We start from the raw sequence: 173,999 nt of genomic DNA, 5'->3' as shown, positions 1-173,999 counted from the left end.
TGACGACCATAGCGAGTGGGAACCACCTGATCCCTTGCCGAACTCAGAAGTGAAACCGCTCAGCGCCGATGGTAGTGTGGGGTCTCCCCATGCGAGAGTAGGTCATCGTCAGGCATTTATTCAGAAGAACCCCGATTATCGAGAGATGGTCGGGGTTTTTCGTACGCATGGGTCGACCCCGCTTTTTATGTGTGGGGCCGCGCCGATAACCGCCTCGGCGCGGTCCGGCCTGGCTCTCCTCAAGGGCAAGCTCGCGTCGTTCGCCACCCCTTGCAGCTTCGCTGCAGCCGTTGTAAAGAGCTCCAGGGTGGCTCACCCCCATGCGAGAGGCAAGCTGCCTGGTTGCGAGTACCACTGCGGCTATCGGGATTTTCCACAAGGTCAAGATCGTTTCCCATGGATGAGTGCGGGTCGATGGCTCCCTCGACGCGGTCCCGCCTGATCCTTCTCAAGGGCGGGCTCGTGGCGTTCGCCACCCCTTGCAGCTTCGCTGCAGCCCTTGCAAAGAGCGCCAGGGTGACTCACCCCATGCAAGAGGCAAGCTGCCTTGTTGAGAGCGCTGGGGTGACTCACCTCCGTGCAAGGGCGCTGTTGTTTATGTGACGCCCGGAGCTCGTATCCCCCGCCAGTGGCATGCTGGCATGACCGGAGAAAGACTCAAGCGTTGAACCATCGCGCTTTTCAGAGGGTGGTCATGCGACGTCGACATTGTCATGCTTTTTACGACACGCTTGAAACCTCGTTACAGGTGTGTCGCCGGATGTGATCCGCACATGAGGCGCGGTGAATCCTTTCCCTTCAGCCACAGAGCTGCCATGAAATCGCGGAATCCTCCGTGCTTCCTTCATGCCCATCAGGGCGCCATTCATCTTTCCCGAAAGGAGAGTCCGACAGCCCGACGCATCGTCGTCTGTCGCTACCTACGACATGAGTCATTCCACCGCTAGCACCGATACGCGGAAGTCTTCAAGCGCCCGGCTGGGCGACCCCATCGTTCTCATCCTAAGTGTGGGATTTATCCTGGGCTTTGTTGCCTTGTCGCTGTACGACATTGAGATGGTCGCCAATGGCATCTCGACGGGCTTTGCCTGGACAGCCAAGACCCTGGGCAGTTACTTCCAGCTGCTCCTGCTGGCGACATTCTTCATTGCCATCGGCATTGCGGTAAGTCCGAGCGCAAAGGCGCGTATCGGCAACCTGGATGCACCTGAGATCAGCACCTTCAAGTGGCTGTCGATGATCATGTGCACGTTGCTGGCTGGGGGCGGTGTATTTTTTGCTGCCGGCGAGCCGGTCTATCACTTTGTTGTGACACCGCCGGCCTTCGATACTGAAGCAGGAACTGTCGACGCTATTGCAGGGGCGCTCGCCCAGTCTTTCATGCACTGGGGGCTGCTGGCGTGGGCAGTGCTGGGCACGCTGGCATCCGTCGTGCTGGCCCATGCCCACTACGTCAAGGGACTACCCCTTCAGCCACGAACGCTGTTGACGCCAGTCCTGGGCGAACGTGCCATGCAGGGGCCGTTGGGTGGTCTGGTTGACGCACTCTGTGTGATTGCGGTGGTTGCCGGCACGGTAGGTCCCATCGGCTTCCTCGCGACTCAGGTCAGCTTCGGCCTGCACGAGCTGTTCGGCTTCAGTGAAGGTTATGGCACCCAGCTGATGGTGCTGGCAGGCCTGGGGGCAGTCTATGTGACATCGGCGGTTACCGGGATTCACAAGGGTATCCAGGTGCTGAGCCGGTTCAACGTCTTCCTGGCGCTGGCGATAGCGGTGGCGATCTTCCTCTTCGGGCCGACGCTGTTCCTGACCGATGCTTTCACTCAGGGGTTGGGGCGCTATCTGGGATCCTTCTTCGAGATGGCCACCATGACCACCCAAACCGCCCCTGACTGGTGGATGCAGTGGTGGACGGTGTTCTTCTTTGCCTGGTTTATCGGCTACGGGCCCTTGATGGCGATCTTCGTCGCACGGATCTCACGGGGTAGGACGATTCGGCAGATGATTCTGGCCGTGGCGGTCATGGCTCCGGTGGCTACCATGGTGTGGTTCACCCTGCTCGGCGGCTCCGGGATTTACTACCAGCTGTCTGGAGCGATTGACCTGACCGAGGCGCTGAACAACTTTCAGTTCGATGTCGCGACGCTGACCGTGGCTCAGGCACTGCCGGGTGGCACGCTAATGGCGCTGGCGATCCTGCTGTTGACCACTATCTTCGTTGCGACCACTGGTGACTCCATGAGTTACGCCATCTCGGTCGTGGGAGCCGGTCATGACGAGCCAAACCCCATGGTCCGTGCCTTCTGGGGTATCGCCATGGCGCTGATGGCAGCGATTCTTCTGCGCATGGGAGCCGGTCAGATCAGTGCCCTGCAGCAGTTTATCGTGATCACTGCCATTCCCGTCTCGCTGGTACTCCTGCCGACCCTGTGGACGGCGCCGCGTGCTGCGCTGGAAATGGCCCGAGAGCAAGGTATTCGGTAAGACGCCTGACGCTACTTGTGGTATCCAGAATCGGCCCTCGACGTGAGTCGGGGGCCGTTTCGTTTGGCCATGTATCAGGGTGCGTGGAACGTGCAAGATGGCTCGTCGTTGGGCGAGCCGACTGCTACCATAATCGACTTTCGTCGACGCTCTGGAGCTCACCGTGAACCTGACCACGCCGGCCTTGTTGTTTCCTGCGATATCTCTCTTGCTGCTGGCGTATACCAACCGCTTTTTGACCCTGGCGGGATTGATACGCAAGCTGGCGGAACAGGTGAAGGACGGTGAAGATGATCACATCACGCAGATTCGCCTGTTGCGCCGGCGCATCTCGTTGACCAAGCGCATGCAGATAGCTGGTGTGTTCAGCTTTCTGCTGTGCACCCTGTCCATGTTTGCCTTGTTTCTCAGCTGGACACCGCTGGGAATGCTGCTGTTCGGCATTAGCCTTGTGTCGCTATCGATTTCGCTGGTGTTTTCCCTGTGGGAAGTCGTGATTTCCACCAATGCGCTGAATGTGCAGCTCAAGGATATCGAGCTGTCCGCCAAGGGGCGGGCGGATCTTGCCTGGAGAAAGAGAACCTTTACTCATGACGCCTGACCAAATACTGCTTTTCTGCCGTCCAGGCTTTGAACCTGACCTGTGTGCCGAACTGACTGACCGACTCGGGCGCGATGCCACGGTGGCAAGCGTCGAGCCATTGATGGAGGAGGGGCTTGTCAGGGTCGTCATGGCGGACGGATACCCGGCCAATGACCTGCATCGGTCGCTGCGGTTTGATGAGCTGGTGTTTGCCAGGCAGTCGCTGCTGGCGTTGCCGGAGCTGAGATTGTCCAGGGATGACCGGCTGACGGCCATCCTCGAGCAGTTGAAAGCCTGTGGTTGGAGTTTCGAGTCCATCTGGCAGGAGACGCCTGATACCAATGAAGCCAAGGCACTGAGTAGCCTGCTCAAGGCGCTCGAGCGGCCCCTGACGATGCGCTTGAAGAAGCGTGGTGCTCTGAGGCGAAAGGCGGGAGGGCGGCGCCTGCACTTGGTCTGGAGAGACGGTGACCGCGTGCAGCTGGCCATGAGTTTTCCGGGTAATCGAAGCGAGTTTCCTGGAGGTATTCGCAGGCTACGTTTTCCTCATGCTGCTCCGAGCCGCTCGACCTTGAAGCTCGAGGAAGCGTGGCATGAATTTGTCCCGAGAGATGAGTGGGATGAACGTCTGGGGGAGGGAATGCAGGCCGCTGATCTCGGTGCTGCGCCCGGTGGCTGGACCTGGCAACTCGTACAGCGTGGGATGCAGGTGTATGCCATCGACAATGGCCCGATGGATAACACACTGATGGCGTCTGGGATGGTCGAGCATCTACGAGAGGACGGCTTCGTGTGGCAGCCGCCGATGCGCCTGGATTGGCTGGTATGCGACATCGTCGACAAGCCGACCCGCGTCATTGCCATGGTGCAACGCTGGCTGGTAAACCGCTGGTGTCGAGAAGCTGTCTTCAACCTCAAGCTGCCAATGAAAAAACGTTGGGAGGAGGTATCGCTGTGCCTGGCGACCCTGGCCGATCAGCTTGACGAGGCCGGTGTGAAGGCCGAGATACGTTGCCGCCACCTCTACCATGACAGGGAAGAAGTCACGGTCTACGTTCGTATCGCTTAGAACAGTACGGCTGAGATACCTGCGTAGACGTAGCGCTTGGTGGCGCGCCGCTTGAATGCCTCGTCGATACCGCGGCGACGCCGGTCGTCCATGCAGGCCAATGCTTTTAAGGCTTAGAACAGGAAGGCTTGGTCTTTTCAGGCCTGGTCTGTGAAGGTCAACTCGATAAAGATTAGTAGGCAGGCTCGAAGATTCTGACGGTCTCGGCCTCGGTGAGCAAGGGGTGTACCTGTTGCATGACGCGTTCTCTGGCTTCGCTGGTGTACCATGCTTTCCAGGCGCGCAGGTCGCGCCACTTGGTAATCATCAGTCGGCGGTCCGAGCGTCCTTGTTCGACGAGGCTTTCGCCCCCAAAGAACCCATCGGCGCCAAGTGACTGGCGCATGGCTTCTCGGGCGGCTTGTTCGTACTCTTCTTCCAACCCCGGCATGACACGTCGCTCGATGATGATCTTGATCATGCTTTTACTCCAACCCAGAGGTAGTGATGGTGGATTCTGTAGATGCCCTGCCCGCCAGCGACAAGGAGCTGGACACTAGTGGTCTGTTTTGCCCCGAACCCATCATGATGATGCACAATGCGGTGCGTGACATGACGACCGGCGAGGTGCTCAAGGTGATTGCGACGGATCCTGCCACCACGCGTGATGTGCCCAAATTTTGCCAGTTTCTCGGTCACGATCTGCAGCAGCATCACACGCTGGAAGATGGCACTCACTGGTACTTTATTCGCCTTGGGTGACAGCTCCGCCGGCTTGTGACATCGCGCTTGTTTGAAGGGGGCGTCGACGGTGACGCCCCGTGCTGGGCATGGGGCCTTTATTCGACGTCATCCTCGTCGTCCGGCATGACCATCATGGCCAGTGCCTCGAGCGTTGCCGGGTCTTCCTGACGGATGCGGTTGGCGATCTGGCGCTGAAAGAAGTAGACCACCTTGTGGCGGCTATGGCCGGGATACAGGCAGGCGTCGCCCGGCAGAACGGGTACGGATTCAATCAGTTCTTCGTCAGCCAGCAAGGCTTCAATGGTGCCGTCACTGTACAGGCGCCAGCCAAAGACCTGCTTGAGCTGCCATGGCTCGCCCTCATCGTCCATGCACAGCGCATGGGTTCCCTGGTGGTCAGGTAGCGTTTGGATGAGCGTGGTGTCGCTGGTGTCTTCGTATTCGAAGTAGGCAGCCGCGTGAGCAAGCTCCATCTCCTTGTGTTCCGGTGGCTGATCGAACAGCTCTTCCGTTTCGGGATCCCGGTAACCGACGAAGTGTCCATGGTCTGGATCATCAAGCTGTTCGCAGGGAGTCAGTGACTCCATCCAGGGTACCAGGCCTACAATGTCGCCATTCTCTCGCATTCCCCAAGCGAGGATAGGCATGCCATAGAGGGTGTCAGGATGTGCATCGAGCCGATACACCATTTCCAGACCGTCTAGCTCCGGCGCCAGCCTGACCAGGCGTCGACGCGCCTGTTGGCGTTGGCGCATGCTTTCCAGGTCGATGACCCGAGCGGGGCGGGGTGATAGTGGAATGCCCATGATCTCCCTCCAGCGGCTGCTTGCTAACGGCTGTGCATCTCGGCGAAGGCCGGACGCTGCGCTCTACGTCCCTGTTCTCATCAATAGCACAGACTGATCGACTAGCGTAAGTCCCTGTCGCCCACACAGCGTTGATCCCATTGCTGGCGCAGTAGCCTGTGGTGGTCCAAGACCTCGCGGAAACGCACCAGCGGAGTGTCAGCGCCACTGGGCGAGAGCCACTGGCTGCGGTAGCGCTGGAGTTCGGCTGGGCCCTCTAGGTGGGCATCCAGGAGCTGGTCCATGGCGGTAAACCAGCGTCGCGATTGACGTTGTAGACGCTCCATCTGACGAAGCAGGAGATCCGCCGAGGGCGTCTTCTCAGCCAGCGGACAGCTCGCCTGGGGCGGCAGACTGGTGTTGGCCAGCGCGCTTACCAGCAGGCCGTTGGCCTCTTTCAGCCTCAGCGTGGCGAGCTGGAGTGTGCGCAAGAGTTCGGCGCTGAGTGGACGATCGCGGAGCACTTTCAGCGCCTGCTCGAGTTTGGCTGAGTCAGGCTGCCACTGATGGTCGAACTGTCGATCTACGGCCTGGGTCAGGTAGGTCAAGGCGGGTAGCTGAGCATCCACGGCGGTCAGTTCGTCAATGTCCAGTACAGCACTGGCGCGTGAAAAACTGCCTGCCCACTCTGAAGAGGCGACCAAGGCGTTGTAGCTGGCCAAGGGAAGCTGGCGGGTCTTGGTCTCGGTCAGCCTGGCCAGGCGCTCGCGATCTTCCGTGCTGAGCGAGTCGACGGCAGCGGTATTCATGCAATGGTCAAGCCGTCGCCACAGCTGCAATTCGTAGAGCCAGTGCTGGCTCGGTGCTGCGGTCTTGCCAAGCTGGTTGTTGCGCTGGGCCACCAGGTTGGCGATGTGACAGCCACGCAAGGCGAAAACGTCCAGCAGGCCTTCGCGGACCTCAGGAATCTCAAGCGTCAGTGACCGGCGCTCGGGGAAATCACCGATATTCGGCACATCGCTGGTTTCTGGCGCTGATAGCCCAGTGGCGTCGGCAAGCTCGTGCTGATAGGCAATGAGCTCACGCTCCAGGGACGACGGCCCGCAACCACAGAGCAACACAGCGAGCCCCGCCAGCAGGGCGAGCGGGCGGCAGGCCTTCATGGGGCGATGTCGATATTGGCGCGGGCCACCTGTCTGGCCTTGACGCGAAAACGTTCCCCTAGCAGCAACGCCGCCACGGTCAATCCGGCAATCAATCCGATCCAGTAGCCATGGACGCCCAGGGGTGGCAGCCAGGTTCCTAGACCGTAGCGGCCGAGCAGGTGGCCACCGCCCAGCCCGACCAGCCAGTATGCCAGCAAGGTGATGAACATGATGACTCTGGTGTCCTTGTAGCCTCGCAAGGCACCGGCCAGTGCCACCTGCAGCGAGTCGGATACCTGGTACAGCATGGCCAGGCCCACCAGTGACAGCGTCAGGGCCTGTACTTGGGTGTTGTGGGTATACAGGCCGACCACCAGATCGGCGGACAGCCACAGGACGGCACTGTTGAACAGCGCCACCAGCAGGGCGATCAGGATGCCATTCCAGGCGACCAGTCGGGCCAGACGGGCATCGCCGCTTCCCAGGGCATTGCCGACACGAACGGTCAGCGCCATTCCCAACGAAAGCGGCAGCATGAACAGCAGTGAAGTGAAGTTGAGCGCCACCTGGTGAGCTGCCACCACGATTTCTCCAAGGCTTGCGACGAACAAGGCAATCAGCGTGAAAAGCGTCACCTCGACAAAGATCGCGACCCCAATGGGCACCCCGACATAAAGCAGCTCAGCCATCGACTTCAGGTCTGGCCGGCTTGGCTGGCGCCACAGCTCAACACTGCCATAGGCCCGACTTTTCTGGGTATAGCGAACCATGGCCAGCGTCATGACCCACATGGCAATGGCAGTGGCAATGCCGCAACCATGAGCACCGAGAGCAGGCAAGGTCGCTAGCCAGTCTGGCGTTGCCGGACCCAACAGCTGCACCAGGCCTTCTCCGCCGTAGATCAACACATAGTTGCTGGGAATATTGACGGCCAATCCAATCAGGCTGATCCACAGTGCGGGTCGGGTATGGTTCATTCCGTCTGAAAAGGCCCGGAGGGCCAGAAAGATGGCCACGGCGGGCATACCGTATGCCACGGCTCCGACGTAGTCAGCGGCGCGTTCGGCAACCGCAGGAGGCACTGCCATCCAATGGAACACGGGCGCCACTGCCAGGTTCAGCAGCAACGCCGAGATCAGTCCAAGGCCCAGCCCTACCCACATGGCCTGATGAACGTTGGCCCGGATAGCGCCCTGACGTCCTCCTCCCATCAGCTGCGCGACGATCGGCGTCAGCCCCATCAGGGTGCCTGTCATGAACAGCATCAGTGGCATCCACAGGCTGGCGCCCACCGACACCGCCGCCAGGTCGGTAGCACTCTGGCGGCCGGTCATCATGATATCGACCACGCTCATTCCGGCCTGGGCCAGCTGAGCACCGCAGATGGGAAGGGCAAGACGAATAAGCGGCCAGCTTTCTCGCCGGCTCGTGGCGCCAAGGCCAGTGGGGAAAGGGCGCACGATCTAAGGCTCCATGCAAAAGGTAACGGGCGTCATGCCCTGGCTATCCGCATCCTGCGCTGTCGGCCGATGGGAGATGGTGTGAGTGTATCAGCGATGCACCATTCTGGCGCCTGTCAGCGGCGTTGGCTGTGAACGATGAGAGAGATTGGCACAGCATCGCCATAGCCTGTGGCTTTGGCGTTATCCCGGGTCTTGTTATTCTTGCACGCCTGGCGGCATTGCCGTCGCCCGGTGCAGCGCCGGACGTTCATGACGAGCCTTCTATCACCGCCTTTGCAAGGAGCCCCAGTGGAGCACCGCCTTGAAGATGTCATCGCTCTGTTCGATGGCCTGTTTTCAGAGTCTTTCCAGACCCGCCTTGAACGCGGTGGAGATGAGCCCCTGTATCTGCCTGCCGATGAGCATACCCCTTGGCACAGAGTGATCTTTGCCCGCGGCTTTTTTGCCAGCGTACTGCATGAAGTCAGCCATTGGTGCATCGCCGGGGCCCGGCGGCGACAGCTCGAGGATTATGGCTACTGGTATGAGCCCGATGGGCGCGACCAGCACCAGCAACAGGCCTTTGAACAGGTCGAGGTGGCACCTCAGGCCCTTGAAAGCTTGTTCTGCCGTGCGGCAGGACTGAGCTTCCATGTCAGCGTCGACAACCTGGGAGAGGTCGAGGTTGATCGGGAAGCCTTTTCCCGGCGGGTGGCTGCCCGCGCCGAGCGCTATTGCCGTGACGGGTTGCCGCTCAGAGCCGCGGCATTTGAAGCGGCTCTGAAGGCGTTCTATCTCGAGGGCAGGGGGCTGGCAGAGGCGATTCGCTGTGGCCGCAAGCAGCTTGTACCGGAGCCAGTGATCAGCTGAGTCGCCTTATTCGTCGTCGACGCTGCCGCTGAGACGGCGATGCAGGTGCAGCATGACTTCGACCTCCTGCTCGGGGCGCATCGGCTCCAGGCCAAGTTCACCGAACAGCTCATTACGCGCTCTCGCCCACTCACCGGGGTCCAGGTCAGGATACAGGGTCTCTGCCGGTGCCAGCTCCACGAAGGGGTCCAGCCCGTAGGTGTCGAACAGGCGAGAAATGGCCGCCTCGTCATCAAATACGCCCGCCGTCAGCAAGGTCGCGTTGAAGTGATCGGTCTCGAGTTCCCGGATGACGTCGAGGGGGCTGACGCCGATGCTTGCCAGCTCCTCACGACTGTAGTCGCCCAGTGAGACGGTCTCTGCGTCCAGCCAGTCCTCGTCGGGCTGAATCAGGGTGTGCTTGATGCGTCCGTCATCCAGGCTCCAGGCGATCGCCAGGGGCAGGTCACCGTCGCCGCCGGTTTCTACGGCGATAAAGGCAGGCATGTCGCCCATGTCAGGACTCCTTGAGGTCAAAGAACGTTCTCGCCGTGGCGGTGCTGCTGGCTGCCAGGGTGGCCTCATCTTCGCCACGCCAATGAGCGATTTCACGGACGATCCATGGCAGCAGGGCCGGCTCATGGCGGCGTCCCTTGAGCTTGGCTGGCAGGTTACGGGGCAGCAGGTAGGGACAGTCGGTCTCTACCATCAGCCGATTGGCGGGAATGTCGCCTACCATGTCGCGCAAGTGGTGGCCACGGCGCTCATCGCACAGCCAACCGGTCAGGCCGATATGCAGATCAAGATCGAGGTAGCCGTGCAGCGTGTCCCGATCGGCCGTAAAGCAGTGCACCACGGCCCGTGGAATATCATCTCGCCATGCCCGCAGGATGTCACGCATCCGCTCACCCGCGTCTCGCTCATGGATAAAGAGTGGGAGGCCTGATTCCACCGACAATGCTAGCTGCGCCTCGAAGGCAGCCTCCTGCTGTGCAGGCGTGGAGAAGTTGCGATGGAAGTCGAGCCCGCACTCACCTACGGCGACGACCTCGGGGAGCCGGTGAAGGGCGCGCATGGCGGCTTCCAATTCAGTAGACCATTCGCTCGCGTGGTGGGGGTGCACCCCTGCCGTCGCATATAAGCCCGGATGGTGCGTTGCCAGCTCCGCGGCCTGGCGTGCGTGAGCCAGGTCGGTACCTGTCAGCACCATTGTCTCGACGCCGGCACGGCGGGCTCTTGTCAGGGTCGCGTCGAGGTCCTTGGCGAAGCTCTCATGGGTAAGGTTGGCGCCAATGTCGACCAGTGGCGTTGGAGAACGAAAGCGCAGGGCGTCAGGTAGCAGATCATCCTGAGTGTCATCGCAGGCTGACAAGGCGGGCTCCTTGGCGGGGAATGAAGCAGGGGGCGCATTGTACCTGTCGCGAGGCGTGACCACCATTGGCGCCAAGTGGCTCGGACCTCGGCCTGGTCGAGAGTTCTTGGCAGATGCTGCCCATGCCAGAGAGCCCGGGGCTTGAGGTACACTATGACGATGATCAAGCGATGAGGTGAAGCGTGACCCTGCTACGACTGGAGCAATTGCAACTGGCCTATGGCCACCATGTGTTGCTTGATGGTGCGGACCTGACCCTGGAGCGGGGTGAACGGCTGGCGCTGGTAGGCCGCAATGGTACTGGCAAGTCGACCTTGCTGCGCCTGGTGTCGGGGGAAAACCAGGCCGACGGCGGTGTGGTGTGGCGTGCGCCGGGCTTGAAGATTGGTGTCCTCGAGCAGGACCTGCCCGAGGCCAGCGGAGAGACGATTTTTGACGTTGTGGCACAAGGTCTGCCGGAGGCAGGCGGGCTGTTGTCGGAATACCACCACCTGGTGCAGTCGGAAGACCCGGACATGCACCGCATGGCGCAGCTGCAGACCCGTCTGGAGGCCATCGATGGCTGGTCGTTTCACCAGCGCATCGACGTCGTGCTGACACGTCTTGGCCTGCCCGAAGATGCTGCCATGTCGTCGCTGTCTGGCGGTTGGCGGCGGCGGGTAGCGCTGGCGCGAGCCCTGGTGGCGGAGCCCGACCTGCTGCTGCTGGATGAGCCGACCAACCACCTGGATCTGGATACGATTGCCTGGCTGGAAGAGCAGCTGGCGGCGTTTGCCGGGGCGGTGCTGTTTATCACCCACGACCGGGCTTTCCTGTCGCGGCTTGCCACCGGCATTCTTGAGCTGGACCGGGGCAAGCTGGGCCGCTACCCCGGCGACTACGCCACCTACCAGGCGCAGAAGCAGCACGAGCTCGAGATCGAGGCGCGCGAGAATGCCGAGTTCGACAAGAAGCTGGCCCAGGAAGAGGCCTGGATTCGTCAGGGTATCAAGGCTCGTCGCACCCGTAACGAAGGGCGCGTGCGGGCCCTTGAGCAGCTGCGCCGTGAACGTAGTCAGCGACGGGAGCGTCAGGGCAATGCCAACCTGACCGTCGACTCCGGTGAGCGCAGCGGCAAGCGCGTGGTCGAACTGGAGAACGTCACCCAGCACTTCGAGGAAGCGACGGTCATCCGTGATCTCAGCATCGAGATTCAACGGGGTGACCGCATCGGCTTGATCGGCCGTAATGGCGCGGGAAAGACCACGCTACTGAAGATCCTGCTGGGCGAGCTGACCCCCAGCGAGGGCAATGTGCGGGTTGGCACCAAGCTTCAAGTTGCCTATTTCGACCAACTGCGAGCCGGGCTCGAGCCGGAGCGTACCGTCTACGATAACGTGGCCCAGGGAAGTGATCGTGTCACGGTGGGTGGCCGCGATCGCCATGTGATGAGCTACCTTCAGGATTTCCTGTTTTCGCCTGAGCGCGCCCGCCAGCCGGTCAAGGCCTTGTCGGGTGGCGAGTCGAATCGACTGCTGTTAGCCAAGCTGTTCACTCAGCCAGCCAATGTGCTGGTACTGGACGAGCCGACCAACGACCTGGATGTCGAGACCCTGGAGCTGTTGGAAGAACTGCTGCTGGGCTTCGATGGGACCTTGTTGCTGGTGTCCCACGACCGCGCCTTCATGGACAATGTGGTGACCAGCGTACTGGCCTTCGAGGGGCGTGGTCAGGTGCGTGAATATGTGGGTGGCTACACCGACTGGGTGCGTCAGGGCGGTAAACTGCCGCCTGCACCTTGGGAGGGGGCCGCGCGTCAGCGGGTGGAGCCGTCAGCGGATACGGAGCCTTCAGCGGATAAAGAGCCTTCAGCTGATAAAGAGCCTTCAGCGGGGGGAACGCCCTCAGCGGGTAGCTCCAGGCCGACCGGGCAAGGCAAGGCCAAGCCGGTCAAGTTGTCCTACAAGCTGCAGCGTGAGCTGGATGGCCTGCCCGTTGAGATTGAGCGGCTGGAAGACCAAGTGGCCGAGTTGGAAAGCGAGGCAGGGCGCCCAGACTTCTACCAGCAGCCCTCCGGCGTGGTGGCCGAGCGACTGGCGTTGCTGCAGCAGACCCAGGATGCTTTGGACGCGACCATGGAACGCTGGATGGAACTCGAGGCCATGGCGTCCGGGGAGTAACACAGCTGTGGCCAAGGCAGTCGTTGGAGCCGGCATGAAGCCGGCGCCAACGTTGGAGATGCATGACACCCGATAGGGTGGTGGGTGGTGTGCTTACTCTTCGCTTTCCTTGCCGACTCGCACGGCCAGCACATCGCACTGGGCTCCATGGAGTACCCCGGTAGAGGTGGAGCCGAGCAACAGAGCGAAACCATGGCGACCGTGTGAGCCAACCACGATAAGGTCTACGCCGTTTTCGTCGGCAAAACGGTGAATTTCGGTATCTGGCATGCCCACCACCACATGCTGATCTTCCCGGGCGACCGTGGCATCGGCGATCTCCGCCAGACGTTGCTTGGCATGGTCATCCAGCTGATCCTGAATGCTGGTGAGATCCATGGGAATGTCACCGCCATAGGCAAAGCCCAGTGGCTCCAGGGTGTGCATGATCGATAGCTTGGCGTGGTTCCGGTCAGCGACCTGCAAGGCTCGTTCGAGGATCTTGTGAGAGTCCTTGGTGAGGTCCACTGCCACCAGCACATGACGATATTCATTGCTCACGGGACTACGCCTCCTCGGCGGTCAAGTAAAAGAGGTATCGTAATGTCACTCTAGGACGCCGTGGCAGTCAAAACAATGCCGACGATCAACGTTTTTGCAAAGGAAACCGTATGTTGTGGCTACTGATACTGGGTGTCGTAGGGATGGTCTTCGCACCAGCGATGTGGCTCAGGCCCACCGCCAGGGAGCGTCGGCAGGGCCAGCTGCGTCAGGTTGCCATTGAAGCAGGTGCCAGCGTCAAGCTGGATACACCCCCGTTGCATGGTGAGGTCGACAAGATGGCGGCCTATCGTTGGACCTATCCTGCTCAGCGCCCGGGACCGCATTTTGTGCTGGTGCGCAACGCTCGGGCCAGCGAGTCGTTGAAGCACTTTAAATACGATGAAGGCTGGCGCTGGAGGGTACAGCCGCTGGAGCCATTGCCCTCTGTCATCAGCGCACGCCTGTCGAGGCTGCTGTCACAACTGCCGGACGACGCCTGGGTGGTGGAATCCTGTGACAAAGCCTTGACACTTTGGTGGGAGGAGTCTCTCGAGGCGCCGGAGTTTGGCGCTATCTCGGCGCCAGCAGCGGCACTCCGAGATGCGCTGCAGGGGCGTCCTGATCGTCCGGCCGGTAGCGTCCCGGGCTCGCCGCCTTAGGCTCCGCGGGACGGGAGAAAGTAGTACGCACTGCTTTGGAGGGCGCGCTTTTGCGATACTGCGGATGCGCGCCGCCGATGCTGAGTCAGACCAGACCAGACCAGACCAGACCAGATCAAGCCAAGCCAAGCCAAGCCAAGCCAGCACCACTCAGCCTTGGCAGTCTTCCGGGCTTAACAGTGCCTGGCCATTGGCTTCGATACGATTGAGCATGTCACTCAAGCGTTCCTGCTCATCATCATCCAGGCCCTTCAGCATTTCTTCCCTGGCTTCACGCACGATGGCGTCGATCTTCTCCAGCAGCGGGGTTGCCTGCTCCGTGAGATGGACGCGCTTGGTGCGGCGGTCCTGATCGCAGGGGCAGCGCTCCACCAGGCCCTGCTCGCAGAGTTGGTCAAGGGTTCGTACCAGTGAAGGCGCCTCGACACCGATAGCGCGAGCCAGGTCGCATTGTGGCTGGCCTTCTGGCATGCGCCAGAGATGATAGAGCGTCACCCAACGGGTCTGGGTGAGCCCCAGCGGAGCCAGACGTTGATCAAGCACCGCCCGCCAGATGCGCGGTGCACGGGAGAGTTGGAATCCAATGTTCTCGTTCATATCGACCTAGAATCGCAAGGCTGCAAATGATTCGATTGTCCGAACGCTGGCGCGGGAATGCAAGCCACCACCCTGGTTTGCCCTCTGATGCACCTTCTCGATCGTCCGATTGAGGTATCCACCGATCCTGTTACTGCGCTGTTGACTGTGGCACGGCCTCGCTGGGGGCTGGCGCACTGGTTGCGGTGTTTTCACTATCCTCGCTGCTTTCGCTGCTTTCGCTGCTTTCGCTGCGGCCTGAGTGGTCTTCCGTCAATCCGGGAGCTGTACCAGCGTCTTCTTTTTCCTCTTCCCGGTCAGCCTCTTGGCCTTCAGGGCCGGCCGTCAGCCACCGCAAGCGCAGCCCTGGCATGCCGACCTGAGTGTCGATAGTAGCGTCTGCCCTGGTGGCCTGGTCAGGATCATCCGCCACCTCGAACCTGAGGACGCCGATGCGCTGTCCCCCGGCGGTCATGACGTCGATCCGCCAGCTGCCGGTCACGTTGTCAGGGAAGTTCTGCTTGCGGGTCCAGGCGCGATATCCCTCTGCACGGCCGCCGTATATCTCAAGCGCGATGCGGTCGACCAGCTGCCCCTCATGACGCCACTCGTGCACGACCTCTTCCTTGAGTCCTCGCGGCGCGTGAATCGCGGTATAGGCATACAGACCGCGAGACGTCAGTGCCTCCGGGGTCAGCGCCATGTTGCCCTGAGGTGTGCGGCTGGCCTCGTCGAAGGCGGGGGAAAGCGCGCTTCCAGACAGCCAAAGCGTGGCGGGCGGGACCCACACACGCCCGAGCCAGGCCGCCCCCGCCAACACCGGCAGCAAGGCGAACATGGCCAGCCACCGGCTTGGGCTGAGTGGCCGCAGGAGATGCAACAGACTTGGCAGGCTGAACAGCAGCATGGCGACCACTGCCGCCAGCATGCTTTGTCCGGTACTCAGGTGCAGCACCAGCGGCAGCGTGACCAGCACGACGAGAAACACGCACTGGGCATGGAAGACGAAATACAGCCAGCGCTTGCGGGCGGCCAGGCGGTAATACAGGGGATCGACAATCGACAGGATAGCCATGGCCAGCATGAACAAGCTGAACAGTGCCTGACCGCTGGTCCAGACGGTGGTGGCGACCAGGAAGGGAAGCGTGAAGAACAAGGTTTCCTGGTGAATCATCTGGGCAATAAAGGTGGTCACGCCGCGGGGCAGGGACGGGTAGCCCCGCCGCACCATGATTCTCCCGATCAGGCTCTCTGACAGCAGGAGAATCCAGGCCAGCAGCATGCCAGTGGCGAGCAGGACCCCCAACCATTGCTGTCGCTCCACCAGAAAGAAACTGGCAACGCCCGCGGCAAAGGCCAGCGGTGGCCAGACCCAGTGCCAGGGGCGCAGGCGGGCGACCCAGGTTTCGATGGTGCGCTGGAGGGCGTTCAGCGTGGTGCGCTGGGCGGGCGGCGTAGACATAGGAGAATCCGTAACGATGAAAGACAGTCGGCACTGCGACAAAGCGCTGAACGCAGGGTCGTGCTCAAGGTCATGCGCAGCCGCTCAATCGACAGCGGGTGTAGCGCAGGGCCGCCATTTAACCATAGGCAAGCTGCGCTCCCGACCTGGCCTTCGCAAGGGTATAGCGGCGGTGGCCCTGCCAGCTCCCACGACACCTCTCCAGCGCTCTGTTAACAGTATGCTTAAACGCTGCCAGGATGCCTTTACCTGCTTCAACGTCGTGTAATCCCTCTAAGGTAATGGTAGGGGTTGACGGAAGTGAATCTTTGCACCAAGCTGGCAAAATCAAACGGCCGTATGAATACCGCTCACCTGGACAGGGACACAGGCCACTGTCCGGGTAACACGGGATGACTTCAGTGGAGATGCGTGGATGATCTATCAAGGCAACGCCATTTCGGTGGCTCGCAATGGCGACGATATCGCCATCCTGACCTTCGACTTGAAGGATGAATCGGTCAACAAGCTCTCCGGCGCCGTGATCAAGGAGCTCGGTGAAGCCCTCGAGGCGGTGCGCGGTGGTCAGGGGCTCAAGGGGCTGCTGCTGAAGAGCGCCAAGGAAGCCTTCATTGTGGGCGCCGACATTACTGAGTTTCACGCCATGTTCGACAAGGACGAGGCGGAGATTCAAGCCATGCTCGAGCAGGTTCACGGCATCTTCAATGGCCTGGAGGACATGCCGTTCCCGACGGTCAGCGCGATCAACGGCCTGGCCCTGGGGGGCGGCTGTGAGGTGGTGCTCTCAACGGATTTCCGTGTGATGAGTCAGGAGGCCAAGATTGGCCTGCCGGAGACCAAGCTGGGCATCGTGCCGGGCTGGGGCGGCTGTGTTCGCCTGCCGCGGGTCATCGGCGCCGATAACGCCATCGAATGGATTGCCGGAGGCACCGAGAACCGCGCCGATGCATGCCTCAAGGTGGGAGCGGTTGACGCCGTGGTGCCCCGAGAAGACCTCGAGGCGGCGGCGCTGGACATCCTGGCCCGGGCCAACGCCGGAGAGCTTGACGTCAAGGCACGTCGAGAAGAGAAGAACAGCCCGCTCAACCTGAACCCCATCGAGCAGATGATGGTGTTTGAAACGGCAAAGGGCTATGTGGCTGGCAAGGCGGGTCCACATTATCCGGCGCCAGTGGAAGCCATCAAGGTGATCCAGAAGGGCGCCGGCGAGACGCGGGCACGCGCGCAGGCCATCGAGGCCAAGGCATTCTGCAAGATGGCCAAGACCGATGTCTGCTACAACCTGGTCGGCCTGTTCATGAACGATCAGGTTGTCAAGAAAAAGGGCGGACAGTACGCCAAGCAGGCTCAGCCCGTGCGTCAGGCTGCCGTCTTGGGGGCCGGGATCATGGGCGGTGGAATCGCCTATCAGAGCGCCTCGAAGGGCACTCCGATCTTGATGAAGGACATCAAGGAGGATGCCATCGAGCTGGGGCTGAAGGAGGCACGCAAGCTGTTTGGCAAGCAGGCGGCTCGGGGCAAGCTGTCACCTGAGGCAGCAGCGGAGAAGCTCACCAATATTCGTCCTACCTTGTCCTATGGTGACTTTGGCACGGTCGATCTGGTCGTCGAAGCCGTGGTCGAGAACCCGAAGGTCAAGGATGCGGTGCTGACCGAGGTCGAAGCACAGGTCAGCGAGAACACCGTCCTGGCATCGAACACCTCGACGATCTCCATCACCCGGTTGGCGCAGAACCTCAAGCGCCCGGAAAACTTCTGCGGCATGCACTTCTTCAACCCGGTGCACCGCATGCCCTTGGTCGAGGTCATTCGCGGCGAGAAGACCGGCGATGCCGCCGTGGCGGCGACGGTGGCCTACGCCAAGGCAATGGGCAAGACCCCGATCGTGGTCAACGACTGCCCTGGCTTCCTGGTCAACCGGGTGCTCTTCCCCTACTTCGGTGGCTTCAGCCTGCTGGTGGAGAAAGGCGCCGACTTCCAGCGAGTCGACAAGGTCATGGAGAAGTTCGGTTGGCCCATGGGACCTGCCTACCTGCTGGATGTGGTGGGAATGGATACGGCCGTCCATGCCAATGAGGTGATGGCGGAAGGCTTCCCTGATCGGATGGCCCGCGAAGGCAAGACGGCGATTCAGGTCATGTTCGACAACGATCGTCTCGGCCAGAAGAACGCCAAGGGCTTTTACGCCTATGAAGAGGATCGCAAGGGCAAGCCGAAGAAGGTGCGCGACGAGAGCGCGGTCGAGCTGGTGAGTCAGGTCGTGACGGAAAGCCGCGAGTTCACTGATGAGGAGATTGTCGCGCGAATGATGGTGCCGCTGTGCATGGAAACCGTGCGCTGCCTTGAGGACAACATTGTTGGCACGCCCGCAGAGGCCGATATGGCATTGATCTATGGCATTGGCTTCCCTCCCTTCCGTGGCGGTGCGCTGCGCTACATCGACGCCATGGGAGTGGCAGAGTTTGTCGCCCTGGCGGATAGCCTGGCGGCTGAGCTCGGCCCGCTGTATGCCCCCACGGATGGCCTGCGCGAGATGGCCAACGCGGGCAAGACCTTTTACACCAAGTGACCCCACGAGACAGGAGAAGACAGATGAGCTTGAACCCGAGAGACGTCGTGGTGGTCGATGGTGCCCGTACCGCCATGGCCAAGGCCAAGAACGGTGGCTTTCGCCACGTGCGTGCCGAGGACCTGTCTGCGGCAGTGATGAACGCTCTGCTGCAGCGAGTGCCGCAGCTTGACCCTGCCGAGGTGGATGATGTCATCTGGGGCTGCGTCAACCAGACCCTGGAGCAAGGCTTCAACGTCGCCCGTAACGCCCAGATCATGACCGCCATGCCGCGCAGTGTGCCGGCCCAGACGGTCAACCGGCTGTGCGGCTCCTCCATGAGTGCCCTGCATATCGCGACCGCCAATATCAAGGCCGGAATGGGCGACGTCTACCTGGTGGGTGGGGTAGAGCACATGGAGCATATCCCGCTGACCTACGGTGTCGACGTCAATCCCAGCGCCAGCAAGCATGCCGCCAAGGCGGCCATGATGATGGGCATGACCGCCGAGCTGCTTGGCAAGCTACATAGCATTTCCCGTGAGCAGCAGGACAACTTCGGCGTGCGCTCTCACCAGCGCGCCTATGAGGCGCAGCAGAGCGGCGCCTTTGATAGCGAGATCATCGGTGTCGAGGGGCATGATGCCGACGGGCGCCGGATCCTGGTCCAGCGCGACGAGGTCATTCGCCCGGAAGCCAACCTGGAGAGCATGGCAGGACTCCGACCGGTGTTTGATCCTCGTGGCGGTACCGTCACGGCGGGCACATCCTCAGCGCTTTCCGTTGGGGCGAGCGGGATGGTCGTGATGAGCTACGAGCGCGCCCAGGCTCTCGGCCTCACGCCGATCGCTCGCGTGCTGTCGACCGGGGTGTCCGGCTGTGATGCCTCCATCATGGGCTATGGACCGGTTCCTGCCTCTCAGAAAGCCTTGAAGGCGGCGGGTCTTACGATCGATGACATTGAGACCGTGGAGCTCAACGAGGCTTTCGCTGCCCAGGCGCTGCCGGTGCTCAAGGATCTGGGGCTGCTCGACGTGATGGACGAGAAGGTCAACCTGCACGGAGGGGCCATCGCCCTGGGGCACCCGCTGGGCTGCTCCGGGACCCGAATCAGCAACAGCCTGCTCACGGTCATGCGGCGCCAGGACACGCGCCTTGGCCTTGCGACCATGTGCATCGGCATGGGCCAGGGCGTTGCTACCGTGTTCGAACGCCTGAATTGATCCCTTGAAGTAATTCGCCAAGTCGGCCTTGAGCCGTTGTTCTGATCTCGCCGGCGCTGCCTAGCAGCGCCGGCGTTTTTTGTGCACCCAACACCAGGCCGAACGATGTTGCTGCCGGGAGCTGTCGCGCTGTCGCCGAGTGCTCCTGGGCGAAGGCTGTGCTGTCCGTGCTGAGGTGCTATCGCTCCTGCCCACGCCGGTATTCGTCCGGTGTCTGTCCTGTCAGCCGCCGGAACATGGCAATAAAGGCAGACGCGCTGGCATAGCCAAGGTCCATGGCGATGGCCTCGACCTTGGCACCGGATTCGAGCATCGGCATGGCCTTGACGACCTTGAGGCGCTGGCGCCATTCGGTAAGCGTCATCCCCAGGTCGCGCTGAGCGCGGCGCAGCAGGGTACGCTCGGTGACGTGCACCGCCTTGGCCAGCTCTCCCACGCTGGCAGTGGCGGTCGGATCGTCCTCAAGCCGTTGCAGGGCTCGGCGCAGTTGAGGGTCTGCGGAGGTAGGGAGGTAGCTTCCCGCGCATTCGGCGACCGCCAACTGGTCCACCAGCACGTCGAGCAGGCGCGTCAGGTCGTCGGGGTAGGGCGCTTCTGCGGGGTGGTGGCGAAGATGTTCGAGCAAGGCCCGGGTCAAGGGCCCAACGGTCAATGCACAGGTGATATCAGGTAGTGCACTGGCCTGATGCGCGGCGATGTACAGCGAACAATGACAGGCGGCCTGACGATTAAGGCCCTGGTGCTCTACCCCGGGGGGTAGCCACAACCCGTAGTGCGACGGTGTCAGATAGCGCCTTTGCCCCACATCGACCTGGACCACCCCGCTGTAGGAATAGACGAACTCTCTCCAGCTGTGGCGATGACGGGGATAGGCGGCATCTGCTGGCATATAGCCGGTACGAAAGACGACCGGCGCGGGCAGCGCATCGTGAAAGGGCGGAAACAGCAAATGCTTGGGTGTGTGGGGCATGATCGGCACCCTGTCCGAGGGAAGGCATGGCTTGTCTGATCTTAGCTATATGCGGTGAATGCGACAATCGCATACTTCATGGCCGACAGTAGCGATGGGAGAAGGTCATGGGGGATCGTAGGACGCTAGACGCACACGCCGTGGGCCTGATGCTGGTCTTTTGCCTGACGCTGGGTATGCAGCAGGTTGCCCTGAAGGCGACCGGCGACGATATTTCACCGGTTTTACAGATCGCCCTGCGCTCTGGCCTGGGGGCCGCGCTGATTGCCTGCTACATGCTGGCGCGGGGACAGCGGATGTCTCTGGGGGATGGAAGCTGGAAGCCAGGTCTGATCGTGGGCGGCTTGTTCTCACTGGAGTACGTGCTGCTGGGAGAAGCGCTGCGTTTTACCACCGCCTCCCATGCGGTGGTGTTTCTCTACACCGCTCCCATCTTCACTGCGCTATTGCTGCATTTTCTAGTCCGCGACGAGCGCATGGCAGCGATGCAGTGGCTGGGGATCAGCCTGGCGTTTGTGGGCATAGGAGTGGCCTTTCTGCTGCCTGCGGGGGGCGATGTGGAGGCCGCTGGGCAAGCATCGCTGTGGGGCGATCTGCTGGCATTGCTGGCCGGCGTGGCGTGGGGCGCCACGACGGTGCTGGTGCGTACCACGCGACTGTCCTCGCTGTCGCCAGAGCAGACCTTGATGTACCAGTTGGTGGCTGCGTTCGTGGTGCTGTTGGCCAGCGCCGCGGTGCTGGGACAGCTGGCGATTGATCCTACGCCTCTGGCGTTGACCAGCCTTGCCTTCCAGTCTGTGATCGTTTCCTTTGCCGGGTTCCTGGTCTGGTTTTGGCTGATCCGACACTACCAGGCGTCGAGGATTGGAGTGCTGTCATTTCTGACCCCGCTGTTTGGGGTCGGGTTCGGCGCCTGGCTGCTGGACGAACCCATAGAGCCTGGTTTTATGATCGGTGCGGTCATGGTGGTGGCGGGGATCACCCTGGTCAGCGGTGAAGGGTGGATCCGTCAGTGGCTCGCCTCCCGCCGCAGGCAAGCGGCGATGTTCGGTAAGTAGGCAGCAGGACAACTTTCACAGGCATAGGCGCGCTTTTCCTCCAGGGCGCGTCTTTCCCCCAGGGCGCGTCTTTCCCCCAGGGCGCGTCTTTCCCCCAGGGCGCGTCTTTCCCCCAGGGCGCGTCTTTCTCCAAGGACGCGTCTGTCTCATACGTCGTGCCCAGCAGACGACGGTGTCAGAGAATACCCGCGTCCAGTCCAGCGGCCATGGCCTGGGATAGCGTTTCCACCTGGTCGACGAAGTCGTCCTGCCATGCGCCCTTCAATATCAGCGGGGGCTGAACCCAGCGCCAGCGCAGTCCGCTGACAATCGACTCGACCGCTCGCATGGTGCCGGTGCCGTCATGGCCGGCGCGGATATACAGGGCGCAGGGAAGGCCTTGAGTGTGATCCAGCAGAGGGTAATAGCTGCGATCAAAGAAATCCTTCAGGGCGCCACTCATGTATCCGAGGTTTTCGGTGGTGCCAAGCAGGATGGCATCTGCCTGTCGCACGTCCTCGGGGCCTGCCTCCAGGGGGCCGAGCACCACGATGTCCACGTTCTCGATATCCGGGTGGCAGCTGGCGCGGCAAGTGGCCTCCCGCAGTCTCAGGGTATTGGGGGAGGGCGCGTGGGCGACGACCAACAGACGTTTCATGCATGGCTCCGCAATGGTCATGTGGGCAATGGCGACAGTGAAGGGTTCTTCGTGTCAATAACATGCGCGTTTGACAGCGGGTGGCGGCTTGTCGACCCTAGGAAGGGTGATTAAGGTGCATGTGGCGCCTTGGGCTGGCTATTGGCTTGTGCCCAAGAGCTCACTTGATGCACCAAAGACCACCGTTCCAGGGAGGAAACCCCCATGCCTTTCGCGCTATCTTCATTAAGCGTCACTAGCCCGGCTTTCGACAATGACGCTGGTATTCCCGCACGTCATACCCAGGAAGGCGAGGACATTTCACCGGCGCTGGCCTGGCAATACCTGCCAGAAGGTACTAAAGGGATTGCGGTCATCTGTCACGACCCGGATGCGCCGCTGGTGCAACATGGCAGCTACGGTTTTGTGCATTGGGTACTGTATAACCTGCCTGCGTCGCTGACGTCCCTTGAGGAAGGCACCCAGCAGGGGACTCAGGGGAGCAATGATGCGGGTAATCTCGGCTACAACGGACCCCTGCCGCCCGAGGGCCATGGGCTGCATCGGTACTACTTCTGGGTGCTGGCGCTGGATACCGCGACCCAGTTGCCCGAAGGTCTCAGCATGAGCGAGTTGCTCGAACAGGTCGAACCGCACCTGTTGGGTATCAATCGCCTGGTGGGCACCTATCAGCGCGAGGCCTGAGAACAGGCTGACAGCCCGCCTCCAGGGCGGGCTTTTTTACTTCCTCAACGCATGTGTGCCGTTTCGGCCGCATGGCGAGTGATCAAGGATGACGCTCATGTTCGATTGGATTTCAGCCCACAAGGACATTCTGCAGACGCTGGCAAGCGTGGGCTCCTTTCTCATCTGGCTGATCTATGCTCAGCTGCTGTACTTCGGCTTTCGCCGTCAGCGCCGTCCGCGCTTGATCATCAACCGCGGCAAGCGCAAGAACCTCGATGCTCTCTGTGTCATCAGCAACATGAGTGCCGAACCTATCTATCTTCAGCACATCATGATGACCTTGGAGACCTCCAAGGGCGACTGGACCCTGGACGTCAGCGACCATGAGGCGGATCTGGAAGACGACCACAGTGACCAAGAGCGAACGCCAGACGGTCGCTGCACCCATCAGGGACCGCTGGACAGCGGTGGTTTCGTCCATATCGGTTCCTTCAACGCCTTGAAGCAGCGGATCATCGATATCGCTGGTCTGGACGACAAAGAGGGAACGAAGGGTGACCTGGTGCTCAAGGCGATGTGTGTTCGGGTGATTGGCACCTATTGCTCGGAAAACCTGCCGATTGGCGCCGAGCGCCGCTTTGTCTTTCACCAGGCCGACGATAGCTGCACGCTGGTGCCAGAGACCTGGGACACCCTGCAGTTCAGCACCCGCAGGCAGCGCAGGGAGCTCAAGCGCGATATCAAGCGGATTCACGAGCGTCAGGCCCAGGGCGAGGGTGAAGAGCCGGAAAGGGAGCAAGGCGACTGATGACCTGGCCAGGCGGGTGACTGGCTTTTCGCGCGGTGGGGGAGTACCGTCAGCGCCTTCCTTCAATGAGAGAGAGCGTCATGAGCGATTTGCCCGCCTGTCCCGCCTGTCAGTCACCTTATACCTATCAGGACGGCCCTTCGCTGATCTGCCCCGAGTGCGGTCATGAGTGGTCCCTGGAGACCGCAGAGAGCGACGCAGAACCTGGTATTCGCGATGCCCACGGAAACCCGCTCAACGATGGCGATACCGTCACCGTGATCAAGGATCTCAAAGTCAAGGGATCGTCGTCGGTGGTCAAGGTCGGTACCAAGGTGAAGAACATTCGCCTGGTCGACGGAGATCACGATATTGACTGCAAGATCGATGGGTTCGGTGCCATGAAGCTCAAGTCGATGTACGTCAAGAAGGCGTGAGTTGGCGGAAGCTGGCAGGGTCTCGGCAACGCCGCCAGCGCTCGCAAGGAGCGCTGGGGCTGGATGAGGCAGATGGGTGGACGGTGACGGTTATCGGCGCCTGAGTCGTGTGTGCGCGTCGCCGTGTTCAGACCAGACTGGCGCCGACGAACAGGGTCACCGCGCTGACGCCGAAGGTCAGCAGGATGAAGGGCATGGCCCACTTGACGAAGCGCTCGTAGGGAATCTTCGCCAGCGCCAGGCCCGCCACCAGGTGGGCCGCCGTCGGAGCAAACATGTTGATCCAACCGCTGGCGGATTGGAAGGCAGTGACTACCAGCTCGCGCTCGACGCCGGAGAAGTCTGCCAGAGGTGACATCAGTGGCATCGAAACGGTAGCAAGGCCCGACGTTGACGGGATGAAGAAGCTGAGCACGATATGGACCACGTAGGAGACGACGACGAACATGCCGGTCGATAGTCCCTGCACCGCACCTTCCGCCCAGTTGAGGATGGTGTCGATGATCACGCCATTGTCCATCACGACATAGATTCCCCTCGCCACCGCCACGACCAGGGCAACCCCGATCAGGTCCCGAGCGCCATCCAGGAAGCTGGCAATGAAGCTGGATTCTGGCTGCCGATTGATGACCGCGATCAGGATCGCAGAGGTCAAGAACAGGGTAGACAGCTCGTCGAACCACCACCACAGGGTCGGGAACAGGGTGATCCCCATGTCTTCCCAGGGCACTACGCCGTACACCATGATGCCAAATGTCAGGAAGAAGACCGTCATGGTCAGCTTATGGCGCAGGGTGTAGGCACCGCTGGTGACGGGGGCGCTGGCGCTTGCTGGTGTTGCACTCAGGTCAGCCAGGACGGAGCGCTGCGGGTCGCGCTTGACGCGGGCGGCGTAGCGCATCACGAACCAGATGGCCAGTGATACCAGAATCACGAACTGGACCAGTCGGAGGGTAATACCGGCGCCGATCGGCAGTCCCGCAAATCCCGAGGCGATACCGGTGGCGAAGGGATTGACGGTGGAGGCGAGTACCCCAGTGCCTGAGCCGAGCAGAACGATACCTGCCGCCACCATACGGTCGTAACCCGCGGCGGTGATGACCGGCAGGATAATGGCCCAGAAGGCGACGGTCTCTTCCGCCATGCCGTAGGTGGAGCCCCCCAGTGCAAACAGGATCATCAAGACCGGGATCAAAAAGTGTTCCCTTCCCTGGAAGCGGGCCACCACCGCGCCGATCCCTGCATCGAGGGCGCCCGAGTGCATGGTGACCGCCAGAAAACCTCCAATCACCAGGACAAACAAGGCGACATCAACGGCCTTGTGAAACCCCTTGATGGGGGCAATCAAGACGTCCATGGGCCCCTGGGGCGAGCTTTCCAGTACTTGATAGGTGCCAGGAATCGGCAGCAGGCGCTCATCGCCTTCGTAGTCGAGGACTTCGGTGGCGGGGATGACGGTATCGGTGCCTTCGACGCGATAGTCGTACTTGCCGGCGGGCATCACCCACGTCAGCAGGGCGACCATGATGGTGATCAGGAACAGCAGGGTGTACACCGTCGGCATACGTAGGCGGCTGCGTTTACGGGAAGAGATCGATTGCGTTTCCATCTCGTGTTCCTCGGTTCAGTAGTCGGTTCATGGGCCGGATCATCAGGTCATGGAGTGGGCTCTGTTGTGTTTGGTGTGCTCCAGCAGGCGCCGAGAGAGTGGCGCCCACCGTTCGAGTCTACGAGGGTCAAGCCGCCAGTTGGGCGGTCCTCGGTGCAAGTCTTGACCCGCTGCAAGGAGCGGGACGATCTGCGGTGATGGAGCGGGAATTATGCTGGCCTGGCTCAAGGAATGGGGCGAGGGCATTCTGCAGTAGCCGTCGCGCGACGACCTCGTCGCAGAACAAGGGGGAAGATCGATGCAGGGTTGATGGCCGTCTGTGGCGTGAAGCGGCGGGGCGGACATGAAAACGGCCAGGGTCTGGGGTCCTGGCCGTGCTGCCTTCAGCGAAGAATGCCGTCGGCGGTGGATACCTCGAGTCGCTTAGCCTTCGAAGTTCCACACCAGCCGAGCATTGATACGCCCGTCACGGCTGTCGGTGTCCGGGTCGCGGTCGCCGATGGGCTCTGCGTACTCCAGCGTCAGTCCGTACCATCGTCCTTTGGCTAGCCGAACGCCCGCCGCGGCAGATGCCAGATGGCTATCCACATCACGGTTCTGGAACTCGGTGCGTGCACCGTCGACGACCAGGAAGGGCTCCACGTTACTGAGCCAGTCACTATCGAGCGTATGCAGGTAGCGCAGCTCGAGTGAGCCCGCGTAGCCATAGTCCCCTTCGGCTTGACCCGCATCGTAGCCGCGCCCGAAACGCTGGCCACCGTAGTTGCCGCGCTCGGGTCCGGGCAGCTCGTCGTCGGAGTAGAAGCCGTTGGCAGCCGCGGTCAGCCGCCAGCGCTCTCCTAACAGGTGTCGGTACTGAGTCTCCAGCTGCCAGCGGGTGAAGTGAAGGTCGCTGGTGGTCTCCAGAGGAGTGCCACTCAAACGGCTCCGCTGTTCGTTGCCGCCCAGGTCGACACCCTGACGGACGGCCGCCGAGGCCTGCCACAGTGACCGGTTGGCTTGGGTGCGATAGCTCAGGTCCAGGTCCGCTGCGGAATATTCATAGTCATCGACCAGCTGGTTGAGCGTGCGATCCTCGAAGCGTAGGGTCGTGGTCTTGGTTTCGTCGTGATGGCGCAGGGCGCCCCCCAGCGTCAGGCTTGAAGAACGTGTCAGCAGCACCGGATAGGACAGACCCAGGCGATAGCGCTCGCGATCGGTGTCCTGATCCTGGCTGAGGTCGAAGCGCTGTCCGTTGAGCAGGTAGATAAGATCTTCATCATCGCTGCCGCGGTAGGTGTCGGCAGACGCCGATAGTGTCAGGCCATCGCTGCCAATGCCGGTGCGGAAGTCCAGCGCGTACAGTTCATTGTCATTGTCGATGGGCCATAGCCAGGAAAAGCCCAGGCTCTCCCCCCAGGAGGTGAGACTTTGTGTCGACACCCGGTTGATGAACACGGCGTCTTCCTCATCCCCCCCGCTAACACTGCCGGCATAGTCGAAATGGTCGATGCGGCGTTCTTCCACTCGCAGGGTGGTGGCGCCATTGGGGGTGCGCGGGACAGGGGCCTTGAGGGTCAAGCTGGCGCCGGGGATTTGCTCGATCAGGCCGCTGACGCGCTCGAAGGTTGCCCGTGTCAGGGGGCGCTCATCCAGCAACGGCATGACCAGTCGCTCGACGCGGCGGGCCACGGGGTCGTCGTCTACGACGATTTCGGTACGTGCGATGTGCCCCTCCACCAGCACGATACGCACATTGCCGTCGATAAAGTTGTTGGTCGGCAGGTAGGCGAATGACAAGGGGTAACCCGAGGACTGGTAGGCGTCGGTGATGGTCTTGACCTCGGCCTCCACGGCCTCGCGGGATACCGTCTGCCCGACCATGGCCTGTAGTCCGCTGGATAGCGCACTCAGGTCGAGCACGCTGTCACCGATAAAGCGCACATGGCGTACTGTGACACTGTCAGGGACGCCTGGGTTGGCGTCATCGGGCAGATCCACTTCGGTCTGCACATCACGCTCGGGGGGAAGGAGTCGCTGGTTCTCGATGATATCGTCGACGGTGTCCAGAGTTTCCTGGGCCATGGCCGCAGACGCCAGGAGAAGACAGCCAGTGGCTGCCAGAGGAGAAAAAGTCCTGCGCATTCGTTGATATCCTTGTCGTTCCCAGTGGGGTATGGCGCTCAAGGCGCGTCGCAGCAGGCGAGGCCTCGTTTATCGTTATGGGTCTAGGCCGTACACAAAGCCGAGCACAAAGAGAAGGCAGAGAGAACAAAGGCCCGACACCCGTCAGGGTGCCGGGCCTTCAGATCATCTCAGCCGCAGCTTATTTGTTGCCGCCAAGCAGACCTCCCACGATGCCGGTCAGGCCACCTGTCTTGGCCCCCCCTTCAGAGCCGGAGCCCTCGCTGCCGGTAAGCCCTCCCGTCAGCTTATCGGTGACGCCGCCGACGGTATCCAGGGTGCCGCCGACCAGGCCACCATCACCCTCTGAACCCACCAGGGCGTTGCTGATACCTGACGTGACGCCTGTGCCACCGCCACCGCTGCTATCGCCTCCCAGGGTGTTGGACAGGGTGTCATTGACGCCGGAGACCAGGCCGCCACCGCTGCTACCGCCTCCCAGGGTGTTGGACAGGGTGTCATTGACGCCGGAGACCAGGCCGCCACCGCTGCTACCGCCTCCCAGGGTGTTGGACAAGGTGTCGTTGACGCCGGAGACCAGGCCGCCACCGCTGTCGCCGCCACCCAGGGTCGAGCCCAGTCCGGAGGTGAGGCCACCTGAGCTATCGCCTCCCAGAGCTCCGTTCAAGCCTTGGGTCAGATTGCCGCCAAGGCTGTCGTTGAGGCCAGCGATCAGGTTACTGTCTCCTCCCAGCTGACTGTCCAGGCCGCCGGTGAGGCTATTGCCGTCCTGGCTACCGCCAAGTCCCGAGAGCAGTGCGCCGTCACCCAGCAGGCCAGCAGACTCGAGCTTGCTGAGGCCTTGCCCATCAAGGCTTGCGATAAGGCGCGCTTCGTCACCTCCCAGCAGTCGGCCGGTGTTGGCGACAACGCCTCCGACACCGCTGACCGTGCTGCCAAGACCTGAGGCGAGTGCCCCATTGCCGCCGATGCGTCCACCCAGTCCATCCACGGCCACTCCCGCACGAATCAGCAAGTTGCCGGCTTCAGGCCCGACCACCAGCGCCTGACTGAGCTGCGTCACTCCGCTGTCGGTATGGATCACCACAGGGCGAACAACGGCGGTGATTTCACTGGTCAGTCCACCAAGGTGGGATGTCTGATCATTGAAGCTCAGGGCCAGGGCGTTGCCGGCCTGGGTCACGCCACCTCCCAGTTGCGCCAGGCTGCTGCCCAGTTGAGAAATGGCGCCGGTGCGGTTGTCCAGCTGCATGACCAGCGGGAGCTGGCGCAGATCGCCCACGGTGGCACCGAGACTTGAGACCACTTCTCCGGTCTCAGATACCGCGACGCCACCTCCCGCCAGGCTGGTACCCAAGGCATTGGGGTTGTTGGAAATATTGCCGACACCGTTGCTGAGGCCACCAGTGACCCCCGATACGGCCTCGCCCGAGTTGATCACGACATTGCCCAGGCCATCGGTAATGAATTCACCCTGACCGCCGAGGCTCTGCTGAGAGATGCCGTTACCCAGGGAAGTCACGGCGTTGCCGACGCCAGTACCGGCCTGGCCTGCACCGGCCACAGTGCGCTCAAGGTCAGTTCGACCATCGTTGGGTGCCGTGGTGTCGCCAGTAAGCAGGTCACCCAGGCCGCTACCATCGTTGGCACTGCCTCCACCGAGCAGTTCCCCTGTGGCGATGACGATCCCACCGGTGCCGGTGACGCTGTTACCTGCCCCGCCCAGCAAGGTGTAACGCTGCCCGATTCGCTGACCGAGTTCGCCCAAGGTTTCGCCGCTGCGCAGCAAAAGGTTGCCAGCCTGGGCGGGCAGTACCAGCGCCTGGGCCACGCGGGTCACCTTGCCATCGGTTCCCAGCAGCACTGGGCGCAGACTCGTGCTGAGCTTGGTCGTGAGCCCACCCAGCACCTGGTCCGAGTCCTCCAGGTTGACGCTGAGGGCATCTCCGACCCGCTCTACCTTCCCGCCGAGTCCCTGGACAGTGGTGCCAAGCTTGGTGACGAGACCTGTTCTAGCGTTCAATTCCATGACGACCGGGAGGGTGGCGAGGGCTTCCACCGTGGCTCCGGTGGCCGACACCATCTGGCCCGCTTCGCCGGCACCATTGGTGATGCCGGCAGCGGTGGTGCCAATATAGTTGTCATTGTTACTGATATCGCCAAGCCCGGTGCGAAGGCCGGTCGAGACATCCCCGACCACGTCCCCGCCCTCGCTGACGATGATGCCAGCCGGCTGTGTGACGCTTGAAAGCTGAGGAACGGCCTGCTGTTGGGAGATACCTGTGCCGATATCGGTAAGGGTCTTGTCGATACCGCCCGCCACGTCGGCTGTTTCGATGCTAATGTTTTCCAGCGAGCTGCGGGCAATACCATCGCCACCGTCTCCATCGCCGCCGCCGTCTCCATCGCCGCCGCCGTCTCCATCGCCGCCGCCGTTTCCATCGCCGCCGCCGTTTCCGTCACCGCCGCCGTTTCCATCGCCGCCGCCGCTTCCATCGCCGCCGCCGCTTCCATCGCCGCCGCCGTTATCCATGTCATCTCGGCCGCTGCGATCATCACCGCCATCGCTGGTGGCAGGGTCGTCAACATCGCCGCTGGTGATGGGATCCTGGCTATTGCTTGCCAGCGTGCGAGAGCTGCTGGAGTCGCCAGAGCAGGCGGTCAGGGTCGCCATGGCACTGGCCAGTGCGATCACAAGAAGTTTCTTTTGTAGAGTCATCGGTCGGTACCTCGCCTATGCCGCAGTAGTGCTTATTGGGGTCATCGGGTTGGCGCTTTTTACAAGCGTCACATCCTGTTGTTGTTATGGTTTAGATTAGATGCTTCTTACTGCATAGTTCCTTTTTACTAAGCTTTTGTGGGTTTTAATTGGTATTAATGCATTAAGAAATGTAAGTAATTGGTGAGCTAGTGTTTTGGTTAAAGTTGCGCTGACGCTTAACAGGTACACCCCTGCACTCGCGTGTTAGTCTTTTGGAGTAGACAAGGGGGAAGGCTATGTCCGCATGGCGAATTGGGTGGTTACTGATATCCGTGGCACTTGTTGCCTGTGACGACGACGGCAAGTTGTCTGGCGTCAATGTGGCCTCCGAGCAGGAGCGCGCCACTGAGGCACGCCAGCCCATGGCGGCAAGGGAATTGCCACAAGAGTCTCCTCCCCAGGAGGCTGAGGACGCATCTCCCATCGATGAGCGTCTTGCCGAGCCGGTGGCCGTTGCCCTGAACAGTCAGCTAGGGTCTGACCGGCGTATGTACGTCACGGCCACAACGAACCTGCCGGCGGGTACGCGGGTTCAGCTTCGGGTGGTGCGCGAGGCCAGCAATGTTCGTTGGCAGTCACGCACCCAGGTGACCGATGGCGCTGTCAGCGCCGGGCCGTATGGGCCTGGCAGCGGTCTGCCGGACGGGTACTATCGAATTGAATTCGCGACGGCGCCTGCGGACGTTCAGCCAGCGGCGGTAAAGGCCAGCATTGGCGAGCGAGGCAGATATCTGTCGGGGCCGCTGGTGGTTGAATCCGAGCATGGCCTGGGCAAGCTGGTGGAGACCAGCGAGCGGTTCCTGGTGGGGCAGGAGGTGCGGCGCACCTTGGATGATGTCGAGGTCCAGCAGCAACGCTAGCCGCGAGGGCCAGTCAGTGCCTGTGTGCCGAGAGCCGCTAGAAGGCCGTGGCAAATGATGGGGAATGAGAAGATCTGGCGCAGAAGAGTGTTGAAGGCGGAATACGCAAAATAGGCGTTGAGCGTTGTCGTGTGGGCGGCGGCAAGGGCAGCTCCGTTGCCGCTCGCTCTTTGGTTGATCACGCCGAGCTGTCGTTTCTCCACACGGCGACGAGCTTCGCCTTGAGGCGCATGCCGCTGTGATAAGGGGTGGTCGCTGTTTGTCCTTGGCGCTGGAAGGTCAGTTGGCCATTGGCGTCCTGAGCCACACGGCGTATATAGAGCTGCTGTTCTTCCGCGATCAAGTAAAGGCCGGGCTGGCGAAAGATATCCGTCGGGGCGACGGCTGCCAGGTCCAGGGGGCCTAGGAAGTCGAAGTGTTCCTGCGGGGCCGGTGTCACGAGATGGCAGTCGCCGTCCCAGCGCTGGTCGGGAATCAACTCCAGCGGAAGGTCAATACCCTTGTGTGCCACTTCCTGCCAAGGCAGTGGTAGTGATGACCGTAGATAGAGCGGAGAGGGGCGGCTTGGCTCACCCTCCAGCAGGTGGCTGAGCGGGCAATTGAGCGCCTGGGACAATGCCACGAGGCGCTCATGTCCAATCTGCTTGATCGTGCCGGACTCCCAATAGGAAATGGTAACGTCCGAGACCCCCACCTGGCGTGCCAGTGCTGCCTTGTTCAGGCCGGCTGCCATTCGTAAAGACTTGATGCGCGGACCCAGCGCGTCCATGGAACCACCCTGTCGACACAATAAGAGAACTTAGAATACTCATTCATAAGGTCTCCATATGCAATATCAGGAGTCAACGATATACCTAGGGTGCTGGGATAACTACCAGTCAATAGAGGTATTTGCCCAGTCGTAGAAGCCTCCACTGTCATCGGGGCCATGCTGTTCCACTACCTGAAGGATGGCGTCGGCAACGAACTCGGGACTGAACAGCTTGCCTTCAGGTACTCGTGCCTGGAACGGGCGAGAGAGCTCGGTGTCGGTCGTGCCTGGATGAAAGCTCAGCACGCAAGACTGTGGATTTAAACGCTTGAGTTCGATGGCTGCCGTCTTCATCAGCATATTGTGGGCGGCCTTGCTGGCCCGGTATCCGTACCAGCCGCCCAGGCCGTTGTCGCCGATCGACCCGACGCGAGCGGAAAGGCTGAGAAAGGTCGCGGGGTGCTGGCCTTTGAAATGGGGGAGCAGCGTCTTTAAAAGCAGGGCGGGCGTAATGGCGTTGATCTGGTAGAGAGCGAGCAGGGCGGCTTCGTCAAGCTCCTCAAGGCGTTTCTCGGGCTGGACGCCGCGAGCATCATCGTGCAGCAGGCCGACGGCATTGACCACCAGATGAACCGCGCCTGCCTGCTCATGCAGTGCCTGGGACAGCGCCTCTCGGCCATCTGCCGTGGTGATATCGGCGGCGATGGGCTCGTGCCGGGGATCCAGCTGATCCGTGGGTCGACGACTGACACTGATAAGCCGACCGAGACGCTGATCGGTCAGCAACCGCTCCAGCACCGCACGACCAATGCCACCGCCACTGCCCACGACGATGGCACAGTAGTCCTCGGGTAACCTGGGGGATGACTGCGACATGATCTCACTCCTCTGTTGTTGCGTTTGTATGTGGCGGCCGTTCGTGACGTTCGTTATGTCGTTCCGTTGGTTTCGCTGTTCCGTCGCTCCGTTGTGCGAGCCACCGCGCGTGCTCTGGGTTGACTCGACGTCAGGCTGAGCCTGCCATGCGCTCTGCATAGAGTGGCGCGATGGTCAGCGGTGCTGGCCCCTGCGCAATTGCGTCCACGGTGCGTATAATGCGCCCACGCTACCAGCTTGGCTTCAACCTATTCAGGATGCAGGACGTTATGACTGTTCGCACGCGTATCGCCCCGTCGCCCACGGGGGACCCTCACGTAGGTACTGCCTACATTGCCTTGTTCAACCTGTGCTTTGCTCGCCAGCACGGTGGAGAGTTCATCCTGCGTATCGAAGATACGGATCGAGTCCGCTCTACCGCGGAGTCGGAGCAGATGATTCTCGACTCGCTGCGCTGGCTCGGCCTCGACTGGGATGAAGGTCCTGATGTGGGCGGTCCCCATGGACCCTACCGCCAGAGCGAACGTGGTGAGATCTATGCCCAGCACGCGCAGACGTTGCTGGATGCCGGACATGCTTTCAAGTGCTATCGCACCAGCGAAGAGCTGGATGAACTGCGTGAAGCGCGCAAGGCCGAGGGGCTGCATCTTGCCCTGAAGCCTGCTGATCTGGCGTTGGAGCCGGAAGAGCAGGCACGCCGTGAGCGTGAGGGCATGCCTTACGTGGTGCGCATGAACGTACCCGCCAGTGGCCCCTGTGTGGTGCAGGACATGTTGCGCGGTGAGATCGAAGTGGACTGGGCGCAGGTCGATGCGCAGATCCTGCTCAAGTCGGACGGTATGCCGACGTACCACCTGGCCAACGTGGTCGACGATCACCTGATGGGCATCACGCATGTGCTGCGCGGTGAGGAGTGGATCAACTCGGCACCCAAGCACCAGCTCCTGTATGAGTACTTTGGTTGGGAGATGCCGTCTCTCTGTCATATGCCGCTGCTGCGTAACCCGGACAAGTCCAAGCTGTCGAAGCGCAAGAATCCGACGTCCATCAATTACTACCGTCGCATGGGCTTCCTGCCCCAGGCAGTGACCAACTACCTTGGTCGCATGGGTTGGTCCATGCCTGACGACCGGGAGAAGTTCTCGCTGTCCGAGATGATGGAGCACTTCGATATTCAGCGTGTGTCGCTTGGCGGGCCGGTATTCGACCTTGAAAAGCTGACCTGGCTCAACGGTGTCTACCTGCGTGAAGACCTGGATGATCGTGGCTTTCTCGAAGCGCTGATGAAATGGGCCTTCAACGAAGAGTACGTGTCCGAGATTCTCCCTCAGGTGCGCACACGCGTGGATACCCTGTCGGATGTCGCGCCCTTGGCGGGCCATTTTTTCTCCGGCCTGCCGAATATCAGTGAAGCAAGCTTCAGCGATATCAAGCTCGAGCGGGAAGACCTGCTCAAGCTGCTGCAGTTCCTGGTGTGGCGTTTCGAGAATGTGACCCGTTGGGACAAGGCGTCGCTGCTGGAGGAGGTCAAGCTCCTGGGGGCTCACTTTGATCTCAAGATGAAGGCACTGTTGGCTCCCGTGTTCATCGCGATCACCGGCTCTTCGTCCAGCACCTCCGTCATGGATGCCATGGCGATCATTGGCTCCGACATGACCCGAGCCCGCTTGCGCCATGCCATTGGTGTTCTGGGCGGCGTGTCGAAGAAGCAGGCCAAGCGTTTCGAGAAAGAGTACCGCGAGCTGCCGGCGGAATAGCCGTGAGCTGCCGATAAGCTAGCACCGCCGTCTGCAAGGGGCGGTGGCAACAGGCTGAAGAGCGCTAGCAAGAGAGGGCGCCAGCGCAACGTCGCTGGCGCCCTCTTGACGTTGAGTCCTTGAGTCGGCGGTGGCCGAGTCTCCGCGAGCAGCCAACGGCGTCGACAGGACGGCCACAGGCGCTCGGGCCTTCAAATTTCTGCCAGGATGGCTTGACCGAAACAAGTGGAATCAGTACTATACGCATCGTCTTAACGAGACGGGGCCTTAGCTCAGCTGGGAGAGCGCGACACTGGCAGTGTCGAGGTCAGCGGTTCGATCCCGCTAGGCTCCACCATCCTCGTTTCAGGCTGCGTCCCATTCGTCTAGTGGTCTAGGACACCGCCCTTTCACGGCGGGAACAGGGGTTCGAACCCCCTATGGGACGCCACTCTTCTTTTGATGCCGCTTATCTATATGCCTTGTCACTTGGCTTAATGCAAAAGCATTAGGCTGAGGGTTTCTTGGTCTGCGTAGCATTCTGCCTAGCTACATCTGTCAACAGATGTTGATGCCAAATTGGCCTGTGGATTATTGCCATTTGTTGTCATTGTCGGCTTGACAGCAAAGGGTATTTGTCCACCACCACTGCTCAACCTGCCCCGGTCAGCTCTCGCTTCGGGGATAGCGCCCGTGGTTACGCGTTTTTTATTTTTTTCCTTGTATTTCAACAGCTTACTTAAGGTCAAAAATTGACCAATTTAAGGTCGAGGCCCATTTCATGGCGATTGAGGGGCGGTTTCGATAGGTTGTGAACAGGGTTATCCACAGAAAGTGTGGAAAACGAGAGCCTGGGGGTATCAGGGGGAGGAGGTTGGCTTTCCAGATGGAGTCGCGAGAGGGCAGGCTGGGGGCAGCGTGATGTTGCTGCCCCTGCTGGTATGTGAAAAGTCAGTCTTTGCGATCCGTGGCCTTAAGGCGTCTCAGTAGGGACGACGTGTCCCAGCGTCCACCGCCCAGGGCCTGGACCTCTGCGTAGAATTGATCGACAAGAGCAGTGACGGGCAGTCGTGCATCGAGTTGGCGCGCCTGGCTCAGGCAGATGTCGAGATCCTTGCGCATCCAGTCCACCGCGAAGCCGTGATCGTATTCATCCTTGATCATCGTGTCGTGCCGGTTTTCCATTTGCCAGGAGCCGGCGGCCCCCTGGCTGATGACCTCGATCACCCGGTGTTGGTCGAGGCCAGCCTTTTCTGCAAAGTGCATGCCCTCGGCGAGGCCCTGGACAAGGCCGGCAATGCAGATCTGGTTGACCATCTTGGTCAACTGGCCGGCGCCAATGTCGCCCATGCGCGTCACGGCTCTTCCATAGTGAAGCAGGGTGGGGCGGGCACGTTCGAAGCTGTCTTCCTGTGCGCCGCACATGATGGTCAATGCACCCTTCTCGGCCCCTTGCTGGCCGCCGGAGACGGGGGCGTCAATGAAGCCCACCTCACGCTCTGCGCAGGCCTTGCCGAGCTCTTCGGCGAGGCTGGACGAGGCGGTGGTGTGGTCGACCAGCAGTGCTCCTGCTGCCAGTCCTTGCAGGGCGCCATCGGCGCCGGTGACCACGTCGCGGACATCGTTGTCATTGCCGACACAGACCAGTACCAGATCCGCCCCCTTGGCGGCTTCTGCCGGGGTCGGGTGGTGACTGCCGCCGAACTGCTCGGTCCATTGCTGGGCCTTTGCCGAGGTGCGGTTGTAGACGCGCACATCCAGCCCTGCCTGGGCAAGGTGTCCGGCCATGGGGTATCCCATGACGCCAAGGCCGATAAAAGCGACCGTGGAAATCTGCTGGCTCATCAAGAGGCTCCTTCGTCATTTTGTGGCTGTTGGATAAGGCGTGAAGGGTCAGCATAGCGCTTGTGGTGCCGCTGATTCATCCTTGAACCCTATTAACGACAAGGGCCGCCCTGGTGGGCGGCCCTTGCTGATGCTCAGTGTCGAAGCGATGACGCTTACTTCGTCGGGTAGTCGCGCTGGGTGTGGCCAGTGTAGAGCTGGCGAGGACGGCTGATCTTGTAGCTGTCGCTGAGCATCTCGTGCCAGTGGGAAATCCAGCCAATGGTACGAGACACGGCGAAGATGACCGTGAACATGTTGGTCGGGATGCCCATCGCCTTGAGGATGATGCCAGAGTAGAAGTCGACGTTCGGGTAGAGCTGGCGCTCCACGAAGTATTCGTCTTCCAGGGCAATCTGCTCCAGACGCTTGGCGATCTTGAGCTGGGGATCGTCTGCCTTGCCGAGTTCCGCCAGGACTTCGTCGCAGGTCTCTTTCATGACCTTGGCGCGGGGGTCGAAGTTGCGGTAGACGCGGTGGCCAAAGCCCATCAGCTTGAACGGATCTTCCTTGTCCTTGGCCTTGTCGATGAAGCGCTGAATGTTCTCTTCGGAATCGTCACCGATTTCGTCGAGCATGTTCAGGACCGCTTCATTGGCGCCGCCATGGGCGGGGCCCCACAGGGCGGCGATGCCGGCGCTGATGCAGGCGAACGGGTTGGCACCGGTGGAGCCTGCCAGGCGCACCGTCGACGTCGAGGCGTTCTGCTCGTGGTCGGCGTGCAGCATGAAGATACGATCCATCGCCTTGGCGTAGACCGGATTGATCTCGTAGGGCTCGCACGGATTGCTGAACATCATGTAGAGGAAGTTCTCTGCGTAGTTCAGATCGTTGCGCGGATAGTTGAACGGTTGACCGATGTTGTACTTGTAGGACATGGCCGCGATGGTGGGCATCTTGGCGATCAGGCGGATGGCGCTGATCTCGCGGTCCTGGGTCTGAGTGATGTCCAGGTGGTCGTGGTAGAAGGCCGCCAGGCCGCCGACCACGCCACACAGAATCGACATCGGGTGGGCGTCGCGGCGGAAGCCCTTGAAGAAGTTCGCGATCTGCTCGTGCACCATGGTGTGGTTGCGCACACGATGCTCGAAATCCTTGTACTGCTCGTCGTTGGGCAGTTCACCGAACAGCAGGGTGTAGCAGAGCTCGACGAAGTTGGAGTTCTTGGCCAGCTGCTCGATCGGGTAGCCGCGATGCAGCAAAACGCCTTTCTCGCCATCGATGTAAGTGATGCCGGATTCGCAGGAGGCGGTGGCCAGGAAGCCAGGGTCGAAGGTAAAGAGGCCTTCTGCACCGAGGCCGCGGACGTCGATGACGTCTGGGCCCAGAGTGCCCGAGTGAATGGGAAGTTCGACAGGGTTCTCCAGACCATCCACCGTCAGGGTCGCTTTTCTGTCAGCCATGTCTGGCCTCCTTCGTGTTCGATATGGAGCGATACGTAGTTATTTCTCACTAACGTGCCGACGAATAGGGGGTCGCCCGGCAAAAAAGGTTCGCCCACTATAGAAGCGTTCAGGATATTGTCAATTCTCCCATCGAAACCTTGCTGTTGTACTATGCTCAATTAGCAGTACAGTGTTTGTATAGTTTTTGATGCTTTGCATCAAAAATGGGCGTTTTGCGGCGCAGCATCTTGACGAGGTGGCGTTTCTATGCAGCTTTGCTGCATTTTGCTTCGAAGCAGCGAGCAAATTGTGACGCGATGCCATTTGTCATGGTGGGGGCATGTCCCTATAATTCAGGCCGCGACTGGCAGGAACAGGAGGTCGTGTCCAACTTGTCGAGGGTTGGTTCACGACAGCGCCCTTCCCAAAACCACCGCCCGCTCGGGCCTCTGGCCCGTCTGTCGTAGAGTGGGCCAAGAGAGTGTGTAGAGAGCCGTGAATAGCAAACGACCCGTAAATCTGGATCTGTCCACGATCCACTTCCCCCTTCCCGCCTTGACGTCGATTACCCACCGGATCACCGGCGTCATCCTCTTTGTCGGATTGATCTTCGGCTTCTGGGCGCTGGACGCTTCGTTGTCTTCCCCCGCCGGTTTCGAAGCCGTGCGTGACGCGCTGGCGCACAACTTCTTCGCCAAGCTGGTGGCATGGGGCCTGTTGTCCGCCCTGGCGTTCCACTTCGTCGCTGGCTGCAAGCACTTCATCATGGACGCCAACATCGGCGTATCTCTTGAAGGCGCAGTGAAGAAGGCTCAGATCACTATCGTGGCGAGCGTTGTTCTGATCATTCTGGCAGGAGTCTGGGTATGGTAACCAACATCACGAGCTTCAGCCGCAGCGGTCTGTCAGACTGGATCATCCAGCGTGCCAGTGCGGTGGTCATGGCCCTTTATACGGTGTTCCTGGTGGTCTACCTGCTGGCTCACCCGCAGCTCGACTACGCCACCTGGAGCGGTCTGTTCGAACAGACCTGGATGCGTATCTTCTCGCTGTTGGCCTTTGTGTCTCTCGCCGCCCATGCCTGGGTAGGTCTGTGGACCGTGACCACCGACTACATCAAGCCGACCGGCATTCGTGTCGGCGCCCAGTCCGTCATCATCATTGCCATCTTCGTGTTCCTGGTCTGGGGCATCCAAGTGCTGTGGGGAGCCTGATTACATGTCAACCATGCGTAGTTTGACCTTTGACGCCATCATCATCGGTGGCGGTGGTGCTGGCCTGCGTGCCGCACTGGAGCTGGCCAAGTCCGGCAAGAAGACCGCGGTGCTGTCCAAGGTCTTTCCGACCCGTTCGCATACCGTGTCCGCCCAGGGGGGTATCACCTGTGCCATCGCTTCTGCCGATCCCAATGACGATTGGCGCTGGCACATGTATGACACCGTCAAGGGGGGTGACTACATCACCGACCAGGACGCCGCGGAGTACATGTGTTCCGAAGGGCCGAAGGCGGTGTTCGAACTTGAGCACATGGGCCTGCCGTTCTCCCGTTTTGACAACGGTCGTATCTACCAGCGCCCGTTTGGCGGTCAGTCCAAGAACTTCGGCGAGGGTGGCCAGGCAGCACGTACCTGTGCCGCTGCCGACCGTACTGGACACGCTCTGCTGCACACGCTGTATCAGAACAATCTGAAAAACAACACCACCTTCCTCAACGAGTGGTACGCCGTCGATCTGGTGAAGAATGCCAACGGCGACGTGGTGGGTTGTATCGCCATGGACATCGAGACGGGCGAAGTGGTGCACGTCAAGTCCAAGGCGACCGTTCTGGCCACCGGTGGTTCCGGCCGTATCTATGCCTCCACTACCAATGCCCTGATCAATACCGGCGACGGTATCGGCATGGCCCTGCGCGCCGGCGTGCCGATGCAGGACATGGAAATGTGGCAGTTCCACCCGACCGGCATCCACGGCGCAGGCGTGCTGGTGACCGAAGGGTGTCGCGGTGAGGGTGGCTACCTGGTGAACAAGGACGGCGAGCGCTTCATGGAGCGTTACGCCCCGAACGCCAAGGACCTGGCCGGCCGTGACGTGGTCGCTCGCTCCATGGTCATGGAGATTCTGGAAGGACGTGGCTGTGGCGAAAACGGCGATCACGTCTTCCTCAAGCTGGACCATCTGGGCGAAGAAGTGCTGTCCAAGCGCCTTCCCGGGATCGTCGAGCTGGCCAAGACCTTCGCCCACGTGGACCCGGCCAAGGAGCCGATTCCGGTGGTGCCGACGTGTCACTACATGATGGGCGGCATCGCGACCAACGTGCACGGTCAGGCGATTGCTCAGGATGCTGATGGCAACGACCAGATCATCAACGGTCTGTATGCCTGTGGCGAAGCTGCCTGCGTATCTGTCCACGGCGCCAACCGTCTGGGCGGCAACTCGCTGCTGGACCTGGTGGTCTTCGGGCGTGCCGCGGGCATGTACATCGAGAGTGCTCTGAACGAAGGTATCGAATACCTGGATGCCCGCGAGTCCGACATCGAGACGGCGATGAAGCGCATCACTCGCTGGAACGAGTCCGAGGGCGGTGAGAGCGTGCCTGAGCTCAAGCGCGAGCTGCAGAGCATCATGCAGAACTCCTTCGGCGTCTTCCGTGAAGAGAAGAACATGGTCGAGGGTGTGGAGAAACTGGCGGAGCTGCGCGGCCGTATTGCCAACGCTCACCTGGCGGACAAGTCGCATGCGTTCAATACCGCACGTGTCGAGGCGCTGGAGCTGGACAACTTGATGGAAGTGGCTGAAGCCACCGCCATCGCTGCCCTGGAGCGTAAGGAAAGCCGCGGCGCACACTCGCGTTACGACTATCCGGATCGCGACGACGCCAACTGGCTCAAGCATTCCATGTTCTTCCCCGGCGACAAGCGCGTCGGTCAGCGCGACGTCAACTTTGCGCCGAAGACCATGGACAAGTTCGAGCCGAAAATCCGCACCTACTAAGGGGGAGTCAGCATGTCAAAGCTTCAGGTATCCCTGTACCGCTACAATCCGGAAACCGACTCCGCACCCTACATGCAGGAGTTCGAGGTCGACACCCAGGGTCGTGACCTGATGGTGTTGAACCTGCTCGAGCTGATCAAGGAAGACGACAGCTCTGTCGCCTTCCGTCGCAGCTGCCGTGAAGGCGTCTGCGGCAGCGACGGCATGAACATGAACGGCAAGAACGGCCTGGCCTGCATCACGCCGCTGTCTGAAGTGGTCAAGAACAACAAGCTGGTACTGCGCCCGCTGCCTGGGCTGCCGGTCATTCGTGACCTGGTGGTCGATATGGCGCTGTTCTACAAGCAGTACGAGAAGATTCAGCCGTACCTTCAGAACGATACGCCGGCGCCGGCGATCGAGCGTCTGCAGGCCCCCGAAGAGCGCGACAAGCTCGACGGTCTCTACGAGTGCATCCTGTGCGCCTGCTGCTCGACCTCCTGCCCGTCGTTCTGGTGGAACCCGGAGAAGTTCGTTGGTCCTGCGGGTCTGCTGCAGTCCTACCGCTTCCTGGCCGACTCGCGCGATACGGCCACCCAGCAGCGTCTGTCCGAGCTCGAGGACCCGTTCTCCGTGTTCCGCTGCCGCGGCATCATGAACTGTGTGGCGGTGTGCCCTAAAGGGCTTAACCCCACTCGGGCGATCGGCAAGATCCGCGAGATGTTGCTCGCGAATGCCACTTAAAACGTGGCGCCGGGCTTGTTATCATGTCCCGGTTCGCGGGCGCGACACGATGTCGCGCCCGCGGATGACAGCGTCAAGAGCCGGTGCCATGGGCACCGGCTTTTGAGCATGAAGCAAGACCGCAAGGCAGAGAGACCGACGGCCGACAGGTCGCGGCAGAACCACCAGGGCGCTCGCTGATAGTCAGTGCCATGGGTGATGAAGGGCAGGGCATCGCGCTAGATGTCCTGTGACAGCACGCCCGCGGTACGGATTAGCATCGAGCCCACTACCACCCCATCAGTGCAGGGTGACCGAGAGATGCAACAAGGCATAATGGAGTTGATGTGGCGCTCCTCTCACGTGACGGGCAGCAACGTCCACTACGTGGAAGCGCTCTACGAGCAGTACCTCGACGACCCCAGCGCCGTCCCCGATGAATGGCGCGACTACTTCGACGAGTTGTCCCGCCAGGAAGGCGCCCCGTCCGACGAGACCCCCCTCTCACCGATCCGTGATCAGTTCTATCAGCTGGGCCGCGAGCGCCGCACCGCGGTGGCCAGCGCAGCGACTGCCGACAGCGAAGAAAGCCGCAAGCAGGTCAAGGTCCTGCAGCTGATCAACGCCTACCGATTCCGTGGTCACCAGAAGGCCGACATCGACCCCTTGGGGCTGCGCGATGCCAAGCCGGTGCCGGATCTGGATCTTGCGTTCCACCAGCTGTCGAAGGCCGACCTCGACACCGAGTTCCAGACCGGGTCCTTCTTCCTGGGCAAGGAGCAGGCAACGCTCAAGGAAATCGTCGATGCCTTGGATCGCACCTATTGCCGCGCGACCGGCTGCGAGTTCATGCACATCGTCGATACGGAAGAGAAGCGCTGGCTGCAGCAGCGTTTCGAGTCCGTGCGCTCTGCGCCAGACTTTGGTGATGACCGCCGCAAGCAGCTCTTCGAGCGTCTGACAGCCGCCGAAGGTCTGGAGAGCTACCTGGCCTCCAAGTACCCCGGCACCAAGCGCTTCGGCCTCGAGGGTGGCGAGACCTTCATCCCGATGATGGACGAACTGATCCAGCGCGCCGGAAGCTACGGCACCAAGGAAGTCGTCATCGGCATGGCCCACCGTGGCCGCCTGAACGTGCTGGTCAATATTCTCGGCAAGAACCCGGGTGAGCTGATCGACGAGTTCGACGGCAAGAAGCTGATTGAGCGCGGCTCCGGCGACGTCAAGTATCACCAGGGCTTCAGCTCCAACGTGATGACGCCTGGTGGCGAAGTTCACCTGGCGATGTCCTTCAACCCCTCGCACCTCGAGATCGTGGCGCCAGTGGTGGAAGGCTCCGTGCGTGCTCGCCAGGATCGTCGTGATGACCTTGACGGTGGCAAGGTGCTGCCGATCAACGTTCACGGTGACGCGGCCTTTGCTGGCCAGGGTGTGGTGATGGAGACATTCCAGATGTCCCAGACCCGCGCCTACAAGACTGGCGGCACGGTGCATATCGTCATCAACAACCAGGTGGGCTTCACCACGTCCCACCCGGAAGATGCACGCTCCACCGAGTACTGCACCGATATCGCCAAGATGGTGCAGGCCCCGATCCTGCACGTGAACGGTGACGATCCCGACGCGGTGCTCCACGTGACCCAGGTGGCACTGGACTATCGTCAGCAGTTCAAGAAGGACGTGGTCATCGACCTGGTCTGCTACCGTCGTCGCGGGCACAACGAAGCGGACGAGCCCTCCGGCACTCAGCCGATGATGTACCAGAAGATCAAGGATCATCCGTCTTCTCGTGCCCTCTACGCCGACCGTCTGGTGAAGCAGGGCGTGCTGTCCGAAGACGACGCCAAGGCCGTGGTCGAGAAGTACCGCGATGACCTGGTCGCCGGTAATCACGTGGCCAATGCGCTGGTGCAGGAACCCAACACCTCGCTGTTTGTCGACTGGAAGCCGTACCTGGGTCATGAGTGGACCGGACACGCCGATACCAGTTTCGACATGAAGCGACTGAAGCAGCTCGCCGCCAAGATGTGCGAGATTCCGGACGGTGTGAAGGTGCAGCGTCAGGTCGCCAAGATCTACGAAGACCGCCGCAAGATGCAGGGCGGTGGCATGGCCATGAACTGGGGCTTTGCCGAGACTCTGGCCTACGCGACGCTGCTGGATCAGGGCCATCCGATCCGTCTGACCGGTCAGGACGTAGGGCGTGGCACCTTCTCTCACCGTCACGCGGTGATTCACAACCAGAAGGATGGCTCCACCCATGTGCCGCTTCAGCACATGGCAGACGGTCAGCCGCGCTTCACCATTCACGACTCCTTCCTCTCCGAGGAAGCGGTGCTGGCCTTCGAGTATGGCTACTCGACGACCATGCCTAATGCGCTGGTCATCTGGGAAGCTCAGTTCGGTGACTTCTTCAACGGTGCCCAGGTCGTGGTCGACCAGTTCATCTCGTCTGGCGAGACCAAGTGGGGACGTCTGTGTGGCCTGACCATGCTGCTGCCTCACGGCTTTGAAGGGCAGGGGCCTGAGCACTCGTCAGCACGTCTCGAGCGCTTCTTGCAGCTGTGTGCCGAGCACAACATGCAGGTCTGTGTCCCGACCACGCCGGCCCAGATCTTCCACCTGCTGCGTCGCCAGGTGATTCGCCCGCTGCGCAAGCCGCTGGTGGTGATGTCGCCGAAGAGCCTGCTGCGCCACAAGGAAGCGACCTCGAGCCTGGAAGAACTGGCCGAAGGCAGCTTCAACATGGTGCTGCAGGATCAGGGGCAGCGTGATGCCGACAAGGTCGAGCGGATCATCATGTGTGCCGGCAAGGTCTACTACGACCTGGCTAACTGGCGCGAGGAGAACCTGCGCGACGACGTGGCGATTGTTCGCGTCGAGCAGCTCTACCCCTTCCCCAAGGAAGAGCTGATCGAAACGCTCAAGGAGTACTCCAACGTCACCGATATCGTCTGGTGTCAGGAAGAGCCCCTCAACCAGGGTGCCTGGTACTCCATGCAGCACAACCTGCGTGTCGTTGCCGACTCGCTCAAGGACGGTCTGGGCTCCCAGCTGAAGTTTGCTGGACGGCCGGCGTCAGCGGCACCCGCGGCGGGCTACATGTCCGTACATACCGAACAGCAGCGCCAACTGGTGGAAGACGCCTTCAATCTCTAAGGCGACCATCGGGAAGAGAGAGAACATTAAGGATACGACATGGCTACCGAGATCAAGGCACCATCCTTTCCGGAATCCGTTGCCGAGGGCACCGTGGGCACCTGGCACAAGAAGCCCGGTGACAGCGTCGAGCGTGACGAGCTGATCGTCGAGATCGAGACCGACAAGGTCGTGCTCGAGGTTGTGGCGGTGGAAGCTGGCACCCTGTCCGAAGTGCTGGTGGAAGAAGGCGACACGGTAGAGTCCGAGCAAGTGCTGGGCCGCATCGGTGAAGGCGGCGGCAGCGCCGAGCAGAAGTCAGAGGCCAAGCCGGCTGAAAAGGGCGACGCCGAGGGCGACGCGCAAGAAGCTCCCAAGGGCGGTGGTGAGAAGCGTGACGTCAAGGCGCCGAGCTTCCCTGAATCTGTTCAGGAAGGCACCGTAGCGAGCTGGACCAAGAAGGTCGGTGAAGCGGTCAAGCGCGATGAAGTGCTGGCCGAGATCGAGACTGACAAGGTCGTGCTGGAAGTGGTCGCACCGGAAGATGGCGCGCTCGCCGAGATCAAGGTCGAGGAAGGCGGCACCGTCGAGTCGGAAGCCGTGCTGGCGATCTTCGAAGTCGGCGCTGGTGGTGCCGCTCCGACCGCTGACAAGCAGGCTCCGAAGGCCAGTGCCGATGACGGTGGCAGCGACGAGCAGGTGGGCGACAAGATCGTGGCACCGGCGGCGCGCAAGCTGATCGCCGAGCACGACCTTGATGTCAGCGCGATCACGGGTACCGGCAAGGACGGTCGCGTGCTCAAGGAAGACGTGCTCAAGGCGGTCAAGGAAGGCAGTGCCAAGAAGGCAGCGCCGGCCAAGAAGGCCGCCGCCAGTGCGGCAGCACCTGCCGTCGAGGGCGAGCGCCCCGAGAAGCGCGTGCCGATGACGCGCCTGCGCAAGACCATTGCCAAGCGTCTGGTCCAGGCCCAGCAGACCGCTGCCATGCTGACCACCTACAACGAGGTGGACATGGGTGCGGTGATGGAGCTGCGCTCGCAGTACAAGGACACCTTCCTGAAGGCCCACGACGTCAAGCTTGGCTTCATGGGCTTCTTCGTCAAGGCGGCCTCCGAGGCGCTCAAGCGCTTCCCGGACGTCAATGCGTCTATCGACGGCGATGACATCGTCTACCACGGCTACCAGGATATCGGCGTGGCCGTATCCACCGATCGTGGCCTGGTGGTGCCGGTGCTGCGTGACACCGACAGCATGAAGATCGCCGACGTCGAGAAAGGCATTGTCGACTTCGGCAAGCGTGGTCGCGAAGGCAAGCTGGGCATTGAAGACATGCAGGGCGGCACCTTCACCATCACCAACGGCGGCATCTTCGGCTCGCTCATGTCCACGCCGATCCTGAATCCCCCGCAGACCGCGATCCTCGGTATGCACAAGATTCAGGAGCGCCCGATGGCGGTCAACGGCAAGGTTGAGATTCGCCCGATGATGTACCTCGCGCTGTCTTATGACCACCGTATGATCGATGGCAAGGACGCGGTGCAGTTCCTGGTCACCATCAAGGAGCTGCTCGAGGATCCGGCGCGTCTGCTGCTGGAAATCTGACCTGATTGGCAGTGACAGGGATTTATTGCAGAGCCTCTGCACACAGAACGAACAGGAGCCAACATGGCCGACAAGTATGATGTGATCGTCATTGGCGCGGGCCCGGGGGGCTACGTGGCCGCCATCCGTGCTGCCCAGCTGGGTCTGAAGACTGCCTGCGTCGAGAAGTGGATCGGCAAGGAAGGCAAGGTAGTGCACGGCGGTACCTGCCTGAACGTGGGCTGTATTCCGTCCAAGGCGCTGCTCGAGGCGTCCCACAAGTACGTCGAAGCCAAGCACGACTTCGACGACATGGGTATTCAGGCGGGCGACGTCAGCATGGACGTGTCCAAGATGATGGCCCGCAAGGACAAGATCGTTAAGCAGCTGACCGGCGGTATCTCCGGACTGTTCAAGGCCAATGGCGTGACTGCCATCGAAGGGACCGGCAAGGTCGTGGCCAAGAACAAGGTCGAGGTCACTGACAAGGACGGCGGCACCAGCACCGTCGAAGCGGATAACATCGTGATCGCCGCTGGCTCCGTGCCGGTAGAGATTCCGCCGACACCGCTGACCGAAGGCCTGATCGTCGACTCCACCGGCGCGCTCGAATTCCAGGACGTGCCCAAGCGTCTTGGCGTGATCGGTGCCGGCGTCATTGGCCTCGAGCTCGGTAGCGTATGGAGCCGTCTGGGTTCCGACGTGACCGTGCTGGAAGCGCTCGACAGCTTCCTGCCCATGGTCGACTCCGCCATCGGCAAGGAAACCCAGAAACTGCTCAAGAAGCAGGGCCTGGATATCAAGCTGAATGCTCGCGTGACCGGCTCCGAGGTCAAGGGCGAGGAAGTGGTCGTCAAGTACGAAGACAATGAAGGCGAGAAGGAACTGACCTTCGACAAGCTGATTGTCTGCGTCGGCCGTCGTCCTTACACCAAGGGCGTGGTCGCTGATGGCCTGGGCGTCGAGCTGGATCAGCGTGGTTTCATTCACGTCGACGATCAGTGCCGCACCAGCGTGCCGGGCGTTTTCGCCATCGGCGACTGCGTGCGTGGCCCGATGCTGGCCCACAAGGCCTCTGAAGAGGGCGTGATGGTGGCTGACGTCATCGCTGGCCATAAGGCCCAGATGAACTATGACGCCATCCCCAGCGTGATCTACACCCACCCCGAGGTGGCGTGGGTCGGCATGAACGAGCAGGACGCCAAGGCGGCTGGCATCAAGGTCAAGACCGGCAGCTTCCCGTTTGCGGCAAGCGGTCGTGCCATGGCCAACAACGCCACCGACGGTCAGGCCAAGATCATCGCCGATGCGGAAACCGATCGCGTGCTGGGCATGCATATCGTCGGCCAGCATGCCGGTGAGCTGATCGCCCAGGGTGTGATCGCCATGGAATTCGGCTCCAGTGCCGAGGACCTGGCGTTGACCTGCTACGCGCACCCGAGTCTGTCCGAGGCGGTTCACGAAGCCGCACTGGCAGTGGAAGGCCATGCCATCCACGTCGCCAACCGCAAGAAGCGCTAGCAAGACAACAAGCGTCCGGCGCACTCCGGCAAGCCTGTGCAGCTCTGGCAGGCTTGCCGGCGCTTGTTGCCGACGCATCGCCGCCGACCATGTATCGGTGGCGGTCGGTGGCGTCCCACACGACTGATCCTGCGGGGCAGGGTGGGGCGCCGTTCGAGTCACATGCAACCAATGGCATGAATCGATGAACCTTCACGAGTATCAAGGCAAGCAGCTGTTTGCCGACTATGGTCTGCCTGTTTCCAAGGGCTTTGCCTGCGACACCCCGGAAGAAGCCTATGAGGCGTGCAAGAAGATCGGTGGCGAGCAGTGGGTCGTCAAGGCCCAGGTGCACGCTGGCGGCCGCGGCAAGGCCGGTGGCGTCAAGCTGATCAAGAGCCCGGACGAGGCCAAGGCCTTCGCCGAGCAGTGGCTGGGCAAGAACCTGGTGACCTTCCAGACCGATGAACACGGTCAGCCGGTCGCCAAGATTCTGGTCGAGAACTGCACCGACATCGCCAACGAGCTCTACCTGGGCGCGGTGGTGGATCGTGGCACCCGCCGCGTGGTGTTCATGGCATCCACCGAAGGTGGTGTCGAGATCGAGAAGGTCGCCGAAGAGACGCCTGAGAAGATTCTCAAGGCCGAGATCGATCCGCTGGTCGGCGCGCAGCCGTACCAGGCGCGTGAACTGGCCTTCGCCCTGGGCCTCGAGGGTGCCCAGGTCAAGCAGTTCACCAAGATCTTCCTGGGCCTGTCCAAGATGTTCCACGACAAGGACCTGGCGCTGCTCGAGATCAACCCGCTGGTGATCACCGACGAAGGCAACCTGCACTGCCTCGACGCCAAGATCAACCTGGATGGCAACGCGCTGTATCGCCACCCGGACCTGCAGGAAATGCGTGACCCGTCTCAGGAAGACGAGCGCGAAGCCAACGCCGCCCAGTGGGACCTGAACTACGTGGCCCTGGAAGGCAACATTGGCTGCATGGTCAACGGTGCTGGTCTGGCCATGGGCACCATGGACATCATCAAGCTCCACGGTGGCCAGCCGGCCAACTTCCTTGACGTGGGCGGCGGTGCCACCAAGGAACGTGTGGCGGAAGCCTTCAAGATCATCCTGTCCGACGACAGCGTCCAGGCGGTACTGGTCAACATCTTCGGTGGCATCGTGCGTTGCGACATGATCGCCGAAGGTATCATCGGTGCTGTCGAGCAGGTCGGCGTGAACGTGCCGGTCGTCGTGCGTCTGGAAGGTAACAACGCCGAGCTGGGTGCCGAGAAACTGGCCTCCAGCGGTCTGAACATCATCGCTGCCAAGAGCCTCACCGATGCGGCTCAGCAGGTTGTCAAGGCAGCGGAGGGCAAGTAATGAGCATCCTGATCGACAAGAACACCAAGGTCATCTGCCAGGGCTTCACTGGCGGCCAGGGGACCTTCCACTCCGAACAGGCCATCGCCTACGGCACCAAGATGGTCGGCGGTGTGACCCCGGGCAAGGGCGGCCAGGAACACCTGGGCCTGCCGGTGTTCAACACCGTCAAGGAAGCCGTCGAGCAGACCGGCGCTGAAGCCAGCGTGATCTACGTGCCCGCTCCCTTCTGCAAGGATTCCATCCTGGAAGCGGCCAACGCCGGCATCAAGCTGATCGTGTGCATCACCGAAGGCATTCCGACCCTCGACATGCTGGACGTCAAGGTCAAGTGCGACGAGCTGGGCGTGCGTCTGATCGGTCCGAACTGCCCGGGTGTCATCACTCCTGGCGAGACCAAGATCGGCATCATGCCGGGCCACATCCACAAGCCTGGCAAGGTCGGTATCGTGTCTCGTTCCGGCACCCTGACCTATGAAGCGGTCAAGCAGACGACTGACCATGGTTTCGGCCAGTCCACCTGTGTGGGTATCGGCGGCGACCCGATCCCGGGCTCCAACTTCATCGACATCCTCGAGATGTTCGAGAAGGATCCGGCCACCGAAGCCATCGTCATGATCGGTGAAATCGGCGGTACCGCCGAGGAAGAAGCCGCTGCCTACATCAAGGAGCACGTCACCAAGCCGGTGGTCTCCTACATTGCAGGTGTGACTGCGCCTCCTGGCAAGCGCATGGGCCACGCTGGTGCCATCATCGCTGGCGGCAAGGGCACTGCGGACGAGAAGTTCGCGGCTCTGGAAGCGGCGGGCGTCAAGACCGTGCGTTCCCTCGCCCAGATCGGCGATGCCCTGAAGGAAGCGACCGGCTGGTAAGCGGTCCTGGCGTCACAATAGGCGTCAGCACAAAGGCCACCTTCGGGTGGCCTTTTTTTGTGGGCGTTTCCACGGATATGTCGCCTGGAACTCTGGTCTCAAATGTGCGGGGCTAGATCGCGGGGCTAGATTGCGGGTCTATCGTCTGGGGGGCTAACGTTTGGGTCTAATGTGCGGGGCTAACGTTTGGGTCTAATGTGCGGGGCTAACGTGCGGGTCTAACGTGCAGGTCTATCGCCAGGTCTAAAGGCCTCTGAGCTGGCGGGCGAGAGCCTTGACGCTCTGACGCCCGCCCTGACGCCCGCCCTGACGCCTTAGCAGCGACGCTTCCACACGCTTGATAGCTGCACCGCAAAGACCGGGGCCCCGGCCACCAGGTAAAGGTGATAGCTGACCAGGCGCCAGATGATCACTGCGGCGGCCGCTTGCTCCCGCGCCATGACGGGCAGCAGCAGCGCGCCGACGCTGACTTCAGCAGCCCCGGCGCCGCCGGGTAGCACGCTGAGCTGGCTGGCGGCCATGGCCAGCATCTGGACCAGAAAGGTCCAGGCCCAGTCGGCCTGGCCACCGACACCGAGCACCGCCAGATAAAGAAGGCTGTAGCGTGCCAGCCAATGCAGGCTGCAAAGCAGGAAGATGCCTGCGAGTATCGGTGGCGGCAGCTGAAGTGTGTTCATAAGGGTGTGGCGACAGCGCAGCAAGCGCCTGACGACCCAGCGTCTTGCTCGCGGCGTGGGAGACAGGCGTGCAGGCCACCAGGGCGTAATGACGGACAACCGCGGCGGATAGCGCAGCCATCGCGGTAGCCAGACGATGATGGCGGTGAAAGCGGCCAGTGCGACCATGAGCCCGATCAGTGCCGCCTCGACCAGTGACTGGTGAGGCCAGCTTGCCACTCCTCCCAGCGACAGCGCCACCAGCAGCCCCAGCATCAGGCTGAAGAACAGCATGTCGGCCAGCTGGTCGACCAGAAAGATCGCCGAGCCCTGAGCTGCGGGATAACCCCGGCGCGACAGCAGCCACAGTAGCGTGGCGACGCCGCCACCGCCGGCCGGAGTGGCGCATAGGGCGAATTTTGACGACATCTCGATGGCCAGGGCACCCGTCTGGCCAAGCCGTCCTGCGCGGCCATTCAGCATTAGCCGCAGGCGCGCCGCGTTCAGGTTCCAGCAGAGGATCGCCAACGCCACCATCAGGCACAGCGTTTCAGGGGGAAAGGCCATGACCGCGCCCAGGGTGCCAGTCCCTCCCAGCCACCAGGGCAGCACCAGCGAGAGCACGATGGTCAGGGCCAGCAGGCCGGCCTTCACCAGCAGTCCTGTGCGATGTCGGGGAGACTGACGCGCGCCGTCTTGGGCAAGCCTGAGTCGGCTATCGGTGGATGGCCCTTCAGCCATGGCGTCGCTTGGCAGGAACGATAGGGTCGACGACGGCTTCATAGTGGTGCAGCAGTGACAGCATGACCTTGTCCCAATCGAACTGACGTTCGACGAAGCGCCGAGCATGGCGTCCCGAGGCCTTGGGATCGTTGGCGAACAGGGCTTCGGTGGCCTCGGCCATGGCCGAGGCAGAATGCGGCTGACACAGAATGCCACCGCCCAGCGGAACGTTCTCGATCAAGGCCCCGGCGCGTGCCCCGATCACCGGGATTCCGCTGGCCATCGCTTCCTGGGCGATCAGCCCGAAGGTTTCGCGGGTGCCCGCATGCAGCAGCGCATCGCTGGAGGCCAGGGCCCTGGCGACTTCATGGGTGCCAACGCAGCGGTTGATCACGCTGACGTTGGACGGTACCTGGGTTGGCATGCCAGGACCCATCAACAGCAGGTGATAGGGGTGGCCCAGGCGCTTGGCAGTGTCCAGCAGAATGTCGATGTTCTTTTCCTGGGAGAACCTGCCCACAAAGACCAGCAAGCGGCTATCTGCCTCCAGGCCCAGCTTGAGTCTCAATGCTGGATCCCGTTTGTCAGGATGGAAGGTGGCCAGATCCACCCCAAGGGGTTGCACGCGTACGCGATCGACGCCCCAGGAGGCAAGCCGGTCTGCCATGGCCTGGCAGGGCGCCAGCACGCTGTCAAAGCGCTGGTAGAGGTTGACCACATAGCGCTCCAGACGCCGTCGCACTGGGGCGCCGAAACGATCGCCCATCAGGCGTGGAAGATCCGAGTGATAGAAGCCGACCACGGGTATCCCAAGCTGCTGGCCGGCGTCCAGGGCGGCCCAGGCCGTCACGTAGGGATCGCCGGCCTCGATCAGGTCGGGGGCCAGGTCCACGAGCGCGTCTTTCCAGGGGCGACGGCGAAGCGGAAAGCGATAGCTTTGTCCCAGGGGAATACGCAAGGAGGGCAGCTGATGGTGGTCCCCTAGACTGTCTCGCTCTGCGCCAGGCACCACCAGGCTTGTGCGCCACTCGGGAAAGCGTGAAAAGACCCGGTGCTTGGCCTGCAGATAAGTACGAACACCGCCGCTAGACGGCGCGTGGAACATGGTGACGTCGGCGAGATGCAAGGAAGCCTCCGTGGCAGTGACATCGTAGCCACGAGCCTACGAGGGAAATGCGACAGTTCTGCGACAGGGGGAGGCGGTGCGCATTGAGGCCCAACAAAAAAACGGCGACCCAAGGGTCGCCGTTTTTTGTTCTATCACGATACGCACTACTAGATAGCCCTGCCCGCTAGCGGCGCGGTCTGGCCGCTAGCGGGTAGCGCAACCGCTCAGACGGTGGGCTGGGCCACCAGCGAGCGGGTTTCTTCCTTGGCTTCGGTCAGGGCGACACGCACGCTGTCGCCGAGCTTGAAGCGCTCTTCACCTTCGATCTGGATGCGGCCTTCCTTGTCGTCCACCACCACCTTGTCGCGGTCAGCGTGCATCAGCGGAGCCGGGACGAAGGCGGTCGCGCCATTGGCGGTCAGGCGCACGCGCATGCCGCCGCGGTTGATCGCGATGATCTCGGCCTCGAACACATCTTGCTGCTTGGCCGCCGGGGTCAGGTAGCGCACGTACAGCCAATCCTTGACGTCACGTTCCGCGAGGCGGTTGAGACGACGACGCTCGGTCAGCTGTTCGGTCAGCTCGATGCTGGCTTCCTTGGGGGCCTGCTCGCCCTTGAGCACGCGCTTGATCAGGCGATGGTTGACCATGTCGCCGTACTTGCGGATCGGGGAGGTCCAGGTGGCATAGGCGGCCAGTCCCAGGCCAAAGTGCGGACCCGGCTGGGCCGACATGGCGGTGAAGCCCTGGAACTTGCGCAGGCGGGCATCCAGCCAGGCGTCATCGCGACTTTCCAGCGCGCGCTTGAGCTCCTTGTAGCGGGACAGGTCGGTCAGCGCCTCACGTTCGACGCTGATGTCCTGGGTCTCCAGGAAGCTCTGGGCGGCCTCGGCCTTGTCGTCCTCGAAGGCACGATGGACGTTGAAGATGCCATGACCAACCTTGTCGGCAAGCAGCGCCGCGCAGCACGCATTGGCGGCGATCATCGATTCTTCGATCATGCGGTTGGCGATGCGCCGCTCTTCGGTGCGGATCGCCAGCACGTTACCGGCCTCGTCCAGGTCGAAGACATAGTCGGGACGGTCCTTGAACACCAGGGCGTGCTCCTGGCGCCAGCGAGTGCGTGCCTCGGTCAGATCACGCAGGGCCTTGAGCTGATCGCCGATGGACGCTTCAGGTGCCCACTCGCCCTGGCCCTCGAGCCAGTCAGAGACGTTGTCGTAGACCAGGCGAGCCTGTGAACGCGCGGTGGCAGCGAAGAACTGATAGTCACCGAGGCTGCCATCGGCGTTGACGTCCAGGCGACAGGCCAGCACCGGGCGTTCCTGGCCCTCGTGCAGCGAGCACAGATCATCGGCCAGCTGCTCGGGCAGCATGGTGACGTTCTGGCCCGGCAGGTAGACGGTGAAGGCACGAGTGCGGGCCTCGAGGTCGGCGGCGTGGCCTTCCTCCACGTAGGCGGTGGGGTCGGCGATGGCTACCGACAGGCGCCAGCCGCCGTCCTCGCGGACTTCGACGCGCAGGGCGTCGTCCATGTCGCGGGTCTTCTCGCCGTCGATGGTGAAGAACGGCTCCGCGGTCAGGTCCTCACGGGTGAGCCCTTCGTCGCGTAGCGGCCAGTCGGTGCCGGCGTCGGGGCATTCCTGCTCGAGGGCATGGCGGGCCAGGGTGACGCGCCACGGCACGGCGGGGTCGTCGGTCTTGGCCACCAGTTCGTCGATCTGGGTGAAGAAGGCGCGGTCATCCGGCTTGAGCGGGTGGCGCACCAGTCGTGCTACGACCCAGTCCCCATCGCCGATGGTGTTTTCGTCCAGGCTGCGCTTGATGCGCGCCTTGAGGGCGGTCTTGATCGACGGGTGGTCGGGCACCACCGCCAGGCGGCCCTCGCGCAGCTGCACTCGGGCAACGAAGCGCTCCATGTTGCTTTCGATCAAGGTGTCGGGTTCGACCGACTTGCGCTCACCTTCTTCGTGCAGCACCGCCTCGACGCGATCGCCGTGCAGCACCTTCTTCATCGCGGGAGGTGGCACAAAGTAGGACGCACCATCATCGGTTTCGAGAAAACCGAAGCCTTTTTCGGTGGCTTTGATGACACCCGTGACACGGGGGGTGTTATCGCGGATCTGTTGCTTGAGCTGAGCCAGCAAGGCGTTGTTCTGCAGCATGGTCACGATCGAGTGGCGGGAATAAGGGGGCCACTATACGGATTGTTCGCGCGGCGGCCAAACCCCTTGCTCGGTGACAACGGGAAATCAAGATCTTGTGGGTACTTATCGGCCCTTGCCGACACGCTGACAAGAGCAGGGGCCTCCTTTCGCGCCCTGCTGGATACCTCGGGCGGGGTGTTGAGTGGCATCTCCCTTCGCCGTGAAATGCACAGTCAGGGTTCGACCAATGTGGTACTAGATTGGTATTCAATTGGTCTTCATGTGGAGCTATATTGGTCCTATTAGCTCCGAGGACCTGACCGCCATGGATTCACGATTCGATCGTCTAAGACTTGATGGAACGCTGGCCACCCCCCTGTATCGGCAGCTGGCGAATGAGCTGGAGGCCGCGATTCGCGGAGGCGAGTGGCGTGCCGGCGAAGCCTTGCCATCCGAACGCAACCTGGCCGAAGCGCTGGGTGTGTCCAGAATTACCGCCCGCAAGGCCCTTGATCAGCTGGAAACGACGGGCCTGATTCGACGGGATCGCGGTTCTGGCACCTTTATCCGGCCTAGCATGGACCAGTCTCTGACGCGCCTGACCAGCTTCAGCGAGATGTTGACCAGGCGGGGGTTTCAGCCTCGCTCGGAGTGGATCGCACGTGAGCGTTGCCAGCCCGGCAGTGAGGAGAACCTTCGCCTCGGGCTGTCCAGCAACGCCCAGGTGTCACGGCTCAAGCGTCTGCGCCTTGCCGACGATGTGGTGATGGCGGTCGAAGAAAGCTGCCTGCCGGTCACGGTGTTGCCCAACCCCATGGATGTGGACGTGTCCCTCTACCGCTGGCTGGAGGATGCCGGTACGCCGATCGTCCGCGCGCGCCAGCAGGTGACGGCGGTCAATGCCGATGCCGAGCTGGCCGCCCTGGCCCAGGTAGCACCAGGGCAAGCGCTGCTCAAGGTCACCCGTCTGGGGTTTCTCGCCGACGACACTCCTGCCGAGTTAAGCGTTACTTACTGTCGCACTGACTACTACGACTTCACCGTTGAGCTTGTCCGCTAGGAGGTGTCCATGACGATCGCTGCTACCCGCTTGAGCGGCAATATATTGACCCCGGAGGGCTGGTTGCTGGGTCACATGCGGCTGGAAGATGGCCGCATTGCCGCGATAGAAGGTCGCCCCGTCGACCCTGAGCAAGACGATGCTCCGCGGCTGATCCCGGGATTCATTGACCTGCACGTGCATGGCGGCGGCGGCGCGGACGCGATGGAGGGGGCCGCCTCGGTGGCGACCCTGGCACGCACTCACCTGCGCTTTGGGACGACCAGCCTGCTGGCGACGACCATGACCGCCACTCCGGCACAGGTCCGCGCAGTGCTGCGGGAGATCTCGACCTACATGCGTGAGCCGGAGCCCCAGGCATCGCGAGTCCTGGGCGTGCATCTCGAAGGACCCTACATCAACCCTGGCAAGCTCGGTGCCCAGCCGGCCCATGCCCAGGTCGCCAGCGTGGCCGAGATGGACGAGTTGCTGGCGCTGGCCCCGATCCTGGTGGTCACACTGGCCGCCGAGATCAGCGGCCATGGTGAGGTGATTCGTCACCTCAGCGAACAGGGCGTCAAGGTTCAGCTGGGCCACACCCTGGGCAGCTACGAGGACGGGGTGGAAGCCTTGGCACATGGCGCCTGTGGCTTTACCCACCTGTTCAATGCCATGACCGGGCTGCATCACCGCAAGCCCGGCATGGCCGGTGCTGCGCTAGCCCACGCTGAGTATGCCGAGATCATCCCGGATCTGTTGCACGTTCATCCTGGGGCTATTCGCACTGCGCTTCGCTGTATCCCGCGTCTGTATGCGGTGACCGACTCCACCGCGGCGGCAGGCATGCCCGATGGCGACTACCGCCTGGGAAGCCAGACGGTCTCCAAGTGCCTGGGCGGTGTGCGCCTGGCAGACGGCACCCTGGCGGGCAGCACGCTGACGATGGATCAGGCGCTGCGCAACTTCGTCGGTCTCGGCCTCAGTCTGGCCGAGGCCTCGGATCGCTTGTCGCGTTTTCCCGCCGACTTTCTAGGGCGCACCGACGTGGGCCGCCTGGAGGTTGGCGCGCGCGCCGATGTCGTCACGCTCGATCCCCAGTTAACGCTTTCGGCTGTCCACCTGGATGGTCATCTGGTGTCAGGAGACCCCCATGTCACTCATGCTTGAAGAGGCGCTGAATGCGCCGGAACGACTGCGCGGCCAGCTGGCGCGTAACCAGACCCTGCTGCGCGATCTGGGGGAGCGGCTGCGCCATGAAGCGCCCAGCGCTGCCGTGACGGTGGCGCGGGGCAGCTCGGATCACGCCGCCAGCTATCTGGCCTATCTGTGCATGCAGGCCCGGGGGATACCGGTGGCATCGCTGCCGCCCTCCCTGTCGACGCTTGCACGCACCCCCTGGAAGCTTCAGGGACAGCTATCCATTGCCATTTCCCAGTCGGGCCAGAGCCCCGATCTAGTGGTCAGCCAGCGCGCTCTGAAGCAGGGAGGCGCTACCACTCTGGCCTTGGTCAACACCGCTGAATCGCCACTTGGGCAGGCCAGCGATATCGAGATACCGCTGTTCGCCGGAGAAGAACGCAGCGTGGCAGCCACCAAGAGCTTCCTGGCGACCCTGAGTGCTGGGGCCCAGTTGCTGGCGCACTGGAACGAGAGTGCCATGCTGCTGGGCGCACTCAACGAGCTTCCCGATCGGTTGGTAGAGGCTGCCGCTCAGGACTGGAGCCCTGCCGTGGAAGCGCTCAAGGATGTCGATCGCTTGATGGTGATTGGACGTGGCGCCGGCCTGGGGATCGCCCAGGAGGCCGCGCTCAAGTTCAAGGAAACCTGCGGTATCCAAGCCGAGCCGTTCAGCGGAGCTGAGGTCAAGCATGGGCCGATGGCGTTGATCGAGCCCGGCTACCCGGTGCTGGTGTTCGCTCCCCCAGGCGCCGAGCAGGCCGGTCTGCTGGAGCTGGCAGAATGGCTGGAAGGCGTCGGGGCCAAGGTGCTGCTCGCCGCTGACGAGAGGGTGGCCCGGCGACAGCTGACGCTGACCGGCACCAGCCATGAGGCCCTTGAGCCGCTGTCCGTCATTCAGAGCTTCTATCCGATGGTGGCACGTCTCGCCGAGGCGAGGGGGATCGATCCTGATCAGCCCCGTCACCTGCGCAAGGTGACCTGCACGGTCTAGCGCGATCCCTTCCACCCAAGCGTCCTCTCCTCAATGACAACGATACGGAGCAGATCATGGTTTTGAGCAATGTCACCCTGGTGGCGCCGGTCAAGGGGGTGGTGGTCCCCCTGGCCGACGTCCCGGATCCCGTGTTCGCCGAGGGCAGTCTCGGCCAGGGCATCGCCCTGGACCCGCTAGGCGGGTGCTTGCATGCCCCCTGTGACGGCGAAGTGGTTCAGTCTGCTCGCACCCATCATGCGTTTACCATCAGGAGTGATGAGGGCATCGAGGTCCTGGTGCACCTTGGACTCGACACCGTGATGCTCGAAGGTCGTGGTATCGAGGCCTGCGTGACCCAGGGGCAACGGGTACAGGCAGGCGAACCTCTGTGTTACTTCGACCTGGACCAGCTGGCCTGCGACGCTGCCTCGTTGGTGACGCCCATGGTCGTGCTGGATAGCGGTGAGCGCCAGTGGGTCGAGCTGGAGCTGCGTGCCGGCGATATCGTACAGCGAGGGGAACCACTGATCGTGCTGGGCCCGGCAAGGCCAGCGGTGGCCGGCGGCGTCGCTGGCGTTGAGCCGGCGGGGCCAAAGCTCGAGCGCACGGTGACGCTGGCCATTGAAGCGGGACTGCACGCACGTCCGGCGGCCAGGCTCAGGGCGATTGCCCGCGACCACCAGGTCGTCATGAGCCTGGGTGCCAAGGCGCGCACCGCGAGCTCCGGCAGTGTCAGCGCACTGATGAATCTTGGGCTTGAGTGTGGCGATGCGGTGCAGATCAAGGTGGAAGGGGCCAACGCTGAGGCGGCAATGGCCAGTGCTGTTGCCCTGCTGACCACAGCAGAAGGCCATGGCGCCGGTGAGATTCAGCAGGCGGCCCCCGCTGCAGGGGAGCTGGAATCTGGACAGTTAGGGGGCCTGACAGCCAGTCGCGGGATGGCCAGTGGGCCGCTTTCGGTGTTGAGCGTCAGGTTGCCTGAGGTGCCGCTTGAAGGTCACGGTCGTCAGGTGGAGTGTCCACGCTTGATGGCGGCGCTGGAGCAGGTAGGGGCGCAGCTTGAGGCGTCCAGGACACGCGCCTTGCGTGAAGGCCAGCAGGCCGAAGCTGAGGTGTTCGAAGCCCATCAGGCGTGGTTGGAAGATCCGGACCTGGTGGCATCGGCGGTCAGCAGGCTGGAAGAGGGGCTCAGTCCGGGGCAAGCCTGGCGTGAAGCCCTGGACGCAGAAGCCGACCGCCTTCGCGCCACCGGCAACGCCATCTTGATCGGTCGCATCGCTGACCTGAAAGACCTTCAGCGTCAAGTGATGCTGACCTTCAGTGATGGCCCGTCAACGGCCCTGGGGGAGCTGCCGGCAGACGCCATTGTCGTGGCCGATGACCTCACTCCCTCATCCTTCGTCGAGCTGTGCCAGCATGATCCGGCGGGGCTCTGCCTGGCGGCGGGCGGTACCACCTCCCACGTAGCGATCATGGCCCGCGCCCGGGGCGTGCCCTGTCTGGTGGCCATGGGCGGCGCGCTGCTTGAGGCAGCCGATGCCCATCACGGCAGCACGGTAGTGCTGGATGCCGACAAGGGGCGGCTGGAGCTGACGCCTGACCAGCCTCGTTGCGAACAGGTGGTGAAGGAGATCGCCGTCCGGGCCGCCCGCGCCGAAGAAGAACGCAGCCAGGCACACCTGGAAGTGGTGACCCGCGATAGCCGCATGGTAGAGGTCGCCGCCAATATCGGCAGCGCCGAAGAGGCCCGCCAGGCAAGCGCCAGTGGGGCGGATGGTGTCGGCCTGATGCGCAGCGAGTTTCTGTTCCTGGGGCGGGACTCGGCGCCCAGCGAAGCACAGCAGCGTGAGGAATATCAGGCCAGCGTTGATGCCCTGGGCGCCAAGCCAGTGATCATCCGCACCCTGGATATCGGCGCCGACAAGCAGCTGCCGTACCTGACGCTGCCGTCGTCACCCAACCCTGCCCTCGGGGTCCGCGGCATGCGCCTGTGGCAGTCTCACCCTGAATTGCTGGATACCCAGCTACGCGCCTTGCTGGGGGTCAAGCCGCTGCGTCATCTGCGCATCATGGTGCCGATGGTCAGCGATGCCAGCGAGCTCGAATGGGTGCGCGAGCGCATGGAGGCAATGGCGGCCGACATGCGCCTGACCGAACTGCCGCTGCTGGGAGCGATGATCGAAGTACCCAGTGCGGCGCTATGTTCCGCCGCCATGGCCAAGGTGGCTGACTTTCTGTCGATCGGTACCAACGATCTGACCCAGTATGGGCTGGCCATGGATCGCGAGGATGCGCTGCTGGCGGCCCGGGCGGATGTGCTTCACCCCGGCGTGCTGCGACTGATTCAGGCGACCCTGGCGGGCACCGGGGGGCGCTGCCCGGTGGGAGTGTGCGGAGCGGCAGCCGGCGATGAGCTTGCGGGTCCTCTGCTGGTGGCCATGGGCGTCTCCGAGCTATCGGTGGAGCCTGCCAGCGTAGCGGCGGTGAAGGCGCGCTTGCGACGCCTGGATGCCAGCGTGATCGCGCGCGAAATCGATACCCTGCTGGCGATGCCAGACGCTGCATCGGTGCGCCATGCACTGACGCAACTGGTAGAGGCCGCGCTGGTCGCCGAGACACCTTCCGAGAGGATCATGACATGACAAGCTCACTGGGCTCACGCCTGATGGCTGCGCTGCAGCTGCTGGGGCGTTCGTTGATGCTGCCGATCGCCGTCTTGCCGGTCGCCGGCCTGCTGCTGCGGCTGGGGCAGCCTGACCTTCTCGACATTGCCTTTGTGGCCAGCGCTGGCCAGGCGATCTTCGCCAACCTGGCGCTGATCTTTGCCATCGGACTGGCCGTCGGCTTTGCCGACGACAGCAATGGTGCTGCGGGCCTTGCCGGGGTCATCGGCTATCTGGTGCTGGATGCGGTGCTGGAAAGTCTCAACCCCGAGATCAACATGGGAGTGCTGGCGGGTATCATCATGGGTACCGTCGCGGGGCTACTGTACAACCGCTTCCAGGCCATCAAGCTACCCGACTATCTGGCGTTTTTTGGTGGTCGGCGTTTCGTCCCCATCGCCACCGGCCTTGCTGGCGTGGTACTGGGCATCGCCTTTGGTTGGGGCTGGCCGCCAATACAGCACGCCATCGACACCCTTGGCCATTGGCTGATTGACGCTGGCGCTTTCGGCAAGTTTGTCTACGGCGCACTCAATCGCCTGTTGATCGTCACCGGCCTGCACCACGTCCTCAACAGCTTTGTGTGGTTTGTCTTCGGCAGCTTTGGCGACGCCACCGGCGATCTCAATCGCTTCTTTGCCGGAGATCCGTCTGCCGGTGGCTTCATGGCGGGCTTCTTCCCGGTGATGATGTTTGGCCTGCCGGCGGCGGCACTGGCCATGTACCACACCGCCGACAAGGGACGTCGGGCCCAGGTCGGAGGGCTGTTGCTATCACTGGCACTGACCGCCTTCCTGACCGGGGTGACGGAACCCATCGAGTTCACCTTCATGTTCCTGGCACCGCTGCTCTACGCCTTCCATGCGGTGATGACCGGTCTCAGCATGGCCATCATGCAGTGGCTCGACGTCAAGCTGGGCTTTACCTTCTCCGCCGGGGCCTTCGACTATGCCCTGTCCTACGGTCTGTCGACCAATGGATGGATGATGTTGCCGGTCGGCGTGGTCATCGGGCTTGTCTACTACGGCCTGTTCCGTTGGGCGATTGTGCGGTTTGACCTGCCCACGCCGGGACGCGAGCCGCTGACGCAGGACCCCCAGATGAGCGCCGCCGAACTCGGTGAGCGTGGTCCCGCCTTTACCACCGCCCTTGGAGGGGCGGCCAACCTCGAAGCGGTGGGGGCCTGTACCACCCGTCTGAGGCTGGTACTGAAACAGCCGGACCAGATCGACGAGGCAGCGCTGAAGGCACTGGGGTCTCGTGGTGTGTTGCGACTGGGTGGGGGCGGTGTGCAGGTGATCCTGGGCCCTATCGCCGACACCGTCGCCGACGAGATTCGTGCGGCCATGGCGGCTCAGGGGCAGACGCCCCCAGTGGGGGCTGATCCCGCCGAGGTCGTGGTCGCACAGAAGGTGTCCACCCCGACAAGCCTCAACGATGAGCAGGTAGCAGCCTGGCGCCGAGCCCTGGGAGGAAGTGACAACATCCGCGCGCTGGACGTTCGCGCAGCGACTCGCCTGCGTCTGGCGGTCCGTCACGATAGCGAGCTGGATGAGCAGGCCTTGGCCCAGCTGGGCTGCCACGGTGTGCTAAGGGTGGCAGAGGGGGTCTGGCATCTGGTGGTCGGCAAGGATGCGGACGCTCTGGCCGTGGGCCTGCGTGAGGCAGGCGTGGTGCCCAACTGAGCACGTCTCCCAGGAGACCTTGGCGAAGCACCCTACGCAACGGCATGCCGAGAGGCGTGCCGTTGCTCTTTCATATGTTGCTTGCAAGACGCTGTCCCTTTGTGTCGCCGGTCGATGGTGTAGACTGCTGCGATCCCTGGCCCGATCCACTTGCAACGTCCTGGAGCCTTTATGCAGCCACACTTGATCGTGTCCGACCTTGACGGCACCTTGCTGGGTGCCGATCACGACCTGGCCGCGCTGACCATTGATACCCTGCGTGCGTTGGCCGGGGAGGGGCATCGGCTGTGCCTCGCCTCAGGCAGACACCACCGGGATATGATCGGTTTTCGCGATCGACTGGGTGGGGCGGCACACATCATATCCAGCAACGGTGCCTGGACCCTGGATGCTGCCGGGCAGTGTGTGCGGTCTGCGCACCTGCGGCCGGAACAGGTGGAAATGCTGCTGGGCCTTCCCCGGCCGTCAGAGGTACGCCTTAATATGTACCGCGAGGATGCCTGGTTGATCGACGATCATGCCCCTGGTCTGCTGGCCCTGCATGAAGCGACTGGCTTCGAGTACCAGGTGGCGCCAACGGAGCGAATGGAGGTGCAGGGTGTAGGCAAGGTGCTCTACATCGGCGAGCCTCGTCTGCTGGCCACCATTGAAGCGGCCGCACGGGAGGCAGCAGGCGATGCCTTGCACATCACCTATTCGATGAGTCACTCGCTCGAAATCATGGCGGCAGGGGTCAACAAGGGCAGTGCCGTGTCTGCGCTGCTCGACGATCTGGGGATTCCTGCAGAGCGCTGCCTGGCCTTTGGCGACAACCTCAATGACCTGGAAATGCTGAGCCTTGCGGGCGAAGCCCACGTCATGGCCAACGCCCATCCCCAGCTGGCGCAGGATCTGCCCGGGGCGACAGTGATCGGCCATCACGCCGAAGAAGGGGTGGCGCGCTGCCTGCGCCGTCGCTTCGGGCTCGCGGATGAGCGGCACGGCTAGTTGCCGAGCCGGCCCCACCAATGCCCCAGACATGCCCCTGACGCTGGCCTCGCACCGGCCTTGGCGCCCAGCATGAACAGTCACATAGCCTCGGATCACTTCTCAGGAGCGTCGGATGAACGGATACGACCCGCTGTTTCTCGACCGTCACGTGCGCGACACGATGGCCTTTTACCACCCCAGGGCGATCGATCCCCACGGTGGTTTCTTTCACTACCTGCGCGATGATGGCAGCGTCTATGACGCGGAGCATCGTCATCTGGTGTCGAGCGCGCGCTATGTCGTCACCTATGCGCGGTTTGCGCTGCACAGCGGTCAATCCGAGTATCTGCACTGGGCGCGCCACGGGCTTGCCTATCTGGAGAAGGCCCACTTTCAGACGCGCCATCAGGGCTATGCCTGGACGCTACGAGATGGCAAGCCTGAGGACACCACCCATCATTGCTACGGTCTGGCCTTCGTGCTGCTGGCCTATGCCGAGGCCTACCGGGCGGGGATTGCCGAGGCCTACGCAGGCATTGGTCGGGTTCACCGAATGCTGCAGCAGCACTTCTGGGAGCCCCAGTGGCAGCGTTTTGCCGATGAAGCGGATGAGCGTTGGCGCCTGAAGGACTACCGGGGCCAGAATGCCAACATGCATGGTTGCGAAGCGCTGATCGCAGCCTACGAGGCCACGTCTGAAACCCGCTATCTGGATCAGGCCTTGGCCATCGCGCGCTCGATCATCGGCATCAACCGCAAGCATCCCCATGGGTGGATATGGGAGCACTACGATCAGCAGTGGAACCCTGACCTCGACTACAACCGGCAGGACCCCAAGCACCTGTTCCGCCCCTGGGGGTATCAGGTGGGTCACCAGACCGAGTGGGCCAAGCTGCTGGTGTTGCTGTCCCGTTACCGCGACGACGCCTGGCTGATACCTACCGCAGAGCGGCTATTCAGCAGTGCCTGTGAAGCCGGCTGGGACAAGCAGCATGGCGGTCTGGTGTATGGATGCGATCTGGATGGCAAGGTATGTGACGGCGACAAGTACTTCTGGGTACAGGCAGAGAGCTTCGCCACGGCTGCGGTGCTGTGGGAAGTCACCGGCAAGGGCTGCTACCAGCGCTGGTATCAGCGCCTGTGGGAGTACAGCTGGCAGCATATGATGGATCATCGACACGGTGCCTGGTATCGCATCCTGTCTGCGGACAACCGCCGCTACGATGACGCCAAGAGCCCGGCCGGCAAGGTGGACTATCACACCATGGGTGCCTGTCAGGAGGTGATGGGCGTGCTGGCACGGCGCGAAGGTGGGTGAACAGAACCCACGGGGCCAGGCGTCGCTTGGCCCCGTGGGTCCGGTAGAGTGGTGGTTTGTAAGGTGATTCAGGCGTCCTTGTTGGGCGCCTCCATGCGTCTTAGCTGGCGCCACAGGTCGCGGCGAAGGTCGGCCAAACGGGGCCGCTGCTCCGGGCTGAACGTCAGCGGCCGTACCAGGCGCTGGGTCCTAAGCCCCAGCCGAGCGCCGAGCAGACCCACGCCAAGGCCCTGGGCGGCGCGGGCCGAAAGGCGCCCGGCCAGATCCAGTGACAGCATCTGCACGCTGGCGTCGGTGGCGAGCTCGGTGGCGCCTGCAAAGGCCATCTGATACAGCACGCTGCGCAGCAGCTTGAGCCTGGCTGCGTAGCCCAGCTCCAGCCCGTAGAGTCGACACAACCGGTCCACCATCGCCAGGTGGCGCCATGCCACCAGGGTCATGTCCACCAGGGTCATCGGGCTGACGGCGACCATGACCGCGGTTTCTCCGCTCATTCGCGATATCAGGCGCTGGGCCTCTCTATCTCTCGGCGCCAGCAAGTGGTGCGCCACCAGCTGCTGAAGGTCCTGGCCATCATGGTGCGCTTCTCGCGCCGCCTCGAAGGCATGCCAGTGGGGGTCGTCATCGCCTAGAGCGAGCTGAGTCTTGAGGCGCCGAGCCAGCGCCAGTGCCTGTTTGGGCGAGCGCTCATGCATCTGCGCCAGGGCCAGACGCAGCTGATCGTGGCGCTTCAATCGCTTCAGACGAAACAGCTCACGCATCAGCGCCATTCCGCCAAGTCCAATGGCCGTCAGTCCCAGCAGCTGCCAGCCGGTCGCCAGCAGGTCTCCCCCAGCAAGAGTCTGGGGCACGCCGGTCACCAGTTCGGCAGCGCCAAGGCCGGTAGTGGCGAGCAGCACCGTCACCAGTCCCCAGCGGCGTTTGCGAGGGCGTCCAAGGGTGCCCGCCAAGTCCACCCGATCGTCGTCGGCAGTGGCTGGCGGGGTGGGCGTCAGCGCCCGGCTGTCGACTCCTTCATCGAAGCGCTGGCCAGGCCTGGGGTCATGGAAAGAGCCGATGGTGGCGTCATCCTGCTCGGCAAAGCGCACCGAGGGGCGCGGGTCGTTCGGCGAGTCCTGGGTCATCTGAGCTTGTCTCCGAGTAGCCAATCCAGCGCCAGATCCATGCGGATGTGGGGCAGGGCTCCTGCCGTCACCGGTTGCGGCCTGAAGGCGGTAAAGTCGAATCCCTGACGTTCCCAGAAGGCAGGGTCTGGAAGCCGGCCTGGCACCTCTCCCGGGAAGGTCAGCAGCGACTCGCCGTCCAGGGTGGTGCCCCTGAGGGCCGGCGATGTACGTCCCTGATGGGTGACCTCACGCGCCTCGGTGGCGCGAATGGAGGCCAGCGACAGTGCCTTGACCGGAATATCGGCGTACTTGAGATTTTTCAGGGGTTCCGCGAGCAGTGCCTCCAGTAGGCTGACAAGCCTGGCATGCTGATCCGGCGTGACATGGTCCGCCTTGGTCGCGGCAATGGCCAGGCGATCGATGCGCGGTGTGAACAGGCGGCTGAACAGGCTGCGCCTGCCGTAGTTGAAACTCTGCATCAGTTGCTGCAACGCCTGGGACAGGTCCTCGAAACGTTCAGGGCCGGCGTTGAGGGCGCCCAGCACGTCGACCAGCACGATCTGGCGGTCGAATCGACGGAAGTGATCGCGGTAGAACGGCTTGACGATATGTTGCTGATAGTGGGCAAAGCGGCGTGCCAGCGTCCGATACACGCTCGACTCAGGCAAGCGTTCCAGGGTCTCGGCTGAGTGACTGTCAAGACCGGGCAGCGGAAAGAACTGCAGCACGGGGGCGCCGGCCAGCTCTCCGGGCAGCAGGAAACGCCCTGGCTGAAGGTGCGAAAAGCCCGCCTCACGGGCGGCGCGCAGTCCGCTGGCATACTGCTCGCTGATATCGGCGAGGAGAGCTTCATCCGCCTCCTGTGCGATGTCGAGTTGATCGACGCAGGCCTGCCAAGGCGCCAGCATGGCCCGTCGTGCCGGGCCGGCGCTCTCCTGCATGGCTTGCCATTGGGCCATGCTCCAGCTGGCAAAGGTGTGATCCAGCAGAGGCAGGTCCAGCAGCCATTCCCCCGGATAATCGAACAGGTCCAGGGTCAGCTCCGCGTTGTCGGCGCTGAACCAGGATTGGCGCTGCGGACGGTAGCGAATGGTCAGGCGTAGCTCGCTGATGCCGCGGGTGGGCTCTGGCCAGCGCGGTGGAATCTGTTCCAGGCTGGCGCGAGCCTGGTCGAAAGGAAAGCGGGGCACGCCCAGGTCTCTTTGGGCCACCCGCTGGGCGCCCAGCAGACGGCCCTCACGGCTGGCAGCAAGCAAGTCCAGGCGCGCTTCCAGGCCAGCATGGCGCAGCTGATCCACCAGCGAAGTAAGGAAGGCTGTCTTGCCCGCCCGAGACAGGCCGGTGACCGCCAGGCGTAGCTGGCGGTCTCGGCCACGTTCGATCAGATCCATCAGATCACGGGTCAGGTCCGTGGGCATTGCGGCTCCATCCTGTCAGATTACCCCCTAATCTGAGGGCGCCGTGCCGCAAAGACAAGCGATTGTAGCGCGATCACTACCAGCGGCAGGGCCGCCATGGGAAGCAGCCACAGATTCAATGTCTGCCATCCCAGCACTCCCACTAGGGGGCCTGCTGCCAGGGCAGTGATGGCGGCGGTGGTGAACACCAGAAACTCGTTGAGGGCCTGGACCCGCGCTTTTTCGGCGGGCTGATAGCATTCGGTCAGCAGGCCGGTGGCGGGCAGGAAGGTAAAGTTCCAACCGAGGCCGAGCAGCACTAGGGTAATGTTGAAGCCGGCGATGGTCGAGGGCCCCAGGGCGGTGAGTGCGCTGGCCATCAGCAGCACACAGCCCAGGGCGATCATGCTCGGGGCGCCCAGGCGCTGGGTCAATCGCCCGGTGAAGAAGGACGGCACGAACATGGCCAATACGTGCCATTGGATCGTCATCGAGACATGGTGAAACGCGTGACCGTGGGTGGCCATGGCCAAGGGCGTTGCCGTCATGGCCAGGTTCATCACCCCGTAGCCCACCATGGCGCCGAGAATGGCCAGCCATAGCTTGCTTTGCCGTAACAGCTCGGCCATGGGACGGGCGGGCTCATTGCGCGCCTGGCGGTCAACGGGGGGAAGGGGAATGACCAGCAGCAGGCCAAGGGCGATCAGATAGAGCGCCCCCAGGCCAATGAAACTGCCGAGAAACGGGGTGATCGACGCGTCTTGGCTGAATCTGGCAAGCCAGGGGCCGAAAAACGCCGCCAGCACGCCGCCCCCCATCACCAGGCCGACAGCCCGGTCCCGTGCCTGGGCCGGAGCAATCTCGATGGCGGCAAAGCGGTAGAGCTGGCCAAAGCCAATGCCGATACCGATCGCGGTGGTAGCCATCGCGAAGCCGACGAAGTTGCCGGCGACCAGCGTCACGCAGGCGGCCACGGTGCCGCCAAGTCCGATCAGGTTGCCGATCACGAATCCGCGCTTGCGTCCCAGTCGCCCCATGATCAGTGATGCGGGCAGGGTGGCCAGCATCAAGCCAAGCCACTGGGTAGCGACCGGCAATGTCGACAGCCACGGCGTGGGAGCCAGGGCCTGGCCGATCAGCGGAGACACCGCGATCAGCAGGATGTTGCCGCTGACCAGCAGCGCTTGACACAGTGATAGCAGAACGACGCCGGTGGGCAGTCGCGGTTGAGTGGCGTCGTGCATGTCGGGGACTCCTGTGTGATGTATCAGATGACCGGTGGGGGACCAGGCGTCAGTTGGCTTGGGGGATAACGCGTCAGCTGGCTTCGGATGACGTGCCGAAGCGTGCTCGGTAGATCGAGGGTGATACGCCGTAGTGACGCTGGAACAGGCGTCGCAGCTGCTCGCTGGTGCCCAGGCGCCAGTGCGATGCCAGTTGCTCGAGTGACGACGCGCCACGAATCAGGTCCTGCCGGGCGGCCTCCAGGCGCACTCGGGTGAGGTACTCCATGGGCGTCGTGCCCAGTTGGCGACGGAACAGTCGAGACAGGTGGCGCGACGACATATGGGCCTGTTCGGCCATGCTATGCAGGTCCATATCGGTTGCCGGTGCCGCGTGCAGGCGCTCCAGCAGGGGACGCAGACGGCTGCCGCTGGCGTGTTGGCGGGCCAACAGCTCGCTGAATTGCGACTGGCCCCCAGGGCGGTGGACAAACATCACCAGTTCTCGGGCGACGGTGGCGACCACGTCTGTGCCTAGATCTGCCTCGACCAGTGACAGGGCCAGGTCGATACCCGCCGTCACCCCTGCGCTGGTGTAACGCCCGCGATCATGGACATACAGCGCATCTGCCTGCACGCGTACCTGGGGAAAGGTCTGGGCCAGGCGCTCGCAGTGCCGCCAGTGGGTGGTGGCGTCGTGATCGTCGAGCAGTCCAGCATCGGCCAGCAGAAAGGCGCCGGTACAGACCGACCCGAGCCTGTCCAGGCGTGGCGCCACTCGGTTGAGGCGCTCTCGCCAGCGGCCCTGTTGGCATTGCACAAAGACGCCGTGTCCTCCGGCCACCAGCAAGGTGGCGTTATCCACTTGGCCACCGTCGCCCGCCTCCCACTGAGGCCAGCCGAGGTCCGGTCGCAGGCGTAACCCGCCGTTGGACATGACCTCGTCGCCGCGCCCGATCAGCTGGAGGCGGTAGTGGCGGCGCCCAAGCACCTCATTGGTCGTGGCGAACACCTGCCAGGGCCCCGTGACGTCGAGCATCTGGCAATCGGGGTAGGCCAGCAGGGCAACGTCTTTAATGTCCATCATCGGGGTCTCGGCATGTCGTGGAAGCCGTGTTGATGATGGCGCCTGGTGAGGGTGGCGGCAAGGACAGGTACCCCACCGATCCGGACATGGGGCTCGCAATCAGCAACGCCCCGCTCCAGTGGGGTGGAGCGAGGCGTTGTGGAGGCGACTCGAGGGAGTGGGGGGCTTCAGCCAGCAAAGGCCACGTAGATGGCAATCACCAGCACGACCAGCAGGATGCCTGCGGGAACGGCGCCTTTCCAGGGTGTCAGATCCACGGCGCCGACGTCCTCCTGCTGCCAGGCGTCGGTGCGTGGGCGCCACTTGCCGATCAGCAGCATGATGACCACCAGCAACACGAAGACCAGCGCAACGAAATGGAATTCGTGCATCAGCACGGGCAGCTTGTTGAACGGGGGAATGAAGTAACCGGCAAAGATCATCAGACAGCCGCCGACCAGAGCGATCTTGGCGGCCATGGGCGGTACCCGCTTGGTCAGCAGGCCGACGACTACCACGGCAAGAATGGGGATGAAGTAGATGGCGTTCATTTTCTGCAGGTAGCCGAACAGGCTTTCCTGACCCGCCAGCAGGGGCGCAATGGTCATGGCCGAGATTGCCATGATCCAACCGAACACCTGGCTGGACCTGACCACCTGGGCCTCGCTGGCGTCCTTCTTGAGTACGGCCTTGTAGAGGCCCAGGCTGAACAACGTCGTGGTAGAGTTCAGCGCCGAGTTGAAGGATGACAGGATGGCGCCAACCATCACCGCGGCAAAGAAGCCTGTCAGCGGCGCGGGCAGCACGTTAAAGACCAGGTGGCCGTATGCTTCGTCCGCCTTGATGCCCTGGTCGGCATACAGGTGATAGGCAATGATGCCGGGCAGGACCAGGTAAAGCGGACCCAGCAGCTTGAAGAAGCCCGTCAGCAGCACGCCTTTCTGGCCTTCGGCCAGGTTCTTGGCGGCAAAGGTGCGCTGGATGATCTGCTGGTTGGTGGTCCAGTAGAACACGTTGATGAGAAAGACCCCGGTGAAGAGGGTAAAGAACGGTACGCTCTGGTCACTGCCCCCGATCGAGTTCATCTTCTCGGGGTTGGCCTGCTTGAGGATGTCCCAGCCGGCGAGAACGCCGCCACTGTCGCTGACGGCCTGCAAGCCGAAATAGACAATGACAAAGCCACCGACAAGTAGTCCGATGCCGTTGAGAGTATCGGACACGGCCACCGTGCGCAGGCCGCCGAACAGGGCATAGATGGAACCGATGATGCCGACAATCCATACCGTCAGCCATAGCAGCGTGGTACTGGATTCGATCCCGGTCAGTCCCGACAGGTCGAGCATCCCTTGCAGGCCGATCGCGCCGGAATACAGGATGATCGGCAGCAGCACCACCGCGTAGGCGATCAGGAAGATCACGTTGGTGATCAGCTGGGTGCCCTTGTCGAAGCGGATTTCCAACAGCTGGGGCAGGGTGGCGATCCCGCTCTTGAGGAAGCGCGGCAGAAAGAACAGTGCCAGCGCCACCAGTGCCATGACGGCGACCACTTCCCAGGCCATGACGCTAAGGCCATCGGTGAAGGCTGAGCCGTTCAAGCCCACCATCTGCTCCGTGGACAGGTTGGTCATCAGCAATGAGCCCGCAATCAGCGGGAAGGTCAGGCTGCGGCCAGCGAGAAAGAAGCCGCTGGTGCTGGAATGGTCGTCCCGGCGGGTGATCCGCCAGGTGATGAAGGCGACCAGGCCGGTAAAGAACAAAAAGGACGCAAAGGTCAGTAGGGGCATAGTGTCATCCTTGCAATCGTGTTCCGCGGTGGCGGCGTTCCCGCTGCGCGTGCCGTGGGGGCGACGACGGTACTGGCCGACCAAGGGGTCAGTGGTAGCGTCCCCCGCCGGTGCTAACCGGTGGTCAAGGGTCCCGGGACGCTGTATGCAGTATTGCAGCTGTATCGCTTCACTTGATGATCGGTATCGAGATCGCCCCTGCACATGCTGGTCGCGATGGCGGAGCCAGCGCGGTCAGGCCGCCTGAGGTGAACGCGCTTTTCCGTTTCTTAAAGGATTAAGTTCGTCGATATAGTGCCTGTTGGCAGCATGTTGGCTAGTTTATGTGGCTATCACGCTCGAGCCATACATCTTTTGTCTTAGCCGTGTGGTTCCGGAAGAACTGCTGGAACCGGCATAGGCTCAACGATGCCAAATAGTTGCAGCAATGTAGGCGTTGCCGCAATGATGAATCCGCAGGCGGCCAGAAGCCGCCCTGGCCAGCGATGGGTGCGAGCGATATGCAGACCCAGCAGGCAGACGACCAGGCCAGACATATGAAAGACGACCGCCAGCGAGCGAAGCAGTTCGAAGGGTGTCATGGGTGATGGGATCCAGCAGGTAGGTGGCCGGGTGAGTCACGCGAGCGAACACACAATGCCATCTTGGCGCGTCGTGGTGGTAGACCATCATCCGGTGCCGGCGCCCTAATGCCGGTAGCCGGGCGCCAATGGCAGAGGATTTCTGGGAGGGGGAGAATGCCATGTCAGTAGCGGTAGCGCGAGCCGATGAGGTCATCGAGTTCTGGTTTCACACGTTGACGCCGCGGCAGTGGTTTGCCAAGGACGCCGACCTGGACCAACGCATGCGCGATGCGTTCAGTGCGACGCTGTCTGCTGCCGCGTCTGCCGAGACCTGGCAGTGGCGTACCTCGGCACGCGGGCGTTTGGCGGAAATCCTGGTCCTGGATCAGTTCTCGCGAAACATCCACCGTGATAGTGCGCTTGCCTTCGCCTGCGATGGCCAGGCATTGGTGCTGGCGCAGGAGGCGGTGGCACAGGGGGCGGATCGGGTGCTGGATGTCGCCTGGCGTGCCTTTCTCTACATGCCCTACATGCACAGCGAGTCACTGCTGATACACGAGGAAGCCTTGCGCCTGTTTGACCAACTGGGACTGGAAAGCAATTTGCACCATGAGCACCGGCACCGGGAGGTACTGCTCCGCTTCGGTCGTTATCCTCAGCGCAACGCTGCCTTGGGGCGGCGTTCCACGCCAGAGGAAGAGGCGTTCCTCGCCGAGCCGGGAAATCGCTTCTGACGGTGACTCGGTGAGGCCAGAAGGCAGACGCGGTGAGTGAGGGCTCGCAAGCTGTGCGGGGCTGATGAAGGACAGGCATTGCGTTTTGCTGGTGGCTCCATGGTGGTGTGCGGTGGCGGTAGAGCACGGCTGTTGACCATCTAGGGTGGCCGCGGCAGGGGCTGCTGGTGCTTAGCCAGGCCTCCTCTTGCATGGTTCGAGATACAGATCGCTACTTTCGTATGCATGAATGTAATGGTATAGCTGTAGGTGCATGGGCGATGGCCTCTAGGGCACGCCTGAAGGTCTTGCTCCTCGGCCAAGGGATTTGCCGCTGGGGGGCTTGTACCGCAGAACCGCAAGCTTTCATTCAGCGACGAAGGAGAACGCAATGGGCTTTATCGCGTGGTTGATCATTGGCGGACTGGCCGGCTGGATCGCAGGCAACATCATGCGTGGCGGTGGTTTCGGTCTGCTTGGCAATATCGGGGTTGGTGTCGTTGGTGCATTGATCGGTGGCCTGCTGTTCAGCCTGGTTGGGCTTTCCAGTGGAGGATTCATCGGCTCACTGGTGACGGCCGTGGTAGGTGCCGTGGTATTGCTGTGGGGCGTGGGAAAGCTACGAGGTTAGCGTTCACTCACGACCGTTGAGGGGTGATATGGCCTTATAAGGAGCGTCATCATCGCCCAAACGCCAAGGGCCCGGTGCATTGCACCGGGCCCTTGGCGTTTGGGCGGGCTAGGCATCTCGTTACGCCGGTTCTCTTGTTCACGCCATGGCTGCCCGGTAGGCGCTCTTCGCCATGACGCTTACCGCTGAGGCAGCGTTGCAGGGTGTTTCAAAGCAGCGATAGAGGTTGCGGCCCGTGGTCGACAGATGATGAAGGTCGCCGTTTACCTGGTCGGGGAGGCATGCGGTGACGATATTGCGCTGATATGCAGGATACCTGTCATCGGGCTATCCATAGTGAGTCATTTTTCGATTGGTCGCCTGCGGTAACCGCTCGAGCAGACTTGCTATCACTCGGTTGCTCCGTTTTTACTCGATGATAACGTGCACCATGATGTGTTCTTCAAGATTGGGTCCGGAGTTAGTCGTTAGTACAACGGCCTTGCTGACTAGGTGAAGCCGTGTATTCGTTGTTTCTAGCTAGCAAACTATGTCGTCCACCGTATGGGATAAGCTTCCAATTAATGACGTGGGGTAAAGTATGTGTGCTCATTAATATAGAGGTGGAACGCTTTCTTTGCCTCATGGGTTTTGATCTAGGTCAAGTTTGTGATGGTTATGAGTGGTGTGGTCGTGTTAGAGATTTGCATAGTCGATAGGCAGCCTTTGAAGGATCCTTTCTCAAAATAGGCGAGGACAGTTGTGATAGTGAGAAGTGGCCTCAGATGCTGTGCATACTCATGTTTACCAGGTTTTCCAAGAATAAGGGGTATCAGATTGTGAGAAATTTTTTTATATTTATCATCGCGCTATGCTGCGTTTTCTTGATTTCAGCATGCTCAATAGCCCATTCCGAAAATATCGGGCCGCATAAATACAGAGTGACGAGTAGTGGTAATGTTTGGGCATCAAAATCGGATCACATGGACAATGTGAGAGAAGAGGCTGAAGAGGTATGTGGCGACTCGAACTATACCATAACGGGAAATGAGGATGATGCATTCGTCTCATCTGTTCCTAGTGTGGTAAATGGTATTCCCATGAGGATTCCTTCGACAGGGCTCGTCGCGGAGTTTGAATGCCACTAAATCGCCAATGTGGTGGTGGAGAAAAGCGAAGGTCGGGATACCTTCGCTTTTCTCATACGGGTAGGGCGCTGGAAGGGGCTTGTTATTGGGTTAAGTGGTGGGTTTGAAGTAGCAGCGCCATTATGTTGTGTTTAATTTTTGATCTTCCCTTGGCGCCGATGGCAAGCGCCATTCAGCCTGCATGACGGGCGGGGTCAGGCAGGGAGGGAAAGCGGGGTGGGTGTGCCTGCAGGTACGCGTGGCACGCCCTGAGCACCCTGACGTCATCGTACTTGCCTCCCGCCAGTTGAAAACCGACAGGCAGTCCCTGTTCGGTAAAGCCGCAGGGAACCGACGCTGCGGGCTGCTGACTGAGGTTGAAGGGGTAGGAGAAGGGCGCCCATTCCTCCCAGTCGCGCATGCCACTTCCCGGAGGCACCTGGTGGTGAATCTCGAAGGGACTGATGGGCACGGATGGGGTCATCAGCAGGTGATAGTCCTGATTGAACTGTTCCAGGCGCATCGTCAGGTCGGCCCGGGCGGCCTGGGCGCGGAAGAGCTCTACGGCCTTCCAGTCCTCTGCGCGCAAGGCATTCTCGTAAAGGCCGGGGTCCAGCTTGGCACGGTCGTCATCACTGAGCTGCGAGACCATCTCCAGTGAGGCGGTAAACCACAGTCGCTGAAAGATCCACAGGGGCGACGGGAGGTCTGGGTTGACCTCGCAGACCTCGGCACCCAAGGCTTCGAGGTGGTGGGCGGCCTCTCTGACCTTGGCGACGATCTGAGGGTCCACCTCGGCGAAGCCGAGATCGGTGGAGAAGGCGATGCGCAGACCGCGCAAGTCCTGGCCCAGGTCCTGGCCCCAGTCGCTCGGCTGACCTCGGGTAGCATAGGGGTCCACGTAGTCGTAGCGGCCAATGACGTTGAGCATGGCGGCGGCGTCTTCCACCGTGCGCGTGATCGGGCCGATATGGGAAAGCGTCGGGGCCTCCGCTGGCGGCCACTGCGGTGTCCAGCCAAAGCTTGGTTTGAAGCCGAAGACGCCGCAGAAGGCGGCGGGTATGCGAATGGAACCGCCAGAGTCGCCACCTTGATGCAGCACTCCCATGTTCAGGGCGGCAGCTGCGGCAGCACCTCCCGACGATCCGCCGGACGTCAGGCGAGTGTCCCAGGGGTTGCAGGTGGCACCGAACACGCGGTTATCGGTGACCGCCTTCCAGCCATCTTCCGGCGTGTTGGTCTTGCCCAGCAGAACAGCGCCGGCCTCTCTCAGTCGCCGGGCCGGTGGCGCATCAGTGTCACAGGGCTGACGAGACCCCAGCAGCGAGCCATTTGACGTTGGCATGCCCGCGACGTTGGTCAGGTCCTTGATGGAGACCGGTACGCCGTCGATGGGGCTGAGTGGCTTGCCTTGCCCCCATCGCCGCGCCGAGGCTGTTGCGGCTTTCTCGGCGCCTTCGGCATCGATATAGGTGTAGGCATTAACGGTCGGGTTAAAGCGCTCAATCCTGGACAGGGCGGCTCGAGTCGCTTCCAGCGGTGAGACGCTGCCATTGCGGTAATGTTCCGTCAGTGCCGCAACGCCCATATTGCCTAGTTCATCCTCTTGCATGGTCGGGTCCCTCGCGTCCATGAGTGAGGCTTTACCGTAGCTTGTTTGGGCACATTTTTTCCAATCTGGCTGCCCGCAAGGGCGAGCATTGCTGCTGTTTCACTGCCCCCAAACAACAACGCCACCGGCATCAGCCGGTGGCGTCGAGGCATGACGGCGGTGGGCCGTCAGCGTCTGAGCATTACGCCGTGGCGGCGGCAGTGCTGCCCAGCATGGCCTTGAGGTCGTTCTCGATGATGCCAAGGCCTTCTTCGAGAACCGCGTCCTCGATGGTGACCGGCATGAGGAAGCGAATGGTGTTGCCGAACATGCCGCAGGACAGCAGGATCAGGCCGTTCTCGCGAGCGCGCTTGCACAGTTCAGCGGCCAGCTCGGGGGCCGGCTGACCATCCTTGCCGTTCAGTTCGAAGGCGGCCATGGAACCGAGGTTGCGGGGGTGCACGACAGCGTCGAATGTCTCGGCCCACTGGGCGAAACGTTGTGCCAGCTTGTCACCCAGCGCGCGGCTCTTGGCCAGGATATCCTCTTCTTCGAACACCTCTAGTACCGCCAGGGTGGCGGCGCAGGACACTGGGCTACCGGCATAGGTGCCACCCAGCGAGTTGGCGCCGGAGGCGTCCATGTGCTTGTCAGTGCCGACCACTGCTGAGATCGGCATGCCCGCTGCCATGCTCTTGGCCATGGTCATCAGGTCGGGCTGAACGCCGCTGTGTTCGATGGCAAACATTTTTCCGGTACGACCGAAGCCGCTCTGAACTTCGTCGATGATCATCAGAATGCCGTGCTCGTCGCAGATCTCGCGAATCTTTTCGAGGAAGCTCTGCGGAGCCGGGTAGAAGCCACCTTCGCCCAGCACAGGCTCAAGCACGATGGCCGCGGTGTCGGCCGGGTTGGCGTCGGTCTTGAGTACCATCTTCAGGCGACGAATGGCTTCCTCTTCGCTGATGCCGTGCTCAGCGACCGGGTAGCCGGCGCGGAAGACGCAGCCCGGCATGGTGCCGAAGTCGTTGGCATAGGGAGCCACCTTGCCGTTCATGGCCATGGTCATGAAGGTACGGCCGTGGTAGCCACCGTCGAAGCAGATGACGTTGTTGCGGCCGGTCGCGGCACGCGCAATCTTGACCGCGTTTTCCAGCGCTTCGGCGCCGGAGTTGGCGAGCATGACCTTGGCATCGCCGCGCACCGGGGTGATCTCGGCCAGCTTCTCGGCCACTTTGACGTAGCCTTCATAGGGCATCACGGTCTGGCAGGTGTGCATCACCTTGTCCAGCTGGTCCTTGACCGCCTGGACCACCTTGGGGTGGCAGTGACCAATATTGAGGACGCCAATGCCGCCGGCGAAGTCAATGAAACGGTTGCCGTCGGCGTCCCACAGTTCCGCATTCTTGGCATGGTCTGCGAAGGCGGTCGCGGGGCTGGCGGCACCCTTGGCCACGTACTTTTGCTTGAGTTCGTTCAGTTGTGCGTTGGACATCTTCAGACTCCTTGTGCCTGCAGTGTGGAGAGAGTGTGTTCAGGGTAGACGTTAACGACAGGACGCGCAGTGCGCGTCCCGGCATATTTTGTGGTGAGGATGCACGGTCTAACTCAAGTGTTCCTCTGGCGTTCGTGGCATGAGGCAGACGGCTGGTCGCCCGGCTTTCACAGGCCGCCGACGCAGGCGTACTTGAGTTCGGTGTATTCGTCGAGGCCATGGCGCGAACCCTCGCGACCAAGACCCGACTCCTTGACGCCCCCGAAGGGCGCGAGTTCGGTAGACAGGATGCCTTCGTTGATGGCGACCATGCCGTACTCCAGCTGCTCCATGGTGCGCCAGATGCGACGGTAATCGCTGGCGTAGAAGTAGGCAGCCAGGCCGAACTCGGTATCATTGGCCATGGCGATGGCCTCATCGTCACTGCTGAAGCGGAAGATGGGGGCCAACGGGCCGAAGGTTTCTTCCTTGGCCACGCGCATGGCGGTGGTGACATCGGCCAGCACCGTGGGCTGGAAGAAGGTGCCTTCCAGAGCTTCACCACCGGTCACCAGACGCGCACCCTTGTCGAGGGCGTCAGCGATATGCGATTGCACCTTGTCCACCGCGGCCGCGTTGATCAGCGGGCCCTGGACCACGCCTTCTTCCAGGCCGTTGCCCACCTTGAGCTGGGCAACGCGCTTGCCCAGCTTTTCGACGAAGGCATCGTACACCCCGTCCTGAACCAGGAAGCGGTTGGTGCACACACAGGTCTGACCGGAGTTGCGGTACTTGGAGGCAATGGCGCCTTCCACGGCTGCGTCCAGGTCAGCGTCATCAAAGACGATGAAGGGAGCGTTGCCACCTAGCTCCATGGAAGCCTTCTTGACGGTATCTGCGCATTGGGCCAGCAGAATCTTGCCTACCGGAGTAGAGCCCGTGAAAGACACCTTGCGCACTCTAGCGTCACCGGTCAGCACGGGGCCCACTTCGCGAGGCGAGCTGGAGGTCACGATATTGATGACACCAGCGGGGATGCCGACCTCTTCTGCCAGCTTGGCCAGCGCCAGGGCGGTCAGAGGGGTCGCCTCCGCCGGCTTCACCACCACGGTGCAGCCTGCTGCCAGAGCAGGGGCGCACTTGCGGGTGATCATGGCCAGCGGAAAGTTCCACGGGGTGATGGCAGCGACCACGCCGACCGGTTCACGGAATACCAGAATGCGCTTGTCCTGGCCGTGGCCTGGCAGCGTCTCGCCGGCGATGCGCTTGGCTTCCTCGGCATAGAACTCGACAAAGGCAGCCCCGTAGGCCACTTCGCCGCGAGACTCTGCCAGCGGCTTGCCTTGCTCAAGGGTCATCAGCTCGGCGAGGGCTTCCTGATGGTCCATGATCGCGTTGAACCAGGCGCGTAGCAGTGCGGAGCGCTCCTTGGCGGTCTTGCGCTTCCAGCCAGCCCAGGCCTGATCAGCGGCGCCGATGGCCTCTTTCACCTCATCGGCACCGAGGTCCGGTACTTCTGCCAGAACGGCACCCGTGGCGGGATTGGTCACACTGAAGCGACGGTCGGTGGCACGCCATTGGCCGCCGATGTAAGCCTTGTCGATAATCAGGTCCTGAGCGTTGGACATGGGGGGGCTCCGCGAAAGTCAGGGAATAGGTGTTATCTCATGATTGACGAGTGTGCATTATTTGAAACATGGCGCCAAGGGGCGTGACCATAATTTTTTACGGCTGTTTGAAGAATCCGGTGGAAGCGCACAGCACGACCATCGTTCACCCCTCGAACAGGACATTGGCATCGGCGCGACGAGCAGTTTCCGGTACACTATGTCGCCGTCTTGTTGCCACCGCCTGCGACGTTGGCTCTGCGGCCACTGCGGGGTTGCCTGTCGACAAGCGCAGTTGTGTAGAGACGGCGACGCAACATAGTGAAGAGTGAAACCCCGTAGCAGGCTTCTGCCGGGCCGGCCTGATATTTGTGTTCCAGCGAGGTGAGACTTGGTTGATCCGCTCAATGCCTGGTGGGCGCAGCAACTGGTGCTGTGTGACTGGGCTTTCATGCCTGACCCTTTGACGTTGCCGGAAGAGGCGGCGCTTGAGCGCCTGGCTGCCATTGAAGTGGTGGATCGAGGTGAGCTGGCCTGGCGTCTGCTTGAGCTGGATGCGGCCGGTCATGCATCCGCATCGCAATTGCTGGCGTCTCTGGAGCTGATTGCGCTGGGTGGGGCTGCCGGTTGGCTGACAGCCGATGTCGCCCGGTCCTGGGCCGTCAATCGCTGCCGCGAGATTCAGCGCCGCTACGACAGCCTGGATGATTGGCTTGAGGCCCTGTGCGAGGCGCGTGGTCGGGAAGGCTGGTTGCACGGCGACGAAGGTTTGCTCGATGCCTGCCGAGCCTTGTCCAAGCTGGAGGGCGAAGGTGCTGGTATCACCTGGCCATTGCTGGAACAGGGCCTCGCCCAGGCATCTGTCGGGCCGCTATGGCCGGATAGTCCCGAGGATCGTGTCTGGCGCCTGCGTGCTGCCTTCTCTCCCGTGCTGGTCACGCCAGCCAGTCAGCACGACTGGCAGGGTGTCGATACCTGGCTGGCTGAGGTCTGGCAGATTCATTGTGTCGAGGATCTTGAGCGGGCGCTGCTCTGGCTGACGAGCCAAGGCGACCGGCAGGGGTGGGATATCGACGCCTCGCGACTGATGAGTGTCAGCACCGCAGAGCGACAGGCGTGGTGTGAAGGTCTTGGCCCCCAGGAGCGTGCCTACGGCCGCCTGCTGTGCCGTTACATCGACCAGGGCGAGCCGCTGGAGTGGGCCGCCTGGGACTGGCTGCGTGCGGTGGACCTGGCCTGGGCGGGCGCCTGCATGGGCTGGCTGTCCCCCAGCGACGCAGCTCTAATGGCCTATCACGCTGCCGACCTGGTGCAGCGTCGGTACAGTGATTGGAGCGCGTTGGCTCGGTCCTACCAGCGGGGGCGTGGGTTGTTCGAAGGTCAGGACCGGCTTCCCAGCTTGGCCGCGGACTGGCAATGGCTGATGGGCTCTCCCCTCAGCCCCTGGCAGGACAGTCTGGCGGAGCTGTTGGACGAAGGCATGATTGAGGCCTCGCGCGAGGCCGCCCGTGGCTTTCGTCTATCGCCGCGGCACTGGGTGCTCGCCCTGGCCTCGGTACGCGAGCCCGAACTGGCTGCGCGCCAAGGGCCGTCGCCGACACTGGTGCAGTCCCGCCGAGATGAAGCCCGCAAGTATCTGGTCGAGACGCTGGACCTGCATCCGGACGAAGGGGCCCGGGCATTGGTTCGCTACTGGTTACCGGCCCAGGCCCATCATCTTAACCAACTGGCGGCCGACGCTGCCCATCGTGCCTTGCCCTCCGCCCGAACCCCCTTTGGTGATGCGCCCGCTGGCGACATCTCCGGGCGTGACGGATTGGCCAAGGCCACGCGCCACTCGGCCACCATTCATATGGCGGAAAAGTACGCTTTCTACCTGTTGATGAGCATGGATAGTGAGCAGTTTGATGCCGCCAGTCTTGAGGAAATGGCGGCAGCACTGCGTGATGTCCTGTGCCGTTTTTACAGTTCGCCAAAGCGGCTACTCGAAGCGTGGGCGACCTGGGACAGTCTGCTACCGGAGCCTGAACAGCCGACGTTGAGTCATGAGATTCGCTGGCACCTGGACGATCCTGGCAGTCTGTTTCATTGGCTGACCTGGCAGGGCGGGGACTGGCGAGAGCCGGGAGAGCGGCCCAGTCTGATGCATTTTACGGCGCTGTCTCTGGTCGGACCTTTGAATACCGCCTCCTGGAGTCTGCCACAGCCAGAGAGCGATCGTGAGGGTGCGTCGATCCGCGATTGGATCGATGGCCATTACGGGCTGCATACGGCGACGGAGCTGATCGATTTCGTGCGCTTTCTGCTCGATGTGGGAGATCGTCAGGAGTATCAGATCAACTATGCGCCCTACACCCTGAATGCCGCGCGCTTGAACTCCGAGATTGCCACTCTTGAGTCCGGGGAGTGCAATGAGGAGGAGCGTAATCACCTGCTGCGCCTGCTGCGTGTTCGCGACAATGCCGACCATTGCAACGATATCGACATGTGTGCCTGGGATCTGGCACAGGCCGTCGACCTTGCCATTGCCGGTCGACAGCTTGGGTGGCTGGCACAGCCAGACTTTCTGGCCCTGCTTGAACGGGCCTATCAGTTGGCATCTACCCACTATGCCGGCTGGCAGGACTACGCAAGAGGGCTGTACGCAGGATTCTCGTTCTTCATGGGTGAGACGCCAGAGCGCGAGTCATTTCTGGCCAGTTTTCGACAGGCTTTGATCGCCTGGTTGTCGGGAGCTCCACCCCTCGCGGGAACCTGGGCGAGCCTGGACTTTCCGGGGGCGCGCCCGCGACACTGGGCACCTCTGCATATTGATACTTTGCCGGGAGATGGTCGAACCCTGCACTGATCGTCTTGGAACAACAGAAAAAAAGTGCCAAAAAATTGTCCTGATCTATCGTCATAACAGATTATTTTGGCTACTATCCATGAGAACTTTCGTCAGACCCCCCGTAAAGAAGGGGGTCGTCGATCCACTAGCGTAGCTGAGGGTATTGTGGCAGTGGCACTAGTGCGTCACTTCCACAGGGGCTCTTGGGCGCCGGATCTGTCGTCAGCGGGTCCGGTTCAGGGAATGAGGTGTGTGTCGCATGAGCGTCGCCCAGACCTGCCGCGTGACAGCGGCTATGATGATGCTTGGCCTGTTGGTCGGATGTGCGAGTCAACAGGATACTGCCCAGAACGATTATTTCAGCAGAGACATGCCGACATTGGCGGAGCGAGCCGCCTCGCGAATGTCACCTGTTGAAGTGCCCAATACCGGCGGCAGCTTCCTGGATGATCCAGCCGCCGCGATTCGTGAGGCCCTGATGGCAGAACACGATCGCTGGGCGGGAACGCCCTATCGGTTTGGTGGCACCAACATGAGTGGCATCGACTGTTCGGCGCTGGTGCAGAACATTTTCAGCGACGCCTTCCAGGTCGAGCTACCCCGAACCACCGGCAGCCAGCTCCACATGGGCGAACCCATCACTCGCGATCAGCTGTCCCCTGGTGATCTCGTCTTCTTCAAGCCTCCTGGCAATCGTCATGTCGGCATCTACGTCGGGCAGGGGCGTTTTCTGCACGCGTCTTCTTCACGTGGTGTCATGATTTCCAAGCTCGACAACAGCTACTGGCGCCGCTACTACTGGCAGGCGCGCCGCCCGCTCGAGCCGACACATCTGAGCATGCGACAGTTTGCCTACAGCCCGGCACAGTTTGGCGGCTGATAGCGCTTGATGGCGGACAAGCGGCTGCTCAGGTCACTGGTCATGGCCTGCGCCCCATGATGCTGTCCTGTGAATCGTTAGATGGACATAAAAGAGGCAAGCCTGATGGCTTGCCTCTTTTATGTCGTCAACTCTACGGCTTGCGGCTTGGTCATAGCCCGTGGCGGTTGGCCAGTGCGTAGTCGATGAAGGCCCGTTCGGCGCGCGACAGGTACCCCTGGGGCTGCCAGGCGAGGGACAAGGTCAACATGGCTGGCGGCGAAAAGGACACGGCGGCCAGGTCGTCTTCCTCCACGACCCGACGCAGAAATGTAGTGATGCCGAAGCCTTGGCGCACGATAGCCTTGGTCAGCGGAATCAGGTTGGATTGAAACGCCAGTTGAGGTGCCATGCCAAGTTGGCGGGCCATGGCGTCCACAAACTCTCGATGAAAGTAGCCGTCCTGAAACAGCACCAGCGGCTGTGACAGAAATTCCGCTGCACTGACCTGGCCTTGTGACACAAAAGGATGGTCGCGAGGGGCACAGATCACCATTTCTTCACACAGCAGGGTTTCCGTCTCCAGGTCGTGATTCGTGCCGTCTTCCACCACGATGCCTAAATCCAGTTCCCGCTCCTTGATCAGGGCTTGCAGGCGGCGTGCGCCTGCCTCGATGACGGTCATGCGGATGCCGGGGTGACGCGCGGCAAATCCCATCAGCAGCGGGGGCAGGTAATAGGAGCCCAGCATGGAAGGAATGCCGATGCGGACCTCACCCTTGACCAGGCCCTTGAGTTCCCGCATGGCGAGCTCCGTGGCGCTGGCATCGTCAAGAAGACGCCTCGCATGCTGCAGCAGCACCTCACCCTCTGGAGTCAGCTGTATGGGGCGTTCCTGACGTTTGAACAGCGGCGTATCCAGGCGTTGTTCCAGTGAAGCGATGGTCTGGCTGACGGCAGATTGGGCTACATGTCGCGCACGAGCGGCAGCGCTGAAGCCGCCATGGTCGACCACGGCAACGAAAACGGCCAGCGACCTGAGATCAAAGGGTAGACTCATAAGTCAATCTGATGGTGAGCATCATTTTCTTCTGTTGGTGTGATGGAAGTGAAGCATGGATGATAGCGTTTGCCAAAGGAGACCTTCATGATTCATGCCGATACGCCCACCTGGCGCAGAGCAACACTGGCTCTGTGTCTGGGTTCCATGCTGGTGTTCATCAACCTGTATGCACCCCAGCCCTTGCTGCCCATGTTGCGAGAGGCACATGGTGCATCGACCTTGATGATCGGCCTGGTCATGTCCTTGGCAACGTTGACGCTGGCCTTGTCATTGTTGGTGTATGGCCCGCTATCCGACGCCATTGGGCGCGGTGCGATCATGAAGGTCAGTCTGGCCGCGGTGGGTTTGGCGACGCTGTTGATTGCCTTTGTTCCGGGGCTGGAGAGCCTGCTGGCTGCCAGGGTGCTGCAGGGGCTTGCGCTTGGCGGTTTGCCGGCCGTCGCCATTGCATGGATGGGGGACGAATTTTCCCCTCAGGCCATGACCCGTGCGGTAGGACTGTATATCGCCGCCAACACCCTGGGAGGTATCGGCGGGCGCATCCTGGGCGGCGTCATCGGTGAGTGGCAGGGGGTGCAGGCAAGTTTCGTTTCGGTGGCGGTGGTAACGCTGGCTGGCACGATGTTGTTCTGGTGGTTGCTGCCTGCCGCCAGGAGCTTCAAGCCCCAGCCTTTTCGCGTGTCCGGCGCGGTGCAGCAGATGAGGTCGCATCTTGGCAACCCATGGCTGTGGCCGGCCTATCTGATTGGGGGGCTGAACTTTCTGGTGTTCATCAACCAGTACAGTTACATGACGTTCCGTTTGGCAGAATCCCCGTTTCTGCTTGGCCCTCGCTGGCTGGGGCTGCTGTTCCTTACCTATCTGGGCGGCACCCTTGGCTCGACCCTGTCAGCCCGGGTGGTCGCCAGGCTTGGTGCGCCGGGCACCATGCTGCTGGGAATCGGGATCGTGAGTGTGGGGCTGGGGGTGACGCTGGTCGAGTCCCTCAGCGTGATCGTGCTGGCGCTGATGGTCAGTGCCTTTGGCTTCTTTCTGTGCCATGCGACCGCATCAGGCTGGGTCGGGCGCCAGGCCAAGACGGGACGGGGCAGCGCGTCGGCGCTTTACCTGGTCTTCTACTATCTGGGTGCGAGCCTGGGGCCGCTATGGCTGGAGCCATTTTGGCTGTGGCAGGGGTGGACCGGTGTGATCGGCGCCAGCTGGTGTGTACTTGCCGTGACGGGATGGCTGAGCTGGCGCTTGTGTCGGCGTCAGCGGCAAGAAGAAGCACGCAACATCGCCGTGGCGACGTCCGGCAGTCATTAGCCGGCCGGCGCCACCCGCCACCCTTCTGCCGTATAGACCTGCTGGCCAAGAGCTGTCAGGAAGACAGCGTCCCCTCTCGTCCACGTCGGTCGAGAGGGGCCGTGAGGGTAATGGGCTCGCGCAGAGGAGCCCCAGAGCGGCCCTCATGGCAAGGGTTCAGGAGGTCGCCTGTTGACCCGGGGCCGCGTGGGGCATGGCTTCTTCGCCCCAGATCTCCTTGAGGCGATCCGGGCGACCGCATGCGTTCTTATAGAAGGTGTAGCGAACCTTGTTGTTCTGATAGTAGTTCTGGTGATAGTCCTCGGCCGGATAGAAGGTGCCGGGGTCTTCGATCAGGGTCTCGATAGGCTGATCAAAGCGTTCGGCGATGGCGTCTCGGCTTGCTTGCGCCTGGCTGCGCTGCTCGTCGTTCAGCGGCAGCAACGAAGAGCGATAGGTGTCGCCTTCGTCACAGAACTGCCGATTGGCGACAAAGGGATCAATGTTGCGCCAGTAGACGTAGAGCAGGTCCTCGTAGTCGAGCTTGTCGGTGTCGTAAGTGACTTGCACGACTTCCACGTAGCCGGTCCCCCCAGCGCTGACCGCCTGATAGGTCGGGTCCTCTGTGTTCCCGGCGGCAAAGCCCGATACGGTCGCCTCGACGCCGTCGATCTTGTCGAACGCTTCTTCCATGCACCAGAAACAGCCCCCACCAAAGATAGCCGTCTGCTGATCGGCAAAGGCCGCGGGGGCTGTCAGCGTGGCACCAGTCAACATGCCGGCAACAATGACGCTTCGTGGGATCAGGGGAATTCGCATCAATTCACTCCGTTTAGTGTCCAGGGTGCAGGTGACTTTCCGCAGGTTTGGTCAGTGTGGCAGGTCCTTCCTTACAGGACGACTCAGCTAAATTCAGAATCTTTGCATTTTCAGCCGTAAGGCTAGGGCGGCTATCCGCGACATAGCCGCTGCTGCTAACCTCGAAGGCATCGTGATGCCTTGGCCCTGAGCCAGCGAGAAGCGTCTTGCTACTGACGCACGGCGAGATCGTGACGTCTGTTGCCCAGGCCCCTGTGCCCTACCGAGTCGAGAAGGAGAGACGGGTGACCCGTAAAAAATGGATATTGCTGGCAGTGATCGCTCTCGCGGTTGTCGCCTTCTTCGCCACCGGCGCCAACGATGCCTTTACTCTGGAGGCCATCAAGTCGCAGCAAGCGCAGTTTCAGCAGTGGTTCCATGACGACCCATGGACCGTGGCGGGAGGCTTTTTCGCGATCTACGTACTGATGGCTGCCCTGTCGCTGCCAGGGGCGGGATTGCTGACACTGCTGGCCGGTGCACTGTTTGGCTTCTGGGCTGGGCTGTTGCTGGTGTCGTTTGCCAGTTCTCTGGGCGCAACGTTGGCGGCACTGATTGCCCGGACGTTGCTGCGACAGAGTCTGGAAGCGCGCTTTTCCCGGCAGCTCTCGCGGATCAATGCCGGCATTGATCGAGAGGGGCCTTTTTATCTCTTCACCCTGCGTCTTATCCCCATCTTTCCTTTCTTTGTGATCAACCTGGTGGTGGGGCTGACCCGGATGCGTCTGCCGACCTTCTACTGGGTCAGCCAGCTTGGCATGTTGCCGGGAACCGCCGTGTTCGTGAACGCCGGGCGTGAGCTCGGGGATCTGGATTCGTTGTCGGGGATTCTGTCGCCGGGTCTGGTGTTGTCGTTCGTGCTGATTGGCCTGTTCCCTTGGCTTGCCAAGGCGCTGGTGGGCGTGCTCAAGCGTCGTCGCCTGGCGTCAGCTTATCAGCGTCCAGCTCGCTTCGATCGCGACATCGTGGTCATCGGGGCGGGGTCTGCTGGCCTGGTAGCGAGCTATATCGCGGCGGCGGTGAAGGCCAAGGTGACACTGGTCGAACGCCATCGCATGGGTGGCGACTGTCTCAATACGGGCTGCGTTCCGTCCAAGGCATTGATCCGCGCCGCCCGTGCGGCGGAGGACATCCGTCGGGCGCCTGCCTATGGCGTAAGCGCTGGCGAGCCCCAGGTAGATTTCGCCGCGGTGATGGGGCATGTACACGGTGCCATCGCTGAGGTGGAGCCCCATGACAGCCCTGAGCGTTATCGGGGGCTTGGTGTGGATGTGGTCGAGGGGGAGGCACGGCTTCTTGACCCCTGGCGCGTGCAGGTGGGGGAGCAGGTGCTGACCACGCGGCATGTCATTATTGCCAGCGGCGCGCGGCCCAGGGTTCCGCCGCTTCCGGGAATCGACGACATTGAGGTGTTGACGTCGGATAACCTGTGGCAGTTGACCTCGCTGCCCAAGCGACTGGTCGTGCTGGGGGGAGGCCCGATCGGCAGCGAGCTGGGGCAGAGTTTCTCTCGGCTGGGCAGTCAGGTCTCGCTGGTCGAAATGGGGCCTCAGCTGCTGCCCCGTGAGGATTCGGATGTGGCGCGTGAAGCGGCAGCCGGGCTTGAAGCCAGCGGTGTGCACCTGTATCTGTCGACCCGAGCGCTCAAGGTGCTGGCAGGCGACAACGGCGAGCACCGTCTTGAGGTAGAGATCAACGACGGTGGAGAGACCCGGATTGAGCACTTGGCCTTTGACCAGCTGCTGGTGGCGGTAGGGCGCCAGGCGAACGTAGAGGGGCTGGGCCTCGAGGCGCTGGGCGTAGGCACTCGCGATAATGGCACCCTGGATGTGGACGGTGGTCTGCAGTCCATTCTGCCGAATGTCTGGGCGTGTGGTGATGTGGTCGGGCCTTTCCAGTTGACCCATGCCAGCGCCCACCAGGCGTGGCATGCCACCGTCAACGCGCTGTTCGGTGAATTCAAGCGATTCACGGTGAGCTACAAGGCACTGCCCGCCGTGACCTTCTGTGACCCTGAAGTGGCCAGGGTCGGTCTCAACGAGCGTGAGGCCGAGGAACAGGGCGTTGCCTTCGAGGTGACGCGCTATGAACTGTCAGAACTGGACAGGGCCATCGCTGAAGGTGATACGACTGGCTTCGTCAAGGTGCTGACCGTACCTGGCAAGGACCGCATCCTTGGGGCAACCATAGTGGGTGCCGGAGCAGGAGAGATGCTGGCGGAATTCACTCTAGCGATGACGCGTGGCATCGGGCTCAACAAGCTGCTGGGGACCATTCACCCTTATCCGACCCACTCCGAAGCGGTCAAGGCGGCCGCTGGTGTCTGGAAGAATGCCCATAAGCCCGAACGTGTGCTTGGCTACCTTGAGCGTTACTTCCGCTGGCGTAGAGGTGGCGCCGAGGCGGATCAGGCCGCGTCATCCGGGGAGGCCGACGCGGTGACCAAGTCGGACGGCGCGACGCGAGCTGCCAACGATACCGCGGCCTAGTCCCTGACGAGCGAGTCACTCAAGAGCGCACGGCGGAGGTTTCCGCCGTGCGCCTTTTCACCCTTGATACCCTTCCTCTTACCGAGACTGATAATGCTAGATCGCTGGACCATGCCGAAAACCCAAGGGCCCCTGAAGCCTCTGGTCACACTGCTTCAGCGTGCCCAGGTACGCCCAGATCACGTGACCTTGGCAGGCTTCGCCATCGGCATGCTGGCGCTGCCGTTGCTGGCGATTCAGGCCTACGGTTGGGCGCTGCTGGCAATTGTCTTGAATCGTGTGGCAGACGGTCTCGATGGAGCTCTGGCGCGCCGCTTGGACATTGCGTCCGATGCGGGAGGTTTTCTTGATATCGGCCTCGACTTCGTTTTCTACGCGAGCGTCGTGCTGGGGTTTGCTCTGGCCGATAGCGAGCAGAATGCGCTGCCGGCGGCCTTGTTGCTGTTCGCTTTCATCGGCACGGGGACATCATTTCTGGCCTTCGCCATCATGGCGGCCCGACATGATCTGGAGCGTCCACGCTTTCAGCGCAAAGCCTTCTATTACCTCCACGGATTGACGGAGGGTACCGAAACCGTGCTGGCGTTGATCGCCTTTTGTCTGTGGCCCGGTCACTTCCCGACGTTGGCGGTCGTCTTTGCAGGGGCGTGTCTGCTGACGACGGCCACGCGACTCTGGGGCGGTTATCACACCCTGAAGGCGATCTCTCCCCAGTCATCGCCCAATCCCTGATCGCGCGTCGCCACTATTCTCGTAAAGGCAGGGCAGCGACAGGAAGGGGAGGCGACCTAAGGGGCAACCCTATCGTCATCATAGGGTGGCAACAGGGTAACGACTGGGTAGCGAAAGGGTAGCGAAAGGCTAACAACAGGCTAACAACAGGGCAGCGCTATCAGGCATTGAGCGCCAGCAGGGAGAAGACGCCAGCGCGGGCCTTCTGCTGAGCAGTGCCCAGACATGCAAAAGGACAGCCTAAGCTGTCCTTTGCTGCCCTGTCAGGGCTAAGCCGATTCGCTGATCCTGGGATCTAGCGCTGGCTCAATACACCGCGATGTCGCTGCGGGTAAAGCGCAGCAACGCGGTGATCGTGGCGAGCCTTAGTGCTCGTGGCCGCCTTCACCGTGCACGTGGCCGTGCTCGATTTCTTCCTGGCTAGCCTCACGAACTTCGGCGATCTCCACGTCGAAGTTCAGGTTTTGGCCTGCCAGCGGATGGTTGCCGTCAACGGTAACCGTATCGCCTTCCACCTGGGTCACGGTGACCATCAGCGGACCGCCTTGGGTCTGGGCTTGGAACTGCATGCCCGGCTCGATGCTCTCGACGCCCTGGAAGGCATCGCGCGGCACTTCCTGGACCAGTTGCTCCTGGACCTCACCGTAACCTTCGGCGGGAGCGACCTTGGCGTTGACCTTGTCGCCTGCGGCCTTGCCTTCGAGTTCCTTTTCCAGACCCGGAATAATGTTGCCGGCGCCGTGGAGGTAGGTCAGCGGCTCGCGGCCTTCCGAGCTGTCCAGCACTTCACCTGCGTCATTGGTCAGGGTGTAGTGGAACGCGACAACGGAATTCTGCGCAATTTGCATTGATGAACCTTTGGTGAGTGCGTGTGAGGACGCATGGTAACGCGACGGTGCGGGGGCTGTCAGGGGAATGGGACATTTTTCACCTTACGTGGTCATATCCTGAGCAGGATTCACGCGGGTGCCCACCCATGGTGCTGTTGCGCAGTGCCGATGGTGGGGATACCCTCAGGGGAGATTTTTCATCCTGCCTTCCACGCTGTTTTTGCGGAGCTACGATATGACATCGCTACTTATCTGGGTGCTGGCCTTTGCGGTATTGCTGGCGGTTATGATCAAGTCCTGGGAGAAAGGGCTTGGGTGCGTGCTCGACGGGCTGTTGCCGTCGGTACTGCGCAGTGACGACGATCGCTGGATCTGGTGCCCGGCCCTGGCGGTTCTGGGCGCTACCTTTATCGTCTTCCCCATCGATATGCTGATGACCCTGCTGGTGATTGGCGTCATTGCTCTGGTGGCCTGCAAGCTGGGCTGCTGGGTCATGGGCAAGGTGCATTGACCCAGTTCTGTGACGCCCTGACGGCGGAAGGGGCGTTAGGCTGTTGATGGTGAAGCGCCTGCCAAGCGCACGCGAGATACACAAACACCCCATAGCGACGCTATGGGGTGTTTGTGTGTTGGCTTGGTCTAATGGCGGGAGGAGGCCATCTCAAGCATGTCGGCTCAGTAAGGAGCAACGCTCTGGCGTGAACCACTGCCAATCAAGCGGACGCGCTGACCGACCTGGAAGGCCTGATCTGCTTTCTGCACAATGACTACGGTCTGGCCAGTGTCCTTGCGAATCTCCATCTCCCAGGCATCGGTGCGGTTGACGCCTTTTTCGATCTGGTTACCTGCGACTGCACCGCCGATGGCGCCCGCGGCAGTGGCGATGGTGCGTCCGGAGCCTCCGCCGACCTGGTTGCCGAGAAGACCACCGATGATGGCACCCCCGCCGGTGCCGAGAATGCCACTGGCAGCGCTGTCGCCTTGAATCTGCACGCGGCGCAGGGCGGTGATGGTGCCGACCTGGACATTCTGGGCTGTCTGCGCCTGATTGCCAGAGTAAACGTTGCCGGAGTATTGGTTGGTGGCAGTACAGCCTGCCAGCGTCAGAGCGCTGATGGCGAGGACGGGCAGCAGTGTGATCTTCATGGGTGTTCTCCTTGAATGCAGTTGCGTCGCAGCAGGGCGTTCTGCCCGGGATGATGGCGTAGCCCTTGGCTTGCGAAACGCTGTTCGATAATAGTCTAGTGCCTCATTAGAAGCTATCACAGGGTTTTGGTTCCCGCTTACCGGGCCACTCCCGACGCTTGTTGGGCCGAAAGCGCCCCAGCGGTGACTCGCCGTCGATAAGGTAATGTCGCAGTGCTGGCGCTTTCCTGACAACAAGAGTGTGCTGGCGCGCCTGTCCTTGGCTAGCGTTGATGCAAGAAGATGTTGATGCAAGAAGATGTTGATGCAAGGAGCTCTGTGCAGCGCATCTCAAGCAGCAGGGAGACGAAAGGGCACTGAAAATGTTCGCCGGTGTGTCTGCCCAGACGAGTGCGCCCCGAACCGCCACTTGGCAGTCCGGGGCGCCGCAGCCCAATCTACCGCTTTTTAGCCGAACTGGTTCATGGTGTTGTCCTTGCCGCCAGCCTTGAGTGCGGCATCACCGTGGAAGAACTCCTTGTGGTCATCGCCAATGTTGGAGCCGGCCATGTCCTGATGCTTGACGGTGGCAATCCCCTCGCGAATTTCGCGACGCTGCACCCCGGCAACGTAGGCCAGCATCCCCTCGTCACCGAAGTAGCCCTTGGCCAGCGTGTCGGTGGACAGCGCGGCTGTGTGGTACGTCGGCAGCGTGATGAGATGGTGGAAGATACCGGCTTCCCGGGAGGCATCACGCTGGAAGTTGCGTGTCCACTCGTCAGCCAGCTGACCCAGCTCCGTTTCGTCGTAGCGCGCATTCATCAGGTCGGCGCGATCGTAGGCAGACACATCCTTGCCTTCGCTCTCCCAGGCGTCGAAGACCTGCTGGCGGAAGTTCAGCGTCCAGTTGAAGGACGGTGAATTGTTGTAGACCAGCTTGGCATTGGGCACCGCTTCGCGAATGCGGTTGACCATGCTGGCGATCTGCCCGACGTGGGGCTTCTCGGTCTCGATCCACAGCAGGTCGGCTCCGTTTTGCAGGCTGGTGATACAGTCCAGCACGACCCGGTCTTCACCGGTGCCGGGCTTGAATTGATACAAGCCGGACGCCAGTCGCTTGACCTTGACCAGTTTGCCGTTCTGCTTGATGACCACGTCGCCGTTGTCGATATCACTGGCAGAGGCAATCTCATCGCCATCCAGGAAGCTGTTATACTGATCGCCAAGATCGCCAGGCTCCTGAGTGACTGCGATCTTCTGGGTCAGACCGGCACCGAGAGAGTCGGTTCGGGCCACGATGACACCATCATCGACGCCCAGTTCGAGGAAGGCGTAGCGCACGGCGTTGATCTTGGCGATGAAGTCCTCGTGGGGCACCGTGACCTTGCCGTCCTGATGTCCGCACTGCTTCTCGTCAGACACCTGGTTCTCGAGCTGAATGCAGCAGGCGCCTGCTTCAATCATCTTCTTGGCCAGCAGGTAGGTCGCTTCGGCGTTGCCGAAACCGGCGTCGATATCGGCGATGATCGGCACCACGTGGGTCTGGTGGCTGTCGATCTGCTGGGTCAACTCCTCGACCTTGGCGTCGTCGCCGGCCTGTTGGGCGTCATCCAGGGCGCGGAAGAGGTGGTTGAGCTCCCAGGTGTCAGCTTGACGCAGGAAGGTGTAGAGCTCCTCGATGAGGGCGGCGACGCTGGTCTTTTCGTGCATGGACTGGTCGGGCAGAGGTCCGAATTCGCTGCGCAGGGCGGCGACCATCCAGCCGGACAGGTAGAGGTAACGACGCTTGGTCGTGCCGAAGTGCTTCTTGATGGAGATCAGCTTCTGCTGGCCGATGAAGCCATGCCAGCAGCCCAGGGACTGGGTGTAGTTGGCGCTGTCAGCATCATAGGCGGCCATGTCTTCACGCATGATGGCGGCGGTGTAGCGAGCGATATCGAGGCCGGTGCGAAAGCGATTCTGCACGCGCATGCGGGCAGCGCTGTGCGGGTCGATGTTGTCCCACTTGCCGCGTTGGGCTTCACGAAGCTGGGTCAGTGTCTTCAGTTCTTCACGAAAGGTCATGGTCTGGCCGTCCTGATGTTGTGATGAAGCGACTATCGCGGTGCCACATGCAGCACACTGCCTCTGTTCTCGCTGCCAGTCCTGTCGTTGCCCAGTGCTGGCATCGGTGTCGTGCTGATTCAGTGCCATGCAGCAGAAGTGCTGTCCGCCTTATGCTGCATCTGCGAAGTGTAGTCGTATTTTTCGACCCAGCCAGTGAACGATACTGCAGCCGTGGTCCCGTTTCGGCGCGGCGGATCAGGATGACTACAAAGTAGGCGAGTTACCTTCCTGTAGCGGCCCTTCGTCCGCGCCATGGAACAGACTATGGCCCAGCAGCATGAGGGTTTGCTATTGGTACTTGGGGTAATACAACGTTGTAGTCCGACTACAGGAATGCGTCATTGCGAGTTATTCCTGTAGTCGAATTTCCTGAGGTGTCAGGGTGGGGAAGGGATCAGGTGGCAAGCGTTAATGTCATGTTGCGATGCGGTATTCCGGCATCGAGGAAGACCTCGCCTTCCGCGACAAAGCCAAGGGCTTCATAGAAGCCAAGCGCCTGTGTCTGGGCGGCGAGCTCGACCTGGCTGAAGCGTTGTTCGCGTGCGGCATCAATGGCTGCTCGCATCAGGGCAACGCCAACGCCAAGTCCGCGGGCTTCGGCCAGGACGGCAACGCGACCGATGTGGCCGTCCGGCAGCAACCGGGCAGTCCCCAGCGCCTGCTCACCGCGGATGGCCAGAAAATGCAGGCATTGTGGGTCTCGACCGTCCCATTCCTCCTCCAGGGGAACGTTCTGCTCGATAACGAATACGCGGTGGCGAATCTCGCTGGCAGCCTCGCCAAGCTGCTCCCAGCCTCCGTGCTGTATGGTGACCTCAGTCATGGTCCTCCTCCTCGTCCCATTCGTCGTCTGTGACAGGCCAGCCCAGGCTACCGGCGTCCACCAGCTTGACCAGTACCCGCGGGGCATCGGAGTGATCCAGCAGGCTGGCATCGAACTCGTTACGGCCTGCGATGTCTTGCGCCAACGCCAGATCGCATTCGATCCCGTCGCCGTCGGCGAATAAGGTGGCTCGGTCGGCGCTGATGGCATGCCAGGCAAAGCGCGAGCCAGGCGCGGTGACCAGGATGTCGCCTTCCTGTAGTGCAGTGACAAGCTCATCCTCAGGGGTGGGCGTGTCGCTGGGGGCGAGCTGGTCGACATACTTGGGCTGGGTCATCACCCGGCCAAACCATTGTGCCAGCTGAGCGGGGTCGTCAATGGTGTCGAGAATCAGCGCTCGCATGCGCTCCAGCGCGGCGCTGTCGAGCTCTCCAGGATCCGTGGACGGTGGCATGCCGGCATCGCTGTAGCGCTTGGACGCTGGCTGCTGCTCACCCAGGTAGTCGGCAAAGGAGGTGATCGCTTCATCGGCAGACGGGGCTCGAAAGCCGACGGAATAGGTCATGCAGTCATCCGACTGGCTGACCCCATGATGCGCCCAGCCCGGGGGCAGGTAGAGCATATCACCGGGTTCCAGTACCCAATCGTGGTCGGGGTCGATGTCGAATGTCTCGAGGATACGTAGATCGATGCCCTTGATGATCGGTGCATCGTCCGCCACCTTGCCCCCCAGCTGCCAATGCCGTTGACCACTGCCCTGGACAAGAAACACGTCGTACTGGTCGACGTGGGGCCCCACGCTCCCGCCGGGAGGGGCATAGCTGACCATGATGTCGTCCAGTCTCCAGCGTGGCAGGAAAGAAAACTCTTCCAGCAACGCCGCGACGTCCGGCACGTAGTGGTCGACCGCCTGCACCAGCAGGGTCCAATCCTGTTCCGGCAAGCGTGCGAAGGTGCTGTCATCGAAGGGGCCGTGGCTGACCTGCCATGCACTCTCGGGGCCCTGTTCTTCCACCAGACGCGCCTCGACATTGTCTTCACAGGCAAGTCCTGCCAACTCATCGGGAGACAGGGGGTTGTCGAAGTCAGGGAAGGCGCCACGAATCAGCAGTGGCGCCTTCTGCCAGTAGTCCCGGAGAAAATCGGCGGCTGACAGGCCGCCGAGCAGGGTAAGAGGGGTATCGGCTGACATGATGATTCCTGATGATGGTGAGAAGCGGCTCGCTGGGCAGTCGAGCATGTGATGAGTGCAAGGGCAAGGACTGAATACGCCTCACCCCACCATAGGGTGGGGTGAGAACGGGTCTGACAGCTGCCGCGAGCACAGCAACGTCGCGAACAGACGCTGCGTGAGGCCGCCGCCGGGTCAGTGGCGAGGCAGCGCCTGGGCCTGTGCCACGGCATTGCCGATGTAGCTGCCTGGGGTCAGTTGCTTGAGCTCTGCCTTGACGGCTTCCGGTAGCTCGAGGCCGTCGATGAAGGCGGCGAAACCGGCCTGATCGATGCGCTTGCCGCGGGTCAGTTCCTTGAGCTTTTCGTAGGGCTTTTCAATGCCGTAACGACGCATGACGGTCTGAATCGGCTCCGCCAGCACTTCCCAGCTGGCGTCGAGATCTTCTGCCAGGCGCTGGGGGTTGGCTTCCAGCTTGCTGATGCCCTTGAGCGACGCCTGGTAGGCAATCAGGCCATAGGCCAGACCGACGCCGAGGTTTCTCAGCACGGTGGAGTCCGTCAGGTCCCGCTGCCAGCGGGAGATCGGCAGTTTCTGGGCCAGGTGAGCAAGAATGGCATTGGCCAGGCCCAGGTTGCCTTCGGAATTCTCGAAGTCGATCGGGTTGACCTTGTGGGGCATGGTCGAGGAGCCAATCTCGCCGGCCACGGTGCGCTGCTTGAAGTAGCCCAGCGAGATGTAGCCCCAGACATCACGGTCGAAGTCGATCAGGATGGTGTTGAATCGGCAGACCGCATCGAACAGCTCGGCGATGTAGTCGTGAGGCTCGATCTGGGTGGTGTACGGGTTGAAGGTCAGACCCAGGCCTTCGACAAAGGTGCGAGCATTGGCCTCCCAGTCGATGTCCGGGTAGGTCGCCAGGTGAGCGTTGTAGTTGCCGACCGCACCGTTGATCTTGCCCAGCACCTCGGCGCTTTCGATCTGCTTGAGCTGGCGACGCAGACGGTAGGCCACGTTGGCCATTTCCTTGCCCAGCGTCGTGGGGCTGGCGGTCTGGCCGTGGGTGCGCGAGAGCATCGGCACTTCAGCGTGCTCGGCTGCCAGTCGTGCAACCTCGTCGGCCACCTGGCGCATGGTGGGCAGCAGGCTGTCCAGGCCATCGCGCAGCATTACCCCGTAGGACAGGTTGTTGATGTCCTCGCTGGTACAGGCGAAGTGCACGAACTCGGTGACGGCATGCAGCTCTGCGTTGTCGGCGATCGCTTCCTTGATCCAGTACTCCACCGCTTTCACATCGTGGTTGGTGGTGCGTTCGATGTCCTTGATGCGTGAAGCGTCTGCTTCGCTGAAGTTCTTTACCAGGCCGTCCAGGAAGGCGGTGGCTGCGGCCGACAATTCCGGCACCTCGGTGATCTGGGGGTGAGCGGCGAGGCGCTCGAGCCAACGGATCTCGACGGTGACGCGGGCACGAATCAGGCCAAATTCGCTGAAATGCTCGCGCAGGGATTCGGCCTTGCTGCCGTAGCGGCCGTCGACGGGGGAGAGGGCGGTCAGTGCGGAGAGTTGCATGGTGTGGTTCCGGTGGGGTAGGTACAGGGTAGAGTGTCGAAGCGATATCGTTATAGCGAGTCCAGGGCACGCTTGAGGCTGCCTCGCTGGAAGACCAGCTTCCAGCGTCGCCCGCCCTGCTGGTGCCACAGCAGGCCGAAGCGGATGCCGGACAGCAGGCACGCCCGCACTCGCTCGGGCATCATTCGGCTCTGCAGCAGGGAGGGGTCGCCCTGGACCACGATGCGGTTCTTGAAGGTCGACAGGGTCTGCTGGTAGGCCTCGCCGAGGCTAGCCACCACGTTTTCGTGGGTGGGGCCGAAGTGTTCGGCCTGGCCCTGAATGCGGGTCAGGTGAGCGCCGAGCTCATCCATCATGGCGGGCTGGTTGCGCAGCTTGTTCATCAGCAGCATCAGGCTGAAGCCGTAGCGCATCACCACCGGATTGGCCTGCCGGCGACCCAGGACGCCGTCCAGCGTCTCCAGGCCCAGCCGCAGGTTGTTCGGGTGTCCACCGTAGATCGATTCGAAGGTGGGAGGGTTGGTCACCAGGGTGGCGTTGATCTGAGTGTCCCAGGCGCGACTGTCCACTTGGCCGGTGCGGGCAAGGTCATCCACCAGATGAGCCGCCTGGAACACGCCCGCCATGGCAATGGCCTGGCGGGCAGCCGGGGATTCCGGCGCGCGGTGAATAGGTACCGAATCGGTCATGCCGCGCGCTCCTTGGCGTTCCAGGTGTGTCGGATGACGCCGCCACCGAGGCAGACATCTCCGTCGTAGATGACCAGTGACTGGCCGGGTGTCACGGCGCGTTGAGGCTCATCGAAGTACACCTCGACACCGCCGTCTGCCATGCTGGTCAGCGTGCAGGGCACGTCCTCCTGACGGTAGCGCGTCTTGGCAGTGAAGCGACCCTGCTGGCAGGGAGCGTGACCGGCTACCCAGTCCATGGCTTCAGTGGCCAGGCTGTCGGTGTAGAGCAGAGAGTGATGCTTGCCTTGCACGGCCACGAGGACATTACGCTCCAGATCCTTGCCAGCCACGTACCAGGGGTCCTCGGAGTAGTTGGCGAGGCCGCCGATACCGAGCCCCTGACGCTGTCCCAGGGTGTAGTACATCAGTCCCATATGTTCGCCGATGTCGTCACCATCAGGTGTCTCGATGCGGCCGGGCTGAGCCGGAAGATACTGCTTGAGGAAATCGCTGAAGCGTCGTTCGCCGATGAAGCAGATGCCCGTGGAGTCCTTCTTCCTGGCGGTGACCAGACCGTGGCGCTCGGCAATGGCACGAACTTCCGGCTTTTCGATCTCGCCCACAGGGAACAGCGTGCGGGCGATGGCCGCTTCCGGCACCGCGTGCAGAAAATAGCTCTGGTCCTTGTTGCCATCCAGGCCCTTCAGCAGGCGAGGACGGCCATCGCGCTCACCGCGGCGGACATAGTGGCCGGTGGCGATCATCTCGGCTCCCAGCATCTCTGCGTAATCAAGGAACACCTTGAACTTGATCTCGCGGTTGCACAGGATATCCGGATTCGGCGTGCGGCCAGCCTTGTACTCTGCCAGGAAGTGCTCGAACACATTGTCCCAGTATTCAGCGGCAAAATTGGCGGTATGCAGGGGGATGTCGAGTCTTTCGCACACGGCCTGGGCGTCCGCCAGATCCTCCATGGCGGTGCAGTATTCGGTGCCGTCGTCCTCGTCCCAGTTCTTCATGAACAGACCTTCTACCTGATATCCCTGTTCGATCAGGCGCAGTGCGGAAACGGAGGAATCGACTCCGCCGGACATGCCGACGATGACTTTGCCGTTGGACGCTGACATAACAACTCTCGGGGTGGTGGTGCAGGGGCGGAGATTATACACGAAATGCGGCGCTCAACCGAAGCCTCACCGCTCGTGGAGCACGTCCATGGGAAAGGTCTTGCCAGCCAGGGCATCGCGGATACGTTTAAGCACCAGAGGGCTGCGTAGACGTCCGTCCCGATCCAGTGCTTCGATTTCTTCCAGGGTCAGCCAGTGGATGGCGTGGATATCGCGGTCAAGCTCGGTACCCAGGTGGGCCAGCGCCATGCCCAGAAACGCGTGGCTGTGAAACGCCTTGCCGTCCTTGGTCTGATACACGTACATGCCCAGATAGTCGGTGATACCCACCCGCCAGGCGGTCTCCTCGGCGACTTCACGCAGTGCGCCATCGCGAATGCGCTCACCGGGTTCCAGATGGCCTGCGGGCTGATTGAACAGGGTATGAGGGCCGCCATGGTCCTCTTCCACCATCAAGAAGCGCCCGGCGCGTTCGACCACGGTGGCCACGGTCACATAAGGGGTCCATCGCATTATCGGCGTCTCCTCGCTGGGGATGCGGTTCTCGGGCGCTTGGGTGCATGCAGCGTCTGACGCTGCCATTGCCCCGGCGCCAGCCCGTCCAGGTTCCATGGGCCAATGGCCACCCGTACAAGTCTAAGTGTGGGGTACCCGACGTGTGCTGTCATTCTGCGCACCTGGCGGTTTCGCCCTTCGCTGATGGTCAGCTCCAGCCAGCAGGTATCAGGATGGCGTTTCGGGTCGAGAGGTGGCTCACGCTCCGGCAGGCCGCTGTGGACAAGGCGTCGTACCTTGGCAGGTCGGGTCGGTCCGTCCTTGAGCGTGACGCCTTTTGCAAGGGCGTCCAGAGCGCGCTGATCCGGCTGTCCTTCAACCAGCACACGGTACGTCTTGGGCTGCTTGTGGCGGGGGTGGCTGATACGATGAATCAACTCACCGTCGTCGCTGAGCAACAAAAGACCCTCCGAGTCGTAGTCGAGACGTCCGGCAGGGTAGATGTCGGGTACATCGATGAGCGACGCCAGCGTATCGCGTCCCTGCTCATCGGTGAACTGGGACAGCACGCGGTAGGGCTTGTGCAGCAGGTAGAGTTGACTCATGGGCTGGCTCGGTAGTCCTGACGAGGCCCGTCTGACGGGGCTCGTGCGGTCATTTGCAAAGATTGTCGACAAAGCCTACTCCGGGCGCTGGGGGTAATGCTATACTCCGCGCTCCACTGAATAGACCTGACAGGGGAGTTCTCAATGGGTTTCCAGAAAATTGTCGTCCCTGAGGGCGGCGAAAAGATCACCGCTAACGCCGACAACAGCCTGAATGTGCCGAACAACCCGATCATCCCGTTCATCGAGGGTGATGGTATCGGTGTCGACGTCACCCCGGCGATGAAGATCGCCATCGACGCCGCTGTGCAGAAGGCCTACAACGGCGAGCGCAAGATCCACTGGATGGAAGTCTACGCCGGCGAGAAGGCCACCCACGTCTATGACGCGGACACCTGGCTGCCGGAAGAAACCCTGGAAGCGGTCAAGGAATACATCGTTTCCATCAAGGGCCCGCTGACCACGCCGGTGGGCGGTGGTATCCGCTCCTTGAACGTCGCACTGCGCCAGAAGCTGGACCTGTATGTCTGCCAGCGTCCGGTGCGCTGGTTCGAAGGCGTGCCGAGCCCGGTCAAGAAGCCCGCTGACGTCGACATGGTTATCTTCCGCGAGAACTCTGAAGATATCTATGCCGGTATCGAGTGGAAGGCGGGTACCGCTGAGGCCGACAAGGTCATCAAGTTCCTGCGCGAAGAAATGGGCGTGACCAACATCCGCTTCCCCGAGGGTTGCGGCATTGGCGTCAAGCCGGTGTCCGAGGAAGGCACCAAGCGTCTCGTGCGCCAGGCCCTGCAGTACACCATCGACAACGACCGCGAGTCGCTGACCCTGGTGCACAAGGGCAACATCATGAAGTTCACCGAAGGCGCCTTCAAGGATTGGGGCTATGAGCTGGCCAAGGAAGAGTTTGGCGCTGAGCTCCTCGATGGCGGCCCCTGGATGACTTTCAAGAACCCGAAGACCGGCAAGGACATCGTGGTCAAGGACGTGATCGCTGACGCGATGCTGCAGCAGATCCTGCTGCGTCCGGCCGAATATGACGTCATCGCGACCCTGAACCTGAACGGTGACTACCTGTCCGACGCTCTGGCGGCTGAAGTCGGCGGCATCGGTATTGCTCCGGGCGCCAACATCTCCGACACCACTGCCATGTTCGAAGCGACTCACGGTACTGCGCCGAAGTACGCTGGCCAGGACAAGGTCAACCCGGGCTCGCTGATCCTGTCTGCCGAGATGATGCTGCGTCACATGGGCTGGGTCGAGGCTGCTGATCTGGTACTGAAAGGCATGGAGAAAGCCATCAGCAAGGGCGAAGTCACCTATGACTTCCACCGCCTGATGGAAAATGCCACGCTGTTCAAGTGCTCTGAGTTCGGTCAGGCTGTCGCTGACAACATGTAAGCGACTGCACCGAGCGACGAGCCGTCCTGCTCGTTGTCAGTGCTGACAGACAAGGCCCTCGCCCTCGCCGGCGAGGGCCTTTTGCATTTTGTCCGCGTAGAGGGTGAAAGCCGCGTCGGGATTCCCGATAATGAGAGGGAACCCTACCGCGCCCCAGACGTCCAATGCTCGACGCGGGTGAGCGCGGGCACCCGATTGACAGTGTGAGGCCTATGTTCAACGCAAGAGACGAGGATCCGCTCTGGATCCAGATGCCGGTGGCAGGAATGACGCGTCCGCCGGGAGAACCCGACGAACAGGACGACGGTGACCTGGCCACTCAGGAAGCCGATCCTGAGTTAGCCAAGCCACCCATGTATAAGGTTGTCTTGCATAATGACGACTTCACCCCCATGGAGTTTGTGGTGGAGGTTCTCAGGACGTTCTTTCACCTGGATAGCGAGACGGCCGTGCAGATCATGCTGACAGTGCACAGCCATGGCAAAGCCACCTGTGGCGTCTTTACCCACGACATTGCCGAGACCAAGAGTCACCAGGTCAACGAGTATGCCAGGGAGTGTCAGCATCCTCTGCTGAGCGATATAGAAGCGGCGGACTAGGTGGAATCCTGAGAATCGCTGATCTGCCTGTGATGTGGGCGCATGAGGCGGCACATGCGTTAACGGAGACGCGTCCTTCGTTGACGAAGAACTTGCAACGGCGCCATTTGTACCCGATGTTGATGGTGCCGGACCATAAAAGATCCGACGCAAGCCCTAGGCGGCGAGAAGGGGACTGCCATGCTGAGCAAAGAACTTGAACTGACCCTGAACACGGCCTTCACCGTGGCGCGCTCCAAGCGCCACGAGTTCATGACCGTGGAGCACCTGCTGCTGGCACTTCTGGATAATGCGTCAGCATCAGACGTGCTGCGTGCCTGCGGGGCCAACCTCGACAAGCTGCGGTCTGACCTGCAGGACTTTATCAATTCCACGACGCCGCTGATTCCGGAAGACCAGACCGAGCGCGAGACGCAGCCCACTCTTGGGTTCCAGCGTGTCCTGCAGCGTGCGGTCTTCCACGTGCAGTCTTCAGGCAAGAGCGAAGTGACGGGTGCCAACGTGCTGGTGGCCATCTTCTCCGAGCAGGAGAGCCAGGCGGTCTACTTCCTGAAGCAGCAGAACGTGGCCCGTGTCGACGCCGTCAACTATATCGCTCACGGTATTTCGAAGGTGACCGGTCACGGTCAAAGCCCGGCGGCATCGTCGCCGGAGGCAGAAGATGCTGAAGATGGCAGCACCGAGGCCGGCGGCAACCCGTTGACCGGGTTTGCTACCAACCTCAACGAACAGGCGCGTATGGGCAAGATCGATCCGCTGATCGGCCGTGACCACGAGCTTGAGCGTGTGGTGCAGATTCTGGCACGCCGTCGCAAGAACAATCCGCTGCTGGTGGGCGAGGCCGGGGTGGGCAAGACAGCCATCGCCGAGGGCCTGGCCAAGCGCATCGTCGAGGAGGACGTTCCCGACGTGATCGGGGATGCCGTCGTGTACTCCCTCGATATGGGCGCCCTGCTGGCGGGTACCAAGTATCGCGGTGACTTCGAGAAGCGCCTGAAGAGCCTGCTGGCCGAATTGCGCAAGTTGCCCAACGCGATTCTGTTCATCGACGAGATTCATACCGTGATCGGCGCGGGGGCTGCCTCTGGCGGGGTGATGGATGCCTCGAACCTGCTCAAGCCTCTGCTGTCTTCCGGCGAGTTGCGCTGCATCGGTTCGACCACCTTCCAGGAGTTCCGCGGGATCTTCGAGAAGGACCGGGCGCTGGCGCGTCGTTTCCAGAAAGTCGACGTCCTGGCTCCCTCGGTGGAAGACTCCATCAAGATCCTCAAGGGCTTGCGCTCGCGCTTCGAGGAGCATCACCAGCTCAAGTACACCGACGCTGCGCTCGACAGCGCGGCCCGCTTGGCCGATCGTTACATCAACGACCGCTTCCTGCCGGACAAGGCCATCGATGTCATTGACGAAGCGGGCGCTCACCAGCGCTTGCTGCCGCCCGAGATGCGTGTCGATACCATCGATGTGGATCAGGTCGAGGCGGTAGTCGCATCGATTGCTCGAATTCCGCCGAAGAGCGTGTCCAGCTCCGATCGCAAGCTGCTGGAGAATCTGGATCGCGATCTCAAGATGCTGGTGTTCGGCCAGGATGAGGCCATCGATAGCCTGGCGGCGGCGATCAAGCTCTCTCGCGCTGGGCTCAAGTCTCCTGACAAGCCAGTGGGCAGCTTCCTGTTTGCTGGCCCGACGGGAGTGGGCAAGACCGAGGTGGCTCGCCAGCTGGCGCAAATCATGGGCGTCGAGCTGCTGCGCTTCGACATGTCGGAGTACATGGAGCGGCACACCGTTTCACGTCTTATCGGCGCACCTCCTGGCTATGTAGGGTATGACCAAGGCGGCCTGCTGACAGAAGCAGTGACCAAACAGCCCCATTGCGTGCTGCTGCTGGATGAAATCGAGAAGGCACACCCGGAAGTGTTCAATCTGCTGCTGCAGGTGATGGATCACGGGCGTCTTACCGACAACAATGGTCGCGAGGCGGACTTCCGTCACGTCATCCTGATCATGACATCCAACGCGGGTGTAGAAATCGCGACGCGCCGCTCCATCGGCTTCCAGACCCAGGATCACTCCACCGATGCCATGGAGGCGATTCGCAAGACCTTTACACCGGAATTCCGCAATCGCCTGGACGGCATTATCCAGTTCTCGGCGTTGCCCAAGCCGGTGGTGCGCAACGTGGTCGACAAGTTCCTGGTGGAACTGCAGGCGCAGCTAGACGAGAAGCGTGTTCAGCTGGAAGTCGATGACGAGGCGAGAGATTGGCTTGCGACCATGGGCTATGACCCGGACATGGGAGCTCGCCCGATGGCAAGGTTGATTCAGGAGAAGCTGAAGAAGCCCTTGGCCGAGATGATCTTGTTTGGAGATCTGGCTGAGCACGGGGGTGTTGTCCATGTCAGCCTCGAAAGTGGCGAGTTGCATCTCTCCACCGATGTGGAGCTGGCCGATGCGCCCTGACTGAGCTCTCTGGTTTAGGCCGCAGCGAGTCTTGAGGACACCGCTGACGCAAGAGATGACGCCCTGTCTTATGACAGGGCGTTCTTGTAGGTATCGCCTGCTGGCTCGCTTGCCCACGGGACCGGGCAGCAAGGCGGCAGGGTGTGAAAAACGCAGGCGAGTTCCGGACACCAAGCGCCACCCTGCTACGTAAATCGTGGCAGGGGTGGGCTGCGCAGCAGGCGGCTTTTGCGCCAGGCTCCGGAGTTATCCAGCACCAGTGTCAGGTGTGCTCCAGCACTGGGCGATAGGGGCCGAATGCCGATGGGCATTGACCCGAATATCAGGGAGCTGCGCTTGCCGGCGAGGCGGGCACGCCCGACGGGCGCGATACCGGCAAGTGGCGTCTACGCAAAGCGCTGACGCCGGCCGATCTCAACGAGAACGGTATACGATGCGACCCTTGGACAGGTCATAGGGAGTCAACTCGACCTTGACCTTGTCCCCGGTCAGGATGCGGATGTAGTTCTTGCGCATCTTGCCCGAGATGTGGGCGGTGACCACGTGGCCGTTTTCCAGCTCGACCCGGAACATGGTGTTGGGAAGCGTGTCGACGACCACGCCTTCCATTTCAATATGGTCTTCGCGTGCCATATAGGCGAATCCTCGCATGTGTAGACAGAGTGATGCCCGACCGCGCGGCGCGACTGCCGTTACTCTGGTCAGGATAGCGCGATATTCTGCCGGATGCTGGGGCAGATGGCAAAGTGAGTTGCCTGAAAAAACGGCAGATGTCTAGGCTGAGGTCTGACGCCTTTGGCGTTTACCCTGTCTCTGGCATGCCATCGTTGCTGGCAGCATAGGCTGTCTGGATCGAGTGAGCAGTGGCGATCCTGGCGCGACTCAGGGCGGTACAGCGCCAGGCGTTCAGCCGTGTTCGGTAGGTACCAGCCGCCGCCATAGGCGTCCGTCCAGCCTTTCGAGGGGAGTGAAGTTGCTCTTGTAGCTCATCTTGCGACACGCCTCGATCCAGTAACCCAGGTACACGTGGTCAAGCCCTTTCGCCGACGCCATCTGGATCAGGGTGAGCACCGCCTGGGTGCCAAGGGATCGTCTCTCGAGGCTCTGCTCGGGGTCGAAGAAGGTGTAGATGGCTGACAGGCCGTGGCCGAGTTCATCGAAGGCGGAGACCGCCACCAGCCTGTCGTCGAGTCGCATCTCCAGCAGTCGGGCATAAGGCTGGTCGAGACTCAGAAAGGTGCGGTACTGTTCATGGCTTGGGGGGAACATGTCGCCATCGTGGTGGCGAGTGCAGATATAGCGCGCATAGAGATCATAGTGGGAAGAGTCGAAGCGGGCAGGTACCACGTCGACGGTCAGATCGGCATTGCGCCTCATCAAGCGTTTCTGGCTCCTGTTTGGGCGAAATTCCGCGACAGGAATCCGCACCGAGACACAGGCATGGCAGCCTTCGCAGTGGGGGCGGTACAGGTGAAGCCCGCTGCGCCGAAAGCCGAGAAGCGTCAGCGCATCATACACACTCGGCCCCGGCGATTCCTTGGGATCAAGGAACAGCGTGGTCGCCTCTTTTTCTGGCAGGTAGCTGCAAGCGTGTGGCACCGTGAGGAAAAACCTCAGGTCGCGGACCGGTTGCCGCGGTGTGTTGCTGCTCAAGGCGGCCGTCTCCCTGTCGGATGGCGTCTCGTCGGTCGTCAGGCAAAGGCATGACCCGCTGCAATGGTCTCAACTGCCGTGGTCTGAACTGCCGTGGTCTGAACTGCAATGACCTCAACTCAATGATTCCAACGGCAGGGGGGGCGTGGCGATGCACCCACTGCGATGGCAAGCGCCGAGTCAGACGTTGTCGACGCAAGCCACGTCAGCAAAGGACCACGCAGGCGTGACCAGAGCGTCTGTGTCCAGGCCATCCAGCCACTTCTCAAGATAGCCGATGAACTCGGATCGGGCGATACCTCTAGCGCCCAGGCTGGCCAGATGCGGGGTCTGCATCTGGCAGTCGATAAGCTTGCCGGCTCCCCGCTGCATCGCATGTGCCAGGTGGACCAGGGCGATCTTGGACGCGTCAGCCTCGCGACTGAACATGGATTCGCCAAAGAACACAGGACCAAGTGCTACACCATACAGCCCGCCTACCAGAGTGGTGTCACGCCATACTTCTACCGAATGAGCCACACCCATGCGGTGGAGTTGGTCATAGGCGCTGCGCATCTCGTCGATGATCCAGGTGCCATCCTGGTCGCCACCTCGGGGAGCAGCGCAGGCGGCAACCACCGACCTAAAGGCGCGATTGGCGGTGACCGTAAAACCTGCATTGCGGACGCGTTTGGCCAGACTCCGACGCACGCGCAGTTCGTCGGGACGCAGTACCATGCGAGGATTCGGACTCCACCACAGGATGGGCTGGTCATCGCTGTACCAAGGAAAGATGCCGCGACGATAGGCGGCAATCAACCATTCGGGGGTCAGGTCGCCCCCTGCAGCCAACAAGCCGTCGGGGTCGTCAAGGGCCGTCTCGACGCTGGGAAAGGCGACCGGGTAGGGGGATAGCCAGGGTAGCATGGGGCTCCCTTCAACAGGGTTTTTGATCAACAGGCGAGTGTGCCCCCAGATGGCGGCACGCTCAAGCCGTCTGGGGCCTATTCGCTCACCGGCTGGCTCGGTATCATGAGGGCCAGTCAGTAGGATGGAAGACGCCGCCATGGCGCAAGGGGAAGGCCATTTGAGTGCCAACAAGAAGTCTGTGTCGTCTCGAGCGACGGCGGCAGCTGCCAAGGAGACCGCCAAGAAAGTTGGCCTGCGTCTGCACGGCTCTGCCAGGGAAGGTGTCATCATCGTGCTGCTGGCCGCCTGTGTGTTCCTGCTGCTGGCACTGTTCAGCTTTGAACCTGCAGATCCTGGCTGGTCGAGCAGCGGTCCTGAAACCGACGTCGCCAACTGGATGGGGCCGATCGGCGCCTGGCTAGCCGACGTGCTGTACTCGCTGTTTGGGGTCAGTGCCCTGTGGTGGCCGGGAATGCTGGCGTTCGCGGCGTGGTATCTGATTCGCTCCCGGCGGGTCGAGTTTGAGTGGGATGCCACTGCGCTAGCCGTTCGCTGTGGCGGCCTGGTGCTGCTGCTGCTGGGATCGACGACTCTCGGCGCGCTGTATTTCAACCACCCGGAAAGTGTGTTGCCGTATTCCACTGGCGGCATACTTGGCGTGGGGCTGGTCGGTGCGCTGCGCCCGCTAGTCGGGTATGGCGGCACAGGGCTGCTGGCGGTCGTCGGGATTCTGGGCGGGATGCCACTGTTCACCGGCTTGTCCTGGCTGAACGTGATGGACGAGGCCGGTCATCGTTGCCTGCTGTTGGGGCGTTGGATCAAGGCGCGTTTCGCGGGCGGCAAGGATGCCTCCGACGAGGCCATCTCCGCGCGCAAGCAGGCCCAGGATCCGGCTCTTTCGGATGCTGAGGCGGATCGTGTGGAGTCATCGGTCGAGGACCACACCCAGCGCGACATTCAGGACGAAGACGAGCAAGACGGCGCCGCAACCAAGCCTGCCTGGTGGCAGCGCTTGCTGGGCCGTCGTCGCGATGTCGCCTCCGAGCGCCCGCAGTGGGACACCGAGGACGGCACCGATATTCCATGGGAGGTGGCGGAATCCACGCCGTCAGCCAAACAGCCGGGGGCTGCCTATACCGAACGACTGGCGACAGCCGGCCATAGCCGCGCGGCCACTGAGCCCTCCATTGGGCTGAGGGCAAGCAGGGAGGAGCCAGCGCCTGCCCTGGATGCTGATGAGCGTCATGGGCGTGCTCCCGCTGCTAGAGATTCTGTCAGCCCCTCTCGGGAACACGAAAGGGAGGCTGGGACAGCCGCTCGCCGTGAGCCGTCTTTTGGCAGTGCACCAACCTCAGCCCGCGAGCGCCGGGAGCCCACCCTGGGCGCGAGTCTCGGGGCAGACCCGAGTGACGATACGGTTGCGGGCTCGCCAACACGACCCTCCGCTGACGTCAGGCGTGACACCCGTCAGCCCGCGGAGCCAACGTTTGCCCTGCGCGCTGAGCGCGATGAGCCCGCCACCGGGGCTACAGTCCCTGAGCCGGCGGCCTCGATGCCCCATGAGACGCGCAGCGTGGCCCCAGAAAGCACCAGTGCCGAGGCCCAGGAGCGCAGGCTTGACGCTGACACCGCGCAGAGCGGCGTATCAGCCTCTCCGGCGCCTCAAGATCACGCGGGCCAGCGTGCAGCCGAAGATGCCGCTGACGCCGGTGCGACGACATCGCAGCCTCCGTCGCCGGCTCACGCCGAGGACGAAGCGCCACCTCAGGGCTCTGCTAATCAGAGCGCTGCTATTCAGGGACAGCACAGTACGAATCAGGGACAGCACAGTACGAACGCCCCGCAGCCGCCCAGCGAAGCTGCATCCTCCACAACTGCTCCCTCCACAGCTGGCGCTGCAGCTCCCGCTGCTGCTACCCCTGAAGCGCCTCAGCGCGAAGAAAGGCGGGCGGAGGATATCCCCGAGCCGGTGTTGCCAGACGACGGCGGCGCGCTGGCTGGTGGCGCCCTGGCGTCCAGCGCTGGACTGCTGTCGTCCACGCACGAGGCCCCTCGGCGGGTGGTGAGCGCTCACCATGACAGCGTGTCGCAGCCCACCGTGGACAGTCGGCAGCAGTCGTCTGTGACGGCGGCAGAGGCTCCGCCAAGGGGCGACGCCTCTTCAGCTGAGCCATCGGCCGAGGACCGCGGGCATGTCCACCACCAGGATAGCGATGCGCCGGTCACTCCCCATGTGGCGACAGCGGAGCAGGGGCGGGAAGCGGCCGATCAGGGCGGCCCGACGCTGTGGACCGTGGAGCACCTGCAGAACCAGCGTTCCGGCTTCGATGATCTGCCCGAACCCGATGGTGACTTGCCGGGTCTGCGACTGCTGACGCCGCCCGAGCCGCACCAGCCCAACTACACCGAAGAGCAGCTTGCCGACATGGCGGAGCTGCTGGAAATGCGCCTGCGCGAATATGGCGTGAAGGCCGAGGTGGTCGACACCTGGCCGGGTCCGGTCATCACCCGCTTCGAGATCAAGCCCGCAGCGGGAGTGAAGGTGTCCAAGATCAGCAATCTGGCCAAGGATCTGGCGCGTTCGCTGATGGTCAAGAGCGTCCGTGTGGTGGAGGTGATTCCAGGGCGTCCCACCGTGGGGATCGAGATTCCCAATCCCAACCGGGCCATGATTCGCCTGCGCGAGGTGATCGATTCGGATCGCTATCAGGACGAGGCCTCCGCTCTGACCATGGCATTGGGCCAGGACATCGGGGGAGCGGCGGTGGTCGCCAACCTGGGCAAGATGCCTCACGTGCTGGTGGCCGGTACGACCGGTTCGGGCAAGTCCGTCGGGGTCAATGCCATGTTGATCTCGATGCTGCTCAAGGCGACCCCTGACGAATTACGCCTGATCATGGTCGATCCCAAGATGCTTGAGCTGTCGGTCTACGACGGAATCCCGCATCTGCTGGCGCCTGTCGTCACCGACATGAAGGAAGCCGCCAACGCGCTGCGCTGGTGTGTGGCCGAGATGGAACGCCGCTACAAGCTGATGGCGGCCATGGGGGTGCGGAATATCGCCGGCTTCAACAGCAAGCTGGATGAAGCCGAGCGTGCCGGCGCCCAGGTGGCGGATCCGTTGTGGGAGCCTCAGCCGTGGGAAATGCATCAGACCCCTCCGGTGCTGGAAAAGCTGCCGTACATCGTGGTGGTGATCGACGAGTTTGCCGATATGTTCATGATCGTCGGCAAGAAGGTCGAGGAACTGATTGCTCGGCTGGCCCAGAAAGCGCGCGCCGCGGGTATCCATCTGGTGCTGGCGACCCAGCGTCCGTCCGTGGACGTGGTGACCGGCCTGATCAAGGCCAACATTCCCACGCGCATGGCCTTCCAGGTGTCGTCGCGAGTGGATTCGCGCACCATTCTCGACCAGGGCGGCGCTGAAAACCTGCTCGGTCACGGCGATATGCTCTATCTGCCGGCCGGCTCGGGCCAGCCCACTCGCGTTCACGGGGCCTTCGTCGACGATGACGAAGTTCACCGAGTGGTCGAGGACTGGAAGCGCCGTGGCGAGCCTGAGTACATTGACGAGATCCTGTCGGGGGGTGTCTCCGCCGATGCCTTGACCGGGCTGGAGGCTGAGGGCTCCGGTGACGACAGCGATGCCGAACAGGATGCGCTGTATGACGAGGCGGTGGCCTTTGTTACCGAGTCGCGGCGCGCATCTATCTCCGCCGTGCAGCGGCGTTTCAAGATCGGCTACAACCGGGCTGCGCGTCTGGTGGAAGCCATGGAAATGGCCGGTGTCGTGTCCTCCATGGGCACCAACGGCGGACGTGAAGTGCTGGCACCGCCTCCCGCAGGAGGCTAGCCCCCGATCGTCGCATGCGTCGCTTTTTGGCGACGCATGCGGCGCTACCATGAAACGACCATGCAATAGACGGTTGCGTTTGAGACCCATGGCAACTTGCCAGGCATACTGGGCTCAAAGGGACATGCCCGTTCATGCCGAAGCATCTTCGGCACGACAGGGAAATCGACCATATCGACGGAGAGACGCTATGCCTGCACGCCTTACCCTGACTTCCGGCCTGGCCACGCTGGCACTGGCACTTGCGGTGCCTGCTACTGCGCTGGCGGATGGTGCCGAGCGACTGACGCGCATGCTGGAGCCGCTGAACACCTACTCTGCCGATTTTGAACAGCAGATCCTGGACGGCAGCGGTCAGCGACTGCAGCGTACGGAGGGTCACATGTGGCTGTCACGTCCCGGCAAGTTCCGCTGGGAGGTAGAGGCGCCGTATGAGCAGGTGGTGGTATCGGACGGCAGCGAAGTCACCTTGTTCGACCCGGACCTGCAGCAAGCTACTATCCAGGCTCTGGACGAACGCGTTACGCACACGCCTGCCTTGCTGTTGTCGGGAAGTGCCAGCGAGCTGACCGACAGCTATAACGTGTCGAGCTCCCAGCAAGGCACCTCGGAGACCTTCACGCTGGAACCCAAGGCGGCCGACACCTTGTTTGAAAGCCTGCGCCTGACCTTCTACAGCGAGGAGCTGGCGGCACTGGAAATGACCGACAGCACCGGCCAACGCACGGCGATTGCCTTTGACAACGCCGAGCAGAATGGCCAGATCGATGACGGGCGCTACCAGTTCGATATTCCCGAGGGTACCGATGTCATTCGCCAGACACCCTGATCCACGGGTCCGGTAGGGTCGTCGCTCTGATGTCTTGGCCTTTCACGGCCAGTCAGGACGTAATAGAGACCCGCGACCTGATGCCGCCGTCGCCCCTTCGGGCGGCGGCGCTGTCTTTTCTGGCCACTTTTTTCTGGCCACCTTTGCCGCCGCCTCCGTTCTGATCACCGCCTTCATGGCTTTTCCCTTCTCCCTTTCTCCCTTCTCCCTTTCTCCCAGGGGGCATGCCTCGTCACCTCTGTGTGCGGCAGGATGTCTGCCGAGCACTGACAGGGCGTCGCCACGGGGCCTGGCCCTCGGCAGTTGCTGGCCCCATCTCAATGCGTGCACCTTGCCGGTCTGAGCATGGACCTTGTCGAAGATCACCGTTTTACGGTTTTTCGACCTTGGCCCAATAGTTTGCGTCGACTAGGGAATCTACTATCGCGGGTATCGTTTTCATGAGGTGCCCCCATGTATCCCTACGCCGCTCCTTTGAAAGACATGGCCTTTGTGCTGAGTGAGTTGCTTGAGCACAAATCCCTGGACCTGCCGGTCTTCGGCGAGGTCAGTCCTGATCTGATCGATGCCGTGCTGGAAGAAGCCGGAAAGCTAGCCACCGATGTGTGGGGGCCCTTGAATGCCACAGGGGACCGCCAGGGCTGCCAACGACGTGACGACGGCGGGGTGACGCTGCCGGATGGGTTTGCTGAGGCTTACCAGGCCTACGCGGAAGGCGGCTGGAATGGCATTGGTGTATCCGAGTCGCTGGGCGGACAAGGGTTACCGGAGGTGGTGGCCAGTGCTGTCCAGGAAATGTTGCATGGCGCCAACATGGCGCTGGGCCTGTGCCCTATGCTGACAGCCGGTGCGATCGAAGCACTGGCGCACCATGGCGATGAAGCACTGCGCGAACGCTACCTGGAGCGTCTGGTCGAGGGTAGCTGGACAGGTACCATGAACCTGACCGAGCCCCAGGCAGGCTCTGACCTGTCACGCGTACGCACCCGAGCTGTGCCAGAGGGCGATCATTTCCGCGTGTTCGGTCAGAAGATCTTCATTACCTGGGGGGAGCACGATGCAGCGGACAATATTATCCACCTAGTGTTGGCACGCACCCCTGATGCGCCCGAAGGCAACAAGGGCATCTCGCTGTTTCTGGTACCCAAGTTTCTGGTCAATCAAGACGGTAGTCTGGGCGAGCGCAATGACGTCGTGTGCGCGTCCATAGAGCACAAGATGGGGATTCATGGCAGCCCCACCTGCACCCTTAGCTTTGGTGAAAAGGACGGGGCCATCGGCTATCTGGTCGGTGAACCCGGACGCGGCCTGAATCATATGTTCACCATGATGAACGAGGCACGTCACAAGGTAGGGATTCAGGGCATCGGTGTGGCTGAGCGTGCCTGCCAGCATGCCGTGGCCTACGCCAACGAGCGTTCCCAGGGAAGAACTCCGCCAGCCCGAGGTGGCGAGGCCTGTGATATTGCCCAACACCTTGATGTGCGCCGCATGCTGCTGTCGATGCGGACCCGGACTGACGCCTTGCGCGCCCTGGCGTTGCTCTGTGCGCAGCAGCTGGATGTTGCACGGCATCACGATGATGCCAGCGTCAGACAGGCCGCCCAGGCCCGTGTGGATGTGCTGATTCCGGTGGTCAAGGGCTTTTCCACCGACCAGGCCGTGGAGATTGCCTCCATGGGGGTGCAGGTGCATGGCGGCATGGGCTTTATCGAGGAAACCGGTGCTGCCCAGCTGCTGCGAGATGTGCGCATCGCGCCGATCTATGAAGGTACCAATGGCATTCAGGCCCTGGATTTTGCCGGGCGCAAGCTGCAACGTGATGGTGGCGCGGCGATGTCGAGCCTGCTGGATGACGTTGATGGCACCGCCCAGGCGCTGGCGTCTCACCTGTCACTCGAAAAGCTGGGCCATGAGCTGGCGGCGGCGACCCAGGATCTCCGGGCCTGCCTTGCCAGGGTGCTGGAAGAGGGCAGCGACGAACACAGCGGAGCGGATGCGGTGCAAGCCTACGCCACCCCCTTGTTGTCACTGGCAGGACACGTCCTGTGTGCATGGCAGATGGGGCGTGCGGCTCTGGTCGCACGAGCCGCTCTGGACGCCGGGCAGGATGACGAGTTCTATCGTCGCAAGCTGGTCTGTGCCGACTTTGCGATTCGTCACTGGCTGCCCGAAGGGCGCGCGCAACGGTCTGTGATCGAAGCCGGTTACCAGGACTGGCTGTCACTGTCACTCGCGTGATCTCGTGGCCGCCGAGGCTTCTCGGCGGCTATCTTTGTTTCAGGCCCATTCCACTTGCCATTTATCCTTCGCCAACGGAAGACGCAGGCCGTCACTGGGTCAACATGCGCCATAAAATAAGGAGTTACTAATGAGTAGTCTTTATGACCAGGGGATGCCACGCAACACAGCCAACCATGTGGCGATCTCTCCGTTGACCTTCATCGAACGTACGGCCAGCGTCTATCCCGATCTGCCTGCCATCGTGCACGGACAGGTGCGCCGCGACTGGGCCACCACCTGGCAGCGTTGCCGTCGCCTGGCCTCGGCGCTGGAGCAGCGCGGGCTTGGCAAGGGGGATACCGTATCGGTGATGTTGCCCAACGTGCCGGCCATGTTCGAGGCCCACTTCGGCGTGCCCCTGGCAGGCTGCGTGCTGAACACCTTGAACATTCGCCTGGATGCGGCGGCCATCGCCTACATGCTGGAGCATGCTGAGTCCAAGGCCATTCTGGTAGACCCCGAGTTCGTCGAGGTGGTGGGCGAGGCGGTGAAAGGCCTCGAGCAGCCCCCCTTGATCATTGATGTGCTGGACCCTGAGTTCGAGGGGAACGCCGAGCGTCTGGGGCAGCTGGAGTATGAAGCGCTGTTGGCGGAAGGTGACCCTGAGTATCCCTATCGGCTGCCAGAGGACGAGTGGGACGCGATCTCGCTGAACTACACCTCGGGTACGACCGGCAAGCCCAAGGGGGTGGTCTACCATCACCGAGGCGCCTACTTGAATGCGGTCAGCAATATTCTTGAATGGGCCATGCCACACCATCCCGTCTACCTGTGGACGTTGCCCATGTTCCACTGCAATGGCTGGTGTTTTCCCTGGACCATCGCCGCCAACGCCGGGGTCAACGTATGCCTTCGCAAGGTTGACCCCAAGCGCATCATGGAGTTGATCGCAGACGAGAAGGTCAGCCACTTCAGCGGGGCGCCGATCGTACTTAACGGGCTGGTCAACCTTGAGGCGGCAGACCGTCGACCCATCGATCATCCGGTCAAGGCGACGACGGCCGGCGCAGCACCGCCAGCGGCGGTGATCGCGGGCGTTGAAGCGATGGGAATCGACGTGACCCATGTCTATGGTCTGACCGAGGTCTACGGTCCGGTCACCGTGTGTGCCTGGCGCGAAGCCTGGGATGCGCTGCCGCTGCAGGAGCGCGCCCGCCTCAAGGCCCGACAGGGTGTGCGTGGTCACATGCTGGAAGCACTCTGTGTGGCCGATCCGGTGACGCTGGAGCCGGTGCCGAAGGATGGGGAGAGCATTGGCGAGATCATGATGCGCGGCAACAATGTCATGAAGGGGTATCTCAAGAATGAGGCCGCCACCCGAGAGGCGCTGGACGGCGGCTGGTATCACACCGGCGACCTGGCGGTCTGGCATGCCGATGGCTATATCGAGATCAAGGACCGCTCCAAGGACATCATCATTTCCGGGGGCGAGAATATCTCGACGATAGAGCTCGAGGATGTGCTGTATGCGCATCCTGGCGTCGAGGAAGCCGCCGTGGTGGCGCAGCCCGACGAAAAGTGGGGAGAAAGTCCCTGTGCATTTATCAAGCTCAAGGCGGCTCATTCTGAGGTGACCGAACAGGACATCATCGAACACTGTCGCGAGCGCTTGGCGCGGTTCAAGGTGCCCAAGCGCATCGTGTTTGCCGAGCTGCCGAAGACCTCCACAGGCAAGATCCAGAAATTCATGCTGCGTCAGCAAGCCAAGGAAAGCTGACGCCACTCGACCAGGGTATGCCACCTGCCGAGGAACGTTGCATGACGCCGCCGGTCATCTCCGGCGGCGTTGCTATATGATCCAGCGTGATCGTGCACTCACACACATGTGTCGCAGATGTATCACCGATTAACCATTGAATGAAACCTAGAGGGACGATGCCATGAGCGAGACTCTGATCGGAGTCGTGGGAGGCGGTACCATGGGGCAGGGGATTGCCCAGGTGCTGATTCAGAGTGGTTTCCAGGTCACGCTGTGTGATGTCGCTGAGGAAGCCCTTGAGCGCGCGCAGACAGGAATAGCCAAGGGACTTGGCAGGCTGGTGGAGAAAGGTCGCCTCAGCGAGCAGGATCAGCAGGCTGCCAGTGCCCGCCTGGCGACGTCCACGTCGCTTGATGCACTGGCAGATCGGCAGGTGATTATTGAAGCCGCCCCTGAAGCCGCAGAGCTCAAGGAACGGTTGTTCAAGGAGCTGGACGCGCTCAATCACCAGGCCATTCTGGCCTCGAATACCTCCTCGCTGTCGCTCACTCGACTGGCCGGCGTGTGCCAACGGCCCGAACGGGTGGTGGGCATGCACTTCTTCAATCCGGTGCCGGTGCTCAAGCTGGTCGAGATCATTCGCGCTGAACAGACCAGTGACGCCACGGTGGCTCGTGTCGAGGCGCTGGCGGAGGCCATGGGCAAGACGTCTGTGGCGATTTCAGACTCGCCGGGCTTTGCGGTGAATCGACTGCTGGTGCCGATGATCAACGAGGCAGCGTTCCTGGTGCAGGAAGGCGTCGCCAGCGTAAACGATATCGATACGTCCATGCAGCTCGGCGCTGCCCATCCCATGGGGCCCTTGGCCTTGGCCGACCTTATCGGCCTGGATGTCTGCCTGGCGATCATGAATGTGCTGGCGGAAGGCTTTGGGGATCCGAAGTACCGTCCTTGCCCCTTGCTGAAGCGAATGGTCGATGCAGGTTATCTGGGCCGCAAGAGCGGGCGAGGATTCCACGACTACAGTGGTTGATGCGGCGTATATGCGCCAAAAGAATGGCTTGTGAGCCTACCAAGCGTTCGCTAGGGTGATGCGAAAGCCAGGTCTTGAACCCCGGTCTTGAAAGCCCGGTCTTGAGAGCCAGGCCTAACTATCACGGTTTCGAGCACAGCGTTGTGAAGCACGCGCTAGATCCCAGGCTTGTTCGGGGCGTCTGGCCGTCACCCGTCCAGGGCGAGTGGCGGAGGGCGGGTGAAGCCTTCACAGCGGTGTCTGTTCCTTCACGTACAGGAGTCCCTGCATGAGTGAGCAACTGGTCGAGATGACCGATACAGGCGGCGTTGTTCGTCTGACCATCAACCGCCCCAAGGCGCTGAACGCTCTCAACAGTGGCGTCATCCAGGCGTTGGAAGACGTACTGGACCAGCTGGAAGGCCGCGAAGGGCTGCGTGCGGTGTTGATGACCGGCGCTGGCGAAAAGTCGTTCGTGGCAGGGGCCGACATCACCGAGATGCGTGAGATGTCACCTCAGCAGGCGCGCGACTTCGCGGCCCAGGCGTTGAAGACCGTCAAGCGACTTGAGACGCTGCCAGTGCCCGTGGTGGCCCTAGTCAACGGCTTTTGCCTCGGAGGCGGCTGCGAGCTGGCTTTGGCCTGTGACTGGGCGGTGGCCAGCGACAACGCCGTGTTTGGTCAGCCGGAGGTTCTGTTGGGCGTGATTCCTGGCTTCGGCGGCTCACAGCGCCTGCCGCGCCGGGTGGGGCCGGCCATGGCGCTGGACCTGTGCACCACCGGACGCAAGATTGATGCCGCCGAGGCGCTGCGTATCGGGCTGGTCAATCAGGTGATGTCCCAGGCGGAGCTGGAAGACTATGCCCAGACCTTGACCAAGCAGCTCGCTGGCAATGGTCCGGGAGCCGTGCGCAGTGCCAAGCAGGTCATCCACGATGGCTTGGATCAGGATCTGGACAGTGCGTTGGCGCTGGAGACCAGCCTGTTCGCGCTGTGCTTCGCATCCGACGAGCAGCGTGAAGGCATGAGCGCCTTCGTCGAGAAACGCAAACCCAACTTCTGACGGCGCGGGTTTGTCATAGCCTCGACAACACGGCCCTGGTGTTTACCAGGGCCGTGTTGTTGTAGGAAAGGTATGGGAAGGGGCATGGGGCATGGACGGCGATAGGGTGACGCTCGAGGGATGCGCAGAGGCAGACGCGGCAGAAACGCTAGTGCGTCATCAGATGGCAGATGACTACCTTCGCCACGGGCTGACCTAGGACAGTGACCGGTTTCACCAGCGTTTCCCCGAGAGGTGCTGGCGCTGGGCGGTCTGTGACCGTGGGCGAGTGGGGTTGCTGGCATGGGAGCAGAGTGCTGATGTTGTCGTGCTGCGGGAGCTGCATGTGGTGCCGGATGAACGCGGCAAGGGAATCGGTACGCACTTGCTCGCACTGTGGGAAGACATGGCGCGCTTGTCAGGTGCTCAATGCCTTCGCCTGCGTGTGCTGTCGGGGAGTCGCGCCGTGTCATGGTATCAGCGACAGGGGTATCAGCAGGTGCGAGGCTGCCCGACTCCCCATGGCCAGGTGCTGGGCCTGGAGAAAGCGGTTGTTCATGATCGCGCAGCCCACTCAGGAGCAGCAAAGGGTTGAGCTGATGAATACTGTTCCTCTCAGCGGGTCCCTGTATGCTGTGGGTTAGACGATACTGACGTCAGGGATGATTCCGGGAGGGCGGGCATGAAGACCATCGGTTTGTTGGGTGGAATGAGCTGGGAATCCACGGTGAGCTATTACCAGTACCTCAATCGTGGCGTCAACGAGACCCTTGGGGGACATCACTCGGCCAAGATCGTCCTGGTCAGCGTCGATTTTGCCGAAGTCGAGGCATTCCAGCGGCAGGGGCGCTGGGAAGACGCTGCCGCCTTGCTGGCAGGCGCTGCCTGGCAGGTGCAGGAAGCCGGCGCCGACATGCTCGTATTGTGCACCAACACCATGCACAAGGTGGCACGTCAGATCGAGAAGGCCGTGGATATTCCCTTGCTCCACATCGCCGACGCCACTGCGGATGCACTGGTCATGGACGGGATCAAGCGTGTTGGGCTACTGGGTACGCGTTTCACCATGGAGCAGGGATTCTACAAGGATCGGCTCGAGGCCTTCGGAATTGACGTCAGGGTCCCTGACAAGCCCCAGCGCGAGCAAGTGCATCGCATCATTTACGATGAACTGTGTCATGGCCAGATCGTGCCAACGTCTCGCGATGAGATGCTGGCCATCATGGAGGAGCTTGCCGCTGATGGGGCCCAGGCCGTGATTCTGGGGTGCACCGAGATTGCGCTGCTGGTCAATCAGCAGGATACCGCGGTGGCGCTGTACGACACCACGGCGATCCACGCGAAAAGGGCGGTAGAACTGGCCATTGGCTGAGCTCAGCCAGCTTGCCTGACACTTACCACAGCGGCGTAATGGATCCTGTGGGCGCTGTCATGCTGGGGTGTCACGATAGGGTGTCACGAAAGCGTGTCACGATAGGGCGACACGATAGGGTGTCACGAAAGCGTGTCACGAAAGCGTGCCACGACAGCTCGCTGTGATAGATCGTCACGACAGTCTGTTACGACAGCGTGTCGGCATTGTCGGGTAAGATCGCATGGCTACCGCTCACCGCCACGTCGAGCGCACCCACCACTGACAAGGAACGTTGATGAAGTTGTCCTCTCTCGCCTGCTATCCGGTGAAGTCCCTGCAGGGAATCACCCTGTCCCATGCGGAACTTACCGAGCGCGGCCTGGCCCATGATCGTCGCTGGATGCTGGTCAATCCCACGGGCAAATTCGTCACCCAGCGCGAGCTGCCAGCGCTGGCGACCATCGGTGTCGTCCTGACCGAAACAGCGCTACAACTGCGTCATGCGGATATGCCGCCCTTGGTGGTGCCATTGGCGGATACCAGTGGGGCCATGCTGGATGTGAGAGTCTGGGCAAGTGACTGCCAGGCGGAGGATGAGGGCCCCGAGGCGTCACAGTGGCTCGCCGCTGCGCTGGGCGCTCCTCAAGGATCCTTGCGCCTGGTGCGACTCCCTGATTCCGCCAGAAGGCTGGTTGAAATCGACTACCTGTCCCCCCAGGAACAGGGCGTGGTTCATACCGGCTTTGCCGATGGCTATCCACTGCTGATTGCGTGCGAGGCGTCTCTGGGGGCGCTCAACGAGCGACTGCTGGCCAAGGGAGAAGACCCCGTCCCGATGGAGCGCTTCCGTCCCAACCTGGTGGTGTCGGGCGCTGACGCCTTTGCTGAGCGTGACTGGAGCAGCCTGGCGGGCCCAGGCTATCGACTGGGGCTACGCAAGCCCTGCAAGCGTTGCAAGATCATTACCCTTGATCAGCGCAGTGGCGCTGCGCCTTCCCCCAAGGAGCCGCTCAAGACGCTGGTCGAAATGGACACACAGCCTGGCTGGAAAGGCGCCTACTTCGGTCAGAATGCCATCATCGAAGACGGTGTCGGTGCCGTGCTCAGGGTCGGCGACCGCCTGGAAGCAAGCCAGCGTCCTGTCACCCTCTGAGGCGCTTCTCCCGGTGGTATCGGCGATGCAGTTCGCGAATCGCATCGCCGAACGCTGCGACTGGCCCGTCGACCTGAAGGCCCGGGACAATGGATCCAATCGGTAGCGGTGCCACCGGTGCCGGGGCGACCTCCCACTGCGCCAGCCATTGACCCAGTTGTTCAGACGAGCTGGCATAGACAATCCTGCCAAGGCCGACCCAACCGTGGGCGGCGGCGCACATCGGGCAGTGTTCTCCCGATGTGTATACTGTGGCTTCCCTGCGCTCCTCTGCTGACAGGTGGGTGGCGGCCCAACGGGCGATGGCAAACTCGGGATGCTGAGTCGCGTCACCCGCCGCGACATGATTGTGGTCCTCAAAGCGTATCGTGCCGTGGCCATCGACCAGCAGCGAACCAAAGGGTTCGTCGCCCTTGTCCAGGGCCTGCTGTGCCAACTCGATGCAACGGCGCAGGTGATGGAGGTCGGTCTCATTCATCAGCATGTCCTCATAAGTGGCAGCACTGACAGCGTCGTCTGCTAGGCCTGGGATGCCTCGGAGGAGGGATGCCAGGGTGTTCCCATGGACTCTAGCATGCGGGTTGACCCCACGCTGCGCTCGGTGACGCCAGTCTTTTCTTTGCCGAAACAAGCCTGCTTTGTCGATGTTTTCCTACGGAGCGGTCGGAGAATCGACTATTGATGCAGACCATTAACCCTAGGAGTCTGTGAGCAAGCGTGGCAGATCAGCGGATACGAGGTGCTCGGGATGACGATACGCAAAGGAGTGTTGGCCCAGCAGATGATCACGCTGCTGCAACAGGACCGGACGTTGCTGGAGGAACTCAGCGCTTCCGGGGAACTTCCCTCGATGGATTATCACCCGCGGGTTCGGGCGTTGTATCAGGACAATGCCGAGCGGCTGTCGGGGATCATCGATCGTCAGGGCTGGCCGGGCCGCGATGCCGCAGGTGAGGATGGTTGCGAGGCGGCGTGGCATATCGCCATGCATGCGGTGTTTGACGTCGACTTCATGCAGCGCTGCTGTGTTGCCCTGAAGCAGGCCGTTGGCGACGGTCAGGCTCCCGGGTGGCAGCTGGCCTACCTGGAGGATCGTATGCGCGTGCTGATGGGACAGCCACAGCGTTACGGCACCCAGTTCGAGATTGGTGAGGATGGCTGGCCGGTCCCTGGTGAGATCGAGAACCCTGCCGACGTGGACCGACGCCGACAGGCGCTGGGGCTGGAGCCGCTCTCTCAGCGCCTGGCCCGGCTGCGGGGTTCACCTCAGGGGCCTTCCTGGCATCAGGAGCGAAGCGCCGGCCCGGACCGATGGCGTGATTCGGCCTGAGGCGAGAAGGTGGTCGAGGTGGCGATACTCGCCAGGCGAGTGCGCGATGTTAGTGAGTGGCCGGAAGCGCATCGACCAACTCCAGCGCAACGGCCATTCGAATCAGTTCAGCCAGATTGGCGGCACCCAGCGTCTTCATGATGCGCTGACGGTAGACCTCAATGGTCTTGGCGCTGAGGGATAGCTGTTCTGCGATTTCACGGCTGGTCAGACCCCGCGCCACCTCCCGCAGGATGGCTTGCTCATTGGCTCTCAGCGTGTCGTAGCGACGCTTCAGCTCCTGCTGTCGCGACCAGTGGTTCATCTGGCAGTGATGGAGATCCAGCGCCTGTTGAATCGTGTCGATCAGCTGCTGCTGGTTGAAGGGCTTTTCGATGAAATCGAAGGCGCCTGCCTTCAAGGCTGCCACCGCCATGGGGACATCACCGTGTCCCGTCATCATGATCAACGGCAGGTGCTGGTCGCGCTGGGCTAGCCGCTGCTGGACCTGAAGCCCACTGAGTCCGGGCATGCGCACATCCAGCAATAGCACCTGATGCGAATGGGTCGAGGCAAGAAAGTCATCACCGCTGGAGTAGCCTCTAGCGCCGAGTCCTACCGACTGCAGCAGCCAGGCCAGCGACTCCCTCAGATCTTCGTCATCATCGACGATGGCGACGGTGGCAGGCGGAACATCATGGGACATGGCAGTTACCGAGGTGGTCTGGCGAGCCTGGACATGTGGTGAGCACATGCTGACCGCCGATAACAGAAAACAAGCAACGTCGTTATCCTATCCGATTGGGGCCCTACCGGGGACTGTTCATCGCGCTGGCGCTGGTGCCTAGACGCGCGCGAGGCTGATGCGAAAGCGTGCACCGGTAAAGGGGGAAGACACCTGGAAGCGCTGAGAATTCTCTGGCACTGGAGCTCGGCAGGTTGCGTCGTCACGACCAGTGTCCTCAAGCGTCAGCCCTCCGCCCATGGCCTCCAGCAATGACAGACTGATCGATAGCCCCATGCCAAGGCCCTCCGGGCGACTACTGACAAAAGGCGTGAAGAGCTGTGGACGCTGATCTTCAGGGACGCCTGGCCCGTCATCCAAAATGTCGATGCATACCGTATCTGCGCCGGTGGGATAGGCATCGACGAGGATACGGGGAGGCGAGGTAGTGGCCACCGTGTCGCGGCAGGCGTCTAGCGCGTTACGAATTAGGTTTACCAGTACCTGCTCCAGCCCCTCGGCGTCGGCAGTAACGTACAGGCCAGGAGGCGTCATGCACCAGATGAGCTGAACCCCTTCGTGGCGGCACTGTGGCTCCCACAGGTCGACCGCCGCAGAGATGATGGCGGAGAGGTCCTGGGGGGCAAGGTGCAGGCTGCCACGGCGAACAAACCGGCGAATATGCTTGAGACGGTCCGATAGCCGCTGAATCTGATGGCTGATTCGGGTGAGTGGAACGGTGAGCTCACTGGCGGGCTGTTGGGGATTGCGTTCAAGCTGCATCAGCGCGCCACTGGCATAGTTGCTGAGGGTCGCCAATGGCTGGTTGCACTCGTGGGCAATCGTGGTGGCCAACTCGCCGAGGGAGGCCAGCCGATTGGCATGAGTAATCTGTTCCTGGTGGAGCCGCGCTTGCGCTTCTGCTTCCAGACGCAGGCTGAGGTCTCGATTGACCAGGGATAGCTGGGCATGGCCTGCCTGTTCACGGTGTTGCTGGACCACACTGAGCACCGGAATGTCACCGCCAGGGCTGGCCAGGGCCAACTCTCCGCTCCAGCGTCCATGCTGGTGAATGGCTGGCAGTACCTGCTGGCACCAGGTCTGGGTAGCCTGAGTGGTCAGCAGCTGGCGAATGGCAAGCGAGGGGCTGTCCTTGGCAAGGCCCAGCAGCTCGCGAGCCGCCTGGTTTGAGTAGACCAGCGTCTCGTCTTCATCACAGAACAGCACGTAGTCCGTGGTCGATTCGACCACCCGTGCCAGGCGTTGACGTCTCGCTTCTTCCTCGACCCGCCGGCTGACATCGCGGGATACGCAGAGTATGTCGATCAAGTCGCCGGTGGCGGGGTCTCGGCGAGTTCGGCTCGTGGTCTCGAACCAGATGTAGTGGCCTTCACGGGTGCGGAAACGGTAGGTCTGCTCGTAGAAGCCTTCGTGGTAGTAAATGCTGGGTGACTTGCTCAGCAGGGCGGCCAGGTCGTCGGGGTGAAACATGTCATAGGCGCAGATGCCCACCAGCTCTTCCGGCGCAAAGCCGAGCAGCGACTGCGAGGCCTGGGAGGCATAGAGAAAGACGCCGTCCTGGTCATGCCGCGAGATCAGATCGGTGGTGCTTTCCGCCAGCCACTGATAGTGACGTTTTTCTTCTTCCAGCCGCGCGATGGTTTGCTCGAGCTCACGCAGCCGGGTGTCGGTAGTGGTGGACATGGGCACACTCGATAGCGGTATGGCTTGTCTGGCAAGCGCAGGTCACACAGGGCGGCTGACTCAGCGCGCGGGGTCGATCATGCCCCCGAGTGAGGCGTTGCGTCGGAACCAGCCCGCGATGCTGGCCCGGGGGTGTCGCGTTGGCAACACTTCATGGGGTACTTGCTCTGACAGGAAGCACACCAGGGTCCCAGCCTGTGGCGCCACACGCGCCACTTCCCGATCCTGGTCATCGCTTGCGTAGATCACCATCTCACCGCCGCCGTCCCCAGGCCAGTCCGGATTGAGGTAGCCGACCGTGGAGACCACACGGTTGGCGCGGCCGCGAAAGCTGTCGAGGTGGCGACGATAGAAGGCGCCGCTGGGGTAGCGTGCCAGGTGCGCTTCATACTCGAACAGGCCGAGAAACAGGCTGGCATTGAGGGCCTGCTGCAATTCCCCCATGGTGTCCAGGTAGCGCCGCTGAGCCAGGGTTTCCCGGTCGAGCCAATGGATGGCGTCTCCGCGAATATCATCGCGGGTTTCGTGCTCGTTGCCGCGTCCTATACCTGCCCTGGTCAGGGCCTCTAGACGAGCGCGGTCCTCGATTTCGCTGTGCAGGGCCTGGCAAAGCGCCGGATCCAGCAGTTCCTTGCCGATATAAAACCCTTGCTCCACCAGCGCCTCGATCAACTCGTCGAGGCGGCCAGGGGGTAGAGGGCAAGCGTCTGGATAGCTCATAGTGCCGAAGTCGTCTCTTGCCAGGTGATGTCATGTGCCCTTGCGAGCCAGTGGTGGCTGTCTGCGTCAGGCATGTGGGGCCCGTCGCGGAGGCAGGTGGCGCAGTGTACCCTCAGGGCGGCGCGAGAGGCTCATTTCCTGGCCGAATCCCTCCGCCAGAAGCTCCACCAGCATCATCGCCGATAGCCCCCAGATCACGTAGTCCTCGCCTTGGTCGGCAGGGATCAGGTAGCTGGGCACGTAGAGGTTATTGCCGTCGACCGGGATGACATCGGTATGGGTGCGATGATCGTCAAGGAAGTGAGCCAGCGGCACCTCGAAGATGGCGTCCAGCTCGCCCTGATCCGGCGCCAGCGGGAGCCCCGGCGGTATGATGCCGACAAAGGGCGTGACCTTTAGCCCGTGCAGGGAAAGCACATCGGACAGCTGACCGATCACCTCGACGTGATGGGCCTGCAGGCCGATTTCCTCTTCCGACTCACGCAAGGCCGTGGCCAGCAGGTGGTCATCTTGATCCTCGCGCTTGCCGCCAGGGAAGGCCACTTGGCCGCTGTGGGTCGACAGATGGCTGGCGCGACGCGTGAACAACAGGCCCGGCTCTGGTCGGTCGATCACTGGGATCAGCACCGCTGCCTCTGGCAGCTTGACCTTTAGCTGCCGCGGGGAATGCGCTTGCAGGCGTTTGCGTAGTTTCTCTAACATGGGGTGTCCGCTGGGTTTCGTTCGTTGTACCCAGCCCTACGTAGCGGCGTCAAGCCTGTCTCCCACTCCCTGCCAGGGAACGACAAGAACGATTGCAGCCCATGAATTTTTGCAGCCACTGTGGTGAGCCGGTCAGCTTTGCCATCCCTGAGGGGGATGACCGCCCGCGTTTCCTGTGCCATGCCTGCGGCACGATTCACTACCAGAATCCCAGGATCGTGGCGGGGACCTTGCCGGTGTGCGGCTCTCGCGTATTGCTGTGTCGGCGGGCCATAGCTCCCCGAGAAGGGTACTGGACGCTGCCGGCAGGTTTTATGGAGAACGGAGAGACGACACCGGATGCGGCCCGACGGGAGACCCGCGAGGAAGCCTGCGCCGATGTGGCGCTGGCGGGGCTGTACACCATGATCAATCTGCCCCACATCGACCAGGTCTTCATGATCTTTCTGGCGGAGCTGAACGGCAGCTATGCGGCGGGGCCGGAGAGCCTGGACGTGCAACTCTTTGAAGAACACGAGATACCCTGGGATGAGCTTGCCTTTCCCACCATCGAGCGCACCTTGCGGCACTTTTTCGAAGACCGGGGCACTGATCACTTCCCGTTGCACGTCAGTGACATCACCCCAGAGCAGCGCTCCGCCTTCTTCGGCAGTGCCTGAGCAGGGCCCATTCAATGCTGCTCGCCGTGGGCCTGTGATGGCGAGGCCGATCTGAGCGTGAGCCGAGCGTGAGCCGAAGCTTGAGCCGAGCTTGAGCCGAGCTGGAGCAGGAGGTCGCCGCTCGGCCAGGCGCCAGACGTCACAGTTCGGCCAGGCGCCAGACGTCATAGGCCACTTCTTCATAAGGGTGTGCCAGTTTCAGTGCCGACACTGCCGCTTCAATCAACTCATCTGCACACACCATTTCGACCTTGAACTCCTGTACTCGCTCGAGCTCACCGACTCGGCCGATATGCGGATCCGCGCCGTTCAAGGGCCTGAACTGACCTTCCCCGGCGGTCTGAAAGCAGCAGGCTTCATAGTCGCCGATACGGCCAGCACCGGTGGCGAAGACCGCTTCCTTGACCGCCTCCGCATGGTCGTGTGGTACGAAAAAGGCGAGCTTGTACATAACGTCTCCCTGGAGCAACAGTGCATGAGGGCCTGCGACTGCCTGCCCACCGGGCAGGCTAGACCCGTCAAGAGCTGCCCAGTGTAGCCGGGGTGTGTCAGTGCCCGATACCCAGCCAGCGCTTCCACCATGGCAAGGCGTTGGCGTCCACGGCCTCCTGCTGGGCGCTGGTGGTGGATTCCAGAAAGGCCTTGATGGGGTCGACTTGCTGGGGGCGATCGAGCATGGGAGCGTGTCCACAGCCAGGTACGCTCAATGTCTCGAGTGTTGGCTGTGCTTCGCCCATGCGCTGGACAATGTCTTCGCTGATCAGCGTGGAATCTTCGCCACGAATGACCATCAAGGGGCAACGTATGGCCCTCCAGTCGGACCAGGTATCCCGCGGCGTGTCATGGACAAATTGCTCGCCTATCCGGGGGTCGTAGTGATAGGTCCAGCTGCCGTCCGGCAGGCGCCGAGCGCTCTCCAGTGTCAGCTGGCGCCAACCGTCCTCGGTGTCGATGCCAAAGCCGGCGTAGTGGCGACGTAGCTCTGCTTCAAGCTGCCCCAGCCGCGTGAATCGATGGGGGACCGTAAAGTAGCTGGCAAGCTCGGTCAGCCCCGAGGGGGCGAGCTCGGGGCCGACATCGTTAAGCACCAGGCGTTCGATGCGGGATGCGCTGGCAGGATCTGCCGCCAGCAACATGCCGAGCAGGCCTCCCATGGAGGTACCAATCCAGGGGACGCTGTCCAACGAAAAGTGGTCGAGTACAGCTAACGCGACTGTCATGTAATGGGCGTATATATAGTCATTGGCCGGATACATGGACCAGCTGGAGAGCCCTCTCCCGGGGGTGTCAGGAGCAAGAACGCGCCATTCTGGACCCAGCTCTCTTGCCAGGGCTGCGAAGTCGCCACCATGGCGCGCCAGCCCATGCCAGGCCACTACCGTTTTCGGTGCTTCGGGGTGGAAAACGCGCACGGCGATCTCCAGTTCGCGATGTGTGACCAGGCTCAGATGATCCATGGCAGCTCCTGACGGGTGGTCTGACGGCGAGGATGCAAATGCTGCATTGCATCATTCTAGTCGAGCTAGAGGGTGCGTGCGAAATTGCGAAATTTTCACCATCCTTGCACGAAGGGCGGTAGAATAGTCCATCAAACATGCGACAATGTATGTATATCGATTGCTACTATTGGCGTATGCTGCAAGTGAAAGATCGTTGACCCGATGCAAGATCGAATCTCGCGGATGGCGCGGGAGTCGACCACGCTGTGTCAATGACGCGCCCCGCTGCTGTACCGGTCCTGATTGCCTGGAAGGAGCCCTCCGGGCCGGTGTGATGGGACTTGTGGACAACGCCAAGCAACATACCGAGGATGCTTTTAATGACGCCTTCCCATCCAGTTTCTGATTCCCGGAGTACGCCGGTACGCGTGCGCCGCCACCTGCTGTGTGCCGTTGTAGCTGCCTTGATGGTGGGACAGGCCCAGGGTGCTGACCTGCTGACCATTACCCGCGACGCCCTGGAAAACAATTCCGAGCTTGCATCGGCACGCGCTGCAACCAGTGGCGTGGAAGAGGGCATCAACGTCGAGCAGGCGGACCTCAATCCGCAGGTATCCGCTTCAGGTGAAGCGGCCTATAACCACATCTTCGAGACGCAATCCCAGTCCGGTTTCAGCGGCACCGGTATGGATGATGACTACATCAGCTACGGAATCAACCTGCAGGCCACTCAGAAGCTGTACGACGCGCTGAACAGCCGTGAGGTCGACGTGGCCAAGGCGCAGCTCGAGCAGCAGACCTTCAGCCTGGCCGCGACCGAGCAGCAGGTGCTGATTGACACATCCTCGGCGTATTTCGACATTCTCCGTGCGTATGAAATTCTGGAAGCACGCCGTGCCCAGGAGCGTGCTATCGGGCGTCAGCTCGAGCAAGCCCAGGAGCAGTTCGATGTGGGCCTGATCGCCATCACTGATGTGGAAGAAGCCCGTGCCAGCTTCGACCAGTCTCGGGCGGACCGCATCACCGCTGAAAGCAACCTGCAGGTCGCCTTCGAGGCCCTCGAGCGACTGACCGGCAAGCGTTACGACAGCATCGAGATGCTCCAGGACGACCTGCCCATTGCGCTGCCTGAGCCGGCCAGCCGCGATGCCTGGATCGAGCTGGCGATTGAGCGCAATCCCGAACTGCTGGCGCAGCAGGCCGGTGTCGATGTGGCTCGCGAGCAGATCGATGTGGCTCGCGCGGCTGATCTACCGGTCTTCGAGGCCTTTGCCAACTACGCCTACAGCGATGATGAGCGGGACGGCTACGAGGACTACAACTCAAACAGCCAGGTGGGCGTGAGTGCGAGCATGCCGCTTTACACCGGCGGACGCACCAGTGCCTCCGTGCGCCAGACGACCTACCAGCTGGAGTCCAGTCAGTACGACTTCGAGTCCCAGCGCCGCGAGACCGTGCTGCAGATTCGCTCGCTGTACACCCAGGTCAGCAATGACGTGTCCACCGTGGCGGCGCGCAAGCAGGCCATCGTCTCCAACCAGAGCGCTCTGGACGCCACTCGTGCGGGCTATGAGGTCGGCACACGTAACATTGTTGACGTGCTCAATGCCGAACAGAGCCTGTACAACGCCATCGCCGACTACGCCGATGCTCGATACAACTACGTGGTCGACCTGCTGAGCCTGCATCGCCAGGCCGGCGTGCTCGACGCTGACGATATCGCTGAACTGAACGCCTTCCTGGTAGAAGAAGGGCAGGTCAACTTTACGCTTCCCGAGCAGAGCGAAGCCGACGGCTACGACGCAGTGCTGGACATTGGCGCGCCTCCGCGTCAGGACTCGTAGTTCCCGCCAGCGCCGGTCCGGCCACCACCGCGGTGGCCGGATGTCTTTCAGCCTTATGACATCACGAACCCCAAGGAATGACGGGATGAAAACCACCATGACGCGCGGTCGCCCCTGGGCCGCACTGGCGGCGGCGTTGCTGCTGGCTGGCTGTGGCCAGGATGAAGGTCAGTCTGACGCCCAGGCGGGCGGCCAGCCGCCGGCAAAGCCTATTGAAGTGGCTGAGCTGGCCTATCAGGACATTCCGCTGGACAAGTCGTACCCCTCCAAGTTGATGAGCGAGCAGGAGGTCACGCTCGTGGCGCGCGTCACTGGTGTGCTGGAAGAGCGCAAGTTCGAGCCCGGCGATCAGGTGGAGAAGGGCGATAGCCTGTATACGATCGAGCCTGACCTGTATGAGGCAACGGTAGCGCAGCGTGAGGCAGATCTGGCCAGCGCCCAGGCCGAGGTGGCTCGGGCGGACCGTGATGCCAACCGTTTCCAGCAGCTGGCCGCGCAGAACTCTGTCAGCCGCCAGCAGGTGGATCAGGCATTGGCGGACGCGCGGGTAGCACGTGCCAGCGTGGCCCAGGCCGAGGCGGCCCTGAAGAGTGCCCAGCTTGACCTGAACTATGCGGATGTCACGGCCCCGGTGTCCGGCGTGATTGGCTTGAGCGAAGTCAACGTCGGCAACCTGGTGTCGCCGAATACCGAGCTGGCCACCATCACCCCTCTGGACCCGCTCGAGGTGCGCTTCCAGATGCCCCAGAACGATGCCTTCGAGCTGCGTCGTCAGCTTGAAGACATGAGCATCGAAGACATTGTTGCCTCGCTGGAAGCGTTCTCTTCTCGCGGTGAGGCACCCACTGTATTGAGCGGTCACCTGGACTTTCTGGGGTCCCGAGTCGATGCCGAGACCAGCACGGTGCAGGCAGAGGCTACCTTCGCCAATCCTGACGGCGCGGTGCTGCCCGGTCAGTATGTTCGGGTGAAGATTCAGGGACTCGCGCGCTTCGGTGTGCTGGCGGTTCCCGAGCTGGCGTTGACTCAGGGGCTGATGGGACCGCAGGTATACGTGCTGGATGACGACAACGTGGCCCGCGCGCGTCCGGTACAGCTAGGTGAACTGGCCGGTCCGTGGCAGATCATCCTGGATGGCGTCGAGCCTGGCGAGCGTGTGGTGGTCGGCGATCCGGGCAGCTTGAAGCCAGGCACCCCGATTGACCCGCAACCCTTTGACGGTGATGCCGAGGCGCTGATGCAGGCGGCCCAGTACGACGAGCAGCAGGCACAGCAAGGTGGCCAGGGTGGCGCAGGACAGGCTCCCGGCGAGCAGGCTGAGGCCGCTGCGGGAGAGGGCGCCGATCAGGCGTCAATGGAGATACCGCAGGGCAACCAGGAGGCCGAGGAGGCTGAAGGAGAGGGCAACGAATGAATTTCGCCAACTTCTTCATCAAACGGCCGATCTTTGCCTCGGTCCTGGCGATCATCCTGACCATCATCGGTGCGATGAGCATGCGGGTACTGCCGATCGAGCAGTATCCCAGCGTGGTGCCTCCGACGGTGTCGGTGAGCGCGACCTTCCCGGGGGCTGACGCAGAGACCGTGGCGCAAACCGTCGCGGCTCCCCTGGCGGAAGCCATCAACGGCGTCGAGAACATGCTCTACATGAACTCGACCAGCTCCGATAACGGCTCCATGAGCCTGAGTGTCGCCTTCGATATCGGCACTGACGGTGATATCAATACCATCAACGTCAACAATCGGGTGCAAGGGGCGCTGTCCCAGTTGCCCGAGGCGGTGCAGGAGCAAGGGGTTCAGGTCGAGTTGCGTTCTAGCTCGATCCTGATGCTGGTGTCGTTGATCTCTCCCCAGGGAGACTACGACAACATCTACATGCAGAACTACGCCACCCTCAACATTCTCGATGAGCTGCGCCAGATTCCCGGCGTCGGTGAGGCCGAGGTGCTGGGCGGCGGCGAGTTTGCCATGCGCATCTGGATGGACCCGAACAAGCTGGCCGAGTACGACCTGACGCCGACTGAAGTGGCGGCGGCGATCCGCGCCCAGAACACGGAAGTGCCTGCGGGCAGCCTGGCGTCGACACCCATCGACAGCCCGCGAGCCTTTACCTACACCATCACCGCCGGCGGACGTCTGTCCAGTGCCGACGACTTCCGCAACATCCTGCTGCGTACCAACGAAGACGGGTCTGCACTGCGTCTGGATGATGTGGCTCGCATCGAGCTGGGCGCCTCCTTCTATGGTGTCGAAGCGCGTCTTAACGGCGCCATCATGACGCCGATCATGATTCAGCAGCAGCCTGGCGCCAATGCGCTGCACACTGCGGATCTGGTGAAGGAGAAAATGACGGAGCTGGAAGGGCGCTTCCCGCCGGGGCTGGAATTCGTGGTGCCCTACGACACCACGCTGTTCATCGATGCGTCGGTGGAAACCGTCTTCCACACCTTTATCGAAGCCTTCCTGATTGTTGGCGTCATTCTGTTCATCTTCCTGCAGAACTGGCGTTTCACCGTGATCGCCATGTCGGTGGTGCCGGTGTCTGTGCTGGCGACCTTTGCAGGCTTCTATGCGTTCGGCTTCTCGATCAACCTGCTGACCCTGTTTGCCCTGGTGCTGTCGATAGGCATCGTGGTGGATGACGCCATCCTGGTGGTAGAGAACGTCGAGCGAGTGCTCTCCGAAGATGAAGACATCAGCGTTCGTCAGGCGACGGTTCAGGCCATGAAGGAAGTGGGCGGTCCGGTCATTGCGACGTCATTGATCATGGCGGCGGTGTTCGTGCCGGTGGCGTTCCTTGGTGGCTTCACCGGGCAGATCTATCAGCAGTTCGCGTTGACCATCGCCATATCGGTGGCCTTCTCGGCGCTGATGGCGTTGACCTTCACTCCGGCCCTGTCCGCGATCTTCATCAAGCATGACCTGCACAAGAAAGAATCCGGTTTCATGCGTGCGGTGCGCACCCCGCTGAGGCTGTTCGATCGCTTCTTCGACGGGGTCACCAAGCTGTTCATGCTGGCGGTGAAGGGCCTGGTCAAGGCCTGGATACTGACCCTGGCGCTGGTGGCCCTGGTCGGCGTCGGTTCGTTCTGGCTGTATGAGAACACGCCGTCGACCCTGGTGCCCGAGACCGATCAGGGCATTGCCTTGGCGGCCGTCAGTCTGCCGGACTCGGCGTCGCTGAGTCGTACCAAGGCCTACATGGCGGAAGTCAGCAAGCGTATCGAGGAGGTGCCCGGTGTGAGGTACTCATCGGCCATCGCTGGCTACGACATGCTGACCAGCTCGGTCAATACGGCCCGCGGCATCATCTTCATCAACATGGATAACTGGGACGAGCGGGAGACCACCGTTGATGACTTGATCGGTCGGATCTTCCAGATCGGTGCCGAGGTGGATGGCGGTACGGTCATGGCCTTCAATATGCCGCCGATCATTGGTCTCTCCACCACTGGCGGGTTCACCGGCTATCTGCAGTCGTTCTCCGGTGCCACACCCGAGGAGATCTACCAGGCCTCGCTCAAGGTCATGCAGGCAGCCAATCAGGATCCTGCGCTGAATCAGGTGTTCTCGACGTTCAGTGTCAACGTGCCGTCATTCCGGGCTGATATCGACCAGCAGAAGGCGCTGAGCTACGGCGTGTCGCTGACCGACCTGAACGCGACCTTGTCGAATACCTTCGGTAACGGCTTCGTCAACTTCTTCAGCTACCAGAACCGTAACTTCCAGGTGTACCTGCAGAACGAGGCGGAGTACCGCGACACCCCGGACGACATCAACAATGTCTACGTGCGTGGTGGCAATGGCGAGCGGATTCCGCTGTCCGAGTTCGTGACTCTCGAGCGCAAGGCGGCGCCTGCCGTGGTGACCCGCTTTGGGGTCTACTCGGCGGCGCAGTTCCAGGGCGGTCCTGCTGAGGGCTATTCCTCCACCCAGGCGATCCAGGCCATGGAGAGGATTGTCGAGGACACCCTGGGCAGTGACTGGGGGATGGGCTGGACCGGTACTGCCTATCAGGAAAGCGAGGCAGGCAACGCCGGTACCATCGCCATTATCTTCGGCATGGTCATGGTATTCCTGATTCTGGCGGCCCAGTACGAAAGCTGGTCCTTGCCGCTGGCGGTGCTGACGGCAACGCCCTTTGCCTTCCTCGGTGGCATCGCGGGTATTGCCATGCGTGGACTGGACACCAGCGTGTACGTCCAGATCGGGGTACTGGTGGTGATCGGCCTTGCGGCCAAGAACGCTATCCTGATCGTCGAGTTTGCCGAGCTGCAACGCAAGGAAATGGGCAAGAGCATACGTGAGGCGGCCATCACCGCGGCTGAGCTGCGTTTCCGCCCCATCGTCATGACCTCCATGGCTTTCATCTTCGGCACCTTGCCATTGGCCATGGCGACCGGCGCCAGTGATACCAGTAGCCACCACATCGGTACCACGGTGGCGATGGGCATGGCGTCGGTGGCGGTGCTGGGCAGCTGCTTCGTGCCATCCTTCTACGCCATGATCGCCACGCTGTCGCACAAGCTATTCGGCAGCAACTCGTCCCACGACGAGGGCGAAGATAGAAGCGGCGACAGGGGTGATGACAGGGGTGATGACAGCGGTGATCAAGAGCAACGTCCGACGACCCCCTGATAGCGTCACTCGCTTTATCTGCACGTGGTGCTGACCAAGGCGCCGTCCCATTGGGACGGCGCCTTTTTTCTTCCCGCTGGGCCGTCTTTCGGGGCAGGCCGATGCACGCAGAGAGCGGATATCCAGGCCTTGGTGCACCGCTTGCTGCAGCGCAACACGTTGTCCGGTAACCAAAAAATCCACACCGCCCGGTCGAGGTTTGACGTAGAGAGCGCTATGCTTTTATCAGACACTAAACGAGTGGCATCGGCTGCTGGGCAGGTGGAAGGCCCACCCTTCGCCACGGGAGAGACGTATGAATATCGCGATCATCCAGGAAACGGCATTCAGCTTTCCGCTTATTCTGTTCACGCTGCTACTGCCCGTGGTCCTGATCTACTGGTTGCTGGTCGCCGTCAGGGTGGCACCGTTGCAGCTGTTTGAGCGCGATAGCCTGAGAGACGACCACCTGGCCAGCACCATGGTGTCGCTTGGGTTTGCTGGCGTGCCCGTCACCATGGCGCTGTCTGTGTTGTTCGTGTACGCGGCGGTCATCACGCTGGTTGCCGAGCTACTGGTGTTGCGCTGGTTTGATCTGGCGCTGGTGATCGTGCCTTTGGGTATTGCGGTGCTGTGGGGAGCCTTTGCTCTTGCGTCACCACTTGCGGCCAAGAGTTGCCGCGCGTTGTTGCGCCATTACCGTGACCGGCCCTCGTTCAACCAGCGGTGCCTGCTAGGTGAGCGAGTGCAAGTGGTGGGCTTTGTCGACCAGCAGGGATGTTGTCGAGCGGTGCTGTGTTCCGATGGCACGCGGGAGGTTTGCCTCAGAGGCAAGCCCGGCTCAATGCCCAAGGAAGGAGAGGTGCGGGTGCTGGTCAAGTACCTGGATGAACAAGATGGATTTCGTTCAGTCGCCGAGCGCGAGTTTCTCGATGCGCGCACGCGCCTGGTGCGACTCAAGCTGATCGAGCGCCATGAGCCGGTGCCACCCCAGGACAATGCCGAGAGCAGGCAACATCGTCATTACCACGGACATCACCAGCACTGACCGGTGCTGCGCTGCTATGGCGTCTCACTGCTGCCGATCAGGGTGATAAGGTCATCCACCAGCGCCGGGCCGCGCTGGCTGAGCGAGAACGCATCGGGTACCCGCAGCCATTCCCAGAACAGCCCGCTGAGGGCGTAGTGGAATAAGTCAGTGGCGCGCTCCGGGCTTAGCCCCGGGCGCAGCTGATGGCGCTCTTCTGCCTGTTGAAACTGCCTAAGCAAGGCCTGACAGGTTTCTCTGGCTATCTCTGCCTTTGCCTGCAGCGGGTCGAAGTCATCGGTACGTTCGCAATGGTGCAGCAAGATGCCGTGCACGCGTCGGTGTCTCGGGGTATCGCATTGCTTCAGGCCGGTGTGGCAGCCCAGGCGCACCGCTTCCAGTGGCCGATGGCCCACCTCTGCGTGATCAAGGTTGTTCAGCAGGTCCTCAAAGGGAAGGTGAACACGTTCCAGCATGGCGCGGAACAGATCGCCCTTGTTGCGGAAGTGCCAATACAGCGCGCCGCGAGTCACCCCCGCCCGTCGTGAAATCTGGTCCAACGAGGCACGTGCCACGCCGCGTTCGAGAAACACCTCCTCGGCGGCATCGAGCAAGGCGGCTCGGGTAGCGGCAGCTTCTTCCTTGGTACGGCGGGCCATGTGGGCGGGCAACTCCAGCGGTATCGTCAAGTAACGTATTCTACCGGACTCACCGAATGAGTTCAGTGACGTCGATGAGTGATGCGAGGTAAATTGGACTCGTTTTGGAGACGGCGTGGGCGTATAAGAACGAACATGCCGTCCGCCTGTAGACGGACCGATAAGGTGACCAAGGAGCCTGTATGGCGAGAGCCCCTTTTGAACTGGCCGGAGTCACGGTCAAGCCCGGCAGTCGCGCGCAGATCGATGTGCCCGTGGCCAAGCTTTATACCCACGCCCCTTTGGATATCCCCGTAGAAGTGGTCCACGGACGGCAGGCAGGTCCTACCCTGTTGGTATGTGGCGCCATTCACGGCGATGAGATCAACGGCGTTGAAATTGTCCGTCGGCTGCTGCGCTCCCGCCAGATCAACCGCTTGAGGGGCACCCTGATCGCGGTGCCTATCGTCAATATTTTTGGCTTCGTGCAACACAGCCGGTACCTGCCTGATCGACGCGATCTTAATCGCTGTTTTCCCGGGAGTGAGTCTGGGTCTTTGGGCGGGCGTATTGCGGCGCTGTTTCGTGAACAGATTGTCGATCACGCGACTCACATCATCGACCTGCACACGGGCGCGATTCATCGCACTAACTTGCCACAGATTCGCGCGCAGCTTGGTGATGCCGGCGAAGAAACGCGACGCATGGCGGATGCCTTCGGGGCTCCGGTCATCCTCAATGCGGAACTGCGCGAGGGAAGCCTTCGCCACTATGCCCAGAGTCGCGGTACGCCGGTGTTGACCTATGAAGCGGGTGAAGCACTGCGCTTTGACGAATGGGCGATCACCGCAGGGGTTCGCGGCGTTCAACGGGTCATGCGCAGGCTTGGAATGCTCACCGGCGAGCAGCGCCGTCGCGCGCCGCCTGCCGCTGAAGTCGCCAATGGCTCGAGCTGGGCCAGGGCACCTATCGACGGCATTCTGCGTCCCAAGGTGCGACTTGGCGCACGGGTAGCCAAGGGCCAGGTACTGGGGAAGGTAGCAGACCCCTTCGGCGAGACCGAAGGCGAGGTCTTGGCCATGGCTGACGGCATCGTGATCGGCATGAGTCGACTGCCTCTGGCCAACGAGGGGGAGGCGCTATTTCACGTCGCTCGGTTTGATGCCATCGAAGAGGCCGAGAGTGCCATCGAGACGTTTCAGTCCAGCCTGGAACCACCGCCGGACGCCCTGTATTGACGTTCCTGGGGAACCTGATGCCAACCAGCGGCCGAGCCTCGTGCTCGGCCGCTGGCGTTTAATGCCTTCAACACGGCAGCAAGGCTCAGGGCTCTACGGTGTCGGGTACCAGTCCCAGCGCATCATCGAACACGGCTAGACCGGCACCTTCCTTGTGGGCATTTTCAGAGAGGTGACGACGGAACTTCCGGCCGCCAGGGCAGCCCTGGAAGAGGCCCAGAAGATGGCGTGTCATATGGTTGAGCTTGGCCCCTTCCTCCAGGCGACGCTGGATGTAGGGGCGAAGCGTCATCGCTGCCGCATGGCGGCTCTGAGCCGGGCCAGGCACCCCGTAGAGGGCCTCATCGACCTGGGCCAAGAGCCACGGATTTTGATATGCCTCGCGTCCCACCATGACGCTGTCGACGTGCTCAAGCTGCGCTTCGCACTCCGTCAGGCTTTTGATGCCGCCGTTGATCCCGATATGCAGGTCGGGCCGGTTCGCCTTAAGGCGATGGACACGTGGATAGTTGAGCGGCGGCACATCGCGGTTTTCCTTGGGCGACAGCCCCTGCAGCCACGCCTTGCGCGCATGCACGATGAACACTTCACAGCCCGCGTCGGCGACCTTGGTGATGAAGTGCTCCAGGTCTGCGTCCTCATCCTGATCGTCGATACCAATACGACACTTCACCGTCACCGGGATCGACACCGCCTCACGCATGGCGGCCACAGCCACCGCCACCTTGTCGGGATGGCCCATCAGGCAGGCGCCGATCAGGTTATTCTGCACGCGGTCACTCGGGCAGCCGACGTTCAGGTTGACCTCGTCGTAGCCCCACTCTTGAGCGATGGCCGCGCACTCCGCGAGCTCGCCCGGATCGCTGCCCCCCAGCTGCAACGCCAGAGGGTGCTCCACCTTGTCATAGCCAAGAAACCGTTCACGAGGGCGACCATGCAAGATGGCACCGGTGGTCACCATCTCGGTGTACAGCAGCGCCTGGCGCGTCAGCGTACGCGCGAACACCCTGTAGTCGCGGGTAGTCCAATCCATCATCGGTGCAACTGAAAACCGACGGGCCTGTGAAATTGGGGTCTGTTTCGTCATATCAACCACTTAGTAGCGGCAGCATACTGTATAAATATACTGTTTGGTACCGTTGATTCCTTGCCGCAACCGGGCTTACTGTACCATCGTTGCACCAGATTTCGGGCGTAACCCTTTATCGGCGGAATGGTGGTACACCATGGCGACATTTCAGAAGAGAGGGACTCGATGGCGGGCCATTGTACGCAAGAAAGGCCACCCGGCCCAGAGTAGGACATTCAGTACGAAGGCGCGCGCGCAGGCGTGGGCCCGGCAGGTCGAGGATGACATCGAGGCGGGGCTGGTTGGTCAGGGCCCGGTGCCTACCGTCGGCGACCTCGTCGATGGGCACCTGGTACACCTGGAACAGACGTCTGGGCGTGGGAGAAAGAACCTGACCTCGGCCAGAAACCTGAAAGCGGGTCTTGGCGCTGAGCTACTTGCCTCGGAGCTGTCCTTTCAGAAGCTGCAGGAGTTCTGCCAGACGCGTATCGCCGTGGATGGTGTGAAGCCGGCCACGACCAAGCACGACATCATGTTTCTTTCCGGCGCGTTGACCACGGCGACGGTGAGCAGCCTGTTACCCGCCGGGTATCGAGACAAGATGGCGAGTTGGCGGGTGGGGTTGCAGCGCGCGGGCTTGATCGGCTCCCCTCAGAGCCGCGACAGGCGGCCGACGGCTGAAGAGCTCGAGGCACTGCTGGTACACACGAAGCATAATCGCGCGTTGCGGCGTATCCGCTATCACGATCTGATCCGCTTCGCCGTCGAGTCCTCCATGCGACTCGACGAGATCTGTAGCCTGAGATGGGACGATGTGAATCTCGATGCCGGGACGGTGATCATCCGGTTGCGAAAACATCCGACTCAGAAGCGCGACCAGGAGGTGCCCCTGATGGGGGAGAGTCAGCGCATCATCGAGGCGCAACCGCGAGTCGATGATCGCGTGTTCCCCTACGGCTCCGAGTCGGTCGGGAACGGGTTCAGGCGAATCTGCCGTCATCTCGAGATCGAGGATCTGCACTTCCACGATTTGAGGCACGAAGGCATCAGCCGGCTTTTTGAGCGAGGCTACCAGATCCAGGAAGTGGCCATGGTGTCTGGCCATCGTGACTGGGGTAGCCTGCGCCGATACGTGAATCTGAAAGCCGGCGACCTGGCCAGGCGTGACCGAGAGCGCTAGGCCGCGCTCTCTCTTTGCTGATCGATGTACTTGGCGGCATCTGCAATATGTACCATCGGTTGCCGAGCCGTGCGGGTCAGCGGTACCGGAAATGTGCCGGCGGCGATGCGGTTGCGAGCCGTCTGGAGTTCGACTCCCATGATGTCCTTGGCGAAGACCTCCAGGGGAATCAGCACCTTCTCGTACTGGGCCATAAGGAGAAATTCAGTCTTCATGGGTCTTTGCTCTCTACTCGCTGGTTGATGGTGGGGTTCTTGGCTCGCCAGTGATTGAATCGGTTGCGTATCTGACGGAAGGTTCGCCCGGCCTCGCAAAGGTGATCCAGCTCGGCGCGGCTCTGGATGCCGCAGGCGGCGCACAGCCAGTCCCTGGCGTCCTGCTCATTGTGCGTTCCGTCGGGCAGCTGGCTCACGGTGAGGCCTTGCTTGTAGCGGCGGCGACGGTCCAGGTAGAGCCGGAAGGCGGAGTCCTGGCAGAGCATCGCCGCCTGGCGGGCCTTGGGCCCACCCTTGGTGGCAGTGGTCACAATGTGCTCCTCCCGCTGGTGGCGATCTTCTTCTTGCCGAGGCTCTGCTGCCGGCTGCCCGGCGTGGCGACGCCAGCGCTGGGCGGTACGCGGCGGATGATCAGTTCCCAATTCCCTAAGCGGATCTTCATGCGGCACCATCCTTGTCCCTTCCGGCCTGCTCGGCTTGGCGGCAAAGCCGCTTCCACTCTCGCTCTACGGCACCGCAGTCACAAAGTAATCCTGGTCCGGACATAGGGTGCCAACCGGGTACGGCTGAGCACCGCTTGTCATGGTCGAGGTCGCGCTCCCGTTGAATCTTCCAAGCTGTCGGGAAGTCGAGCATGTCAGTTCGCACTTTCACTGGACACCTCCCCTGGCATGCACAGCGGCCCTTTCTCCAGTTGCTTGAGTGCCTTGCGGGCGGCGCTGGCGAACACCTTTCGGTGGCTGGTCTTTCCCCACTGGGCAGCCTCCAGGCGCAGGAGGGCACCGGTGGCGATCTCCAGGGTGTAGTCGGCACCGTGCTCACCGAGCATGCATGCCAGACTGCCGCGTGCATTGTCGGCTGAGGTGTGGAGTAGGCTGGTGATTCGATCGATCTTAGCTGGGTGCATGGCTCAGGCCTCCGATGGATTCTGCAGGTGTTGGGGGTACTGGCTTTCCTTGATGCCGATCCCCACCCCTTTTCCGGGCTCGAGGCGGTCGGCCAGTTCCTGCATCGAGTCGCGGTATCGGTCGCGTTCGAAGGCGAGGCGCTGCACCAGCCGGCGCAGCTCTGCTTTTTCTTTGAGGGCACGCTGGAGGGTGTCGCCGGCGTCGAAAGGCCCGTCCACCGATGACCAGGTGCAGGCGTAGATCTGGGCTTGGTCCAGGATCTCGGCGGCGGTGACACTGCTGCTGGGTCTATCTGACATGGCGGCGCTTCCTCTCGTGGATTTCCTGGCATTCTATGCAGGTGGTGGCCCAGGGGGCCGCTCGGCGGCGAGCGGCGGGGATCTCGTCGCCGCAGTCTTCGCACTCGGTGGTTTTAGCCGCCGGCGTCGTCGTGAGTTGAAGCCGGCTGGCTAGGCTGCCTTCGAGGCTCATCTCGATCAGTTCGGCTGCGATATCGGCGCGGTCAGCCATGGGCGATCTGCTCCTGAATCGCCTGGCCGTCGCGGTAGGCACACCGGTGCTCCTCGAGGGCTCGGCGCAACGCTTCCTCGCTGTCGAAGGCGATGACCATGGCGTAGCGGTGGCTTACACGGCCGCTGAGCTCGGAGACGACCGAGAGCTCGCCGGCGTCCTGCAGGATGCCGGTGGGCTGCTGGATGGGCGCCGGGGTGCGCATGGGCGGCGCGTGGTTTTCGCGATGCATGATTTCCTCCTTGATGATGGTGATCAGCACAGCTCGGGCGGGAAGCACTCTTCCGGCTCGGGCGGCGGCGGTGGTTGGAACAGGCGCCGCGCGGCGGCGCGGACCATTCGCGCCTCGAGTTCGGCGTCATCCTGGGTGGCGCGGACTTCATCGCTTTGCCGCCATTCCTGGAATCGCCGGACCTGCTCGGCGAGGACTTCGGGAGGGGGATGGCGGGGGGTGATATCCACCCCCGTACAGTTAGTGACACAAGTCCAAGGGGCCCCGGCTTCGCCGGGTCCCGAGGTGCCCGCCGCTGGGCCTCGTGGCCGTGATCGCACCTCCCAGCGATAGACGTGGGTGAGGTACTCGGCTTCATGACCGCGGTGATCGGTGACGACGATGCCGCAGGTGGCTGTCTTCGGCTCGCCATAGCGGCCGAGGGCGCGGATGTCGTCGTGGATCTCGCCGGTGGCATGGCTGAATTCGGGCCGGCTGGTGTCCATGCGCGTGACGGTCCAGGGGCGGACGGGGCGTTCCTTGCGCGGGCGGTTGGGCCCGCCCATGAGGCGAAGGAAGAGATCCCACTGGCCGGCGTTGGCGGCCTTGCGGATGGCCTGGAAGCGCTCGGCCGCGGCAGGGGCCGGGCGAGTCGCGGCCTCCCAGTCGGCGACATGGGCATCCTGGCGTTTATTGAGGCGGCGAACCTCGCGCCACACGGTCACGCTGGGCAGGCCCAGGAACTGGAACTGGCGAATGCCCCAGACGGCGGCCCAGGTCTCGATCCTCGGGGCGCTCGAGTGCATGGGTTGGTCGTACTTGTCGGCGTCCATGAACTGTTCGCCGTTGATGTTCTTGCTGATGTACTTCGCCACGTAGCCGGCGGCGGTGCCGCGGGCGTGTTCGATCTTCACGGCCTTGAAGCGGGCAGAGGTCTTGTTGCCGCGTCGGTCGTAGAGCTCCTCGGGGGACTCGGCCTCGGCGTAGTCGCGCAGGGTACGGGTGACGGCCGCCTCGTGTTCCGGCTTCATCCAGACCAGCAGGTGCCAGTGCGGGGTGCCATCGTGGTGGGGCTCGACGACGCGCAAGCCATAGATGCCGATCTCGTCGCGGTGCAGCTTGGCGCGCACCTTGGCCCACAACGCCTGGAGGTGCTGCTGGGCCTCGCGCGGCGTGGCGCCGTCATACTTGGGATTGCGGCGGGCGCCGTTCTGCAGCACCGGATGGAAGCGGCTGGGCGCGGTTACGGTGTAAAACATGCCGGCATGGCCCAGGCGGCGGGCCTCGGCCTCGGTATCGCGGATGCGCAGCATGAGCTCGGCACGACGGTGATCCGGGTTGGCGAGTCCGAGCTCGGCGAGTTCGGCCAGGGTATAGGCCTGGCCGTGCTGATTGATGGCCTCGAGGGTCTCGAGCAGGGCACGGTTGCGCACCTTCTGGCTCTTGCGGCGCTCGATGGTCAGGTTGCTGCAGTAGATGCCGGCCTGGGCATGCACGCGATGGGCCTCGCGCTGGACCTGCTCGAGGCGGCGTCCGGCGAGGCGGCGCAGCTTGCGCCGCCACCACAGCGAGCAGGTGAGTCGAGCGAGCTGGATCTCGGACGGGCCATTCGCGGGGGGCGGGGTGATGCCGTGGATGCGGGCCCGGGTGCGCGCCTTGTCCAGGGCCAGCTCATTGGCCACTGCCAGGCACATCTTGGGGGCGGGCTGCCACTTGAAGACCGCCATCAGGGGAATGCCGCCCGGAGGCGGGGTCAGCGGGTTGCGTGACGCGGCGATGAGGTTGGCCATGGCGCGGTACTGCGCCGACAGGCTGTCGCCCGGCAGGCGGGTCAGCTTGACCGGCGGCGGCAGCAGACCGAGGCGTTGGCGGCGGTTGTACTCGGCGATGCCACCGATCAGCTTGTTGCGCGCGTCGTCGATGGCGCGCGCCTGGGCCTCGGCATGGAAGACCAGGGCGTCGTCGTCGTGGGTGCAGTTGAAGGCGCCGATGCTCAGGCGCTGCTCGACGCTGGCCAGCCATTCGCAGCCGCGCTTGAGGCCCTCGATGGTGGTCGGGGCGCGGCGCACCAGGGCCTGGAAGCCGCGCTCGAGGTCGTGGGCGATCGATGGAAAGCGGCGATAGATCTGGCCCGGGTCGGACAGCTCCGAGGCATTGCGCCGTAACCAGCGGTTGCCGGCGGCGTTGCCGTAGCGGTGCGCCACGTGCACGAAGCCGGCGGCCAGCGGCTCGGCGATGGTGGACAGCGGCTCCCAGAAATGGGCCCGGCGCCACCAGTGGCACTCGCGGTTGCCGAACTGCAGAGACTGCTCGAGGGCCGTGGTCATGCGTTCACCGGTTTCTCGGAGGCGGCGAGGGCCTCGGCGTATTGCTGTACCACGGCGTCCGCTTCGAGCAGCTGGTTGCCCAGGCGATCGGCGGCCTGGCTGAGCTCGCGCGCCGCTTCGGCATGGCCGCACTCACGCAGGCTGTGGACGTGGTCGTCGAGCTCGCCGCGAGCGATCCAGAGGCGGGTCAGAACGTCCTCGATCATCACGCCACCCCCCGCTCGATGAGGGCCAGCCAGTGCAGGGCGGCCTCGGTATTGCCCTCGGCCAGGGCCTGGCGGGCGTGACTGGCGAGTTCACGACTGGGATGAGGACGTTCGCCGGCGAGGGAGTCGCGCAGACGCACGGCGTATTGGCTCATGCGGTGGATGGCGGCGCGGATGGCGGCACGACTGCTCTTGGGCATGTCCTCGATGGCCTGGCGGGGGTCGCGCTCGGCCCGGGGGACGCTGGCACTGGCCAGCAGCGTGCGGCGCTCGCCGGCGGTCATCTCGCGCCACAGGGCGGCAAGATCCTGGTCTTTGCTGCGGCCGTGGAGCTCGGCGCGCAGGGCGCCCCATTCGCCACGGTCGGGGTGAACGACGGGCGGGGTGCTCGGGGTGGGCAGCTGGTGGACTGAGGCAGACATGGCGGACCTCTCGACGGCGTGGGTGGCGGCGGTGGATCAGTGCTCGAGGACGACGGGGCGGCGCGTGTCGCGGTCGACGACCACGGCGCGGCCATCGGCGCGGGCCTGCTCGAGGAGACGCAGCAGGTCGGCGGCGGTGAACATCACCGGTCGGCCGCCTTCGGTGCGCAGCACGACGACGTGGGCGGTGGTGGCGTCGGTGTCGATGCGGACGAGCTTGTTCTCGCTCTCGAGATCGGCGTAGGCCTGGATGGCGGCGATCTCGGCGGCCTCTTCGGTCATGTCGTGGACGGTGACCAGGTGCTCGATGCAGTTGCCCAGGGCCGTGACGCGGTTCTCCCAGCGATAGCGCCACAGCTCGGCGATGGCGAGGTTATGGGTGTCGATGCGAGGGGCGCGGGTGGCCGGCATGGGGATGACCTTGTTCATGGGTTCACTCCTGATTAGGGGATCAACTGACAGCACACTGCAGCTGGGCGAGCAGGGCGCGACGGACGCTGGCCTTGAGCGGCAGCTGCACGTCGGTATCCGGCCGCTGGCTGGGGGTGAGGGTGGCGGTGAACTCCAGCGAGAAGGTGCCTCGCCAGCCACATTCCGGGTTCTGACACTCGATGACGCCTTCCCGATAGAGCGGGGTGATCTGCTCGGAATACCGGACCCGGGCGAATTCCCGGCAGTGCGGGCAGACGTTGCGGCTCTTGCTGACTCGCTGGCTCACCGGCGGCCTCCTTGGTTGCTGACGGGGTACAGGGCGCGTCCCCTGCCGGTCAGGTTGCCGGTTCCCTTGCGCAGGCGACGGCGCAGCAGCCACTCGGCGGCCTGCTCCAGCGACTCGAGTCCTTGCTCGTCGCGCACGGCTTCAAGGGTGCGTTCCAGCTCGGCATCCAGCGCCAGGCGAAGCTCTTCGGGCATGGGGGGCTCCTTGAGGACCTTTTTTGTGCCTGCCCTCACGGGGCGCGGTGGGCGACATTGGGGGTGACGAGGTCGCTGACGCCGAGCGTCTCGAGGGCCTCCTTGATGACGAGCTGTCGCAGCAAGGTGGCCTTGGAGATGCCGGTGTAGTCGACCAGGGCGTCGATGACTCTGGCCTCGTATTCGTCGAGGTTGATGGCGGCGTAGCGCTGGCGGATGCGACGGGTGTCCTGATGCATGGCTGGGGTTCCTTGTTCAGCGGTGCGGAAAGCGGATCAGGCGCTTGGAATGGGGGCTGGCTCGATGCCGCGGCGCTTGAGGCCCTCGATGACCAGCAGGCGCACGGTGCCGGAGACGGAGCGGCCCTCACCCAGGGCGTATTCCTTGAGCAGGCGGTGTTCCTCGAGGGTCAGCTGGGTCATGACCTGCCGAGGGCAGCCGTTGGGTGAACGGGTGGTTACGGGATGAGGGTGACGAATGGTTTCCGCGGTATTCATGGGTTAGGCTTCCCTTTTGGAGTGATAGGCAATGTCGAGATCAAAGAACCCGGTGCGGGTGGCGGATATCCGCGAGGGACAGACGCGGCGGTTTTGCTACGAGGTGCTCCCTCGCGTCGCGCCCCGCTACGTACTCCACCAGGCCGTGGCGGGTGCAGAAGTCGCCCAGTGCTTCCGCGCTGTTGAAATGCAGGTGCGTATCTACGGCGGCGAACAGGTAGTGGGCTGGGCTCTGTGGGTCTGGCCGAAAGTGATGATCGAGGCGGAATGGCACGCCGTGTGGCGTGACCCGGAGGGCGTGCTGATGGATATCACGCCCCGCCCGCCCGGCATGCGGCTTGGCAAGATCGCGTTTCTGCTCGATGCGGATGGCCGAGGCAAAGGTGAGGCCCGCGGCAACATCCGTAAGAACCTGGCGGGTGGTGGTCGCCGAGCGTTGGTGGACCGCTATATCGCCCAGGCCGAGCGGGCCGAAGTGGCGTTGCACCGTGCGGACGACCCCGAGCAGGACGCGGTCTGTCGGGAAGAACAGCACAAACTGCTCGAGCTCCAAGACGCACTGAGACCGGGCCATGTGCCAGGTGGTGCCCATTGAGCGGCCCTGCTGGTTGGCGGCCCGGGGCGGCAGGGTCTGGGGCACAGAGCAGGGAGCGAGCATGTTGGCCTGGGGTTGGGGCATGAATAGCTCCTTCGGTGTGTAAATATCACATGCAGTCTTGTGGAAATAATACATCATGTCAAGCAAGGACGTGGAAGAAATGCTTGATCGCTTGCGTAGCGAGATAGCACGTGCGGGATTTCAATCACTTGCTGAGGCTTCGCGAGCAGCTGGGGACGAGACCCCGCAAGGGCTCCGAGATGTAGTGAGTGGGCGTAAGCGTTGTTCCGTGGAATATCTCATGCGACTTGGCGAGGTTGGTGTAGATGTTACATACGTGATGACCGGGCAGCCCACGTCAAGCGAGAGGGGCGGGGCCCCGGCGGCCTATCGAGTGAGCGATGGTGAGCCGGTGGCGGCGGCCAGCGGACCGGGTGAGGGGCTGGCTGAGGTGCCGCTGTACGACGTGGAGGGCGCCGCGGGCAGCGGCCGCGACCTGGAGTGCGAGCGCGTCGAGGGGGTGGTGCACTTTCCCGAGACCGAGCTTTCGGCGCTGGGGATCTCTCCCGCCCGGGTGGCTGGGGTGCGGGTGCGTGGCGACAGCATGGAGCCGACCCTGGCGGATGGCGATTGGGTGCTGATCAATCGCGGCGATCGTCCGGAGCGGCCCGAGGGGGTGTTCCTGCTGCTGGTGGAAGGCGAACGAAGGATCAAGCGCGTGCAGCGGGTCGCGGGCGGTGCCTGGATGCTGATCAGTGACAACACTCATTACCGGCCGGAGATGATTCCGCCGGAGAACCTTTCCGCCGTTGAGATCCTGGGGCGGTGCGCGGTACGGATTGGACGGATCTCGTGAGCAAGGCGGCCAAGACCGCCAGACTATAACGGCCCCGCTGGGGCGAATACGCAAGGAACAAGATCATGGCATTGATAGCCTGCCCAGAATGCGACCATCAAGTGAGCGATAGCGCTTTCAAATGCAGCCAGTGTGGCGTTCAACTGCGCAAGCCGAGGCGGAGCCTGTTCGGCAAGTTGTGCAAGTGGAGCTTCATCCTGTTCAACGTGCTGATGGTGGTCTGGATGTTCGCCTACTTCGGCGCCATCGGTGATGGTATGAACAGTGCCACCAGCGAGGCTGAACAGGCCGGGGCGGCCATCGGCGGTACGCTGGGCATCGGTATGCTGCTGGTGTTCTGGGCGCTCGGGGACGTGATCCTGGGGCTGTTCGTGATGTTCACGCGGCCTAAATCATAAGGAGATGGTCATGCCAAGGAAGAGCCTTGTTCTGCTGGGCGGTCTGTTGATGGCCGCTCCGGCGCTGGCCGAGATCCCGCGTTTCGATGTCGAGACCCACTGTGAGCAGGTAGCCGGCTTCGGCGGCGATTTCAGCAATACCATGTACAACAGCTGCATCGATATGGAGCAAGGCGCCTACAACGGCCTCAAGGGGCGGTGGGCGACTCTGCCGCCCACCATCCAGAGCCACTGTGAAGAGGTCGCCAGTTTCGGTGGGCCTGGCAGCTATACCATGCTGCAGAGCTGCGTGGATATGGAGGTGTCGGCCGGTAGTAATCGCAGCGAGTTCAGCTTCGATTGAGGTCGGCCGATGCGAGTTCATTATCTGGGCCCGGCGTTCCCGGGCCTGACTGAGCCATGTGTCTCGACGCTGGGCATCCAGGACGTGTCGCCCGACCATTACCTGGTCGAGGTCTCCGATGAGGCGGGCGTCGAGGGTGAGGTCATCGAGGGGGATGTGCTGGTGGTCGACGAGTCCAAGGTGCTCCAGCACGGTGACCTGGCGATCCTGGAGGTCGAGAAACAGCTGCGGTTGTTTCGGAGCCACCGTGTGGGTGGAGCGCACTTTATGAGCGAGGTGGGAGGCGGCTTCGGCCTGTATGCGAAGGTGAGGGACTTTCGCGGGGTAGTGATTCACCAGGCGCGGCTATCGGCCGTCGGCTGAGAGGATTAGAGATGACCCATCTAGGTGAATTTCGCGATAGTTGGTGCCGGGAAACGAGCCGATCAATAGGTGCTGGCTACTGTATATCGCTCAGCTGCATGGCGAGCATTCTTATCTGAACAGTCGGAGCGCTGTGGCCGCTGAAATATTAAGCGCCGATTTTCATCATGTGTATTGAAAAGGAGTAACAGAATGGAAACTAAATTTGGTGTTGGTGACATCGTCAAGCTCAAGTCTGGTGGCCCAGAAATGACGGTGCGTAATTTGCCGCGTGAAGGTGGGGTAGTCTACACATGTCAATGGTTTGCAGGGAAAAAGTTGGAGCAGGGGCAATTCCCTGAAGATTCTCTAGAGAAGGTAGAGAAAGCGGAATGATGAAACCAGATAATGCGGCGTCATGGATGCTCGCTGAAATAGAGCGGGCAGGGTGCTTATACCAGGACGACGTAGTGGATTACCTGGTTAAGCAGGGGGCCGACGATCTGCTCTGGGAAAATGCGGAGGGCAACCTCGCTGTTGGAAGGGCTGTTCTGGTAGCCTTTCGGCGCCTGACCGAAGAGAATGTGGTCTGGGTAAGGCCCGATAGGTACTGGCGGTTTCGTGTTGCCGAAGATGAGCCCGGTAGGGAGGCGCGCGGATAGTTCAAGCTGAGTAGTTTGATTGTTGTGCTTTTCTGGATTCGCGAGTTTGGCTACGAGCTAAAGCCCTAAGACGCTAAGGCGTTTCTCGTTCTAAGCTCGCACCATATGATCTATGCGAAATACCACGCGGACTTATCCACCATTTCCGGTTTGCTTCATGGCCTCTTGGAGTGTTTTGAGACACTCTGCTATGTTCTCGGTATTGGCATCATTGCTGTTAGCTTCCTCGTCAGTAATGCCGCCATAGATTTGGGCTGAGAAGCGAAGACCCGTGACCCATAGGGTAATACTCAGCACGGCCATCAACGTGGTAGGAATGAAGAGGAGGAGGTAGGTCGACCAGTGTATTTTTCCGGGTGTGTCGACAGGCAGATTGATGTAGGGAATAAAAGTGATCAGCTCTCGCACCTGAGGAAGTGAAAGCAGGCCAATAATGAAGATGGTGATCGCACCGACAACGGAAAAGCGTAACAGCCACTTGGAGGCCTGTTTCGTGCGATTTATGACTGTCTCGACCTGTTGCGTTCCTTGAGTATGCCGAGTCAGTTTGTCTCGCGTCAGGCCTTCTTGGTGACGTTCTTGCAGACTGTTGCTGTCTGCAGAGGTTCGCTCCGAGGCAGAGTCATTTCCCCAATCGCCGTTTTCGTCATAGGCGTCTCGGGCACGCATATCATTGGCGTCCGGCGCATCATCCATCCCCGCGCTATCGGCATGACGTCGTCTCCCCCCTGGGAGCCAATCTCTCCAGCCCATGGGTTACGACAAGATCCCCAAGTTCTTGAGACGGAAGCGCATCGCGGTTGTAGACACATCAAACAAGCGGGCTAGCTTCTTGATGTCGAACTCGCGCTTGACGGCAGTGCGCACATAGTCTTCTGGCATCAACAATTCTGCAGCGAAGCGGTTGGCGGCAATCTCGTCGGGGTCGCGTGTCGATACCTCAAAATTGGTGTCACGCTTCGGTTCACGTCCATCGTTGACGTGTCCCAATATGACGTGTCCAAGCTCATGCGCCTGAGTGAAACGCTGGCGGAAACTGACCTCATTAAGGTTGTATTCGCAAACAAAAGCCTCTAACTGGGTATCGAACCGCGCTTGCCCGCTATAGGCCATGCCTGCTCGACCCTTCATCTTGATGGGGTGCTTGTCCTTGGTCACTATGAGACGATGCGCGATCTCAGTCGGATTGACTGGGAGCTGTTCGTCCCAGACCAGATCCAGCGCCCTGCGGGCTTTCTTAGCGGCTGTAGATGTCGTCATCGCTACCCCTCCCACTCAACAGAACACCGCCGAAGCGACGCTACGGCGGTGTCTGCACCTACTACGCACGTCGTTCGTCGCTTCGGTGAAACTGTTCAACTATTGGTTGATGATTGCAGTCTGACACGCAAAGTGCAATACGCATTGTGATTAAACGTGACGATACGTGATGGTTTCGACGTACCTTTCGGCTTGATCCATGTCGCATTACCTCTTGCTTGGGCCTCTCACCTCCATCTCCAGCGAGCTGGTCAGGGCGCTGTCGCTGAGGTCGTGGCTGATCTCGGTGATCAGCCAGGCGGTGGCGTCGATCTCGGGTTTCCACCCGCTGAGCGTGACTGGGGTCTCGGGGTAGAGGTCGGGGCGGCCTTCGGCGAGATCCAGGCGGAACGAGGCACCGCCCCGCTGGAGGCGCTGCCATTCGGCCTGGGCGGCGGCGAGGGCGTCCTCCCGGCTGGCATAGGTGGGACGCAGGGCCTTGGCGTTGTCGTCGCTGCCGGCGACGACTTCCTGACGTTCGGCCTCGGCGGTGTCGTTCCAGTGTGCCTTGACGCCGGTGTAGGCATCGCGGTCGGTGACGCTGTAGCGGTGGGTGTCGCCGGCCTGGCGGTGGAGTCGGATGGGCGGGATCTCGAGGCCGCCGGCGGTGGTGGCCTGGCCGGCGGCGATGAACAGCAGGTTGCCGGCCTTGACCGTGGCCACGGCGTCGAAGCGCTCGGCCAGTCGGCTGAGGAAGTGCATGTCCGATTCGTCGGTCTGGTCGATGTGGGTGATGCGGATGCCGGCGTATTCGTCGGCGACTCTCGGCGTCAGGTCGTGGCGGGCGGCGATGGTGCCGAGGATGTCGCGCAGGGTGAGGTCGTCCCAGCTCTGGGTCCGCTTGCCGGGCAGGCCTTGGCGCATGTCCGCCGAGCGGGCGCGGATGGTCAGGGTGTCCGGGGCGCCGGCGTGCTCGACCTCGTCGACGATATAGGTGCCGCGGTCGATGAGGCCCTGGCCCTGCCAGCCGAGGGCGAGGCGCAGTTCGGCGCCGCGCGGGGGCAGGTCGAGGCGGCCATCGTGGTCCTCGAGGACGATGTCGAGCTGGTCGGCCTCGAGGCCTCGGCGGTCGGTGAGGCGCAGCGATTGCAGGCGAGCGCCGAGCTCGGGGCTGATGCGCTGGCCGGCGAGGGCGATGTCGTAGGCCGGCACCCGCGCGGGGCGGCCCTGTTGCCGCCGGTACCAGGCGCTCATGCCAGTGCTCCGGTGAGGGCGCGGGCGCCCAGGCTGCCGAGGCGGCCGAAGAGTTCGGCGCCGTCCTCGTCGAGGCGCTGCAGGGTGAGCTCGAAGCCGATCATCTGGGCGCTGCCGTCACGCATGTGGTGGCTCTTGGTCTCGCTCATGGCGTCGATGATGTAGAGCCCGTAGTAGGTGCCGTTGCCTTCGATGAGCGGCCAGGCGGCGCCTTCGTTGGCCATCTCGCGCAGGCGGTCGAGGTTCTGCTGGCCGCCGGTGAAGTGGGGCAGCAGGGTGCCGGCGAGGGTGATGGTGTCGTCGGCGGGGCCGAGGAACTGGCGGGCGGGGCGTCGCCCGACGCGGCCCTGGGGGGCGTGTCGCCAGGCGGTGCGGCGCTGGAGCTCCTTGTAGCTGGCGGTGTCGAGACCGAAGACGAACATGCCGTAGGCCATCATCATGAGTGGGGCTCCTGTTCAGTCGAGTCGCATTAGTCGATGTCATGAAACGCCGAGCGGACGCGGGCGGCCTTCTGACGATCCCGTTCTTCCAGGATGCGCCCGATGTATCTGGCCAGGTCGCGCTCATCCATGCCGGCGCTGGGATAGACGTTGAGCGTGATGCTGTCCCCCTCCACCGTGACACTGGCCGGTGCCGAGGCCAGGGGCGGTCGGGTATCGATAGGCACGTCGGCGGTGGCCACGGCGGGCAGGGTGGCGGCGCCCAGGGCCAGGCCGGCGCCGGCCCCGCGGAGCCGCTGGCTGAAGGCGGCGATCTGGCCGAGGGGCTCACGCTCGGCACCGTGGATGCCCTGGGCCAGGCCGCTCATCAGGTGGCCCCCCATATCTCGGAACACACGCGAGGGTGAATTGATCTGCCATTCATACTGTGGGATTCGCGTCGTTTCCGTGGCAAAGCCCCTGACAGCGTCCCAGGCGGCGGAGGCTCCGTTCTTGATGCCTTCGCCGACACCGCGAGCGAGATCCGCGCCGGCGTCGCGCATCCGCCCAGGGAGGTTGCGCAGGTAGTCGATGGCCTCGTCCCACTTCTCCTTGAGGGTGCCCTTGAGGTCCCAATCGTCGAGCATGATGGCCACGGCCTCGATGGCGTTGCCGGGGGCGTCCTGGAACCATTGCCACATCTCGGCGCCGCTGGCCTTGATGGCGTCCCAGTGCTGGATCAGCAGGCCCGGCAGGGTCCAGTTCATGAACGCATCGGCGATGGCGTCCGCCGCCTCGGTGCCGATGCCTTCGAGCCACTCCCAGAAGGCGGCTCCCTGGATCTTGATGGTGTCCCACAGGGCCGCGAACTTCGGCCCGAGGGTGTCCCAGTTCGACCAGATATAGAGCGCGCCGGTGGCGATCAGGCCGATGATGGCGAGGATGGGGTTGGCCATGGCCGCCGCGCCGAGCATGCGCAGGGCGCCGATCACGGTGGGAATGGCCCGGGTGGCGATGCCGCGCAGCACGCGGGTGAAGGCGCCGCCCTTGAGGCCGAGCATCTGCAGGCCGTAGCGGGTGAGCACCATGGGGCCGAGCAGGGAGCCCAGCGCCAGGGTCAGGGCGCCGCCCACGGCCACCAGACCGGCGATGCCGGCGGCGGCGGTGGCAATCTGGGCGGTGAGCTCCGGGTTGGCCTTCATCCACTCGCCGACGGCGCGAGTGATCTCGGTGACGTTCTGGATCAGCCCGCGCAGGGGGCCTTCGTTGGTGTCGGTGAGGGTGATGCCGATCTCTTCCCAGGCGCTGTTCAAGCCCTGGAGGTCGCCCTTGAGGTTGTCGGCCATGACCTTGGCGACCCGGGCATTCTCGCCGGCGGCCTGCTCGAGGATGGCAACGAAGGCCTCGACACCGGCGGCGCCCTGCTGGTTGATCAGCTCGGCCATGCCGGCGGCCGGCTCCTCGCCGAAGATCGCCTTGAGGTATTCCAGGCGCTCGGCGTTACCCAGGGCCTCGGTGGCCTTGGCCACGTCGGCGAGGATCGTCGGGACGTTGCGCATGTTGCCCTCGGCATCCTTGACGTTGATGCCGAGTTCCTGGATCGCTCCGGCGGCGGCGCCGGTGGGGGCGGAAAGCCGCAGCATCATGGCACGCAGGGTGGTCCCGGCCTGGCTGCCCTGGATACCCACGTTGCCGAGCAATCCCGCCATGGCGGCCGATTCCTCCAGCGAGAGCCCCATCTCGCGGGCCACGGGGGCCACGTACTTCATCGACTCGCCGAGCATCTCCAGGTCGACGTTGGCACGGGTGGTGGTGGCGGTGATGACGTCGGCTAGGCGGTTCATTTCCGCTGGATCGAGACCGAAGCCCGACAGCAGGTTGGAGCTGATGTCCGCGGTGCGGCCGAGGTCGGCGCCTTGCGCCTTGGCCAGGTCGAGCATCGAGGGCATGGCGGCGATGATGGCCTCGGGGTCGAAGCCGGCCATGCCGAGATAGCCCTGAGCCTCGGCGGCCTGGGTGGCGCTGAATGAGGTGGACGAGCCCAGTCGCCGCGCCTGATCCTGGAGCGCCTTGAAGCGTGGGTCGTCACGCTCGAGTCGGGTCAGGGCCTGGACTCGGGACATGGCGGCGCCGTAGTCGACGCCGGGGGCGAGCATGCGGGCGCCGCCGTAGAGGCTCGCGCCGCCGGTGGCCAGGCCGCCGGCCCCGGCGCCCATGAGGCGACTGGCGCGGCCCATGCCTCGATGGAATTGGCGCGAGGCGTCGGCGGCTTGCCGCTGCTTTCTGGCGACCTCGCCGAGCTCGCGCTGCTGCCGCTGGAGCTCGTCGTTGGCTTGCTTGACCCGGCGCTGCAACTCGCTCTGCTGGTCGCTGAGGCTGCCGGTCACTCCATCGACGCGGGTCATGCTGCTGCGCAGCTGCTGCAACTGGCGCTGCTCGTTGTCGTACTGGCGGCTGAGGCGCTGGGCTTGGCGGATGGCTGCGTCGCGGCGTCGGGTGAGATCCGCGGTATCGCCCTCGGCGCTGCGCAGCTGACGTGAGAGTTCGCGGATCTCGCGCTGCTGCTCGTCGAGGGCGCGGGCGCTGCCTTCGCTCTGGCGCTTGAGCTCGCGAAAGCCACGGAGGTCGCGCTGGGCACGTTCCAGCGTCTTGAGCTGTTCGCGGCTGTTTCTGAGGGCCTCGGCGGTCTTGCCGCTGCCGCGGGTGATGTTCTTGAGCGGGCCGGTGGCCCGGTCCACTGCGTCGAGGATGACTTGCAGCTTGAGGTCTCGGGCCATCGGGCTTCCCTGATGTCGCGGTGGGGTGGGTCAGGCCGGGGTCATTTCCGCGACTTGCGCGGTGCGCGGGGTTCGAAGCGGAGCCGGGCGCGTTCGCGCCATTCCATGAGTTCGGCCAGGCTCATGGCGTCCATCTCCGGCGGGCCCCAGTGAAACACCATGGCCAGGTCGGCCATGGCGTCGTCGACGTGCTCGGGCAGGGCTACTCGGTGGCCTCGCGCGTCTTCCTCGGTACCAAAAAACCGGCGACGGTGCCTCCCAGCTGCACCAGGTCGGCGGGGTCCAGCTCGCGGACTTCGGCTTCGGTGAGCGCGGGCTCGGTGATGCGCGGCAGGACCTTGGTCAGGGCGCTGACCTCCATCTGCAGCAGGTCGGTGAGGGCGACGCCGCGCAGGGCCCCCGCCTTGGGCTTGCGTACCTGGATCTCGCCGATGGTGCGCTTGCCACGGGTGAAGGGGGTGTCGAGCTCGACGGTCTCGGTGGGGATCTGGGGCAGCGGTGCGGTGGTGTCCTGGGTCTTGTCTTCCACGGAGGCTCTCCTGAGCGGTCGGTGGTGATGGCTCGTCCCGACGGGGGCGAGCGTGTGCGGATGGCGTTAGAGGCCCAGCGCCTGACGACGCTCGGCGAGGCGGTCCTCGCCGTTGACACGGAACACATAGCCGGGCAGATCGATCTCGACCTTTTCTTCGCCGTCGATGGTCAGCTTGTAGTAGCTGCAGGTGGTGGTGATGGTCTTCTGGTTGTTGTCGCCCTTGCTGGCCTCGCCCATGGCGATGGTCTTGTGGCGGCCGCGCACGACGATCTCGACCGGCACCACCTGGCCGTCCTCGTCGGATTCGTAGGAGCCGACGAATCGGAGCATGGCGGCGTCGTGGGTGGGCGAGCCGTAGCTGTCGAAGATCTCGCCGATCAGGCCGCCGGCGTTCCATTCGAACTCGATGATCTCCTGGCCAAGGTCGATCTCAACGGCGCCCTCCATGCCGCCGCCCTCGTATTCGGAGACCCGGCGCGAGAGCTCGGGGAGGGTGAGCGACGGGATCTTGCCTTGCCAGTTGACGCCGTCGCCGAACAGGTTGAAGTCTTTCAGGATGTGTGGAAGTGCCATCTTCGGTCTCCTTGGGCTCAGGCGGCGGCGACGCGGTCGGCGAAGTCGAGCAGATAACGATCGGTGATGCGCTGCTGGAACAGCAGGTTCTCGAGCGGCGGCACGGGGGTGTAGTCGTAGTCGATGTACAACTTGCCGGCCTTCAACACCTCGGGGGTGTTGAGCTCGGCATCGAACCAGGCCTCGCCGCCGAGGATGTAGCCGCGGCGGGTGAGCTCGCGGAACTTGGCGTTGATGCCTTCGACGATGTCCTTGACCAAGGAGGGATGCATCGGCAGGTCGACGGCCCAGAGGTGGGCCTCGGCGATGGTGTCGGCCAGCACCTGGGCGGTGCGGGTGTAGTTCTCGAAGGCGAACAGCGGGTCGATGGTGCAGGTGCGCGAGCCCCAGAAGCGGAAGCCGCCGCGGTTGATCAGGGTGGTGACCTCGTGGCTGTTCAGGTAGCCGGCGTCGGTGGCGGGGTCCTGGAGATCCCAGAAGACGTCGGCGGAGATGCCGGTCACGCCATTGACGGGCTGGTTGGAGAGGGTCTTGTGCCAGCCGATGTCGTTGTCGAGTTTGGCGCGCATGCCCAGCGCCCGGGCCACGGCGGAGAGGTTGCGGGTGCTCGAGGTGGCGGTATCCCAGCCGGTGAAGTCCGGCCAGATGACCATCACCTCGCGGGCGCCGAAGTTCTGGCGGTACATGGCGGCCTCTTCCATGGTCGCGCTGTCGCCGGCGCTGGCGTAGACGAAGGCGCGCAGCTTCTGGGCGATGTCGATCAGCTCGCTGACAACGTCGGCGTCGTCGAGCTCTGGCACGCCGAGGATGCGCGGCTTGACGCCGAAACGCTGGTCGGCGGCGAGCAGGGCTTGCATGCCGGTCTTCTTGCCGGTGGCGCCGGTACCGCCGATGACGTTGGTCTTGGTCTCGGCTTCGTCGGCGCCCTCGGCGACACGCACGACGATGACCATGGCCTTGGTCTGGTCAGCGATGGCGTCCAGCGCCCGGGCCAGGGTGCCCTCGCTGCCGGCCCGGCCGGCGGCGCCGCGGGGGTCGGTGATCAGCACCGGGGTGTCGAGCGGGAAGGGCTCGTCTTCGCCACCGGTGAGGTTCTGGTAGCCCAGGGCGGCGACCACCCCGGCGCCGCTGCCATCCTCGGCGGCGGTGACTAGAGCGCTAGCGTCGGGCTCGCCGTTGACGGCGGTGGCCACCTCGGCGGCGGTGCTGGTGATTACGCCGGTGGCGTCGGTGGCGAGGCTGACGGTGATGTCATTACTGGCGACGGTGACCGCCAGGGTGGCGGAGTTGGCGGTCGGGTCGAGGTAGCGCACGCGGATGCCGTTGCCGTTGGTGCCGGCGGCGGCTGCGGTGTAGGTGACGCCGCTGCCGGTGGCGGCGAAGTCGACGAAGAGGCTGGCGGCCAAGCCGGCGGCGGCATCGGGGGCGGTGGCCACCATGCCGATCACCGCGGTCGACACGGTGCGGATCGGTCGGGTGCCTTCATTGACTTCGACGACGCGGACGCCGTGATGGTAGTCCTGGGCCATGGGGAGCTCCTGCGCAGGTGATCGGATTCTGTCGATGCATGACGTGTGGCCATGCTTGCGCGTGTGCGAGCGAGGGGCGAGGGGCTGGCCCTGTAAGTGGCGGTCCTACAGAGGGGGCGGCTGGGCGTGGGGGGCGTTCGTGGGAGCGAGAACTAAGCCCGCCGGGCGGCGGGCTTAGTGGGTGGCGGGGCGCCTTACCAGGTTACGGCTTCGATGGCCGCCCGCTTTTCGTCGTCGGTCAAGGTTTCGTCGGCGAGCGCGGCGGCGATGGTGTCCTTGCGGTCCCAGCTGTGCTCGAGGAGCTGTTTGTAGTGGGCCATGGCCTGATCGGTCATGGCGATGACCTCGTCCGGGGTCATGGGGTAGCGGGTGTTGGATTGGGCACGGAACTCCTGGACTGCGCCGGTTTCGCCGGCGGCGACCAGGTCGCGTGCCTCGATGGCCAGGCCCATCAGGTTCTGGCGATCCTCGGCCTGCATCTGCACCACGTCGGCGGTGCCGTCGGGCAGGGTATAAGGCATACCGGCGGCGAGCTCGGCGGCAAGGGCGGCGGCGATCGCGGCGCGCTTGCGGGCCGCGAGGTGCTCGGCGGGCTCAGGCGGAGCCTCGCTCAAGGCGTCGTCTGGTGGTTCGATACCAAGTTCGGTGATCTCATGATCGGTACCGTCGGCGAGCCAGTATTGATACCCGCGCCAATCAGGAACCAGCGACCAGGCTTCATCATCATGAACAGCAGTCTGGTTTTTCCCAATCGTCGGCGGTTCAATATCGGTCGAATAGGCCGGGAAAAGCCAGTTGCCTGGTTGCATAGGGTCAGGGTCAGCCATCTGATGCCCTACGTATTCGCCCGTCGTTGGATGGTAGCTGTATGCCATCATGATGCTGTTACCTCAGTATTTGATGCAAAACAGGAGCGCAACGTTAGTAGGTCGGGTCTCGCCGCTGTCGCTGGATCCTTTCGTTCCGTAGTCGAATGTTTGAACTGTAAAGCCTGTATAGGGTGCATTGTTGATACCAGCGAATTTCTTCCACCCACCATCATGGCTGGCGGTGTAATCCTCAATGGCCCAGGATCCGGGGCCGTTAGGATCGACTCGCCCGCCTGTACTGGTCGGCAGGTAGTGATCGTGACGCATGAAAGCGTCTTCCTGATCTGCACCCAGTGCGCGGCCAGAGTCTTTTCCACGCCCGTCATCCCAACCGCGTAAGAATTGCCCGCGCAGATCAGGCAGGTTAAACGTTGTTGATCCATCGCCCGCACCGAACACTGTGCCAATCCTGCTGAATAGTTTGGCGTAAGCTGCTCGACTGACAGCGGCGCCATTGGCTTTTAGAAACCCAGGTGGCGGGGTGGTCATAGGGAATGCATGGACTGCGCCGGTCAGCGTCTCGCTGACCACGCCGTGTACCATTTTCGGCGTCATCGCCCTTTCGTTATCTGCGCCCGCTAATGCTTCTGCTTCGTCGGCGATTTCTAGCATCCCCAGCGCGTCCTCTGTGCCCGCGGGATGGTTACGACTTTGCTCATGTGCCAGGCGTTGCTGCTCCACATACTGCCTAGTGGCTAGCACCACTGAGGGATCCACCTTGAGCGTCACCGTACTGGTGTCGGAGACCTCCATCACGAAGCGCACGGTCTGGGTGCGCGAGCTGCCCTCACTGAGGATCGGCTTGTAGGTCTCGGGGTAGTTGCCGATGCCGATCAGGTCGCCGTCGACGTCGTAGATGCCGATCTCACGGATGGTCCAGCCGCCGACGTCGGGCGGCAGCACCTGCTCGACGACGATCCAGGTGGGGTTCGCGCTGTCGACGTGGCTGGTGTTGATCGGCGCGCGGCGCACCTCGTTGACCAGGGCGGTGGCGCTGCTGTCCGGGGTGGGCAGGCTGCCGCCGCCGTCGCCGACGGCCAACTCAGTGATATCGATGGTCTGGCCCAGGGCGAGGGCGTTGGCGATCTTGGCCTGACCGACGTCCGTGAGAATCGTATAGAACTGGGGCATGCGGGGCTCCTCTTGCTATCAGAGCGGGTAGACGGTGGCGGTATCGGTGCTGTCGGTGCCGGCGCCCAGGTACATCAGGCCGGCGACCTCGGTCTCTTCGGCGACGAAGGGCATGACCGAGGTGATGTCGCCGTCGTAGACGGTGGCGGCCAGCCAGGTGGTGCCGCGGCTCTCGCCGGCGAGGTCGAGGGCGCTGACGTGGCGGGTGAGCGGTTTGGCGCCGTCGATGAGGCGCTCGAGCTCGGTATACATCTCGTCGGTGATGCCGGTATCGAGCACGCCGATCTGCAGGGCGAAGGTGCCGGGCGTGCCGGTGGGCACGGTCTCCCACCACTCGATGACGTCGAGCAGGTAGCCCAGAGGCTCGACGACCCGGCGCAGGGCGCTGATGGTGCCCTTGCGCTGGTGGACGTAGAACGCCGAGGCGATGACCTCGCGTTTGGCGGCTTCGGACCAGGTGGGGTCCCAGCGGTCGACGGAAAACGCCCAGGCGAGGTAGGGCAGCAGGTGGGCCGGGCAGGTGGCTGGTCGCCAGAGATCGCGCAACGGCACCGGCACGCGCTGGATCTCGGCCAAGGCCTCGGCGGCGGCGCGCTCGAGGGGCGTGCCGTTGGGCGGCTGCAGCGGGCGGCGGTCGTCACTCATCGCTGCCCCCGATCACCACGGTGGTGCCGGTGCAGTGGGCGGCCTGGGTATCGTCGAGGACGACATCAGCGAGCGGGGCGGCGAGCTCGACGCGCTGCACACCCTCGACGTGCAGGGCGGCATGCAGGGCGGAGATGCGGATATCGCGGCCGATGCGCCGCTGGGCGCTGACGTAGGCATCCAGCGCGGCCTGGGCGGCGGCGAGGATCGGCTCCTGCTCAGGCCCGGGGTAGACGTAGAGGGTAGCGTCGACGCTGTAGGGGGTGATGCTGGCGGACTGCACGGTGAGACGGTCGCCCACGGGGCGCACGTCCTCGGCGGAGAGGGCGGCGTCGACGATGTCAATCAGCGCCTGGTCGGCGGTGCCGTCGCCCTCGGTGCTGAGCAGCGTGACTAGGGCCTCGGCGGGATTGGGGCTGATGGCGGTGGCGTCGGCGACCCGTCCGTCGGCGCTGAGCGCATGGTAGACGTAGGCGCCGCGGGGGCCGGCGACGCTCAGCCCCTCGAAGGCGCGCTGGGCGCGCAGGCGCAGGTCGGCGTCGCTCTCCAGGGTGGGTGGCACCGGCGGGGTGGCGTCGGGGTCGCCGGGGGCGATCACCAGGCGCTGGACCTCGAAGTTGGCGACCAGCTGGTCGAGGTCGGCGCCCTGGCTGTAGGCGAGCATGACCGCGCGGGCGGCCTCGTTGACGCGCTGCCGCCAGAGCAGTTCGCGGTAGGCGTTTTCCTGGAGCAGCTTGGTCAGCGGCTCGCTCTCCAGCGCCAGGGTGGCCTCGATCTCGTCATGCTGGCTGGCCGGCACCAGGGCGAGCAACGCGGCCCTGCGCTCGGCGAGCACGGCCTCGTAGTCGAGGGACTCGACGACCGCCGGTGAGGGGAGCTGGGAGAGGTCGATGGTGCCGCTCATGGGAGGGATACCTCGAGCTGAATGGGATCGCCCTGGCGGGTTTGGCCCTCGATCTCGATGGTGGCGGCGCCGTGCTGGCCGGTGCTGACCGAGCGACGCACGGCGGTGATCTGAATGCGCGGCTCCCAGCGGATGATCGCCATGACGGTGGCGGCATAGGCCTGGAGCAGGGTGGCGTCGTTCAGCGGGGCATCGATCAGCTCGGGCAGCAGGCTGCCGTACTCGCGACGCATCACCCGGCTGCCGATGGGGGTGGTGAGGATGTCGCGCACGCTCTGGCGGATATGCTCGAGGCCGTCGAGGGTGCGGCCGCTGGTAGCGTTCATGCCGGTCATCAGTTGGGCGCCCCTGTGTTGCTGGGCCCGGATTCGACGCCACCGTGGGTGTGGCTGTCGCCGACGTTGGTGCCGTTGTGGGTGAGGCTCGCGCCGTTGACGGCCAGGGTGCCGTTAATGACGGTGTCGGCGTGGATCGTCAGGCCGCCGGGGGCGGTGATAGTGGCCGAGCCGGGCAAGGTGGCCGCCAGGTGGCTGGCGGCGTGGTCGTACTCGATCACCGCGCCGTCGGGCAGCACGACACGCCAGAGGTCGGCGCTGGCGGCCGGGGCGGGGTGGGCGTCGCGATACAGGCCGGTCAGCACCACGGCGGCCGCCGGGTCGCCCCCGGGGGAGAACAGCACCGCCTGCTCGCCCACCGTTGGCGGGTTCCAGCTGCGGGTGGTGCCGGCGCGGCACTCGATCCAGGGGCGCCAGGCGGTGAGCAGCTCGCCCGAGCGGACGCGGACGCGCGCGGCGGCGTGGTCCACCTCGGCGATGGTGCCGAGGCGGATCAGGTTGTGGAGCAGGCGGAGGAGTTCGGCGACGTTGTTCATGCCGCTCATGCTGTCGCGGTCGCTCGCGGGCGTGGTAGTGGCGGGGGCTGTCGGTCGGGGACTTACAGGCTGCCGGGTTCACCCTTCCGGGATGTCGAGGTGGCGAATGATCATGTCGTAGAGCAGCTCGATGTCGTCCGGCGTGGCGCCGAGCAGTTCGCGTTCGGGGTAGTCGTGGCGGACGTAGGCGTTGACCTGGCCGGTCTGGCCCTCCTGGTGGATGCGGGCGATGTGGGCGATGCGCCCCTCGTAGCCGACCGCCACGCCCGATGCCGTGGCGTCGATCTTCATGTAGCGGGCGGTCATCAGCTTCTGAAACATCTGGCTGTTGGGACTGCGTTTGCCCCTGGCGCCCGGGCGGGCGACGGGGGTCAGGTCGCGTTCGAGAAAGCGGACGATGCGGACTTTCTTGAAGGTGCGCAGGTCGCCGGCCCGCCGCTCGTCGAAGCCGAAATAGGTTTCCGGCGTGGCGATCCAGTGGACGATCTCACGCTCTTCCGGCTCGTGGCCGGGTTTCTGGTAGATGAAGCGCAGGCGCCGGCGGGCCCGACGTACCTTCTTGGCTCCCTGTCGCGGGGCATAGGGTGAGCCATCGACATTTTTCTGTGCCTTGATGCGGTCGCGCTGGCTCTTGCGCAGGGCGAGGCCCATCTCACGGGCGAGTCCCTTGCGCTCCTTGGCACTGAGGCGTGCCAAGAGGGGGGCGACCCAGCCCTCGAGCAGTTCGAGATCGTCTTGCGTCACGGCGAATCCCACTCGCTTTCCAGTTCATGCCCGCCGTCGCCCGGGCCTTTGGCGAAGAGCTGCCAATGCCGGGCCGGACAGGCATCGATGGGAAATTCCGGCATGCGGTGCTCGCTCTCGATGCGGCCTGCATCGCAGTTGACCAGGGCGACGACGCGCTCGGTGAGCTCCACCGAGAAGATCAGGTCGACCTCGGTGTCATTCATGACCTCGGCCGAGAAGCGCAGGGCGGTTTCGGGGTCGAGGTCGGGCTGGTAATGCGACAGCCATTGGAGCAGGGGGATCACGACGGCATCGGTGCTGCCGGTGTGGCCGATGATGATGACCTCGGCGGTGACCCGGTACTCATGGCTGAGGTGCTGGCCGCGATGAAAGCGGATGCGGCCTTCCGGGATGTAGGTGCGCAGGCGATCGGGGTTCTCGGCCAGGGCGGGAACGCTGTCGAGCAGGTGCCGGCGTAGCGATTGCAGCTTGATCACTGGGGCGTCTCCAGGGCCTTGACGAGACCGTTGTGCCGGGCGGCGCAGCGGTGATACTGACTCGCCCAGGCGGACATGGTGAGAGCGACGTCACCGCCGGTGCCGTCAGTCAGCGGGGGCAGCTTCTCGGGGCAGGGCTGCATCAAGCTGCGCTGCATCGGGCGCTCGCCCTGCGGCGGCGTCGTTGAGCAGGCGGACAAGGCGAGGCTCAAGGCAGACGCGGCGATAAACGGGACGCTGGATTTCACGGATGACTCCCCTGTCGATGACGCGCTCGCTGGCCTCGAGCTCGGCCAGTCGAGCCTCGACGGCGGTGGCGATGGTGGATTCGCGGGCCATGGCGGCGTCGATGGCCTGTCGTGCCACGCGCTCGGCGGTCAGGCGGTTGGCCTGCTCGTACCAGCCGCGGGCCTGCCAGCCGGCGAATAGGCTGGCGGCCAGCAGCAGGACGAGGACGGCCAGGCGGGCGCGGGTCATGCCGCCTCCTCGAGGGCGGCGCTGTGGCGGCGATAGGCGGCGGCGAGCCTGGTGTCGTAGTCGTTGATGGCGTAGTTGGGACCGTTGTAGCGGCGGGCGAAGTCGGTCCAGTCGTGGCGGCGCAGGGCGGCGTGCAGGGCGCGGTCGGCTTCGATGAAGCGCACGAAGGCGTCGAGCTGGGCGGCCTCGCCTTCCCGCATGGCGGCGACGAAGGCCTCGGCGCCGGCGTAGCCGAGCCGCTGCCAGTGAAACCCCATGATCTGGTAGGCGCCCCAGGAAGCGGACTCGAGGGCGCTGGCCTCATGCAGGGTGGCGGCGCGCTCGAGGCGATCGTGCTCCCTGTAGCCACCGAGGTAGCCGCCGGGCTTGTCATTGACCAGGTCGGGGTGTCGCTGCTGCAAGGGGACCGGGTTGTGGCCGTGGTGGATGAGCCGGCGGCGCATGATGTGACGCTCGAAGAGGATCACCGGTTCGCCATCGCGGGGGCCGCCGACGTGGAATCCCTGGCCACGGGACTCGACTTCATTGACGGCCATGATGGCGGCGAGTTCGACGGCCAGGCGCTCGGCGGCGGCGACGAGATCGGCCTGGCCGAGCTGGTCACCGCCGAGCTCGATGCGCTGCAGGGCGCGACGAGTCTTGGGTCCGGCGATGCCATCGACGACGAGACCGGCGAGGCGCTGGAAGGTGCGCACGGCACCTGCGGTTGCCGGGCCGTAGATGCCGTCGACGATGAGCCCGGCGCGGTGCCGGTTCAAGGCGTGTTGCAGGCTGGTGACCCGGTACCCGCGATCTCCCTGACGTAGCAGCATTACAGCCTCCGGTGTGGGTGGAACAGGTGGGCGAGGTTGCCGTCGGCGCGCAGTACCAGGGTGGCGATGGCGACCATGAGGAGGGCGAACCACCAGGCGTCGGGGTGTCCCTCGGTGACGGTTCTGGCGATGATCCAGGCACTGGCCGAGATCAGCAGCCAGGCGAGTACGGAGACGCCGCGGCGGATGCGCTTACCGCGGCGACGGAAGGTGAGCAGACGCACGATGATCACCAGGGCTGCGCCCACGATGACGAGTTCGGCGATGGTCACTTGCGGCCTCCTAGCCAGGCCTTGATGTCGAGGGTCTTGACCCCCTCGATGGCCCGTAGCCCGGCGGTTACGGTGACGGCGGACATGATGAAGGCGGCCACGGCGGAATGCTCGAGCATGTTGCCGAGCATGGCCGGCCCTCCCAGGTAGCCGATGCAGAAGCTGATCATCAGGTAGGCGATGCGAACCAGGATGCCGAGGTCCTTGGCGCTGATGACGAAGAGGGTGGCGCCGCAGAAGGCGCCGACGACGGCATTGGCGTCGATGCCTGGCAGCACCCCGATGAGGGCGGCGGTCAGCGAGGCGGTGGCGGCGGCGGTGGCGGTATTGGGCTCGGCCATGGGGTTCCTCTGCGTTATGTCCACAGCTGCACGGTGTCGAGCCGATGGGTGGTCGGCTCTGCGTCGGGCAGCAGGATGGGCGTGCCCTCCGGTAGCTTCGGCCCGAGTTCGGCGAGGCCCGGGTTGAGGCGCAAGGCCCGCTCGGTGATATCGGCGGTGCTGCCGAAGACTCGGTAGCAGAGCTGATCGAGGGTCTCGCCCTGATGGGCCCGGACGGTGTGCACTAGATCAACTCCACGACGGTGTGGTTGCGGTTCTGGATCTCGGCGACGGCCCAGCGGGCGTCGCGGCGGGCGTCATCGGCGGCGAAGTCCTTGGCTTCGCCCCGTTCGTCGCCCTCGGAGGTGGCGGACGCATCGCGGTAGCGCTCGAGCAGGCTGGCGAGGGCGGTGGCATAGACCGCGCGGCGATACAGCAAGCCGTAGACGCCGGGGGCCTGCCAGCCGGGCGGGGCGACGTCGGCGATGGTGACGGCGCCGGCCGCTTGCTGCTCGGCCTGCCAGGCGCGCAGCTGCCGGTTGATATCGGCCATGGCGGTGCTCAGGGCGACCTCGACGCGGGCGGGGGTGATGGCCTCGGCGATGCGCTCGGCCTGGCGGAAGTCCGCCGGGTCGACCGGTGGCCAGAAGCCGTTGTTCTCGAGCGGCGCGGGCGGCTCGGGCTCGGTGTTGTAGCCGGCGGCGATGAGTGACATGGCGGCCTCGATAGGAAGGGGGTGGGCCGGAGTTCGAGCGTGACCCAGGAGAGAGCATCCGCTCTATTCCGGCGCCCCCTTGGCGTCGGCGTGCGACTTGGTTGGACGGTCAGGCCTGTTGTGAAGAGGCCCGGCCGCCGTCGTTCTGCTGCTGCTTGGCCTGGCGCTCGAGCAGTTCGATGTCTCGCTTGACCCCAGCCTTGTCGTTGAGCTCGAGGGCGCGACGGAGGTGCTCGAGGGCCTTGTGGATGCTGTTGCCCTTGTCGCGGTAGGCGTAGCCGAGGGCCTTGTGCAGCTTGGCGCGCACCTGGTCGTGCATGTCGGCGTCGCGCGTCATGGCCTCGGTGCGTGCCAGGTGCATGACCAGGTGCGCGGCGATTTCGCCGGCGTCGTGCTGCTCGTCCTCACCCTTGGCGGCCTGCAGTCGCTTGAGGGCTTCCTCGGCGACCTGCTCGGCGATGAGCGATGGCGTGTCACGCTCGAAGCGATCGGGGGTGTCGAGCCCGTGGGTGATCGCGTACTCGGCGATGGCCAGCGCTCCGGTCAGGTCGCCGACGTCGAGACGCCACAGCATGATGGTGACCAGCACGTCGTCCTGGGCGCCGTTGCCGGAGGCGAGTACCCCATCGACATAGGCCTCGAATTCGGGCAGGAGCTCCCGCTTGCGCGCGACCTTGGCCTCGACGGACTTGATGCCCTTGAGGGTCTGCCGGGCTTCCCACAGGGCGGCGGCGTGGATCTCGTATTGCGGGCCAGTCTGCGGACGACCCGGGAGGGCGTCACCCGCCGCCCTGGCGGCGGTGACGCGCTGGTAGTGGCGGCGGGCAGGGCTGGTGCGGCCTTTCTGTTCAGCCATCGGTCTCTCCTCAGACGAAGGTGATGTTCTCGACCAGGCAGCCGAACCCGTAGTCCTCGACCACGTAGGCGTCGTTGGAGGACTCGTAGTTCTCCACGCGCTTGCGCTCGGGCTTGTCCTTCAGATAGCGGCGACGGCTGCCGCGCTGCCAGTAGAGGGACAGGTTCTCGAGGCTGGTGATGAGGATGGCATCGTCCGGAACGAAGGGGGCTCGCACGGCTTGCTGGCCGCCGACGCGCTTCTGGCTCACCAGCATGTCGAGCGCCCGAGCCTCGGTCGGCGTCTCGGCGTGCTGCTGGATCAGCGGGAAGTACTTATCGGCGAGCAACTTGCGACCCATGATGGCGACCAGGCCGGTGTCCTCGCGGTACCAGGGTTCGATCATCTCGTTGACGGCATCGAAGACCAGGGCGTCGAGGTTGGCGTAGTCGCCGCCACTGCCTACCGTGACCTGCCCGGAGGAGGCGACCACTTCGGAGAGCACTCTCGCCGGGGCGTCGGTGCGGTACTTCTGCAGCCAGCCGATGTTGACGTCTTGGAGCAGCGGGTTGGAGGCGCGGTCGGACTCCACCGCGGCGCTGGTGCCGTTGAAGCCGATCATGATCCGGTCGAGGGCCTGGCGGCGGACGATGGCGTTGCGCACGCGGGCCTGGAAGTCGGGAAACTTGGCCCAGGCGTCGAGCTTGCTCCACGGCAGGAAGGTGTCGAACTCGGTGCTGACACACTCGTAGCCGTTGGCGTCGAGGGTCGAGAGGTCGCGTGGGGTGCGGTCGTTGACCGAGACGTCGGTGCGGCCGGCGATCGGTCCGGAGACCCCGAGCCCGAGCTTTTCGCCCTTGAGTTCGTCGACGCCGATGATGTTGATACGGCTGAGGAACTCGCTGGATTCCTGCATCTTGGTTTCCAGCGTCTGCTGTACGCTGGGCTCCACGGCGAAGCTCTCGGTGGCATTGGGCACGCCGGAGAGCTGGGCGAGTCGCTCCAGGTACTTGTTGAAGGCGATGCGTGTGTCGTTGCGCATTGGCGGCGGTCCTTATCAGCAGTCAGTGAGTACGGCGTCACCGCCGCCGGTGGCGGTTCCGCGGGGCGGGGTGTCGGGGGTGTTGTCGAGCTGGGTATAGAGCTCGTCGAGGCGTCGCTTGGTCTCGTCGTGGGCCTCTTTCAACTCGGAGAAGGCCTCGGCGCTCGGGCGCTGTTCGAGATCCTCGGACATGGCCTGATGACGCTGCACGAACAGCTCGAGGGTCTCTTCCAGCTCCGCGCGGAAGGCCTCGAACCCCTTGGCGGTCTTGGCGTCGTGACGGCTGAACATGGCCTTGACCCGTTCGGTGAGCTTGGGGCCTTTCTGCTCGGGCGGGTCTTCGGTGAAATCGAGCTCGATCTCGACGGCCTCGCTGAACACGTTGTCGGGATGCTGTTTCTTCGCCGCCAGCGGCGAATCCTTGCCGGCCTGGCGCGAGAACTTGAGCATCTCGGTGCCGAGGCTGGCCGGCGAGTCGGTCACGGCCAGGCCTTCGAGATACGCCTCGCCGGTATCGGCGAAGGAGGGATTGACCTCGATGCTGGTGTAGACCTTCTGGCGTTGCTGGTTGATTTCCTTGAGCCGTTCGGTCGGGTCGATCTCCGCGAAGAGGGCCAGCTTGCCGTCCTCGACTTCCTCGGCCTTGACGCGGGTGACGTCGCCCAGGGCGGCGAAGGGGCCGTCGTGGAACAGGCCGCGCATGTGCTCCATCCAGACACGGGCGCCGTATGTCTTGGGGTCGTAGTTGCCGGCCATCTGCTCGATCCACTCGCGTGAGATCTCGCGACCGTCGGTGGTTGCGCCTTGGGTGGCGACTCGGAACCAGGGCATGTGGCTTCCTCGGCTGGGTTGCGGTGGCGATCGTTGCCGTCAGGTTCCGCGTCGGCCGCCGGTGCCTCAATGCCTGGGCCCTGTAAGTGTCTCTCCTACAGAGGCATCCCCCGCGCGTGAGACGCGCGCGCGGATACGCTGGCGGCATGACTACGATGCCCCCCGACCTCACAGAATCGCCTCGCCTGACGGCCCGCCACCTGTACTGGCAGGGCTGGCGAGTCGCGCGCATCGCCGAGTACATCGGTGAGAAGCCGGCCACGGTGCACAGCTGGAAGAGCCGCGACAACTGGGACGCCGCGGCGCCCATCGAGCGTGTGGAACAGACGCTCGAGGCGCGGATGGTGCAACTGATCGCCAAGCCCGATAAGGAAGGCAAGGACTACAAGGAGATCGACCTCCTTGGCCGACAGTTCGAACGCTTGGCCCGGGTTCGCAAGTATGAGCAGACCGGCCGAGAGGCGGATCTCAATCCCAACATCGAGGCCCGGAACGAGGCCCCGCGAAAGCGTAAGCCGCGACGGAATCATCTCGACGAGGAGCAGGTCGAGGCGTTGAAGGCGGCGTTCCTGGATTCGCTCTTCGACTACCAGGTCGAGTGGCACGATGCCGGCCAGAAGCACCGGATCAGGAACATTCTCAAGAGCCGTCAGATCGGCGCCACCTGGTATTTCGCTCGGGAGGCGATCGTCGACGCCTTCGAGAGCGGTCGCAACAAGATCTTTCTCTCCGCTTCGAAGGCACAGGCCCATATCTTCAAGAACTACATCATCCAGTTCGTGAAAGAGATCACCGATGTGGATCTGAAAGGTGATCCGATCGTGCTCGACAATGGCGCGGAGCTGCATTTCCTCGGCACCAACAGCAAGACGGCGCAGGGCTATCACGGTGATACGTACTTGGATGAGTACTTCTGGATTCACCGGTTCGCCGAATTCCGCAAGGTGACCAGCGGGATGGCGATGCACAAGAAGTGGCGCCAGACCTACTTTTCGACCCCGTCGAGCCTGGGCCATGAGGCCTATCCCTTCTGGTCGGGAGAGATGTTCAACAAGCGCCGGAAGAAGTCGGAGCGCCATGAGTTCGATGTCTCACATGCCGCCCTGGCCCGGGGCATGGTGTGCCCGGATGGCCAGTGGCGTCAGATCGTTACCGTCGAGGACGCCATCGCCGGTGGCTGCGATCTGTTCGACCTCGAGCAGCTGCGCCTCGAGTACTCCGACGAGGAATTCGCCAACCTGTTGATGTGTCAGTTCGTCGATGACAGCCAGTCGGCGTTCCCGCTGTCTTTGGTGCATCCGTGCATGGTCGACAGCTGGGAGGTGTGGGGCGACTACAGGCCCCATGCGCCGCGCCCGGTCGGGGATCGGGGCGTATGGCTCGGCTACGACCCCACGGGCACCGGTGAGGATGGCGACGGCGCTGGCCTGGTGGTGGTGTTGCCGGCGCGCCACGCCGACGAGAGACATAGGGTGTTGGAGCGTCACCGCCTCAAGGGCGAGGACTACGAGGCTCAAGCCGACTTCATCAAGGGCTTCCGTGATCGCTATCGCATCGAGCATATCGGCATCGACATCACCGGGCTGGGTGAGGCGGTGGCCGAGCATGTGGCGAAGTGGTTCCCGACCCTGACTCGCTTTCGGTACGACCCTGCGGTCAAGGGGCGCTTGGTCATGCAGGCGCAGCAGATCATGCGCCGTGGGCGCCTCGAGTTCGACGTAGGCTGGATGGACCTCGCTCAGAGCTTCATGGCGATCAAGAAAGAGCTGACCGCGAGCGGACGCCAGTACACCTATACCAGTGGTCGGAGCAAGGCGACGGGTCACGCCGACTTGGCGTGGGCGACGATGCATGCACTGAGCCACGAACCTATCGACGGGCCCGCCGAGGGTACCGGGCAATCACTAGTGGAGATCTACGAATGAGCGAGACAGCCGCCAAGCCTCGTATCCGGCTGCCGGCCGGTTATCGGCACCAGCCGGTGTCGAGTGCGCCCAAAGCCGAAGCGTTCACTTTCGGTGACGCCGAGCCGGTCACGTCGATGCGCGATATCTTCTACGAGGGGCTGTTGCTTTCACCCGATGAATGGTACGAGCCGCCGATCCCACTGGAGATCTTGTCCAAGAGCTACCGGGCAACGGCGCATCATGGCTCGGCGCTCCAGGTGAAGCGGAACATCCTTTTGCGCACCTTCAAGCCGCATCCGCTGCTCGGCCGCCAGGCGTTCAGCGGCCTGGCTCTCGACTACCTGGTGTTCGGCAATGGCTACCTAGAGGAGGTCAGGGGACGGCTCGGCAAGCTGCTACCGTTCCGGCATCTGCGTGCCAAGTACACGCGTCGTGGCGGCGTGAATGCCGATCGCTACTGGTGGGTGCCGAATTACGTAGATCGCACCGAGCTCCCGCGGGGCAGGGTAGTGCACATTCTCGAGCCCGATATCGATCAGGCGCTCTACGGGGTCCCTGACTATATCGGCAGTCTGCAGAGCGCCTGGTTGAACGAGAACGCCACCCTGTTCCGCCGGCGGTACTTCCTGAACGGCTCACATGCCGGGTTCGTGATGTATGTCAGCGATCCGGCTTCCAACCAGGACGACATCGACGCCATGCGCACGGCGCTCAAGGAATCGAAGGGGGTGGGCAACTTCCGCAACCTGTTCTTCTACAGCCCGGGCGGCAAGAAAGATGGGGTGCAGATCATCCCGATCAGCGAGGTGGCCGCCAAGGACGATTTCTGGAACATTAAGAATATCACGAGAGATGACCAATTGGCGGGCCACCGGATTCCGCCGCAGCTGATGGGCATCGTGCCGCAGAACACGGCGGGGTTCGGCGATGTCGAGAAGGCGGCGAGGGTGTTCGTCGCCAATGAGCTGGAGCCACTCCAGGAAGCTTTCAAGGAGGTCAACGAGATCGTCGGCGAAGAGGTGATCCGCTTCCGGCCTTATTCGCTTGGCGAGGCTGAACTCTTGCCGCTCGACCCCACCAAGTAAGCCCCCCTCCATGTGATCGAGGCCGCCCACCCGGGCGGCCTTTCCGTCTACGCGCGATACAAAAATTATTGAATAAGTCGTAATAGCTTTTAGATTCGTGTTGGTGCGCGCTCAGCGTTTCTCGCTTCTCCCTTGCCCCCGTGTCGGCTTTGCCGTTCGAACGCCTCACGCAGCAGCAGGGGGCCACCTGCCCCCACCCCGGGCGCGCCCCGCCGCGCGCAATCGTCACCCCGCCCCGCCCGCGCTCTAAATGGGTCGGTTTTCATGCACTCATGCAGGAGGGGGCGAGGCCGCGCCGTTACTGGGGTTCGGGCCGGTGATAAGGGGGCATTAATTTATGCGTTTTCATACGCATTCATTCACGAATGTGGGGCTCTGGTTCTAGAGAGAAGGACGGTTCATTCTGATTCGTTGGACTGTGGTTAGGGTGGCAGGACCCGAGGTATGCCCGTCCTCTTCACTCGGTATCCTGCTGCTGGCAGTAAAGGCACTGCTACAGTGGATAATTGGCGCATTGACCGTGATCCAAGTACACCCGCTCTGTGTGCTATGGTGACGAAGGTTCGGTATCCATTGACTCTAGGCCTGATTTTGGTTTCTTATCATAAGGACTTATGTAGTTGGATCTGTCTTTATGTGATGCTCGATGGGATAAGTTTTACGGGAAATAAATAATTTTAGGGAATGCAGGGAGAACTTATGAGTGTTACACCTCGCGGGATGAGTGTACAAGAAGCTTATCGTGAGTACAGCGACGGGAATTTTAGAGTAAACCGACAGTATCAAAGGAAGCTTGTTTGGACTTTTGAAGAAAAAAGAAGGCTTATAGATAGCGTTTTATCAGGCTATCCAATCCCCTTGATATTGCTGGCTACGAAAGTTGATGAAGAGGGTGTGAAAAAATACGAAATAATTGATGGCATGCAAAGACTTAATGCTGTTTTTTCGTTCATGGAGAACAAGTTTGATATTGAAGGAAAGTATTTTGATATAGAGCAGTCGGCTCGCGCTAAACAAGTCTCAGAAGAAGGTGGTTTTGAGGTGAAAGGAGAAATGTTTGGACTGCTGGATGCCGAGCAGTGCGCAAATCTTCTCGAGTATACATTTGCAATAACTGAATTTCCGGCTGTGGATCCAGATGCAGTAAATGAAGTTTTTGGGAGGATTAATGCATATGGAAGACAGCTTAGTGCGCAGGAAAAGAGACAGGCTGGGGTTATATCTTTATTCGCAAATACAGTGAGAGAGATCGCTTCTGAGCTTAGAGGGGATGCTTCTTCGAGCTTCCTTGATTTGTCGGAAATGCCACAGATAAGTATTGACGTTGGTGGTGATGATCCTGATTACGGGGTGAGGGCAGATAATACATTCTGGTGTCGACAAGGCATCCTTCGGCGGAATCAATTGCGTGAAGCTGAAGATGAGCAATTTGTGGCAGATTTGGTTATCTCTATTCTCGAGAATGAGCCGTTTGCGTTTAGCGGTTCTCTTCTTGATAGGTATTATGATTCTGAGGCGGAAGAGTATAGGCGGATCAATGCTCAATTGTACTCTTATGGCGATGATGCTATAAAGAATGCTGTTGTGTCGACTTTTTCTATTATAAGAACAGTTTTGGAAAGTGTGGATGATTCGCATAACGCACTTCGCAGGATAATTCATCCATCGTCAGGCGCAAATCCCATAAAAACAGGATTTTATGCTGTATTTATGGCATTTTATGATTTGGTTGTCAGGGAGAATAAGGTCCCATACGATAACCATAGGATTATCGAGTCAATGAGCAATTTGCAAGATCGTCTTCACGTGGCGGCTGGGCAAATACGCTCTGGTCCGAGAGAGCAAAATATATCTGCAACAAAGGGGTTGATACAAAATTTCTTTGAAGAACGTGAGCCAGGATCAGGGTTGCAGGGAGTTGGGCTCGTTCTTAGGTTTGAAAATGCCTTGAGGCGTTCAAAAGTGGAAACTTCGGCGTATGAGTGCAAGCAAGGATTTGTCAGCTTATGCCATGAAAGAAACTATAATTTTGACCTTCTTGAAAGGTTGGTTAAAACTGTTTGCGGAATTGCAAATATAGGGCCGCAATCTAGTGGAGCAATTTTCGTCGGTGTTTCTGACGATGAAAGGCAAAAAAATATAATTGAAGAGCTTGATGGAGTGAACGCACTTTCCGTTGGGGCAAGGTTTGTGGTGGGTGTTGACAGGGAGCTCGGTTTTTCTAGTCTGGATTTAGAGGGCTACAAGAGAAGGGTTGTTGACTATTTTGCTAGTTCAAGTCTCAGTGATTCCTTAAAAGGAGATGTTCTAAGTACTATTGACTGTATAGAATATAGAGGGATGTCTGTTCTTTGTATATGGGTTCCTTCTCAAGACAGTGTGTCAACTGTTGATGATGTTGTATTTATTCGGCAGGGGTCGTCGACAGTTGAAGTCCAAGGGTTTAGTCAGCAGCAAGCAGTGGTAAGAAGGTTTTCTTAAGTAATCTTCTATAGGAATAGCGTGAGAGCGGCGGCCAGACTAAGCACAGGCTGTCGCTCGGAAGCGCTCATGGGTGGCGCTTCGCAGAATAATGCCCGCGGAGGCTATTCGTACGACCTGATTTCGACTGTTTCTCAGGTTTGCTGGTGTCATTCTGGTGCATGAGATGGCCATACATTCATCAGAACACGGTGTACCCATACTGTACCAAAAGGTTTTTATCCCTTGATTCCAGGGGTATATCTGTCCAATCCATCATCGGCGCCACTGAGAAAGTTCTATCCAGCGTGGGGCGCGGGATGTCAGGCTTCATGCGGGTTGTGGGGGTTGCCTTCTCAATCATATCTGTACATATTTACAGTGGTTTTGCCGTATTTTACTCGGTGTCTTGTCACATTCTTGGCACATGGCGCCGAGGGGATTTGTCACATTGGAGTGTGGTGATGGCGACAATAGTGAAGCGCCGAAAAAAGGACGGCAGTTTCTCATATCTGGTCCGGGTCCGCATCGCTCGGCGCGGCCAGCCCGACTACTCGGAGACCAGGACCTTTCCGAAGAAGGCTATGGCCGAAGAGTGGGGCAAGCGGAGAGAGGTGGAACTCGCCAGCCCAGGAGGCTTTACGCTCGCCCGCTGGAAGGGCGTGACCCTGGACGACGCCATCGAGCGCTACCTGCACGAGTTCGCCCAGGGCGCTGGACGCTCCAAGCGCGCCACCATTGAGCAGCTACGCCGCTTTCCTATCTCCAGGGTAGCGATCACCGAACTCACCAGCGAGCAGTTGATCGAGCACGCGGTGATGCGCCGCGGCAGCGGCATCAAGCCCTCGACGATCAACCAGGATGTGGTGTGGCTGGGGATCATCCTCAAGACCGCAGCCGCGGCCTGGAAGATGCCGGTGGAGCTCAACGAGTTCGAGTCAGCCAGGCTGTAATGACCCCCTAGTTTCTGCACACCATACGCCGCTAATAACGGGTGTGATCGGGTGCCACATAGCCTAGAGACTGATGTGGCCGCTCTTCGTTGTAGTACCGGATCCAGCGGCTGATTACCGCTCGGGCCTGGCCCAGCGACTCGAACCGGTGCTGCCAGATGCATTCTT

The 173,999-nt window shown here is 62.4% G+C and carries 165 protein-coding genes, 2 tRNA genes, 1 rRNA gene and 1 pseudogene; 73 read left to right on the top strand and 96 right to left on the bottom strand.

The features are described from left to right. The 4 genes from rrf to rlmM form a co-directional block, all read left to right on the top strand. Positions 1–114: ribosomal RNA gene (rrf, locus tag KUV45_RS05425) — 5S ribosomal RNA — on the top strand; the annotation flags it as partial. An 813-nt stretch (positions 115–927) separates the two neighbouring features. Further along, positions 928–2,484, top strand: a complete 1,557-nt coding sequence (locus tag KUV45_RS05420; protein ID WP_206944504.1) for a BCCT family transporter — start codon at positions 928–930, stop codon at positions 2,482–2,484. A 163-nt stretch (positions 2,485–2,647) separates the two neighbouring features. Beyond that, positions 2,648–3,085, top strand: a complete 438-nt coding sequence (locus KUV45_RS05415) for a DUF2721 domain-containing protein (protein WP_206944502.1) — start codon at positions 2,648–2,650, stop codon at positions 3,083–3,085. Continuing rightward, positions 3,075–4,136, top strand: coding sequence for a 23S rRNA (cytidine(2498)-2'-O)-methyltransferase RlmM (rlmM, locus tag KUV45_RS05410; RefSeq protein WP_222164276.1), 1,062 nt, complete (start codon positions 3,075–3,077; stop codon positions 4,134–4,136). Before KUV45_RS05415 ends, rlmM begins: the two co-directional genes overlap by 11 nt. Positions 4,137–4,308: 172 nt before the next feature. On the opposite strand, the gene KUV45_RS05405 is transcribed toward rlmM, so the two are convergent. Next, complete coding sequence (locus KUV45_RS05405; RefSeq protein ID WP_206944499.1) at positions 4,309–4,596, bottom strand: antibiotic biosynthesis monooxygenase; 288 nt, start codon at positions 4,594–4,596, stop codon at positions 4,309–4,311. Positions 4,597–4,622: 26 nt separating this feature from the next. Between KUV45_RS05405 and tusA the strand changes: the two genes are divergently transcribed. Beyond that, a complete protein-coding gene (gene tusA / locus KUV45_RS05400; RefSeq protein ID WP_206944497.1) occupies positions 4,623–4,877 on the top strand; it encodes a sulfurtransferase TusA in 255 nt (84 codons plus the stop codon). 77 nt (positions 4,878–4,954) lie between these two features. Here the strand turns inward: tusA and KUV45_RS05395 are convergent, their stop codons facing one another. The 3 genes from KUV45_RS05395 to KUV45_RS05385 form a co-directional block, all read right to left on the bottom strand. After that, positions 4,955–5,665, bottom strand: a complete 711-nt coding sequence (locus KUV45_RS05395) for a hypothetical protein (protein WP_206944495.1) — start codon at positions 5,663–5,665, stop codon at positions 4,955–4,957. Between the two features lie 101 nt (positions 5,666–5,766). Next, entirely contained in the window at positions 5,767–6,807 is a 1,041-nt protein-coding gene (locus KUV45_RS05390; protein ID WP_222164275.1) for a DUF3080 family protein, read from the bottom strand. Further along, positions 6,804–8,249, bottom strand: coding sequence for an MATE family efflux transporter (locus KUV45_RS05385; RefSeq protein WP_224852172.1), 1,446 nt, complete (start codon positions 8,247–8,249; stop codon positions 6,804–6,806). The genes KUV45_RS05390 and KUV45_RS05385 overlap by 4 nt, the downstream gene beginning before the upstream one ends. Before the next feature lie 291 nt (positions 8,250–8,540). Here KUV45_RS05385 and KUV45_RS05380 point away from each other — a divergent pair, with 291 nt between their 5' ends. Continuing rightward, the gene (locus tag KUV45_RS05380; protein ID WP_308126696.1) at positions 8,541–9,101 is read left to right on the top strand and encodes an elongation factor P hydroxylase; all 561 of its coding nucleotides are present in this window, start codon (positions 8,541–8,543) and stop codon (positions 9,099–9,101) included. A 6-nt stretch (positions 9,102–9,107) separates the two neighbouring features. On the opposite strand, the gene KUV45_RS05375 is transcribed toward KUV45_RS05380, so the two are convergent. Together KUV45_RS05375 and KUV45_RS05370 are read right to left on the bottom strand one after the other, a co-directional pair. Further along, positions 9,108–9,596: a hypothetical protein gene (locus KUV45_RS05375; RefSeq protein ID WP_206944485.1), complete on the bottom strand. Its 489-nt coding sequence runs from the start codon at positions 9,594–9,596 to the stop codon at positions 9,108–9,110. Between the two features lies 1 nt (position 9,597). Further along, on the bottom strand, positions 9,598–10,452 hold the full coding sequence (locus KUV45_RS05370) for a TatD family hydrolase (protein ID WP_224852171.1): 855 nt from the start codon (positions 10,450–10,452) through the stop codon (positions 9,598–9,600). A 182-nt stretch (positions 10,453–10,634) separates the two neighbouring features. On the opposite strand from KUV45_RS05370, the gene KUV45_RS05365 reads away from it, so the two are divergent. Continuing rightward, the gene (locus KUV45_RS05365) at positions 10,635–12,611 is read left to right on the top strand and encodes an ATP-binding cassette domain-containing protein (protein ID WP_222164273.1); all 1,977 of its coding nucleotides are present in this window, start codon (positions 10,635–10,637) and stop codon (positions 12,609–12,611) included. Between the two features lie 93 nt (positions 12,612–12,704). Here the strand turns inward: KUV45_RS05365 and KUV45_RS05360 are convergent, their stop codons facing one another. Next, positions 12,705–13,151, bottom strand: a complete 447-nt coding sequence (locus tag KUV45_RS05360; RefSeq protein WP_206944481.1) for a universal stress protein — start codon at positions 13,149–13,151, stop codon at positions 12,705–12,707. A gap of 110 nt (positions 13,152–13,261) precedes the next feature. Between KUV45_RS05360 and KUV45_RS05355 the strand changes: the two genes are divergently transcribed. Beyond that, positions 13,262–13,792, top strand: coding sequence for a preprotein translocase subunit YajC (locus KUV45_RS05355; protein ID WP_222164272.1), 531 nt, complete (start codon positions 13,262–13,264; stop codon positions 13,790–13,792). 150 nt (positions 13,793–13,942) lie between these two features. Here the strand turns inward: KUV45_RS05355 and slyA are convergent, their stop codons facing one another. Continuing rightward, entirely contained in the window at positions 13,943–14,389 is a 447-nt protein-coding gene (slyA, locus tag KUV45_RS05350) for a transcriptional regulator SlyA (RefSeq protein ID WP_222164271.1), read from the bottom strand. Positions 14,390–14,519: 130 nt separating this feature from the next. Next, the gene (locus KUV45_RS05345) at positions 14,520–15,830 is read right to left on the bottom strand and encodes a DUF5924 family protein (protein ID WP_222164270.1); all 1,311 of its coding nucleotides are present in this window, start codon (positions 15,828–15,830) and stop codon (positions 14,520–14,522) included. 415 nt (positions 15,831–16,245) lie between these two features. On the opposite strand from KUV45_RS05345, the gene fadB reads away from it, so the two are divergent. Together fadB and fadA are read left to right on the top strand one after the other, a co-directional pair. After that, positions 16,246–18,399 (top strand): fatty acid oxidation complex subunit alpha FadB, encoded by a 2,154-nt coding sequence (gene fadB / locus KUV45_RS05340; RefSeq protein WP_222164269.1) that lies wholly within the window; start codon positions 16,246–16,248, stop codon positions 18,397–18,399. Between the two features lie 23 nt (positions 18,400–18,422). Continuing rightward, the gene (fadA, locus tag KUV45_RS05335; protein WP_206944471.1) at positions 18,423–19,601 is read left to right on the top strand and encodes an acetyl-CoA C-acyltransferase FadA; all 1,179 of its coding nucleotides are present in this window, start codon (positions 18,423–18,425) and stop codon (positions 19,599–19,601) included. 178 nt (positions 19,602–19,779) lie between these two features. Here fadA and KUV45_RS05330 read toward each other — a convergent pair whose 3' ends face one another. Then, a complete protein-coding gene (locus tag KUV45_RS05330; protein WP_222164268.1) occupies positions 19,780–20,571 on the bottom strand; it encodes a helix-turn-helix domain-containing protein in 792 nt (263 codons plus the stop codon). 107 nt (positions 20,572–20,678) lie between these two features. On the opposite strand from KUV45_RS05330, the gene KUV45_RS05325 reads away from it, so the two are divergent. Continuing rightward, a complete protein-coding gene (locus KUV45_RS05325; RefSeq protein ID WP_222164267.1) occupies positions 20,679–21,629 on the top strand; it encodes a DMT family transporter in 951 nt (316 codons plus the stop codon). A gap of 175 nt (positions 21,630–21,804) precedes the next feature. Here KUV45_RS05325 and KUV45_RS05320 read toward each other — a convergent pair whose 3' ends face one another. After that, entirely contained in the window at positions 21,805–22,266 is a 462-nt protein-coding gene (locus KUV45_RS05320; protein WP_222164266.1) for a flavodoxin family protein, read from the bottom strand. A gap of 204 nt (positions 22,267–22,470) precedes the next feature. Here KUV45_RS05320 and KUV45_RS05315 point away from each other — a divergent pair, with 204 nt between their 5' ends. From KUV45_RS05315 to KUV45_RS05305, 3 genes are all read left to right on the top strand, one after another. Then, positions 22,471–22,950 carry a YbhB/YbcL family Raf kinase inhibitor-like protein gene (locus KUV45_RS05315; RefSeq protein ID WP_206944463.1) on the top strand — a complete coding sequence of 160 codons (480 nt, stop codon included), beginning with the start codon at positions 22,471–22,473 and terminating at the stop codon, positions 22,948–22,950. 97 nt (positions 22,951–23,047) lie between these two features. Continuing rightward, entirely contained in the window at positions 23,048–23,740 is a 693-nt protein-coding gene (locus KUV45_RS05310) for a hypothetical protein (protein WP_222164265.1), read from the top strand. Positions 23,741–23,820: 80 nt separating this feature from the next. Continuing rightward, entirely contained in the window at positions 23,821–24,156 is a 336-nt protein-coding gene (locus tag KUV45_RS05305; protein WP_206944459.1) for a zinc ribbon domain-containing protein YjdM, read from the top strand. 127 nt (positions 24,157–24,283) lie between these two features. Here KUV45_RS05305 and KUV45_RS05300 read toward each other — a convergent pair whose 3' ends face one another. From KUV45_RS05300 to KUV45_RS05290, 3 genes are all read right to left on the bottom strand, one after another. Next, positions 24,284–25,765: a YfcC family protein gene (locus tag KUV45_RS05300; RefSeq protein WP_222164264.1), complete on the bottom strand. Its 1,482-nt coding sequence runs from the start codon at positions 25,763–25,765 to the stop codon at positions 24,284–24,286. Between the two features lie 423 nt (positions 25,766–26,188). Next, positions 26,189–27,889 (bottom strand): ShlB/FhaC/HecB family hemolysin secretion/activation protein, encoded by a 1,701-nt coding sequence (locus KUV45_RS05295; protein WP_222164263.1) that lies wholly within the window; start codon positions 27,887–27,889, stop codon positions 26,189–26,191. A 181-nt stretch (positions 27,890–28,070) separates the two neighbouring features. After that, positions 28,071–30,608, bottom strand: a complete 2,538-nt coding sequence (locus KUV45_RS05290) for a collagen-like triple helix repeat-containing protein (protein ID WP_222164262.1) — start codon at positions 30,606–30,608, stop codon at positions 28,071–28,073. Positions 30,609–30,886: 278 nt separating this feature from the next. Between KUV45_RS05290 and KUV45_RS05285 the strand changes: the two genes are divergently transcribed. Continuing rightward, positions 30,887–31,510: a hypothetical protein gene (locus tag KUV45_RS05285; protein ID WP_222164261.1), complete on the top strand. Its 624-nt coding sequence runs from the start codon at positions 30,887–30,889 to the stop codon at positions 31,508–31,510. Between the two features lie 178 nt (positions 31,511–31,688). Here KUV45_RS05285 and KUV45_RS05280 read toward each other — a convergent pair whose 3' ends face one another. Next, positions 31,689–32,279, bottom strand: a complete 591-nt coding sequence (locus tag KUV45_RS05280; RefSeq protein WP_206944449.1) for a helix-turn-helix domain-containing protein — start codon at positions 32,277–32,279, stop codon at positions 31,689–31,691. Positions 32,280–32,381: 102 nt separating this feature from the next. Further along, positions 32,382–33,137 carry an SDR family NAD(P)-dependent oxidoreductase gene (locus KUV45_RS05275; protein ID WP_222164260.1) on the bottom strand — a complete coding sequence of 252 codons (756 nt, stop codon included), beginning with the start codon at positions 33,135–33,137 and terminating at the stop codon, positions 32,382–32,384. Between the two features lie 269 nt (positions 33,138–33,406). On the opposite strand from KUV45_RS05275, the gene gltX reads away from it, so the two are divergent. The 3 genes from gltX (at position 33,407) to KUV45_RS05260 (ending at position 35,324) form a co-directional block, all read left to right on the top strand. After that, complete coding sequence (gene gltX, locus KUV45_RS05270) at positions 33,407–34,894, top strand: glutamate--tRNA ligase (RefSeq protein ID WP_222164259.1); 1,488 nt, start codon at positions 33,407–33,409, stop codon at positions 34,892–34,894. 261 nt (positions 34,895–35,155) lie between these two features. Continuing rightward, positions 35,156–35,231 (top strand) — tRNA-Ala (locus tag KUV45_RS05265). A 17-nt stretch (positions 35,232–35,248) separates the two neighbouring features. Next, positions 35,249–35,324: transfer RNA gene (locus tag KUV45_RS05260), tRNA-Glu, on the top strand. A 500-nt stretch (positions 35,325–35,824) separates the two neighbouring features. Here the strand turns inward: KUV45_RS05260 and KUV45_RS05255 are convergent. Both KUV45_RS05255 and gltA read right to left on the bottom strand, forming a co-directional pair. Beyond that, the gene (locus KUV45_RS05255) at positions 35,825–36,718 is read right to left on the bottom strand and encodes an NAD(P)-dependent oxidoreductase (RefSeq protein WP_222164258.1); all 894 of its coding nucleotides are present in this window, start codon (positions 36,716–36,718) and stop codon (positions 35,825–35,827) included. 155 nt (positions 36,719–36,873) lie between these two features. Further along, a complete protein-coding gene (gene gltA / locus KUV45_RS05250) occupies positions 36,874–38,160 on the bottom strand; it encodes a citrate synthase (RefSeq protein ID WP_206944441.1) in 1,287 nt (428 codons plus the stop codon). Positions 38,161–38,637: 477 nt separating this feature from the next. Between gltA and sdhC the strand changes: the two genes are divergently transcribed. The 9 genes from sdhC (at position 38,638) to sucD (ending at position 50,298) form a co-directional block, all read left to right on the top strand. After that, positions 38,638–39,015, top strand: coding sequence for a succinate dehydrogenase, cytochrome b556 subunit (sdhC, locus tag KUV45_RS05245; protein ID WP_206944439.1), 378 nt, complete (start codon positions 38,638–38,640; stop codon positions 39,013–39,015). Continuing rightward, complete coding sequence (sdhD, locus tag KUV45_RS05240; RefSeq protein WP_206944437.1) at positions 39,009–39,356, top strand: succinate dehydrogenase, hydrophobic membrane anchor protein; 348 nt, start codon at positions 39,009–39,011, stop codon at positions 39,354–39,356. Before sdhC ends, sdhD begins: the two co-directional genes overlap by 7 nt. Positions 39,357–39,360: 4 nt before the next feature. Further along, positions 39,361–41,133, top strand: a complete 1,773-nt coding sequence (sdhA, locus tag KUV45_RS05235) for a succinate dehydrogenase flavoprotein subunit (protein WP_206944433.1) — start codon at positions 39,361–39,363, stop codon at positions 41,131–41,133. Positions 41,134–41,145: 12 nt separating this feature from the next. Then, on the top strand, positions 41,146–41,856 hold the full coding sequence (locus tag KUV45_RS05230) for a succinate dehydrogenase iron-sulfur subunit (RefSeq protein ID WP_206944431.1): 711 nt from the start codon (positions 41,146–41,148) through the stop codon (positions 41,854–41,856). A gap of 300 nt (positions 41,857–42,156) precedes the next feature. Continuing rightward, entirely contained in the window at positions 42,157–44,994 is a 2,838-nt protein-coding gene (locus KUV45_RS05225; RefSeq protein ID WP_222164257.1) for a 2-oxoglutarate dehydrogenase E1 component, read from the top strand. A 39-nt stretch (positions 44,995–45,033) separates the two neighbouring features. Continuing rightward, on the top strand, positions 45,034–46,575 hold the full coding sequence (gene odhB, locus KUV45_RS05220) for a 2-oxoglutarate dehydrogenase complex dihydrolipoyllysine-residue succinyltransferase (protein ID WP_222164256.1): 1,542 nt from the start codon (positions 45,034–45,036) through the stop codon (positions 46,573–46,575). Positions 46,576–46,638: 63 nt separating this feature from the next. Then, on the top strand, positions 46,639–48,075 hold the full coding sequence (lpdA, locus tag KUV45_RS05215; RefSeq protein WP_222164255.1) for a dihydrolipoyl dehydrogenase: 1,437 nt from the start codon (positions 46,639–46,641) through the stop codon (positions 48,073–48,075). Positions 48,076–48,259: 184 nt separating this feature from the next. Beyond that, on the top strand, positions 48,260–49,426 hold the full coding sequence (gene sucC, locus KUV45_RS05210; RefSeq protein WP_206944423.1) for an ADP-forming succinate--CoA ligase subunit beta: 1,167 nt from the start codon (positions 48,260–48,262) through the stop codon (positions 49,424–49,426). Then, a complete protein-coding gene (gene sucD, locus KUV45_RS05205) occupies positions 49,426–50,298 on the top strand; it encodes a succinate--CoA ligase subunit alpha (protein WP_206944421.1) in 873 nt (290 codons plus the stop codon). The genes sucC and sucD overlap by 1 nt, the downstream gene beginning before the upstream one ends. 314 nt (positions 50,299–50,612) lie before the next feature. Here the strand turns inward: sucD and KUV45_RS05200 are convergent, their stop codons facing one another. The 3 genes from KUV45_RS05200 to KUV45_RS05190 form a co-directional block, all read right to left on the bottom strand. Continuing rightward, positions 50,613–51,695, bottom strand: coding sequence for a lysylphosphatidylglycerol synthase transmembrane domain-containing protein (locus KUV45_RS05200; protein WP_222164254.1), 1,083 nt, complete (start codon positions 51,693–51,695; stop codon positions 50,613–50,615). Continuing rightward, positions 51,688–52,803 (bottom strand): glycosyltransferase, encoded by a 1,116-nt coding sequence (locus tag KUV45_RS05195; protein WP_222164253.1) that lies wholly within the window; start codon positions 52,801–52,803, stop codon positions 51,688–51,690. The genes KUV45_RS05200 and KUV45_RS05195 overlap by 8 nt, the downstream gene beginning before the upstream one ends. 206 nt (positions 52,804–53,009) lie before the next feature. Continuing rightward, entirely contained in the window at positions 53,010–54,950 is a 1,941-nt protein-coding gene (locus tag KUV45_RS05190) for an exoribonuclease II (protein WP_222164252.1), read from the bottom strand. Between the two features lie 307 nt (positions 54,951–55,257). Between KUV45_RS05190 and KUV45_RS05185 the strand changes: the two genes are divergently transcribed. From KUV45_RS05185 to KUV45_RS05155, 7 genes are all read left to right on the top strand, one after another. Beyond that, complete coding sequence (locus KUV45_RS05185; protein WP_206944413.1) at positions 55,258–55,992, top strand: GntR family transcriptional regulator; 735 nt, start codon at positions 55,258–55,260, stop codon at positions 55,990–55,992. Between the two features lie 9 nt (positions 55,993–56,001). Continuing rightward, a complete protein-coding gene (gene nagA / locus KUV45_RS05180) occupies positions 56,002–57,138 on the top strand; it encodes an N-acetylglucosamine-6-phosphate deacetylase (protein WP_222164251.1) in 1,137 nt (378 codons plus the stop codon). Then, positions 57,122–58,141: an SIS domain-containing protein gene (locus KUV45_RS05175; RefSeq protein ID WP_206944409.1), complete on the top strand. Its 1,020-nt coding sequence runs from the start codon at positions 57,122–57,124 to the stop codon at positions 58,139–58,141. The genes nagA and KUV45_RS05175 overlap by 17 nt, the downstream gene beginning before the upstream one ends. Positions 58,142–58,197: 56 nt before the next feature. After that, a complete protein-coding gene (ptsP, locus tag KUV45_RS05170) occupies positions 58,198–60,765 on the top strand; it encodes a phosphoenolpyruvate--protein phosphotransferase (protein ID WP_222164250.1) in 2,568 nt (855 codons plus the stop codon). Further along, positions 60,762–62,471: an N-acetylglucosamine-specific PTS transporter subunit IIBC gene (nagE, locus tag KUV45_RS05165; protein WP_222164249.1), complete on the top strand. Its 1,710-nt coding sequence runs from the start codon at positions 60,762–60,764 to the stop codon at positions 62,469–62,471. Before ptsP ends, nagE begins: the two co-directional genes overlap by 4 nt. A gap of 171 nt (positions 62,472–62,642) precedes the next feature. After that, positions 62,643–63,458 (top strand): Cof-type HAD-IIB family hydrolase, encoded by an 816-nt coding sequence (locus KUV45_RS05160; protein WP_206944403.1) that lies wholly within the window; start codon positions 62,643–62,645, stop codon positions 63,456–63,458. A 115-nt stretch (positions 63,459–63,573) separates the two neighbouring features. Then, on the top strand, positions 63,574–64,758 hold the full coding sequence (locus KUV45_RS05155) for an AGE family epimerase/isomerase (protein WP_222164248.1): 1,185 nt from the start codon (positions 63,574–63,576) through the stop codon (positions 64,756–64,758). 68 nt (positions 64,759–64,826) lie between these two features. Here KUV45_RS05155 and KUV45_RS05150 read toward each other — a convergent pair whose 3' ends face one another. The 6 genes from KUV45_RS05150 to KUV45_RS05125 all read right to left on the bottom strand — a co-directional run bounded on the left by KUV45_RS05150 (position 64,827) and on the right by KUV45_RS05125 (position 71,915). After that, positions 64,827–65,882: a YcjF family protein gene (locus KUV45_RS05150; protein WP_222164247.1), complete on the bottom strand. Its 1,056-nt coding sequence runs from the start codon at positions 65,880–65,882 to the stop codon at positions 64,827–64,829. Beyond that, complete coding sequence (locus KUV45_RS05145) at positions 65,879–67,282, bottom strand: YcjX family protein (RefSeq protein ID WP_222164246.1); 1,404 nt, start codon at positions 67,280–67,282, stop codon at positions 65,879–65,881. The genes KUV45_RS05150 and KUV45_RS05145 overlap by 4 nt, the downstream gene beginning before the upstream one ends. 20 nt (positions 67,283–67,302) lie before the next feature. After that, positions 67,303–68,481 (bottom strand): MFS transporter, encoded by a 1,179-nt coding sequence (locus KUV45_RS05140; RefSeq protein ID WP_222164283.1) that lies wholly within the window; start codon positions 68,479–68,481, stop codon positions 67,303–67,305. A gap of 97 nt (positions 68,482–68,578) precedes the next feature. Then, the gene (locus KUV45_RS05135) at positions 68,579–69,571 is read right to left on the bottom strand and encodes a GlxA family transcriptional regulator (RefSeq protein WP_224852169.1); all 993 of its coding nucleotides are present in this window, start codon (positions 69,569–69,571) and stop codon (positions 68,579–68,581) included. A 167-nt stretch (positions 69,572–69,738) separates the two neighbouring features. Beyond that, positions 69,739–71,334, bottom strand: a complete 1,596-nt coding sequence (locus tag KUV45_RS05130) for a solute:sodium symporter family transporter (RefSeq protein ID WP_222164245.1) — start codon at positions 71,332–71,334, stop codon at positions 69,739–69,741. Between the two features lie 359 nt (positions 71,335–71,693). Then, positions 71,694–71,915: a hypothetical protein gene (locus KUV45_RS05125; protein ID WP_222164244.1), complete on the bottom strand. Its 222-nt coding sequence runs from the start codon at positions 71,913–71,915 to the stop codon at positions 71,694–71,696. Between the two features lie 161 nt (positions 71,916–72,076). Between KUV45_RS05125 and KUV45_RS05120 the strand changes: the two genes are divergently transcribed. Both KUV45_RS05120 and KUV45_RS05115 read left to right on the top strand, forming a co-directional pair. Beyond that, positions 72,077–72,631 carry a DUF924 family protein gene (locus KUV45_RS05120; protein WP_222164243.1) on the top strand — a complete coding sequence of 185 codons (555 nt, stop codon included), beginning with the start codon at positions 72,077–72,079 and terminating at the stop codon, positions 72,629–72,631. 370 nt (positions 72,632–73,001) lie between these two features. Further along, a complete protein-coding gene (locus KUV45_RS05115) occupies positions 73,002–73,241 on the top strand; it encodes a GlsB/YeaQ/YmgE family stress response membrane protein (RefSeq protein ID WP_206944395.1) in 240 nt (79 codons plus the stop codon). 1,299 nt (positions 73,242–74,540) lie between these two features. On the opposite strand, the gene KUV45_RS05110 is transcribed toward KUV45_RS05115, so the two are convergent. The 3 genes from KUV45_RS05110 to KUV45_RS05100 all read right to left on the bottom strand — a co-directional run bounded on the left by KUV45_RS05110 (position 74,541) and on the right by KUV45_RS05100 (position 79,040). Continuing rightward, entirely contained in the window at positions 74,541–75,959 is a 1,419-nt protein-coding gene (locus KUV45_RS05110; protein ID WP_222164242.1) for an amidase, read from the bottom strand. A gap of 181 nt (positions 75,960–76,140) precedes the next feature. After that, complete coding sequence (locus tag KUV45_RS05105) at positions 76,141–77,433, bottom strand: aspartate aminotransferase family protein (protein ID WP_206944392.1); 1,293 nt, start codon at positions 77,431–77,433, stop codon at positions 76,141–76,143. 167 nt (positions 77,434–77,600) lie between these two features. Then, positions 77,601–79,040 (bottom strand): NAD-dependent succinate-semialdehyde dehydrogenase, encoded by a 1,440-nt coding sequence (locus KUV45_RS05100; protein ID WP_206944390.1) that lies wholly within the window; start codon positions 79,038–79,040, stop codon positions 77,601–77,603. 370 nt (positions 79,041–79,410) lie between these two features. On the opposite strand from KUV45_RS05100, the gene KUV45_RS05095 reads away from it, so the two are divergent. Both KUV45_RS05095 and KUV45_RS05090 read left to right on the top strand, forming a co-directional pair. Next, positions 79,411–81,867: a DUF1266 domain-containing protein gene (locus KUV45_RS05095; RefSeq protein WP_222164241.1), complete on the top strand. Its 2,457-nt coding sequence runs from the start codon at positions 79,411–79,413 to the stop codon at positions 81,865–81,867. A 385-nt stretch (positions 81,868–82,252) separates the two neighbouring features. After that, the gene (locus KUV45_RS05090) at positions 82,253–82,729 is read left to right on the top strand and encodes an NlpC/P60 family protein (RefSeq protein ID WP_308126695.1); all 477 of its coding nucleotides are present in this window, start codon (positions 82,253–82,255) and stop codon (positions 82,727–82,729) included. Between the two features lie 151 nt (positions 82,730–82,880). On the opposite strand, the gene KUV45_RS05085 is transcribed toward KUV45_RS05090, so the two are convergent. Beyond that, positions 82,881–83,768, bottom strand: a complete 888-nt coding sequence (locus KUV45_RS05085) for a LysR family transcriptional regulator (RefSeq protein ID WP_222164240.1) — start codon at positions 83,766–83,768, stop codon at positions 82,881–82,883. 87 nt (positions 83,769–83,855) lie between these two features. On the opposite strand from KUV45_RS05085, the gene KUV45_RS05080 reads away from it, so the two are divergent. Continuing rightward, positions 83,856–85,076 (top strand): MFS transporter, encoded by a 1,221-nt coding sequence (locus tag KUV45_RS05080; RefSeq protein ID WP_222164239.1) that lies wholly within the window; start codon positions 83,856–83,858, stop codon positions 85,074–85,076. 156 nt (positions 85,077–85,232) lie between these two features. Here the strand turns inward: KUV45_RS05080 and msrA are convergent, their stop codons facing one another. Beyond that, a complete protein-coding gene (gene msrA / locus KUV45_RS05075) occupies positions 85,233–85,874 on the bottom strand; it encodes a peptide-methionine (S)-S-oxide reductase MsrA (protein WP_222164238.1) in 642 nt (213 codons plus the stop codon). Between the two features lie 284 nt (positions 85,875–86,158). On the opposite strand from msrA, the gene KUV45_RS05070 reads away from it, so the two are divergent. Both KUV45_RS05070 and KUV45_RS05065 read left to right on the top strand, forming a co-directional pair. Continuing rightward, positions 86,159–88,402, top strand: coding sequence for an FAD-dependent oxidoreductase (locus tag KUV45_RS05070; RefSeq protein WP_222164237.1), 2,244 nt, complete (start codon positions 86,159–86,161; stop codon positions 88,400–88,402). 93 nt (positions 88,403–88,495) lie between these two features. Then, complete coding sequence (locus KUV45_RS05065) at positions 88,496–89,134, top strand: CDP-alcohol phosphatidyltransferase family protein (RefSeq protein ID WP_222164236.1); 639 nt, start codon at positions 88,496–88,498, stop codon at positions 89,132–89,134. Between the two features lie 365 nt (positions 89,135–89,499). On the opposite strand, the gene KUV45_RS05060 is transcribed toward KUV45_RS05065, so the two are convergent. Further along, the gene (locus tag KUV45_RS05060) at positions 89,500–89,982 is read right to left on the bottom strand and encodes a peptidylprolyl isomerase (RefSeq protein WP_045992921.1); all 483 of its coding nucleotides are present in this window, start codon (positions 89,980–89,982) and stop codon (positions 89,500–89,502) included. A gap of 217 nt (positions 89,983–90,199) precedes the next feature. On the opposite strand from KUV45_RS05060, the gene KUV45_RS05055 reads away from it, so the two are divergent. Next, a complete protein-coding gene (locus KUV45_RS05055) occupies positions 90,200–90,475 on the top strand; it encodes a hypothetical protein (RefSeq protein ID WP_206944381.1) in 276 nt (91 codons plus the stop codon). Positions 90,476–90,639: 164 nt separating this feature from the next. On the opposite strand, the gene KUV45_RS05050 is transcribed toward KUV45_RS05055, so the two are convergent. From KUV45_RS05050 to KUV45_RS05010, 9 genes are all read right to left on the bottom strand, one after another. Continuing rightward, complete coding sequence (locus KUV45_RS05050; RefSeq protein WP_222164235.1) at positions 90,640–91,110, bottom strand: glycine zipper 2TM domain-containing protein; 471 nt, start codon at positions 91,108–91,110, stop codon at positions 90,640–90,642. 447 nt (positions 91,111–91,557) lie between these two features. Beyond that, the gene (locus KUV45_RS05045; protein WP_206944379.1) at positions 91,558–93,153 is read right to left on the bottom strand and encodes an isocitrate lyase; all 1,596 of its coding nucleotides are present in this window, start codon (positions 93,151–93,153) and stop codon (positions 91,558–91,560) included. A 436-nt stretch (positions 93,154–93,589) separates the two neighbouring features. Continuing rightward, entirely contained in the window at positions 93,590–94,018 is a 429-nt protein-coding gene (locus KUV45_RS05040; RefSeq protein ID WP_206944377.1) for a GNAT family N-acetyltransferase, read from the bottom strand. Beyond that, positions 94,011–95,210, bottom strand: a complete 1,200-nt coding sequence (locus KUV45_RS05035; protein WP_222164234.1) for a cupin domain-containing protein — start codon at positions 95,208–95,210, stop codon at positions 94,011–94,013. The genes KUV45_RS05040 and KUV45_RS05035 overlap by 8 nt, the downstream gene beginning before the upstream one ends. Before the next feature lie 174 nt (positions 95,211–95,384). Continuing rightward, the gene (gene purB / locus KUV45_RS05030; RefSeq protein WP_222164233.1) at positions 95,385–96,758 is read right to left on the bottom strand and encodes an adenylosuccinate lyase; all 1,374 of its coding nucleotides are present in this window, start codon (positions 96,756–96,758) and stop codon (positions 95,385–95,387) included. A gap of 50 nt (positions 96,759–96,808) precedes the next feature. Next, the gene (hflD, locus tag KUV45_RS05025; RefSeq protein WP_206944372.1) at positions 96,809–97,447 is read right to left on the bottom strand and encodes a high frequency lysogenization protein HflD; all 639 of its coding nucleotides are present in this window, start codon (positions 97,445–97,447) and stop codon (positions 96,809–96,811) included. After that, positions 97,444–98,556, bottom strand: coding sequence for a tRNA 2-thiouridine(34) synthase MnmA (gene mnmA / locus KUV45_RS05020; RefSeq protein WP_222164232.1), 1,113 nt, complete (start codon positions 98,554–98,556; stop codon positions 97,444–97,446). The genes hflD and mnmA overlap by 4 nt, the downstream gene beginning before the upstream one ends. Before the next feature lie 66 nt (positions 98,557–98,622). Next, on the bottom strand, positions 98,623–99,072 hold the full coding sequence (locus KUV45_RS05015; protein ID WP_206944515.1) for an NUDIX domain-containing protein: 450 nt from the start codon (positions 99,070–99,072) through the stop codon (positions 98,623–98,625). Next, positions 99,069–99,656 carry a pseudouridine synthase gene (locus tag KUV45_RS05010; protein WP_222164231.1) on the bottom strand — a complete coding sequence of 196 codons (588 nt, stop codon included), beginning with the start codon at positions 99,654–99,656 and terminating at the stop codon, positions 99,069–99,071. The genes KUV45_RS05015 and KUV45_RS05010 overlap by 4 nt, the downstream gene beginning before the upstream one ends. Positions 99,657–99,800: 144 nt before the next feature. Here KUV45_RS05010 and icd point away from each other — a divergent pair, with 144 nt between their 5' ends. The 3 genes from icd to clpA all read left to right on the top strand — a co-directional run bounded on the left by icd (position 99,801) and on the right by clpA (position 104,113). Beyond that, the gene (gene icd / locus KUV45_RS05005; RefSeq protein WP_206944366.1) at positions 99,801–101,057 is read left to right on the top strand and encodes an NADP-dependent isocitrate dehydrogenase; all 1,257 of its coding nucleotides are present in this window, start codon (positions 99,801–99,803) and stop codon (positions 101,055–101,057) included. Between the two features lie 251 nt (positions 101,058–101,308). Continuing rightward, complete coding sequence (clpS, locus tag KUV45_RS05000; RefSeq protein WP_206944514.1) at positions 101,309–101,656, top strand: ATP-dependent Clp protease adapter ClpS; 348 nt, start codon at positions 101,309–101,311, stop codon at positions 101,654–101,656. Positions 101,657–101,836: 180 nt separating this feature from the next. Next, positions 101,837–104,113: an ATP-dependent Clp protease ATP-binding subunit ClpA gene (clpA, locus tag KUV45_RS04995; RefSeq protein WP_222164230.1), complete on the top strand. Its 2,277-nt coding sequence runs from the start codon at positions 101,837–101,839 to the stop codon at positions 104,111–104,113. Positions 104,114–104,527: 414 nt separating this feature from the next. On the opposite strand, the gene infA is transcribed toward clpA, so the two are convergent. From infA to aat, 3 genes are all read right to left on the bottom strand, one after another. Beyond that, positions 104,528–104,746, bottom strand: coding sequence for a translation initiation factor IF-1 (infA, locus tag KUV45_RS04990; protein WP_013332816.1), 219 nt, complete (start codon positions 104,744–104,746; stop codon positions 104,528–104,530). A 273-nt stretch (positions 104,747–105,019) separates the two neighbouring features. Continuing rightward, the gene (locus KUV45_RS04985; RefSeq protein ID WP_206944362.1) at positions 105,020–105,766 is read right to left on the bottom strand and encodes an arginyltransferase; all 747 of its coding nucleotides are present in this window, start codon (positions 105,764–105,766) and stop codon (positions 105,020–105,022) included. 180 nt (positions 105,767–105,946) lie between these two features. Beyond that, positions 105,947–106,672, bottom strand: coding sequence for a leucyl/phenylalanyl-tRNA--protein transferase (gene aat, locus KUV45_RS04980; protein WP_222164229.1), 726 nt, complete (start codon positions 106,670–106,672; stop codon positions 105,947–105,949). A 139-nt stretch (positions 106,673–106,811) separates the two neighbouring features. On the opposite strand from aat, the gene KUV45_RS04975 reads away from it, so the two are divergent. The 9 genes and pseudogenes from KUV45_RS04975 to KUV45_RS04935 all read left to right on the top strand — a co-directional run bounded on the left by KUV45_RS04975 (position 106,812) and on the right by KUV45_RS04935 (position 119,879). Beyond that, positions 106,812–110,507, top strand: coding sequence for a DNA translocase FtsK (locus KUV45_RS04975; RefSeq protein ID WP_224852168.1), 3,696 nt, complete (start codon positions 106,812–106,814; stop codon positions 110,505–110,507). A gap of 190 nt (positions 110,508–110,697) precedes the next feature. Next, positions 110,698–111,336: an outer membrane lipoprotein chaperone LolA gene (gene lolA, locus KUV45_RS04970; protein ID WP_206944357.1), complete on the top strand. Its 639-nt coding sequence runs from the start codon at positions 110,698–110,700 to the stop codon at positions 111,334–111,336. A gap of 453 nt (positions 111,337–111,789) precedes the next feature. Then, the gene (locus KUV45_RS04965; RefSeq protein WP_222164228.1) at positions 111,790–113,577 is read left to right on the top strand and encodes an acyl-CoA dehydrogenase; all 1,788 of its coding nucleotides are present in this window, start codon (positions 111,790–111,792) and stop codon (positions 113,575–113,577) included. A 130-nt stretch (positions 113,578–113,707) separates the two neighbouring features. Beyond that, positions 113,708–115,336 (top strand): acyl-CoA synthetase, encoded by a 1,629-nt coding sequence (locus KUV45_RS04960; protein WP_222164227.1) that lies wholly within the window; start codon positions 113,708–113,710, stop codon positions 115,334–115,336. A gap of 163 nt (positions 115,337–115,499) precedes the next feature. Further along, on the top strand, positions 115,500–116,351 hold the full coding sequence (locus tag KUV45_RS04955; protein WP_206944354.1) for a 3-hydroxybutyryl-CoA dehydrogenase: 852 nt from the start codon (positions 115,500–115,502) through the stop codon (positions 116,349–116,351). A 268-nt stretch (positions 116,352–116,619) separates the two neighbouring features. Next, positions 116,620–117,393, top strand: coding sequence for an enoyl-CoA hydratase-related protein (locus KUV45_RS04950; RefSeq protein ID WP_222164226.1), 774 nt, complete (start codon positions 116,620–116,622; stop codon positions 117,391–117,393). 259 nt (positions 117,394–117,652) lie between these two features. Then, positions 117,653–117,967: pseudogene (locus KUV45_RS04945) on the top strand (GNAT family N-acetyltransferase); the annotation flags it as partial. Between the two features lie 87 nt (positions 117,968–118,054). Then, the gene (locus KUV45_RS04940) at positions 118,055–118,744 is read left to right on the top strand and encodes an aspartate/glutamate racemase family protein (protein ID WP_222164224.1); all 690 of its coding nucleotides are present in this window, start codon (positions 118,055–118,057) and stop codon (positions 118,742–118,744) included. Positions 118,745–119,021: 277 nt separating this feature from the next. Further along, positions 119,022–119,879 carry an MOSC domain-containing protein gene (locus tag KUV45_RS04935; protein ID WP_222164223.1) on the top strand — a complete coding sequence of 286 codons (858 nt, stop codon included), beginning with the start codon at positions 119,022–119,024 and terminating at the stop codon, positions 119,877–119,879. Here the strand turns inward: KUV45_RS04935 and KUV45_RS04930 are convergent. Continuing rightward, entirely contained in the window at positions 119,869–120,357 is a 489-nt protein-coding gene (locus tag KUV45_RS04930; RefSeq protein ID WP_308126694.1) for a nucleoside deaminase, read from the bottom strand. The genes KUV45_RS04935 and KUV45_RS04930 overlap by 11 nt on opposite strands. Before the next feature lie 270 nt (positions 120,358–120,627). Between KUV45_RS04930 and KUV45_RS04925 the strand changes: the two genes are divergently transcribed. Continuing rightward, positions 120,628–121,209, top strand: coding sequence for a DUF6624 domain-containing protein (locus KUV45_RS04925; RefSeq protein WP_222164222.1), 582 nt, complete (start codon positions 120,628–120,630; stop codon positions 121,207–121,209). A gap of 49 nt (positions 121,210–121,258) precedes the next feature. On the opposite strand, the gene KUV45_RS04920 is transcribed toward KUV45_RS04925, so the two are convergent. From KUV45_RS04920 to KUV45_RS04905, 4 genes are all read right to left on the bottom strand, one after another. After that, complete coding sequence (locus KUV45_RS04920; RefSeq protein ID WP_206944345.1) at positions 121,259–121,894, bottom strand: response regulator transcription factor; 636 nt, start codon at positions 121,892–121,894, stop codon at positions 121,259–121,261. Positions 121,895–122,032: 138 nt separating this feature from the next. Continuing rightward, positions 122,033–123,616: a PAS domain S-box protein gene (locus KUV45_RS04915; RefSeq protein WP_222164221.1), complete on the bottom strand. Its 1,584-nt coding sequence runs from the start codon at positions 123,614–123,616 to the stop codon at positions 122,033–122,035. Between the two features lie 60 nt (positions 123,617–123,676). Further along, on the bottom strand, positions 123,677–124,336 hold the full coding sequence (locus KUV45_RS04910) for a 2OG-Fe(II) oxygenase (protein ID WP_222164220.1): 660 nt from the start codon (positions 124,334–124,336) through the stop codon (positions 123,677–123,679). 66 nt (positions 124,337–124,402) lie between these two features. After that, complete coding sequence (locus KUV45_RS04905) at positions 124,403–125,038, bottom strand: CoA pyrophosphatase (protein ID WP_222164219.1); 636 nt, start codon at positions 125,036–125,038, stop codon at positions 124,403–124,405. A gap of 101 nt (positions 125,039–125,139) precedes the next feature. On the opposite strand from KUV45_RS04905, the gene KUV45_RS04900 reads away from it, so the two are divergent. Beyond that, the gene (locus KUV45_RS04900) at positions 125,140–125,697 is read left to right on the top strand and encodes an NUDIX hydrolase (protein ID WP_206944340.1); all 558 of its coding nucleotides are present in this window, start codon (positions 125,140–125,142) and stop codon (positions 125,695–125,697) included. A 139-nt stretch (positions 125,698–125,836) separates the two neighbouring features. Here KUV45_RS04900 and KUV45_RS04895 read toward each other — a convergent pair whose 3' ends face one another. Both KUV45_RS04895 and KUV45_RS04890 read right to left on the bottom strand, forming a co-directional pair. Further along, positions 125,837–126,148 carry a YqfO family protein gene (locus KUV45_RS04895; protein WP_206944339.1) on the bottom strand — a complete coding sequence of 104 codons (312 nt, stop codon included), beginning with the start codon at positions 126,146–126,148 and terminating at the stop codon, positions 125,837–125,839. Positions 126,149–126,245: 97 nt separating this feature from the next. After that, complete coding sequence (locus tag KUV45_RS04890; protein ID WP_222164218.1) at positions 126,246–127,154, bottom strand: alpha/beta fold hydrolase; 909 nt, start codon at positions 127,152–127,154, stop codon at positions 126,246–126,248. A 362-nt stretch (positions 127,155–127,516) separates the two neighbouring features. On the opposite strand from KUV45_RS04890, the gene KUV45_RS04885 reads away from it, so the two are divergent. The 4 genes from KUV45_RS04885 (at position 127,517) to KUV45_RS04870 (ending at position 134,645) form a co-directional block, all read left to right on the top strand. Continuing rightward, positions 127,517–128,980, top strand: a complete 1,464-nt coding sequence (locus KUV45_RS04885) for a TolC family outer membrane protein (RefSeq protein WP_206944337.1) — start codon at positions 127,517–127,519, stop codon at positions 128,978–128,980. 85 nt (positions 128,981–129,065) lie between these two features. Next, positions 129,066–130,394, top strand: coding sequence for an efflux RND transporter periplasmic adaptor subunit (locus tag KUV45_RS04880; RefSeq protein ID WP_222164217.1), 1,329 nt, complete (start codon positions 129,066–129,068; stop codon positions 130,392–130,394). Beyond that, positions 130,391–133,618: an efflux RND transporter permease subunit gene (locus KUV45_RS04875; RefSeq protein WP_222164216.1), complete on the top strand. Its 3,228-nt coding sequence runs from the start codon at positions 130,391–130,393 to the stop codon at positions 133,616–133,618. Before KUV45_RS04880 ends, KUV45_RS04875 begins: the two co-directional genes overlap by 4 nt. A 295-nt stretch (positions 133,619–133,913) precedes the next feature. Continuing rightward, positions 133,914–134,645, top strand: coding sequence for a hypothetical protein (locus KUV45_RS04870; RefSeq protein WP_224852167.1), 732 nt, complete (start codon positions 133,914–133,916; stop codon positions 134,643–134,645). Between the two features lie 14 nt (positions 134,646–134,659). Here the strand turns inward: KUV45_RS04870 and KUV45_RS04865 are convergent, their stop codons facing one another. Then, positions 134,660–135,283 (bottom strand): TetR family transcriptional regulator, encoded by a 624-nt coding sequence (locus KUV45_RS04865; protein ID WP_206944332.1) that lies wholly within the window; start codon positions 135,281–135,283, stop codon positions 134,660–134,662. Positions 135,284–135,465: 182 nt separating this feature from the next. Between KUV45_RS04865 and KUV45_RS04860 the strand changes: the two genes are divergently transcribed. Next, a complete protein-coding gene (locus KUV45_RS04860) occupies positions 135,466–136,500 on the top strand; it encodes a succinylglutamate desuccinylase/aspartoacylase family protein (RefSeq protein ID WP_206944329.1) in 1,035 nt (344 codons plus the stop codon). Between the two features lie 85 nt (positions 136,501–136,585). Here the strand turns inward: KUV45_RS04860 and dusA are convergent, their stop codons facing one another. After that, positions 136,586–137,587, bottom strand: a complete 1,002-nt coding sequence (gene dusA, locus KUV45_RS04855; RefSeq protein ID WP_222164215.1) for a tRNA dihydrouridine(20/20a) synthase DusA — start codon at positions 137,585–137,587, stop codon at positions 136,586–136,588. 139 nt (positions 137,588–137,726) lie between these two features. Here dusA and KUV45_RS04850 point away from each other — a divergent pair, with 139 nt between their 5' ends. Next, the gene (locus KUV45_RS04850; protein WP_222164214.1) at positions 137,727–138,749 is read left to right on the top strand and encodes a site-specific integrase; all 1,023 of its coding nucleotides are present in this window, start codon (positions 137,727–137,729) and stop codon (positions 138,747–138,749) included. On the opposite strand, the gene KUV45_RS04845 is transcribed toward KUV45_RS04850, so the two are convergent. From KUV45_RS04845 to KUV45_RS04780, 15 genes are all read right to left on the bottom strand, one after another. Beyond that, a complete protein-coding gene (locus KUV45_RS04845) occupies positions 138,746–138,964 on the bottom strand; it encodes a pyocin activator PrtN family protein (RefSeq protein ID WP_222164213.1) in 219 nt (72 codons plus the stop codon). The two genes, KUV45_RS04850 and KUV45_RS04845, sit on opposite strands and share 4 nt — an antisense overlap. After that, positions 138,961–139,275 (bottom strand): hypothetical protein, encoded by a 315-nt coding sequence (locus tag KUV45_RS04840; RefSeq protein WP_222164212.1) that lies wholly within the window; start codon positions 139,273–139,275, stop codon positions 138,961–138,963. The genes KUV45_RS04845 and KUV45_RS04840 overlap by 4 nt, the downstream gene beginning before the upstream one ends. Next, the gene (locus KUV45_RS20285) at positions 139,272–139,406 is read right to left on the bottom strand and encodes a hypothetical protein (protein WP_261315871.1); all 135 of its coding nucleotides are present in this window, start codon (positions 139,404–139,406) and stop codon (positions 139,272–139,274) included. The genes KUV45_RS04840 and KUV45_RS20285 overlap by 4 nt, the downstream gene beginning before the upstream one ends. A 195-nt stretch (positions 139,407–139,601) precedes the next feature. Next, positions 139,602–139,871, bottom strand: coding sequence for a hypothetical protein (locus tag KUV45_RS04835; RefSeq protein ID WP_222164211.1), 270 nt, complete (start codon positions 139,869–139,871; stop codon positions 139,602–139,604). A 3-nt stretch (positions 139,872–139,874) separates the two neighbouring features. Then, entirely contained in the window at positions 139,875–140,171 is a 297-nt protein-coding gene (locus KUV45_RS04830) for a hypothetical protein (RefSeq protein ID WP_222164210.1), read from the bottom strand. Further along, the gene (locus KUV45_RS04825; RefSeq protein ID WP_222164209.1) at positions 140,161–140,382 is read right to left on the bottom strand and encodes a TraR/DksA C4-type zinc finger protein; all 222 of its coding nucleotides are present in this window, start codon (positions 140,380–140,382) and stop codon (positions 140,161–140,163) included. Before KUV45_RS04825 ends, KUV45_RS04830 begins: the two co-directional genes overlap by 11 nt. Beyond that, positions 140,375–140,614 carry a hypothetical protein gene (locus KUV45_RS04820; protein ID WP_222164208.1) on the bottom strand — a complete coding sequence of 80 codons (240 nt, stop codon included), beginning with the start codon at positions 140,612–140,614 and terminating at the stop codon, positions 140,375–140,377. Before KUV45_RS04820 ends, KUV45_RS04825 begins: the two co-directional genes overlap by 8 nt. A 23-nt stretch (positions 140,615–140,637) precedes the next feature. Beyond that, positions 140,638–142,920 (bottom strand): replication endonuclease, encoded by a 2,283-nt coding sequence (locus KUV45_RS04815; RefSeq protein ID WP_222164207.1) that lies wholly within the window; start codon positions 142,918–142,920, stop codon positions 140,638–140,640. After that, entirely contained in the window at positions 142,917–143,126 is a 210-nt protein-coding gene (locus KUV45_RS04810) for a hypothetical protein (protein WP_222164206.1), read from the bottom strand. The genes KUV45_RS04815 and KUV45_RS04810 overlap by 4 nt, the downstream gene beginning before the upstream one ends. Continuing rightward, positions 143,126–143,548 carry a hypothetical protein gene (locus KUV45_RS04805; protein WP_222164205.1) on the bottom strand — a complete coding sequence of 141 codons (423 nt, stop codon included), beginning with the start codon at positions 143,546–143,548 and terminating at the stop codon, positions 143,126–143,128. The genes KUV45_RS04810 and KUV45_RS04805 overlap by 1 nt, the downstream gene beginning before the upstream one ends. Before the next feature lie 36 nt (positions 143,549–143,584). Continuing rightward, positions 143,585–143,977 (bottom strand): hypothetical protein, encoded by a 393-nt coding sequence (locus tag KUV45_RS04800; protein WP_222164204.1) that lies wholly within the window; start codon positions 143,975–143,977, stop codon positions 143,585–143,587. Positions 143,978–143,999: 22 nt separating this feature from the next. Continuing rightward, positions 144,000–144,266 (bottom strand): ogr/Delta-like zinc finger family protein, encoded by a 267-nt coding sequence (locus KUV45_RS04795; RefSeq protein WP_222164203.1) that lies wholly within the window; start codon positions 144,264–144,266, stop codon positions 144,000–144,002. After that, on the bottom strand, positions 144,263–144,460 hold the full coding sequence (locus KUV45_RS04790; RefSeq protein WP_222164202.1) for a hypothetical protein: 198 nt from the start codon (positions 144,458–144,460) through the stop codon (positions 144,263–144,265). The genes KUV45_RS04795 and KUV45_RS04790 overlap by 4 nt, the downstream gene beginning before the upstream one ends. A 35-nt stretch (positions 144,461–144,495) precedes the next feature. Further along, the gene (locus KUV45_RS04785; RefSeq protein ID WP_222164201.1) at positions 144,496–144,699 is read right to left on the bottom strand and encodes a hypothetical protein; all 204 of its coding nucleotides are present in this window, start codon (positions 144,697–144,699) and stop codon (positions 144,496–144,498) included. Between the two features lie 36 nt (positions 144,700–144,735). Further along, positions 144,736–144,957, bottom strand: coding sequence for a hypothetical protein (locus KUV45_RS04780; RefSeq protein ID WP_222164200.1), 222 nt, complete (start codon positions 144,955–144,957; stop codon positions 144,736–144,738). Positions 144,958–144,988: 31 nt separating this feature from the next. On the opposite strand from KUV45_RS04780, the gene KUV45_RS04775 reads away from it, so the two are divergent. From KUV45_RS04775 to KUV45_RS20425, 7 genes are all read left to right on the top strand, one after another. Then, positions 144,989–145,552: a hypothetical protein gene (locus KUV45_RS04775; RefSeq protein WP_222164199.1), complete on the top strand. Its 564-nt coding sequence runs from the start codon at positions 144,989–144,991 to the stop codon at positions 145,550–145,552. Positions 145,553–145,856: 304 nt separating this feature from the next. Next, on the top strand, positions 145,857–146,411 hold the full coding sequence (locus tag KUV45_RS04770) for a LexA family transcriptional regulator (RefSeq protein WP_222164198.1): 555 nt from the start codon (positions 145,857–145,859) through the stop codon (positions 146,409–146,411). A gap of 65 nt (positions 146,412–146,476) precedes the next feature. Continuing rightward, entirely contained in the window at positions 146,477–146,809 is a 333-nt protein-coding gene (locus KUV45_RS04765) for a hypothetical protein (RefSeq protein WP_222164197.1), read from the top strand. A 10-nt stretch (positions 146,810–146,819) separates the two neighbouring features. Next, the gene (locus tag KUV45_RS04760) at positions 146,820–147,152 is read left to right on the top strand and encodes a hypothetical protein (protein ID WP_222164196.1); all 333 of its coding nucleotides are present in this window, start codon (positions 146,820–146,822) and stop codon (positions 147,150–147,152) included. A 9-nt stretch (positions 147,153–147,161) separates the two neighbouring features. Continuing rightward, positions 147,162–147,515 carry a hypothetical protein gene (locus KUV45_RS04755; protein WP_222164195.1) on the top strand — a complete coding sequence of 118 codons (354 nt, stop codon included), beginning with the start codon at positions 147,162–147,164 and terminating at the stop codon, positions 147,513–147,515. Between the two features lie 192 nt (positions 147,516–147,707). Beyond that, positions 147,708–147,890, top strand: coding sequence for a YodC family protein (locus tag KUV45_RS04750; protein ID WP_222164194.1), 183 nt, complete (start codon positions 147,708–147,710; stop codon positions 147,888–147,890). Continuing rightward, positions 147,887–148,156, top strand: coding sequence for a hypothetical protein (locus tag KUV45_RS20425; RefSeq protein ID WP_374107013.1), 270 nt, complete (start codon positions 147,887–147,889; stop codon positions 148,154–148,156). Before KUV45_RS04750 ends, KUV45_RS20425 begins: the two co-directional genes overlap by 4 nt. Positions 148,157–148,288: 132 nt before the next feature. On the opposite strand, the gene KUV45_RS04745 is transcribed toward KUV45_RS20425, so the two are convergent. From KUV45_RS04745 to KUV45_RS04620, 26 genes are all read right to left on the bottom strand, one after another. Continuing rightward, positions 148,289–148,852 (bottom strand): hypothetical protein, encoded by a 564-nt coding sequence (locus tag KUV45_RS04745; RefSeq protein ID WP_222164193.1) that lies wholly within the window; start codon positions 148,850–148,852, stop codon positions 148,289–148,291. 60 nt (positions 148,853–148,912) lie between these two features. Next, a complete protein-coding gene (locus tag KUV45_RS04740; protein WP_222164192.1) occupies positions 148,913–149,416 on the bottom strand; it encodes an ImmA/IrrE family metallo-endopeptidase in 504 nt (167 codons plus the stop codon). Positions 149,417–149,623: 207 nt separating this feature from the next. Next, positions 149,624–150,649, bottom strand: a complete 1,026-nt coding sequence (locus KUV45_RS04735; protein WP_222164191.1) for a phage late control D family protein — start codon at positions 150,647–150,649, stop codon at positions 149,624–149,626. Next, complete coding sequence (locus KUV45_RS04730) at positions 150,646–151,089, bottom strand: phage tail protein (protein WP_222164190.1); 444 nt, start codon at positions 151,087–151,089, stop codon at positions 150,646–150,648. The genes KUV45_RS04735 and KUV45_RS04730 overlap by 4 nt, the downstream gene beginning before the upstream one ends. A gap of 29 nt (positions 151,090–151,118) precedes the next feature. Next, on the bottom strand, positions 151,119–153,845 hold the full coding sequence (locus tag KUV45_RS04725; RefSeq protein ID WP_222164189.1) for a phage tail tape measure protein: 2,727 nt from the start codon (positions 153,843–153,845) through the stop codon (positions 151,119–151,121). 41 nt (positions 153,846–153,886) lie between these two features. Then, positions 153,887–154,021 (bottom strand): GpE family phage tail protein, encoded by a 135-nt coding sequence (locus KUV45_RS04720; protein ID WP_222164188.1) that lies wholly within the window; start codon positions 154,019–154,021, stop codon positions 153,887–153,889. A 26-nt stretch (positions 154,022–154,047) separates the two neighbouring features. After that, the gene (locus tag KUV45_RS04715) at positions 154,048–154,374 is read right to left on the bottom strand and encodes a phage tail assembly protein (protein ID WP_224852166.1); all 327 of its coding nucleotides are present in this window, start codon (positions 154,372–154,374) and stop codon (positions 154,048–154,050) included. Between the two features lie 66 nt (positions 154,375–154,440). Next, positions 154,441–154,950 (bottom strand): phage major tail tube protein, encoded by a 510-nt coding sequence (locus KUV45_RS04710; protein ID WP_222164187.1) that lies wholly within the window; start codon positions 154,948–154,950, stop codon positions 154,441–154,443. Between the two features lie 17 nt (positions 154,951–154,967). Beyond that, the gene (locus KUV45_RS04705) at positions 154,968–156,389 is read right to left on the bottom strand and encodes a phage tail sheath protein (protein ID WP_222164278.1); all 1,422 of its coding nucleotides are present in this window, start codon (positions 156,387–156,389) and stop codon (positions 154,968–154,970) included. Between the two features lie 284 nt (positions 156,390–156,673). Further along, on the bottom strand, positions 156,674–157,357 hold the full coding sequence (locus KUV45_RS04700; protein WP_222164186.1) for a DUF4376 domain-containing protein: 684 nt from the start codon (positions 157,355–157,357) through the stop codon (positions 156,674–156,676). A gap of 12 nt (positions 157,358–157,369) precedes the next feature. Continuing rightward, positions 157,370–158,479: a phage tail protein gene (locus KUV45_RS04695; RefSeq protein WP_222164185.1), complete on the bottom strand. Its 1,110-nt coding sequence runs from the start codon at positions 158,477–158,479 to the stop codon at positions 157,370–157,372. Between the two features lie 18 nt (positions 158,480–158,497). Further along, the gene (locus KUV45_RS04690; RefSeq protein ID WP_222164184.1) at positions 158,498–159,124 is read right to left on the bottom strand and encodes a phage tail protein I; all 627 of its coding nucleotides are present in this window, start codon (positions 159,122–159,124) and stop codon (positions 158,498–158,500) included. Further along, complete coding sequence (locus KUV45_RS04685) at positions 159,117–160,028, bottom strand: baseplate assembly protein (protein WP_222164183.1); 912 nt, start codon at positions 160,026–160,028, stop codon at positions 159,117–159,119. Before KUV45_RS04685 ends, KUV45_RS04690 begins: the two co-directional genes overlap by 8 nt. Continuing rightward, a complete protein-coding gene (locus KUV45_RS04680; protein ID WP_224852165.1) occupies positions 160,025–160,354 on the bottom strand; it encodes a GPW/gp25 family protein in 330 nt (109 codons plus the stop codon). The genes KUV45_RS04685 and KUV45_RS04680 overlap by 4 nt, the downstream gene beginning before the upstream one ends. A gap of 8 nt (positions 160,355–160,362) precedes the next feature. Next, positions 160,363–160,899 (bottom strand): phage baseplate assembly protein V, encoded by a 537-nt coding sequence (locus KUV45_RS04675; protein ID WP_222164181.1) that lies wholly within the window; start codon positions 160,897–160,899, stop codon positions 160,363–160,365. A 78-nt stretch (positions 160,900–160,977) separates the two neighbouring features. Then, on the bottom strand, positions 160,978–161,643 hold the full coding sequence (locus KUV45_RS04670; RefSeq protein ID WP_222164180.1) for a phage virion morphogenesis protein: 666 nt from the start codon (positions 161,641–161,643) through the stop codon (positions 160,978–160,980). Beyond that, on the bottom strand, positions 161,640–162,122 hold the full coding sequence (locus KUV45_RS04665; protein WP_222164179.1) for a phage tail protein: 483 nt from the start codon (positions 162,120–162,122) through the stop codon (positions 161,640–161,642). Before KUV45_RS04665 ends, KUV45_RS04670 begins: the two co-directional genes overlap by 4 nt. A gap of 105 nt (positions 162,123–162,227) precedes the next feature. After that, entirely contained in the window at positions 162,228–162,599 is a 372-nt protein-coding gene (locus tag KUV45_RS04660) for a hypothetical protein (RefSeq protein WP_222164178.1), read from the bottom strand. Further along, entirely contained in the window at positions 162,596–163,411 is an 816-nt protein-coding gene (locus KUV45_RS04655; RefSeq protein ID WP_222164177.1) for an N-acetylmuramidase family protein, read from the bottom strand. The genes KUV45_RS04660 and KUV45_RS04655 overlap by 4 nt, the downstream gene beginning before the upstream one ends. Continuing rightward, positions 163,411–163,683: a phage holin family protein gene (locus KUV45_RS04650; protein ID WP_222164176.1), complete on the bottom strand. Its 273-nt coding sequence runs from the start codon at positions 163,681–163,683 to the stop codon at positions 163,411–163,413. The genes KUV45_RS04655 and KUV45_RS04650 overlap by 1 nt, the downstream gene beginning before the upstream one ends. Next, complete coding sequence (locus tag KUV45_RS04645; protein WP_222164175.1) at positions 163,680–164,024, bottom strand: putative holin; 345 nt, start codon at positions 164,022–164,024, stop codon at positions 163,680–163,682. The genes KUV45_RS04650 and KUV45_RS04645 overlap by 4 nt, the downstream gene beginning before the upstream one ends. A 14-nt stretch (positions 164,025–164,038) precedes the next feature. Beyond that, positions 164,039–164,248, bottom strand: a complete 210-nt coding sequence (locus KUV45_RS04640) for a tail protein X (RefSeq protein ID WP_222164174.1) — start codon at positions 164,246–164,248, stop codon at positions 164,039–164,041. Then, positions 164,248–164,718 carry a head completion/stabilization protein gene (locus tag KUV45_RS04635; RefSeq protein WP_222164173.1) on the bottom strand — a complete coding sequence of 157 codons (471 nt, stop codon included), beginning with the start codon at positions 164,716–164,718 and terminating at the stop codon, positions 164,248–164,250. Before KUV45_RS04635 ends, KUV45_RS04640 begins: the two co-directional genes overlap by 1 nt. 109 nt (positions 164,719–164,827) lie before the next feature. Further along, positions 164,828–165,574, bottom strand: coding sequence for a phage terminase small subunit (gene gpM, locus KUV45_RS04630; protein WP_222164172.1), 747 nt, complete (start codon positions 165,572–165,574; stop codon positions 164,828–164,830). Between the two features lie 10 nt (positions 165,575–165,584). Further along, on the bottom strand, positions 165,585–166,595 hold the full coding sequence (locus tag KUV45_RS04625; RefSeq protein WP_222164171.1) for a phage major capsid protein, P2 family: 1,011 nt from the start codon (positions 166,593–166,595) through the stop codon (positions 165,585–165,587). Between the two features lie 15 nt (positions 166,596–166,610). Continuing rightward, positions 166,611–167,426 carry a GPO family capsid scaffolding protein gene (locus KUV45_RS04620; protein ID WP_222164170.1) on the bottom strand — a complete coding sequence of 272 codons (816 nt, stop codon included), beginning with the start codon at positions 167,424–167,426 and terminating at the stop codon, positions 166,611–166,613. A gap of 146 nt (positions 167,427–167,572) precedes the next feature. Here KUV45_RS04620 and KUV45_RS04615 point away from each other — a divergent pair, with 146 nt between their 5' ends. The 4 genes from KUV45_RS04615 to KUV45_RS04600 all read left to right on the top strand — a co-directional run bounded on the left by KUV45_RS04615 (position 167,573) and on the right by KUV45_RS04600 (position 173,831). Continuing rightward, entirely contained in the window at positions 167,573–169,351 is a 1,779-nt protein-coding gene (locus KUV45_RS04615; protein WP_222164169.1) for a terminase large subunit domain-containing protein, read from the top strand. After that, positions 169,348–170,418: a phage portal protein gene (locus tag KUV45_RS04610; protein WP_222164168.1), complete on the top strand. Its 1,071-nt coding sequence runs from the start codon at positions 169,348–169,350 to the stop codon at positions 170,416–170,418. Before KUV45_RS04615 ends, KUV45_RS04610 begins: the two co-directional genes overlap by 4 nt. A gap of 699 nt (positions 170,419–171,117) precedes the next feature. Then, complete coding sequence (locus tag KUV45_RS04605; RefSeq protein ID WP_222164167.1) at positions 171,118–172,899, top strand: DUF262 domain-containing protein; 1,782 nt, start codon at positions 171,118–171,120, stop codon at positions 172,897–172,899. Positions 172,900–173,354: 455 nt separating this feature from the next. After that, positions 173,355–173,831 carry a hypothetical protein gene (locus tag KUV45_RS04600; protein WP_222164286.1) on the top strand — a complete coding sequence of 159 codons (477 nt, stop codon included), beginning with the start codon at positions 173,355–173,357 and terminating at the stop codon, positions 173,829–173,831. 31 nt (positions 173,832–173,862) lie between these two features. On the opposite strand, the gene KUV45_RS20420 is transcribed toward KUV45_RS04600, so the two are convergent. Continuing rightward, entirely contained in the window at positions 173,863–173,991 is a 129-nt protein-coding gene (locus KUV45_RS20420; RefSeq protein ID WP_374107014.1) for an integrase core domain-containing protein, read from the bottom strand. Between the last annotated feature and the right edge of the window lie 8 nt (positions 173,992–173,999).

Origin of the sequence: Halomonas sp. DP3Y7-2, from assembly GCF_019800795.1 — a bacterium.
In the GTDB taxonomy this organism is placed as follows: Bacteria; Pseudomonadota; Gammaproteobacteria; order Pseudomonadales; family Halomonadaceae; genus Halomonas; species Halomonas litopenaei_A.
Note: the sequence above shows the minus strand (reverse complement) of the source record. Positions and strands in the feature narration are given on the sequence as shown.

Bases quoted from the DNA above. Each gene is read 5' to 3' on its own strand.
- KUV45_RS05085 (WP_222164240.1), bottom strand. From the start codon at position 83,768: ATGAGTCTACCCTTTGATCTCAGGTCGCTGGCCGTTTTCGTTGCCGTG.
- KUV45_RS04910 (WP_222164220.1), bottom strand. From the start codon at position 124,336: ATGAGCTATCCAGACGCTTGCCCTCTACCCCCTGGCCGCCTCGACGAG.
- KUV45_RS04820 (WP_222164208.1), bottom strand. From the start codon at position 140,614: ATGCATCGCGAAAACCACGCGCCGCCCATGCGCACCCCGGCGCCCATC.
- KUV45_RS05135 (WP_224852169.1), bottom strand. From the start codon at position 69,571: ATGATGGACATTAAAGACGTTGCCCTGCTGGCCTACCCCGATTGCCAG.
- KUV45_RS04780 (WP_222164200.1), bottom strand. From the start codon at position 144,957: ATGAATACCGCGGAAACCATTCGTCACCCTCATCCCGTAACCACCCGT.
- KUV45_RS04770 (WP_222164198.1), top strand. From the start codon at position 145,857: ATGCGACTTGGCGAGGTTGGTGTAGATGTTACATACGTGATGACCGGG.
- KUV45_RS05280 (WP_206944449.1), bottom strand. From the start codon at position 32,279: ATGGACGCGCTGGGTCCGCGCATCAAGTCTTTACGAATGGCAGCCGGC.
- KUV45_RS04705 (WP_222164278.1), bottom strand. From the start codon at position 156,389: ATGGTGGCCACCGCCCCCGATGCCGCCGCCGGCTTGGCCGCCAGCCTC.
- KUV45_RS04735 (WP_222164191.1), bottom strand. From the start codon at position 150,649: ATGAGCGCCTGGTACCGGCGGCAACAGGGCCGCCCCGCGCGGGTGCCG.
- KUV45_RS04635 (WP_222164173.1), bottom strand. From the start codon at position 164,718: ATGTCACTCATCGCCGCCGGCTACAACACCGAGCCCGAGCCGCCCGCG.
- KUV45_RS20425 (WP_374107013.1), top strand. From the start codon at position 147,887: ATGATGAAACCAGATAATGCGGCGTCATGGATGCTCGCTGAAATAGAG.
- KUV45_RS05320 (WP_222164266.1), bottom strand. From the start codon at position 22,266: ATGAAACGTCTGTTGGTCGTCGCCCACGCGCCCTCCCCCAATACCCTG.
- KUV45_RS05230 (WP_206944431.1), top strand. From the start codon at position 41,146: ATGTCAAAGCTTCAGGTATCCCTGTACCGCTACAATCCGGAAACCGAC.
- KUV45_RS04810 (WP_222164206.1), bottom strand. From the start codon at position 143,126: ATGATCGAGGACGTTCTGACCCGCCTCTGGATCGCTCGCGGCGAGCTC.
- KUV45_RS04845 (WP_222164213.1), bottom strand. From the start codon at position 138,964: ATGAAGACTGAATTTCTCCTTATGGCCCAGTACGAGAAGGTGCTGATT.
- gpM (WP_222164172.1), bottom strand. From the start codon at position 165,574: ATGGCTGAACAGAAAGGCCGCACCAGCCCTGCCCGCCGCCACTACCAG.
- KUV45_RS04695 (WP_222164185.1), bottom strand. From the start codon at position 158,479: ATGCCCCAGTTCTATACGATTCTCACGGACGTCGGTCAGGCCAAGATC.
- KUV45_RS05045 (WP_206944379.1), bottom strand. From the start codon at position 93,153: ATGACCTTTCGTGAAGAACTGAAGACACTGACCCAGCTTCGTGAAGCC.
- odhB (WP_222164256.1), top strand. From the start codon at position 45,034: ATGGCTACCGAGATCAAGGCACCATCCTTTCCGGAATCCGTTGCCGAG.
- KUV45_RS04615 (WP_222164169.1), top strand. From the start codon at position 167,573: ATGACTACGATGCCCCCCGACCTCACAGAATCGCCTCGCCTGACGGCC.
- KUV45_RS04660 (WP_222164178.1), bottom strand. From the start codon at position 162,599: ATGACCCGCGCCCGCCTGGCCGTCCTCGTCCTGCTGCTGGCCGCCAGC.
- KUV45_RS04920 (WP_206944345.1), bottom strand. From the start codon at position 121,894: ATGTCCCATGATGTTCCGCCTGCCACCGTCGCCATCGTCGATGATGAC.
- gltA (WP_206944441.1), bottom strand. From the start codon at position 38,160: ATGGCTGACAGAAAAGCGACCCTGACGGTGGATGGTCTGGAGAACCCT.
- KUV45_RS04725 (WP_222164189.1), bottom strand. From the start codon at position 153,845: ATGGCCCGAGACCTCAAGCTGCAAGTCATCCTCGACGCAGTGGACCGG.
- KUV45_RS04740 (WP_222164192.1), bottom strand. From the start codon at position 149,416: ATGACGACATCTACAGCCGCTAAGAAAGCCCGCAGGGCGCTGGATCTG.
- KUV45_RS04850 (WP_222164214.1), top strand. From the start codon at position 137,727: ATGGCGACATTTCAGAAGAGAGGGACTCGATGGCGGGCCATTGTACGC.
- KUV45_RS04765 (WP_222164197.1), top strand. From the start codon at position 146,477: ATGGCATTGATAGCCTGCCCAGAATGCGACCATCAAGTGAGCGATAGC.
- KUV45_RS04680 (WP_224852165.1), bottom strand. From the start codon at position 160,354: ATGAACGCTACCAGCGGCCGCACCCTCGACGGCCTCGAGCATATCCGC.
- KUV45_RS04605 (WP_222164167.1), top strand. From the start codon at position 171,118: ATGAGTGTTACACCTCGCGGGATGAGTGTACAAGAAGCTTATCGTGAG.
- KUV45_RS04975 (WP_224852168.1), top strand. From the start codon at position 106,812: ATGGCGCAAGGGGAAGGCCATTTGAGTGCCAACAAGAAGTCTGTGTCG.
- KUV45_RS05185 (WP_206944413.1), top strand. From the start codon at position 55,258: ATGGATTCACGATTCGATCGTCTAAGACTTGATGGAACGCTGGCCACC.
- KUV45_RS05050 (WP_222164235.1), bottom strand. From the start codon at position 91,110: ATGAAGATCACACTGCTGCCCGTCCTCGCCATCAGCGCTCTGACGCTG.
- KUV45_RS05105 (WP_206944392.1), bottom strand. From the start codon at position 77,433: ATGTCCAACGCACAACTGAACGAACTCAAGCAAAAGTACGTGGCCAAG.
- KUV45_RS05395 (WP_206944495.1), bottom strand. From the start codon at position 5,665: ATGGGCATTCCACTATCACCCCGCCCCGCTCGGGTCATCGACCTGGAA.
- KUV45_RS05355 (WP_222164272.1), top strand. From the start codon at position 13,262: ATGTTGTGGCTACTGATACTGGGTGTCGTAGGGATGGTCTTCGCACCA.
- KUV45_RS05315 (WP_206944463.1), top strand. From the start codon at position 22,471: ATGCCTTTCGCGCTATCTTCATTAAGCGTCACTAGCCCGGCTTTCGAC.
- fadB (WP_222164269.1), top strand. From the start codon at position 16,246: ATGATCTATCAAGGCAACGCCATTTCGGTGGCTCGCAATGGCGACGAT.
- lpdA (WP_222164255.1), top strand. From the start codon at position 46,639: ATGGCCGACAAGTATGATGTGATCGTCATTGGCGCGGGCCCGGGGGGC.
- tusA (WP_206944497.1), top strand. From the start codon at position 4,623: ATGGTGGATTCTGTAGATGCCCTGCCCGCCAGCGACAAGGAGCTGGAC.
- KUV45_RS04675 (WP_222164181.1), bottom strand. From the start codon at position 160,899: ATGAACAACGTCGCCGAACTCCTCCGCCTGCTCCACAACCTGATCCGC.
- KUV45_RS04785 (WP_222164201.1), bottom strand. From the start codon at position 144,699: ATGCATCAGGACACCCGTCGCATCCGCCAGCGCTACGCCGCCATCAAC.
- KUV45_RS05155 (WP_222164248.1), top strand. From the start codon at position 63,574: ATGAACGGATACGACCCGCTGTTTCTCGACCGTCACGTGCGCGACACG.
- KUV45_RS05375 (WP_206944485.1), bottom strand. From the start codon at position 9,596: ATGGGCGACATGCCTGCCTTTATCGCCGTAGAAACCGGCGGCGACGGT.
- ptsP (WP_222164250.1), top strand. From the start codon at position 58,198: ATGGTTTTGAGCAATGTCACCCTGGTGGCGCCGGTCAAGGGGGTGGTG.
- gltX (WP_222164259.1), top strand. From the start codon at position 33,407: ATGACTGTTCGCACGCGTATCGCCCCGTCGCCCACGGGGGACCCTCAC.
- infA (WP_013332816.1), bottom strand. From the start codon at position 104,746: ATGGCACGCGAAGACCATATTGAAATGGAAGGCGTGGTCGTCGACACG.
- nagA (WP_222164251.1), top strand. From the start codon at position 56,002: ATGACGATCGCTGCTACCCGCTTGAGCGGCAATATATTGACCCCGGAG.
- KUV45_RS05145 (WP_222164246.1), bottom strand. From the start codon at position 67,282: ATGCCCACGGACCTGACCCGTGATCTGATGGATCTGATCGAACGTGGC.
- KUV45_RS05345 (WP_222164270.1), bottom strand. From the start codon at position 15,830: ATGTCTACGCCGCCCGCCCAGCGCACCACGCTGAACGCCCTCCAGCGC.
- KUV45_RS04940 (WP_222164224.1), top strand. From the start codon at position 118,055: ATGAAGACCATCGGTTTGTTGGGTGGAATGAGCTGGGAATCCACGGTG.
- KUV45_RS05310 (WP_222164265.1), top strand. From the start codon at position 23,048: ATGTTCGATTGGATTTCAGCCCACAAGGACATTCTGCAGACGCTGGCA.
- msrA (WP_222164238.1), bottom strand. From the start codon at position 85,874: ATGCGAATTCCCCTGATCCCACGAAGCGTCATTGTTGCCGGCATGTTG.
- KUV45_RS04825 (WP_222164209.1), bottom strand. From the start codon at position 140,382: ATGGCTGACCGCGCCGATATCGCAGCCGAACTGATCGAGATGAGCCTC.
- KUV45_RS04835 (WP_222164211.1), bottom strand. From the start codon at position 139,871: ATGCACCCAGCTAAGATCGATCGAATCACCAGCCTACTCCACACCTCA.
- KUV45_RS04890 (WP_222164218.1), bottom strand. From the start codon at position 127,154: ATGGATCATCTGAGCCTGGTCACACATCGCGAACTGGAGATCGCCGTG.
- KUV45_RS04800 (WP_222164204.1), bottom strand. From the start codon at position 143,977: ATGAACAAGGTCATCCCCATGCCGGCCACCCGCGCCCCTCGCATCGAC.
- KUV45_RS05295 (WP_222164263.1), bottom strand. From the start codon at position 27,889: ATGCGCAGGACTTTTTCTCCTCTGGCAGCCACTGGCTGTCTTCTCCTG.
- KUV45_RS05100 (WP_206944390.1), bottom strand. From the start codon at position 79,040: ATGTCCAACGCTCAGGACCTGATTATCGACAAGGCTTACATCGGCGGC.
- KUV45_RS04720 (WP_222164188.1), bottom strand. From the start codon at position 154,021: ATGGCCGACCTGGCCATGGTGTTTCACTGGGGCCCGCCGGAGATGGAC.
- KUV45_RS04935 (WP_222164223.1), top strand. From the start codon at position 119,022: ATGAAGTTGTCCTCTCTCGCCTGCTATCCGGTGAAGTCCCTGCAGGGA.
- KUV45_RS04625 (WP_222164171.1), bottom strand. From the start codon at position 166,595: ATGCGCAACGACACACGCATCGCCTTCAACAAGTACCTGGAGCGACTC.
- KUV45_RS04775 (WP_222164199.1), top strand. From the start codon at position 144,989: ATGTCGAGATCAAAGAACCCGGTGCGGGTGGCGGATATCCGCGAGGGA.
- KUV45_RS05390 (WP_222164275.1), bottom strand. From the start codon at position 6,807: ATGAAGGCCTGCCGCCCGCTCGCCCTGCTGGCGGGGCTCGCTGTGTTG.
- lolA (WP_206944357.1), top strand. From the start codon at position 110,698: ATGCCTGCACGCCTTACCCTGACTTCCGGCCTGGCCACGCTGGCACTG.
- KUV45_RS05130 (WP_222164245.1), bottom strand. From the start codon at position 71,334: ATGCCCCTACTGACCTTTGCGTCCTTTTTGTTCTTTACCGGCCTGGTC.
- KUV45_RS05290 (WP_222164262.1), bottom strand. From the start codon at position 30,608: ATGACTCTACAAAAGAAACTTCTTGTGATCGCACTGGCCAGTGCCATG.
- KUV45_RS05065 (WP_222164236.1), top strand. From the start codon at position 88,496: ATGCTAGATCGCTGGACCATGCCGAAAACCCAAGGGCCCCTGAAGCCT.
- KUV45_RS05010 (WP_222164231.1), bottom strand. From the start codon at position 99,656: ATGAGTCAACTCTACCTGCTGCACAAGCCCTACCGCGTGCTGTCCCAG.
- KUV45_RS05325 (WP_222164267.1), top strand. From the start codon at position 20,679: ATGGGGGATCGTAGGACGCTAGACGCACACGCCGTGGGCCTGATGCTG.
- KUV45_RS04620 (WP_222164170.1), bottom strand. From the start codon at position 167,426: ATGCCCTGGTTCCGAGTCGCCACCCAAGGCGCAACCACCGACGGTCGC.
- KUV45_RS05110 (WP_222164242.1), bottom strand. From the start codon at position 75,959: ATGCAAGAGGATGAACTAGGCAATATGGGCGTTGCGGCACTGACGGAA.
- KUV45_RS04870 (WP_224852167.1), top strand. From the start codon at position 133,914: ATGAATATCGCGATCATCCAGGAAACGGCATTCAGCTTTCCGCTTATT.
- KUV45_RS05090 (WP_308126695.1), top strand. From the start codon at position 82,253: ATGTCACCTGTTGAAGTGCCCAATACCGGCGGCAGCTTCCTGGATGAT.
- KUV45_RS05275 (WP_222164260.1), bottom strand. From the start codon at position 33,137: ATGTCGCAGTCATCCCCCAGGTTACCCGAGGACTACTGTGCCATCGTC.
- KUV45_RS04790 (WP_222164202.1), bottom strand. From the start codon at position 144,460: ATGCCCGAAGAGCTTCGCCTGGCGCTGGATGCCGAGCTGGAACGCACC.
- slyA (WP_222164271.1), bottom strand. From the start codon at position 14,389: ATGAACGAGAACATTGGATTCCAACTCTCCCGTGCACCGCGCATCTGG.
- KUV45_RS04915 (WP_222164221.1), bottom strand. From the start codon at position 123,616: ATGTCCACCACTACCGACACCCGGCTGCGTGAGCTCGAGCAAACCATC.
- KUV45_RS04655 (WP_222164177.1), bottom strand. From the start codon at position 163,411: ATGCTGCTACGTCAGGGAGATCGCGGGTACCGGGTCACCAGCCTGCAA.
- KUV45_RS05060 (WP_045992921.1), bottom strand. From the start codon at position 89,982: ATGCAAATTGCGCAGAATTCCGTTGTCGCGTTCCACTACACCCTGACC.
- KUV45_RS04690 (WP_222164184.1), bottom strand. From the start codon at position 159,124: ATGAGTGACGACCGCCGCCCGCTGCAGCCGCCCAACGGCACGCCCCTC.
- sdhA (WP_206944433.1), top strand. From the start codon at position 39,361: ATGTCAACCATGCGTAGTTTGACCTTTGACGCCATCATCATCGGTGGC.
- sucD (WP_206944421.1), top strand. From the start codon at position 49,426: ATGAGCATCCTGATCGACAAGAACACCAAGGTCATCTGCCAGGGCTTC.
- KUV45_RS05120 (WP_222164243.1), top strand. From the start codon at position 72,077: ATGTCAGTAGCGGTAGCGCGAGCCGATGAGGTCATCGAGTTCTGGTTT.
- KUV45_RS04965 (WP_222164228.1), top strand. From the start codon at position 111,790: ATGTATCCCTACGCCGCTCCTTTGAAAGACATGGCCTTTGTGCTGAGT.
- rlmM (WP_222164276.1), top strand. From the start codon at position 3,075: ATGACGCCTGACCAAATACTGCTTTTCTGCCGTCCAGGCTTTGAACCT.
- clpS (WP_206944514.1), top strand. From the start codon at position 101,309: ATGCCGGTGGCAGGAATGACGCGTCCGCCGGGAGAACCCGACGAACAG.
- KUV45_RS05420 (WP_206944504.1), top strand. From the start codon at position 928: ATGAGTCATTCCACCGCTAGCACCGATACGCGGAAGTCTTCAAGCGCC.
- KUV45_RS04885 (WP_206944337.1), top strand. From the start codon at position 127,517: ATGACGCCTTCCCATCCAGTTTCTGATTCCCGGAGTACGCCGGTACGC.
- KUV45_RS05150 (WP_222164247.1), bottom strand. From the start codon at position 65,882: ATGACCCAGGACTCGCCGAACGACCCGCGCCCCTCGGTGCGCTTTGCC.
- KUV45_RS05405 (WP_206944499.1), bottom strand. From the start codon at position 4,596: ATGATCAAGATCATCATCGAGCGACGTGTCATGCCGGGGTTGGAAGAA.
- KUV45_RS04755 (WP_222164195.1), top strand. From the start codon at position 147,162: ATGCGAGTTCATTATCTGGGCCCGGCGTTCCCGGGCCTGACTGAGCCA.
- KUV45_RS04805 (WP_222164205.1), bottom strand. From the start codon at position 143,548: ATGTCTGCCTCAGTCCACCAGCTGCCCACCCCGAGCACCCCGCCCGTC.
- clpA (WP_222164230.1), top strand. From the start codon at position 101,837: ATGCTGAGCAAAGAACTTGAACTGACCCTGAACACGGCCTTCACCGTG.
- KUV45_RS05300 (WP_222164264.1), bottom strand. From the start codon at position 25,765: ATGGAAACGCAATCGATCTCTTCCCGTAAACGCAGCCGCCTACGTATG.
- KUV45_RS05330 (WP_222164268.1), bottom strand. From the start codon at position 20,571: ATGCCCCACACACCCAAGCATTTGCTGTTTCCGCCCTTTCACGATGCG.
- KUV45_RS05305 (WP_206944459.1), top strand. From the start codon at position 23,821: ATGAGCGATTTGCCCGCCTGTCCCGCCTGTCAGTCACCTTATACCTAT.
- KUV45_RS05225 (WP_222164257.1), top strand. From the start codon at position 42,157: ATGCAACAAGGCATAATGGAGTTGATGTGGCGCTCCTCTCACGTGACG.
- nagE (WP_222164249.1), top strand. From the start codon at position 60,762: ATGACAAGCTCACTGGGCTCACGCCTGATGGCTGCGCTGCAGCTGCTG.
- KUV45_RS04960 (WP_222164227.1), top strand. From the start codon at position 113,708: ATGAGTAGTCTTTATGACCAGGGGATGCCACGCAACACAGCCAACCAT.
- KUV45_RS04950 (WP_222164226.1), top strand. From the start codon at position 116,620: ATGAGTGAGCAACTGGTCGAGATGACCGATACAGGCGGCGTTGTTCGT.
- KUV45_RS04610 (WP_222164168.1), top strand. From the start codon at position 169,348: ATGAGCGAGACAGCCGCCAAGCCTCGTATCCGGCTGCCGGCCGGTTAT.
- KUV45_RS04860 (WP_206944329.1), top strand. From the start codon at position 135,466: ATGGCGAGAGCCCCTTTTGAACTGGCCGGAGTCACGGTCAAGCCCGGC.
- KUV45_RS04865 (WP_206944332.1), bottom strand. From the start codon at position 135,283: ATGGCCCGCCGTACCAAGGAAGAAGCTGCCGCTACCCGAGCCGCCTTG.
- sdhD (WP_206944437.1), top strand. From the start codon at position 39,009: ATGGTAACCAACATCACGAGCTTCAGCCGCAGCGGTCTGTCAGACTGG.
- KUV45_RS05160 (WP_206944403.1), top strand. From the start codon at position 62,643: ATGCAGCCACACTTGATCGTGTCCGACCTTGACGGCACCTTGCTGGGT.
- KUV45_RS04750 (WP_222164194.1), top strand. From the start codon at position 147,708: ATGGAAACTAAATTTGGTGTTGGTGACATCGTCAAGCTCAAGTCTGGT.
- KUV45_RS04875 (WP_222164216.1), top strand. From the start codon at position 130,391: ATGAATTTCGCCAACTTCTTCATCAAACGGCCGATCTTTGCCTCGGTC.
- KUV45_RS20285 (WP_261315871.1), bottom strand. From the start codon at position 139,406: ATGAAGATCCGCTTAGGGAATTGGGAACTGATCATCCGCCGCGTACCG.
- KUV45_RS04745 (WP_222164193.1), bottom strand. From the start codon at position 148,852: ATGGATGATGCGCCGGACGCCAATGATATGCGTGCCCGAGACGCCTAT.
- KUV45_RS05175 (WP_206944409.1), top strand. From the start codon at position 57,122: ATGTCACTCATGCTTGAAGAGGCGCTGAATGCGCCGGAACGACTGCGC.
- KUV45_RS05190 (WP_222164252.1), bottom strand. From the start codon at position 54,950: ATGCTGCAGAACAACGCCTTGCTGGCTCAGCTCAAGCAACAGATCCGC.
- KUV45_RS04905 (WP_222164219.1), bottom strand. From the start codon at position 125,038: ATGTTAGAGAAACTACGCAAACGCCTGCAAGCGCATTCCCCGCGGCAG.
- KUV45_RS04645 (WP_222164175.1), bottom strand. From the start codon at position 164,024: ATGGCCGAGCCCAATACCGCCACCGCCGCCGCCACCGCCTCGCTGACC.
- KUV45_RS05055 (WP_206944381.1), top strand. From the start codon at position 90,200: ATGACATCGCTACTTATCTGGGTGCTGGCCTTTGCGGTATTGCTGGCG.
- icd (WP_206944366.1), top strand. From the start codon at position 99,801: ATGGGTTTCCAGAAAATTGTCGTCCCTGAGGGCGGCGAAAAGATCACC.
- KUV45_RS05040 (WP_206944377.1), bottom strand. From the start codon at position 94,018: ATGACTGAGGTCACCATACAGCACGGAGGCTGGGAGCAGCTTGGCGAG.
- dusA (WP_222164215.1), bottom strand. From the start codon at position 137,587: ATGACGAAACAGACCCCAATTTCACAGGCCCGTCGGTTTTCAGTTGCA.
- KUV45_RS04895 (WP_206944339.1), bottom strand. From the start codon at position 126,148: ATGTACAAGCTCGCCTTTTTCGTACCACACGACCATGCGGAGGCGGTC.
- KUV45_RS04710 (WP_222164187.1), bottom strand. From the start codon at position 154,950: ATGGCACTTCCACACATCCTGAAAGACTTCAACCTGTTCGGCGACGGC.
- KUV45_RS05200 (WP_222164254.1), bottom strand. From the start codon at position 51,695: ATGGCTGAAGGGCCATCCACCGATAGCCGACTCAGGCTTGCCCAAGAC.
- KUV45_RS04830 (WP_222164210.1), bottom strand. From the start codon at position 140,171: ATGTCAGATAGACCCAGCAGCAGTGTCACCGCCGCCGAGATCCTGGAC.
- KUV45_RS04930 (WP_308126694.1), bottom strand. From the start codon at position 120,357: ATGAATGAGACCGACCTCCATCACCTGCGCCGTTGCATCGAGTTGGCA.
- hflD (WP_206944372.1), bottom strand. From the start codon at position 97,447: ATGACCGATTCGGTACCTATTCACCGCGCGCCGGAATCCCCGGCTGCC.
- KUV45_RS05125 (WP_222164244.1), bottom strand. From the start codon at position 71,915: ATGACACCCTTCGAACTGCTTCGCTCGCTGGCGGTCGTCTTTCATATG.
- KUV45_RS04700 (WP_222164186.1), bottom strand. From the start codon at position 157,357: ATGATGGCATACAGCTACCATCCAACGACGGGCGAATACGTAGGGCAT.
- KUV45_RS05035 (WP_222164234.1), bottom strand. From the start codon at position 95,210: ATGTCAGCCGATACCCCTCTTACCCTGCTCGGCGGCCTGTCAGCCGCC.
- mnmA (WP_222164232.1), bottom strand. From the start codon at position 98,556: ATGTCAGCGTCCAACGGCAAAGTCATCGTCGGCATGTCCGGCGGAGTC.
- KUV45_RS04880 (WP_222164217.1), top strand. From the start codon at position 129,066: ATGAAAACCACCATGACGCGCGGTCGCCCCTGGGCCGCACTGGCGGCG.
- KUV45_RS05285 (WP_222164261.1), top strand. From the start codon at position 30,887: ATGTCCGCATGGCGAATTGGGTGGTTACTGATATCCGTGGCACTTGTT.
- KUV45_RS04815 (WP_222164207.1), bottom strand. From the start codon at position 142,920: ATGACCACGGCCCTCGAGCAGTCTCTGCAGTTCGGCAACCGCGAGTGC.
- KUV45_RS04925 (WP_222164222.1), top strand. From the start codon at position 120,628: ATGACGATACGCAAAGGAGTGTTGGCCCAGCAGATGATCACGCTGCTG.
- KUV45_RS05255 (WP_222164258.1), bottom strand. From the start codon at position 36,718: ATGAGCCAGCAGATTTCCACGGTCGCTTTTATCGGCCTTGGCGTCATG.
- sucC (WP_206944423.1), top strand. From the start codon at position 48,260: ATGAACCTTCACGAGTATCAAGGCAAGCAGCTGTTTGCCGACTATGGT.
- KUV45_RS04900 (WP_206944340.1), top strand. From the start codon at position 125,140: ATGAATTTTTGCAGCCACTGTGGTGAGCCGGTCAGCTTTGCCATCCCT.
- KUV45_RS05080 (WP_222164239.1), top strand. From the start codon at position 83,856: ATGATTCATGCCGATACGCCCACCTGGCGCAGAGCAACACTGGCTCTG.
- fadA (WP_206944471.1), top strand. From the start codon at position 18,423: ATGAGCTTGAACCCGAGAGACGTCGTGGTGGTCGATGGTGCCCGTACC.
- purB (WP_222164233.1), bottom strand. From the start codon at position 96,758: ATGCAACTCTCCGCACTGACCGCCCTCTCCCCCGTCGACGGCCGCTAC.
- KUV45_RS04760 (WP_222164196.1), top strand. From the start codon at position 146,820: ATGCCAAGGAAGAGCCTTGTTCTGCTGGGCGGTCTGTTGATGGCCGCT.
- KUV45_RS04730 (WP_222164190.1), bottom strand. From the start codon at position 151,089: ATGATGATGGCCTACGGCATGTTCGTCTTCGGTCTCGACACCGCCAGC.
- KUV45_RS04955 (WP_206944354.1), top strand. From the start codon at position 115,500: ATGAGCGAGACTCTGATCGGAGTCGTGGGAGGCGGTACCATGGGGCAG.
- KUV45_RS05115 (WP_206944395.1), top strand. From the start codon at position 73,002: ATGGGCTTTATCGCGTGGTTGATCATTGGCGGACTGGCCGGCTGGATC.
- aat (WP_222164229.1), bottom strand. From the start codon at position 106,672: ATGCTACCCTGGCTATCCCCCTACCCGGTCGCCTTTCCCAGCGTCGAG.
- KUV45_RS04685 (WP_222164183.1), bottom strand. From the start codon at position 160,028: ATGAGCGGCACCATCGACCTCTCCCAGCTCCCCTCACCGGCGGTCGTC.